This is a genomic window from Streptomyces sediminimaris (genome assembly GCF_047049295.1).
GTDB classification, from domain to species: Bacteria; Actinomycetota; Actinomycetes; order Streptomycetales; family Streptomycetaceae; genus Streptomyces; species Streptomyces sediminimaris.
This window is the reverse complement of the sequence record NZ_JBJWOT010000001.1, coordinates 3,136,322-3,363,004: the sequence shown is the minus strand read 5'-3', so window position 1 is coordinate 3,363,004 and position 226,683 is coordinate 3,136,322. Positions and strand designations below refer to the sequence as shown.

Here is a 226,683-nt window from a genome sequence, read left to right as displayed (position 1 = left end):
ACAACAGCCGCAGCGGTACGCCCAGCAGCAGCAACAACCGCAGCGGTACGCGCCTCCGCAGCACCAGCAGCCCCAGCGGTACGCGCCTCCGCAGCAGCCCGCGCGCGAGCCGCGGCCACCGCGGCAGCGCGGTGCCAACCCGATGAAGATCCCCGGCCTCGGCTGCCTTAAGGGCTGCCTGTTCACGATCGTCATCCTCTTCGTCGCCGGCTGGCTGGTCTGGGAACTCAGCCCGCTCCAGGAGTGGATCGGGACGACCAAGAGCTACTGGCAGCAGCTGAGCGACATGTTCGACACGGTGACGGGCTGGATCGGGAAACTGGGCGACGTGGTCGGCGGCGGCAGCAGTGGCGGCGGCAACTGACCACCGGGCTTGGTGATTTGTCGACACCTGGCGGGTGATTTCGGTCTCGGCGGTGAAGGTTGGCTCCCCGGACGCGTAGTTTTAGCGATTAACACGCGTCGGTAGGAGCAGTCTTGGCACGGAAGATCGGCAGCCGGTACACCGCGAACCAGATCCTCGGTCGGGGCAGCGCCGGCACGGTGTGGCTGGGCGAGGGGCCCGAGGGACCCGTCGCCATCAAGCTGCTGCGCGAGGATCTCGCGTCCGACCAGGAACTCGTCGGCCGCTTCGTGCAGGAGCGCACGGCCCTGCTCGGCCTGGACCACCCGCACGTCGTCTCCGTCCGCGACCTGGTGGTGGACGGCAACGACCTCGCGCTGGTCATGGACCTCGTCCGCGGCACCGACCTGCGCACCCGTCTCGACCGCGAGCGGCGGCTCGCGCCCGCGGCGGCGGTGGCGATCGTCGCCGACGTCGCCGACGGGCTCGCGGCCGCGCACGCGGCGGGCGTCGTGCACCGCGACGTGAAGCCCGAGAACGTGCTGCTGGACATGCAGGGCCCGCTGGGCCCCGGCGGCTCGCACCCGGCCCTGCTGACCGACTTCGGCGTCGCCAAGCTGATCGACTCCCCGCGCCGCACCCGTGCCACGAAGATCATCGGTACGCCGGACTACCTGGCCCCGGAGATCGTGGAGGGACTGCCCCCGCGCGCGGCCGTCGACATCTACGCCCTCGCGACCGTCCTCTACGAGCTGCTCGCCGGCTTCACGCCCTTCGGCGGCGGGCACCCCGGTGCCGTGCTGCGGCGGCACGTCACCGAGACGGTGGTCCCGCTGCCCGGGATCCCGGACGAGCTGTGGCAGCTCCTCGTGCAGTGCCTGGCCAAGGCGCCGGCCTCGCGGCTGCGCGCCTCCGAACTGGGGGTGCGGCTGCGGGAGCTGCTGCCTCTGGTCGAGGGGATGACGCCGCTGGACGTGGACGAGCCGGACACCGATCCGGGGGCGGAGCCGGAGACGGTGGCCGGGGAGCCCGCGGCGCCCGCACGCGAACGGGCGCGGCGGGGCGCCGTGCCGCTGGTGCCGGGTTCGAAGCCGGCCGACTCCAACCGGGACACCCACACCTCGATGCGCGTACCGGGCCCCGACGAACTCGCCGGCGGCGCCCGCGGTACGGCCCGCGCCCCCCGCGCGACCGGAACCCCGCGGCCCGGCTCCGCCCGCCACCGCGCCGTCACCCGGCGCCGCCGTCTGACCCTGGGCGCGGCGGCCCTGCTGCTGGCCGCGGCGGCCGGCGTGGGCACCTGGCTGGCGACCTCGGGGGACGACGCGGGGGCGACGCCCCAGCAAAGGAGCAGCTCGGCACCGGCGGTGCCGTGACCTCGTGACCTCGCGGCCGGTGCCCGGCGGGCACGCCGAACCGGCCGGTCCGGCGTTCGGCGGCGAGGCCCGGCGCAGCGGCCCGGCGCTGCCCGCCTGGCGGAGCCGTTACGCTGGAGGGCGTGGCAGTCGTCGATGTATCCGAAGAGCTCAAGTCCCTCTCCTCGACCATGGAGTCGATCGAGGCCGTTCTGGACCTCGACAAGCTGAGGGCAGACATCGCCGTGCTCGAGGAGCAGGCGGCCGCGCCGTCCCTGTGGGACAACCCGGACGAGGCGCAGAAGATCACCAGCAAGCTGAGCCACCTGCAGGCCGAGGTCAGGAAGGCCGAGGCGCTGCGGGGGCGGATCGACGATCTCGCCGTGCTCTTCGAGATGGCCGAGGAGGAGGACGACCCGGACACCCGCGCGGAGGCCGAGTCAGAGCTCTCCGCCGTCCGCAAGGCGCTGGACGAGATGGAGGTCCGGACCCTGCTGAGCGGTGAGTACGACGCCCGTGAGGCGCTCGTCAACATCCGCGCCGAGGCGGGCGGTGTCGACGCCGCCGACTTCGCGGAGAAGCTGCAGCGGATGTACCTGCGCTGGGCGGAGCAGAAGGGCTACAAGACCGAGGTCTACGAGACGTCGTACGCGGAGGAGGCCGGCATCAAGTCGACCACCTTCGCCGTGCAGGTGCCGTACGCCTACGGCACCCTCTCGGTCGAGCAGGGCACCCACCGGCTGGTGCGCATCTCGCCCTTCGACAACCAGGGGCGCCGCCAGACGTCCTTCGCGGGCGTCGAGGTGCTGCCCGTCGTCGAGCAGTCCGACCACGTCGAGATCGACGAGTCCGAGCTGCGCGTGGATGTCTACCGGTCCTCCGGCCCCGGCGGCCAGGGCGTCAACACCACCGACTCGGCGGTGCGGATCACCCACCTCCCCACCGGCATCGTCGTCTCCTGCCAGAACGAGCGCTCGCAGATCCAGAACCGCGCCACCGCGATGAACGTCCTCCAGGCCAAGCTGCTCGAGCGGCGCCGCCAGGAGGAGCAGGCGAAGATGGACGCGCTCAAGGGCGACGGCGGCAACTCCTGGGGCAACCAGATGCGTTCGTACGTCCTGCACCCGTACCAGATGGTCAAGGACCTGCGTACGGAGTTCGAGGTCGGCAATCCCGAGGCCGTGTTCAACGGCGAGATCGACGGGTTCCTCGAGGCCGGGATTCGCTGGCGCAAGCAACAGGAGAAGTAGGTTTGTCGACAAGGCAACTGCCGCCCGTCGGGCGGCAGTTGCCGTTTGTCTGGGTTTTACATCACACTCACAGGTTCCAAGCCCCCGGGAACCGGGCGCAACTGGACATTGCGTACGCAACGGCCTTGACGCCTCTTTGAAAAGTGGGAAGGGTGAAGCGTGGCATGCGTATCTCTGGGGCGCATGTGAACCGGGGGACCTCAGCGCGAGCAGCTACCTCCGTTGATCACGGCCCCGAGCGCCGCCCAACCGACGATTCAGCTACTGGGGGTAGCAACCACATGACCAAGAAGACGCGGATCCGGGTCGCGCGGGTGGCCGCGGGCGCCGTGATCGCCGCGGGCGCCTCGCTGACCGCCGCCGGCGCCGCTTCCGCGCTGGACATCGGCGTGAACGTCGCAGGTGTCGGCGTGGACGTCAGTGCCGGTGACGGCAGCGGCGGCAACGGTGGCAACGGCGGCGACCCGTGCACCATCGTCACCTCTCCGGACTGTGACCCGGGCGGCGGGAACGGCACCGAAGGCAACAGCAACGGTGGCAGCGGCACCGAAGGCAACAGCAACGGTGGCAGCGGCACCGAAGGCAACAGCAACGGTGGCAGCGGCACCGAAGGCAACAGCAACGGTGGCAGCGGCACCGAAGGCAACAGCAACGGTGGCAGCGGCACCGAAGGCAACAGCAACGGTGGCAGCGGCACCGAAGGCAACACCAACGGTGGCAGCGGCACCGAAGGCAACACGAACGGTGGCAGCGGCACCGAAGGCAACACCAACGGCGGGAACAGCACCGAAGGCAACACCACGGGTGGGACCGGCGGCAACGCGACGGGTGGCAGCACCACCGGCGGTGACCACGGCACTTCTGGCGGCGGATCCGGCTCCACCGCCGGCGGTACCGGTCCCGAGGGTGGCAGCAACCACAGCTCCGCTCAGGACGAGGGTTCCTCGGCCCTCACCGACACCGGCTCCGCCACCGCGGCGCAGGGCCAGGGTCAGGGTCAGAACAACAACGGTGCCCAGCTCGCCGAGACCGGTGCCGGCCAGACCGCGTTCCTGCTGATCGGCGCCGCGACGATGATCGCCGGCGGTATCGGCTTCCGCGTGCTGCCGCGCGTGGTGGGCGGCCGCGGCGGCGCTGCCGCCTGACGGTAGCCGCCCGCACACGCGCCGTGTGCGACGACGTACGACGAGGGGCCCGGAGCGGGTGTCGCTCCGGGCCCCTCGGGTGTCTGTGTGTACCTGCCGTGCCGCGCCTACGCGGTCTGGTGCGCCAGCAGCGCCACCGCCGCGATCAGCACCGCGAGCAGTGCGATCAGCGCCATGGGGTTCAGCCCCGCGAAGAAGTTCTGCTGCTGCAGCCGCTCGCGGTTCGCACGGCACACGGGGCACCGGCCCTCGCTCACGGGCGCCGCGCAGTTCGCGCACACCAGCCGGTCGTACGTCATGCGCTCGCCCTCCTTGACAACGCTTCCACCGGAAGAACGCACGGGGCTCGCCGAACGTTCCCCTCTCTACTGTGCCAGGTTCCCCCGGAGGGTGCGCGGGGGTCGCCTTCAAGGGGTGGGTGAGGCTCGTCTCGCGGCCGCCCCCGGGAGTGCTGAAGAACACCTGGCGGCACAAAAGTACACAAGCCCTGCTCAACCCTCACCGGCGCCTGCGGTCGTGCACCCGACTCGCGTATGGTCACGCTCACCTACCCCCGGCGACCCGTGGTGCACCCGTGATCCGATTCGACAACGTCTCCAAGGTCTACCCCAAGCAGACCCGCCCCGCACTCAGGGATGTCTCCCTGGAGGTGGAGAAGGGCGAGTTCGTGTTCCTCGTGGGTTCCTCCGGTTCCGGGAAGTCCACCTTCCTGCGGCTGATCCTCCGCGAGGAGCGGGCCAGCCACGGGCAGGTGCACGTCCTGGGCAAGGACCTCGCGCGCCTGTCCAACTGGAAGGTGCCGCAGATGCGGCGCCAGTTGGGGACCGTGTTCCAGGACTTCCGGCTCCTGCCCAACAAGACGGTCGGCGAGAACGTCGCCTTCGCCCAGGAGGTCATCGGCAAGTCCCGCGGCGAGATCCGCAAGTCCGTGCCGCAGGTGCTCGACCTGGTCGGGCTCGGCGGCAAGGAGGACCGGATGCCCGGTGAGCTCTCCGGCGGTGAGCAGCAGCGCGTGGCGATCGCGCGGGCCTTCGTCAACCGGCCCAAGCTGCTCATCTGCGACGAGCCCACCGGCAACCTCGACCCGCAGACCTCCGTCGGCATCATGAAGCTGCTGGACCGGATCAACCGGACCGGCACCACCGTGGTGATGGCGACGCACGACCAGAACATCGTGGACCAGATGCGCAAGCGCGTCATCGAGCTGGAGAAGGGCCGCCTCGTCCGCGACCAGGCGCGCGGCGTCTACGGATACCAGCACTGACCGCGACCGTCCACGGAAAGGCCTGAAGAAGACGCCATGCGCGCCCAGTTCGTACTCTCCGAGATCGGTGTCGGTCTCCGCCGCAACCTGACGATGACCTTCGCGGTCATCGTCTCCGTCGCCCTGTCGCTCGCCCTGTTCGGCGGGTCGCTCCTGATGAGCGACCAGGTCAGCACCATGAAGGGCTACTGGTACGACAAGGTCAACGTCTCGATCTTCCTCTGCAACAAGAGCGACGCCGAGTCCGACCCCCACTGCGCCAAGGGCGCGGTCACCGAGGACCAGAAGAAGGCCATCAGGTCCGACCTGGACAAGATGTCCTCCGTCGTGCAGAAGGTGACCTACGAGTCGCAGGACGAGGCCTACAAGCACTACAAGCAGCAGTTCGGCGACTCCCCGCTGGCCAGCTCCCTCACACCGGACCAGATGCAGGAGTCGTACCGGATCAAGCTGAAGGACCCGCAGAAGTACCAGGTCATCGCGACCGCCTTCGACGGGCGCGACGGCGTGCAGTCCGTGCAGGACCAGAAGGGCATCCTCGACAACCTCTTCGGGCTGCTGAACGGCATGAACTGGGCCGCGCGCGCCGTCATGGCGCTGATGCTCGTCGTCGCGCTGATGCTGATCGTCAACACCGTGCGCGTCTCGGCGTTCAGCCGGAGGCGTGAGACGGGGATCATGCGCCTGGTCGGTGCCTCGGGCTTCTACATCCAGGCGCCGTTCATCATGGAGGCGGCGGTCGCCGGCCTCATCGGGGGCGGCGTCGCCTGCGGATTCCTGGTGGTCGCGCGGTACTTCATCATCGATCACGGCCTGGACCTGTCCCACAAGCTGAATCTGATCAACTTCATCGGCTGGGACGCCGTGCTGACGAAGCTGCCGCTCATCCTCGCCACGAGTCTGCTCATGCCCGCCCTTGCCGCGTTCTTCGCGTTGCGCAAGTACCTGAAGGTGTGACGCATGCCAAGAGGGCCGTACGGTCAACCGGCCGTACGGCCCTTCGTGTTGTCCTAGACTCACCGGCATGTCAGGTCGTGACCTGTTGGCCCAGCCCCGCCGATTCCGCCGCGGGGCCGCCCTGACATTGGTCTTCGCGAGTGTGCTGGTCGCCGGCGCCGCGACCGGCTCCTTCTCCGAGAGCGACCGGAAATCCGCGGCGGACGAGGCCCGTTCGGCCGTCCCCGCCGGCCACCACGAGGACGTGGCCAGGGCGGCCGAGGAGGCCCTCGCCGACGGCAAGTCCCCGATGGAGGCCGCCGAGCGCGCGGTCAGCCGCAGCGGCGACCGCTGGGGGGCCGTGTACTCCCAGGGGGACTACGAGGAGTTCGAGGAGGCCCTCGACGGCCGGTACACCGGCGTCGGGCTGTCGGCGCGGCGCGAGCGGGACGGCCTGATCGAGGTGACCGGGGTGGCGCCCGGCTCGCCCGCCGCGGCCGCCGGGATCCGCCCGGGCGACCGGCTGCGCAGCATCGACGGCGAGAAGGCCGACGGGCGGCCCGTCACCGAGGTCGTCTCCCGGCTGCGCGGTGACGCCCAGGACGCGCCCGCCGGCACGGAGGTGCGGCTCGGCCTCCAGCGCGGCACGCGCGCGTGGACCGAGACGGTGCGCAGGGCCCTGCTGTCCACGGACTCGGTCAGCGTCCGCAAGCTGGCCGGCGGGGTCAGCGTGATCAGGATCGCGGCGTTCACCAAGGGCGTCGGCGACCTCGTGCACGCCGCCCTGCGGCGGGCCCCGGCCGGCGCCGGGATCGTCCTCGACCTGCGCGGCAACTCCGGCGGCCTGGTCACCGAGGCCGTGAGCACCGCCTCCGCCTTCCTGGACGGCGGCCTCGTCGCCACCTACGACGTCGACGGCGAGCAGCAGGCGCTGCACGCGGACCCCGGCGGCGACACCACCAGACCCCTGGTCGCGCTCGTCGACGGCGGCACGATGAGCGCGGCCGAGCTGCTCACCGGAGCCCTGCAGGACCGCGGGCGCGCGGTCGTGGTGGGCTCCCGCACCTTCGGCAAGGGCTCGGTGCAGATGCCGAGCAGGCTCCCCGGCGGCTCCGTGGCCGAGCTGACCGTCGGGCACTACCGCACCCCCTCCGGCCGCAGCGTCGACGGCCACGGCATCACGCCCGACCTGGAGGTCACCGCGCGGGGCCGGAAGGCCGTCGAGCGGGCCGAGACGGTTCTCGCCGGTCTGGGCGACTCCGATTAACGGCTGGTCCGCACCCCCCTGCGTAGTGCGAAAATGGACAGCACTATGAGCAAGGGAATGTACGTACCCAAGGAGGCCCAGCCCAAGAAGGGCGGGGGCGCCGCCAAGGCCAAGGACGGCGAGAAGGGCGGCAAGCGCAAGATCGTCGCGCAGAACAAGAAGGCCCGGCACGACTACGCGATCATCGACACCTACGAGGCCGGGCTCGTCCTGACCGGTACCGAGGTGAAGTCGCTGCGTCAGGGGCGGGCCTCGCTGGTCGACGGCTTCGTGCAGGTCGACCGGGGGGAGGCATGGCTGCACAACGCCCACATCCCGGAGTACAGCCAGGGCAGCTGGACCAACCACTCCGCGCGCCGCAAGCGCAAGCTGCTGCTGCACCGCGAGGAGATCGACAAGCTGTCCGTGAAGGCGGACGAGACGGGTCACACGGTCGTGCCGCTCGCCATCTACTTCAAGGACGGCCGGGCGAAGGCCGAGATCGCGCTCGCGCGCGGCAAGAAGGAGTACGACAAGCGCCAGACCCTGCGGGAGAAGCAGGACCGGCGGGAGTCGGACCGCGCGATCGCCGCGGCGAAGCGCAGGCAGCGGGGCGCGTAGCGGGCCTGCCGGGCACCCGGGAATAGGCTGGCATCGCCGTGCGTTGGTCACGTACGATGGCAGCAGCACCGGACGAACGGCCGGTGCGCACCTTGAGAAATCAACATGGGGATGATCGGTTTCGACAGCGGCTGTCGAAGCAGGGGAAGCGTGTCGAGGAAGCGGCAATGATCTCGTAAACCATATGTCGCAAAAAATAATCGCCAACACCAAGCGCGATTCCTTCGCCCTCGCTGCCTGAGTAGCGACTTGCGAAGTGTCAGCCCGGGGCTGTTCCCGACCCGGATCCTGGCATCAGCTAGGGAACTAAACCTTGATCCCGGTCACGGGGTGAAGAGGGAAATCAAACAGTGACTGGGCCCGTCGGCGACTTGTTCGCGTGATCGCCGGGGCCGAGAAAATCACAGCGGACTGCACACGGAGAAGCCCTGATTCCGCACCGTTGGACGCGGGTTCGATTCCCGCCATCTCCACTCCTCATGTTGAAGGCCCGGTGGTCCCAGACCACCGGGCCTTCGCCGTGCAGGGCCCCGGTGCGGGCCGCGACTCCCCGCGTCAGGCGAGGGTCCGCGGCGCCGTGCTCGCCCGCTCCGTCAGCTTCGGCGGCAGGAGAGTGGCCTCGGGTACGGTGCCGCCGCCGAGCTTCTTCATCAGCAGCCGCACCGCCCGCTCGCCCACCTCGGCCGAGGGCACGGCGACGGAGGTGACGGGAATCCGGACGGAACCGGCGAGCTCGTCGGGGCAGATGGCGGTGACGGAGAGGTCGCCGGGCACGCGCAGGCCGAGCTGCTCGAAGGCGTCGATCAGCGGTTCCACGATCGGCTCGTTGTGGACCACCACGCCGGTCAGCGCGGGCTGCTCGCGCAGCAGTTGCCCGGCGACCAGGCGGGCGGCGGCGGGCGAGGCCTCGCACGGGTGCACCGAGGAGACCAGCCCGCAGCGGTCCGCGGCGGCGGTGAAGCCCCGCACCACCCGCTGGGCGAAGCCGGTCTGCCGCAGGTACACCTCCGGCGGCGACCCGACCAGCGCCACCGTCCGGTGCCCGAGCCGCGCCAGATGCTCCACGCACGCCTCACCGGCCGCCTCGAAGTCGAGGTCGATGCAGGTCAGGCCCGTGGCGTCGGCCGGGAAGCCGATCATCACCGACGGCCGCTCCAGCGAGCGCAGCAACCCCAGCCGGGAGTCGTGCAGCTGGACGTCCATCACGATCAGCGCGTCCACCAGCGCCGTGTCGGCGACCCGGCGCAGCCCGTCGTCGCCCTCCTCCTGGGTGAGGAGCAGGACGTCGTGGTCGTAGCGGCGCGCCGTCGTCACCACCGACACCGCGAACTGCATCACCACCGGGACGTGGATGCCGGCCCGTAAGGGGATCACGAGCGCCAGGACGTTCGAGCGGCTGCTGGCCAGCGCGCGGGCACCCGCGTGCGGCCGGTAGCCGAGCTCGCGGATGGCCTCCGCCACGCGCCGCCGGGTCTCCTCGGAGATCGGGCGCTTGCCGCTGAGCGCGTAGGAGACCGTGCTGGGGGAGACCCCGGCGTGCCGCGCCACATCGGTGATCTTCACCATCAGCCCAGCTCCAGCGAGAGGAATCCGGTGCCCGCCCGCGCCCGCGTGGTCCGCTCCCCGGCCGCCAGCGCCCAGTCCGCCGCCGGATCGCTGCACGAGGCCCGCAGTGTGTCCCCTTCGCGTACGACCGTGAAGATCACGTCGCCCACCGGGACCGTCACCCGCGCGCCCCGCTCCAGCCTGTAGGCCCGCAGTGTCACGCCGTCCGCGAGGTCGTAGTCGGGCCGGTCCGCCACCGCGCCCACCGGGATCACCGCGCCCGGCCTGACCAGCAGCGGCACGCTGAGGAACCCGTGCCGCTCGCGCACCCAGCGCGGCCCGGTCACCGTCCGCCCGCTGAGGTAGTGGGTCCAGGTGCCCTCGGGCACGTAGTAGGAGACGTCTCCCTCGTCGTCGAAGACCGGCGCCACCAGCAGGTCGGGGCCGAGCATGAACTGCCGCTCCAGGTGCGCGCAGGCGGGGTCGTCCGGGAACTCCAGCACCATCGCCCGCATCATCGGCAGGCCCTCGGCGTGGGCGGTGCGCGCGGCCTCGTACAGATACGGCATGAGCCGCATCTTCAACCGGGTGAACAGCCGCAGCACGTCCACCGACTCCTCGTCGAAGAGCCACGGCACCCGGTAGGAGGAGCTGCCGTGCAGCCGGCTGTGCGAGGACAGCAGGCCGAAGGCGATCCAGCGTTTGAACAGCGCCGGCGTCGGGGTGCCCTCGAAGCCGCCGATGTCGTGGCTCCAGTAGCCGAAGCCGGACAGGCCGAGCGAGAGCCCGCCGCGCAGCGACTCCGCCATCGACTCGTACGTCGCCTCGCAGTCGCCGCCCCAGTGCACGGGGAACTGCTGGCTGCCGGTGGTCGCCGACCGGGCGAAGAGCACCGCCTCGCCCTCGCCGCGGTGCTTGCGCAGCACGTCGAAGACGGTGCGGTTGTAGAGGTACGTGTAGTAGTTGTGCATCCGCTCCGGGTCGGCGCCGTCGGACCAGGCCACGTCGACCGGCACCCGCTCGCCGAAGTCGGTCTTGAAGCAGTCGACGCCCTGCGCGAGCAGCGCCTCCAGCTTGGCGGCGTACCAGTCGCGGGCGGCCGGGCTGGTGAAGTCGACCAGTGCCATGCCCGGCTGCCACATGTCCCACTGCCAGACGCTGCCGTCCGGCCGCCTGAGCAGGTGCCCGAGCGCCTTGCCCTCGGCGAACAGCGGTGAGCGCTGGGCGATGTAGGGGTTGATCCACACGCTGATGTGCAGGCCGCGTTCCTTGAGCCGGGCCAGCATGCCCTCCGGATCGGGGAAGACCCGCGGGTCCCACCGGAAGTCGCACCAGTTGAACTCCCGCATCCAGAAGCAGTCGAAGTGGAAGACGGACAGGGGCAGTTCGCGCTCCCGCATGCCCTCGATGAAGGACGTCACCGTCTCCTCGTCGTAGGAGGTCGTGAAGGACGTCGACAGCCACAGGCCGAAGGACCAGGCGGGCGGCAGGGCCGGGCGGCCGGTCAGCGCGGTGTACTTGCGCAGGATCTCCTTCGGGCTCGGACCGTAGATGACGTAGTACGTCAGCTCCTGTGTCTCCGCGCTGAACTGGACCCGGGACACCGTCTCCGAGCCGACCTCGAAGGAGACCTTGCCGGGGTGGTCGACGAAGACGCCGTAGCCCGCGTCGGTGAGGTAGAACGGGACGTTCTTGTAGGCCTGTTCGGTGGCCGTGCCGCCGTCGGCGTTCCAGATGTCCACGACCTGGCCGTTCTTGACCAGCGGGCCGAAGCGTTCGCCGAGGCCGTAGACGGAGGTGCCGACCGTCAGGCCGAGTTGCTCGCGCAGGTAGTGGGCCCCGGTGGCGGCCTCCCGCATGATGCCCATGCCCTTGGGGCCACTGGAGGTGAGGACACGGCCGTGCGCGAGGAAGTCGAGGTGCCAGGTGCCGGTGCGGGCCAGCTTCAGCGACAGCGCGCCGGAGGTGAGCGTCGCGTGCTCCTCGTCGTACTCGGTGTGCGCGGCGACGTCCTGCTCCCGCACCTCGAACTCGGGCCCGCGTGGCTGCTCGCCCTCGAAATGGGTGAAGGTGACGCCGATGACGTCCGGCATCGGGGTGTGCGCGCTGATCGTCACGACCGGTCCCTTCAGCAGGTCGCCGCGGTGGCGGATGGGCTGCGTCGGCGCGTGGATCTCCAGCGAGCCCTCGGCGGCGGTGACGTCGAGGACCTCGACGGGGTGGGCCGCGGTGACGCCCTCGCGCAGCAGCCAGTAACCATCGGTGAACTTCATGTGGGGGTCCTTACTTCACGGCTCCCACGGCGATGCCGCGGGTGAGCGTCCGCTGGAAGACGAGGAAGAAGACGATCGCGGGGAGCACGCCCAGCAGGGCCGCCGCGTTGGTCATGGTGGCGTCCATCAGGCGCTGGCCCTGGAGGACGCCGAGCGCCACCGACACCGTCTGGTTGTCGTTGGAGATCAGCATGACCAGGGGGAGCAGGAACTCGTTCCAGGTCCAGATGAAGAAGAAGACCAGCAGCACACCGATGGTCGGCCGGCTGACCGGGACGACGATCCGCCACAGCACCTGCCACTTGTTCGCGCCGTCGATGCGGGCCGCCTCGATGACCTCGCGGGGGAACTGGCCCAGGACGGAGGAGAGCAGATACGTGCCGAAGGCCGCCTGGATCACCGTGAAGACGATGATCACGCTCAGCCTGGTGTCGTACAGGCCCACCTGCTTGCTCAGGTAGTAGACGGGGTAGACCAGCGCCTCCTGCGGAAGCATGTTCGCCAGCACGAAGAAGGCCAGGACCCAGGTGCGGCCCCGGATCCGGCCGATCCCGATGGCGTAGGCGTTCAGGACGGACAGGACCGCCGCGCCCACCGCCACCGAGCCGCTGATCAGCACCGAGTTGAACAGCTTCTGGCCGTAGTCGACGCGCTGCCAGAAGTCCTTCAGGCCGCCCAGGTAGAGGCCCTTGGGGAGGCTGAGGGGACCGTTCTGGGAGTACTCGGCCGGCGACTTCACGGCGTTCACGGCCACGATCAGGAACGGCACGACCATGAAGAGCGCCGCGATGCACAGGGCGATCAGCACCGGGTAGCGGCGCAGGGCGCTCGTCATGCGCTCTCCCCTTCCTCGCTGCGGGTCTGGAGTTTCAGCAGGGCCAGGGAGAGCACCAGGATGATCACGGTGAGGATCGTGGAGATCGCGGCGCCGTAGCCGACCTGGGTCTTCTCGAAGAAGGTGGAGAAGGAGAAGTAGGAGGGCACGTCGGTGGCGCCGCCCGGGCCGCCCTTGGTCAGGACGTACACCGCGCCGAAGACCTTCAGCGCGGCGATGGTGCACCAGGTGAGGACGACGTAGATCTCCGGGCGGATCTGCGGCAGCGTGATGTGCCAGAACCGCCGCCACCAGCCGGCGCCGTCCAGTTCGGCCGCCTCGTACAACTGCGGGTCCACCCGCTGCAGTCCGGCCATCAGGACGACGAGCGGGAAGCCGATCTGCACCCAGATCATCACGCCCATCACGCTGTAGAGCGCGACGTCCGGGTCGCCGAGCCAGTCCTGCTGCCACGACCCCAGCCCGACCGCCTTCAGCAGCTCGTTGAGCGAGCCGTTGTCGGGCGCGAGGATCCAGCTCCAGACGATGCCGGCGACCGCGATCGGCAGCACCTGCGGGAGGTAGAAGCAGGCGCGCAGCACCGCGGCCCACCGCGCGCCGAAGTGCTTGCCGACGAAGTCGAACAGGGCGGCGGCCAGGATCAGGCCGATCACGGTCGGCACGACCGCCATGGCCAGCACCATGAACAGGCTGTGCCGGAAGGACGCCCAGAACTCCGAGTCGTCCATCAGCTCGCGGTAGTTGGCGAGGCCGGTCCACTTCGGGGTGCCGATGCCCTGCCACTCGGTGAAGCTCACGCCCGTGTTCATCAGGAACGGGACGACGATGATCGCCGTGAAGGCGAGGATGCCGGGCAGCAGGAAGAGGGCGTAGGAGTCACGGGTACGGGGGCGGCGCGGGCCGGCGGCCGGCAGTTTGCCGACGGCCCGCCCGCCCCGTTCGACGGTCACCGTCATTGCTTCGGCGCACCCTTGTCGTAGGCCTGCTGGAGGGCGTCGAGATACGCGCCCGGCTTCTCGCTGCCCGTCATCAGCTTCTGCGTCTCGGAGACGAGGACGTCGTAGAAGCCGTTGACCGGCCAGTCCGGGTAGAAGGCGAGCCCGTCCCGCTTGCTGACGGTGTTGAAGCCGGAGATCAGCTCCCTGGACTTCGGATCGGTGATGGCGCCGGTGTCGGCCGCGACCGGGACGCCGCCCTTGTTGCCGAGCAGGTTCTGGATCTTCTTCGACATGGTGATGTCGATGAAGTCGTAGGCGAGCTGCTTGTTCTTGGCGTTCTTCGGGACCACCCAGAGGTTGCCGCCGGAGCCGGGGGTCAGCTGCGAGCCGGGCCAGAGCGAGGAGTCCCAGTCGAACGTGGCCTCCTTCTGGAAGCGGCCGTACCACCAGCTGCCGGAGAACAGGATCGGCGACTTGCCCTGGATGAAGGACACGCCCGCGTCCTCGGCCTTGGTGCTGGTGGACTTCTTGCTGATGTAGCCCTTCTTCACCCAGTCCGCGAAGGTGGTCGCGCCGTAGGTCCAGGCCGCGTCGTGGAAGTCCGTCCTGCCCTTGTACAGCTCGAACTTGTCGACCCATGAGCGGTCGGCCCTGGACAGGGCGAGCTGGTAGAGGTACTGCTGCGCCATGTACTCGGCGCCGGCGTTGGCGAGCGGGGTGACGCCCTTCTTCACGAAGGCGTCCATGGCGGCCGTGAGCTGGTCGAACGTCTTCGGCTCGGCGATCTTGTACTTCTTGAAGAGGTCCTTGTTGTAGTACACCATCGTGTACTCGGCGTAGTTGGGTAGGCCGTACCACTTGCCGGAGCCCATGACCCCGTCGGCGTCGTACCGGCTGGTCGTGGCCACGCCCGCGCTGAGCTTCTTGTCCCAGCCGCGCCTGGTCACCTCGGGGGTCAGATCGGTCAGCAGGCCCTGCTTGGAGAGCTGGCCCGCGGTCGCGTTGCCCTTGTTGTACTCCATGATGTCGGGCGCGTCCGAGGAGTTGAGGATCATGGGCGCGGTCTTCTGGATCTGTTCGAAGCCCTTCTCCTCGAACTTCACCTTCACGCCCGGATGCTTCGCCTCGAACTCCTTGATCGCCTCGTTCCAGGCCACCCCCATCGCGCTGTCGGGGCCTTCGTAGTGCCACAGCCTGAGGGTCTTGGCGTCGGAGGAGGAACCTCCGCCCGAGCCGCCGCAGGCCGTCATGACCAGCGATCCGCCGAGGATCGCGGCCGTGATCGTCATCACACGCCTTCGTGCCGTCAACATCCCTGCCTCCTGGAGAACCGGACAGGTATCAGTGCGCCACGCGGCGATCCTGCCCTCGTGTCGAATCGTTTCGACGCTTGTCGTCGAAGCGCTTCGACGGGCGAAGGTAGGCGCGCGTTCGCGGCCCGTCAATGGATCGGACGGGAATTCCTGTCCCGGACCGCGGGGAGGCGGTGGGCGAGGGAGATCGTCAACGCGACGGCCGCCGCCGTCGCCGGCACCCCGAACCCGGCCGCCGGCGCGAGGTGGTCGACCACCCAGCCGCCGCTCGCGGAGCCGCAGGCGATCCCGGCCAGCAGCCCGGTGACGGCGAGCGTCATGCCCTCGTTCAGCCGGCCCTCGGGGGTGCGCCGCTGCACCAGCGTCATGGTCGTGACCATGGTCGGGGCGGTGGCCATGCCGGCGATCAGCAGGGCGCCCGCGAGCAGCACGAGGGAGCCGGTGAGCGAGGCGGCGAGCAGGGGCACAAGGAGCAGCGCCGTCATCGCCGCGACGCACCACGGCAGCCGCGCGGACGCGGGGCCGGTCAGCGGCAGCGCGCCGAACAGCAGACCCGCCGCGCACGAGCCCGCCGCCTGCAGCGCGAGCACGGCACCCGCCGCCGTGCGGTGCCCCTGGGCGTCCGCGAAGGCGATCGTGACGACCTCCAGGGAGCCGAACACCGCGCCGGCCGCCAGGCAGACGGCGAGCAGCGGGGGCATGCCGGGGGCGCGCAGCGGGGATGCCGCGCGGGCCCGCCGCCGCACCGGCGGCTCGGTGGAGCGCTGCGCGGCGAACAGCAGCATGCCGGTCAGCAGCAGCACGGCCCCGGCCAGCGTGCCGGCCTCCGGGAAGAACGTTCCGCACAGGAAGGCCGCGAGCATCGGGCCCAGCATGAAGCACAGCTCGTCGGCGGCCTGTTCGAAGGAGTTCGCGGTGTGCAGCGCGCGGTCGTCGCCCGCCAGCAGATACGCCCAGCGGGCGCGGGACATGCCGCCGGTGTTCGGGGTCGTCGCGGTGGCGGCGTAGCAGGCGAACAGGGTCCAGGCGGGGGCGCGCAGGTGCACGCACAGCACCAGGGCGAGGGAGCCGAGCACGGCGAGGGCCGTCGCCGGTACGGCGATCCGCGCCTGGCCGTGCCGGTCGACGAGCCGCGCGGTCCACGGCGCCACCAGCGCGGTCGCCGCGAGACCGGTCGCGGTGACGGCGCCGGCGAGCGCGTACGAGCCGCGGGTCCCGGCGATCATCACCACCGCGCTCACGCTGAACATGCCCATGGGCAGCCGGGCCAGCAGGTTCCCGGCGGTGAAGGCGCGGGCGCCGGGGACGCGGAGGAGCCGGCGGTAGGGGCCGGGCGGGCGGTGGCCGGTGCGGGGGCGGAAGTCGGCGGCGACGAGGGCGTCGGCGGTGACGGTGAACAGCGGGTCGTTGCGCGGTGTCGGCTGCGGCATGGCCACCACCGTCGCCCGCGGCCGGTCAAGGGGTCCAACACCTTGTGCGCGCCGATTGACGCACCTGTGTTGTAAGTTCGCCGGATGCCCGCGCCCGCCCACCTCGACCCCCGACTCCTGCGCGCCTTCGTCACCGTGGCGGAGGAACTGCACTTCACCCGCGCCGCCGCCCGGCTCTACGTCGCCCAGCAGGCGCTCAGCCGGGACGTGCGGCGGCTGGAGCGGGAGCTCGGCGCCGATCTGTTCGTGCGCTCCACCCGGCAGGTGGCGCTGACGGCCGACGGCGAGCGGCTGCTGCCGCACGCGCGGCGGGTGCTGGACGCGCAGGCGGCGCTGCTGGCCGCCTTCGGGCAGGCCCGCCCCCTGCTGGTCGACCTCAACTACCGGGACCAGGCCACCGCGCGCCGCGTCCTGCACCGGGCCCGTGAACTCGCGCCCGAGCAGGAGCTGATGGCCCGCTACGAGAGCGGTCTCACGGGTGCCGCAGGCGAGCTGCTCGCGGGGCGGCTGGACGCGTCCTTCGGGCGCTTCGCGGGCCTCGACCCGGCGCTGCGGAGCGGGCTGGAGCACCAGCTCGTGCGGTACGAGCCGATGGCGGTCGTGCTGCCGGGGGAGCACCGGCTGGCCCCGCTGGCGGCGGTGCCGCTCGGGGCGCTCGCGGGGGAGACGGTCTACGCGGGCGCCGGGAACCCGCGCACGGCGGAGTGGACCGATCTGGCACGCCGTCTGTTCGATGGCCGCTACATCGAAATCGCGCCACCCGTGCCGCTTGCCGTCGGGGACGAGGAGTTCCAGCGGATCATGGCCAAGGCGCGGAACCCGATCCTCGCCGTGGTGGGCTTTCCGGCCATGCCCGGCACGGTGATACGGCCCCTCGTGGACCCTGTGCCTTTGTCGCCGGTGTCGCTTGTATGGCGGAAGGGGCTGGTCCACCCCGGATTCGACGCGCTTCGACGGGCGGCGCGCGAATTGTCGATCGCGGAGGGATGGCTTCAGGTACCCACTGATGGGTGGTTTCCAGCCATCGACGCTGCCGTGAGCCGTCCCGGTAATTGACACGTGGCCCACACACGACCCGCCTGTGCGATACATTCTTGCTTCGAGTTCGTTGTGGTAAGGGGGGCGCTCGAGCCTAGTGGGGGCTGGGTTCGGTCGACGTGTGCTCGGGTCGCACGCGCACCCAGAACTGTCCCGTGGGGGGATGCGCGTGCATGAGGAAAAGTGGCGGAAAGACGCCCAACTGGAATGGCCCGAACCCGCATCAGAGACCCAGTGGGTCGCGGCATCGGGCGAAGCCAGGCGGAAGTCGACCACCCAGTCGTTTCCGGACACCGGGAGAACCGGAGTCCCTCGTGGGGACTTCGCCGGCCCCGGCCGTCAGGACCACGCCGGTCCCGGCCGTGGAAACCTCGCCGGTCCCGGCCGCGCGCGCTTCGCCGATCCGGACCGGACCCAGGCGCCGACCGACGGCACCGAGGTCCTGGCGGGCGGCCGCACCGGCCTGACCGGGCCCGACCGGGCCGCCGTCCCGCGCGATCCGTGGGAGCCGGTGGGCGAGGCCGCCCACACCCACGATCCGCACGAGGTGACCGTCCAGCTCGACGCCGTGAGCCTGCACGACACGCGGCTGCGCACGGCCGCCGGTGAACCGGGCGGCGGCTCCGAGAACTCCGACGGTCCGGTCTTCGTCGACGCCTCGGGCCGCCGCAGCCGCCGCTTCCGCCGGCTGGGCATGGCCCTCGCCCTCGCCTGCGCCGTCTACGCCGTGGTCATCGTCGCCACGCTGCTCTCCGGCAGCTCCGACGCGCCCTGGCTGCCGGTGCCCGGTCAGGAGGACGAGAAGCCGGCCGGTCAGGTCGAGCCCAGCTCGCGCCCCGCCGACTCGGCGGTGCCCTCCGGCACCGGTGGGCTGCCGGCCGGCGCCACGCCGAGGGCCGGTGACGGCTCGACACCGTCGCCGGGCGCGAGCGGCGCGCTTCCCGCGGCGACCGCCGGCCCCGCGAAGCCGGGCGCGTCCACCGCTCCCGCCCCGAAGCCCAGCACGTCCACCGTCAAGCCGACGTCCGGCCTGGCCGACCCCAAGCCGTCCGCCACGGCCGGCTCGACGAAGCCGGCGGCACCGGACCCGACCCCCACCGAGAGCACCGTCGCACCCACCCAGACCCCGGTCGACGGCTCGAGCGGCGGCAACGCCCCGGTCGCCAACGGCGCCGGCAGCCCTCCCCCCGTCGCCGAGGACCAGGCCGCGCCCCCCGCCTCGTCCGTACCGTCCCCGGAGATCACCCTCTGATGGCATCCCGCACCCGCCGCCACGGGCCCGCGACCAGCGCCCGTGGCGGCTCCCCGCGTCGCCGCCTGCCCATGCGCCTGCTGCTCCCCATGCTCCTCCTGGTCGCCCTGGTGGCGATGCTGATGCTGCGCGGCTACGTGCACAGCGAGATCCTCGCCGACCACCGCATCCAGCCGGAGGCCGCCACCGGCAAGGTCCCGGAGAAGATCCTGGACGGCGGCCCCGTCATCGACACCCGCAGCGGCCGCACCACCAGCCTGCGGGTGCCGGACCACCGCATGGTCCTCACCTTCGACGACGGCCCCGACCCCACCTGGACCCCGAAGGTCCTGGACGTGCTGAAGAAGCACCACGCCCACGCGGTCTTCTTCGTCACCGGCACGATGGCCTCGCAGCACCCCGAGCTGATCAAGCGCATGGTCGACGAGGGCCACGAGGTGGGCCTGCACACCTTCAACCACCCCGACCTCTCCTACCAGTCCGACAGCCGCATCGACTGGGAGCTCTCGCAGAACCAGCTCGCGCTCGCGGGCGCGGCCGGCATCCGCACCTCGCTCTTCCGCCCGCCGTACTCCTCCTTCGCCGACGCCATGGACGACAAGTCCTGGCCGGTGGTGCGGTACATCGGCAGCAAGGGCTACCTCACCGTCGTCAACAACACCGACAGCGAGGACTGGCAGAAGCCGGGCGTCGAGCAGATCATCCGCAACGCCACCCCGCACGGCGGCAAGGGCGCCATCGTGCTGATGCACGACTCCGGCGGCGACCGCCACCAGACCGTCCAGGCCCTCGACGAGTTCCTGCCCGAGATGCAGGAGAAGGGCTACCGGTTCGACAGCCTCACCGAGGCGCTCGGCGCCCCCAGCGCGCTGACCCCGGTCACCGGCGTCGACCTGTGGAAGGGCAAGGCGTGGATCTTCCTGGTCCAGGCCTCGGACGACATCACCGCGGTGATGGCCGTCGCCCTGGCGGTCGTCGGCGCCACCGTCATCGGCCGTTTCCTGCTGATGCTGCTGCTGTCGGGGGCCCATGCGCGCCGGGTGCGCCGCAAGGGCTTCCGCTGGGGGCCGCCGGTGACCGAACCGGTCTCGGTGCTGGTGCCTGCGTACAACGAGGCCAAGTGCATCGAGAACACGGTCCGATCCCTGATGGCGAGCGAGCACCCGATCGAGGTGGTCGTCGTCGACGACGGCTCCGGCGACGGCACGGCGCGCATCGTGGAGGCGATGGGACTGCCGAACGTCCGGGTCGTCCGCCAGCTGAACGCGGGCAAGCCGGCCGCCCTCAACCGCGGCCTGGCGAACGCCAGTCACGACATCATCGTGATGATGGACGGCGACACCGTCTTCGAGCCGGCCACCGTACGGGAGCTGGTGCAGCCCTTCGGCGACCCGGAGGTCGGCGCCGTGGCCGGCAACGCCAAGGTCGGCAACCGGGACTCGCTGATCGGCGCCTGGCAGCACATCGAGTACGTGATGGGCTTCAACCTCGACCGCCGGATGTACGACATCCTGCGCTGCATGCCGACGATCCCCGGCGCGGTCGGCGCCTTCCGGCGCTCGGCGCTGGAGCGGGTCGGCGGCATGAGCGACGACACGCTCGCCGAGGACACCGACATCACGATGGCCATGCACCGCGACGGCTGGCGGGTCGTCTACGCCGAGAACGCGCGGGCCTGGACCGAGGCGCCGGAGACGGTCCAGCAGCTGTGGTCGCAGCGCTACCGCTGGTCGTACGGCACCATGCAGGCGATCTGGAAGCACCGCCGGGCGATCGTGGAGAGGGGCCCCTCGGGCCGCTTCGGCCGCGTCGGCCTGCCCCTGGTGGCGATGTTCATGGTCGTGGCGCCGCTGCTCGCGCCCCTGATCGACATCTTCCTGCTGTACGGCGTCGTGTTCGGCCCCACGCAGAAGACGATCGTGGCGTGGCTCGGCGTCCTGGCGATCCAGGCGACGTGCGCGGCCTACGCCTTCCGCCTCGACCGCGAACGCATGACCCATCTCATCTCGCTGCCCCTGCAGCAGATCCTCTACCGCCAGCTCATGTACGTCGTGCTGCTCCAGTCCTGGATCACCGCGCTCACCGGCGGCCGTCTGCGCTGGCAGAAGCTGCGGCGCACGGGTGTCGTGGAGGCACCCGGCGGCCCGGTGCCGGCCCGGCGGACGCACAGCAGTGATCGGAGGCCCGTGGCATGACCCACGGATACACGACCGGGACCCCGGAGTCGACGCCGTCGTTCGGCGTCCCGCAGCAGCGGCCGGTCCCGCCACCGGCGACCCGGTCCGGGGCGCCGGTGCCCGCGGCCGCCGCGGCGCCCGTCGACGCACCCGGCTCCGCCCCGGCCCCGAAGAAGCCGGGCCGGGACCGCTACCTCGACCTGCTCCGCTCGATCGCGCTGGTCCGCGTGGTGGTCTACCACCTGTTCGGCTGGGCCTGGCTGTCGGTCCTGTTCCCCTCCATGGGCGTGATGTTCGCGCTCGCGGGCTCGCTGATGGCACGGTCGCTGAGCCGGCCGGCGGCGAGCGTGATCCGGGGCAGGCTGCGCAGGCTGCTGCCGCCGCTGTGGGCGTTCAGCGCGGCGGTGCTGGTGATGATGTTCGCCGGCGGCTACAACCCGGTGAAGGACCCGGACACCGGCGGGACCTGGGGCATCATCGACCTGTTCAACTACATCGTGCCGGTCGGCGCCCCGCCCTACCCCTGGCACCTCGGCTCCCGGTCGGGCCTGCTGGAGGACAGCTGGGCGGTGCAGGCGTGCGGCCCGCTGTGGTACCTGCGGGCGTACCTGTGGTTCGTGGTCGCCTCGCCCCTGCTGCTGTGGGCGTTCCGCCGGGTGCCCTGGGCGACGCTGCTGGCCCCGCTGGCCCTGACGGCGGTCGTCGGCACGGGCCTGGTGACCATCCCCGGCGAGACCGGCAACGCGGTCACCGACTTCACGGTCTACGGCGGCTGCTGGGTGCTCGGCTTCGCCCACCACGAGGGCGTGCTCCAGCGCGTCCCGCGCTACGTCGCCGTCTCCGGCGCGGCCATGGTGATGGCCTTCGGGCTGTGGTGGGCCTCGGGCCATCTGGGCCCCGACGGCTGGGACCTCAACGACATCCCGCTGGCCCAGGCGACCTGGTCCTTCGGCTTCGTCGTGATCCTGCTCCAGTACTCGCCTTCCTGGCGGCAGCTCCCGGGCCGCCTCGCCAAATGGGACAAGGCGGTGACCCTGGCCAACAACAGGGCCGTCACCATCTACCTCTGGCACAACCTGCTGATCATGGCCACGGTCCCGATCATCGACCAGGCCTACAACCTGCCATTCATGCAGAGCGCCCGCGCCTCCTCGACCCTGGACTCCACCTACATGCTGTGGATGTTCGTCCTCGTCTGGCCCCTGATCGGCCTGGCGATCGTCTCCTTCGGCTGGATCGAGGACATCGCGGCGAAGCGGAGCCCCCGGCTGTGGCCGGACGGCGCGAGCCGCGGGGGGAGCCGGCGGAAGAGCTGACCGGAGGGCACCGGTGCCTTCGAGAGAGTGGGTGGGCATCTCGGCAGGGACGCCGACGTGTGGCACGCCCGTGCCGTCGGCCGCCGGCCGCCGGCCGCTGAAGACGGTACGCGGCCGCATCACCGAGGTTATGGTCGATGCGCCGCGGTCATCGGGTACGGCCACCGCGTCACTGTGCCTCACCACTACAGGAAGACTCATGACTGACTCATCGTTCGGTGACGACACCAAGGTGGCGTCTTCCCCCACCCGGTCGGTGCCGGACGCCGGACAGCAGCGCAGCCGAGGGCGGCTGATCGTCGCAGGCGCGGTGGTCGTCGCCGCGCTGCTCATCGGCGGCGGGACGTGGTGGGCGACGAGGGGCGGGAGCGGTGACTCCGCGCAGCGCGCTCCGGTGCTGCCGAGCGCGTTCGCGGGGTACAGGGAGGCGAAGCCTCAAGACACTGAATGGACCGAGATCGGTGCGGACTCGATCAACACCGATATCACGAAGGGGCAGGTCAACCTGACCTATCGGGCTCCGGGCGGGAAGGCGTTGATAGTCCGTGCCCGGTACTGGCCGCATGCCACCCTCAAACCGGCGGGACCGAACGACGAACTCCGCTCGGTCTACAATTCGGCGATCGATCCGCGACGGGTCAAGACGTATCCGGCGGGCGCCGTGGGCGGGAAGATCCGTTGCGCTGACATCACCACCGGCGCGGTCACGTTCACCACATGCGGCTGGCACGACAACACAACCGCCGTCACCCTGGCTCCCGTGCTCAATCACCGCGAGATCGTGTCTGCCGCGGCACCTGCCCAACTCCGGACCTTCATCAACGCCCTGAAAATCGCACCCTCGAAGTAAGACATCAGTCGGGAATGTTCTGGAACTGCTGGGAGGTCTGAAACCCGTCGCGCTGGACCTTGGCCACCACCGCGTAGTCCTGCAGCCAGTGTGAATAAGCGCTCAGCTGCCGGGGGTTCATCCTGTTCGGCTCCATCACCTGCCCCGTAGACGTGAGGAAGTTGTCGGCAGGGCTCTGGATGTAGTCCTTCGGGTCGCCCGTGTACACCGTGCCGTCCCGGTGGACCGGCCCGGCAGTGACCGGTTGGGTGATTGCCTGGTCGAACCCGGGCTTCAGACCGGTGGCGGGGTCGCCGGCGAGCTGATTGTTCGCGAGCCGCTGGTAATTGTCACGCCACGACGTGTCCAGTTCGGCTTCGGACAGGCCCTTGTACTTGTCCGCGAGCCCGCCCGGTGCCTCCTCGGGCTTGACACTCACCTGTTCCGCCAACCAGTCCGTGAGCAGGCCCTTGGCGGAGTCACCGAGCCCGGTGAGCTGCTCTTTGCCCAGGTCGGCGACTGCGGTGGTGCCGCCCGTCGCGGCCGCCTGCGCCCCGGCGGCCGCCGTCTCGATCAGCGTCTTGCGGAACTCGTTCACGCTCTCCGCCCACGTCTCGGCGTCCCCTTCGATGGACCCCTTGGCGTAGGTGAACGCGGTGCCGTACGCCTTCATCATCAGGCCGCGCTTCATGGCCAGGTAGTCGGTCGCATGGCCGTCCGAACGGTCTGTGTGCACGATCCGGTTGTCGATCTGATTACGGTAGGCATCGAAGAGCGCACTCAGCTCCCCCGCCGCCTTCGGATCCCGTGCCGACTCGTTCATCAGCGCCTGCCACATCGGTCCGCCCGCCTTCAGGCCGAAGCGGGACGGGTCCTGGCTCTTCGAGAACGCCTTCTCGTCCCACTTGGACGCCTTCTCCGCGAAACCGCCCGACGTCGCGTCGCCCATCCAGAACTTGTCGGCGACCGGAGAGGTGATCCCGTTCTCCAGGTCCTTCCAGTACGACGTGACAAGCTGCGAGTAGAAGTAGTCCACCCCGTCGATGGGATGGATGTCCTTCTCGTCGCCGTTCATGTGCCTGTAGTTGTCGAACATGAGGTGCGCGGTCAGTTTCTCGGCGAGCGCCTCGTTCGTCGGGCGCAGGTCGATGGTCGCCGAGTGCAGCACCCTGACCAGGGCGGCCGAGCGGGATCCGTCCCATGAGCCGGCAGGGTTGTAGAGCATGTCCTGGATGCTGTCGTAGCCGTGGCTCATCCATTCGCCGGACGCCTCGGGATCGTCGGCGATGGCGTTGAACAGCTGGGCGTAGTGGTCGCTCTCCCAGGGGCCCTTCCCGCTGCTGTTCATCCACTCGTTCTCGAAAGTCCTGTGGTCCTTCGCGAAGACCCGGTCGCCGAGTGCGACCAGGAAGTCCTTGTCGTACGTCCCCCCGGCGAGCAGGGGCGTCAGCCGGTCCGGGCGGAAGCCGCGCTGGGGGTCCATGGCGAACTTGTCGAACCACTTGTTCCAGTTGGCCTGCTTCTCCTTGGCGGTCCTGCCGTCGAAGGCCACCCGGGTGAAGGTGCCGAGCGTCCTGGCGACGAGAGTCCGGTCGTGGGCCAGCGCGTCCGGGTGCTTGTCGTAGTAGTCGTCGTAGGGGTCGTCGGCCATCTCGTTGGACAGCCACACCAGTCTGTCCGGGCCGAGGGTGCTGTAGAAGGCCTTCACGAAGTCACCGTCGCCGGCGTTCGCTTCCAGGGCGGCGAAGAGTTCCGCCGAGTCGCTGCCGCTGAAGTCCTTCTTGAACCGCTCCGCCAGGGCCTTGCCGTTGCGTTCGGCGGCGGCCTTCCGGCCGACCATCGCCTCGTCGACCGTCACCATCGCCGTGCCCTTGGGGGCGTGCGGATACGGCTTCCCGCTGTCGCCGTCGCCGGTCACCGCCAGGGCGAGGTGGTAGCGGCGGACCAGCAGCGGCACCTGGTCGTCCAGCCAGCCGCAGATGCCGAGAAGCTGGGTCAGGGGCCCGGTGTCGATGCCGTGCCGCTCGAAGCTCGACTTGATCCAGGACACGCTCTGGCGCATCCGCTCCTTGTCCGTCCTGACCGAGCCGATCATGGCGTTCAGCGCCTTGGAGTCGATCCCCGAGAACTCGCCCATCCTTCTCTCCCCGTTCCTGTCCCCGTCGGTGGTGCGTGCGCTGTCACCGCGTGCCAGGCGTCAGTAGCCCTGCAGATCCATGCGCATCATCCTGGCCTCGCCCGGAGTCACCTTCTCCGGGCACTTGGCGATCTCCGCGTCCACCGCCGGAACGAGCTTCTCCACCAGGACCTTCATGCGCGAGCGCCGGCCTTCGAGTTCCTTGGCCCAGGCGCCGGCCGCCTTGCCGACCCAGACCTTCTTGCCGTCCATGTCCCTGGCGGCGGTCTGCAGCTGTTTCTTCAGCATCTCGGTCTCGGTCGTGAGGCTCGTCCTGAGGCGCTGCAAGGAGGCCCGATACGGATTGTCCACTTTCGGCTGGCTGCTTGGTTCCCCCATGACCGTCCCTCCCGTGATCACCGCTGCACAGACCGGGTTGAATGATGTCACGCAGGAACCGGGCGGGGTTCGCCGCCGGCGTCGCGTTCCCGTGGCCGTGGCCGGGCGGGCCGTGGTCCTCACGGGGGCCGCTGCCTGCCGGGGAGCTGTTCGTAACGCAGCGGCGTACTACCTCTCATCCCGCTCCCCGCCGGGGTGAGAGCGAAGTTCCTTTCCGGTCACCCGGTGCCACAGGCCGGAAACGCCGCCTCCCTACCTTCGGGACTCATACCGCTCAGCACCCCCGAGTACCACCGAGCCCCGGAGCACCGTGGAGGCGTCATGACAGCCCCTGGCACACCCCCCGCACCCCACAAGGGGTCCCGCTGGATCGAGCGGTGGGACCCTGAGGACGAGGCCTTCTGGGAGGCGGAAGGCAAGGGCATCGCACGGCGGAACCTGACCCTCTCGGTCATCTCCGAGCACATCGGGTTCTCCGTCTGGAGTCTGTACTCCGTCCTGGCACTGTCCATGGGTCCCGAGTACGGGATCGACCCGGCCGGCAAGTTCTTCCTCGTCGCCGTGGCCTCGCTGGTCGGTGCGATCCTGCGGGTGCCCTACGGCTTCGCCGTCGCCCGCTTCGGCGGCCGGAACTGGACCATCTTCAGTGCGGGTCTGCTGCTGGTGCCGACGCTGGCGCTGCTGTTCGTGATGGAGCCCGGCACCTCGTACACGACGTTCATGCTGGTGGCGGTCCTCACCGGCGTCGGCGGAGCGAACTTCGCCTCCTCCATGACCAACATCAACAACTTCTACCCGCTGCGCCTCAAGGGCTGGGCCCTCGGCATGAACGCGGGCGGCGGCAACATCGGCGTCGCCGTGGTCCAGCTGGTGGCGCTCCTGGTCATCGGTGTCGCCGGAGCCGGTCACCCGCGCGTGCTGCTGTCGGTCTACGTGCCGCTGATCGTCGTGTCGGTCCTGCTCAGCGCGCGCTTCATGGACAACCTGGGCCCGGTGCGCAACGACACCGGCGCGGCCAAGGAGGCCGTGCGGGAGGGCCACACCTGGATCATGGCCTTCCTCTACATCGGTACCTTCGGCTCCTTCATCGGCTACAGCTTCGCCTTCGGGCTCGTGCTGCAGAACCAGTTCGGCCGTACGCCCCTGCAGGCGGCGTCACTCACCTTCATCGGCCCGCTGCTGGGCTCGCTGATCCGGCCGGTGGGCGGGCAGCTCGCCGACAGGCTCGGCGGGGCCAAGGTCACGCTGTGGAACTTCGCGGCCATGTTCGTGGCGTCGGCCGTCGTGGTCACCGCGTCGGTGCAGAAGTCGCTGCCGCTGTTCATCACCGGGTTCATCGCCCTGTTCGTGCTCACCGGGGTCGGCAACGGCTCCACGTACAAGATGATCCCCGGCATCTTCCGGGCGAAGGCCACGGTCAGGGGCATGGAGGGCGAGGAAGCGGCCGTCTACGCACGGCGGCTGTCCGGTGCCTCCATGGCCCTCATCGGGGCGGTCGGCGCCCTGGGCGGCCTCGCCATCAACCTGACGCTGCGGCAGTCCTTCCTCTCCTACGGCACCGGCACCGGCGCCTTCGTCGCCTTCCTCGCCTACTACGGTGTCTGCTTCGCGGTCACCTGGGCCGTATACCTTCGAAGGACGGCCGCCAAGAGCGCGACCGCGGCCGCCGCAGAGGCTGAGCCGCAGCTCAGCTATGCCGAGGTGTGACGTAACACCGGCGACATGACGCCGAACCGAGCCTGTCACGGACCGTTGACAGGCTCGGTTCGGCGTACCGGCGGTGCCGCCGTACCGCGTGTGGGACGACTCTTCGTGTAGGACGACTCTTCGGGACGAGAGCCATGTACGACGAACAGCAGCAAGCCGGCACCGGCCGGCACGGGCCGCTCGCCGGCTTCACGGTCGGCGTGACGGCCGCGCGCCGGGCCGACGAGCTGGGCGCGCTGCTGCAGCGACGGGGAGCCGCCGTCCTGCACGCACCGGCCCTGCGCATCGTGCCGCTCGCCGACGACAGCGAGCTGCTGGCGGCGACGAAGGACCTGCTCGGCCAGGCGCCGGACGTGGTCGTGGCCACGACCGCCATCGGCTTCCGGGGGTGGGTCGAGGCCGCCGAGGGATGGGGGCTCGGCGAGTCGCTGCTCGCACGGCTGCGTGAGACCGAGCTGCTGGCCCGGGGCCCCAAGGTCAAGGGCGCGATCCGGGCCGCCGGGCTGACGGAGCACTGGTCGCCGTCGAGCGAGTCGATGGCCGAGGTGCTGGACCGGCTGCTGGAGGAGGGCGTCGACGGACGCCGGGTCGCCGTACAGCTGCACGGCGAGCCGCTGCCCGGGTTCGTGGAGTCGCTGCGGGCCGGGGGAGCGGAGGTCGTCGGGGTGCCGGTGTACCGGTGGATGCCGCCGGAGGACCTCGGGCCGGTGGACCGGCTGCTGGACGCCGCCGTCTCGCGCGGCCTGGACGCGGTCACCTTCACCAGTGCGCCCGCCGCCGTGTCCCTGCTGGACCGGGCCGCACAGCGCGGGCTGACGGCCGAGCTGCTCGCCGCCCTCCACCACGACGTGCTGCCCGCCTGCGTCGGACCGGTGACGGCGCTGCCGTTGCAGGCCCGCGGCGTCGACACGGTGCAGCCCGAGCGGTTCCGGCTCGGGCCCCTCGTGCAGCTGCTCTGCCAGGAGCTGCCGGGGCGGGCCCGCTCGCTGCCCGTCGCCGGGCACCGGCTGGAGATCCGGGGCCACGCGGTGCTCGTCGACGGCGAGCTGAAGCCGGTGCCGCCGGCCGGGATGGCGCTGCTGCGGGCGCTGGCGCGGCGGCCGGGCTGGGTGGTGGCGCGGGCGGAGCTGCTGCGGGCCCTGCCCGGTGCCGGGCGCGACGAGCACGCCGTGGAGACGGCGATGGCCCGGTTGCGGACGGCGATCGGGGCTCCGAAGCTGATCCAGACGGTGGTCAAGCGGGGGTACCGGCTCGCCCTGGACCCGGCGGCGGACACGAAGTACGCGGACGCGTGAGCCCGGGCCGGGGCCCGGTGGGGACGGTGCCCTGACGGGTTGGAGCGACCCGCCGGCGGCGCCGGATGTGCGCCGGGGGCGCCGTTCGCTGGGGCCGCCCGGCAGTTCACGGGCAGTCCACGGGCAGGCGCCGGGGCGGCACTCGTCCCCCGGCCCGGCCGTGCGGCATCCCGTGGCGCCGAGGGCGGTGGCGGTCACGGGGCCGGGGGAGCGGGGCCGCGTGAGCGGGTGTCCGCCGGCCGCCGGCCGCCGGTACGAGGGGTTCCGGCCGCGCGAGCGGGCATGCACTGTAAGAGGGATCGGTTCTCCAGCCTCTCGGGTTCCCTAGCCAGGCGGTGACAGGCACATGGCACTGGGTACGGCCACGGTCGCGTACGAGTTGCGGTTCGACGCCGGGCGGATCTGCCTGGATCTGCTCGCGACCACCCATCCCGAGGAGCGGTTCGACTCGCCCGAGGTGCTGCGCGCCTGGATCACCGCGGCCGGTCTCGCCCCGCCGGGCACCCCGCTGGCCCACGCCGACGCCTCATGGCTCGTCGCCTTCCGTGAACTGCGCGGACACGTGGGCGAGTTGATCGGCGGGCGGCTCGGGTCCGAGCCCCGCCCCGGGTACGACACCGCGCTCGCCCGGGTGAACGAGATCGCCCGCGCCGCGCCGCCCGCCCCACGGGCCGTGCGGGACCGGGACGGCTCGCTCGTACGCGAGTTGGCCGCCCCGCCCGAGTGCGCGCAGCTGCTGGGGGCGATCGCCCGGGACGCCGTGGAGCTGCTCACCGACCCGGTCGCGCGGGCCGGTCTGCGGCAGTGCGAGGGCGACAACTGCCCGATCGTCTACGTCGATTCGTCCCGGGGGCGCAGGAGGCGCTGGTGCTCCAGTGAGGTCTGCGGGAACCGCGAACGGGTCGCCCGGCACCGCCGGCGGGCGGCTCTGGCCCGCGCGTGACGCCCTGTATGTCGCTTTGGTGAGACCATTATGAAAGTGATTTCGATTACACACCGTTCACCTCAGGCGTGACACGGCCGTCGGCTTGAACATGGCCGGTGTGGCGGAAATGTAAAGAACGCGCGGGGGGAATGTAGCCGCATGTCCCCCTCGTCACGTCACGCGGCAGAAAACTGTCACCCCACTTTGAACAGGCCGCGGTCCGCTTGCGTACGTGTGGGCGAGCGACCGGCTGGGGGAACCCCCGGACATCGGAGGTGGGCGTGCGCAAGGATTCCGTCGTGGCCAATGAACGTGGATCGAGGGCCCGACATCGCATGTCCCAGCCCTCGGAACCTGATGAGGAGCTGATGCGTGCCCTGTACCGGGAGCACGCCGGACCTCTCCTCGCGTACGTCCTTCGGCTGGTCGCGGGTGACCGCCAGAGAGCCGAGGACGTGGTGCAGGAAACACTCATCCGTGCCTGGAAGAACGCCGGTCAGCTCAATCGGGCGACCGGATCGGTACGCCCCTGGCTGGTGACGGTCGCGCGCCGCATCGTCATCGACGGCCACCGCAGCCGGCAGGCCCGGCCGCAGGAGGTCGATCCGTCGCCGCTGGAGGTCATCCCCGCGGAGGACGAGATCGACAAGGCGCTGTGGTTGATGACGCTGTCGGACGCGCTGGACGACCTGACCCCGGCCCACCGGGAGGTGCTCGTCGAGACGTATTTCAAGGGGCGTACCGTCAACGAGGCGGCCGAGACGCTGGGCATACCCAGTGGCACGGTGCGGTCTCGGGTGTTCTACGCCCTGCGTTCGATGAAGCTGGCACTGGAGGAGCGGGGGGTGACGGCGTGATGAGTGTTTACGGGGGTAACCAGGGATTCGGCACAGGTGGTTCGGGTATGTCTGGCTCCATGATGGGATCTCCGGGCCCGAGCGAGCACGAAACGGTCGGCGCCTACGCCCTCGGCATCCTCGACGACGCCGAGGCCACCGCCTTCGAGGCTCACCTCGCCACCTGCGAGTGGTGCGCCCAGCAGCTCGACGAGCTGGCCGGGATGGAGCCCATGCTGGCCGCGCTCGCGGACCTGCCCGGCACCGGTTCACCCGCCATCGGCGAGTCCCTCTCCGCCCGGCCCAGCCCGCGGCTCGCGGAGAAGCTCGTCGACGAGGTCTCCGAGCGCCGGGCGCGCAAGCGCCGCAAGAGCTTCTACCTCGTGGCGGCCGCGGCCGCGCTGATCATCGGCGGCCCGCTGACGGTCATGGCGGTCAACGGCGGCGGCGACTCCGGCACCCAGGCCACACCGCTCTCGGCCGGCGCCAAGGCGGCCTTCGGCACCATCTCCGACAAGATGACGGCGACCGACGCCGCCACCAAGGTCAAGGCGACCGTGGCGATGGAGAAGAAGGACTGGGGCACCTGGGGCGTCGTCGAGCTCAGCAACGTCAAGGGCCCGCTGAAGTGCTCCCTCGTCGCCGTCGGCAAGAACGGCGAGCGCGAGACGATGTCCTCCTGGTCGGTCCCCAAGTGGGGCTACGGCATCCCGAACGCCAAGGTCGAAGAGGCCAAGGAGCCTCTGTACGCCCAGGGCGGCGCCGCCTTCAAGCCCAACGAGATCGACCACTTCGAGGTCATGACCTTCGACGGCAAGAAGCTCGTGCAGATCGACGCGTAGCGTACGTAGCCTTGCCGGGTTCCCTTCGCGTACGGTTGACGGCTGCCCAGCACGTCAGAAGGGGGCCCGGTGGCCGCTCAGGCTCAGCAGGAAACCGCGGTCGGCTCGGATCACGACTCAACCCGCGACCGAGAGATCCGCGTCGAACAGGAACACCTGGACCGGGTGTACCGGCGTCTCGAGGAGAAGATCCACGAGGCCGAGTTCCTGATGCACGACGCGGCCCAGCGCGGCCAGGTCGGCACACCGGGCGCCCTCGCCGAGCGGGACGCCCAGGTCTTCCGGGCCGGCGTCCACCTCAACCGGCTGAACAACGAGTTCGAGGACTTCCTCTTCGGCCGGATCGACCTGCTGCTCGGCAAGGACGGCAAGAAGGGGCCCGACGGCGCCTACACCGCCGTGGAACCCGCCGAGGGCGCCGTGCGCGAGGACGGCACGGCCGACATCGCCGAGACCCTGCACATCGGCCGGATCGGTGTCCTGGACTCCGACTACGCGCCGCTCGTCATCGACTGGCGGGCCCCCGCGGCCGCCCCCTTCTACCGCTCCACCCCCGTCGACCCCGGCCGGGTCGTGCGCCGCCGCGTGATCCGCTCCAAGGGCCGCAGGGTCCTCGGCGTCGAGGACGACCTGATGCGCCCCGAGCTCACGGCCTTCCTCGACGGCCACGAGCTGCCCGTGGTCGGCGACGGCGCGCTGATGGCCGCGCTGGGCCGGGCCCGCGGCCACACGATGCACGACATCGTCGCCTCCATCCAGGCCGAGCAGGATCTCGTCATCCGGGCCCCCGCCGCCTCCGTGACCTACGTCGAGGGCGGCCCGGGCACCGGCAAGACGGCGGTCGCCCTGCACCGCGCCGCCTACCTCCTCTACCAGGACCGGCGCCGGTACGCGGGCGGCATCCTCATCGTCTCCCCGACCCCGCTGCTGGTCGCCTACACCGAGGGCGTCCTGCCCTCGCTCGGCGAGGAGGGCCAGGTCGCCGTCCGCGCGATCGGCTCACTCGCCGTGGACGCCGTCGGCGCCGAGGCCACCCTCTACGACTCCCCGGCCACCGCCCGCGTCAAGGGCTCGTACCGCATGCTCAAGGTGCTGCGGAAGGCGGCGCGCGGGGCGCTGGAGACGGACGGCGCGCCGCGGCTGCTGCGCGTGGTCGCCTTCGGCCGCCGCCTGGAGCTGGCGGCCAAGGAGCTGGAAGGCGTCCGCCGCACCGCCCTCGGCGGCACCGCGCCCGTGAACCTGCTGCGCCCCCGCGCCCGCAAGCTGCTCCTGGACGCCCTGTGGGAGCGGTCGGGCTCCGCCGCCCGCCACACCGATCCGGAACTCGCCGCCGAACTGCGCTCCTCCTTCGACGACGACGTCTCCTCGGAGGACTCCTTCCTCGAGTTCCTCGACGCCTGGTGGCCGGAGCTGACCCCCGGCTCCGTGCTGGCGGCGATGGCCGACGAGCGCTGCCTGGGCCGCTGGGCCCGCCGGATCCTCAACCCCGGTGAGATCCGCCGCGTCGCCCGCTCGCTGCGGCGGGACGGCCACTCGGTGCACGACATCGCCCTGCTCGACGAGCTGCAGGCGATCCTCGGCGTCCCGGCCCGCCCGAGGAAGAGGCGCGAGCCGGGTCCGCTGGACCACCTCACCGGCCTGGAGGAGCTGATGCCGGCCCGCGAGGAGTCGCAGCGCGAGCGGGCCGAGCGGCTGGCGCAGGAGCGCACCGAGTACGCCCACGTCATCGTCGACGAGGCCCAGGACCTCACCCCGATGCAGTGGCGCATGGTCGGCCGCCGCGGCCGGCACGCCACCTGGACGGTCGTCGGCGACCCGGCCCAGTCCTCCTGGTCCGACGTGGACGAGGCGGCCGAGGCCCGCGACGAGGCGCTCGGCACCCGCCCCCGCCGCCGCTTCCGGCTGACGGTGAACTACCGCAACCCGGCCGAGATCGCCGGGCTGGCCGCCAAGGTGCTCGCCCTCGCCATGCCGGGCGCCGAGCCCCCGGCGGCCGTCCGCTCCACCGGTGTCGAACCACGCTTCGTGACCACGGCCGACGGATCCGGCGGCGCACGGGACTCCCTCCCGCGGACCGTCCGGGCGGAGGCGGCCCGGCTCCTCGACCTGGTCGACGGCACCGTCGGCGTGGTCGTCGCCATGCAGCGCAGGGAGGAGGCCGCCCGCTGGCTCGCCGGGCTCGGCGACCGGGTCGTGGCCCTCGGCAGCCTGGAGGCGAAGGGACTGGAGTACGACGCGACGGTCGTCGTCTCGCCCGCGGAGATCGCGGACGAGTCCCCGGCCGGCCTGCGGGTGCTCTACGTCGCCCTGACCCGCGCCACCCAGCAGCTGACGATCGTCTCGGCGGACCGGGACGAGCCGGACGCGCGGGGGGTGCCCGACCTGCTGCGGGATTAGCGGCGGACGAACTCCCGCCACGGGAATGGCTCAGCGGGATCTGTTTGTTAGCCTGGGTGTGGCACCGGCTCGATCCAAGCCCCCGGGCCCAACCTTAGTCGCTGCGAGCGACCACTTGCCGCGAGGCGAGCATGGCGGGTCGGTGCCACTCGAACTGCGGGAGGCCCGCGTCCTGATGTGACGCGGGCCTCTTCCTGTTCCCTCTGCTCTTCCTTTCCTCTTCCTTCCGCCGTGAACAAAACGTTCGCAATCCGGGGCGACTAACGCCTACTCGACGGTAGGTGCGACGATCGGACGGCATATCCAGCATCACGGTGAAAGCAGAGGAAGTCGGCCATGGCAACGGCGCCCAGCGTCTCCTACTCGATCACGGTCCGGTTGGAGGTGCCGGCGAGCGGCACCGCGGTCTCCCAGATCACCACCGCCGTGGAGTCCCACGGAGGCTCGGTGACCGGCCTCGACGTGACCGCCTCCGGCCACGAGAAGCTCCGTATCGACGTCACCATCGCGGCCAGCTCCACGGCCCACGCCGAGGAGATCGTCCAGCAGCTGCGCCGCATCGAGGGCGTCACCCTCGGCAAGGTCTCGGACCGTACGTTCCTGATGCACCTCGGCGGCAAGATCGAGATGGCGTCGAAGCACCCGATCCGCAACCGCGACGACCTCTCCATGGTCTACACGCCGGGTGTGGCCCGCGTCTGCATGGCGATCGCCGAGAACCCCGAGGACGCCCGCCGCCTGACCATCAAGCGCAACTCCGTTGCGGTCGTGACGGACGGCTCGGCCGTGCTGGGCCTGGGCAACATCGGCCCGAAGGCCGCGCTGCCGGTGATGGAGGGCAAGGCGGCCCTCTTCAAGCGCTTCGCCGGCATCGACGCCTGGCCCCTCTGCCTGGACACCCAGGACACCGACGCGATCGTCGAGATCGTCAAGGCGATCGCCCCCGGCTTCGCCGGCATCAACCTCGAGGACATCTCCGCCCCCCGCTGCTTCGAGATCGAGGCGCGGCTGCGCGAGGCCCTCGACATCCCCGTCTTCCACGACGACCAGCACGGCACCGCGATCGTGGTCCTCGCCGCCCTGACGAACGCGCTCCGCGTCACCGGCAAGGCCATCGAGAACATCCGGGTCGTCATGTCCGGGGCCGGCGCGGCCGGCACGGCCATCCTGAAGCTGCTGCTCGCCGCGGGCGTGAAGAACGCCGTCGTCGCCGACATCCACGGCGTCGTGCACGCCGGCCGCGAGGACCTGCGCGCGGCGCCGGCCGATTCGCCGCTGCGCTGGATCGCCGACAACACCAACCCCGAGGGCCTGACCGGCACGCTCAAGGAGGCCGTGCGCGGCGCCGACGTCTTCATCGGCGTCTCGGCCCCGAACGTCCTCGACGGCGACGACGTCGCCGCCATGGCCGACGGTGCCATCGTGTTCGCGCTCGCGAACCCCGACCCCGAGGTGGACCCGGCAATCGCCCGTCAGACGGCGGCGGTTGTGGCCACCGGGCGTTCCGACTTCCCCAACCAGATCAACAACGTGCTGGTGTTCCCGGGCGTGTTCCGCGGCCTGCTGGACGCGCAGTCCCGCACCGTCAACACCGACATGATGCTCGCGGCCGCGACCGCGCTGGCGGACGTGGTGACCGAGGACGAGCTGAACCCGAACTACATCATCCCGAGCGTCTTCAACGACAAGGTCGCGGGCGCGGTGGCCGGTGCGGTGCGGGACGCGGCGAAGGCGGTGGCGGCGTCGTGATCGTGGTCGCCGCGCTGATGTGCGTAGGCTGTGAGCATCGCCACGGCAAGGCCTTGCACCGGCGCGTCGCGGAACCTGGGCCCGCTGACCGGCGTTTATCGTGTCGGCCAGGCTCAGGCCCTCTTTTCGTGTGACTCCCAAGGGTGTTCTCACGACTCCTGCGGGTGCCGGATTGGCTTTCGCGCCGCAGGTGGGGGCAGGATGCGTCCCTGGGCGCGAGGGTCTGACGTCGGACCCGGGTCCGGGGCCTCACCGAGGACCCTGGCAGCATCGGCTTCACCGTGCCCACTCGCGGCTCCGCCGCGTGGCACGCCTCAACGGCAAGAAGAACACGGGAGTAACAACATGAACCGCAGTGAGCTGGTGGCCGCGCTGGCCGACCGCGCCGAGGTGACCCGCAAGGACGCCGACGCCGTGCTGGCCGCGTTCGCCGAGACCGTCGGCGAGGTCGTCGCCAAGGGCGACGAGAAGGTCACCATCCCTGGCTTCCTGACCTTCGAGCGCACCCACCGTGCCGCTCGCACCGCCCGTAACCCGCAGACCGGCGACCCGATCCAGATCCCGGCCGGTTACAGCGTGAAGGTCTCCGCGGGCAGCAAGCTCAAGGAAGCCGCCAAGGGCAAGTGACCCTGCCGTCCGTACAGCACGGGACGATGGACGGCGCGTAGCACGTCCGGACGATGTACGGCGCGAAGAACGCCAATGGGGCGGCACCTCTCCGGTGCCGCCCCATCGTCGTGCGGGGGAGGGGCCGGCGTCAGCCGAGAGCCTTGCCGGGCAGTTCGACCTTGGCCCCGAGCTCGACCAGCTTCTCCATGAAGTTCTCGTAGCCGCGGTTGATGAGGTCGATGCCGTGCACCCGGGACGTGCCCTGGGCGGCGAGCGCGGCGATGAGGTAGGAGAAGCCGCCGCGCAGGTCGGGGATGACCAGGTCGGCGCCCTGGAGCTTGGTGGGGCCCGAGACGACCGCCGAGTGCAGGAAGTTGCGCTGGCCGAAGCGGCAGTCGGAGCCGCCCAGGCACTCGCGGTACAACTGGATGTGGGCACCCATCTGGTTGAGCGCGGAGGTGAAGCCGAGGCGGGACTCGTAGACCGTCTCGTGGATGATGGACAGGCCCGTGGCCTGCGTGAGGGCGACCACCAGCGGCTGCTGCCAGTCCGTCTGGAAGCCCGGGTGGACGTCCGTCTCCAGCGCGATGGACTTCAGCTGGCCGCCGGGGTGCCAGAACCGGATGCCCTGGTCGTCGATCTCGAAGGCGCCCCCCACCTTCCGGTAGGTGTTCAGGAACGTCATCATCGAGCGCTGCTGGGCGCCGCGGACGTAGATGTTGCCCTCGGTCGCGAGCGCGGCGGACGCCCAGGAGGCGGCCTCCAGCCGGTCGGAGAGCGCCCGGTGGGTGTAACCGCCCAGTTTGTCCACGCCGGTGACTCGGATCGTGCGGTCGGTGTCCATCGCGATGATGGCGCCCATCTTCTGCAGGACGCAGATCAGGTCCTCGATCTCCGGCTCCACGGCCGCGTTCGAGAGCTCCGTGACACCCTCCGCCAGCACCGCGGTGAGCAGCACCTGCTCGGTCGCGCCGACGGACGGGTAGGGCAGCCGGATCTTCGTGCCGCGCAGCCGCTGCGGCGCCTCCAGGTACTGGCCGTCCGCCCGCTTCTCGATCCGCGCGCCGAACTGCCGCAGCACGTCGAAGTGGAAGTCGATGGGCCGGCCGCCGATGTCGCAGCCGCCCAGGCCCGGGATGAACGCGTGCCCGAGGCGGTGCAGCAGCGGCCCGCAGAAGAGGATCGGGATGCGGCTCGAGCCCGCGTGGGCATCGATGTCAGCGACGTTGGCGCTCTCGACGTGCGTGGGGTCCATCACCAGCTCGCCCGGCTCCTCGCCCGGACGGACCGTCACCCCGTGCAGCTGCAGCAGGCCGCGTACGACACGCACGTCACGGATGTCCGGAACGTTGCGCAGCCGGCTCGGTTCACTGCCCAGCAGAGCGGCGACCATGGCCTTGGGTACGAGGTTCTTCGCACCGCGGACCCGGATCTCACCCTCCAGCGGGGTGCCGCCGTGGACGAGGAGTACGTCGTCATTGCCGTTGACGGTCATGTATCTCGCGTTCCGATGAGTGGGGCAGGGGCCAGAAGGGAAAGGGTAATGGCCGCCCACCCCCCTTCTGTAAGCCCGAGGACCACCCAGCTACGTCATAGCTTCGTCACAACACGAACCGCTGCCGGCCGGGCACAGGGGGTCACCGGGGCCCGGGGCGTGCCGCGGGCCCCGCGCCGGGCGCTGAGCTGGGGGCACCCTTCTTACCCGCATTGCCTCCCCGAGCCCCGGCAGGATGCGGGATCATGTCTGTCATGACCGAGGTGTCCTCGCTCACAGGGCGGTTGCTCGTGGCAACGCCCGCCCTGGCGGACCCGAACTTCGACCGTGCGGTGGTGCTCCTTCTCGACCACGACGAGGAGGGCTCCCTCGGCGTCGTCCTCAACCGTCCGACCCCGGTGGACGTCGGTGACATCCTGGAGGGCTGGGCGGACCTCGCCGGTGAGCCGGGCGTCGTCTTCCAGGGCGGCCCGGTGTCCCTGGACTCGGCCCTGGGGGTCGCGGTCATCCCCGGCGGAACGGGCGCGGACGGAGCGCCGCTGGGCTGGCGCAGAGTGCACGGCGCGATCGGACTGGTCGACCTGGAGGCACCCCCCGAGCTGCTCGCCTCGGCCCTCGGCTCGCTGCGGATCTTCGCCGGGTACGCCGGCTGGGGCCCCGGCCAGCTCGAGGACGAGCTGGCCGACGGCGCGTGGTACGTCGTCGAGTCGGAGCCCGGCGACGTCTCCTCCCCGGCGCCGGAAAGACTCTGGCGCGAGGTCCTGCGCCGCCAGCGCAGCGAGCTCGCGATGGTGGCCACGTACCCGGACGACCCATCGCTCAACTGATCCGGGTGACCTTCAGTACCCTTGGCACTTATGAGCACTCTCGAGCCCGAGCGCGGGACTGGTACGGGGACCCTCGTTGAGCCGACGCCACAGGTGTCCCACGGCGACGGCGACCACGAGCGCTTCGCCCACTACGTCCAGAAGGACAAGATCATGGCGAGCGCCCTCGACGGGACCCCCGTCGTGGCGCTGTGCGGCAAGGTGTGGGTGCCCGGCCGCGATCCGAAGAAGTACCCCGTGTGCCCCATGTGCAAGGAGATCTACGAGTCCATGGGCGCCGGCGGCGACGACAAGGGCAAGGGCGGCGACAAGTAGTCCCGCCGGTTCCCGGCCGGGAACCGCGACGCCTCCGGGGCGCGTTCCGGCGTGCTCGCGGAGGCCGCCGTCACGGACGGCGCGAGCCGCGCGGAGCCGCCCGCGGGCGGCTCAGCACCGAGCGGCCCCCTGAGCGCCGTCCGGGCGCTGCCGTCCTGCCCTGCCAAGTCCTCCCTCCTCAGCGGCCCTTCGCAGCCGGCGGCCCCGCCGGCGTCGTCACCGGTGTTCCTCGTACCCGCACAGCGACGCCCGGTCCCAGGGCCGGGCGGAGCGGCAAAGGACTGACGTGAACGAACTGATTCCGGCGCCGCGCGGCGCCGTCACCGCCTCCGGCGAGGTGCGCCTGACGGGGCACTCCCGGCTCTGCGCCGGCCCCGGTACCGAAGGCGTGGGCAACTGGCTGCGCACCGTCCTGCAGCAGGCCACCGGCCTGCCGCTGCGCGAGGGGCGGGAGGCCGGCGACGCCGAGGGCGACGGCATCGTGCTGGAGCTCGCTCCCGCGCTCGGCCCCGAGGCGTACCGCCTGCTCAGCGACGCGTCCGGGATCCTGGTCGAGGGCGGCGACGCGGCCGGTGTCTTCTGGGGCGCCCAGACGCTCAGGCAGCTGCTCGGCCCCGACGCCTACCGCAGGGCCCCGCTCGACCGCGACCGCGCGTGGGCCGTGCCGCACGTCACGATCGAGGACTCCCCCCGCTTCCGCTGGCGCGGCCTCATGCTCGACGTGGCCCGGCACTTCACGCCCAAGGAAGGCGTCCTGCGCCACCTCGATCTGATGGCCGCGCACAAACTCAACGTCTTCCACTTCCACTTGACGGACGATCAGGGCTGGCGCGTCGAGATCCGGCGCCATCCGGAACTGACCGCGACCGGCTCCTGGCGGGCGCGCAGCAGATTCGGCCACCGCGCCTCACCGCTGTGGGAGGACAAGCCGCACGGCGGCTTCTACACCCAGGACGACATCCGCGAGATCGTCGCCTACGCCGCCGAACGGCATATCACCGTCGTCCCCGAGATCGACCTGCCGGGACATTCGCAGGCCGCCATCGCCGCGTACCCGGAACTCGGCAACACCGACGTCATCTCCGCGTCCGCCGAGGGCGGCACCGCACTTCCGGTCTGGGACGACTGGGGAATCTCCGCCAACGTACTCGCCCCCACCGACAACACCCTCCGGTTCTACGAGGGCGTCTTCGAGGAACTGCTGGAACTGTTCCCCTCCGAGTTCATCCACGTCGGCGGCGACGAGTGCCGCAAGGACCAGTGGCGGCAGTCCCCGGCCGCGCAGGCCCGCATCAAGGAACTCGGGCTCGCCGGCGAGGACGAGTTGCAGGCCTGGTTCATCGGACACTTCGACAAGTGGCTGACCGCGCGCGGGCGCAGGCTCATCGGCTGGGACGAGATCATGGAGGGCGGGCTCGCCAAGGGCGCGGCCGTGTCCTCCTGGCGCGGGTACGCGGGCGGGGTCGCCGCCGCGCGAGCCGGACACGACGTCGTCATGTGCCCCGAGCAGTACGTGTATCTGGACCACCGGCAGGCGGCGGGCGAGGACGAGCCGGTGCCGATCGGCTTCGTCCGCACCCTGGAGGACGTCTACCGGTTTGAACCGGTGCCCGCAGAGCTCACCGAGGACGAGGCCCGCCATGTGCTCGGCACACAGGCCAACGTGTGGACCGAGGTGATGGAGGATCAGGGGCGCGTGGACTACCAGACCTACCCGAGGCTGTCGGCCTTCGCCGAGGTGGCCTGGAGCGCCCTGCCCGCCCCCGCGGAGCGGGACTTCGCCGACTTCGAGCGGCGGATGTCCGTGCACTACCGGCGACTTGACGCCCTGGGTGTGGGCTACCGGCCGCCGGCCGGGCCGCGGCCCTGGCAGCGGCGCCCCGGGGTTCTCGGGCGGCCCATCGAGGGGAAGCCCCCGAACAGGTAGCCCGGCTTCCGAACAGGTAAGGCAAAAGCGTCGCAAGCATCACCGAACAGCTTCAACCGGAGCGCACCGGTGATGCCGTGCGAAAACGGACCATCTCCCTGGTGAGACGGGCGAATGCCTCCTAGCGGACCCCTGTCTTCGCGCCTTGCGAAGATGTGCCAGAGTTGCCACGTCCGCCCTGTCAGCACGTACCGTACGGCAGCACAGGTGGGACCAGGTGGGGCAGCGGGAAGGGGCAGCCGGTTTGACCACGCACGTACCGCAGGCGGCGCAGGCCGTCACGCTGCCCACGACGCTGGACGAGGCCGTGGCGGCGCTGACCGCCGTGCCCACCGCCGTGCCGGTGGCCGGCGGTACCGACCTGATGACGGCCGTCAACTCCGGGCAGCTCCGGCCCTCCGCGCTGGTCGGTCTCGGCAGGATCAGCGAGATCCGTGGCTGGCAGTACCAGGACGGACACGCCCTGCTGGGTGCCGGGCTCACGCACGCGCGCATGGGGCGCCCCGACTTCGCGGCGCTGATCCCGGCGCTCGCCGCCGCCGCGCGCGCGGCGGGTCCGCCGCAGATCCGCAACGCGGGCACCCTGGGCGGCAACATCGCCTCGGCCGCCCCCACCGGGGACGCCCTGCCGGTGCTGGCCGCCCTGGAGGCGACGCTGATCATCGCGGGCCCGGGCGGGGCCCGCCGGGAGCTGCCGGTCTCGCACCTGCTGGCCGGGGTGGACATGCTGCGCGGCGGCGAGCTCATCGGGTACGTGCGCGTACCGCTGCTGCACGCGCCGCAGGTCTTCCTGAAGGCGACCGGCCGCACCGGCCCCGGGCGCGCGGTCGCCTCCGTCGCCCTGGTCCTCGACCCGGCCCGGCGCGGAGTGCGGTGCGCCGTCGGTGCCATAGCGCCGATGCCGCTGCGGCCCCTGGACGCCGAGCAGTGGGTGGCCCGGCTCATCGACTGGGACAACGCCCGCACGATCGTCCCGGACGCGCTGAACGCCTTCGGTGAGTACGTCGCCGCGGCCTGCATCCCCGATCCCGTGCCCGAGGCGGACGGCACGGTCCAACCGCTTCCGCCCGCGGTACTGCACCTGCGGCGCACCGTCGCCGCGCTGGCCCGACGAGCACTGGGGAGGGCGCTGTCGTGACCGACGACCAGCACGGAGAGCACGCAGAGGGCACGCCCCGCGGCGGCGGACGCTGGGACCCGCTGCCCCAGGGCGACTACGACGACGGCGCCACCGCCTTCGTGAAACTCCCGGAGGGCGGCATCGACGCCCTGCTGGCCGCGGAGGACAGCCCGCTCGCCGCGCGCGGCCATGGTTACGTTCCGCCGCCGATAACGCCCGACCCGGAGCCGGCCGCGGGGGCCGAGCCGGCGGCCGGCGGTGCCTGGGGGGCGCCCGCCGACGGTGCCCGCTGGCCCGACCCGAACGCCGTGCCGCAGGACGGGGCGGACGACCGGTTCAGGTACAACCCCGCGGCGACCCAGCAGTGGAGCTTCGGGGAGACGGCGGGCACGGAGCCGCCCGCCCCCGGTCACGACGTGACCGGGCAGTGGTCGATCCCCGTCGCCGGGGGCGACCTTCCGGACGAATCGGGCGAGTTCACCACGTCGTCCCTGGTCCAGCAGTGGGGTGGCACCCCGCCCGCCACGCTTCCGGGCGGCGCACCCGCCCCGTGGGCCACGGAGGGCGCGGGGCAGCCGTGGGGCAGGCCGCAGGACGAGGAGCAGGCCGGGCCGGGCGAGGAGCCCGGGCCGGCGCACGCACCCGCCGGGCCCCCCGAGGGCACGGCGCACCCGTACGAGCGGCCCGCGGCGGACCCCGGCGAGCACCCGCCGCAGCGGTCCCGCCCCGCCGCCCACCCGCCCGGGGAGCAGCCACCGGCCGCGCACGAGACGGACGGCGCGCGGGCGCACACCGCCGAGCCGCCCCGGCCGCCGGGCGCCGAGGACCACGACCGGCGGGGCGCCGGGGACCACGCGCCGCCGGCCACCGGAGACCATGTGCCGCCGGCCGCCGGGGACCACGCGCGATCGGGCGCCGGTGATCCCTACGCGCAGGCACCCGCCGAGGGCCGATACGCCGAGGCGCCCGCCGGCGGCCGCTATGCCGAAACCGCCGCCCGCGGTTCCTACGCCGAGGCACCCGCCGACGGTCCCTATGCCGGAACGGCCGCCGCGGGCCGCCATACCGAGGCACCCGCCGCCGGCCCCTACGCCGAGACACCCGACGAAGCCGCCGCTGCCGCCGCACAGGGCACTCACGAGCCCGGTGAGGCCCCTGGGGCGGACGAGGGCGCCCAAGGGGCCGCGGAGGCGGCTGAGGCGGCTGAGGCGGCCGTGCAGCGGCAGGGGCCCGCACAGGCCGCCGGGAGGGTCTCGGAGGCGCCCGAGGGGGCTTCGGAGGTGCCGGAGGGGGCCTCGGAGGTGCCCGGAGGGCGTGCGCGGGCCGCGGGCGACGCCGCCTCCGGGCCGGCCGCCCCCGACGCGCCCGTTCCCCCGGGGGCGCCGGCCGGCCCGCAGCCCGCCGACGGCCGGGACGCCGAGGACCCCGAGGACGCCGCGCCGCCGCCGTTCCCCGGCGAGGAGCATCCCCTCGCCTCCTACGTGCTGCGCGTCAACGGCGTGGAGCGCCCCGTCTCGGACGCCTGGATCGGCGAGTCGCTGCTGTACGTGCTGCGTGAGCGCCTGGGCCTCGCCGGCGCCAAGGACGGCTGCTCACAGGGCGAGTGCGGCGCGTGCAACGTGCAGGTCGACGGGCGGCTCGTGGCCTCCTGCCTGGTGCCCGCCGTGACGGCCGCGGGCAGCGAGGTCCGTACGGTCGAAGGGCTCGCCGTCGACGGGCAGCCGTCGGACGTGCAGCGCGCGCTCGCCCGGTGCGGCGCCGTCCAGTGCGGCTTCTGCGTGCCCGGCATCGCGATGACCGTGCACGACCTGCTGGAGGGCAACCCGGCGCCCACCCGGCTGGAGACCCGCCAGGCACTGTGCGGCAACCTGTGCCGCTGCTCCGGCTACCGGGGCGTGGTGGAGGCCGTCCAGGAGGTCGTCGCCGAGCGCGAGGCGCTGTCCGCGGGCGAGGCGGCCGAACCGGACGGCGACGAGGCGCGTATCCCCCACCAGGCGGGACCGGGGGCCGGCGGGGTCAACCCGTCGGCGTTCGAGTCACCCGGTGCCCCGGCGGCCCCGGGACCGCACGACCAGCCGTACGGCCAGGACGGAGGCCAGGCGTGAGCAACGAAGCGGCGACCGCGACCACCGCGGCGGAGCCGGTACCCGCCCCCGAGCCGCTGCCGCACGGCCTCGGCGCCTCCCTGCCGGCCGCCGACACCCGCGCCAAGACCGAGGGCACGTTCCCCTACGCGGCCGACCTGTGGGCCGAGGGCCTGCTGTGGGCCGCCGTCCTGCGCTCCCCGCACCCGCACGCGCGCATCGTCTCCATCGACACCACCCACGCGCGCGAGATGCCCGGCGTACGGGCCGTCGTCACGCACGAGGACGTACCGGCCGCCGCCCGCTACGGCCGCGGCAGCGCCGACCGGCCCGTGTTCGCCTCCGAGGTCGTGCGCCACCACGGCGAGCCCATCGCCGCCGTCGCCGCCGACCACCCCGACACCGCGCGCATGGCCGCCGCGGCCGTCATCGTCGAGTACGAGGTGCTCGACCCGGTGACCGACCCCGAGCAGGCCTTCGAGGCGGAGCCGCTGCACCCCGACGGCAACCTGATCCGGCACATCCCGCTGCACCACGGCGCCCCGGACGCGGCCGGCGACGTCGTCGTCGAGGGCCAGTACCGCATCGGCCGCCAGGACCCGGCCCCGATCGGCGCCGAGGCCGGCCTCGCCGTGCCCCGCCCCGACGGCGGCGTCGAGCTGTACCTGGCCTCCACCGACCCGCACACCGACCGTGACACCGCCGCGGCCTGCTACGGCCTCGAGCCCGATCGCGTCAAGATCGTCGTCACCGGTGTCCCGGGCGCGACCGCCGACCGCGAGGACCAGGGCTTCCAGCTCCCGCTGGGCCTGCTGGCGCTGAAGACGGGCTGCCCGGTGAAGCTCACCGCGACGCGCGAGGAGTCCTTCCTCGGCCACACCCACCGGCACCCGACGCTGCTGCGCTACCGCCACCACGCCGACGCCGAGGGCCGTCTGGTGAAGGTCGAGGCGCAGATCCTGCTCGACGCGGGCGCGTACGCCGACACCTCCGGCGAGGCCCTGGCCGCCGCCGTGGCCTTCGCCTGCGGTCCCTACGTGGTGCCGAACGCCTTCATCGAGGGCTGGGCCGTACGGACCAACAACCCGCCATCCGGCCATGTGCGCGGCGAGGGCGCCATGCAGGTGTGCGCCGCCTACGAGGCGCAGATGGACAAGCTGGCGAAGAAGCTGGGGATCGACCCCGCCGAGGTGCGCCTGCGCAACGTCCTGGCCACCGGTGACGTGCTGCCGACCGGACAGACGGTGACCTGCCCCGCGCCGGTCGCCGAACTCCTGCAGGCGGTACGGGACTTCCCGCTGCCGCCACTGCCCAAGGACACCCCCGAGGACGAGTGGCTGCTGCCGGGCGGCCCCGAGGGCGCGGGCGAACCGGGCGCGGTGCGCCGGGGCGTGGGCTACGGCCTGGGCATGGTGCACATGCTCGGCGCGGAGGGCGCCGACGAGGTCTCCACGGCGACGGTGAAGGTCCACGACGGGGTCGCGACCGTGCTCTGCGCGGCCGTCGAGACCGGCCAGGGATTCACCACGCTGGCCCGCCAGATCGTCCAGGAGACCCTCGGCATCGACGAGGTGCACGTCGCGCCCGTCGACACCGACCAGCCGCCGGCCGGCGCGGGCTGCCGCGGCCGCCACACCTGGGTGTCGGGCGGGGCGGTGGAGCGGGCGGCGAAGATGGTCCGCACCCAGCTCCTGCAGCCCCTCGCCCACAAGTTCGGCATGTCGACGGAGCTGCTCCAGATCACCGACGGCAAGATCACCTCGTACGACGGCGTCCTGTCGACCACCGTCACCGAGGCGATGGACGGCAAGGAGCTGTGGGCGACCGCCCAGTGCCGCCCGCACCCCACCGAGCCGCTGAACGAGGCGGGCCAGGGCGACGCGTTCGTGGGCATGGCCTTCTGCGCGATCCGCGCGGTGGTGGACGTGGACATCGAACTCGGTTCGGTACGGGTCGTGGAGCTGGCACTCGCGCAGGACGTCGGCCGGGTGCTGAACCCCGCCCAGCTGGCCGCCCGCATCGAAGCCGGCGTCACCCAGGGCGTGGGCATCGCCCTGACGGAGAACCTGCGCACCGCGCGCGGGCTGATCCGCCACCCGGACCTCACGGGTTACGCCCTGCCGACCGCCCTGGACGCCCCGGACATCCGGATCGTCAAGCTCGTCGAGGAGCGCGACGTGGTCGCCCCCTTCGGCGCGAAGTCGGTCAGCGCGGTCCCGGTGGTCACCTCCCCGGCGGCCATCGCCTCCGCGGTGCGCGCCGCCACGGGACGCCCGGTGAACCGCCTCCCGATAAGGCCTCAAGCAGCGGTGGTGACGGACCGATGACCAACCCCGAGCCCGAGCCCGGACCCGGCCCCGAGGAACCCCGCTACGAGCCCGCGCCCGGCGTCGGCAAGCTGCTGGTGTGGGTGCTGGTGTTCATGCTGGCCGCCCTGATCGTCGTACTGGGCGGCGTGTACTTCACGTAGGACCGCTCACGGGTGCCGGTGAGCCTCCCCGGGCGGGAACGGACGCGGGGGTGCCGGGCGTCCTGTGATCCGGGGGCGTTGTCAGTGGCGGCGCGTACTGTGCTGAGCAGTGGGGACCGGCTGCCGGGCGCGTACGGCGTCATGGCGCGCGCTCGGCCGTGCCCCGCACGGGGACTGCGAACCAGCGCATGGGTGGGCCCGGTTGAGCCGACGCGCATGTGCCGATGCACCAGCGGGGGAAGCGATGAGCACGACCGGTGCCGCCACGGCGGCGATCACCCGGAGCGCGGACCGGCTCGGTCCGTACGTCACGCACGCGCCGACGCCCCGCCGGCCGGCGGGGCCCGGACTGCCGGGCGGCCACCACCTGTTCACGCTCGGGGAACCGCGCGGGCAGGGCCCGCGGACGGTCGGGGACGCCACGGGCGGCCCCGACGGACGCCTGACGCCGCGGCTGGGGGAGCAGTCGGTGACGGGCGCGCTGCCCGGCCCCCGGGGCACCGAGGGGGAGCCGGCGCTGCCGGAGGGTGCGACGGGGGCGGCGTCGACGACGTACTTCCGCCACGGCCGGCCGGACCCGAGGGACGAGCGGCCGGAACCGGCGGACGGCCGCCCGGACCCGATGGCCGGCCGGCCTCCCGCGCCGTCCCTCGCCACGCTGGTGCGGTTCGCGGCGGCTGCGGACGAACTGGCCGGGCTGCGCGCCCGGTTGGCGTCCTGCGCCGACCGGCACGGCCCGAGGGCGGCGGCGGAGGAGGCACGCCGCCTGCTCGCGGTGTTCGAGGAGGCCGCGGGCGGCGAGATCCCGCCGTTCCGGAAGGCGGCGCTGATCCGTCCCCCGTCCCTGCCGGCCGGTCCGGGCGCCGCCTCCGGGCTCGCCCTCGACCTGCCCGCCCGCCTGCTGGACCGCGCGTTCGGTCCCGGCAGGATGTGGCGCTTCGAGGACGTCGACTTCCCGGCCACCCTCACGCACGAGCCGACCCGCCGTTTTCTGCGCGAGACGGGACTGCCGGAGGACGACACCCTCCTCGGCCTCGGCACGGACGTCCCCCTGCCGACCCTGGCCGAGCACTACGCCCACCAGGGACCCGACGGCTTCGGCCCCGCGCTGCTCCCGTGCCGGGCCGCCCGCCTGATCCGCCTCGGTCACCTGGCCGAGGGCAACAGCCTGGTCGTCGACGGCGCAACGGGCGAGGTCCTCGACTGGAGCGAACCCGAGGCCACCCTGTACCCGCTGAACAGGGACGTCTCCACCCTCGCCGTCACCCTCCTGCTCCTCGACCACGAGAGGGCCGTGAGGGCGGACGTGCCGGGCGGGCCGGCCGCCGACGCCCGCGGCCGGCCGGCGGCCCGGACGGTGATCCACACCAGGGCGGCCCTCGACGCCACCGCCACCACGGCGGATCCGGCCCGCCACGCCTGGATGAAGGCGGTCCCGGAGGAAGGAGCGGGCCCGGGTGTGAGGTGAGTCGCACCCCGGTGCGGCCCGGCCCCGTCCGGGCGTGGGCGGTGGGGGACCGCCGGTAGGGTGGCCCGGTTGTCATACGTAGCCGACAGACCCACGCGTCACAGCAAGCCGTCCCGCCCCCCGATCCCCGGAGACCGTGACTACCGCCCGCCCGTCATCCACCGCCACCGCCCTCAACGGAGGGCCCTCGGGGCCCACGCCTATGTCCGCCAGTTCCGCCTCGCACTCCCACCACCTCTCGCCCGCCTTCCCCGGCCGCGCCCCCTGGGGCACCGCCGGCAAGCTGCGCGCCTGGCAGCACGGGGCGATGGAGAAGTACCTCCACGAGCAGCCGCGTGACTTCCTCGCGGTCGCGACGCCGGGCGCCGGGAAGACGACCTTCGCGCTGACTCTCGCCTCCTGGCTGCTGCACCACCACGTCGTGCAGCAGGTGACCGTGGTCGCGCCGACCGAGCACCTGAAGAAGCAGTGGGCGGAAGCCGCGGCGCGCATAGGCATCAAGCTCGACCCCGAGTACAGCGCCGGGCCCCTCGGCAAGGACTACCAGGGTGTGGCCGTCACCTACGCCGGTGTCGGGGTGCGGCCCATGCTGCACCGCAACCGGGTCGAGCAGCGCAAGACCCTCGTGATCCTCGACGAGATCCACCACGCGGGCGACAGCAAGTCCTGGGGCGAGGCCTGCCTCGAGGCGTTCGAGCCCGCCACCCGGCGCCTCGCGCTCACGGGCACGCCCTTCCGCTCCGACACCAACCCCATCCCGTTCGTGACGTACGAGGAGGGCGACGACGGGATCCGGCGCTCCGCCGCCGACTACACCTACGGCTACGGCAGCGCGCTGAGCGACGGGGTCGTGCGCCCCGTCATCTTCCTCTCCTACAGCGGCAACATGCGCTGGCGCACCAAGGCCGGCGACGAGATCGCCGCCCGGCTCGGCGAGCCGATGACCAAGGACGCGATCAGCCAGGCCTGGCGCACCGCCCTCGACCCGCGCGGCGAGTGGATGCCCAGCGTGCTGCGCGCGGCCGACCAGCGGCTGACCGAGGTCCGCAAGGCCGTCCCGGACGCCGGCGCCCTCGTCATCGCCTCCGACCAGGACTCCGCCCGCGCCTACGCCAAGCTCATCCGCGAGATCACCGGCGCCCGGCCGACCCTCGTGCTGTCCGACGACGCCGGCGCGTCCAAGCGGATCGACGACTTCAGCGGCAGCGACGACCGGTGGATGGTCGCGGTCCGGATGGTCTCGGAAGGCGTCGACGTGCCCCGGCTCGCCGTCGGGGTCTACGCCACCACCATCTCCACGCCCCTGTTCTTCGCCCAGGCCGTCGGCCGCTTCGTACGCTCCAGGCGCCGCGGCGAGACCGCCTCCGTGTTCCTCCCGACCGTGCCCGACCTCCTCACCTTCGCGGGCGAGATGGAGGTCGAGCGCGACCACGCCCTCGACAAGCCGAAGAAGGAGGGCGAGGAGGACCCGTACGCCGAGTCCGAGAAGGAGATGGAGGAGGCGAACAAGGAGCAGGACGAGGACACCGGCGAGCAGGAGCAGTTCGCCTTCGAGGCGCTGGAGTCCGAGGCCGTCTTCGACCGGGTGCTCTACGACGGCGCCGAGTTCGGCATGCAGGCCCACCCGGGGAGCGAGGAGGAACAGGACTACCTCGGGATCCCCGGACTGCTGGAGCCCGACCAGGTGCAGCTGCTCCTGCAGAAGCGGCAGGCGCGGCAGATCGCGCACAGCCGCAAGAAGCCGGACAGCGAGGCCGACCTGCTCGAGCTGCCCGCCGAGCGCCGGCCGGTCGTCTCGCACAAGGAGATGATGGAGCTGCGCAAGAAGCTCAACACGATGGTGAGCGCGTACGTCCACCAGAGCGGCAAGCCGCACGGCGTCATCCACACCGAGCTGCGGCGCACCTGCGGCGGGCCGCCCAGCGCCGAGGCCACGGCCGGGCAGCTGAAGCAGCGGATCGCCAAGGTGCAGGAGTGGGCCACGCGGATGCGCTGACCCGGCGCGTGCCTGCTCACAGGGGGGGCGCAGGATCCTGGTGCAGCCGGTTGTTGCGCCCCGTACGAATCACGACATACGGACGTAGTCCGTCCCTGGCGGTGCCCGGATTCTGGACGGAGCCTTCCGCTGAGCGAACTCACTTCGCTACTGTCCCGCTACGCAAACGCCCCGTGGCAGAGCCGCCGCGGAGCGCAGCCGTGAAGCGACGCGGCCCGGTACATGCCGGGCCGCCGGCCGATCGGCGGCCTCTGTGCGCGTCACTGACGGGACTCGGTGACGCACCGCCGCGCTGAGGTCCGCCGACCTCACCACTTGGAGGAGTGGGCGTCGTGACCGCGGAGACCTCTCAGACGCTCGACCGGGGACTGCGCGTCCTCAAGCTGCTGGCCGATACGGACCACGGGCTGACCGTCACCGAGCTTTCCAACCGACTGGGCGTGAACCGGACCGTGGTGTACCGGTTGCTGGCCACGCTCGAACAACACGCTCTGATACGCCGGGACCTGGGCGGCCGCGCCCGGGTGGGGCTCGGCGTACTGCGACTGGGCCGTCAGGTGCATCCACTGGTGCGGGAGGCCGCGTTGCCGGCGCTCCGGTCGCTGGCCGAGGACATCGGCGCGACCGCGCACCTCACGCTCGTGGACGGCGCCGAGGCGCTGGCCGTGGCCGTCGTCGAGCCGACGTGGACCGACTACCACGTGGCGTACCGGGCCGGGTTCCGGCATCCGCTCGACCGGGGGGCCGCGGGCAAGGCGATCCTCGCCGCACGGGTCAGGCCCCTGCCGGAACCCGGGTACACGCTGACCCACGGGGAGCTGGAGGCGGGTGCCAGCGGGGCGGCCGCGCCGCTGCTGGGGGTCACCGGGGTCGAGGGCAGCGTCGGGGTCGTGATGCTGGCCGACGCGGTGCCCGAGCGGGTGGGGCAGCGGGTGGTCGACGCCGCGAAGGAAGTCGCCGAGGCCCTGCGCTGAACGCCGAGCGCTCCGCGGGGCGCGGCGCGGCGCGGTGGCATGTGCTGCCGTCCGCGGCGCCTTTGCGGCTGGTCGCGCGGTTCCCCGCGCCCCTTCGGGGGGCACTGCCGGACCGCCTGACCGGCCGGGCGGGGCCGCCCGAACCGACCGGCACCTGGCCGGATGTCGCCGCCACGTTAGATTGATCCCGTGCTCTCACGCCTCACACGCTCCCAGGCCCTGGCCGTATGCGCGCTGCCCGTCGTGGCCCTGATCGCCACGGCGGTGTTCGCCCCGCTGCCCTTCTCGCTGGCGCAGCCCGGACTGACGGCGAACGTGCTCGGCAAGAACCAGGGCACCCCGGTGATCACGATCTCCGGTGCGAAGGTCCGCGCCACCAGCGGGGAGCTGCGGATGACGACGATCGAGGCGACCAACCCGGACACCCATGTGTCGCTGGGCGACGTGGTCGGCGCCTGGTTCGCGACGGACCGCGCCGTCCTGCCGCGTGACTCGGTCTACCCGAGCGGCGACTCCACCCGGCAGATCGAGGAGCACAACCGCGCGCAGATGAAGGAGTCGCAGGACGCGGCGACCCGGGCCGCGCTGGACTATCTGCACCTCGGCGGCGACAAGGTCAAGGTCACGCTGAAGCTGGCGGACGTCGGCGGTCCGAGCGCCGGGCTGCTGTTCACCCTCGGCATCATCGACAAGCTGGACGGCGACGGCAGCGGCGGCGACCTCACGGGTGGCCGCACCATCGCCGGTACGGGCACCATCGCCGCCGACGGGACGGTGGGCCCCGTCGGCGGCGTGGCGCTGAAGACGCAGGCCGCGCGCCGGGACGGGGCGACGGTGTTCCTGGTGCCGAGGGCGGAGTGCTCCGACGCCAGGTCCGAGCTGCCCAAGGGGCTGCGGCTGGTCCCGGTGAAGACGCTGGACGGCGCGGTGAAGGCCCTGGTCTCCCTGGAGAAGGGCAAGGGCTCCGTCCCCTCCTGCTGATCCTGCTGGTCCGGACTGACCCTGCTGATCCGGCTGATCCGGCTGACCCTGCTGATCCGGCTGACCCTGCTGATCCGGCCGGTCCGGACTGGCCCTGCTGGTCCGGCTGATGCTGCTGGTCCCGCTGGTCCCGCTGGTCCTGCTGACGCGGCCGGGCGGGCGGCTCGGCCGGCTCAGCCCGGTTTCACCAGGCCCTCCCGCTCCATCCAGTCCAGTGCCACCTGGTGCGGGTCCTGCCCGTCGACGTCCACCTTCGCGTTGAGCGTCTGCGCCACCTGGTTGTCGAGCTTCGCGGTGACGGGGCCGAGGACCTCGGCGATCGCCGGCCACTTCTCCAGCGTCTTCGTGTTGATCATCGGCGCCGCGTTGTAGTGGGGGAAGAATCCCCTGTCGTCCTCCATCACCACCAGGTGCATCGACTTGATGCGTCCGTCGGTGGTGAACACCTCCCCGTAGGTGCACTTCCCCTTCGCCACCTGGGTGTAGATGATGCCGGTGTCCATCTGGGTGATGTTCCTCGCCGGGATGCTCATCCCGTACGCCTTCTCCATGCCCGGCAGCCCGTCCGCCCGGTTGGCGAACTCGCCCTCGACGCAGAGGGTCACGGCACCGGGGTCCTTCTCGGCCAGCGCGGCCACCCCGGACAGCGTCCCCGTGCCGTACTTCTCGTGCTCGGCCCGGTTCATCGCCAGCGCGTAGGTGTTGTCCAGCGCGGAGGCCGGCAGCCACGTCACGCCGTTCTTCCGGTCGGCGTCGCGGACGGCCTCCCACTGCTTGTGCGGGTCGCTGATCGGCCTGCTGTTGCCGAGGTAGGTGATCCAGGCGGTGCCCGTGTACTCGAAGCCGCCGTCCGCCGTCCCGGACGTGACGGCCTCCCGGGAGCCGATGGAGCCCTGGATGCCGGTGCGGTCGAGGACGTCGGCGCCGGCCGCCTCGAAGGCGATGCCCATGATCGCGCCGAGGATCAGCTGCTCGGTGAACTCCTTGGAGGTGACCGTCAGCTGGGCGCCCTTGAGCGGCTCGCCCCGGCCGATCGTGCCGGGCCGCACGGAGTCGGCCATGGGGGAGCCGCTGTGCAGGCCGCAGCCGGAGGCGGCCACCAGCACGCCGGCCAGCAGCACGCCCGCGGCCCGTCTCATGACTCCGTCTCCAGTCCCCGTGGCCGCAGCAGGAGTTCGGCCAGTGAGGCCAGCCAGTCCACCAGGAGCGCCAGGACGACCGTGAGGATCGAGCCCAGCATCAGCACCGGCATGCGCTGGGTGGTGATGCCGACGGTGATGAGCACGCCCAGGCCGCCGCCCCCGCCGAAGGTGGCCAGGGTCGCGGTGCCGACGTTGAGGACCAGGGCGGTGCGGACACCGGCGAGGATCAGCGGGACGGCGAGCGGGAGTTCGACCCGGGTGAGCACTCCGAGCGGCGACATGCCGATGCCGCGGGCGGCCTCCATCAGGGCCGGGTCGTTGGCCTTGAGGCCGGCGATGGTGTTCGACAGCACGGGCAGGACGGCGTAGACGATGATGCCGATCAGGGCCGCCCTGGTGCCGGTGCCGAGCCAGATCACCAGCAGCGCCAGCAGGCCGAGCGCCGGGGTCGCCTGGCCCATGTTGGCGATGGTCATGGCCACCGGGGTGGCTCTGCGGAAGGCCTTGCGGGTGAGCAGGATGCCCAGCGGGATCGCGATGATCAGCACGAAGAAGGTGGAGATCACGGTCAGCCTGACCTGCTGCCACAGGGCCTTGGAGACCCGGCCGTTCGACAGGGCGTTCTGGGAGATCGCGTCGAGGTCGGCCTGCCGGAACCAGAGCCAGGTCGCGAGCAGCACGGCGACGATCACGGAGGGCAGGACGGTCAGTTTCCGCCGGCTGATGCGTGCCCTCGGGCGGCTCGGGACGAGCGGCGGGCCGCTGCCGGTCTCCTCCCGCGCCCGCGGTCCGTCCAGCTCCGGTTCGTCCACCCCCGGGCTGGTCATCACGCCTGCACCACCCCTCCCGGGCCCTCCTGCTCGGCGTGGGTCTGCGCGGAGCGCATCTCCTGCAGGTCGTGCTGGTGCTCCAGCGCCTCGAGCCGGTCGGCCTCCAGCAGCTCGTGCACGGAGTTCATGAGGGTCTCCATGTCGACGACGCCCTCGTAGGCGCCGCGCCGCCCGGTGACCGCGACCCGCCCGGCGTTGTCGGTCAGCACCGCCTCCAGCGCGTCGCGCAGGGTCGCGTCCCGGGTCACCGTGTCGCTGACCAGCGTGCCCGCACGCGCGAGCGAGCCGCGGGCGCGCATGAGGTCACCGCGCCTGAGCCATTTGTAGGGGCGGCGGCGCTTGTCGAGCAGCAGGATCTCGTTGGTGCCGCTGCCGCGGAGCCGGTTGAAGATCTCCTGCAGCGGGTCGTCGAGGGTGACGGTCGGGTAGTCGGTGATCTCGACGTCCCTCACCCGGGTGAGATTCAGCCGCTTCAGGGCGGCCCCCGCGCCCACGAACCCGGACACGAAGTCGTCCGCCGGGTTGGTGAGGATCGACTCCGGGGTGTCGAACTGCGCGATGTGCGAGCGTTCGCGCAGGACGGCGATCCGGTCGCCGAGCTTGATCGCCTCGTCGAAGTCGTGCGTGACGAACACGATCGTCTTGTGCAGCTCGTGCTGGAGCCGGATCAGCTCGTCCTGGAGGTGGTCGCGGGTGATCGGGTCGACCGCGCCGAACGGCTCGTCCATCAGCAGCACCGGCGGGTCGGCGGACAGCGCCCGCGCCACGCCCACGCGCTGCTGCTGGCCGCCCGACAGCTGGCGCGGATAGCGCCCGTGGAACTCGGCCGGGTCGAGGCCGACGAGGTCCAGCAGCTCCTCGACCCGCGCCTTGATGCGGGCCTTGGGCCAGCCGGCCATCCCCGGTACGAGGGCGATGTTCTGGGCGACGGTCATGTGCGGGAAGAGCCCGGCCGACTGGATGGCGTACCCGATCTTGCGGCGCAGCCTCACCGGGTCCATGTGGGTGACGTCCTCGCCGCCGATGCGGATGCGGCCGCCGGTCGGCTCGATCAGCCGGTTGATCATCTTCAGGGTCGTGGACTTCCCGCAGCCGGACGGGCCGACGAGGATGACGATCTCGCCCGCCCTGATCTCCATGGAGACGTTGTCGACGGCGGGCGCGGGATTGCCCGGGTACTGCTTGGTGAGGTTGTCGAGCTCGATGGTCGCCCCGGTCGCCGCGGCGCCGGCGGAGGTGTCAGACACGGATCCCCCTCGAAATGGTCAGCCGCCCGATCAGGACGTACGCGGCGTCGAACAAGAGCGCGAGGATGATGATGCCCAGCGTGCCCGCGAGGACCTGGTTGAGGGCGTTCTTGCTGCCCAGCGAGCCGATGCCGCGGAAGATCTCGTTGCCCAGGCCGGGCCCGGAGGCGTAGGCGGCGATGGCGGCGATGCCCATCAGCATCTGCGTGGCGATCCGGATGCCCGTCAGGATCGGCGGCCAGGCCAGCGGCAGCTCGACCCGCACCAGCCGCATCGGCCGCGACATCCCGATGCCGCGCGCCGCGTCCACCAGTGACGGGTCGACCCCGCGCAGCCCGACGATGGCGTTGCGCACGATGGGCAGCAGCCCGTACAGGGTCAGTGCGATGACGGTGGGCGCCACGCCCAGGCCCACGAGCGGGATGAGCAGGCCGATCATGGCGAGCGACGGGATGGTCAGAACGGTCGAGGTGGTCAGGGTGGCGAGGCTCGCGGCCCACTCGGTGCGGTAGGTGGCGATGCCGACCGCCACACCGATCAGGGTCGCCACGACCATGCACTGGAAGACGGCGCTCGCGTGCTGGTAGGCATCGGCGAGCAGCTGCTGGTGCCGGGTGCTCAGGTACTCCCAGAAGCTCACGCGCGCTCACCCCAGGATCGGCTAGGTCCTCTCCGGTTCCTCCGCCGCCTGTTCCACCAGCGGGATGATCCGCAGCGGAACGGGATTCTCCATGACGATCGCGGTGGCGGCCCGGACAATGCCATCAAAACCGACCACGCGGTCGATGACCCGCTGGAGATCGGCGTTGGAGCGGGCCACCAGGCGGCACAGCATGTCCCCGCTGCCGGTGGTGGTGTGCAGCTCCAGCACCTCGGGCACGGTCGCCAAGTGGGCCCGTACGTCGGATCCTTGGCCCTGCCGGATCTGCAGGGTGGCGAAGGCGGTGACGGGGTATCCGAGGGCGGCGGGATCCACCTGGGGCCCGAACCCGCGGATGACGCCATTCGACTGAAGGCGGTCCAGCCGGGCCTGCACGGTCCCGCGCGCCACCCCGAGCCGCCGGGACATCTCCAGCACCCCGATCCGCGGCTCCCGTGCCAGCAGCACGATGATCCTGCCGTCCAGCTGGTCGATCGCCACATCGGCCTCCCGATCGAGTGGTCATCCTGTACAGAAGGGCCGCCTTTACGGGCCTCCCGCTGAGCAGATTGCCCAGTGAATCCGCAAACTATTGCGCACCTTGCGTACGCCGGTCAGGCTGCCGCTATGACGCAGACCACACACCACACTCCCGACACCGCCCGGCAGGCCGACCCCTTCCCGGTCAAGGGAATGGACGCGGTCGTCTTCGCCGTGGGCAACGCCAAGCAGGCCGCGCACTACTACTCCAGCGCCTTCGGCATGCAGCTGGTCGCCTACTCCGGACCGGAGAACGGCAGCCGCGAGACCGCGAGCTACGTGCTGGAGAACGGCTCGGCGCGCTTCGTCCTCACCTCCGTCATCAAGCCCCACACCACCTGGGGCAACTTCCTCGCCCAGCATGTGGCCGAGCACGGCGACGGCGTCGTCGACCTCGCCATCGAGGTGCCGGACGCCCGCGCCGCCCACGCCTACGCGATCGAGCACGGCGCCCGCTCGGTGGCCGAGCCGTACGAGATGAAGGACGAGCACGGCACGGTCGTCCTCGCGGCGATCGCCACCTACGGCGAGACCCGGCACACCCTCGTGGAGCGCTCCGGCTACGACGGCCCCTACCTGCCCGGCTTCGTCGCCGCGGCACCGATCGTCGAGCCGCCCGCCCACCGCACCTTCCAGGCGGTCGACCACTGCGTCGGCAACGTCGAACTCGGCCGCATGAACGAGTGGGTCGGCTTCTACAACAAGGTCATGGGCTTCACGAACATGAAGGAGTTCGTGGGCGACGACATCGCCACCGAGTACAGCGCGCTGATGTCGAAGGTGGTGGCCGACGGCACGCTCAAGGTGAAGTTCCCGATCAACGAGCCCGCCGTCGCCAAGAAGAAGTCCCAGATCGACGAGTACCTGGAGTTCTACGGCGGCGCGGGCGTGCAGCACATCGCGCTCAACACGGGCGACATCGTGCAGACGGTCCGCACGATGCGCGCGGCCGGCGTGGAGTTCCTCAACACCCCGGACTCCTACTACGACACCCTCGGCGAGTGGGTCGGCGACACCCGCGTGCCCGTCGAGACGCTGCGTGAGCTGAAGATCCTGGCCGACCGCGACGAGGACGGCTACCTGCTGCAGATCTTCACCAAGCCGGTCCAGGACCGTCCGACGGTCTTCTTCGAGATCATCGAGCGGCACGGCTCGATGGGCTTCGGCAAGGGCAACTTCAAGGCCCTGTTCGAGGCGATCGAGCGGGAGCAGGCCAAGCGCGGCAACCTGTGAGGTCCGCGCGGAACCCGCGCGTCCGCGGAACGCGCCGCCCCTGAGCGGACGCCGGCGGTCCCGTGCCCCGCGGGTGCCGCGGGGCATCCGCGGGACACGGGGGGCCGGCCCGGCCACCGCGAGCCGGTCGGCGGGCCGTGCGCACCGCCGCGGTCCGCCGACCGGCACCGCCGCGGCCCGGCTCAGCTGGGCCGCCGGGGCGCCTTGCCGTCCGCGCCGTCCGCGCCGCCCGGGGTGCCGGTGGGCACCGGCTCGTCGGGCGGTTCGCCCAGCGCGGCGAGCGCCTGCCTGGCGGGCGGCACGGCGAGCGGCGAGAAGCGGGGGTTGATCCGCAGCGCCTCCCGCAGATGCCGCCGAGCGGGAGCGGCGAGCCCCAGCCCCCGCTCGATCATGCCCCGGTGATAGGCGTACGGGGCACTGCGGACGCCGCCCCCGTGCGCCCGGTCCGTCGCGGCCACGGCGAACGCCAGCGCCTGCTTGTCGTCACCGGCCCGGTGCAGCGCCCACCCCAGCGCGTCGGCCACCTCGGTCCCCGGCTGCCGCTGCCACTCCGCGCGCAGCCGGCGCACGGCCGCCCGCGGATCCCCGTGGTCCGCCTCGAAGGTCCCGAGCACCAGCTCGTCGTCGACCCCGCCCGCGGCGTCCTGCGCGGCCAGGGTGCGCAGCAGGTCGTACTCCACCCGGGCCGCCTGCTCCAGCCCCAGCGACTCGTACAGCTCGCCCAGCTCCAGGGCACAGGCGGGGCGCGGCTGCTTGCCGAGCGCCACCCGGTAGGCGCTCAGCGCCTCCGTCGTGCGGCCGAGCGCGGCCAGCGTCCGCCCCTGCCCGGCCTGCGCCGCCCGCTGGTCGGGGTCGAGCCGCACCGCCGCCCGGAAGAGCCGCAGCGCCTCCGCCAGGTCCCCGCGCTCCCAGGCCAGCTCCCCGGCCCGCTCCAGGTACGCCGCCCGCTCGGCGGGCGCACCCGCTGCCGCCGCCGCGTCGGACAGGGCGGCCGCGGCGTCCTCGCGCCAGCCCCGGTCGCGGTAGACGGCCGCGGCCCGCGCCCGCACGGCCGCCCCGGAACGCAGCTCCAGCAGCCGGTCCAGCGTCCGCCCGGCCGCCTTGTGGTCGCCGAGCCCGGTGTAGGCGTCGATCAGCGGCGGATACGCCGTCCAGCGCCTGGCGTCGAGCCTCAGCGCCGCCTCGCCCCAGCTCCGCGCCGACCGGAAGTCCCGGCGGGCGTTCGCCAGCGCCGCCATGCCGTCCAGCGCGGCCGCGTTCTTCCGCGGCCGCACCCGCAGCGAGGTGCGCAGGGCCTTCTCGGCCCGCGGGTAGTTCCCGGCGTCCGCCGTGCGCCGCCCCTGCTCCACATAGGCCGCCCCGAGCACCGCCCACGACCGCGCGTCCCGGGGGTGCCGCCGCAGCAGGGCCTCGCGCTCGTCGATCAGTGCCGCCAGCCCGGGCAGCGAGGCCGGCACGCCCGCGGTGACCGCCGACAGCGCCCGCGCGCCCGGTGCCGGCCCGGCCGGCGGACGCACGTCCGGCCGCTGCCAGGGCCACCACGCCGACGCCCCGCCGAGCACGGCGCACCCCACGACGGCGGCGAGCAGCACCCGCCGGCCCCTGGTGCCACCCCGCGCCCGCCCGGCGGCCTCCGCTTGGTTCTCCATGGCGATCACTGTGCGTCAGTACGACGAGCACATCGCGGCATACGTCCACTGCCGTAGACGGGGTTCACACCGATGGCCCCGGGTGCGAACCTGTGATCATGAGCCGTATCGAAGCGCGTCGCCATGAGGACACAGCAGTGCCCGGGAACCTCGTGGACCGGCTCCTGGCCGGTCTGCCCGCAGAGGCCGTCCTGACCGACCCGGACGTCACGGTCTCCTATGCCAACGACATGGCCAGCTTCTGCCCGGCCGGCACCCCGGCGGTGGTCGTGCTGCCGCGCACGGTCGAGCAGGTGCAGCACGTCATGCGCACCGCCACCGAACTGCGCGTCCCGGTCGTCCCGCAGGGCGCCCGCACCGGCCTGTCGGGCGGGGCCAACGCCGCCGACGGCTGCGTCGTGCTGTCGCTGACCAGAATGGACCGGATCCTCGAGATCAACCCCGTCGACCGCATCGCCGTGGTGGAGCCGGGTGTCGTCAACGCCACCCTCTCCCGCGCCGTCGGCGAGCACGGGCTGTACTACCCGCCGGACCCCTCCAGCTGGGAGATGTGCACCATCGGCGGCAACATCGGGACGGCCTCGGGCGGCCTGTGCTGCGTGAAGTACGGGGTCACCGCCGAGTACGTGCTCGGCCTCGAGGTGGTGCTGGCGGACGGGCGGCTGATGTCCACCGGCCGCCGTACGGCCAAGGGCGTCGCCGGTTACGACCTCACCCGCCTCTTCGTCGGCTCCGAGGGCTCGCTCGGCGTGGTCGTACGGGCGGTCCTCGCGCTCCGGCCGCGGCCGCCGCAGCAGCTGGTGCTGGCGGCGGAGTTCGCCTCCGGGGCGGCCGCCTGTGACGCGGTGTGCCGGATCATGGCGGGCGGCCATGTGCCGTCGCTGCTGGAGCTGATGGACCGTACGACGGTCAAGGCGGTCAACGACATGGCGCGGATGGGTCTGCCGGAGACCACCGAGGCCCTGCTCCTGGCCGCCTTCGACACCCCCGACCCGGCCGCCGACCTCGCCGCCGTCGGGGAGCTGTGCGAGGCGGCGGGCGCCACCCGGGTGGTGCCCGCCGACGACTTCGCCGAGTCCGAACTGCTGCTGCAGGCCCGGCGGTTGTCGCTCACCGCGCTGGAGGCGGTCAGCGGCACCACGATGATCGACGACGTGTGCGTGCCCCGGTCCCGGCTCGGCGAGATGCTCGAGGGCACCGAGCGGATCGCCGAGAAGTACCGGCTCACCATCGGGGTCGTCGCACACGCGGGCGACGGCAACACGCACCCGACGGTCTGCTTCGACGCGGCCGACCCCGACGAGTCCCGGCGCGCCCGCGAGTCCTTCGACGAGATCATGGCCCTCGGCCTGGAGCTCGGCGGCACGATCACCGGCGAGCACGGCGTGGGCGTGCTGAAGAAGGAGTGGCTGGCGCGCGAGATCGGCCCGGTGGGGGTGGAGATGCAGCGGCAGATCAAGCAGGTCTTCGATCCGCTGAACATCCTGAACCCCGGCAAGCTGTTCTGAGCCGGCCCCGGTGGGCTCACCGGGCGAGCAGCTGGTCGAGCGCGTCGTCGATCCCCAGCTGCCCGCCCTCAGTCCCCGGGGGCACCACCCGCAGCGTTCGCTCCAGCCAGGCCGAGACCTGGGCGGCCGGCGCCTCCAGCAGGGCGTCACCGTCGGGTGAACTCAGCGCCATCAGGACGACGCCGCGTCCCTCCGACTTGGCCGGCCACACCCGCACGTCCCCGTGCCCGCACGGCCGGAACACCCCCTCCACCAGCAGGTCACGGGAGAACGTCCAGGTCACGGGGTTCTCGGAGGTGATGTGGAAGGCGATGTGGACGGCGTACGGCTCGTCGGTGCGGTAGCTCAGCCGGGCGGGGACCGGGACGCTGCGTCCCGGGGACAGGATCAGTCTGAGCTCCAGCTCGCGTTCCACCACGGTGTAGTGCATGGCGTGCGGTTCCTCTCTCGGGCAGGTGTACGGGGCCTCACGGCGGGCCCGTACGGGGAGAGAGGCGCCGGCCGCCCGGGCATTACGCGGGTCGCGGGAACTTTTTTCTCCGAGTGTGTGAAGGCCGTGCACGGGCTTGCCCGGAAAGGGGTGGGTACGGCGGGACGGGCGGTGGCGGAGCAGCGGGTCTGATAGATGTGGACCCCCCTATTCACCCCCGAGCAGATACGGGACGACGGACATGAGTGCCCCAACCCCGGCCCCCGGTGACAGCAGGCCCCGCGAAGGGTATTACCCGGATCCGTCCATTCCTGGATATGTCCGGTACTGGAACGGCGCGGCGTGGGTACCGGGCACCAGCCGTCCGGCCCCCACGGACGGCGAGTCGCTCGCGCCGCCGCCCGGTGCGCACCCGGCTGCCGTGGAGGAGACGGGACCGCACTTCTTCGACGAGGACCCCGAGCCCGGACCGTCCCCGGCCGAGGCGCAGCACGGCGGCCGTCCCGAACCCGCGTCAGCCTGGGGCGCCGACGCAGCCCGTCAGGCCGGCTTCGGCGGCGAGCAGGACCGCCGGGTCTCCTGGGGTTCGCCGCCGGCCGCGGACCCGCGCGTCCCCGCCGACACCCCGGCCCCGCCGGAGGGCCGGGCCGCCCGCACCGACGGCACGGCCACCATCCCGCCGGCGGACGGGGGCTCCGGCGACGTGGACTCCGGCGGCACGTTCGTCTTCCGCCGGCCGGCCACGCCGTCCGCGGGGGCCGGCGCGGCGGGGGCGAAGGGCACGGGCGCTCCCGGCTTCCCCCGGCCCGGCGGCCCCCCGGCCGACGAGGGCACGATGACCTTCCGCGCGGTGACCCCGGGCACCGGAGGGCAGGACGGGGTGCGGGGCGGGGGCGGGCAGAAGCCCGGTTTCGGCGCGGGCAAGGCGGCGGCGGAGCGCGCCGCCGCGGCGCAGACGCCGCCTTCCGCACCACCGGCCTCCTCCGCGCCACCGGCCTCTCCGGCACCGCCCGCCGCCTCTTCTTCATCACCCAGCTCTCCGGCACCACCGGCCTCCCCGGCACCACCCGTGCAGCCCGGTCCCTCCGGCCCCCGGCAGCCCTCCCCGGTACTTCCGCCGCAGCCCGGTGGTGCCGTCCGGCCCGCCGCCCCGGGCCGGTCTCCGGCCGGGCAGGCTCCCGTCGCCCAGGCGCCCGCGGGGCAGCCCGCCGCGGCTCCCGCCCCCATGACCAGCGGCGCCGGTGGCGGTCAGTCCTCCTGGGCGCAGCAGGTGCACCGGCTCGCGGGTGCCGACGAGGAGCAGCCGGTCGCCCCGTGGAAGCCGCCCGTCGAGGACGTCTTCACGGCCGCCGCCCGCCGTCAGGCCGCCGCCCGCCCCGCGGGCCTGGGCAAGCGGCTGGCCGCCCGGCTGCTGGACACCGCCGTCCTCGCGGCCGTCACCGCCGTGGCCGCCGTTCCGCTGGGCAGCAAGGCGCTCGACCACGTCGACGAGAAGATCGACGCGGCCAGGCTCTCCGGCGAGACGGTGACCGTATGGCTGCTGGACGGCACCACCGCGGTGTACCTGGGCATCGTGCTGGCCGTGCTGCTCGTCTTCGGCGTCCTCTACGAGGCGCTGCCCACCGCCAGGTGGGGCCGGACCCTGGGCAAGAGGCTGCTGGGGCTGGAGGTGCGCGACATCGAGGCGCACGAGCCCCCGTCCTTCGGCGCCGCGCTGCGCCGCTGGCTCGTGTACTGCGTGCCGGGACTGCTGGTGGTGGGGATCGTGGGCATCGCCTGGTGCCTGTTCGACCGCCCCTGGCACCAGTGCTGGCACGACAAGGCCGCGGGTACGTTCGTCGCGGGATGACCGGCTACGGCGTACGCACCAGCTGATTCGGTACTCCGGACGGCCGTCCGCCGGATGCGGGGCGCGATGGTTCGCGGTCCACTCGGGCCATGAGCACCGAACCGCCACCGGGCTCCGGACAGCCCCCGGAGGACGACCCGTTCAGGAAGCAGCCCCCGCCTGGCCAGGGGTCGGGCTCACCCTACGACGCGCCGGGAGAGGGCCGGCAGCCGCCCGGCCAGCCGCCACCGGGCGGGCAGCCCCCGCCCCATCAGGAGCCCCCGCCCGGCGGGCCACCACCGCCCCCCGGCACCGGCCCCTACGCCGCCGGTGCGCCCTCCGGCGGCGGCGCGTACCCCCACGACCCGCTCGCCGGCATGCCCCCGCTCGCCGCCAGCGGCAGGCGCACACTGGCGCGGATCATCGACCTGATCCTGGTCGGCATCGTCGTCTGGCTGCTCACCTGGCCGATGGGCGTGCACGAGTACAACGTCAACGGCAGCAGGATCGAGTACGGCAAGTCCTTCGCGCAGTCCGTCGTCGCGGCCGTCCTCTACATGGCCTACGACACGTACCTGATCAGCTCGTCGGGCCAGACGCTCGGCAAGAGGTGGCTGAACATGCGGGTGGCCGACCTCAGCGACGGCTCCACGCCCTCCGTGCAGACCTCGCTGGCCCGCGCGGCGGTGCTGTGGCTGCCGTTCGCGTTCTGCTGCGCCTGCGTCTGGACCGCGATCTCGGGCGGCTGGAGCTACTTCGACCGGCCCTACAAGCAGGGCCTGCACGACAAGGCCGCCAAGACGGTGGTGGTCAGCACCCGTTGACGCGGGCGCGGGCCGGCTGCGGGCCGGGACGGCGTCAGGAGGCGGCGCGTTCGCGCACCGGCCGGGACGCCGCCGTGCCGACCGCGGCCGGGACGGGCGTCTCCTCCTCGGCCGGCCGCTCCACCGCGACGGCCCTCGGCCGGGGCAGCGGCACCGTCATGGCGACCAGGACTCCGAGGCCGAGTGCCGCGACGGCGATGACGGCGATCCCGACGCCCGAACTCGTCCGTGACAGCAGCAGCATGGCGAGCGTCGAGAAGATCACGGTGCACGAACCGTAGACGAGCTGGGCGGGCGTCGGACGAGGCATGGCAATCGTGTCCTCGGAAGTGGGGGTCCACGGGCGTGTCGGCCTGGCTTTCCGCCGTTTTCAGGGCTGTCCGCCAACCGACTCTAATCGCGTGTGTGCCCGAGCGGAACGAACAGTAAGCGTGACCTAACCAACAGTGCCGGTGCACAGGGGGCGCACGGAGTCATGGCGCCCGCCACACGGGCAAGTGAACGCGCCGGTCGGGGCGTTCGTAAAGCGGACGTCGCTTCCGCATAGTGCACTTGTCCTGTTCAAGTCAAGGTCTGTCTTTTCTTACCGTCCTCTAGTCAAATTGCGTCACTTGACCGGCCACCTTGACCAAGAGGAACTCAAGTGACCCATAGACCTTGGACGTTCAGAGCGACCGCGATCGGGGTAACGCTCGCGGCGGCGACCGCCACCTTCCCGACGTTCGCCGTGGCGCAGGCCGCCCAACCGGCCAAGTCCGCCGCCGTGGACCGCCACGACCCGGCGGCTCCCCGGAAGATGAAGGAACACGACCTCGACGGTCCGCTCTCCAGGACCCAGGAGGCACAGCGCCAGGAGGCCCTGAACGAGGTCATATCCGGCCGGGCCCAGGTCAAGGACCGCCACGGTTCGCACGTCGTCCAGCTCAAGAGCAGGAGGGGCGACAGCAAGTACGTCGAACTGGGCCGGGAGAAGACCGACAGGATCTTCACCATCCTGGTGGAGTTCGGCGACAAGACGGACCCGAAGTACGGCGGCACGGCCGGCCCCGCGCACAACCGGATAGCCGCGCCCGACCGCAGCAAGGACAACTCCACGGCCTGGCAGGCCGACTACAACCAGAAGCACTTCCAGGACCTCTACTTCGGCACCGGCGCCCACACCGAGTCGCTGAAGAAGTACTACGAGAAGCAGTCCTCGGGCCGCTACTCGGTCGACGGCGAGGTCACCGACTGGGTCAAGGTGCCCTACAACGAGGCCCGTTACGGCAACAACGCCTGCGGCTCCACCACCTGCTCCAGCGTCTGGAACCTGGTCCGCGACGGCCTGACCGCCTGGGTCGCCGACCAGAAGGCGGCCGGCAAGTCGGACGCCGACATCAAGGCCGACCTCGCCCAGTACGACCAGTGGGACCGCTACGACTACGACGGCGACGGCAACTTCAACGAGCCGGACGGCTACGTCGACCACTTCCAGATCGTGCACGCCGGCGAGGACGAGTCCGCGGGCGGCGGCGCGCAGGGCACCGACGCGATCTGGGCCCACCGCTGGTACGCCTTCGGCACCGACGCCGGCGCCACCGGCCCCGAGAACAACAAGCTCGGCGGTACCCAGGTCGGCGACACCGGCATCTGGGTCGGCGACTACACGATGCAGCCGGAGAACGGCGGACTCGGCGTCTACGCCCACGAGTACGGCCACGACCTCGGCCTGCCCGACGAGTACGACACCAGCGGCGGGGACAACTCCACCGGTTTCTGGACCCTGATGTCCTCCGGTTCGTGGCTCGGCACCGGCAAGCAGGCCATCGGCGACCTGCCGGGCGACCTGAACGCCTGGGACAAGCTCCAGCTCGGCTGGCTCAACTACGGCACGGCGAAGGCCGGTACGAGGTCGAGGCAGACGCTGGGCGTCGCCGAGTACAACACGAAGAAGAAGCAGGCCCTGGTGGTCTCGCTGCCCGACAAGGCGGTCACCACCGAGGTCGTCACCCCGGCGCAGGGCTCGACCCAGTGGTGGAGCGGCAGCGGCGACGACCTGAAGAACACGCTGACCCGTGAGGTCGACCTGACCGGCAGGAAGTCGGCGACCCTCACCCTCGACGGCTGGTACGACATCGAGGCGAACTACGACTACCTCTACACCGAGGTCTCGACCGACGGCGGCGCCAACTGGACCGCTCTGGACGGCACGGTGGACGGCCAGGCCATCCCGCGCGACGGCAGCGACAAGCCCGCGCTGACCGGCACGGTGGACGCCTACAAGAAGCTGTCGTACCCGCTGGACGCCTACGTGGGCCAGAAGGTCCAGCTGCGCTTCCGCTACCAGACCGACGGCGGCGTGGCGCAGAAGGGCTTCGCGGCCGACGAGATCACGGTGACCGCGGACGGCGCGACGGTCTTCTCCGACAACGCCGAGGCGGCGGACGCCGCCTGGACCGCGAACGGCTTCTCCCGGGTCGGCGCGTCCTTCACCAAGGACTACAAGCAGTACTACATCGCCGAGAACCGCCAGTACGTGTCGTACGACAGGACCCTGAAGACGGGTCCGTACAACTTCGGCTTCTCGACGACCCGTCCGGACTGGGTGGAGCACTACCCGTACCAGAACGGCCTGTTGATCTGGAAGTGGGACACCTCCCAGCAGGACAACAACACCAGCCAGCACGCGGGCACGGGCCTGATCCTGCCGGTCGACTCGCACCCGAAGGCGCTGAAGTGGTCCGACGGCTCGCTGATGCGCAACCGCATCCAGGCCTACGACTCGCCGTTCAGCTGGTACCCGACCGAGGGCATGACGCTGCACAAGGCGGACGTGGCCGCCAGGATCAAGTGGTCGTTCGGGGTGCCGGTCTTCAACGACCACGCCAGCACCTACTACGACGCGTCGAACCCGACCGGTGGCGTCAAGATCACTGACACCAACACGAAGATCAAGATCGTCCACGAGGCCTGGAACGGCTCGACGATCCGGGTCGAGGTCGGTCCCGCGGTGAGGTAGTCAGTATTTCCGCAGGTCAGAAGCGTATCGGCGGTGACCCCCTGGCGGGTCGCCGCCGATCGTGTTTAGGTGCGTCCTGTGCTTCGCTTATTGACACCGACTCGCACGGGGGAGTGACCTGCATGGCCGCAGGAGGTTTCTGCAAGCTGCCGACCGGCAGCGTGGTGGTGGCCCTGAACCTGCCCAGACCCACCACCGACGGCACGGGCTGTGTCCGTGTCCTCGTCCACGCCCAGAACCGGGCGCGCGCCCTGACCAGGCTGCGCAACCTCGGCATGCGGGCGGTCTACCTGCGCGGCAACGCCGCCCCGCCCACCCCGGACGAGATCACCGCGGTCCTGCACCACCCGGACGGCCTGATATGGCGAACGGCCCCTGACAACGGTGTCGTGACGGGATCGGAGCTCCCCCAGGAGCTGTGGCACCCCATCAGGGCCCTCCTGAGGCGCCCCACGGCCCCCGCCCGGGCCGGCAGCGCCTAGCGGCCGTGGGGCGGGCCCGGACGCCGCCGGGGCGGCCCTGAGCGCCCTCAGGCGAGCACGGGCTTCCCGGAGAGCTCCACGCCCGCCTCGCGCATCTCCTCCAGCGCCCGCTCGGTGGTGTCCGCGGCCACCCCCGCGGTCAGGTCGAGCAGCACCTGCGTACGGAAGCCCTCCCGCACCCCGTCCAGCGCGGTGGCGCGCACGCAGTGGTCGGTGGCGATCCCGACGATGTCCACCTCGCCGACCTCCCGGGCGCGCAGCCAGTCGGCCAGCTTGACGCCGTTCTCGTCGGCCCCCTCGAAGCCGCTGTAGGCCGCCGCGTACGCCCCCTTGTCGAAGACGGCGTCGATCGCCCCGGAGACGACGGCGGGCGCGAAGTTCGGGTGGAAGCCGACGCCCTCGGTGCCCGCGACGCAGTGCGCGGGCCAGGAGTGGACGAAGTCGGGGTTGTCGGCGAAGTGGCCGCCGGGGGCGATGTGGTGGTCGCGGGTGGCCACCACGTGCTGGTAGCCGGAGCCGGCCGCCTGCCCGATCAGCTCGGTCACGGCGGCGGCCACGTCGGCACCCCCGGCCACGGCGAGGCTGCCCCCCTCGCAGAAGTCGTTCTGGACGTCGACGACGATCAAGGCGCGGCGCATGGCGGGTGTCCTTCGGTGGGCCCCGGCTCCTGCGAGCGCGGGGAAGGTGAATGTCGAGCCTAGAGACTTCGCGGGCGGCGCGGGAGGGGTGGGGGAGAGGTACGGGAGGGGCGCCCGCCCGGCCACCCCCCACGGCTACAGCTGTCAGCTACCCGAGCCCCCGGTCAGGTACTCCGTCGGAATCACCGCTTCCCCTCGCGAGAGCTGGGTCGCGGACAGCGGCAGGGTGCCCCGGGCGGTCACATGCCGCTCCCGTACGACGTCCAGCGGCTCGCGGAAGACCACGTCACCGCCCTTGATCAGCTCGACCGGCAGCTGCCGGCCGGCGAGCCCGGCCGGCACCGGCCCGGTGCCCACCACCTCGGCCTCCGCGACGCCGTCCGCGTCCAGCCGCCGCGCCGCCCACTTGCGGCCGCCGATGGAGGTCTTGCCGCCGCTGGACTTCTTCGCCACCGGCACCAGCGGCGCCCCCGGGTCGTCGGACTCCGCGCGGGCGACCAGCTTGTAGACCATCGAGGCGGTCGGGTGCCCGGATCCGGTGACCAGCTGGGTGCCGACGCCGTAGGCGTCCACCGGCGCCGCCGCCAGCGAGGCGATGGCGTACTCGTCCAGGTCCGAGGTCACGATGATCTTCGTGTCGGTGGCCCCCAGTTCGTCCAGCTGCTGCCGCACCCGGTGCGCGACCAGCAGCAGGTCGCCGGAGTCGATGCGCACCGCGCCCAGCTCGGGCCCGGCGACCTCGACGGCCGTGCGGACGGCCTCGGCCACGTCGTAGGTGTCCACGAGCAGGGTGGTGCCCCGTCCGAGCGAGTCGACCTGGGCCCGGAAGGCGTCCCGCTCGTGGTCGTGGAGCAGGGTGAAGGCGTGGGCGGAGGTGCCGACGGTCGGGATGTTGTAGCGGAAGCCCGCCGCCAGGTCGGAGGTGGAGGCGAACCCGCCGACGTACGCGGCGCGGGCGGCGGCGACGGCGGCCAGCTCGTGGGTGCGGCGGGCGCCCATCTCGATCAGCGGGCGGGGGCCCGCGGCCGAGGACATGCGGGAGGCGGCCGCGGCGATCGCGGAGTCGTGGTTCAGGATCGACAGGATCACCGTCTCCAGCAGCACGCACTCGGCGAACGACCCCTCGACGCGCATGATCGGCGACCCGGGGAAGTACACCTCGCCCTCGGGATAGCCCCACACGTCACCGCCGAACCGGTAGCCGGCGAGCCACTCCTGCGTCGCCTCGTCGACGATGTCCCGCTCCCGCAGGAAGCGCAGGACGCCCGGGTCGAAACGGAAGTTCTCCACGGCGTCCAGAACGCGTCCGGTGCCCGCCACGACGCCGTAGCGCCGCCCGTCGGGCAGCCGCCGGGTGAAGACCTCGAAGACGCTGCGCCGTTCGGCGGTACCGCCCCTGAGGGCGGCCTGCAGCATCGTGAGCTCGTACTGGTCCGTGAAGAGCGCCGTCGAGGGAACGTCCACCGGCAGCCCAAGGTCCGCTGTGTTCATGGAGAGGCATGCTACTCCACTTTGCGTCAGTGTGACGATTTGTGGGGGCCGTGGCAGCATGGGCAGTGTGACGTCACCCGCTCCCCTTGAGATCGAACGGACCGAATCGGCGGAGGAGGTCTCCGCCGTACCCGAGCCGGACGTCCCCTGGGTCACGATCGTCCACAACGACCCGGTCAACCTCATGAGCTACGTGACGTACGTCTTCCAGACGTACTTCGGCTACTCCAAGGACAAGGCCACCAAGCTCATGCTCGATGTCCACCACAAGGGCCGTGCGGTCGTCTCCAGCGGCACCCGCGAGGAGATGGAACGCGACGTGCAGGCCATGCACGGCTACGGTCTGTGGGCCACCCTCCAGCAGGACCGGAAGTAGCGAACCGACTTCATGCCAGGACACTTCGAACCGCTTCCCGGCGGCGGCGCGGCCGTCGCCCTCGACGACGTCGAGATCTCCATCATCCGGTCGCTGGCCGTGCAGCTGCTGGAGCTCGTCGGACCCGGTCCCGCCGAGGACGCGCCCGACGACCCGCTGGCCGAGCTCTTCGCCGACGGCCCCAGCGAACCCCCCGAGGACCCGGTGCTCCGGCGGCTCTTCCCGGACGCCTACAGCGACCCCGAGGGGCCGCCCACGCGACCGGAGAAGGCGGAGGAACAGCGGGCGTACTCCGCCGAGTTCCGCCGCTACACCGAGAACGACCTGCGCGCCGGCAAGCGCGAGAACGCGCTCGCGGTCGTCCGCTGCCTGGACGCGCTGACCCCGGCCGCCGACGGCGGGGCGGTCCTCGAGCTCTCGGGCGAGGAGTCCAAACAGTGGCTGGGCGCCCTCAACGACCTGCGCCTGGCGATCGGCTCCCGGCTGGAGATCACCGACGAGGACGACACCGACCTCCTCTACCGGCTGCCCGACGAGGACCCGCGCAAGCCGATGGTGATGGCGTACCTGTGGCTGGGCGGCCTCCAGGAGACGCTCGTCTCGACACTCATGTCCTGACCCGCCGCCCCGTCGCGGCCCGCCGCCCTGCCGTGATCCGGTGCGGCGTGAGCTGCCGGTCGCGGCGTGCGGCGTTCGCTGCCGGGCGCGGTGCGCCGTGAGCTGCCGGTCGCGAGGTGCGGCGTTCGCTGCCGGTCGCGAGGTGCGGTGTCCGCTGTCCGCCGCGAGGTGCGGCGTTCGCTCAGAGGGCGCTCAAATCCGGATAACGATCACGTCACCGCCGCGGCCTCCTATGCTCCGCCGGACGGCCTTTGTCCGCTTCTCCCTGTGTCCTGAACCACATGGCACAGCGCTGATCACCGTTGCGGCCGTGATAAATCTTCACGACCGCCCGGCGAACACCACCCATGTTCGGCCGGGTGCGCCACCGAGCCGGCGGATCGCCGGCCAGGCACGGACGGGTCCGTGAGGCCCGTCCAACTCCATCAATCCGGGGGGATCGAAACCCGATCCGAGGCCGACGAGAGGCCCGGGTCGGCATGGAGAAAGGCGCACCACACAATGACCTCCGCTCAGGTCGACGACGAGGCCGCCCCGCAGCGGCCCGAAGAGGGATACGAGCGCGGACTCGGCAGCCGCCAGGTCCAGATGATCGCCATCGGCGGCGCCGTCGGCGTCGGCCTCTTCCTGGGCGCCGGGGCGAACATCGCCAAGGCGGGCCCCAGCCTCATCGTCATGTACGCCCTCGCGGGCGTGATCATCTTCTTCATCATGCGGGCGCTCGGCGAGCTGCTCCTGTACCGCCCGGTCTCGGGCTCCTTCGCGGAGTACTCCCGCGAGTTCCTCGGCCCGTTCTTCGGCTACTTCACCGCCTGGACCTACTGGCTGATGTGGGTCGTGACGGGCATGGCCGAGCTGACGGCCGCCGCGATCTACGTCAACTACTGGTTCCCCTCCGTCCCGCAGTGGACCACCGCCCTGGTCTTCCTGGTGGTGCTCTTCGGGGTCAACCTGATCTCCGTGAAGCTCTTCGGCGAGCTTGAGTTCTGGTTCTCGATGGTCAAGGTCACCGCGCTGATCGGCATGATCGTCATCGGCCTCGGCGTCCTCACCTTCGGCTTCAGCGCCGCCGGCGGCACCGCCTCGGTCGCCAACCTCTGGCAGTTCGACGGCTTCTTCCCCAAGGGCATCGGCTCGTCGCTGATGACGCTGCAGGGCGTCATGTTCGCCTACCTCGCCGTCGAGCTGGTCGGTGTCACGGCCGGCGAGTCCGAGAACCCGGAGAAGACCCTGCCCAAGGCGATCAACACCCTGCCCTGGCGCATCGCCCTGTTCTACGTCGGCGCCCTCACCGTCATCCTGTGCGTGGTGAAGTGGACGGAGTTCGCGGCGGGCGTCAGCCCCTTCGTGAAGGCGTTCGCGGTGATCGGCATCCCGGCCGGCGCGGGCATCGTCAACTTCGTGGTGCTGACCGCGGCCCTGTCCTCCTGCAACTCCGGCATGTACTCCACCGGCCGCATGCTGCGCACCCTGGCCGACAACGGCGAGGCCCCCCGGGTCTTCAGCAGGCTCTCCGCCTCCAGGACCCCCGCGCTCGGCATCACCGTCTCGGTGCTCTTCATGGGCATCGGCGTGGTCCTGAACTACGTCGTCCCGGAGAAGGCCTTCGGCTACGTCACCTCGGTGGCCACCGCGGCCGGCATCTGGACCTGGCTGATGATCCTGATCAGCCACGTCCTCTACCGCCGGGCGGTCGACGCGGGCCGGCTGCCCGCCTCGTCCTTCCCGGCGCCGGGCGGCGCGGTGTGCTCGTACATCGCCATCGCGTTCCTGCTCTTCGTCACGTGCCTGATCGCCTACGACGCCGACTCCCGGGTCTGCCTCTACGTGATGGCCGGCTGGGCCGCCGCCCTCGGGACCGGCTGGGCCGTGCTCAGGTCCCGCAGCCCCGAAGTGACACAGCGGCGCGAGCCGACGCTGGAGAAGGTGGGCTGACCGCCGACCCCGCGCCCTCACCGCGGACGCCGGCCGCGGCGGGTACTCGTGGCACCCGCCGCGGCAGCCGCTCCCGGCGTCCGGCATTCGGGCCGTCCCGTACCACACCTCGGTACGGGACGGCCCTTCTGCATATCCTGGCGAGCATGCTGACCATCACCCAGGCCCTCGTCGACCAGATCGTCGCGCACGCGCGCAAGGACCACCCCGACGAGGCGTGCGGCGTCGTCGCCGGCCCGGCGGGCTCCGACCGCCCGGAGCGCTTCGTCCCCATGCTGAACGCGGCCATGTCGCCCACGTTCTACGAGTTCGACTCCGGCGACCTGCTCAAGCTCTACCGCGAGATGGACGACCGCGACGAGGAGCCGGTGGTGATCTACCACTCCCACACCGCGACCGAGGCCCACCCCTCGCGCACCGACATCTCCTACGCCAACGAGCCGGGCGCCCACTACGTCCTGGTCTCCACCGCCGACACCGACGGCCTCGGCGACTTCCAGTTCCGCTCGTTCCGCATCGTGGATGGCGAGGTCACGGAGGAGGAGGTCACCGTGGTGGAGACGTACTGATCTCGAACACTGGATGAAAATCGTCCGGAGAATGAGATCACACTCCGGGTGACCGGCCGGGAATCGATACGATGACCCCATGGTTGTGAACGACGTGAGCGAGAAGACGCCGGGCATGCTGCTCGTGGCGCGGCTGCACGTCGACCTGTGCAGGCTCGCCAGCGCCATCTGTTGACGCTGCCCTGCCGCCGTACGGCCGTGAGCCGCGGCGCCCAAGCACCACCCCGCACGCTGCGCCGCCGCGCGCCCACCGACCCGACGAAACCATCGACAGGAGCCCTCACCCATGGCCATCGAGGTCCGCATCCCGACCATCCTCCGCACGTACACCGACGGCCAGAAGGCGGTGGAGGGCAGCGGGAACACCCTCGCCGAACTCTTCTCCGACCTCGAGTCCCGGCACACGGGCATCCAGGCCCGCATCGTGGACAACGGCGAGCTGCGCCGCTTCGTCAACGTCTACCTCAACGACGAGGACGTCCGCTTCCTCGACGGAATCAACACCAAGGTCACCGACGGTGACAACGTGACGATCCTGCCGGCCGTGGCCGGAGGTTCCGCCGCGGCGAAGCCGCGTCCGGCCGGGGTGGCGGCCGGGCGACGGGCGGGAATGGCCTGATCCGGATGCGCTACGACTCCCCGCTCGCCGCGGTCGGCAACACGCCCCTGGTGTGCCTGCCGCGGCTGTCGCCGTCCGAGGACGTCCGGATCTGGGCCAAGCTGGAGGACCGCAATCCCACCGGCTCGGTCAAGGACCGTCCCGCCCTGTACATGATCGAGCAGGCGGAGAAGGAAGGCCGCCTGACCCCGGGCTGCACGATCCTCGAGCCGACCTCCGGCAACACCGGCATCTCCCTCGCCATGGCCGCCAAGCTCAAGGGCTACCGCATGGTGTGCGTGATGCCCGAGAACACCTCGCAGGAGCGCCGGGACCTGCTCGGCATGTGGGGCGCCGAGATCATCTCCAGCCCGGCCGCGGGCGGGTCCAACACCGCCGTACGGGTCGCCAAGGAGCTCTCCGCCGAGCATCCCGACTGGGTGATGCTCTACCAGTACGGCAACCCCGACAACGCCGGCGCGCACTACGCGACCACCGGCCCGGAGATCCTCGCCGACCTGCCCTCCATCACCCACTTCGTCGCGGGCCTCGGCACCACCGGCACCCTGATGGGCGTCGGCCGCTACCTGCGCGAGCACAAGCCGGACGTCAGGGTCGTCGCCGCCGAACCGCGCTACGACGACCTGGTCTACGGCCTGCGCAACCTCGACGAGGGCTTCGTGCCCGAGCTCTACGACGCCTCCGTCCTCACCACCCGCTTCTCGGTCGGCTCCGCGGACGCGGTCACCCGCACCCGTGAACTGCTCCAGCAGGAAGGCATCTTCGCGGGCGTCTCCACCGGCGCGGCACTGCACGCGGCGATCGGCGTCGGCAGGAAGGCACTGAAGGCCGGCGAGAGCGCGGACATCGTGTTCCTGGTGGCCGACGGCGGCTGGAAGTACCTGTCGACGGGCGTCTACACGGCGCCGACGACGGAGGAAGCGATCGAGACGCTGCACGGCCAGCTCTGGGCGTAGCCCGTCTCACGGCCGGCTGGGCGTAGCCGGTCTCGCGGCCGGCTGGGCGTAGCCGGTCTCGCGGCCGGCTGGGCGTAGCCGGTCTCACGACCGGCTCTGGGCGCAGTCCGGCTCACGACGCCAGGTGGCGGACCTGGTCCCACAGGACCGGGTCCGCCACACCCACCTTCCGCCGGAACTCCCACACCGGCACCTCGCGCAGCTCGTCCGTCTCCAGGAAGCTGGCGCGCCCCCGCGCGTCGCCCACGGCGCCCGGCGGCAGCGGGATCACCCCGGGGCGTGCGTCGTGGTACCGACTGGTGATCTTCGCGACGGTCGCCCGCTCCCCGTGCACCACCAGCACCAGGCAGGGCCGGTCCTTCCCGCCGGGCCCGTCCTCGTAGGGCACGTTCGCCCACCAGATCTCCGCGGGCCGCGGCCGTGACCTCGTGCGGTCGCCCGGCCGCCCCGGCGGACGCGTCCGGCGCCCGGCCGGCCGCCGGCCCCGGCCCCAGCCGTCGACGAGCGTGGCGACCAGCGCGAGCAGCACCACCGCCGCGAGCGCCAGCCACCATGACGTATCCATACGGAGACGGTACCGGCGCGCGATGAGCGCCGCGCGCCCTCGTCCGAACCCGTGCTCCCCTCCCGGCGCTTCGTCGGCCCCGCTTCCAGCCGAACCGGTGACACCACAGGTGAGTTCGCCCACAACAGCCCTTGCCGGAGGAGCGACCGGGCGTTTTGCGCCTTACGCTCGACGGACCGCACGACCCCCGTCTCCCGCCAGAAAAAGTTCCCGCCCGCGGAGGTTTCTGCTTCATGAAGCTCACCGTCGTCGGTTGCTCGGGGTCGTTCCCGTCCGCGGAATCGGCCTGCTCGAGCTACCTCGTAGAGGCCGACGGCTTCCGGCTGCTTCTCGACATGGGCAACGGTGCCCTTGGCGAGCTGCAGCGCCACTGCGGTCTATACGACCTCGACGCGATCTTCCTCAGCCATCTGCACGCCGACCACTGCATCGACATGTGCGCCTACTTCGTGGCGCGCTACTACCGCCACGACGGCGGCCGCTGCGACCCGATCCCCGTCTACGGCCCCGAAGGCACCGAGCACCGCCTGACCACGGCGTACGCCGACACCCCCACCGCCTCCTCGATGAGCGAGGTCTTCGACTTCCACACGGTCAAGCCGTCCACCTTCGAGATCGGCCCCTTCACGGTGCACACGGAGCGCGTGGCCCATCCGGTGGAGGCGTACGGCATCCGCATCGAGCACGGCGGCTCGTCCCTGACGTACTCCGGCGACACCGGAATCAGCCCCGCGCTGGACGAACTCGCCCGCGACACCGACCTGTTCCTGTGCGAGGCGGCCTTCACGCACGGCAAGGAGAACATTCCCGACCTGCATCTCAACGGCCGCGAGGCGGGCGAGACGGCGGCCCGCGCCGGCGCGCGCCGCCTGGTCCTCACCCACATCCCCCCGTGGACCGACCCCCGGGCCAACCTCCGCGACGCACGCGAGGTCTTCCCCGGGCCGGTGGAGCTGGCGGCGCCGAGGGCCACGTACGAGATCTGACCTCCGCACGCACGAGGGCCCCGGCACCTGCTCGGTGCCGGGGCCCTCGTCATGCCCGTGCGGGCGGGGCTCACGCCTTGGTGAGGTCCTCGACCTCGTCGTCGGGCTCGCGGCCCGGGGTGGGCAGGTTGAACCTGGTGATGGCGAAGCGGAAGACCACGTAGTAGACCGCGCCGAAGACCAGACCGATCGGGATGATCAGCCAGGGCTTGGTGGCGAGGTTCCAGTTCAGCGCGTAGTCGATGAAGCCCGCCGAGAACGTGAAGCCCGCGTGGACGCCCAGCGCCCAGGTGACCGCCATGGACAGGGCGGTCAGCACCGCGTGGATCGCGTACAGCAGCGGGGCGATGAACATGAACGAGAACTCGATGGGCTCGGTCACACCGGTCACGAACGAGGTCAGCGCCAGCGAGACCATCATGCCCATCACGGCCTTGCGGCGCTCGGGACGGGCGGAGTGGGCGATGGCGATCGCGGCAGCCGGCAGACCGAACATCATGATCGGGAAGAAGCCCGACATGAACTGCCCGGCGGTCGGGTCACCGGCGAAGAAACGGGTGAGGTCGCCGTGCACCACCTCGCCGGCCGAGTTCTTGAAGTCGCCGATCTGGAACCAGGAGACCGAGTTCACGAACTGGTGCATGCCGACCGGGATCAGCGCGCGGTTGATGAGGCCGAACAGGCCCGCGCCGAGCGCGCCGAGGCCGGTGATCCACTCGCCGAAGTGCGAGATGCCCTCACCGATCGGCTTCCAGACCAGACCGAAGAAGACGCCCATGGCGGTGCCGACGAACGCCATGATGATCGGCACGAGCCGGCGGCCGTTGAAGAAGCCGAGCCAGTCCACCAGCTTCTTGCGGTGGTAGCGCTGCCACAGCACCGCCGACAGCAGACCCATCACGATGCCGCCGAGCACACCCGGGTTGTTGTAGGTCGCGGCTATGTCCGCGCCCTTGAGGACCTTCGCCTCGGTGACCGGGAACGCCTTGAGGACGTTGCTGTAGACGAGGAAGCCGACGAGCGCGGCGAGCGCCGTCGAGCCGTCCGACTTCTTGGCGAAGCCGATCGCCACACCGATGCAGAACAGCATCGGCAGATTGTCGAAGATCGCGCCACCGGCCGTGGCGAACACCGCTGTGACCTTGTCGGGCAGGTTCAGCTTGTCGTGGATGTCCTGCTGCCCGAGTCGCAGCAGGATGCCGGCCGCCGGCAACACGGCGATCGGGAGCTGCAGGCTGCGGCCGACCTTCTGCAGGCCCTGGAAGAGACCTGATCCCCGCTTCTTCGAGGGGGCCGCCGGAGGCGCGGTGGCGGTGCTCATATACTTCCTCCATCGGGTGGTGGTCTACACCACTCAGTGGTGTAGACCTGTTGTAGCAGATGAAGTCGGCATAAAGGAACCCGTCATTCCTGTTACCGCCGCGCTACGCGCTGTACGGTTCCGGCGATCTCCCAAGGTCCTTATCAGGCCTTATCGGGCCTGGGGGATGCCCTCGCGCTCCTCGTCCGGCTCCCGAGCCCGATGCCGGCACTCGAGAGTTGGCGACCGCCCGTGAGGTGGTGTAGACCAGTTACGACGATGGGGAGGCTGTGCCGCCGTCATGGGGCACGCACGGCGCCATCGCTCGTGAAGTTGGGCCGACTGTGCGTGAGGAGACGTCATGGCCAGCAAGGCTGAGAAGATCGTTGCCGGGCTCGGTGGCATCGACAACATCGAAGAGGTCGAGGGCTGCATCACGCGGCTGCGGACCGAGGTCGTCGACGCCTCCAAGGTGGACGAGGCCGCCCTGAAGGCCGCGGGCGCGCACGGCGTGGTCAAGATGGGCACCGCGATCCAGGTCGTCATCGGCACCGACGCCGACCCCATCGCCGCGGACATCGAAGACATGATGTGAGCCGCCGGCCCGCCCGGCCCCGCCGCAGTGGCGTCCGGCCCGCGGCGGTGGCATCCGACCCGCCGCGGTGACGCCCGGCCCGCCGCGGTGGCACCCCGCCCGGCACACGTACGGGGCCCCTCCCCACCGGGGGAGGGGCCCCCGCCCGTTCTGCGACTACGCTCGTCGCCATGTCTCGAATCGACGGTCGCACCCCCCGACAACTCCGCCCGGTCAGCATCGAACGCGGCTGGAGCAAGCACGCCGAGGGCTCCGTCCTCGTCTCCTTCGGCGACACCAAGGTCCTCTGCACGGCCTCCGTCACCGAAGGCGTACCCCGCTGGCGCAAGGGCAGCGGCGAAGGCTGGGTCACCGCCGAGTACGCCATGCTGCCCCGCGCCACCAACACCCGCGGCGACCGCGAGTCCGTCCGGGGCCGGATCGGCGGCCGCACCCACGAGATCAGCCGGCTCATCGGCCGCTCCCTGCGCGCCGTCGTCGACTACAAGGCACTCGGCGAGAACACCGTCGTCCTCGACTGCGACGTGCTCCAGGCCGACGGCGGCACCCGTACCGCCGCCATCACCGGCGCCTACGTCGCCCTCGCCGACGCCGTCGCCTGGGCCCAGGGCAAGAAGCTCGTCAAGGCCGGCCGCCAGCCGCTCACCGGCACCGTGTCGGCGGTCTCGGTCGGCATCGTCGGCACGGTACCGCTGCTCGACCTCTGCTACGAGGAGGACGTCCGCGCCGAGACCGACATGAACGTCGTCTGCACCGGCGACGGCCGCTTCGTCGAGGTACAGGGCACCGCCGAGGCCGAACCGTTCGCCCGCGAGGAGCTCAACTCCCTGCTGGACCTGGCCGTTTCCGGCTGCACGGAACTCGCCGGCCTGCAGCAGAAGGCCCTCGCCACCGTCCTGGAAAGGTAAAGGACGCGCCAAGAGAAGCGGCGGCCGGGGGCAACCCCGCCGCCCGCCTCCGCGTCCCTACGCATGCGGGCGCACGGCACACCACCGTGCGCCCGACCAGTACGGGGGCCCACCGGGCCCGGACGCAGGAGGGACCGCAGTCATGGCCGTGAGCCGGCGCCGCCGTAGCACCATCGCCGTCGCAGCACTGCTCGCCGCCGCGCTGACCGCGGGCATCACCACCGCGTGCGGCGCCGTCGACCGGGCACTGGACTGCGTCCAGACCGCCGACACCATCGCCGACAGCGTCACCGACCTCCAGCAGGCCGCGGAGAACGCCTCCGACGACCCCGGCCGGCTCGACGACTCCCTCGCCTCGATCGACAGGAACCTCGGCAAGATCGGCGACAGGACCGACAACACCGACGTCAACAAGGCGGTCGACGACCTCGGCAAAGCCGTCCGCAACGTCCGCACGGCGATCAGGAACGGCGATAACACCCCCGACGTCAGCCCGGTGACGGACGCGGCCGGCGAACTGACCAAGGTGTGCACCTCGTAGAAGACGGGCGCGGGCGAGGCGGGCGGGGCAACCGGAATACTGGCCCTCATGACGCGCTTGATCCTCGCCACCCGCAACCCCGGAAAAATCACCGAACTGAGGGCGATCCTCGCCGACGCAGGCCTGAACCACGAGCTGGTGGGAGCGGACGCCTACCCCGACATCCCCGACGTCAAGGAGACCGGCGTCACCTTCGCGGAGAACGCGCTGCTGAAGGCGCACACCCTGGCGCAGGCGACGGGCCTGCCCGCCGTCTCCGACGACTCCGGCCTCTGCGTCGACGTCCTGAACGGCGCGCCCGGCATCTTCTCCGCCCGCTGGGCCGGCCGCCACGGCGACGACAAGGCCAACCTGGACCTGCTGCTGGCCCAGCTGTCGGACATCGCGCCGGAACACCGCGCGGCCCACTTCGCGTGCGCGGCCGCACTCGCGCTCCCGGACGGCACCGAGCGCGTGGTCGAGGGCCGGCTGCGCGGCGTCCTGCGCCACACCCCCGCGGGCACGGGCGGCTTCGGCTACGACCCGATCCTGCAACCGGAGGGCGAGACACGCACCTGCGCGGAGCTGACCCCGGAGGAGAAGAACGCGATCAGCCACCGGGGGAAGGCGTTCCGGGCGCTGGTGCCGGTGGTGCGGGAGTTGCTGGGCTGAGACGCGGGGGCCGCCCAGGTTGGACGGCCCCGCTGCGCGTGCGGCCGATGGGAGTCGAACCCACATGGGCAAATGCCCCGAGGCACCTAAAACCTCTGCTTATACCATTCAGCAACGGCCGCGTGTGCCCGCTCATGCTACCGGGCACGCGCGCGGCGTCGGCCCCCGCCTCGACACCAGGTGCTGGTGATCGCGTGGCAGTTGGGCGGGGGCGCCGAGCCCCGCTTCGCCGCGACGGCACCTGGACGTGCGACGTATCGATGCCGTACGCCTCGATCCGACTGCTGATGTGCGTGTGGTGACCGCCGACCGCCTCGAGTCCGAGGTGGCGCAGGACCTCGTAGGTTCGTGGAAGCCGCTACCGCCCGCTCGAGGCTCTCTCGTCGACTTCACCCCCTCCCGCTCGAAGTGCGAGGTGTCCGCCCCGAGCCTCCTCATCCGCTCCTTGAGGCAGTCCCGTGTCGGGCTCTTCGGATCCACGCCCAATGCGTGCAACGCCTCCGACAACGTCCGCGCCCCCGAGCCGCCTCTGCCAGTCGCTCCTCGGTGTACGCGCTGGCCACCATCGAGACCCCTCCGCTCCCGGCCGCCCGTTCGCAGCCCGTACGGACGAACCGCTCATCGGACAGTCACGCCCGCGACGTGGAACGGCCCGTGCCGGGTCACCCCGGTACGGGCCGTTCAGCCGGCTGGGAGCAGGTGCTCAGGGGCTCAGATGCCCAGGTCCTTGATGATCTTCGCGACGTGGCCGGTCGCCCGGACGTTGTAGAGCGCCCGCTCGACCTTGCCCTCCTCGTCCACGATCACCGTGGAGCGGATGACGCCCAGGTACGTCTTGCCGTAGTTCTTCTTCTCGCCGTAGGCGCCGTAGGCCTCGGTGACGGTCTTCTCCGGGTCGGCCAGGAGCGTGACCTTCAAGGACTCCTTCTCGCGGAACTTCGCCAGTTTCTCGGGCTTGTCCGGCGAGATGCCGATGACGTCGTAGCCGGCGCCCGCCAGGACGTCCAGGTTGTCCGTGAAGTCGCAGGCCTGCTTGGTGCAGCCGGGCGTCAGGGCGGCGGGGTAGAAGTAGACGATGACTTTGCGGCCCCTGTGGGCCGACAGGGACACCTCGTTGCCGTCGGCGTCGGGGAGGGTGAAGTCGGGGGCCACGTCCCCGGGCTCGAGTCGCTCGCTCATCGGGCCAGCCTAACCGGGGGTCCTGACCGTGCGAGCGCGGGCGGAACTGACAGACTGTCCAGAACAAGCGGCATCACGTACCAGCTGACTTCGGAGGCCCTACGGTGGCGGACACGTCGGACACCAGAACCCCGGCGCAGATCGAGGCGGACATCAAGAGCCGCCGTGCAGTGCTGGCCGAGACGCTCGACGAGATCGGGGTGCGGGTGCACCCGAAGACGATCATGGGGGACGCCAGGGCCAGGGTCGTCTCCAACATCGATCACACGCTGGGCAGGGCCTACGTCGGGGCCAACAAGGTCGTGACCGACGTCAGGGCCCAGTTCGTCGACGAGGAGGGCGCGCCCCGGCTGGAGCGGATCGTGCCGGTCGCGGTCGTCGCCGTCGGACTCGTGGGTCTGCTCGCTCTCGGTACCACCCGGCGGCGCCGGAAGTGAGCGGGGACAGGTAGGTTCAGGAGCGTGAGCGCCAACAGAAACGAGCAGAGCACCCCGCAGCACGACAAGCTGCCCATCCGGATGCTGCACGACCGGGTTCTCGTGCGGCAGGAGACGGGCGAGGGCGAGCGGCGGTCGGGCGGGGGCATCCTGATTCCCGCCACGGCGGCGGTCGGGCGCCGGCTGGCCTGGGCCGAGGTCGTCGCCGTGGGGCAGAACGTGCGGACCGTGGAGCCCGGTGACCGGGTCCTGTTCGACCCGGAGGACCGGGCCGAGGTGGAGGTCCGGGGCGTGCCGTACGTGCTGATGCGCGAGCGCGATCTGCACGCCGTGGCCGCCGACCGTTTCGAGGGGTCGGAGGACACCACGGGCCTGTACCTGTAGCACCACGGGCCTGTACTTGTAGGGCGGCCGGTCCGCAGCCGTGGCCGAAGGGGCCGGTGACCCTCGTCGTCACCGGCCTCTTCGGCTGTTCTGCGTTCTTCCGGGTTCTTCGGGTTCTTCCGGGTTCTTCCGGCCTGGTTCCGTGTTCAGTGCTTGCGGGTGACCTGCGGGCCGCTCGTGCCCGTCGTCGTGCCGGCCGTGTCGGTTCCGGTGGTGGCGCCGCCGGTCGTGGTCCCGGTGGTGGTGCCGCCCGTCGTCGTGCCGCCGGTGTCGGTTCCGGTGGTGGTGCCGCCCGCGGTGGTCGTTCCGCCGTCGCCGGTGGTCCCGCCGTTCGTGGTGGTGCCGGTGGTGCCGTCCGTGGTGCCGCCCGTCGTGGGCGTCGGGCTGCCGGTGGTGCCGCCGTTGTCCTGGCCCTGGGTCTGGCCCTGGTCGTTCTGGCCGCCGGTGCTCGTGGTGCCGCCGTTGTCCTGGCCGCCGGTGCCCGGCTGCTGGGGCGGCTGGCTGGTGGCGGGCGGTGCGGTCTGGTCGGCGCCGGGCTGGAGCTGGAGGTCGAAGTCGTTCGCCGGCTTGTCCTTCAGGGCGTCCCGGGTGTACTGCGCCCAGATCTCGCCGGGCGGGCCGCCGCCGTTGACGCGCGGCAGGCCCATCGCGCCGTAGAGCGACTTGTGGTGGGCGGTCACCGGGTCCTGGCCCATCACGGAGACGACGGTCGCGAGGTCGGGGGTGTAGCCGGCGAACAGGGCGGCGGTGTCCTCCTCCGCGGTGCCGGTCTTGGCCGCGGCGGGGCGGTCGGCGGCCTGGGCGACGGTCGCGGTGCCGTTGTCGACGACGCTCTGCAGGACCGAGGTGGTGGTGTCGGCTGCCTCGCGGCTGACGGCCTGGCTGGTGCGCTGCTTGGGCAGCTCGACGTCCTTGCCGTTCTTGGTGAGCGAGTCGATCATCGTGTACGTGGCGCGCTCGCCGTGGTTGGCGAGCGTCGCGTACGCCTCCGCCATGTCCAGCACGCTGGCCCGGGAGACGCCGAGCGCGATGGACGGGGTGGGGGTCAGCTCCGGGGTGTCGGCGGGGATGCCGAGGTCGATCGCCGTCTGCTTGACCTTCGGCGCGCCGACGTCCACGGCCATCTGCGCGTACACCGCGTTGACGGACTTGTCGGTGGCGGTGCGCACGGTGATGTCGCCGTAGGAGACGTCGTCCTCGTTGGCGGGCGCGTAGCTGCCGCTCCAGCCCTGTACGGGGCGTTTGTTGGTGCCGTCGTAGTAGGTGTTCGGCGTGATGGTCTCGCCGTCCTGGGTCTCGGAGTGGTTCTGCAGGGCCGCGGCGAGCACGAAGGGCTTGAAGGTGGAGCCGACCTGGAAGTCCTCGCGGGTCGCGCCGTTGGTGTACTGCTTGACGTAGTCGATGCCGCCGTACATCGCGACGACCTTGCCGGTCTTCGGGTCGACGGAGGCGCCGCCCGCGCGGACGTACTTGTCGACCTTGTTGTGCTTCTTGTCGAGCTTGGACATCACCTTGTCGTTCACCGCCTTCACGAAGGCGTCCTGCTTGCTCTTCTGCAGGGTGGTGGTGATGCGGTAGCCGCCCCGGTCGAGCTCGTCGGCGGTGACGATCTTGTTCTTGGTGAGGTAGTCCTTGACGGCGTTGACGATGTAGCCGCGCTGCCCGGACATGCCCGTGGAGGCGGTCTGCTGCTTCGGCGTCGGGAACTTCAGGCCCGCCCGCTTCGCCTCGGTCAGCCAGCCCTTCTTGACCATGCCGTCCAGGACGTAGTTCCAGCGGGCCACGGCCGCGGCCTTGTTCTCGGGGTGGGCGACGACGTCGTACTCGCTGGGCGCGTTGACCAGGGCGGCGAGGTAGGCGGCGTGGGCGGCGTCGAGGTCGGTGGCGTCCTGGCCGTAGTAGGCCTGGGCGGCGGCCTGGATGCCGTAGGCGTTGCGGCCGAAGTAGCTGGTGTTGAGGTAGCCCTGGAGGATCTGGTCCTTGGACTTCTCCCGGTCCAGCTTCATCGCGATGAAGAACTCCTTCACCTTGCGGGTGACGGTCTGTTCCTGGCCGAGGTAGTAGTTCTTGACGTACTGCTGGGTGATGGTCGAGCCGGACTGCCTGCCCTTGCCGGTGGCGGTGTTCCAGGCGGCGCGCACCATGGCCTTGGGGTCGACGGCGGACTCGGAGTAGAAGTCGCGGTCCTCGGCGGCCAGTACGGCGTGCTGGGCGGCCTTGGAGACGTGGGCGAGTGTGACGTTCTCCCGGTTGACGTCGCCGTCGCGGGCGATCTGGGAGCCGTCCGCGTAGAGGTAGACGTTGGCCTGTTTGGTGGCGAGGGCGTTGGCCGGCGGGATCTTGACCAGCGAGTAGCCGAGGTAGAACAGGCCGATCAGCAGCAGGACGCCGATGACGAAGGTGCCCAGCACCATGCGCCAGGTCGGGATCAGCCGCCGCCAGCCCGTCCTCCTCGGACGCTTCGGCTTGCCCTCGCCGCCCCCCGGGGCCTCGGCCGCCTGCGGCTGTGTCGGTGCCCGGCCCTGGTCGGGCTGGTGCGGCTGCGGCTCGTCGCTCATGTCGTGTACCGGACTCCTGTTTCGCGTCGTACGTTGCTGTACGCCCTCGTACGCCTTCTGCGCCCCCTCTTGAAGACTCTTGCACCATGCGTTCCGTTCCCGGATCGCGGCACGCGTTGGGCCGCGAAAACGCGTGGCGTACGTCACGGCCGGCGGGCTAGGCTCCTGCGCTTCGGTGTCGAACGGTCCGGGAGGTTGACCGACGTGGGCTCGGGACGGTTGTACGCGGCCGTCGCGGTGGGCGGTTTCCGACGGTACGCGACGTATCGGACGGCCACGGCGGCGGGGGTGTTCACCAACACCGTCTTCGGGCTCATCCTCGTCTACACGTATCTGGCGCTGTGGCGGGAGAAGCCGCACCTCGGGGGGTACGACCAGGCGCAGGCGGTCACGTACGTGTGGCTCGGGCAGTGCCTGTTCGCGACGCTCGCCATCCAGGGCGGGGGGTTCGAGAAGGATCTGATGGCCCGCATCCGCACCGGGGAGATCGCGGTCGACCTGTACCGGCCGGCCGACCTGCAGTTGTGGTGGCTGGCGAGCGACTTGGGGCGTTCGGTGTTCCAGATGCTGGGGCGGGGCGTGATCCCGTTCGCGTTCGGCGCGCTGTTCTTCCCGATGGCGCTGCCCGTCGACGTCACGACCTGGGCGGCGTTCCTGGTCGCCGTCGTACTGGCGATGCTCGTCAGTTTCGGCATCCGCTATCTGGCGGCGCTGAGCGTGTTCTGGCTGCTCGACGGCATGGGCGTCAACCAGGTCCTGATGATCACGGGTGTCTTCTTCTCGGGCATGGTGCTGCCGCTCAACGCCTTCCCCGGTGCTCTCGGCGGGATCGTCCGGGTGCTGCCCTGGGCGGCGCAGCTGCAGATGCCGGCCGACGTGCTGATGGGCGAGGCCGATCCGCTGCGGGCGTACGCCTTCCAGGCGGTGTGGGCGGTGGTGCTGCTGGCCGCGGGGCGGCTGCTGCAGTCGGCGGCGACGCGACGGGTGGTGGTGCAGGGTGGCTGACCGCGATCGCCTGCGGGCGGGGGTGCGGGTGGCTGACGGCGATCGCCTGCGGGTGGGGATGCGGGTGGCTGACGGCGATCGCCTGCGGGTGGGGATGCGGGTGGCTGACCGCGATCGCCTGCGGGCGGGGGTGCGGGCCTATGCGCTGATCGCCGGGATGTGGGTGCGCTCCTCGCTGGCGTACCGCACGTCCTTCCTGGTCACGGTGTGCGGAAACCTGCTGGTGACCTGCCTGGACTTCGTCGGGATCCTGCTGATGTTCTCGCAGGTGGACTCGCTCGGCGGCTGGACGCTGCCCGAGATCGCCTTCCTGTACGGCCTGTCGGTGACGTCGTTCGGGATCGCGGATCTGCTGCTGGGCTCGATGGACGTGCTGGGCGCCCGGATCCGCGACGGCTCCTTCGACACCCTGCTGGTGCGGCCGGCGCCGGTGCTCGCGCAGATCGGCGCGGACCGCTTCGCGCTGCGCCGGCTGGGCCGGATCGTGCAGGGCACGCTGGTGCTGGGCTGGGCGCTGGCGTCGGTCGACGTGGCCTGGAGTGCGGCGAAGGTGCTGCTGGTGCCGGTGGTGCTGGGCAGCGGCGCGGTGATCTTCTGCGCGGTGTTCGTGGCGGGGGCGGCCTTCCAGATCGTGGCGCAGGACGCGGCCGAGGTGCAGAACGCCTTCACCTACGGCGGCACCACGCTGCTGCAGTACCCGCCGACGGTCTTCGGCAAGGACTTCGTGCGCGGGGTGACGTGTCTGCTGCCGCTGGCCTTCGTCAACTGGGTGCCGGCCTGCTACGTGCTGGGGCGGCCGTACCCGCTTCGGCTGCCCTCCTGGGCGGCCTTCGGGTCGCCGCTGGTGGCGCTGGTGTGCTGTGTCCTGGCCGGCCTGGCGTGGCGGGCGGGCCTCGGGTCGTATCGGAGTACGGGGAGTTGAGCGTGGCGGTGTACACCGGCCCGGAGCGGGCACTGATCGAGCTCGACGGCGTGGAGAAGGTCTTCGACGTGCGCCGCAGGACGGGGTTCCTCAGACGGGAGCGGCGCGAGGTGCGGGCCGTCGACTCCCTGTCCTTCACGGTGGCGCGCGGTGAGATGGTCGGCTACATCGGGCCGAACGGCGCCGGCAAGTCGACGACGATCAAGATGCTCACCGGCATCCTGACACCGAGCGGCGGCCGGCTGCGGGTGGCGGGCATCGACCCGTCCCGGGAGCGGCTGCGGCTCGCGCACCGTATCGGGGTGGTGTTCGGGCAGCGCACGACGCTGTGGTGGGACCTGCCGCTGATCGACTCCTACAAGCTGATGCACCGCATGTACCGCATCCCCGGCGCCCGTTACCGCGAGAACCTCGAGCGCTGCGTCGAACTGCTGGACCTGGCCGACCTGCTGGAGGTGCCGGTACGGCAGCTCTCGCTCGGGCAGCGGATGCGCGGGGACATCGCGGCGGCGCTGCTGCACGACCCGGAGGTGCTCTACCTCGACGAGCCGACGATCGGCCTGGACGTGATCTCGAAGGCCAAGGTGCGGGGGTTCCTGCGTGAGTTGAACGCCGAGCGGGGAACCACGGTCCTGCTGACGACGCACGACCTGCAGGACATCGAGCAGCTGTGCTCGCGGGTGATGGTCATCGACCACGGACGGCTGATGTACGACGGCGCGCTCGCCGGGCTGCACGAGGTGGGGGAGAGCGAGCGGACGCTGGTGGTGGACCTGGAGCGGGAGCTGCCGCCGATCGACGCGGCGCCGGCCCGGGTGGTGAGGGTGGAGGGGCCGCGGCAGTGGCTGGCGTTCCCGGCCGGGCGGTCGGCGGCCGCGCTGGTGGCGCGGATCGCGGCGGAGTATCCGCTGGCGGACCTCTCGGTGCGGGAGCCGGACATCGAGGACGTGATCGCCCGGATGTACGCGGGAGCCGTTCCCGGGCGGGCGGAGAAAGCGGTCTCGTAGCCTCCGGCACGGTGAACTCGTAGGCTGCTGTCCATGACCGATGACGCCGCAGTCCCCGACCTCCGGGCATCCGACGCCGACCGTGAGCGAGTCGCCGAGGTCCTGCGGGACGCCCTCGCGGAGGGCCGGCTCGACATGGCGGAGTTCGAGGAGCGGCTGGAGGCCACCTACCGGGCGCGGACGTACGGCGAGCTGACGCCCATCACCCGCGATCTGCCGGTCGGCGGGGTCGCGCCGCCCCATGTGTCGCTGACCAAGGAGCCCCCACAGGACGGGAGTTGGGCGGGCCGGATCGTCGGCGGCGAGGGGAGCTCGTCGTGGGGGGTCGCCGTGCTGTCGGGGTTCGAGCGCCGGGGCCGCTGGACCGTGCCCAAGCGGTTCACCTGCTTCACCTTCATGGGCGGCGGTGAGCTCGACCTGCGGGAGGCGAACTTCGCCGACCGGGAGGTGGAGATCACCTGCGTCGCGGTCATGGGCGGGGTGAACGTCATCGTGCCGCCCGGCGTGGAGGTCGTCGTCCGCGGTATCGGGATCATGGGCGGGTTCGACCACCGGGAGTCGGGTGTGCCCGGGGAGCCCGGGGCGCCACGCGTGATCGTCAACGGGTTCGCCTTCTGGGGCGGCGTGGGTGTCGAGCGCAAGCTGACCCGGGAGGAGCGGCGCCGGCTGAAGGAGGAGCGCCGCCAGGAGAAGCTGGAGCGCCGGGCCTCGGTGCGGGAGCTGCAGCAGGACTACCGCGAGGACGTGCGCGAGGCGCACCGCGGCATGCTGGAGGACCACCGCGATCTGCTGCGCGAGCGGCACGAGGACCGCAGGGAGCGGCTCGAGGAGCGGCGCGAGCGGCAGCGGGAGCGCCGGCGGGAGCGGGACAGGCGCCGGTACGGCGACCGCTGACGCGACCGGCTTCGTACCGACCGCCCCCATAGCGGCTCCGTACCGCCGCCGTACCGCGCTCCCGTAGCCGCTTCACACGGCCGCCGTACCGCCGCCGTAGCGGCTCCGTACCGGCTCTGTACCGCCTTCGCACCGCTCACACCGGCTCACACCGGCTCACACCGGAGTTCATGACGAGCCCCCTTCCGACAGACGCCGGGAACTCTCGTTCCGTTCCGGGAGTCGGTCAGGAAGGGACAATGTGTGCAGGGGATCGCGAACGGGTGGAGTGGATGGAACGCACGAATCGTGAACATGTGGGTGAGCGTGCCCTGGCCGAGCACCCCCGCCCGGCCGCCGCGGACGACCGGAAGGCGCCCGCGGCGGCCGTGCGCGCGATGACGACCTTCAGCGCCGCGGACCAGGAGAAGCAGCGCGGGGTGCGCCGGATGAAGCTCACCGCGACCGGGCTGCTGCTGTTCGTGGCGCTGGTGTACGTCCTCGCCAAGTGGGCGGAGAACTCCGGCGCCGGCGCCTGGGCGGGTTATGTAGCGGCGGCCTCCGAGGCCGGCATGGTCGGCGCGCTCGCCGACTGGTTCGCCGTCACCGCCCTCTTCCGCCGGCCCCTCGGCCTGCCCATCCCGCACACGGCGATCATCCCCACGAAGAAGGACCAGCTGGGCGTCTCCCTGGGCGAGTTCGTCGGCGAGAACTTCCTCTCGGAGGACGTCGTACGGCAGCGTCTGCGCGCCGTCGGCATCGGCAGCCGGCTCGGCGCCTGGCTGGCGGAACCCGAGCACGCGGACCGTGTGACGGCCGAGCTGTCGGCCGCGCTGCGGGGCGCGCTGACCGTGCTGCGCGACTCGGACGTGCAGGCGGTGGTCGGCGAGGCGATCACCCGGCGCGCGGACGCCCAGGAGATCGCGCCCGGCATCGGCAAGATGCTGGAGAAGGTCGTCGCCGACGGCGGCCACAAGCGTGTCGTCGACCTGGTCGTCGCGCGGGCGCACGACTGGCTGGTCTGGCACGACACCGAGATCATGGACGCCGTCCAGGGCGGCGCCCCCGGCTGGACCCCCCGGTTCGTCGACAAGAAGGTCGGCGAGCGGGTCTACAAGGAGCTGCTGCGCTTCGTCACCGAGATGCGCGACATGCCCTCCCACCCGGCCCGCGGCGCCGTGGACCGTTTCCTCGGCGACTTCGCCTCCGACCTGCAGTCCGACACGGACACGCGCGCGCGGGTCGAGCGGCTGAAGGGCGAGGTGCTGGGCCGCGGCGAGGTGCAGGACCTGATCGCGTCCGCTTGGACCGCCGTCCGCTCGATGGTCGTCTCGGCGGCCGAGGACGAGCGCAGCGAGCTGCGGCTGCGTGTGCGGGCCTCGCTGCTGTCGCTGGGGGCCAGGATGGCCGTGGACCCCAGGGTGCAGGGCAAGGTGGACCGCTGGGTGGAGGGCGCCGCGGTGTATGTCGTCACCACCTACCGCAAGGAGATCACCTCCCTCATCACGGACACGGTGGCGGGCTGGGACGCCGAGCACACGACGCGGAAGATCGAGGCGCACATCGGCCGCGACCTCCAGTTCATCCGGATCAACGGCACGGTGGTCGGTTCGCTGGCGGGCCTGCTGATCTACACGGTGTCGCGGGCGCTGGGGGCGTAGCGAGCGCGTAATCCGGCCTCCCACGGGCACCCGATCGGGGTTCCGCTCATATGAGGAGGGAGCCCATGACAACCGCCGAGGCCGAAACCGGCCGCACCGTCACCACCGACATCCCCGCCCGCCTGGACCGTCTTCCCTGGTCGCGATGGCACTGGACGATCGTCATCGGGCTCGGGACCGTGTGGATCCTCGACGGCCTGGAAGTCACGGTCGTCGGCAACATCGCCAGCCGTCTGTCGGAGTCCGGCAGCGGTCTGCCCATCACCTCCGGAGAGGTCACCGGCATCGCGGCCGCGCTGTATGTGACGGGAGCGTGTGCCGGTGCCCTGTTCTGGGGCCGGCTGACCGACCGCTTCGGGCGGAAGAAGCTGTTCATGATCACCCTGGCGGTGTACCTGGCGGCCACCGCCCTGACCGCCGTGTCGTTCTCCACCTGGTGGTTCTTCGCCTTCCGGTTCCTGACCGGCTTCGGCATCGGCGGTGAGTACGCGGCGATCAACTCCGCGATCGACGAGCTCATCCCGGCGTTCCACCGCGGCCGGGTGGACCTGATCATCAACGGCAGTTTCTGGCTGGGCGCGGTCGGCGGCTCGCTGCTGTCGATCGTCGCGCTGGACACCGCCATCTTCCCCAAGGACGTGGGCTGGCGGCTGACGTTCGCGCTGGGCGCGGTGCTGGCCCTGGTCATCCTCCTCGTACGACGCCACGTCCCGGAGAGTCCACGGTGGCTGCTGATCCACGGCAGGGACCGCGAGGCCGAGCGGATCGTCAGCTCGATCGAGGAGCGCGTGGAGCAGGAGACGGGGCAGCCGCTGGACCGTCCCGAGGGTGAGCTGACGATCCACCAGCGGCGCAGTGTGAAGTTCACCGAGATCGCGCGGACGCTGTTCTCCGACTACCGCAGGCGCTCGGTGCTGGGCTTCTCGCTCTTCATCGGCCAGGCGTTCCTCTACAACGCGATCACCTTCGGCTTCGGCGCGATCCTGACCAAGTTCTTCGACGTGCCGACCGGCGACACCGGCTACTACTTCGTCGTCATCGCGATCGGCAACTTCTGCGGTCCGCTCCTGCTGGGCAAGCTGTTCGACACGGTCGGGCGCCGGGTGATGATCTCCGGCACGTACCTGCTCTCGGGCCTGCTGCTGTTCGGCACGGCGTACCTCTTCGACCGCGGCTCCCTGAGCGCGGTCACGCTCACCGCGTGCTGGTGCGCGGTCCTCTTCTTCGCGTCGGCCGGCGCGTCCAGCGCCTACCTGACCGTCTCCGAGGTCTTCCCCATGGAGACCCGGGCGATGTCGATCGCCTTCTTCTACGCCCTCGGCACGGCGGCCGGCGGCATCAGCGGCCCGCTGCTGTTCTCCGACCTCACCAGCACGGGCAAGGTCGGCGACACGGTCCTGGCCTTCCAGATCGGCGCGGGCCTGATGGTCGCGGCGGGCCTGGTGGCGGCACTGCTGGCGGTCCGGGCGGAACGCCGCTCCCTGGAGGACATCGCCAAGCCCCTCACCGCGGCGGCGGGCTCCCTACGGGGCAAGGGCGGCCGGGAGTCGGGTTCCAGCCCGGCCACGGCGTAGTCCGACTGCCCCACTGCCCGGTTCCGCCGGACTTCCCGGGTGCCGGGTTGCCCGGCTTTCCGGGCGCCGGGCTGCCGGACCTTCCGGGCGCCCGGCCGTCGGACTTCCCGCACTTCCCGGCCGCCGGACGTCCCGGCCGCCGAGCCGCCGGACTTCCCGGCCGCCGGGCCGTCGGACGTTCCGAGCGCCGGGCCGCCCGCCCTTCGTACTGCTGCAGCGGCTGGTGCCTGCCGGTGGTCGGTTGTGCTGCCCGCCTGTGCACTGCGGCAGGAGGCGCACTGTGCGGCCGGGTGCGCCCGGCCTTCGCACTGCGGCATGGGCGCCCGCCCGTCAGTGCCGGGCCGCACCCTGTCCCGCCCCCGCCCCCGCCCCCGCCCCTGCCCCGTCCCGCGACGACGGTCAGGCGCGCCGGTCGGCCACCGCCCAGGACGCCAGCGCCACAGCCCCGGCCACCCCGAACACGGCGGGCCACGCCCCCACCTTCTTGGCCAGGGGATGCGACGCCCCGAAGGCGGCGACATACGCCCCGCTCAACGCGCCCGCGGCCGCCCCACCGGCCCGCTCCCGCCACTGCGCCGCCGCCGCGACGCCCGCCGCGGCCAGCACCACCCCGCCCAGCTCCCGCTTCCTGGTCCACCGGGCGACGCCGTACCCGCCGACAAGCCCGCCCGCGGCCACCACCGCGCTGGGAACCCTGGCCATGCCTGCCTCCTGCCGTTCTGACTGATCCGCTCCGAGGCTAACTCCCACCCGGCGACCCGCCGTACCTGAGCCGAGGCTTGTCAACTTTCCTCCACCGCGCTATATAAGAAGCCGTAGGGCATCGCACCTCAGCACCTGGAAGAGAGGAGTGACCCGTGATGCTCATGCGTACCGACCCGTTCCGCGAATTCGACCGCCTCGCGCAGCAGGTTCTCGGCTCCAACGTCCGCCCCGCGGCCATGGCGATGGACGCCTACCGGTCCGGGGACGACTTCATCGTCCACTTCGACCTCCCCGGCATCGACCCGGAGACGATCGAGCTGGACGTCGAGCGCAACGTCCTGAACGTCCGGGCCGAGCGCCGCAACCCCGCCCCCGAGGGCGCGGAGATGATCGTCGCCGAACGCCCGACGGGCAGCTTCACCCGCCAGCTCTTCCTCGGCGAGACCCTCGACACGGAGCGCATCGACGCCGCGTACGACGCCGGCGTGCTGACCCTGCGCATCCCGGTGGCCGAACAGGCCAAGCCGCGCCGCATCCAGATCACGGGTGGCGGCGACCGCAAGCAGATCACCTGACAGCCCGGAGAACACCGGCACTTCACGGCACTTCAGTTCACTTCACTTCACTCCACTTCACGGCGAGCGTCCCGCAGCTCCGACCGCGCCGCGCGGCCGGGCCTGCGGGACGCGGCGGATCCGCCCCCGGGAAACGGTGAGGGGCGGGTCGGCGTGCACCTGCGCGCCCCGTAGACGGGCAGGCCTGGTTTGCACCGGCCCGACGACAGTCAGTCAGGGCTCGCACCTGGTCTTCACGGCGATGACCGGCTTCGGGGCCGGTCTGCTCTGGCGCGCACGGGGCCGGCTGCGCCTGCTCTGTGCGCTCCCCATCACGGCTGCGGCGGCGTACCACACACTGAACAACTACGTCGTACGCCACCCGGCGAGCCCAGCCGCGAACTGGCTCGAGCCGCTCGACAGTCACGCCTGGGCGGTCCCGCTCGGGTGCCTCGGCCTCGCCGTCCTCGTCGACCTGCGCCAACTCCACCACGGCAAGCGCACGGTGCCGGGAGTGCTGCTCACCTCCGAACGCGCCGACGGCGACAGCCCGGCGGCCCTGCTGCGCTACGCGACCTGGCGCCCGCCATGGAGCCTGCGGATCGCCCTCCGATACGTCGGCTTACGGCGCTCCTTGCTCTACGCCACGGCGTCGGCGGGGCCGGCTGCCACCGAGGAACTGCGCGTCGCCGTGGCCGCCGTCACGTCCCGGATGGACGCGTCCGACAACCAGCAGGCCTGGCGGTCCCTCGACCTCCGCGCCCTGCTGAACGCGGCGCGGTCCGCCCGCCGGGCCCGTCGCCGATGGCTGGTGCTGATCCCCTGCGTACTCGTCCTGCCGTCCTTGCTGTTCCTCGGCGTCGGCTCGTTCACCTCCACCGCGGCCCTCCAGAAGTTCTTCAGCACGGGTCCGGGCCCGAAGATCCTGCTGGGCTTCGGCACGGCGGCTCTGGCCTGGATCGTGTACCAGCTCACCACGCTGCTCCGGACCTGGGGGCCGGCGGCGGCCCAGCCCATGGGTGAGGCCCTGGCAGCCCACCGCTTCCGTCTTGGCACCGCCCTGGGCGCGGCCACCACCGGCACCTTCCTGCTGCCGCGCGCCCTGGGCGGCGCGGGCCCCGCCGCGCCCACGATCCGCACGTACCACCTCCTGGACGCCCTGAACAACTTCCTCGCCTACCTGGGCTTCGCCCTCCTGCTGCTCTCCCTCCTGGCCCTGTTCCCGCCGGGAGGCCTGGCGCTGGCGGGAGGCGGAGCGCTGGGTGCCCTCACAGCGGAAGCCGCCCTCAACGCGGGCTTGCTGGGCACGGCCGGGCTGGTCCTCATGGGCCTGGGCGCGTCGAACGGCTCGGGCAAGGACTACAACGCGTGGCCCAGGAGAAGGCCGACCCGTCAGCGGCGTCCGGGTACCGCGTCCTGACTTCGTTCCCTACGCCCTAACACCCATGCTTGGAGAGCACCATGAGTCAGGCGCCTCCGCCTGAGTGGCGGTTCGACGAACTCAGCTACCTGCTGAACGCCTACACACATACGGGCTACGCGTTCTCGGACACGCCGGATGTTCCAGGCCCCGGCCTGGCCTCCTACCTGAGACTCGCCGCTCGCGAACCGCACCGTGCCGCAGCGGCCGTACGGGAGATTGACGACTTGCTTTCCGTCGGCCTCTTCTCGGACGAGATCGCAGACGAGGTGGAAGAACTTCCCCACATCCAACCTCCGACGGGGACCATCGTGGAGGATTGCCTGCGCATTGTCAGGAGCCATCTCGTCCGGTTGCTGCAGGATCCTTCGGGTGTGCCGCAAACGAACCCGCAGAACGCCTGGGAATGGAATCATCGATTCCCGGAGCTGAGCTAGTTGCTCGGGGCATACTTCCATCGGGACTTCTCATACGTCTACGATTCCTACGACGAGGCTCTGGACGAGTATCTCAGCGCCGCCGCACCCGAAGAACGTGCACAGGCAATTCAGGAGATCGGTGAACTGCTGGCCATGGTGTCTTCGGATGAAGAACTCCACACCGCAACCACTGCGCTGGGACTCGACCTCCTGCCCCCGGACGGTTTGTCGCACCGCGAATGGCTGCAGCAGATCCGCCGAAGGATCACCGCAGCTCCTTAGGTCCCCTGCACCTGCTTGACGTACCGATGGCAGGGAACAGAAATGGGCCCGTCGGGCCCCTCCGCCGGATAGTCGAACGCCCCCTCGTCGACCCAGTCTTCCCGCTCGTAGAACCGTCGCGCACGAGCGTTTCCGGTAACCACGGCCAGCCAGACCCGACCGTGCCCCTGCTCCCGACCGAGCCGTTCGGCATACGCCAGCAGCGCACCAGCCACGCCCGCACCACGATGGGCCGCCGACACGTACAGTTGCTCCACCTCGTCCCCGACCACCATGACGAACCCCGCGACGGCTCCATCGACAACGGCGACCGTCGTGTCGGCGACCCGCTCGCCGGCCCGGACCGCGAACGACTCAGGCGTCCGGACGGCAACCAGTTCGCCGGGCACGTGCCCGAGGTGACCGTCGCGCCATCCGTCACGCCAGATCGCCGCGACGGCCTCGGCGTCGGCGGGGTCCGCGGGTCGGAGGGCGATCGGCTGAAGGTCGGGTCCGGGCATGGACCGAGACTAGCCAACCGCCTTCTCGCAGGAGGGGCAGGCAGCGCCCCGACGGGAAAAGGCCGTCAACGGCCCTTGCGGTCGGCCGGGGCGGTGGCAAGATCGGCCGACATGGAATTCTCCGAGGTCGTACGACGCCGCCGCATGATCCGGCACTACTCCGACAAGCCTCTCGCCCCCGAGGTGATCGAGCGCATCCTCGCCTCCGCGCTGCGGGCGCCCTCGGCCGGCTTCTCCCAGGGCTGGGCGTTCCTCGCCCTGACCGACCCCGCCGACCGCGCCCGCTTCTGGCCGTTCGTGCCCACCCGGGTCGAGAAGACGCCGACCATGCAGGACGCCCCGCTGGTCGTCGTACCCCTCGCCCACAAGGCCGCCTACCTCGAGCGCTACGCCGAACCCGACAAGGGCTGGGAGGACCGGGCCGAGGCCCGCTGGCCGGCCCCGTACTGGTACATCGACACCGGAATGGCGGCCCTGCTGATGCTCCTGACCGCCGTCGACGAGGGCCTCGGCGCCTGCTTCTTCGGCATCATGCCGGAGCATCTGCAGCCGTTCCGCGACGCGTTCGGGGTCCCTGACGAGTACGCCCCCATCGGCGGGATCACCGTCGGCTACCGCGCCGACGACGTACCGCCGCAGGGCGCGCGGGTCGCGGAGCGCCGACGGGGGGCGGAGGAGGTCATCCACCGGGGGCGGTGGGGGCGGCACGGCTGATCGTCGACGGTGAAGACGACGACCGTACGCGCAGCTCTTTCTCTGCTGCGCGTCGAAGTCGTGGCTCGCGGTCCGTCGGTCCGTCGATCCGCTGCTCTTGGCAGACCCGGTGGGCGTCAGTCGGCGGGAACACCGTCGTCCGGGGTCACCGCGACGATGGCCACGGTGGGCGGCGGCGGTGCAGGCGTATAGACGTACGCCACTGCCAGCCCCGGCACCCCGCCCCGGGGCTCGATCCGCGTCTTGCGGACTTCGCTGCCGTCCGGGCGGGGCGCACCGAGCAGGACCCCGAGCCTGGGTACACGCTCCAGCTCCTGCCGGAGCGTCTCCAGTGTCTCTTCGGCCCCGAGAGCCTTGATCCGTTCGGCCGCGCGCACCGTCACGGCCGCGATCACTGTGCTCACCGGTTCTGCGTCTCCTGTTTCAGCTGTGCGTTGAGATCGATCCCCTCTTGCACAGCGATGTCGAAGTCGGGGTCCTGGTAGAGCCGGATCCTCCCGCGATAGTCGACGATCACCGCGGCGACGGCGTTGAGGTCCGTCTCAGAGGAGGCTTCCAGCGCACGCTGGAGATCCGCCTCGAAGGCGTCCCGGTCGCCCGGGAAGCCGTGTCCGGACCGGAGAGCGGCCCGAATGTCACCGATGGTTTTCAACGGCAGCGCCGCAGGGCCGGGTGTCTCCGCGTACTGTGCGCTCACGATCTTCTGCTCCTTGCTGTCCGCCGTCCGCTGACCTGTGAGGGGTGTCCTGTGTCCTGTGAGAAGTGTCCTACACGGAACGACCGCCCCTGCGGATACTCCCTCGTCAGAACGCGGAGCGCTCTCCCTCCGGAATGCCGCCCAGGAAAACGAGCCACGCGCCGCTGCTGAAAATGAGTGCGGGACCTGGCCGGCGGGCGGTCCCGCCGGCTCGTTTCGAGTCGCGTACGAGGATGCCGGTGTCGAGCCGTGCGCACTCGACACACTCGCCTCCTGCCCCGTTGCTGTACGACGACGTGAACCACACTCGACGGTCACGACTCCCAGGTTCTGCAATGTTCACCGTGTGTATTCCTTCAGAACGGACTTGATCAATCGGGCGGATCTCTGAGGACTCAGGGCCGCGGCCCGCAAGCCGTCGAAGGCCCTCGTGTACTCACGTACATGATGCTCGCCCTCCAGGTACACGGCATCGGTGATGCCGTCGCGGTACACCAGATCAGGATCTTCCGGAGCGGGGAAGCCCAGCATGGTGAAGGAGCCCGTGGCCGGATAGGTACCCGAGTCGAAGGGGAGGACCTGCAAGGTCACGGTCGGCAACTCAGCCGACTCGAGGACGCGTTCGAGTTGCTGTCTCATGAGTGCCGGATCCCCGATGACGTGACGCAGAGCGCCCTCGTTCGCGATGAACCACGCATCGGGAGCGTCGGGTTGCGTGAGCATGGCCTGGCGTTCCATGCGTACCCGTACGGCCCGGTCGATGTCCTCGGCGGACATGTGGGCCCCCGTCTTGTGGAGCTCGCGCGTGTAGGCCTCGGTCTGCATGAGACCGGGAATCAACTCGCACTGGTACTGGCGGAACGTCGAGGCCTCCTGCTCCAAGCCGATGTAGATGTTGAACCACTCGGGCACACCGGAGCCGTGCACCTGCCACCAGCCACGCGTCTTGGCCTCCCTGGCCAGGGACTTGAGGAACTCGCGCAGTTCGTCCGTGGTGCCGTAGAACCTGCACAGTGCCTCGATGTCGGACGGTTGGACCCGGCCGCTACCCGTCTCCATGCGGTTGACCTTCGAGCCGCTCCAGTCCAGCGCCTCGCCGACCTGTGCGCAGGTCAACGCACTCTTCTCACGGAGCTTCTTCAGCTCGATCGCGAGACGGCGACGGCGTGCCGTCGGTGAACCGGCCATCTGATTCCTCTCAACCGTTCGTCGAATAGCGCGCGTTCAGTCTCCCGCCAAGGCTCGCATCCGCCAATCACTCGGACGTGGGATTCTCGCTCTGCACATTGCACGACGGGATGAGCAGATAGCACTCTGAGTCCGCGACGCCACTCCCCGTGAGGGCGTGCAACGCTCCGCTGATCTCGCGGAGACGACATGCGACGAGAGGGGTCTGTGTGATCCGGGAAGCGTTCATGACGCGCAAGACGTGGGACATGGCCTTCACGGCCGAAGCCGAGGAGGTGGCCGCCCTACGCCGCGTCCTGCGGTTCCATCTCGGACACTGGGGACTGCACGCGCTCGCCGAGACGGCTCAACTCTGCGTGAGCGAGCTGGTGTCCAACATCATCACGCATGTGGGCCCCGGCACCCCGGCCACACTGGTCGTCTCCGTGAACGCCACCCACCTGCGCATCGAGGTCCACGATCCCGACACCCGCGCCCTGCCCGTCCTCGTCGACGTGGACACCGACTCCGAGTCCGGCCGGGGCATGGCTCTCGTCGACGCGGTCACCGACCGCTGGGGCGTCCTGCTCCACCCGGACCGGAAGGTGACGTGGTGCGAGTTGTCGACGGGGGTGTAGTGGGAACCTCTGGCCACGCCCGTCCGCCGGCCCGGACCCGCCACGTTCACCCGGCAGCAATGGCCGAGTACGTCCACACATCAGCCGGGAGTTCGTGCTTGAGTTCCCACGTGATGGCCATCGGCCTGCTACCCGTGTGCTCTACGTACGTGGCCGGGCCCAGGAACATCCAGGGCTCCGACTTGCCGATGGCGTTGGACTTGTAGCGCCGCAGGAACAGCAGGACATGGCTGCCGCGCCTGGCGTGCTGCTGGTAGCGAAGGCCGGTGGGAGACGTCTCCGGCGTGGTGCTTTGCGACTCCCAGTGGAAGCGAGTGGGGCTGATCGCGTAGTCCTTGTAGCGGACGGTGGGGGAGAAGTCCCGCTCGTTCTTCTCCAAGGTGATCAGCAGGGCGTCCGTCTCGATCTCGTCGACCCACGTGACCCCCTGGCTGAAGACTCCGGGCATCTGCCCGCCCAGTCGTGCCACACCGAGGGCCGAAAGTACTTCGGACCGGTTGTAGGAACTGTGGATCTTCAGGGGGAGGTGGCCGAGCGGTCCATCCAGAGGGATGGGGAAGTGATCGGTGCGATCGAGGACGTACGACAGCACTTGCCGGAGTTCGTCGCGGACCAAGGGCTGATCGCGCAACGACTCCAGGCCCTCCCGGTAGCTGGAGAAGCCGCCCGCCTTGTCCCACAGGTTGAAGAAGAGCATGCGGGCGTATGCCTGCTCGGCCGGGGAGAGGGAGTCGTAGTCGGGGGCGTCGTCGGACAGGAGCCGCAGGTACGTGCGGGCGCGCTCGGGGTCGTCCACGTGCAGGAACGCATGCACGCGCTTGAGGAGTTCTCCTTCGCCTGGCAGCGGTGCCGCCTTGATGACTCCAGCCTTGCGCAGGATCTTGGTCCAGGAGTTGTCGCTCTTGTAGAGCTCCTTGATGTCCCGCCGGCTCTCGCGGAGGTAGGCGCCGAGCTGGGGCGTGCTGTAGTCGCGGACTTCTTTCGCCAGCGTGTTGACGGTGGCGTTGAGCTGGGTGCGAATGTTGTCGAGGACGAGGTCCTTGGACTTGCCTTCCAGGAGGATCTGGCAACCGGAGGGCAAGTAGGGGAAGTCTCGCTCGATGTTGTCGACCAGGCGGTTCCGGGACAGATTCGTCAGCGCCCGGAACTGCTCCTCGAAGCGGAACTCAGCCCGGTGCTGACCGATGAAGTCCAGCACCGTCAACACGGGCTTGTTCGGCGTGCGGCGCAGTCCGCGTCCGAGCTGCTGGAGGAAGACGGTCGCGCTGTTGGTCGGGCGCAGGAGCAGGAGGGTGTCGACATCGGGGATGTCCAGGCCCTCGTTGAACAGGTCGACGGAGAAGATCACTTGGATCTTTCCCTCTCTGAGTTCGCGGAGTTTCAGCTCCCGCGCCGCGGGAGAGGAATCCGCGTCGAGAGCCGCGGTCTGGAACCCCGCCTTGTTGAACTGCCTGGCCATGAAGTGCGCGTGTTTCTTCGTCACGCAGAAACCGAGAGCGCGCATGGCGGCAGGATGGGAGATCTTGTCCCTGACCTGCTTGATGACGATGCGGGCCCGGGCGTCGCTCGCCGTGTATACGTTGTCGAGTTCATCCCGGTCGTAGGAACCGGCCCGCCAGTTGAGCCGGGTCAGGTCCGTGCCGTCCGGGATGCCGAAGTAGTGGAAAGGGCACAGGAGGTCGGCTTCCAGGGCCTCCCACAGCCGCATCTCGGCAGCGATACGGCCGTCGAAGAACTCTTCCTGCACATTGAGGCCGTCCATCCGCTCGGGCGTCGCGGTAAGGCCGAGCAACTCGGCGGGCCGGAAGTGCCGGAGGACGCGGCGGTAGGTGCTCGCGGTGGCGTGGTGGAACTCGTCGATGACGATGACGTCGAAGTGGCCGGGGTCCAGCTGTTCCAGCCGCTGGAGATTGAGGGACTGAACGCTCGCGAAGACATGCGTCCACGCGCGGGGTTCCTGGCCGTTGTAGAGCAACTCACCGAAAGAGGCGTCCGCGAGCACCTCTTGGTAGGTGCGCAATGACTGTTTCAGGATTTCCTTGCGGTGCGCGACGAACAGCAGCCGAGGAAGCTGCCCTCCCTGCCGGTCCCGCATGGCTCGGTAGTCCAGGGCGGCCATGACCGTCTTGCCGGTACCGGTGGCGGCGACCAGCAGGTTCTCATGGTGATCGCGGATCTCACGTTCGACGTGGAGGCGCTCCAGCATGTCCCTCTGGTGAGGGAAGGGCTGCACTTCGAGCCCGGATAGGTTGATCTTGAGCTCGTCACCGGGCCCGCCGCCTCCCGCGCGGGCCAGGGCCTCGGTCAGCCGATCTCCGTCCTCATCGGGGTCGTACGCCTCGAAGGCGGGGTCACCCCAGTAGGCGTCGAAGGTCGCCTCGAACTTTTCGAGTACCCGGGGTGTGGCGACCGACGACAGCCGTACGTTCCACTCCAGGCCGTCGAGCAGCGCGGCCTTGGACAGGTTGGAGCTGCCTACGTAGGCCGTGTTGAAGCGGGTCTCGCGGCGGAAGAGCCATGCCTTGGCGTGCAGACGCGTCGATCTAATCTCGTAGTTGACCTTGACTTCGGCGCCGAACTCGCGGACCAGACGGTCCAACGCGTATCGGTCGGTGGCTCCGATGTAGGTCGTCGTGATGACCCGGATGCGGACTCCGCGCTCCTTGGCCGCGCGGAGCGAGTCCTCAAGCACCCGTATGCCGTGCCATTTGACGAACGCGCACAGCAGATCGATGCGGTCGGCCGTGGCCAGCTCCGCTCGCAACTCCGCACCCAGGTTCGGGTCATCCGGCGCGTTGGTGATCAAGGCGGTTTCGGAAAGGGGTGTCAGAGGCCGGATCGCATAGACGCCGGGTGCCTCCCGCTCGGCGAGGGAGAGCAACTGGCGCGGGCCATCGGCGATGGCCTGGCCGGTGCCGTCCTCTTCCGGGTCGGGGGCACTGGCGGCCAGGGACCGCATGATCTGGTTGGCGACGGCCACCTGCTTCGCGTGCGGCAGCCGTGCCAGGCGGCGCCCCACGACCTCAGCGATGTGCCGGGCCAGCACATGCGGAGTGGACTCTTCACTGACCTCCGCGTCGATGGCCTTCCAGCCCGCCGCTTCCAGTCCCTCGATCTGGTCGAGCAGACCGTGCGTGACGAGCTTTTCGTAGACGCCCGGCGTCGGCTGCGTCAGGTCCCCCGATTCGGCCACGACCACTCCTTCGATCCCGCGCGTGTGATCTCCCGCGTCGTTAGGGATCCGTTCTAACAGCAGTCACTGACAGACACCCTCTGAATACGGGATCTGAAGCAGTGGCCGTTGGCCGCCCTTGGTGCCGTGCCGGTCAAGGCGTCCTCGTCACCCCCCGTGGCACCCCTCGTACGTCCGCCCCGATCCGCACCAGCAAGCCGCCCCCCGCTGCGGTGGCCACTCCACCGCGCGCCCCCGTGCCGCCAGGGTCGTCGCGTACTGGGGGAGCAGGTCCACGTCCGCCGGGGACGTCGCCTCCGAGGCCGCGAAGGCTTCGTAGGAGGGGACCGTGCCCGTGACGATGCCCAGGTTGGGGGTGCCGGAGGCCGCCAGTTCGCGCAGCGATGCCTCTATGGTCGCCAGGTGCTGCTCGTGGGAGGGGTACTCGGCGGAGAGGGTGGGGTACGCCTCCAGCAGTTCGGCCAGTTCCTCCGCGGTCCAGTGCAGGACCGCCACCGGGAACGGGCGGGACAACGCCTCGCGGTAGGCGCCGAGTTCGGCCTGCAGGCGGGAGATCTCCGCCGCCAGTTCCTGCGGGTTGTCGGAGCCGAGGGACCAGACGCGCTTGGGGTCGTGGAGTTCGTCCAGGGAGACCGGGGCCGAGTGCAGGGTGTCGGCCAGTACGTCCCAGTCGTCGTGGTCGGCGCCCAGCATCCGGCGTACGCGATGGCGGCCGAAGAGGAGCGGGTGGGTGGCGTACGGGGGCTCGGGCACGTCCGAGAGCAGGAGGGTCGCGCCCTCCGTGAACGTCTCCTGCGCCGCCTCCAGCTCGTCGTGCGACTCCAGCGCCTCCGCCACGATCACCCAGGGCGCCGGGTCCCGCGGGGCCGCCGCGCGGACGCCGTCGATGATGGCGCGGGCCTCGGCCTCGTGGCCGTACTCCCACAGGTTGGACGCCTTCAGGGCCCGTACCAGGTAGGGCTTCTCCAGGCCGTCGGCGGAGGACAGCAGACGGTCGTAGAGCGTGGTCGCGGCGGGCCGGTCGCCGGCCACCTCCAGGTGGGCCGCGGCCCGGAGCAGCAGGGCCTCGGCGTCCTCGGGGTACAGGCCGGCGGACCGCTCCAGGCGGGCCGCTTCGGCGGTGTGGTCGACGTTCTCGGCAGGCGTGTCGGGGCGCATGAGGGAAACCGTACTGCCGATCAGTGACAAAGAAGAGGCATGTGCTGGTCAGCGCTCCGTTCGGCGCTCAGCGCCCACCGGCGCCGGTCCGTCTCGCGTCCCGCGCCGTGAAGGCCATCGTCACCGGTCCCGGGTGGGTCGCGTCTGCCGGGCGGGCCGGTGTGCCGGGCGGGCCGGGTGCTCCAGGCGTACCAGGCGTACCAGGCGTACCAGCCGTATGCGGTGTAACCGGTGTGCCGGATGCGCACCGGCCCCGTCTCGGTGCCGGTGTCACGGATGTCGCCGGTGGCACCGATGTCAGACCACGACTCCGTCGATCTGCAGTGTCTGGACCGACTTCGCCGCGAACGGCACCGCGACCGTCTTCCCGCTCAGGTGCGTGTCCGAGTACGCCCGGTACCGGTCCCCGCCCGTCGTCACCGTGTTCCAGCGCGGCACGACACCGCCCGAACCGCCGCTGACCGTGGAGAACTTGGCGAGGTCGAAGGTGAGGGTCTGGGCGGAGGCGGAGGTGTTGGCGGCCACGATCACCAGGCGCCTCGCACCCGCGTCGTAGGCGGCGGCCGCGTAGCTCACACCCGTGTCGAGGATCTTCATGCCGGGGCGGATGTGCCGGCTGAACTGCGCCATGACGTAGTACTTCGTCGTGATGGCGCCCGGCTGCAGCGTGTTGGCGTCGTAGGCGATCATCGCCCAGTTCGAGGACGGGTCCATCACCTGCCAGTAGACCCAGGCGGTGGGGTGGAGCCAGCGGAAGTCGTAGAGCAGGTTGCCGGCGAGGGTGATGCCCGTGCCGTCGTTGTCGCCGGTCTCGGAGTTCCACAGGGCCTTGCGGGCGGTGGTCACCACGTCGGTGTAGAGCAGGTCCCGACGGCCGCCCGAGCCCTGGTAGCCGTGCACGTTGACCCGGTCGACGTAGCCCTTCGTGGTCGAGGAGAAGGAGTTCCAGGTCGTGCGGGCCAGGTCGTAGCTGGTCTCGTCCGAAGCCGAGATCTTGGTGCCCGTCAGACCGCGCTTGTCCAACTCGCTGCGCAGATAGGGGAGTACGGCGGACTGGACGGTGGCGTCGATGTGGCAGCCCTCCTGGGTGCCGGACGCCGTCCACCACGAGGACGAGGGCTCGTTGAAGGCTTCCACCGTCGCGAAGTCCACCCCCCAGCTGTCCCTGGCGTGGAGGGCCACCGCGGCGAGGTGGGAGGCGTGCTGGCGGTAGTTCCAGGGCTGGAGGTTGTTGCCGCCGTCGGAGGCGCCGGAGGGGTTGTGGTTCAGGCACATCCACCACATGGGGGAGTTGGCGAAGAGCTCGGTGGTGGCGCCGCGGGACACCGCCTTGGTCAGCATCGCGCGCTGGGTGGCGTCCGCGGTCCACTTCCAGGCCGAGGAGGCGGGGTCCTCGTTGTTCCAGTCCTGCCAGTAGCCCTCGATCTGCTTGAAGGCGGGGATGTTGGCGGAGGCGACCATGCGCTCGCCGTTCACGCTGTTCCAACTGCAGGCGCCGAGGTTGTAGCGGGCGATGTTCAGGCCGAGGCCGGGCAGTGAAGTGCCGTCGTACGTCGTCGACTTGGTGGTGAAGAAGATGTCGGCGAAGTCGTCCCGGGCGCCGAAGACGTTGGCCCACCAGGCGAGCGACGTGCCCCAGCCCTCCCACGTGCCGTACGACGTGCCGGGGTCGACCGCGATCGTGGCGTCCGCGTGTGCCGTTCCGGTCGCCAGGGCGCTGCCGAGGAGGGTGCCGCCCGCCGCGGTCAGCAGGGTTCTGCGTCGGATCATGGCTTCTCCGCTCATCGCTTTTCCGCTCATCGCTTTTCCGCTCATCGCTTCTCCGCTTGTGGCTGCTCGCCAGCCGCGCGTCCTGTGCATGACAGCCGTGCAGCCGTGCAGCCGCTCAGTCGCTCAGTCGCGCAGTCGCGCCATGAGGAAGCATCGAGTGCGGCGCATGGGCTTGTCGAGGGTTCTGACAGGGCTTCCTAAAACCTGTGTACGAAGTATCGGACGGCACCGTCCGACCTGCTGCGCCGCCCGCGAGGCCTACGAACCCGTTTGCAGACCTGGTGACTTGAGGGCGCTGCCCTTATCGTGCGGGCGGCCGGTGAAGGAGGCGTACGGATGCGCGTTCCGGTGGTGCAGCACAGCAGCAGGCGGCGGCTGGCCCGGCGCCGGCGGGTGTGGTGGACCGGGGGCGAACTCCTCGTCACCGCGGGCGTCGTACTCCTCCTCCTCGTCGTCCAGCAGCTGTGGTGGACGAACCGGGAGGCGCGGCGGGGGGCCGAGCGGAAGGTGCAGTCGCTGGAGCGGCGGTGGGGCTCGGGCGATTCGGGCGGTCCGGGCCGTTCCGGCGCGGGCGGTGACGGATCCACCGCGCCGGTCCCGTCCTCCTCGCCTTCAGCCGGTGCGCCCGACGCGCCCGGAGGGCGCGCGGTCCGCGCCTCCGGTCCCCGGCAGTCCCGCCCCGCCTGGTCCCAGGCCTACGCCATCCTCACCATCCCCCGCCTCGGCCTCCGCGTCCCCGTCGCCGAGGGCGTCAGCAGGCAGGACGTCCTCAACAAGGGCTACGTCGGCCACTACCGCGGCACCGGGCAGCCCGGTCAGGCCGGCAACTTCGCCCTCGCGGGCCACCGGAACACCCACGGCGAACCGTTCCGGTACATCAACCGGCTGCGGCCGGAGGACGTCGTGCGGGTGGAGACCCGGAGCGCCACGTACACCTACACCGTCGACAGGACACTGCCGCAGACCTCGGCTCGCGACTCCGGGGTCATACGGCCGATCCCGCGCTCGATCGTCAAGCCGCGCTACGGGTACAGCGAGCCGGGCTACTACATCACGCTGACGACGTGCACCCCGGAGTACACCTCGCGGTACCGGCTGGTGGTGTGGGGGAAACTCGTCTCCATGCGGCCGCGGTGAGCCACGTCCGCCAAGCGACATCCACGATACGCCTGCGTTGAATCACGCCCGCGATAGGTCCGCGTTGAGTCACGCCCGCCAAGCCGCGTCCGCGATAGGGCCGCGTTGAGTCACGCCCGCCAAGCCGCGCCCGCGACACGGCCGTGTTGAGTCACGCCCGCCAAGCCATGCCCGCCAAGCCATGCCCGCGACACGGCCGCGTTGAGTCACGACCGCTCCCGCAGCGCCAGTACGGTCAGAGCCGCCACCGCCGCCAGGGCCGCCGACACCACCATCGCGACGTCCGCGCCGTGGGCCAGGCCGCTGCCCGACGACGTGGCGACGGCGATCGTCAGGGCCACGCCCGCGCAGGAGCCGATGTAGCGGAAGGTCTGCTGGGCGCCGGAGCCCATCGCGGCCCGGGCCGCCGGCACCGACTCGACCGCGAGGAGGGGCAGCGCGGCGTTCAGCAGGCCGCTGCCCGTTCCGGCGATCAGCAGGCCGGGCAGGAGGCGGGGCCAGGAGTGGGCGTCGAGTGCGCCGAGCATGGTGAGGACGCCGGCCGCGTGCAGGGCGAAGCCGGCGGCCAGCTGGTGGCGGCGCGGGACGCGGCCGGCCAGGCGCCTGGACTGCAGGGCGACGGTGAAGGACAGGCCCGACCAGAGCAGGAACAGCCAGGCCGTGTCCATCGCGGACAGGCCGAGGGTCTGCTGGAGCAGGGCCGGGAGGAAGCTGAACATGCCGATCACCGCCAGGCCCGTGAACAAGCCGCCCGCGGACGAGGCCAGGAAGCGGGGGTGGCGGAGCAGGCCGAGGTCGATCATGGGCGTGGCCGTACGGCGCTCCACGCGGGCGAAGACCGCCAGGAGGAGCACCGTGGCCAGGAGCGGCAGGCCCACCTGCGGGCGCAGCCAGCCGTCCCGGCCCAGGGTCAGCGCGGCGACCAGCGCGACCAGCGCCAGGCCGAAGGTCAGCGCGCCCACGACGTCGGGGCGGCCGCCCCGCGGTGAGCGGGACTCGGTCAGCCCGCGGGTGCCGAGGGCCGCCACGAGCAGCGTCACCGCGCCGAGGACGCCGTAGGCCACCCGCCAGTCGGGGAAGGCGCCGGCCACCAGCGGGCCCACCGCGATGCCGCCGCTGACGAACGCTCCCCACACGCCCGTCGCGCGCAGCCGGCCGCGCGGGCTGGGGAAGGCGTGGACGATCAGGCCCAGGCTGCTCGCGAGGATCGCCGCGCTCGCCGCGCCCTGTGCGATACGGGCCAGCGTGAACAGCCAGGTGGAGGAGGCCAGCGCGCCGAGGGCCGTGGTGATGCCGAGGGTGAGCGTGCCGGCCAGGAAGACGCGGCGGCGGCCGTAGTCGTCGGCGAGGCTGCCGGCGACCAGCAGGAGCGCGGCCAGGCCGAGCGGGGTGCCGTTGAGGAGCCAGGCCTGGGCGGAGACCGGGGTGTGCAGCGCCGCCGCGGTGCCGGGGAGTGTGACCATCGGCGCGGTGTACGTCATCAGTGTCACGGCGGTGGCCGCGCTGGTCAGGGCGAGGGTGGCCCGCGGGCGCCGGGGCGCCTCCGCCTGCTGTGCACGGGGCGCGTCGGGTGTGGCCGGCGCCTCGCCCTCAGCGAGGGTTCGCTCATTGAACCTAGTCATGCCGGGTACCGTAGCACGCCCGGGTTCGTTCATTGAACCAACACCTGGGAAATGGTTACAGTGGACGTCATGGCATTGGGCAAGGACTACGCGACACAGCAGTGCTCCATCGCCCGCGCGCTGGAGGTCGTCGGCGAGCGCTGGACGCTGCTCGTCATCCGCGACGCCCTGTACGGCGTGCGGCGCTACAACGACTTCCTCGTCCACCTCGGTATCCCGCGCGCGGTCCTCGCCGCCCGTCTCCAGACCCTCACGACGGAGGGGATCCTCGAGAAACGGCGCTACCAGGAGTCGCCGCCGCGCGACGAGTACGTCATCACCGAGCGCGGCATCGCCCTGTGGCCCACGCTGCGCTCGCTCGGCCTGTGGGGCCGCGAGCACTTCGGCGAGACCCAACTGCGCACCTTCCGGCACGCGGACTGCGGCACCGAACTCGGACCGTACGGCGAGTGCTCCGTCTGCGCCGTGGCCGTACCCGCCGGGGACGTGGTCATGGAACCGGGGCCCGGCCTCGACGCCGCCCCGGCGGACCCGGTCAGCCGGGCCCTGCTCAGGCCCAGGCGCCTGCTGGAACCCATCGAGCCGCCGGCCGAGACGGAACCGGCCTAGCGAGCCGGCGCAGGCCGGGACCGGCCGGTCCCGGCCAAGAAGGGGCCGGCCGAGACGGGGCCCGCATGGAAGACGGGGGCGGGTCGAGACGGGGTCCGCATGGAAGACGGGGGCGGGCCGAGACGGGGCCGGCCGAGGTCGAATCGGCTGGGGCGACGGAGTCCGGACGCGTGGGTCACCGAGTCGGGGCGTCAGGTTGCGGTCCAGTCCGTGAACCGGGTCTTGCGGAGTGGACTCCGAGCTTGGAGGATCGACCAGTCCTCCGATGGCTGCACACATCGGTCGGGCGCCCGCGATCGAGGGAGATTGTGACCATGAAGCTGCTGCGAGTCGGTACGGCGGGCGCGGAGAAGCCCGCGCTGCTCGATGCCGAGGGGGTGCTGCGGGACCTCTCCGGTGTCGTGGCGGACATCGACGGAGCCCTGCTCGCCGACGCCGCGGCGCTGCAGCGGGTCCGCACGGCCGCCGGGGCCGGTGAGCTGCCCGCGCTGGACGCGGCCGGGCTGCGTGTCGGGCCCCCGCTCGGGCGGATCGGGAAGGTCGTGTGCATCGGGCTGAACTACCACGACCACGCGCGCGAGACCGGCGCGGAGCCGCCCGCCGAGCCGGTGATCTTCTTCAAGGCCGCGGACACGGTGGTCGGGCCGAACGACACGGTGCTGGTGCCCCGGGGGTCCACGAAGACCGACTGGGAGGTCGAGCTGGCGGTCGTGATCGGGCGTACGGCGCGGTACGTGGGGTCGGCCGAGGAGGCGCTCGCGCACGTCGCCGGGTACGCGGTGGCGCACGACGTGTCCGAGCGGGAGTTCCAGATCGAGCGCGGCGGCACCTGGGACAAGGGCAAGAACTGCGAGACGTTCAACCCGCTGGGGCCCTGGCTGGTGACGGCGGACGAGGTCGCCGACCCGCAGAACCTGGCGCTGAGGCTGTGGGTCAACGGCGAGCTGAAGCAGAACGGCACGACCGCGGAGCAGATCTTCCCGGTGGCGGAAGTGGTGCGGTACGTCAGCCAGTTCATGACGCTTTACCCCGGGGACGTCATCAACACGGGCACGCCCGCGGGGGTGGCCATGGGCGCGCCCGAGCCGAAGCCGTATCTGCGGGCCGGGGACGTCGTCGAGCTGGAGATCGAAGGGCTCGGCCGGCAGCGGCAGCAGCTGAAGGACGCGTAGGCGCTCCGCCGTGGGAGCGTGGGGAACTGCGGTGGTCCTTCGGCCGCGGGCCGAGTGCGGCCCGTCGCGCAGTTCCCCGCGCCTCGTCAGGGCGACTGCCGTCAGGCCTTGTCGAGGTACGCCTCCAGCGCCTCCACCACGAGGCGGTGGTCCTGCAGTTGGGGCAGGCCGCTGACCGTCACCGCGCCGATGACGCCCACGCCCTCGACGGTGATCGGGAACGAGCCGCCGTGGGCCGCGTAGGTGCCGGGGTCGAGGCGGGAGGAGTCCTCGAAGGTCGTGCCCTTGGCGCGGAAGCGGGCGCCGACCAGGTAGGAGGCCGAGCCGTACCGCTCGACGACCCGGCGCTTGCGGGCGATCCAGGCGTCGTTGTCCGGCGTCGAGCCCGGCAGCGCGGCGTGGAAGAGCTGCTGTCCGGCGCGGTGGATGTCGATGGCGACGGGGGCCTGGCGCTCCCGGGCCAGCTCCGTCAGCAGCGAGCCCAGCGCCCACGCGTCCTCGTACGTGAACCGGCCGAAGACCAGGCGCCGCTCCTGGGCCTCCAGTTCCTCCAGCGAGGGAGTGATCTCCGGGTGGAACCTGGGCGTGATCTCGTCGTGCGTCACAGCGTCACCGCCACTCGGTCGCGGGCCGAACGGCGGGCCGCCTCCAGGACGTCGAGGGCGGCGGCCGCCTCCAGGGCGGTCACCGGGTTGGCGCCGCCCTCGGTGAGGGCCCTGGTCACGGCGGCATAGTACGCGGGGTAGTCGCCGGGGAGCGTCGGTTCCGGGCGGCCGCCGCCGGTCACCGGGGACTCGCCGGCGCCGACCCGGCCCCACAGCTCCTCCGCCTCCGCGCCCCAGCCGGCCGTCGTGCCCGGGCGCCGGCCCTCGCGCAGGGCCGCCTCCTGCGGGTCGAGGCCGTACTTGACGTAGCCCGCCCGCGAGCCCAGCACCCGGAAGCGCGGGCCGAGCTGGGCGGTCGTCGCGGTGACGTACAGATGGGAGCGGACGCCGCTGGTGTGCGTGACGGCGATGAACGTGTCGTCGTCCGCCTCCGCCCCCGCGCGGCGGATGTCCGACTCGGCGTACACCTCGGCCGCCGGGCCGAAGAGGACCAGCGCCTGGTCGACGACGTGGCTGCCGAGGTCGTAGAGGAGACCTCCGATCTCTTCGGGATCGCCCGACTCGCGCCAGCCGCCCTTGGGCTGCGGGCGCCAGCGCTCGAAGCGGGACTCGAAACGCCATACGTCGCCCAGCTCGCCCTCGGCGAGCAGCTTGCGGAGGGTCAGGAAGTCGTTGTCCCAGCGGCGGTTCTGGAAGACGGACAGGAGCAGACCGCGGTCCTCGGCGAGGGCGGCCAGCTCGCGTGCCTCGGCCGCCATGCCGGCGATCGGCTTGTCCACGACGACCGGGAGGCCGGCCTTGAGGGCGGCGGTGGCCAGCGGCACGTGTGTCCTGTTCGGGGACGCGACGACGACGAGGTCGAGCTCGGCGGCGCGGTCGAACAGCTCGCCGGGGGCCGGCGCGACCCGTACCTCCGGGAACTCGGCCAGCGCCTGCTCGCGCCGCCGCGGGTTCGAGGTGACCACCGTGTCGAGGACGAGGCCCTCGGTCGCGCCGATCAGCGGGGCGTGGAAGACGGAGCCCGCGAGGCCGTAGCCGACGAGGCCCACGCGAAGGGGGGTACGAGTCATACCCCCACTTTGGCAACGCTGTTGCCAAAGTGCAAGCGCCAGGGACAATGGCCGGGTGGACAGGACGAACGCGGCGGCGCGGGCAGGGACCGGAACAGCCGCCGGACGGGCCGGGACGGCGAGTGTGACGGCGAGTACGGCAGACGTGGCGGGTGCGGCAGACGTGGTGGGTACGGCGGGCGTGGTGGGTACGGCGGGCGTGGTGGGTACGGCGGGTTCATCGGGTACGTCCGGGGCCGTCGGCGCGAACCTGCCCGCGCTGCGCACCCACAACATGGCGCTCGTCCTCGACCTGCTGCGCACGGCCGGGACGGAGGGCATCAGCCGGCTCGAGCTCGCCGAGCGGACCGGGCTGACCCCGCAGGCCGTCAGCAAGATCACCGCCCGGCTGCGGGCCGACGGGCTGGCGGCCGAAGCGGGCCGCCGCGCCTCGACAGGGGGCAAGCCCCGTACGGTGCTGCGGCTGGTGCCCGAAGCGGGCCACGCGGTCGGGCTGCACCTGGACCGCGACGAACTGCGGGCGGTGCTGGTGGATCTCACGGGCGCCGTGGTGGCGACCCGGCACACCTCGCTCGACCTGGGGGCGGGGCCGGAAAACGTGGTCGCCGCCGTGGCGGGGGAGGCGGGGGCAGTGGCGGGCGCCCGCTCCCCGCTCGGGATCGGGGTCGCGCTGCCCGGCCCGCTCGACCACGCCCGCGGTGTCCTGCACCGCGTGACGGGCTTCCCCGAGTGGGACGGCTTCCCCCTGCGCGACGCGCTCACGCGGCGGCTCGGCATGCCCGTCGTCGTCGACAAGGACACCAACGCGGCCGCGCTCGGCCTGGCCGTCGGGGGCGCGGGCGGGGCCGGGGAGAGCGGGTCGTTCGCGTATCTGTACCTCGGTACGGGCCTGGGCGCCGGGCTCGTCGTCGGCGGCGCCGTGCACCGCGGCGCCCGCACCGGGGCGGGGGAGTTCGGCCACCAGGTCGTGCAGCTGGACGGACCGCCGTGCGGCTGCGGCGACCGCGGCTGCGTGGAGGCGCTGTGCCTGGCCGCGGTGGCGCGCGGTGAGGTCGAGGAGGCGGCGCGCGTGCTCGGCACCGCGGCCGGCAACCTGGTCGCGCTCCTCGACATCGACCGCGTCCTCCTCGGCGGCCGCACGATCGCCGCCGCGCCCGAGGTCTTCGTACGAGGGGTGGGCGCCGTCCTCGACGCGCGTGCCCGGCGCGTCGGCGAGGAGCCGGTACCGGTGCGCGTCGCCGCCGCCGGCGTCGCGGAGGGGGCGGCGCACCTGGTGCTGGCCCCGCTGTTCGGGCGAACCGACGGGTGAGGGCGGGCGGATCGGCGGGCGGGGCGGGTGTGCGTGCGGTGTTCGGGCGAACCGACGGGTGATGGCGGGCGGATCGGCGGGCGGAGCGCGTGTGCGTGCGGTGTTCGGGCGGACCGAGGGGTGAGGGCGGGCGGATCGGCGGGCGGGGCGGGTGTGCGTGCGGTGTTCGGGTGGGCCCGACGGGTGGCGGCGGGCGCTCCGGCAAGTGGGGCGGATGGGCGCGTGCGCTGATCGAGGGGACTTGCGCGGGCCCCCGGAGCGGCACCGCCCGCCGGCCGGCCCCGTCCGGCACAGTTCCATGATTATGCGACTGTGCACGACCGTCTCCCTCTGCCTGGCAGCAGCAGCCGCCCTCTTCCCCGTGGCCACCCCGGCACAGGCCGCCCCCGCCCCCGGCTGTGCCACCGCCGACGGCCACCGTTTCCCCGTCACCACCCGCGTCCACGGCGGCCCTGACACCTACGAAGCGGGTGGCGGATACGGCACCTGGTACCTGGACCTCACCAACACCACGGCCCGGACCTGCGCGAACATCCACCCCGTCGTCGTGCTCGTCGACGACAAGCGCGCGCTGAGACCCGCGCAGACCCGCCTGGACTTCTACCAGGGCGGCCGCCCGAACCCCGTGCGGTTCGCGACCACCGACGAGGACGAGCTCGTCGGTGCCTTCGACGGCGGCCTGCCCGGCTTCACCGTCGGGCCCGGCCGGACGGTCACCGTGAAGGTCCGTCTCGCGTTCACCGCGGACGCCGCGCCCGACGAGGTCACCGCCGACGCGGCCGTGGTCCAGCGGCACAAGGACGACGGCGACTGGGTCGGCCAGTCCGGCGACTACCGCTTCCGCGTCGAGAGCGGCGCCACCCCGGCCCCGAGCGGCACCACCCCGAGCGGCACGGCCCCGAGCGGCACGGCCCCGAGCGGCACCGCCTCACCGGGCGTCGGCCCGGGCCTGCCGTTCGCCGACGAACTCGCCCGCACCGGGCTCGGCACCACGGGCGGGGCCCTCGCCGCCACCGCCGTCCTGCTCGTCGTCGCGGGCGCCGTGCTGGTGGCCGTCAAGCCGCGCAGGCGCCGCTGACCGGCCGGATCCGCCGACGCGGCACCGCAAGACCGGCCGGTGACGCGGCCGGATCCGCCGACGCGGCACCGCATTGCCGGCGGGTGACGGATCACTCGGACTCGACCGGGGTCGGCGCCGGGACCTTCTGGCTAGGCTGGGGGCGTCGGTACGCCGTGGTTCCGGCCCGCCCCGCCCTTTGGTCCGTACGCACGCAGGAGACGCACGCACATGGCAGACCGCAAGCCCATCGATTCATGGCTCACCGACATGGACGGGGTGCTGATCCACGAGGGCGTACCGATCCCCGGCGCCGACGCCTTCCTGAAGAAGCTGCGCGAGTCCGGCAGGCCCTTCCTCGTGCTCACCAACAACTCGATCTACACCCCGCGGGACCTGCACGCCCGGCTGCGGCGCATGGGGCTGGACGTGCCGGTCGAGTCCATCTGGACCTCGGCCCTGGCCACCGCCCAGTTCCTGGACGACCAGCGGCCCGGCGGCAGCGCCTACGTCATCGGCGAGGCGGGACTGACCACCGCGCTGCACGACATCGGCTACATCCTGACCGACCACGAGCCCGACTACGTCGTCCTCGGCGAGACCCGTACGTACTCCTTCGAGGCCATGACCAAGGCCGTACGGCTGATCAACGACGGCGCCCGCTTCATCTGCACCAACCCCGACGAGACCGGCCCCTCCACCGAGGGCCCGCTGCCCGCGACCGGTGCCGTCGCCGCGCTGATCACCAAGGCGACCGGCAAGAAGCCGTACTTCGCGGGCAAGCCCAACCCGCTCATGATGCGGACGGGGCTCAACGCCATCGGCGCGCACTCCGAGACCAGCGCGATGATCGGCGACCGCATGGACACCGACGTACTGGCCGGCATGGAGGCCGGGATGCAGACGTTCCTGGTGCTCACGGGGCTGACCCGGCCCGAGCAGGTCGAGGCGTTCCCGTACCGGCCGTCCAAGGTCGTCGACTCCATCGCGGACCTCGTCGACCGCGTCTGAAACCCGCCGGCACCCGAATGGAGCAGCGCGGGCCCCGCTGAGGATGCGGCGCCCGCGCCCGCGGGGGAGCCTCCTTCTGTCTGGAGGTTTCACGATGGGTTCACTGCGTCTCACTCTCTGTACCGGATTCCTGGCCGTTTGTGCCCTCACGCCGGGGACGGCGTACGCGGCGGACGGAGGAGGAACGGGCCTGACGGTGACCCCGGTGTCCCCCGCCGCGGGCGGCGAGGTGGCGCTCCGGGCGACCGGGTGCCCGCTGCGGACGGCCACCGCCGCGTCCACCGCCTTCGTCGCGGAGGCGCGGCTGACGGGCACCGGCGGCACCCTCACCGGGGACACCCTCGTCCGCTCCTCGGCCGGCCCGGGCTCCTACGACGTGCGGATCGCCTGCGGCGAGACCACGATCGAGGGCCGGATCACCGTCGTGGCGCCGTCCCGGCGGCGGAACGCGCCCTCTGCGGCGCCCGCCGGGCCCGCCGCCCCCGCCTCACCGGTCGCCCCCGTCGACGCCGGCGGCGGTGGTGCCGCGCACTTCGCCTCCGTGGACGTCCGCGGGGCCGGGCCCGGAACGGGACAGGCGATCACCGGACTGGTGCTCGCGGGTGCCGCCGCGGGCGCGGTGGGACTGCTGAGCGCGCGCCGGAGGCGCGGGACGGACTGAGCCGATGTCCTACCGCGGGCGTTCCCCGGGCTCCGCACGGCTCCTGAGCCTCGTGTCCTGGACGGTGCTGCTGTCCGGGCTGTGGCTGTGGGGCACATGGGCGACCGGCGTGGCGCGGGACGTGTCCGGGACCGCCACCGGTGCCCCGGCCGCGGGCGGCCGGCTGCCGCAGGCGCAACTCCCGCCCGCCGCCCGCCCGTTGAAGGACGCGCTGCCGCAGCGCATCGACATCCCCGCTCTGGGCCTGCGGGCGCCCGTGATCGCCCGCGGCCTGGACGCGCGCGGCGCCGTCGAGCCGCCGTCCTTCGCCCAGGCGGGCGCCGTCGGCTGGTACGCGGCCGGGACCAGGCCGGGCGCCGACGGCGCGGCGCTGATGGTGGGGCACCTCGACACCGCGACCCGGCCGGCCGTCTTCCACCGGCTGAGCTCCGTACGGCCCGGCCAGACCGTGCGCGTGCTGCGCGACGACGGCACGCTCGCCGAGTTCACCGTCGACGACGTCCAGGTCCAGGACCGCGACGGCTTCGACGCCGCGCGGGCCTACGGGCAGCACCACGCGGGACGCGCCGAGCTGCGGCTGGTCACCTGCGCGGGCACCTTCGACCGGACCCGCCGCACCTACACGGCGAACGTGATCGTCTCGGCCTACCTCACCGGGTCCGGCCGGTGAACCACCGCCCGGACCCCGGGCACCTGGCCCGGTCGGCGGCCTGCTCCCCCCGAGACCGCCGACCGGGCTGGTCCTCGACCGCGCGCGCACGGGCTGCGGGAGTAACCCGGCGTCCGGCGCGGGAGGTTCAAGGGGCACGGTGAAGCGCACGTACCGGGGGCTGGGGTCGTATGAGAAGACTCTAGAGCGGATGAGCGCCCGAGCCTAGGGGCTGAATGACGCCAGGTTCCGTTACGGTGGCTCTCCGTCATGCCCCCTGGTGACGGAAGCCCCCACGGCCGCCCCCACGGCCGCCCTCCGGGTGCCTGGCACGGGCGCCGCGGTCCGCCCCCGTCCGCGCTCCGTCCCCCCCTCCGCCCGCCGGTCACCGTCCCGGACGGCCGCCGGTCACCGTCCCCGGACCGCCGCAGGCCGGGGCCCGCCGCTGGGGCAGGAGCCGCCGAGCGGAGTCCGGCGAACGCGTCGTGGGCGCCGCGTACCGTATGCCAGGATTGGGGCTTGGACCGGTGCACCCAAGGGGGAGTTGGATGTACGGCATGAGGGGGGCCGGAGTGCGGACCTCCGCGGCGGTGCTGGGGGCGGCACTGCTCGTCGCGGGGTGTTCCTCCGGAGACGGCCCGGACGACGGCGCCGGCGCGAAGATCACCCAGCAGCCCAAGGAGAGCGACCCGTACTGGGTCAACCCGGACGGGAACGCGGCACGTCAGGTGACCGCCTACGAGAAGTCCGGCAAGGACGCCGACGCCGAGCAGATCCGCAAGATCGCCGAGCAGCCGACCGGCGAGTGGATCGGCCCGGAGAACCCCGAGCGGGAGGCCAAGGGCTTCACGGAGGCCGCCGACGAGGCCGGCCGCACCGCGCTCCTCGTCCTCTACAACATCCCGCACCGCGACTGCGGCCAGTACTCGCAGGGCGGCGCGGCCGACGGCGACGCCTACCGCGGCTGGATCGACGGTGTGGCGGCGGGCATCGGGGACCGCGCGGCCACGGTGATCCTCGAACCGGACGCCGTGCTGCACCTGGTGGACGGCTGCACCCCGGACCAGTTCCACGAGGAGCGCTACGACCTCCTCAAGGGCGCGATCACCGAGCTCAAGTCCCTGAAGCACACCCGGGTCTACCTGGACGCGGGCAACGCGGGCTGGGGCCACCCCGACCAGATCTTCCAGCCCCTGAAGCAGGCGGGCGTCGACCGGGCCGACGGCTTCGCGGTCAACGTCTCCAACTTCTACTCGACCGAGGACTCCATCGCCTACGGCAAGCAGCTGTCCGCGAAGGTGGGCGGCAAGCACTTCGTCATCGACACCAGCCGCAACGGCAACGGCCCGTACACGGGCGGCGATCCCGGCGAACGCTGGTGCAATCCGCCGGGCCGCGCCCTGGGCGACACCCCGACGACGAGGACGGCCGACCCCCTGGTGGACGCCTACCTGTGGGTCAAGCGCCCGGGGGAGTCGGACGGCACCTGCAAGGGCGGGCCCAAGGCGGGCCAGTGGTGGGCGAGTTACGCACTCGCCCTCGCCAAGGCCGGCAAGGCCGGCAAGCAGTAGCCGGTGGGTGCCGCGGCACCGGACAGGGCCTGGGACGGCCTGGGGAAGCCCTAGGGAAGTCCTAGGGCCTAGGGAACCCTGACCCACTGCGCCTTGCTCGGCGTCCCCTGGTCGTCGTCGGCGAACATCATGTACCAGCCCGACTGGACGAGGTTCCGGCTCTTGGGCACGGTCACCGTGATCCTGTCGCCGGAGGTGGTGAAGTCCAGCGCGATCGACCGCTGGTCGACGTCCGTGACGTGGGTCGACGCACTGGGCCGGATCAGCCGCACCTTCTTGATGGCCGAGGCCTGCGGTGAGGTGAACGTCCCCCTGGCGCCCCGGGCGATCGTCCGCGGGCCGCCCGACAGCGACGGCCTCGAGCCCCGGTAGAGGTAGGGCGGCGTGTAGATCTCGATCCGCTGCTCGAACTTGCCCGGCCTGGTGTTGGCCTTGTCCGCGTAGAGGGAGTCCGACCCGAAGAACATCACCCGCCCGTCGGGCAGCAGGATCGACCCGGAGTGGTAGTTGCGGCCCACCAGGGGATCCGCGACCCGCTCGAACCGGTTGGTGTCCGGGTGGTACAGCCGTGCCTGGTGGATGTTGGAGTCGCTGCGCCCGCGGTAGTCCTCGGAACCGCCGGAGATCAGCACCGAGTCGTCGGGCAGCACGGAGGACTGCGGGTAGCGCGTGCCCTTCTCGAGCACCGGCCCGTCCACGAACCTCGGGTTGTCGTCCTTCAGGTCGATCAGCCGGGTCCTGTTGCTGGACAGCCTGGACTCGCCGACCCCGCCGCCGCCGATCACCATGAACCTCTCGCTCTGCGCGGGCGGCAGCAGCACCGTGCCGGAGGTCTCCATCCGGTCGGCGTCGCTCAGCCCGGACAGCTTGGTGAACGTGTTGGTGCCGACGTCCCAGATGCCCGGGTCGCGGCCCACGTCGTCCGGCCCGTACCCCGCGTTCGACCCCGAGTAGAAGATCTTGCCGTTCCGCATCAGGAACAGCGCCGGGTAGGTCGGGAACTGGCGGATCTTCGAGGTGTACGTCCACTTCCCGGTCTTCGGGTCGAAGATCTCGTTCTTGCCCGGCACCAGCTGGCCGATGTCGTCCAGGCCGGAGACGCTGAGGATCCTGCCGTCGCCGAGGGTGGTGAGCGTCGGGTACCAGCGGGCCTCGTGCATCGGGTCGACCTTGATGTACTTCTCGGCGACCGGGTCGAACTCGAAGGCGTCCCTGATCCCCTGGAAGTCCTTCTTGTCGAGTGCGAGCTTCTGCGCGATGCCGTAGGTGTTGCGGGCCTCGGCGCCGGTCAGCCCCTGGATCCGGTAGTTGTCCTGGGTGCCGGTCTCGTACTCGGTGCCGCTCTTCCCCGCCTCGACGTAGATCCGGCCGAGCCCCGGGTCGTTGCGCAGGAACTCCCCGGTCGCCTTGTCGAAGACCTTCTTCGCGCGCGGCACGAGCACCGGGTCCTTCGAGACGAAGGTCTTGCCGTTCTCCCGGCCGGTGAACCTGGTGCCCGCGGGCAGCGTGACCGGCTTGTCCGGGTTCTCGTTGTGGACGACCATCAGGCCGCCGGCCTTGGTGACGTCACCCTTCAGCTTCTCGTACCGCTTGGTGCCGCCCGCGATCAGCAGATTGCCGTTCGACAGCTGGGTGTGCCCCGTGCAGAACAGGTCGGCGGGCGTCGGCACCTTCTTGACGGTGCCCTTGACCGGGTCCCAGATCCGGGTGTCGAACTTCTTCTTGTCGAAGTTGTCCTGGTTGTTGCCCGAGCCGGCGACCAGCAGCACCTTGCCGGTGCGCAGCAGCGCCGCGTGGATGGTGTCCTGCCGGTACTCCGGCGGGAACTCGACGATGTCCCAGTGGCCGTTGTCCGCTTTGTACTCGGGCTTGTTGATCTGGTACTCGTGGTATTTCTCGGTGCTGAAGCGGTAGAGCCACGGACCGTTCATCCCGGCCAGCGCGAGTACCACCGCCGTACCGATCGCGAGTCGACGGGCGCGGCGGCGGCCTGCACGGTCGTTCATTCCTTACGTCCCCCGAATCCACCCAGGGCGATCTGCATCGTCTGGTCGTCGTCCGCGCCCGTGCCGTCGTCCGGACCGGAGCTCGCACCCGCCCAGCTGGGCCGGTGTGCCGGGCCGTGCGGTGCGTGCGCCGTCTGCTGCCGGGCGGGCAGCGGCTGCGGCTGGTGGGCGGGCGCGTGCGCCGCCGGGCCCGGTTGCCCCGCCGGCGCCGGGACCGGCGCCGGGGCCTGCCGCTTCGCCTGCCGCAGCGAGTACTGCCAGGCGAAGATCGGCGACGCGGTGATCAGCAGGGCGAACGAGGCCCAGATGATCATGGCCGGGTGCGAGTGCCCGAGCGCGAGACCGGCGGCGATCGAGCCGCCGAAGACCAGGATGAAGAAGAGGTGGACCCGGAAGGTCCCCAGCAGCGTGTCCGGGCTCGCGGAGTCGCCCTTGGGGGTCACCACGAACCTGCTCTTGCGGCGCAGCACGGCGTCCATCAGCGAGCGGGCGTAGATCGGCGCCGACAGGGCCGACATCACCATGCCCGCGACACCGCCGGAGCCCTCCGGCTCGTGCGGGGAGACGTTGTGCCGGCGGTTCCAGACGTAGAGGCCGATCTGCAGCGCGGAGGCGTTGCCGTACAGCATCAGCCAGACCGTCGGGTCGATGTTCACACCCGAGGCGCCCAGGCCCAGGAAGAGCGCGCAACTGAGCGCCGCCAGGATCCAGTTGAGGGCCGACATCGGGTAGAAGATGATCATCATGGTGTAGTTGAAGAGCTTGCCCGGGGGCAGCGAGAACCAGCCCTTCCAGTACTGCTTCAGGATCGTCTCGTACGTCCCCCGCGACCAGCGCAGCTGCTGGGTGAAGAAGTCCGTCCAGGCGCCCGGGCCCTCACCGACGGCGAGCACGTCCGGCGTGTACACCGACCGCCACTTCCGGCCGGTGGCCGGGTTCCGGTGCCGGTGGATCTCGAAGCCGGTGGCCATGTCCTCGGTGATCGAGTCGTACAGGCCGCCGATCTGCTTGAGCGCCGTGATGCGTACGGCGTTCGACGTGCCGACGAACATCGGGGCGCCGTAGCGGTTGCCCGCCCGCTGGATCAGCGCGTGGAAGAGGAACTGCTGGGACTCGGCGGCCTTGGTGATGGGGTTGTCGTAGTTGCCGTAGACCTGCGGGCCGATGACGAAGCCGACGTCCGGGTCGCGGAAGAAGCCGAGCATCCGCTCCAGGTAGTTGGGCAGCGGCACGTGGTCGGTGTCGACGGAGGCGAAGAAGTCGTAGTCGTCGCCGTGCGCCTCGAGCCAGGCGTTGTAGTTGCCGTGCTTGGTTCTGGCCCGGTGCGGGCCCTTCTTCCGGTTCCACCGCTCGACCCCCTTGCGGGAGAAGTGGTGCACCCCGAGGCGCGCGCAGACCGCCTTCACCTCGGGGTCGTCGCCCTCGTCGAGCAGCCAGACGTGCAGCAGGCCCCGGTGGCGCAGCCGTACGGCCGCCTCCAGGGTCCTGGTGACCATCTCCAGGGGTTCCTTGCCGGGCACGTACGTCGTGATGAACGCCACTCTCGTGCCGGTCTCCGGGACCACCGGGACCGGGTCGCGGGCGACCAGCGTGGCGTGTGCGTTGGACAGCACGTTCATGCAGCGGAAGAACTCGATCAGGCCGATCGAGACGAGCATCACGACGTCGAGCACCGGCAGGAAGTCGAAGGCGGGGTAGTCGCGTTCGGTCCAGTGCTCCGGCTGCAGCAGCCAGGCGAGCAGGACCAGCGACAGCAGCGGCGCCGCGCCCAGCATCAGGGCGGCACGCAGGCGGTGCGGCTCCTGCGAGAGCAGCGAGCGGTACTGCACCTTGTACGGCTTGCCGGGATCCGGCTCGGTGAGGGGGCCGGCCAGCCTGCTGTAGTGCTCGTAGTCGTATCTCGGCAGATTCCTCTTGATCCTGCGGAACTGGCCGGTGGTGCTGTTCCGCAGCGAGTCCACTCTGAGCTGTGTAGTGTCTGACGGGTCGGAGTCCTGCCGGGCGCCCGTCGGCGTCGACGTCATGAGTCATCCCCCCACACGCAGGTCACCGCGTGTCGTGTCGGTTCCTTCCGCCCGTGGCCGAGCCCCCCTCGGCTCTTCACGGACGTATCAGCGGCGGGCGGCGGTCACCACACTCTCCACACCTATGGACATGGAACCGCGCCCTTCCGGTTGCATGATGCCCCCCTCGGCATCGGCTCGTGCGCGGAGCCCCTATCCCCGCAGAACCGGCAACCGCTTACTAGCCCCCCAACTGCCGCGTATCCGCAGCATCTTGGAGAACAGGGTTCTACAGCGCTCATCATGATCGCAAGATGCGAAACGCGGTGTTTACCGGTCATACGCGTTCATTGGTGTGCGAGTGGGGTCCTTGTGGATGCGTGGTGGAGAGCCCGGCCGCGCCGCGTCGGGGGCGTCCCGGAGGGAACACGAGGAAGGCCCCCCGCGTGAGCGGGAGGCCTTCCTGTCCGTGCGCCGCCAGGGACTCGAACCCCGGACCCGCTGATTAAGAGTCAGCTGCTCTAACCAACTGAGCTAGCGGCGCCGGCCGACCCCGTCACTCTACCGGACCGCCGGGGTGGTCCCGACCGCCGGGCCGCGGCGCGGTGCAGGCCGGGGAGGGGGCCGTACATCATTCGGACCGTCAACATGCGAGTCCGGGCGACCGTTGGCACAGTGATCACTGTGGACACGCGCGGTCTTTTCCATCGGGAGTGTGAGGGGAATCGCATGGCGGCTCCGGTGTTCGAGGAATTCGATCCGGCGAACGACTGCGACTGCCCCGGGTGCGCGCACTGGCGCCGCGTCCTGCCGTACTCGCGGACGGTGCGCCACCCGGCCGCCCTCCCGCACCCCTGGCTGCGCCCGGGCGGGGGGACCCGCGCGGCCGTGATCGTGGCGGCCGCGGCGTCCGGCGCGCTCGGCGCGGGGCAGGCGGCCCCGGCGCTCGCGGCCCCGCAGGCACCGCCCGCTCCCGGTGCCCCGGCGGAGGACGGGCCCCGGTCGCCGCAGGGCCACCAGGCCCCGCTGTACGGCCGCGGCGGGGAGACGGCCAGGCACGCCGAGGTGCGCAGGACGCCCGCGACGACCCGCGCGGAGATCATCAACCGGGCCAAGGCGTGGGTCGAGGCGCAGGTGCCGTACAGCATGACCGACTACTGGTCCGACGGTTACCGGCAGGACTGCTCGGGCTATGTCTCGATGGCCTGGGGCCTGCCCCGCAACGAATGGACCGGCAGCCTCGGCCAGTACGGCACGCAGGTCTCCAAGGAGGAACTGCAGCCCGGCGACATCCTGCTGTTCCACAACCCGCAGAACCCGGAGAAGGGCTCCCACGTCGTCATCTTCGGCGGCTGGACCGACTACACCCACAGCAGCTACATCGCCTACGAGCAGACGCCCCCGCACACCCGCAAGCAGGCCACCCCCTACGCCTACTGGACCAACTCCGACCGGTACGTCCCCTACCGGTACACCGGGCTCGCGCCCGACCCGGGGGAGGCGAAGCCGGGTGCGCCGGCCACCGTGGGCACCAGGACGCCCTACCCGGGAGCGGCCTACTTCGGTCCCGGCGCGAACAACAAGTACGTCACCCGGCTCGGCGAGATGCTCGTCGCGCGCGGCGCCGGGCGCTTCTACACCTCGGGCCCCGGACCGCGCTGGTCGGATGCGGACCGGCGGGCCACCGAGGCGTTCCAGCTGGCCCAGGGCTGGCAGGGGGTGGCGGCGGACGGGCTGCCGGGGCCCCGGACCTGGGAGCTGCTGACGTCCGGGACGGGCAGGCCGGTCCCGGCGGCCGGGAAGGCGGGCGGGAAGGCGGGCGGGCCTGCGCCCGCCACCGAGGAGGTGCCCGGCTACCCGGGGCGGGCGATGTTCCGGCCGGGGGCGGTCGGCGAACAGGTCACCAGGCTGGGGGAGCAACTGGTGAAGAAAGGGTTCGGCGCGTACTACACGACCGGGCCGGGGCCGCGCTGGGGCGAGGCGGACCGGCGCAATGTCGAGGCCTTCCAGCGCTCCCAGGGGTGGCGCGGCGGCGCGGCGGACGGCTTTCCGGGGCCGGAGACGTGGAGACGGCTGTTCTCCTGAGCGTTCCGGTCCCCCAAGGGGCCGTCCGCCGTGGACGGCTCTGTTCCACCCACCTGTTGTGACGCATCTGGCGCGGAGGCTGGAGGCACGCATGAGTACGACGACCACGTCACAGACGCCCGAATCCGAGGGTCCCGGCAGGCACGGGCGCCTCATCCAGAACGAGGCGACCACCGAGATCCCCGTCCATCTGCTCTTCCGGGACGAATCCGACCCGGTGTCCGTGCCGCTCAGACCGACGGTCGTCGGCCGCCGGCACGGCACCGGCGAGCAGCCGCGGCTGCGGCGCCCGTCGCCGGCGAAGCCGCGGTTCGTGCCGCAGGTCGACCCGGAGCTGGGGGAGCGGCCCGCACGGGTGCTGCCCGGCGCGGCGGGCCTGCTGGCCGGGGTCTGCGGGGCGGCCGGGTGCGTGGCCGCCTCGTGGTGGGCGGGGGTCCTGCCGCCGCTCGCGGTGGCGGCCCTGCGGCTGCCCGCGTACCCGGGGGCCGGGCTCGGCCCCCTGCAGTGGGCGGCCTACGCGGGCGCGGGCGCGCTCGGTGTCCTCGGGTTCGGCGGGCTGGCCCGGGGCCGGACCGGGCGGGCCTGGGTGCTCGGGCTGTTCGGCCGCTACCGGGGGACCGTCCGGCGCACCGGGCTGATGTGGGTCAACCCGCTGCTGCTGCGCCGCCGGGTCGACGTACGGCTGCGGCACTGGCGCAGCGAGCCGATGCCCGCGGTCGACGGCGACGGTGTCGCGCTGCGCGTGGTGGTGCTGGTGGTGTGGCGGGTGCGGGACACCGCGCGGGCGGTGCTGGGCATCGACGACCACGAGACCTATCTGCGCGAGTGCGTGGAGGCGGCCCTGGCCCGGGTGCCCGTGGAGGCGCCCGGCGGGACGCGGACCCAGGTGGAGGAGTCCCGGGCCGCGCTGACCCGGCTGACGGCGGCGGACGCGGCGCCGGTGGGGCTCGAGGTGTTCTCCGTGCAGCCGGTCCGGATCGAGTACGCCCCCGAGGTGGCCCCCGCGATGCACCGCCGCCGGGTCGCGGCGCTGGACGCGCGGCACCGGGCGAGCGTGCTCACCTCGGTGGTCGACTCGGTGGAGGACACGGTGACCCGGCTGACCGTGCGCGGCCTGGTGGACCTGGACGACTACGAACGCAAGGCCCTGGTCAGGGACTTGACGGTGGCGTTCTGCGCGGGGCGCGGCGAACGGGTGCCGTGACTGGTATGGACACGTTCAAGTAACGGCAATATTCTGACGCTTGGTCTAGACCTGCACGCCTCATGGAACTTCCCCCACGTTCTTCAGGAGCGGCAGCATGCGCAGAAAGACCAAGTGGTACGCCGCCGCGCTCGGGCTCACCACGGCAGGGGCCTTCGTGCTCTCCGTCGGCAGCGCGAGCGGCCACGGCTACACCGACCTCCCCGTCAGCAGGCAGAAGCTGTGCGCCAACGGCACGGTGACCAACTGCGGCGACATCCAGTACGAGCCGCAGAGCGTCGAGGGCCCCAAGGGCTTCCCGGCCGCCGGGCCCGCCGACGGCTCCATCTGCTCCGGCGGCAACGCCCGCTTCTCCCAGCTCGACAGCCCCAGGACACCGTCCGGCGGCGCCTGGCCCACCACCAGGGTGACGGGCGGTCAGCGGTACACCTTCCGCTGGCAGTTCACCGCCATGCACGCCACGACCGACTTCAAGTACTACGTCACCCGGCAGGGCTGGAACCAGAACCACGGCCTGGCCCGCTCGGACCTCAACACCACGCCGTTCCTGACGGTGCCCTACTACGGGCAGCGTCCCCCCTCCACCCTCTCCCACAGCGGCACCCTGCCGTCCGGGCTGAGCGGCCACCACATGATCGTCGCGGTATGGACGATCGCCGACACCGGCAACGCGTTCTACTCCTGCGCGGACGTCACGTTCTGAGCATCACTTGAGACAACCCGCCGGTCACCCCGGGTACCGTCCTTCCATGCCTACCGGCAGGTAGGGCGGTACCTGAGATCGGGGGATCCCATGGACGCGGTGTTCTTTCTCCTGCCCTGCCTGATCATGGCGGGCGCGCTGCTGATGGCGTACCGCGTGGTGCGCCGGTGGTGGCAGATCCGCGCCGCCTGGCGGAGCGGGCTCACGGCCCAGGGGCGCTGCCTGCGGACGTTCGCGACGGCGCACGGCGGCGGCAGTGACTCCCCGGTGAGCACCACGCTGCACCACGTCTACGAGTTCACGACCCACGACGGCCGCGAGATCCGCTTCGAGGAGGACAACGGTCCGGCGACCCGGCTGGAGGGCGACCTCGTCACCGTCCACTACACGGACGGCCCCGCGGTGGTCGCGACCGCCCACGACCCGGGACGGCGCCGGCGGGCGGCGGCCGGGGCCGGCTGTGTCCTCGTCCTCCTCGGGGTCGTGGTGGTGTTCTGCGTCGGCTTCATGGCCGTGTACACCGGGGTCTTCCTGGACAACGACCTGGCGGGGTTCTGACCCTCCACATCTGATGGGCCGTCAGCTACGCTGCGCGGCCATGGAGTCCAGGCAGACGCGCGGGGGCACGGTCGCGGAGCTCGTGGCGGAGCGGTTCGGCGACCACCGGCCGGGGCTGTGGTACGAGGACCTGGTCCTCAGCCACCACGAGGTGGCCGCCGGCGCCGCGGCCCGGGCCGCGCTGCTCGCGGACCTGCTGCCGCCCGGTGCCGAGCCCCATGTGGGCGTGCTGCTCGACAACACCCCCGAGTACCCGCTGTGGCTGGGCGCGGCGGCCCTCGCGGGCGCGGCCGTCGCCGGGATCAACCCCACCCGCCGCGGCGCCGAGCTGGCCCGCGACATCCTGCACACCGAGTGCCGGACCGTCGTCACCGATCAGTCCCGTCTGCCGCTCCTGGCCGGCCTCGACCTCCCGGGGGTGCGCCTGCTGGTGACCGGCAGCGAGGAGTACGAGCGGCTGCTGGCGCCGTACGCGGACGCCCGGCCGGATCCCTCCCGGGCCGCGCCCGGCGACCGCCTGCTGCTGTACTTCACCTCCGGTTCGACCGGCGCCCCCAAGGCCGCGATCTGCTCCCAGGGCCGGCTGGCCGCGGCCGGGCGCTCGCTGGCCGGCCAGTTCGGGGTGCGCCGCGACGACGTGCACTACGTCTGCATGCCGATGTTCCACGGCAACGCGGTGATCGCCGACTGGGCGCCCGCGCTCGCCGCCGGCGCGGGGGTGGCGCTGCGGCGGCGCTTCACGGCCTCCCGCTTCCTGTCCGACGTCCGCCGGTTCGGGGCCACCTACTTCACCTACGTGGGACGGGCCGTGCAGTACGTCCTCGCCACCGAGGAGCGCCCCGACGACCGGGACAACCCGCTCCGGCTCGGCTTCGGCACGGAGGCGGGGGCGGCGGACGCGGCGGCCTTCGAGCGGCGGTTCGGGGTGCGGCTGGTGGAGGGGTACGGCTCCTCGGAGGGCGGCGCGGCCGTGCAGTGGTCGCCGGGGACACCGGCCGGGGCGATCGGGCGGGCGGCGCCCGGCCTCGTCGTACTCGACGCGCACACCCGCGAGGAGTGCCCGCCCGCCGCCTTCGACGCGGCGGGGCGGCTGCTCAACGGCGACGAGGCCATAGGGGAGCTGGTGAACAAGGCGCCCAACCCCTTCGAGGGGTACTGGCGCAACCCGGCGGCGGAGGCCGAACGGCTGCGCCGGGGCGGCTGGTACTGGACCGGCGACCTCTTCTACCGGGACACCGACGGCTACCTCTACTTCGCCGGCCGCACCGACGACCGCCTCCGCGTCGACAGCGAGAACCTGGCCGCCGCGGCGATCGAGAACATCCTCGCCCGCTACGACGGGGCCGCCGCCGTCGCCGTCTACGCGGTGCCCGACCCGGTCACCGGCGACCAGGTGATGGCGACCGTCGCCGGAACCTTCGACCCGGCGGGCTTCGCGGACTTCCTCGACGCCCAGCCCGACCTCGGCACGAAGATGGCGCCCCGGTTCGTCCGGGTGGTGGAGCGGATGCCGGTCACGGCCACGAACAAGATCCACCGGGCGAGGCTGCGGAAGGAAGGTCTCCGGTGCGCGGACCCCGTGTGGTGGCGACCGCCCGGGGAGCGCGCGTACCGGCGGCTCACCCCGGAGGACGCCGAAGGGCCGCTGGTGCGCACGAGAGGTCTTCCGTGAGGGGGCGTGGGTGACGGAGCCCCCACTTCGCGTGGCGAGGCCGCGCAGACACGACGATGCGGCAGACACGACGATGGCGGCTCGCGTTCGCGCTTTCCGCGAACACAAACCGCCACCGATATTGTGCGCCGCCAGGGACTCGAACCCCGGACCCGCTGATTAAGAGTCAGCTGCTCTAACCAACTGAGCTAGCGGCGCATGACTCCCGCCGCCCGCCGGATCTGTGCTCCCGCGGGTGGCGACGAAGAAAATACTACCTGGTCCGCGGGGGTGCTTCCGACCACCCGGGAACGGCTAGATCGCCAGCGACAGCAGCACCGGGGTCGCGTTGCGGTTCAGGGTGTCCGCGGCCCGGCGCAGGCGGTGGGCGTCCTCGACGGGCAGCGACAGGGCCAGACAGCCGACCGAGCTGCCGGCGCTGACCGGGACGGCCGCGCAGACCGTGCCGACCGCGTACTCCTGCAGGTCGAGGTGGGGCACGGTGGGCGGCTGTGCCTCGAGGTGCGAGAGCAGCAGCCGGTCGCTGGTGATGGTGCGCGAGGTCAGCCGGGCCGGCCGGTGCCGGGAGAGGTGGTCGCGCCGGCCGTTGTGGTCCAGCTGGCCGAGCAGGCTCTTGCCGATCGCGGTGGCGTGCGCCGAGGAGCGGAAGTCGACCCACTCGTGCACCACCGGGGTGGTGGGCCCGTCGGCGTACTGGGCGACGCTGACCTCGCCGTCGACGTACCGGCTGAGGTAGACCGCGGCGCCCACCGAGTCGCGCAGCCGGTCCAGGGTGCGCTGGAGCTTCTCGCGCAGGGCCCGGTCGCGGCCCTGGGCGGAGCCGAGCCGGGTGAGGGTGTCGCCGGTGACGTACGCCCCCTCGGTGATCTGCTCGACGTAACCCTCACGACGCAGCATCCGCAGGAGGGTGGTCAGCCGCTCCGGGGCGAGGTCGGTGAGACGGGCGAGCTGGGTGTCGGTGACTCCGGTCGTGTGCCGCACCACGGCTTCCAGGACGCGCAGCGCGTCCTGGGCCGAGTGGTGCGGCGCGGTCGGCTCGTGCTTCAGCGCCACGGTGCATCCCCCTGCGCTTGCTCGGTCGCTCTCCAACTGGGCCGTGATCCGGACAGCGTCAACGGTTCCACGATAACGGCCAAGGGCCGTGTTGTGAGCGGCCGTTGGCGAGATCCGCACCCCGCCGCACCGCTCTCAGCAGCGGCGCGGGCACGCCGGCACATGCCAAGGGCACGCCCCGGCGCCCGGGCCTCGGAGGCTGAACGGCGTTCAGCCTCCGGCGTTCACAGCACCGCGCTGAGGAACTCCCGCGTCCGGTCGTTCTCCGGCTCGCTGAAGATCTTCTCCGGCGTACCGGATTCGACGATCTTGCCCTTGTCGAACATCATCACGCGGTCGGAGATGTCACGGGCGAAGTTCATCTCGTGGGTCACGCAGAGCATGGTGATGTCGGTGCTGTGCGCGATCTCCCTCAGCAGGTCGAGCACACCGGCCACCAGTTCGGGGTCCAGGGCCGAGGTCACCTCGTCGAGCAGCAGGATCTCCGGACGCATGGCGAGCGCCCGGGCGATCGCGACCCGCTGCTGCTGGCCGCCGGACAGCTGGGTCGGGTGCGCCTTGATCTTCTCCCGCAGGCCCACCATGTCGAGCAGTTCCTCGGCGCGCGCCTCCGCCTCCGCGCGGTCCAGGCCGAGCACGTTGACCGGTGATTCGGTGATGTTCTGCAGCACGTTCATGTTCGGGAAGAGGTTGAACTGCTGGAAGACCATCCCGATCTTCTTGCGTATGTCGCGCTGGTACTTCTCGCTGGCCGGCTTGAGCGAACCGTTGGGGCCGGTCATGTGCGACAGCGGCCGGCCGCCCACCAGGATCAGCCCTCCGCTGATCTGTTCCAGCGTCATCAGCAGCCGCAGGATGGTGGTCTTGCCGGAGCCGCTCGGCCCGATCAGGGTCACGTGCTGGCCGCGGTCGACCGCGAAGTCGAGGTGGTCGAGCACGACGTGGTCGCCGTAGCGCTTGACCACCTGGTCGAACACGACCAGGTGACCCGTCGCGGCGGCGTCCCGCACGCGGTCCTCCGGGTTCGTCTTCTGCAGGGGGTCGTCAGTGGCCAAGGCGCTTCTCCAGTTTTCTCATCAGCAGCGAGGTGGGATAGCTCGCCGCAAGGAAGATCAGGCCCGCGAGGGTGAACGTCTCGACGTAGGTGAAGTGGTCCGCGCCGTACTCCCGGGCGTGGAAGACCATCTCCTGGACCGTGATGACGGCCAGGAACGGCGTCTCCTTGAACATGGCGATGCCGTAGTTGCCCAGCGCGGGCAGCACGTTGCGCACCGCCTGCGGGAGGATCACGGCCTGCCAGGTCCGCCGCGGCGACATGGACAGCGCCCGGCAGGCCTCCCACTGGCCCTTCGGGACGGCGTCGATGCCCGCCCGGTACACCTCCGACATGTAGGAGGCGTAGTGGATGCCGAGCACCGTGATGCCGATGGTGAGCGGCTCGACGGTGTTGAAGATGGTGTAGGCGCCGACCAGCTGCACCAGCATCGGGGTGGACCGGATGAACTCGGTGACCGCCCGGACCGGCACGGTCACCAGCCGGGTCGGAGCCCGTCCGGCCATGGCGACGAGCAGCCCGAGGACGGCGGCCACCAGCGTGCCGAGGACGGTCGCCAGCAGCGTGATCTTGAAGCCGTCCCACAGCAGTGGCAGGGACTCCTGGACGGCGTTCCAGTCCCAGGTGTAGTTCATCCGCCACCTCCCGTGGCCTGCGCCAGCTCGGCCTTCTCCGCCGACTCGGCGCTGTGGCTGCGCAGCAGGCTGCGGGCGCTGGTGTACTGCCCGAGCCGGGTCTTGGCCCGTCGTTCCAGCAGGTTCATCAGCAGCGTCAGCGCGTAGGCGAGCACGAAGTACATCACCAGCAGGGTCAGATAGGCCCAGGTCGTGGCGCCCGTGCGGTCACGCATGTGCTGGACCACCGTGGTCAGGTCGGTCGCCGTGATCAGCCACAGCAGCGGCGTCGCCTTCAGCAGCTGGATCAGCAGGTTGGTGAACGGCGGGATCATCTGCACCCAGGCCTGCGGCAGGATCACCCGGCGCATGCGCTGCAGCGGTGTCATGTTCAGCGCCACGGCTGCCTCCCACTGCGCCTTCGGCACCGCGTTCAGCGCGCCGCGCACCACCTCCGAGCCGTAGGCGCCGTAGTTCATGCCGAACGCCAGTACGCCGCAGAACAGCGGCGACAGCTCGTAGCCGGCCACCAGCGGGAAGGCGTAGTAGAGCCAGAACAGCTGCACGTACAGCGAGGTCCCGCGGAAGAACTCCACGAGGACCCGTGACACCCCCCGCACGAGCACGGGCCTGCTGTTCGCCATGAAGCCGAACACGAAGGACAGGGCCAGCGCGACGGCCGAGCCGAGCACCGTCGCCTCGACCGTCACCAACAGCCCCGACCACACGTCCGACAGGTGGTCGAAGAAGTACGAATAGAAGTCACCCATGGGCAGGCGTCCTCAGCCCTTGCAGAGGTCTGCGGTCTTGAGGTTCGCCGGCGGGATGGTCTCCTTGCCGAAGCCGTACTGGCCGATCAGCTTCACATAGCGGGCCGGGTCGGAGGTGATCTTCTTCAGCTGCGCGTTGAAGGCGTTCCGCAGCTCCTCGTTGCCCTTGCGGAAGACGGCGCCGCCCGGGCTGTACTGCTTCTTGCCGTCGACCTCCGGGATGAAGGGCTCGGTGACCTCCAGGCCGCTGTTGTTCTTGGCCAGCCAGTTCAGCGAGATGCTGGTCAGCAGGAAGGCGTCGATCCGGCCGCCCTTGACCGCGTCCGCGCCGTCCTGCGGCTTCTGCAGCGTCTTGATGCTGCCCGAGGAGATCCCGGCGGCGGTGGCGTAGTCCTTCTCGACCGCGCCCGACATCACGCCGATGGTGACCCCGGCCTTCTTCGCCGACGCGAGGTCGGAGAGGTTCTTGGGGTTGCCCTTCTTCACCATCATCGCGGTGGGGGAGATGAACTCCGGCTCGGAGAACAGGGCCTTCTCGCACCGGTCGGGGATGATCGCCATACCGGCGCTGATCACGTCGTACTTGCCGGCCTGCAGACCCGGGATCAGCCCGTCCCACTCGGAGAAGGTCGGACGCAGCTCGTCGACCCCGAGAGCCTTGAAGATCTCCCGGTGCAGCGTGGGCGCCTCGCCCTTGAGCTGGCCGTTCTCCTTGTAGCCGTAGGGCGCCTCGTTGGCGTAGGCCACCTTCACGTAGCCCTGCTTCTTGAGCTGCTCCAGCTTCGATCCCTTGCCGTCACCGCTGTCGGTCTTGCTGCAGGCGGTGAGCAGCCCGGGGACGGTGAGCAGGCCGCCGACAGCCGCCGTTCTCGTCAGGAAACCCCGGCGGGACAGGTTCGGGAACTCGGACATGGACACTCGACCTCCACAGAGAGCCTTGCCAGGCCTGCCCGTACGCAGACCAGTGGGGGTGCCTGCCCGATCTCCGTGGTCTATGCCTACTGAACAGCCGATGTGACTGAACGGTGGCCTAAGCGAGACCTTCTCGTTCTGCGCGGGACCGATGCATGAGCGGGTCCGGCACCGGGCAAGGGGGGTCACATGGGCGATCGATACCTAAAAGTCTCTCTTGCCGAACGGGGAGTCAGCTGCACGGCGAAGCTCCTGGACGACCGCGCGCCGCTCACCTGCGCGGCGGTCTGGGACGCGCTGCCCCTGGGAGGTGACGTCTACCACGCCAAGTACGCCCGCAACGAGATCTACGCGCTGTTCGAGCCGTTCGCGCAGAGGGAGCCGCCTCTGGAGAACCCCACGGTGACGCCCATCCCGGGCGACCTGTGCTACTTCTCCTTCGCCGGCGCGGAGCTCGGCACCCGGGCCTACGGCTACGACCGCGAGGTCCGCGCGGGCACGACGCTCGTCGACCTCGCCCTCTTCTACGAGCGCAACAACCTCCTGCTCAACGCCGACGTGGGCTGGGTCCCCGGCATCGTCTGGGGCCAGGTCGTCGAGGGCCTCGAGGAGATGGCCGAGGGCTGCAACGACCTGTGGCGCTCGGGAGCGGCGGGGGAGAAGCTCACCTTCCGGCGCGCGTGATCCCGGTCCGGGCGAGGCCGCTCGAAGCGATCCCGGCCTCGTAGAGCGTGTGGGCCGCCCGCAGCACCAGCTCGTCCCGGTGCCGGGCGGCCACCAGCTGCAGACCGATCGGCAGTCCGTCCTCGTCGGTCCCGACGGGGACGGACGCCGCCGGCTGCTGCGTCATGTTGAACGGGTAGGTGAACGGCGTCCACCCGGTCCAGCGCCGGTGACGGCCCCCCTTCGGCACCTCCTCGCCCGCCTCGAACGCGGTGATCGGCAGCGTCGGCGTGACCAGCAGGTCGAAGGTGTCGTGGAAGCGGCCCATCCGGCGGCCGAGCTCCATGCGGACGTCCACCGCGGCGAGGTAGTCCAGCGCGGAGCGGCGGGCACCGGCCGCGCAGATCTCCCGCAGCCCGGGGTCGAGCAGCCCCCGCTGGTGCGGGCCGAGTTGCTGGGTCACCCGGGCCGCCCCGGAGAACCACAGGGTGTGGAAGGCCTCCACCGGGTCGGCGAAGTCGGGGTCGGTCTCCTCGACGTACGCGCCGAGCCCGGCCAGCCGCTCCACCGCCCGCCGCACCGCGGCGGCGACCGCCGGACGCACCGCCACCTGACCGCCGAGGGACGGCGAGTACGCCACCCGCAGGCCCTTCACGCCGCCCGTCAGCCGCGCCGAGAAGGAACCGGGGGCGGCCGGCAGCCCGGACCAGTCGCGGCTGTCGGGAGCGCCGATCACGTCCAGCAGCAGCGCCGCGTCCGCCGCGTCCCGGGCCATCGGACCCACGTGCGCCAGCGTGCCGAACGCGCTCGCCGGATACAGCGGCACCCGCCCGTACGTCGGCTTCAGGCCGAAGACCCCGCAGAAGGCGGCCGGGATGCGGACGCTGCCGCCGCCGTCCGTGCCCAGCGCGAGCGGGCCCGCGCCGAGTGCCACGGCCGCCGCCGCGCCGCCGCTGGAGCCGCCCGAGGTGCGCGAGAAGTCGTGCGGGTTGCGGGTCACCCCGGACAGGGGCGAGTCGGTGACGCCCTTCCAGCCGAACTCGGGCGTCGTGGTCTTGCCGAGGAAGACGGCACCGTGCTCGCGCAGCCGGGCGGCCGACGGGGCGTCCTCCTCCCAGCGGCCGTTCTCGGAGATCGTCCTGGAGCCCTTGAGCGTGGGCGTGCCGCGCAGCAGCAGGATGTCCTTGACGGTCGCTGGGACCCCGTCGACCAGCCCCAGCGGCTCGCCGCGCCGCCAGCGCTCCGTGGACGCGCGGGCCCCGGCGAGGGCCTCCTCGGGCAGCAGCCGCACGAACGCGTTCACATCTGGCTGGATCTGCTCGGCCCGTTCCAGCGCGGCGCGGGTGGCCTCCTCCGGGGTGAACTCGCCCTTGCGGTAACCCTCGACGAGTCGTACGGCGGTCAGCTCGGTGAGGTCGGGGTCCGTCATCTGCCCTCCAGGGCCCAGTCGGTTCAGCGTCCCGGTACGTAGCCGCGCTTCTTGTCGACCACGTTCAGCAGGGGTCTGCCCGCCTGCCAGCGCTCGTACAACTCCAGGAACTGGGTGCCGAGCTGATCACGCCAGCCGACCGTGTCGCCGCTCATGTGCGGGGACACGATCAGCCCCGGAACCTCCCACAACGGGCTGTCCGGGGTGAGCGGCTCGTGCTCGAAGACGTCCAGGGCGGCGCCCGCGATCCACCGCCTGGCGAGCGCCCGCGCCAGCGCCTCCTCGACGACCAGCGGACCGCGCCCGATGTTGATGAACCGCGCGGAGGGCTGCATCACCCCGAAGCGCCGGGCGTCGAACATGCCGTGCGTCTGCTCGGTGAGCGGGGCGGCCGCGATCACCCAGTCGGCGCGCGCGATCAGCCGGTCCAGGTCCTCGGGGCCGTGGACTCCGGTGCGCGCCTCCCGGCCGACGAGCGCGGTGTCGACGCCGAGCGCCTTGAGCGTGCGGGCGATCGTACGGCCGATGGGGCCCGAGCCGACGACGCACGCGCGGGTGCCCGCGACCCGCTGGGTCTCGCGGTGCCGCCAGGTCCGCTCCCGCTGCAGCTCCAGCGTCCTGGGCAGGTCCTTGGCCATGCTCAGCACCAGGGCGGCGACGTACTCGGCGATGGGCTGGTCGAAGACGCCGCGCGCGTTGGTCACCACGGTGTCGGAGGCGGCGAGTTCCGGACACATCAGATGATCCACACCGGCGCTCGCGGTGTGCACCCAGCGCGGCCGCGGCCCCTCGCCCGGCCAGGCCGAGCGCACGGCCCGGGACGTGAAGTCCCACACCAGGAGCACGTCCGCGTGCGGCAGCCGCTCGGCGAGCGCCGAGGCGTCGGTGTGCTCGACACGGGCGCGTCCGGTGAGGCTGCCGAGGCGGGGCGGCGGCTCGGCGTCCAGGACGAGAACAGTGGGGGTGGTCATGCGGGGAGCCGTTTCTGGAGGGTTGCCGTGGCCGTCTGACATGCGAGGTTTGACCACGCTCGCACCCGAACCTACCTTCGTCAACACGGTCGTTGTGCACGGTCCGTTGCCACCCCTTTCATACGGTCAGGGCGGTGCCCGCTATGGACGTCTCCTTCCTCGGTGGACCCCAGCCGCAACGCGGCGTGGGAGTGGTCGCCCCCTTCGACTTCGCACTCGATCGCGAGCTGTGGCGATGGGTGCCCGACGAGGTGTCGCTGCATCTCACCCGGACCCCGTACGTGCCGGTCGAGGTCAGCCTCGACCTCGCCCGCCTGGTCAGCGAGCACCAGACGCTGGACGACGCGGTGTGCACCCTGAACGCCGTCGCGCCGGAGGTCGTCGCGTACGCCTGCACCTCCGGCAGTTTCGTCGGCGGGGTCGCCGGTGAGCTGGCGATGTGCGCGGCGATGACGCGCGCCGGCGCGGTCCCCTCCGTCACCACCTCCGGCGCGCTCCTGGAGGCCCTGGTGGCGCTCGGCGCGCGGCGGGTGGCGCTGGTGACGCCGTACACCGTGTCGGTGACCCGCGCGCTGAAGGCGTACGTCGCCGAGGCGGGCGTGAAGGTCACCGGGTGCGTGTACATGGGGCTGACCCGGCACATCTGGAAGGTGCCGTACCGCGACGTGGTCGGCATGGCGCACAAGGCCGCGCGGCGCGGCGCCGACGTGCTCTTCATCAGCTGCACCAACCTTCCGACGTACGACGCCATCCCCCAGCTGGAGGCGGAACTGCGGATGCCGGTGATCTCGGCCAACCAGGTGACGATGTGGGCTGCGCTCGCCCGGATGGGTACCCGAGCGGTGGGGCCCTATCAGGCGCTGATCGACCCGGCGGCGCGCTCCGGTCCCGTGCTGCCGGAACTCCCGGACGGTGAACAGCAGCAGGAAGGCAGGTCATGACCGCACTCGGATTCCTCTACCCGGGGCACTCCGCCGAGGACGACTACCCGCGCATCGAGCAGCTGCTGGGCAGCGACATCCGCCTCGACGTCGTCCACACCGACATCGGCACCGACGCGCACCGGGTGGACGCCCTGCTGGAGATGGGCTCGGCCGACCGTCTCGCGGCCGGTGTCGAGGAACTGCGGATGTCGGGCGCGGACTCGGTGGTGTGGGCGTGCACCAGCGGCAGCTTCGTCCACGGCTGGGAGGGCGCCCACGAGCAGGTCCGCTCCCTGGCCCTGGCGGCCGGGATGCCGGCCTCCTCGACCTCCTTCGCCTTCGTGCACGCGGTGCGGGAGCTGCACGCGCGGCGGGTGGCGGTCGGCGCGACCTACCCCGAGGACGTGGCCGGGCTGTTCGCGGACTTCCTGCGGGCGGGCGGCGTGGAGGTGACCTCGGTGCGCGGTTCCGGGATCATCACGGCGGCGGAGGTCGGCACCTGGGGCGAGGCGGAGGTGTTCGCGCTGGCGCGGGAGGCCGACCGGCCCGACGCCCAGGTGCTGCTGCTGCCCGACACGGCCCTGCACACGGCGGCCCACATCCCGGCCCTGGAGAAGGAGCTGGGCAAGCCCGTGCTCACGGCCAACCAGGTCACGGTCTGGGAGGCGCTGCGGCTCGCGGACCGGCGGGTGAACGCGCCGGGGCTGGGGGCGCTGTTCACCCGGGAGCCGCTGGTGCAGGCCTGACGGGATCCCGGTGCCCGGCCGGGCAGCGCACACCCGGGCCGGGGAATAAACGGAGAGTGCCTCCTGTTGGCCGCGCAGGACAGCGCACGGCCGACGACAGGAGGCACCCACCGTGACGGCAGACGACGAGATCCGGGGCAGCGCGCGGGGCACCGCGCCCGTACCCCTCTCCGTACTGGACCTGGTGACCGTCGGCGCGGGCCACACCGCCACCGACGCGCTGCGCACCAGCGTCGCCCTGTCCCGTCTCGCCGAGTCCCGCGGCTTCCACCGGTACTGGGTCGCCGAGCACCACTCCATGCCGGGGGTGGCCTCCTCCTCGCCCGCCGTGATCCTGGCCCACCTCGCCGCCCGCACGGACCGCATCCGCCTCGGCTCGGGCGGCGTGATGCTCCCCAACCACGCGCCGCTCGTCATAGCCGAGCAGTTCGGCACGCTGGAGGCCATGGCGCCCGGGCGGATCGACCTCGGGCTGGGCCGCGCGCCGGGCACCGACGGCGCCACGGCGGCCGCCCTGCGCCGCACCGACCACCTCAACGAGGGCGCCGACGACTTCCCCCAGCAACTCGCCGAGCTCACCCGCTTCCTGGACGACGACTTCCCCGACGGCCACCCCTACCGCCGTATCCACGCGGTGCCCGGTCCGGTCCAGGCGACGTCCCCCGGCGGCGTCCAGTCCCCGCACCGCCCGCCGGTCTGGCTGCTCGGCTCCTCGGGCTTCAGCGCCCGCCTGGCGGGCGTCCTGGGCCTGCCCTTCGCCTTCGCGCACCACTTCTCGGCGCGGAACACCGTGCCGGCGCTGGACCTGTACCGCGAGTCGTTCCGCCCGAGCGGGGTGCTGGACGCCCCCTACGCCCTGATCGGCGTGGCGGCCCTGGCCGCGGACGAGGAGCGGGAGGCCCGCCGCCAGGTGCTCGCCGCCGCCCTGAACATGGTCCGCCTCCGCACCGGCCGGCCCGGCCTCGTGCCCACCCCGGAAGAGGCGGAGTCCCACGAGTTCACCCCCGCGGAAGCGGACTTCATCTCCTCCTGGAACGCCAACGTCGTCCACGGCACCCCCGACGAGGTCCGCGCCGGCCTGGACGACCTGCAGAAGCGCACCGGCGCGGACGAGTTGATGATCACGTCCAACGCCCACAGCGGCGAGGTACGCCTGCGCTCCTACGAACTGATCGCGGACGCCTACGGGCTGCCGGCGGACTGAGCGGAACGGGGCGCGCCCCGCTCACGAGTTGCCGGCCACCCGTTCCGCCGCGCCGGGGAGCGGGGCGCGCAGGTCGGAGATACGATCCGGCGGGACCGGCCGGGAGTAGAGCCAGCCCTGGCCGGTGTCGCAGCCGATCCGGCGCAGGCGGGTGGCCTGCGCCGAGGTCTCGACGCATTCGGCGGTGACCGTGAGGCCGAGGCGGTGGGCGAGCTGGATCATCGCCTCGACCACGACCTCGTCGGCCGGGTTGGGCGGCACGGCCCCTTCCTTGTCGCCCTCGTACTGGAAGCCGCGGACGAAGGAGCCGTCCAGCTTCAGGACCGACACCGGCAGCCGGCTGAGGTAGGCCAGGTTCGAGTAGCCGGTGCCGAAGTCGTCGATGGCGATGCCGACACCCATGTCGCTGAGCGCCTGCAGGACCTGCAGCGGGCGTCCCGCCGAGCCCATCACCGCGGACTCCGTGAGCTCCAGCTGGAGCAGGTGGGGGGCGAGGTCCGTCTCGGCCAGGATCTCCGCCACGTCCGCGACCAGGTCCGAGTCCCAGACCTGACGCACCGCCACATTGACGCTCACGAAGAGCGGTTGCTGGTCCGGGTGGTCCAACTGCCAGCGCCGCGCCTGCCGGCAGGCCGTGGCGAGCACCCAGCGGCCCAGCGGCACGATCGAACCGTCCTCCTCCGCCAGTCCGATGAACCGATTCGGCGTCAGCAGGCCGAACTGCGGATGGTTCCACCGGACCAGCGCCTCGACGCCGCGCAGCCTGCCGTCCTCCATCCCCACCAGCGGCTGGTACTCCAGCACGAACTCGCCGCGTTCGATGGCTGGCCGGAGCGTGGAGGCGAGCGCCTGCCGGGTCATGCGATGGGCGTTGCGCTCGGGGTCGAAGAGCGTCCAGCGCGACTTCCCGTCCGCCTTCGCCCAGTACAGCGTGGTGTCGGCCGCCTGCATCAGAGCGGTGGCCGTCGTGCCCGAGGCGTGCCGCTCCACGACACCGATCGACGCCGACACCGACAGCCGCCGGCCCGAGAGGTCGAACGGCGCCTGGATCGCCTCCAGTACGGACTCGGCCAGATCGGCGAGCTGGTCCGTGCCGGTCGAGTCCTCCACCAGCAGCGCGAACTCGTCGCCGCCGAGTCTCGCCACCAGCGGAGCGCTCGCTCTGGTGCGTCCCGCCTCGTCGGCGCACCGGGTCAGGCGCTCCGCCACGGCGGCCAGCAGCCGGTCGCCGACGCGGTGCCCGAGCGTGTCGTTGACGGCCTTGAAGCCGTCCAGGTCGAGATAGCACAGACCGATCCGCCCGGTGCCGCTCTCCTCGTACGACTCCGCCTCCAGCGCGGCCGTCAGCCGCTCGAAGAAGAGCGTGCGGTTGGGCAGCCGGGTCACCGGGTCGTGCATCTGCAAGTGCCGCAGCCGGCCCTGCAGTTCACGGTGGGCGCTGATGTCGGCGACGGACATCAGCACGCCCTCCTCCCGCGCGGCCAGCGGTGAGACGGTGACCTCCACCCAGACCGACCGGCCGTCGGCGCGCTTCAGCCGGCGCGTGCAGCGCAGCCGCGCCTCGCGCCCGCGCAGCACCTCGCGGTACGAGTGCCAGGTGCGCGCGTCGGACGCCAGGTCCACCAGATCGGCGGCGAACCGGCCGGCCAGTGCGTCCGGGGGAGTGTCCAGCAGTTCGCCGAACCCCTGGTTCGCGCTCACCACCAGGCCCTCGCGGTCGACCACCGCCATCGCCAGCGGCGCAGCCGTGAAGACCGAGTGGTACGCCGGCGGCTCCGTACGAGTCGTCAGCGGCTCGGTACGAGGAGACGCACAGGCATCACTCTCTGTGACGGCGACCCGGTCGAGGTCAGCCGCGGGCGCCGGCCCTTCGGACGTTCCGCTCACCGCTCGCTCCCGCAGTGCACTCGATCTCTGTCCGTGCAGGAAAGTGTGCCGATCATAGAGGCAGACCCGGGGGCCTTCCAGCTACTGCCCAGTGTCCCGGATGGACCGGCCCTTCTGACAGATCGTTTCTGCCCGCGGGTGGACGGCTTCTGGGACCCCTCGATCGCTTGTGACGTTCCGTGAGCGTTTCGGGGGTGTCGGCCCGGGCGGTTCCCGGGGCGCCTCACTCGTCTGGGGCAGACAAACAGGGCGTAGTAATACAAATCAACACAGGCTGGGTGCGGAGTCCCGTGAATCGCATCCGGAGGTCCCTGTGCCGCGTCCGTTTCCCCTCAAGGCATGCAGGGGTTCCCGACTGCGCAGCACCGCCGCCGTGTTCAGCACGCTGTCCGCCGTCGCCGCGACCTCGCTGGTGACCGGACCATCGGTGGCCGAACCGTTCTCGGCGGTGCCGTGCGCGCTCCGGCGCACCTCGGCCCATCACTCGGAGGGCCTCGACACCTGGAACGCCGCCTATCCGCGGCCGAGGCGGGCGCTCGACGCCGTGATGGTCTTCCTGTCGTTCCCGGACGCGGCCCCGCGGACCACCCCCGCCCAGCTGGCCGCCGACCACTTCCCGGCCACCAGCCGCTTCTTCCGGCGGGCCTCCTACGGCAGGTTCACCCTCCGCGCGCATCCGATGAAGCACTGGATCCGGATGCCGCGGCCGTCGACCGCGTACGCCATACGGCGCGACTGGAGCCCCGAGGGCCGTGCCGCGTACCTGCACGACGCGCTCGCGGTCGCCGACCCGCGGGTCGACTTCTCGCGCTACGACATCGTCTACTTCGTCGCCGACCCGGACGCGCCCGGCGTGGACTCGGACGCGACGAAGGTCGTCAACCTGGACACCCCGCTGCGGGCCGACGGCACGGACCTGCGCCGTGTCGTCACGGTCTTCGAGAAGCACCCGCCGGACCGGCTCGTGCTCGCGCACGAGACCGGGCACGTCTTCGACCTGCCGGACCTCTACCACCGGCCGGACGACGGCAAGGGCGACTGGGACACCTACGTCGGCGACTGGGACCTGATGGGCAGCCAGTTCGGGCTGGCTCCCGACCTGTTCGGCTGGCACAAGTGGAAGCTGGGATGGCTGGATCCGCGCCAGGTGGTGTGCGTGCGGGAGGCGGGCGTGACGCGCCTGACGCTGGGGCCGCTGGGCACCGGTCCGGGTGTTGCGGTGACGGGCGCGGCGGGGCCGCCGGCCTTCGGTCTCGGCGAGGGCGTGAAGCTCGCGGTGGTGCGCACCGGCCCCGACAGCGTGATCGCCCTCGAGGCGCGCGACCGGGTCGGCAACGACACCGCGGCCTGCAGGTCGGGCGTCCTCGTCTACCGCGTGCGCGGCGCCGCCCAGTCCGGGGCCGGCCCCATCCAGGTCCTCGACGCCCACCCGCACACCGAGGCCTGCTGGGAGAACTCCGTCTACCCGCCCCTCGCGGACGCCCCGGTCGGCCTCGGCGAGACCTTCACCGTGCCGGGCGAGAAGATCCGGGTGAAGGTCGAGAGCCGCACGGCGTCGGGAGCCTGGAAGGTGAAGATCACAGCCGGCTGACCACGGCGACCCGAGGCCGCGGCGAACCGCGACGCCCGCACTCGCGCGGGCCCGCGACCGCACCGCGCGGAAACGACGAAGGCGAGGCCGGTTCGCGTTCCCCGCGAACTCGCCTCGCCTTCGCCATCGTGCGCCGCCAGGGACTCGAACCCCGGACCCGCTGATTAAGAGTCAGCTGCTCTAACCAACTGAGCTAGCGGCGCCTGCTGACGTCGTAGACCTTAGCATCCTGATCGGCCGGGGGAAAAATCGATATGCGCACGGCGGCACGCGCCGCCCGGACGGCCGCCCAGAGCAGGATCTCGGGGCCCGGCAGCCAGGGGTGACGGGTGTCCGGGGCGACGAGCCAGCGAGAGCCGGACGGGGCCGGCGGGGCGGGTGGGAGCAGGGCCGGGACGGTCACCGCGTCGCCGTTGCCGTGGCACAGCAGCGGCGGGATCTCGGCCGTACGGCCGAACTCCTCCCAGCGCAGCAGCGAGGGCAGCCGCTGTGCGGTACCGGGCGCGGCGAACAGCAGCATCCGGCCCCGGAAGGCCGCCACCGGGCCCGAGCCCGGGCCCTCGTCCCACAGCCGGTCGGCCATCCGGCGACCGAAGACCGCCGGCACGCTGACGACGTCGAAGACGGAACCGCAGGGCAGGACGACCGGGGCCTCGGGGCGCTCCTTCCACAGGGCGAGCGTGGAGCGCGGATACGTTCCTGCCGAGGCGAGCCAGGCGGCTCCGTCCGCGGTGACCTCGCAGACGTCGAAGCGGTCGGCGAACGGCTCGTTCCGTGGGCTGCTCATGGCACATACATCTACCCGGTGTGAACGTACCGCTCCGGGGAGTTGCCGGAATTCGGGACAGGCGGCGGGGGAAAGGGGTATCTTGCCCGCCTGGCATATGCCGGAGCGAAACGGCGCGTGTTCACACCGGGTCCGCGGACGTGGTCCCCTCGGCCCCGCTCAGCAGGCCGCGGCCGTACTCCACCATCTTCTCGGCGTAGGCCTCGGTCCACTCGGCGCGCTCCGCGATGTCCGCCGCCGTCAGCCGGTCGAACCGCCGCGGGTCCGCCAGCTGCGCGGCCGCGATCGCCTGGAACTCCACCGCGCGGTCGGCCGCGGCGCGGAACGCCTGTGTCAGCTCCGTCGCACGGGTCAGCAGCGTCCGCGGATCGTCGATCGACTCCAGATCGAAGAAGTGCTCCGGGTCGGAGGCCGCTTCCGCGGGCTCGAAGAGCAGGGGCGCGGGGCGTAGCCGCGGTTCGTTCCGACGCGGCGTGGGCTCCGCCATGTCTGGTCCTCCTCGTACTCATGCGTCGCGCGCGGCCCACCGGACAGCGGGCCACCGTCCATTGTCCCGCGACCGCGCAAGGGGGCCGGAGGGCCCGGACCGCGGGGTGCGCTCCCCGGCGCCCCCACACTCAAGGCCGCGAGCCGACGCGATGTTCCCGCAGCCGCGCGAGCACCGCGTGGTTCGCCTCCCAGCCGTCCGGGAACTTCACGAGCGTGCCCAGCTGGACCGGCTCCGTCGACGGGTAGTCGTCCAGCAGGTCGCTCACTCCCGCCCGGCAGACCACGATGCACGCATGCCGGTGGCGGGAGGCCAGGACGCACAGGCGGCCCGTCTCCAGATGGAAGGCGGTGGCGTCCGGCCGGCCGGAGAGCGGGTGCAGGACGACCGTGACGTCGTACTCGCGGCCCTGCAGGCGGTTGGCGGTGTCGACCGTGACCTCCGTGACGCCCGCCGCCGCCAGCGCCGCGCGGACCGCCGCCGCCTGGTCGCGGTGGGCGGTGCCGACGGCGACGCGGTCGGGGGACAGCGGCACGGGCTCCCCGGGAGCGCGCTCCGACGTCGCCGTACCGCCCCGCTCCAGCAGTCTGCGTACGACCGCCGCCACCGCGTCCACCGCCTCCGGGTCCGTCCGCGGGGTGTGCCGCGCGGGCAGCTCCAGCAGCCCCCAGCCGGAATCGGCGGCCTCGTCGATCACCCGGTCGGGGCCGGAGCCGTCGGAGGGGACGGCGAAGGAGAGGGAGCGGTCGCCGTGGCCGGTGCCGCTGCGGAAGGGCGTGTACGGGTAGAAGGCATCCGAGACCAGGGGGGCCGCGGAGGCCGGCAGCCGCCAGGACACCGGAAGGCGGTGCTGCGGCAGGTCGGGGTTGTGGGCCAGCAGGGTGGTCACGGCGGACGCCGAGGGGTCGTACGACAGCCCCGCCCACTGCTCGCCGCCCACGATCGAGAAGGGGTCGAGCTGCCCCGGGTCGCCCACGAACAGCGCCCGCTCGAACAGTCCGGCCACGGTGAGCAGCGCGTCCGAGCGCATCTGGTACGCCTCGTCGACGATCGCGTGCCGCCAGGGCTCGTCCACCTTCACGTGCGCCCACTTCGCGGCCGTGGAGACGACGACCGGCAGACCCGTCAGCTCCGCCGCCTTCGCCGACGTGCGGACCTGCGGCAGGTCGTCGAGCGCCTTGTCGTACGGGTCGGCGTCGCTGCTGTGCAGACGGCCGACCGGCAGCCCCGGGCTCTTCTCCGCGAGCCGCAGCACCAGGTCGTCCACCTGCGCGTTCGTCTGCGCGACGATCATCAACGGGCGGCCCGCGCCGGCCAGTTCGAGCGCCGCCCGGACGACCAGCGTGGACTTGCCGGCGCCCGGCGGGGAGTCGACGACCACGCCGCGGTGGGTGCCGTGCAGGGTGTCGCGCAGGATCGCGTCGGTGGCCTCGGCGGCCGCCGCGCCGGGGTCGGGAACGGTGGTCACAGGACGTCCTCCGCGGTCACCGGATCGGCGCTCTCGTGCACCGCCTCACCCGGCGGCCCGCCGTGCGTCCACGGCGTCCGCTCCGGGTCGGGCAGCTTCGGGCCGCCCCGCTGGTCGTGCTCGAAGGTCGTGAAGCAGAGCAGGTCGCCCTTCTCCGGCACCGAGCCGGGCTCGGGCACCTTGCCGCGGCCCATCCTGTCGACGACGCGCAGCACGAGCAGGCCGTCCGCCTCCTGGCCGACGAACTCCGCCGCCTGCGGCCTGCCGCCCAGCGAGCGGTACACCCTGGCCCGCTCACCCAGATACGGGCGGTCCTCCGTCCGCACGGTGACCAGCGGGCGCGGGCGGGGCTGCTTCCCCTCGCTGTAGGCCATCACGACGTCGGTGACCTCCGCGGTGAAGGCCTCCCCGGACAGCCGCCGCGCCGCCATCACCAGCGGGTCGTCGAGCGCCTCCTGCGCCTCCAGGCGGGCCTGCTCCCGCTCGCGCGAGGCCAGCTTGTTCGCGGCGGTGACCGCGTCGTCCCGGCGCGGCTGCGGGGGCTCGCCCGCGGCCACCCGGTCGCGGTGGCCGGTGAACGACCAGCGGTCGCGCGTCCACCGCTCCTCGACATGCGCGCCGACGGGCAGCGCGCGCAGCAGGTCCAGACCGCGCCAGACCTTCTCCCAGGTGGGCAGGGTGCGGCTCAGCACCAGCTCGCGGATCTCCCGTTCGGCGGCGGTCAGTTCGCCCAGCCGGTCGTCCGCCTCCAGACCGTCCGCGGCGGCGCCGAGGGCGGTACGCGCGCGGTCGTAGCGCTCGATGGCGGGGGCGAGGAGCCTGTTGTCGAAGGCCGGGTCGGTGGCCGGTCCGGCGGGCGGGCACCGCAGCTGGCCGTGCGCGTCCCGGGCGAGCTCGGCCGCGAGGGCCGCCGCCGCGCCGGAGGTGCCCTCGGGCGGGTCGATCCAGGCGAGCAGCGCGCCGAGGTGCTGGTCCTCCAGGCTGGACTGCCCGGTCGCCCAGTGCCGGGCCAGGACGTCCGTCGCCGCCAGCAGCAGCGAGGAGCCGGGCACGCGGGCACGCTCCCCGAAGTGCGTCAGCCAGCGGCCGAGCAGCGGCACCCGCGGGGGCGCCGGATAGGGGGTCTCCGGGTCCTGCTCCGCCGTACGCCGAAAGCGCATGGAGCGGCCGAGGAGCCGTACGAAGTCGATGCCCGCACGGCTCGGCACGATCAACTGCGGGGCGTCCGCGCACAGTTCGACCTCGACCTTGACCCGCTTGCCGGTCTCCGGGTCGGTGTCGGTGCGCTCCGCGGCCTCCACCTGCGCGGTGTAGTCCTCCAGGTACGGCAGGACCACGTCGGCCAGTTCGGCCAGGAACGCGAACCGGAGGTCGCGGTCGCGCGGCTGCGGCACGGCCAGCAGCCGCGGCGCCCGCCGGTCGGTGCCCACCAGCGCGCCGAGCGGGGCGCCGGCCTCGCCGGCGGTGGTCAGCGGCACGAAGACCAGGGGCCGCCCGGACAGGTGCCGGTGCCGGACGGTGGCGGCGGGCCGGGCGCGGCCGGTGCGGACGGCCTCCAGGCGGGCGAGGGTGGCGATCAGCGACACGGGGCGGCCTCCTCGCCGGTGACGGCCGCCGTGTGCCGGGCGGCCGACAGGGCCTCCGCGCGCAGCCGCGCCGCCCTGCGCAGCGCCGCCACCGCCGGGTCGTCCGGGTCGCCGCTCGCGCCGCTCGCCGCCGACAGGACCTCATCGACCCTCGTCAGGCCGCCCAGCTCGGCGCGGACCGGACGGCCCAGCGAGGTCACGGCACCTTCCGCGCGTGCGCGGTCGCGGCAGTGGAAGGCCAGCTCGCAGGCGGACAGGCAGTCGGGCGCGTACGTCGCAGGCACCGACTCGACGGCGTCCGTCAGCTGTTCGGCGGGCGACTCGGGGGAGAAGCAGGTGCCCTCGGGCAGCGAGTCGGCGATGTCCTCGACACGGGTGAGCCGGGCCAGCTGCCGCTCGGTGACGGCGCGCTGCTTGCGCACGTCGACGGCCGACGCGGTGGGCAGGTTGGAGAAGTCCCTGGGGCAGACGAGGAGGATCCGGTGCCGCACCCCGGCCGCCGGGGCGTGCCCCTGCGGCCCCGCGCCGAGACGCCCGGCCACCTCCTCGAGGGCCAGCACGTAGACCGCCGCCTGGCGCGCCGCCGCACCCACCTTCGAGGGGTCCGCGGAACCGTCCAGCATGGGGAAGGACTTGATCTCGACGACCGTCCAGCCGCCGTCCGGGTGCACCACCACCGCGTCCGGCTCCAGGAACGCGGGGGAGCCGGCCACCTCCAGCGCGAGCATCGGATGGTCCAGCAGGGTCCAGGTGCCCGCGGCCGCGGTCGCCTCACGCAGCGCCAGCTCCGTACGCGCCGCGCGGCCCTCGGGCCCGGTGGCCGCGAGGTCGGGCACCCGCGCCCCGGCGGGCGGCCGGGCGCGCGGGTCCAGCTTCTCGTGCACCAGCCGCAGCAGCTCCGCGCCGCCGTCCGCCTTGACCTTCGCCTCGAACGCGTTGCCCCGCGTGAACGCGAACTGCGACTGCCCGAACACCGACGGGGAGCCGAGCCTGCTCGCCACCGCCGCCTTGTCCACCCCGGCGCCGTCCAGGATCGCGCGCCGTCTGCAGCCCGGGTTCGCGGCCAGCGCCGCGAGAGCGCGGGCGTCCAGTGCCTTGGCCGGTACTCCGGGACCGCGCAGTTCAGCGAGCCGCTGCCGCAGCGCCGTCCCCCGCGTCCGCGGGGGAGGCACTCGGCTCGGCTCCGGATCCGGCCCGGGACTCGCGCTGCCGTGGAAATCGCTCACCCGCGGAAGTCTGGCATCCGCCACTGACAATCGAGGAGCCTGTGCCGCCTGAGGCCGCCGCGGCGAACGGCAGCCGCGCCCACAGCCGGTCCGCGCCCCGCGTCACGCGCGGCGTCAGGAACAGCCCGAGCCCCATCACGGCCACACCCGCGACCGCGTCGAGGAGATAGTGGTTCGCGGTGCCCATGACCACGATCGTGGTCAGCAGCGGATAGGCGACGCCGGCGACCTTGGTCGCACGCGTCCCGCCGTGGCGCCACAGCATGACACCGCACCACAGGGCCCACCCCACGTGCAGGCTCGGCATGGCCGCGTACTGGTTCGTCATGCCCCCGAACCCCTTGGGTGCGCTGGCCGCGCCGCCCCACCAGCCGTACGAGCTGTACTGGGCCATCGTGTCCACGAACCCGTGGCCCGCCGTGAGCAGCCGCGGCGGGCAGGTCGGCACCAGGGCGAAGCCGATCAGGCCGATGAAGGTCGACGTCATCAGCCAGGTGCGGGCGGCGCGGTAGTGCACGGCGCGCGATCTGAACAGCCAGACCAGGATGGCCGGGGTGACCAGGTAGTGCAGCGACGCGTACCAGAAGTCGGCCGGGACACCGAGCCAGGTCTCGCGCGTGAAGAGGCGGTTGAGCGGGTGCTCGGCGTTGAGGTGCAGGAACTGCTCGACGCGCAGGATCGCCACGCCGTGGTCCACGGCGCCGGCGGTGTCGCCGCGGACAAGGAGCCGGGCTGCCGAGTAACACCCGTACACCAGAAAGATCAGCGGCAGCTCGGACCACCAGCGCAGGCGGGTCCGCGGGGCTGCTGCCTCGATGCCCGGTGTCGTCTCGGTCCTCGGCATCCGATCGCCTCCCCCTTCATTATTCTCGCGCGGCACCCGCCCGGCCGGACGGGCCGTGCCACTTTACGGCGTACGTGCGCGCCTCGTGCGGGCGCCCCGGCCCTCAAAGACGCAGAGATCGCCCGATGGGTTGCCCCAGGCAGGCCGCGGTCCGGGGTGGGCGATGATGAAGGGGCTCCGCCTGTCGTCCGTCACGGAAGGTCCCTCCCCCTCATGGCACCGCGCATCCTGCTGGTCCGGCACGGACAGACCGAGTGGTCCCTGTCCGGGAAACACACCGGGCGGACCGACGTGCCGCTGCTGGAGGAGGGCCGGCGCGGCGCCAAGCTGCTCGGCGAGCGGCTGCACCAGGCGCCTCTCGACGGGCTCCCGGACGTCGAGGTGCGCACCAGCCCGCTGGCCCGCGCGCGTGCGACGTGCGAGCTGGCCGGGTTCGGCGAGCGGGCCGCCGCCTGGGACACGCTCATGGAGTGGGACTACGGCGCGTACGAGGGCATGACGCCGGACGACATCCACGCCGTGCGGCCGGGCTGGCTGATCTGGCGGGACGGCGTCCCCGGGGGCGAGTCGCCCGCCGAGGTGACCGCCCGGGCCGACGAGGTGGTGGCCTGGGCCCGGTCGGCCGACCGGGACGTGCTGGTCTTCGCCCACGGGCACATACTGCGGTCCCTCGGAGCGCGGTGGCTGGGCCTGCCGGTCGGCTTCGCGGCGCGGATACGGCTGCACCCGGCGTCCCTGTCGGTGCTGGGGTGGGCGTACGGGGAGCCGGCGATCGAGAGCTGGAACGACCTGGGGCACCTCGCGGGGTAGGGCCCGTGGTCCGGGCGGTGCCGTACCGCGGGCGTCACGTCCGCGACCGGCCCCCGGGCACGCCGCCCGGTAGGGCTCACGCCGTGCGCGGCAGCGAGGCGTGCCGCTCCAGGAAGCCCGAGACCCCCGATGCCCGCCGGTGCGGCAGCAGCACCCGGGCCGTGCCCGCCAGCATGGTCTGGATCCGGGACGACTGGACCTGGTCCAGCAGGTCCAGCACCCGCATCCCCGCCGCGGCCGCCTCGTCCGGGCGGCCGCCGCGCGCGAGGTCGTCGGCCAGTTCCGCCGTGTAGAGGGCGATGTTGCGGGTGAAGTGCGGGTCCTGGAGCCGCGCCGCACGACGCGCGTGGCGGGCGGCGCGCGGCCAGTCGCCGAGCGTCGACCAGCACTGCGCCTCCAGGCCCTCCAGTTCGGCCTCCCCGTAGAAGCTCATCCACTCGGGGTCGGCGTCCGAGCGGCCCCGGTCGTAGAGGGTCTGCGCGCGGACGAGCGCCTGTTCGCAGCCGGTGCGGTCGGCGAGCCCCGCCCAGCCGCCCGCCTCGCGCAGCGCGAGCAGCGACATCAGCCGGGGCGAGCCGAGCGAGCGCCCGGCGCGCTGCGCGGCCTGCGCGGCCCGCACCGCCTCGCGCGGACGCCCGGCGTCGCGCGCGAGGAAGGCCGTGTTGCAGAAGGCGTGCGCCTCCAGGCCGTCGTCGCCGGTCACCCGGGCGGTCGCCAGCGCCTCCGCGTAGTGCGAGCGGGCGTCCTCGAAGCGGCCCGAGTCGTGCGCCAGCCAGCCGACGGAGATGGCGAGTTCGCCGGCGCCCGAGTGCAGCCGGTCGGCGGTCGCCTGCCGGGTCGCGCCGGCGTCCAGCAGCGCGTAGGCGGCGCGCAACGGCGTCGACGCGCGCCGGTAGAGCCCGTCCGCGCCGTGCCGGTCGTCGAGCAGCCTGATCCTGCGGACGGCCTCCTCGACCGCGTACACGTCGCTCGTCCCGGGGCGGCGGACGGGGTGTCCCGCTGCCGCCGTGTCGGGGGCGAGCCCCATCCGGCCCATCGAGGCGGCGGCCACCGTGGCGCCGCCGCCGGTCATGAATGCGCGACGTAGCACGTCGCTCTCCTCGTGGTTCTCGTTGTACGGGTTGTACGGGTCCTGCGGGTTGTACGGGTCCTGCTGGTTGTGCTGGTTCTCCGGGTCCTGCGCTTCCTCGCGGTTCTGCGTCCCATACGGCTCACGGCACCCGTGCGTCTCACCGGGGACCCGCGCCCGGCGTCCGCGGACGGACGCGCGCGGCGCGAAGCCCAGGTCGGTGAGGGTCCGGCCGGGGAACATGTGCAGGAACACCCGTTCGTAGGCGTAGTTGGGGCAACGGATCTCGCCCGCCTCGACCCGGCCGACGTAGCGCGCGTCGCAGCTGACCCGCTCCCCGATCTCGCGCGCGGCTCGTCGTACCGCCGCGGCGAACTCGGCCGGTGAGCGCTGTCCGCGCAGCTCCCGGAAGACGAGGTTCGGCCGCGGTGGCCGTGCGGGCGTGGGCTGAGACGAGGTCACCTTCGACGACGTCATGGCCGGGTCCTCTCGTGCGAACCGTCGAACCATGCCGGGGGCGGGGTGAGTTGTCCGTGCGGCTGCCCCGCTCCCGGCGGCCACGAACGTACCGGCTGTGCCGGTCCCGCCACGCAGGGTTTGGCTACAAACCGGATATCTCATACCGGATCTGCCATGAAGTGCCATCCTTTGTGGCTGACTTCCGCCGTAGCCGTTGACGCGGCGCCGCGTTGAACCCTGCGGACCGGGAGCCGCCCGAACTCCCGACCCGCTTCGTTCAAGGAGGGGTTCCGTGGTGGAGGCCGGGATGGAGACCAGCCAGAGCGTCGTTCCTCGTGTGCCGTCGGCGACCGCGGGGCACGCCCAGGGCGTGCGGTGCGGCGCCCCGCCCGGTGCGGACAGCCCGTGCGACCTGGTCACCGTGCCGTCGCGGCAGGGCCTGGAGGCGGTCGACATCCTGCGGCGCGGTGCGGGCGACGCGGTCGGTCCCGTACTGCACGACGACGGCGGTCGCACCCTGGGCTTCCTGGTGCCGCCCGGCACGGCCGCCGCCTGGGACCTGCCGGGCAGCACCTGTACCGAGACCGACGGCCGCGGTCTGCGCCTGGACCCCGAGCCGCCGGTGGAGGGCTCGGACTGGCTGCTGCCGCCCGGCGAGGCCGACCTGGCGACGGACCCGGCCGTGCTGCGCGCCGCGCTGGGCGAGGCGGCCCGGATCATCGAGGCCGCGGACAGCTGCCGCTGACCGCACCCCGCGCGGGTATGAGCGCCGAAGGCCCCTGATAATGACGCGATGGGAAGGTCCAGGAACCCCGGGCGCCCGCGGGGCGGCGCGGCAGCCGTCGTCGAGAACGTCGACGGCGGGCTCGCCGAACTGCTGCCGGACCCGGACCGGGCGCGGGCCTGGACGCTGCTCATCGACGGGGCGCCGCAGTCCCACGTCGATCTGGACGACCCCACCCACCTGTCCTTCGAGTACCAGCGCAGGCTCGGGCACGTCGTCGATCTCGCCGCGCCGGCCGGGAAGCCCGTGCACGCCGTCCACCTCGGCGGAGGCGCCTTCACCCTCGCCCGTTATGTCGCCGCCACCCGGCCCCGCGCCACCCAGCAGGTCGTCGAGCGGGACGCGGCACTGGTCCGGCTGGTCCGCCGCGAGCTGCCGCTGGACACCGGCGCCCGGATCCGGGTGCGTGCCGTGGACGCCCGCGACGGGCTCGCCAGGATGCTCGACGGCTGGGCCGACCTGGTCGTCGCCGACGTCTTCAGCGGGGCCCGGACGCCCGCCCACCTCACCTCCACCGAGTTCCTCGACGAGATCCGCAGGGTGCTGAAACCGGGCGGCTGCTACGCCGCCAACCTCACCGACGGGCCGCCGCTCGCGCACCTGCGCGGTCAGATCGCCACCACGGCCGCGCGTTTCGCCGACCTCGCGCTGATCGTCGACCCGGCCGTGCTGCGCGGCAAGCGCTTCGGCAACGCGGTCCTCGTCGCCTCCGACGCGCCCCTGCCGGTCGCCGAACTGACCCGGCGCGCCGCCTCCGACCCGCACCCGGGCCGGGTCGAACACGGCCGCGCGCTGCTGGACTTCACCGGTGGCGCGGCCGCGGTGACGGACCGTTCGGCGACCGCCTCACCGGCACCGCCGCCCTCGGCGTTCCGCTAGGACCTGTCTGAGAGGGACTGTCCGACCATTCCCGCCCGCCCCGCAGCCCAGCGCCCTCGTCGCGGCCCCGGCCGCCGTCCCGCTCGCGCCGCGCGGGTACGGGGCCGTTCCTCCGGTCGCGGCGGCGCGGCGCTCAGTAGTTGCCGATCTCGACGTGCGGCGGGCCGTCGTGCCACGTGCAGAACACCGACACCCGGTCCGTCCCCGAGCTGAACTCCACCCGGATCCACGACTCCGTCTTCCACACCTGCATCGACCAGCCCGCGCCCGGGGTCGCCGACACCAGCGTCGCGTCCGCCGCGCCGAGCGAGAACACCGCGCGCCCGCCGTCCGTGTCGTAGGCCTTGACCTGGCCGGACGCGGTGGGCGTGGGGGTCGGGTCCGGTGTTGTCGGCCGCGTCGGCGGCGCGGGGGTCGCGGACGGCCTCGCCGGCGCCTTCTTCGACGGTGAAGGCGACGGGGACGGAGCGGGCCGACTCGTCGCCGACACCAGGGGCTTCGACTCCTGGGTGGTCGCGTCGGCAGCCGTGATCGGCAGGGCGCGCGGCGGGTCGTACGCCGTGCCCGCCATCACCGTGTGGACGCCCCACCACGACAGCGTGACCGCCGCGCCCGTGGCGAGCGACCAGGCCAGTACGTGTACGAGTCCTCTGCGCATCGCGGGCCATACTGCCCCACGCGCCCCACCGGTGTCCTGCCCCCGTCCACAAGAGCGGAGTTGTCCACAGGTCCAGACCCCGTTCCTCCGCATGGCGTACGGTGCGGCGCATGGCAAGTGTGCTCGTGGTCGAGGACGACCAGTTCGTGCGCTCGGCGCTGATCCGGCACCTGACCGACGCCGCGCACACGGTGCGCAGTGTCGGGACGGCGCTGGAGGCGCTGCGCGAGGTCGCCCATTTCGCTTTCGACGTCGTCATCCTGGACCTCGGACTGCCCGATCTGGACGGGTCCGAGGCGCTGAAGATGCTGCGCGGCATCACCGACGTGCCGGTGATCATCGCCACCGCGCGGGACGACGAGACGGAGATCGTCCGGCTGCTGAACGCGGGCGCGGACGACTACCTGACCAAGCCCTTCTCCGTCGAGCACCTGTCCGCGCGGATGGCCGCGGTCCTGCGCCGGGCCCGCTCCGCCCCGGCGGACGTCCCGCCGTCCGCCGTCCTGCGCGTGGGCGGCCTCACCGTCGACCCGCAGCGCCGCCAGGCCGAGCTGGACGGCGTCCGGCTCGACCTCACCCGCCGCGAGTTCGACCTGCTCGCCTTCCTGGCCGGCCGCCCGGGCGTCGTGGTGCCGCGCAAGGAACTGCTCGCCGAGGTGTGGCAGCAGTCGTACGGCGACGACCAGACCATCGACGTCCATCTGTCCTGGCTGCGGCGGAAGCTGGGCGAGACGGCGGCCCGGCCGCGCTATCTGCACACGCTGCGCGGCGTCGGCGTGAAGCTGGAACCACCCGGTGGGGAGCCGCCGCGATGAGACTGGAACCACCCGGTGGGGAGCCGCCGCGATGAGATGGGCACTGGTCAAGGTCTGTCTGGCGGTCACCGCCATGGTCGTGGTCGCCTTCGCGGTGCCGCTCGGGCTCGTGATCAAGGAGATGGCCCGGGACCGCGCGTTCTCCAACGCCGAGCGGGAGGCGGCCGCGATCGCCCCGGCGCTGTCCATCACCACCGAGCGCGACCAGCTGGAGCGGGTCGTGGCCTCCGCGGGCTCGGACTCCGGGATGGCCGTGCACATACCCGAGGCCGCCGGCCAGCCGGCCGTCGACATCGGCCGGCGGCGCGCCGCCGGCAAGGACATCGCCACCGTGCGCAGGCTGGGCCGGGCCTCCACCACCGAGGTCTCCGGCGGCTCCACACTGCTGCAGCCGGTCGCGCTGAGCTCCGGCGCGATCGCCGTCGTCGAGGTCTACGTCCCCGAGTCCGAGGTGAGCAACGGCGTCGGCACGGCGTGGGCGGTGCTCGCCGGGGTCGGCGTCGCGCTGATCGTCGGCTCGGTCGCCGTCGCCGACCGCCTCGGCGTACGCATGGTGCAGCCCGCGCAGCGGCTGGTCGAGGGCGCGCACGAGCTGGGGGAGGGGAAGCTGGGGGCACGGGTGCCGGAGGAGGGGCCGAACGAGCTGCGGCTGGCCGCCGTCGCGTTCAACGCCATGGCCGACCAGGTCGTGCAACTGCTGGCGAACGAGCGGGAGTTGGCGGCAGACCTGTCGCACCGCCTGCGTACCCCGCTGACCGTGCTGCGGCTCAACGCCGCCTCGCTCGGTGACGGGCCCGCCGCCGACCAGACCCGGGCCGCCGTCGCCCAGCTGGAGCGCGAGGTCGACACCATCATCCGCACCGCCCGGGACGCCAAGCCGCAGACCGCGGCGGCCGGGCCCGGCGCCGGATGCGACGCGGCCGAGGTGGTCCGCGAGCGGATGGCGTTCTGGTCGGCGCTCGCGGAGGACGAGGGCCGCAAGTGGCGGGTGGCCGGTGCCGACCGGCCGGTGCGCATACCCGTGGCCCGGGCGGACCTCGCGGCCGCGCTGGACGCCCTGCTCGGCAACGTCTTCCGGCACACCGCCGAGGGCACGGCCTTCGCGGTCGACCTGCACAACGGCGAGGACGCGGTGATCGTGCTCGTCTCGGACGCGGGCCCGGGCATCCCCGACCCCGAGGCGGCGATGGCACGTGGGCGCGGGTCGGGCAGCGACGGCTCGACGGGCCTCGGGCTGGACATCGTGCGCCGGCTCGCGGAGTCGACCGGCGGTGACATACGGCTCGGTTCGTCGGTGCTGGGCGGGACCGAGGTGCGCATCTGGATCCAGCTGGACGGGCGGGCGCGCATACCCGGCGGACGGGGCCACAGGTCGGTGCGCAGGCGGCGGAAGGCGTTCGCCAGGTGACCCGGCGTAGCCGGATTGGTCTCGACCTTTAACCGTCTCCGATCCCTTCCTTAAGCGCACCCTAAGATCCTCAACGCCCGCCCGGATCAAGCGGTTTGCCCGATTCCGGATCGCTAGCGTGCTGCCGCACCCCCACCCGTAACAGCGAAGGCAGGCACGCGATGAGCACGCATCGGCGCAAGGTCAGCGGCAGAAGCAAGGCGATAGGCGCTGTGGTCGCCGCGGCCGCCGTGGGCGGCGGCGCCCTCGTGCTGACGGGCACCGCGCAGGCGGCCGGCGTGGGCGCCGCGTACACCAAGACCAGTGACTGGTCGACGGGCTACACCGCGCAGTACGTCGTCACCAACAACACCACCACCGCGGAGAAGAACTGGAAGCTGGAGTTCGACCTGCCCTCCGGCGCGAGGCTGAGCTCGCTCTGGAACGCCGAGTCGAGCGTGAGCGGACAGCACGTCACCGTGACGCCGGCCAAGTGGGACACCGACGGCCTCGCGCCCGGCAAGTCCGTCACGGTCGGTTTCGTCGTCAACGGGACCGCGGACCCGAGGAGTTGTGTCATCGACGGCGCCAAGTGCTCCGCCGACGACGGCGCCACGCCCGAGCCGAGCGGCCGGCCGACCGGGTCCGCCACGCCGACCGCCACGCCCACGCCGACCCGGACGGCGACACCCACCTCGACGCCCACCCCCACGGCCACGCCGTCACAGAGCACCGGCACCGGCACCAGGGCGAGCGCGGGTTTCGCGCCCTACGTCGACACCTCGCTCTACCCGGCCTTCGACCTGCTCGCCAGTGCCGAGGCGACCGGCGTGAAGAACTACAACCTGGCCTTCATCACCGACGGCGGCGGCTGCACGCCCAAGTGGGGCGGTGTCACCGACCTCGGCAGCGACGGTGTCGCCTCGCAGATCGGCGCGCTGCGCGCCAAGGGCGGCGACGTCCGCGTCTCCTTCGGCGGCGCGTCCGGTTCGGAACTGGCGACGACGTGCTCCTCGGTGGACGCGCTGGCGGCGGCGTACGGCAAGGCCGTGGACCAGTTCAAGCTGACCAAGGTCGACTTCGACATCGAGGGCGGCGCGCTGCCCAACACCACGGCGAACACCAACCGGGCCAAGGCCATCGCCGAGCTCCAGCGGCAGCACCCGGGCCTGGACGTCTCCTTCACCCTCCCGGTCATGCCCGAGGGCCTCACCCAGGACGGCGTGAACCTGCTGTCCGACGCCAAGTCCAACGGCGTGAAGACCTCCGCCGTCAACATCATGGCGATGGACTACGGCGCCTCCTACAGCGGCGACATGGGCACCTACGCCGAGCAGGCGGCCACCGCCACCCAGGCCCAGGTCAAGAGCGTGCTCGGGCTGTCCGACGCCGACGCCTGGAAGACGGTCGCGGTCACCCCGATGCTCGGGGTCAACGACGTCTCGTCGGAGGTCTTCAAGGTCGGCGACGCCACCCAGCTGGTGAACTTCGCCAAGTCCAAGGGCCTCGGCTGGCTCTCGATGTGGTCGGCCACCCGCGACAAGCAGTGCGCCGGCGGCACCAAGCCCACCGCGGACGCCACCTGCAGCTCGATCCTCCAGGGCAGGTTCGCCTTCTCGAAGGCCTTCGGCGCCTTCAACTGACCCCGCACGACGGGGGCTGACGCGCCCCGGCCGGCTCTCCCCCCACCCGGCCGGGGCGCACCTCCGTGTCTCCCCGGCCGAAGGACCGCGCCCTCACATGAGTACGGGGCGCGGCACCCGCCTCCGGTGCCGCGCCCCGCCCCCCGCTCCTGGTCCCCCGCTCCCGCCTCCCCCTCCGGGGGCCTCCTCAGTCGGTCGTCACAGGAGGCAGCGTGCCCGTACGGGCGGCCTGTCCGTACCAGTGGGCGCTCGACTTCGGCGTACGGGTGAGCGTCACGTAGTCCACGTACACCGCGCCGAACCGCTTCTCGTAGCCGTAGGCCCACTCGAAGTTGTCCATCAGGGACCACAGGTAGTAGCCGCGGACGTCCGCCCCGTCGGTGATGGCGCGGCGCACCGCCGAGAGGTGGCCGTGCAGATAGGCGACGCGCTCCGGGTCGTGGACGCGGCCGTCGGGGTCGGGCTTGTCGTCGTAGGCGGCGCCGTTCTCGGTGATGTAGAGGGGCAGGCCCGGGGCCTCGCGCGAGTAGCGCATGATCAGCTCGTGCAGGCCGGTCGGGTCGATCGTCCAGCCCATCTCCGTGCGCTCGCCCGGCGTCTGGTGGAAGAGGACGTCGTCCGCGCCCGGCCAGGGGGAGTGCTCGCTCGCGCCGTGGCCGTCGGTGCGCGGGCCGGTCACCGGGCCGTCCGCGGCCGAGACCAGGGCCGGCGTGTAGTAGTTGAGGCCCAGTGCGTCCAGCGGCTGGTGGATCGCCTCCAGGTCGCCGTCGAGGACGTACGACCAGTCGGTGATCGACTCCGTCGCCGTGAACAGCGACTGCGGGTACGCGCCGTGCAGTACGGGCCCGTGGAAGACGCCGTTGGCCAGGTCGTCGATCTTCCGCACGGCCGCCAGGTCGTCCGCGTTCTGCGGGGAAAGGGGCCTGACGACCGAGGAGTTGAGGCTGATGGCGACCGAGTTGCGCGCGGGCATCACGGAACGCAGCGCCGAAGTCCCGAGCCCGTGCGCCAGGTTGAGGTGGTGGGCGGCGCGCAGCGACGCCTCGGGGTCGGTGCGGCCCGGGGCGTGCACGCCGGAGGCGTAGCCCAGGAAGGCGCTGCACCACGGCTCGTTGAGCGTGATCCACTGCTCCACCCGGTCGCCGAGGGCCTCGCCGACGATCTGCGCGTACTCGGCGAACCGGTAGGCCGTGTCCCGCTCCGGCCAGCCGCCCGCGTCCTCCAGCTCCTGCGGCAGGTCCCAGTGGTAGAGGGTGATCGCCGGCTTGATGCCGTGCGCGAGCAGCTCGTCCACCAGGCGCCGGTAGAAGTCCAGGCCCCGCTGCACGGCCGGGCCCCGGCCGGTCGGCTGCACCCGGGGCCAGGAGACCGAGAAGCGGTAGCCGGTCAGCCCCAGCTCGGCCATGAGCGCGACGTCTTCCCGGTAGCGGTGATAGTGGTCGACAGCGATGTCACCGTGCTCGCCGCCGACGGTCCTGCCCGGGGTGTGGCTGAAGGTGTCCCAGATCGAGGGCGTACGGCCGTCCTCCCGCACCGCACCCTCGATCTGGTACGCGGAGGTCGCGGCGCCCCAGAGGAAGGCGGGAGGAAAGGTCACCGGGTTCGCAGGTTGTGCGGACTCAAGCATGGAAGCGCTCCCATAAGTGGTCGTTCAGACCGAAGAGTTGAGGAGGGGGGAAGGGGGCCGAGGCGGTGACCCGGCCCCGAGGTGCGTACGGTGAGAACGGGGCGGCCGGCCCTCAGCCCTTGATCGCGCCCTGCATGATGCCGCCCACGATCTGCTTGCCGAACAGGAGGAAGGCGACCAGCAGCGGCAGCGTGCCCAGCAGCGCGCCCGCCATGATCACGGCCTGGTCGGGGACGTAGCCGGTACCCAGCGAATTCAGGGCGACCTGCACGGTCGGGTTCTGCTGGTTGAGGGCGATGATCGGCCACAGGAAGTCGTTCCAGGCGAACACGAAGGTCAGCAGGCCGAGCACGGCCATCGCCGGACGCGCCGCCGGGAAGACCACGTGCCACACCACCCGCAGACTGCTCGCCCCGTCCACCCGGGCCGCCTCGATCAGCTCGGTCGGCAGCGCCTGCACCAGGTACTGCCGCATGAAGAACGTGCCGAAGGCCGTGACCAGCGTGGGCAGGATGACCGTCTGGAGCTGGTTGGACCAGCCGAGGTCGCTCATCCACAGGTACAGCGGTACGACGGCCAGCTGCGGCGGGATCATCATGGTGCCGATCGTCAGCAGCAGCAGGGCCCCGGAGAACTTGAACCGCAGCTTGGCGAAGGCGAACCCGGCGAGTGTGGAGAACACCACCGTGCTGATGGTGATGGTGCCCGCGACGATCACGCTGTTGACCATGGCGGTGCCCAGGCCCGCCTGGTCCCAGGCGGCCTGCAGGTTCTTGAACAGGTTCCCGCCGAACCACAGCGGCGGCGGCGTCTGGGCCAGCCGCCGGTCGGTGCGCGAGGCCGCGATCGCCGTCCACACCAGGGGCGCCAGCGAGACCAGCGCGAAGACGGTCAGGACGATGTACGTCACCGGGCCGGCGTGCATCTGCTTGCCCGCGCCCATCACCCGGCGGGCCGGGCCCTTCTTGCGCACCTGAGGCAAGGTCAGTTCGGTGGTGGTCATAGGGACTTCCTCAGGCGTCGGGTGAACAGCATGTTGACCACGGCGACGATCAGCAGGATCAGGAACATCGACCAGGCGATCGCGGACGCCTTGCCGAGGTTGCCGATGATCCAGCCCTGGTCGTACATGTACAGGCCGAGCGTCTGGTACTGGTGCTCCGAGCCGCCCTTGGAGCCGCTGACCCCGCCGAACAGCAGGGGCTCACCGAAGAGCTGGGTCGCGCCGATGGTGGACACCACGATGGTGAACAGGATCGTCGGCCGCAGCTGCGGGATCGTCACATGCCGGAACTGCTGCCAGCGGTTGGCGCCGTCGATCGCCGCGGACTCGTAGAGGTCGGCCGGGATCGCCTGCATCGCCGCCAGGTAGATCAGCGCGTTGTACCCGGTCCACCGCCAGATCACGATCGAGGACACGGCGAACTGCGAACCCCAGTCGGACTCGCGCCAGTTGATCGGATCGATCCCCACGAAGTGCAGGAACCAGTTGATCATGCCGCCGTCCCAGGAGTACAGCAGCGTGAAGACCAGGGTCGCCGCCGCCACCGAGGTGGCGTACGGCGTGAGCATCACGACCCGCCACACGGTCGAGCCGCGCAGCCGGTAGTTGAGCAGATGCGCCAGGCCGATCGCCGCCATCAGCTGCGGGACGGTCGAGATCACACCGATGGTGAAGGTGTTCTTCAGCGCGTTCCAGAAGAAGTCCGAGCTGAGCAGGTTCCGGTAGTTGTCCAGGCCCGCCCAGGTCTGGTGGTTCAGGTCGGACAGCTGCACGTTGTGCAGCGAGTACCAGGCCGTGTACAGCAGCGGGATCAGGGAGAACGCCCCGAAGATGATGAAGAACGGGGAGATGAACGCGTACGGCGACGCCTTCATGTCCCAGCGGTACAGCCGACTTCGCCAGGAGCCGTGGTCCGGAGGCGGTGTACCGCGACCGTGAGCGCCCCGGGCCGCGCCCGGCTGGGAGCCGGACGCGGCCTCGGCGCTCGACGCGGGGTGCGCGAGAGCCTGCTTGGAGCTGGTCACTGGCCGAGCACGTCCTTGATTTCCTTGGTCGCAGCGCTCCAGCCCTGGTCGGGCGTCTTGCCCTTCTGCTCGACCTGGAGGATGCCGACGTCGGTGATGGCCGTGTTGATCGGCTGGTCCTTGATACCGAAGTACTGGACCGGGATGGTCTTGGCCGAGTCGGCGAAGATCTGGGTGATCGGGGCGTTCGAGAAGTACGCCGTGGTGTCCGCGGCCGGCTTCAGGTCCGGGTAGGCCGACGGGGTCGACGGGAAGCTGGCCTGCTTGGCGAAGACCTTCGCCTGCTGCTCGGGCGCGGTCAGCCACTTGGCCAGGGCGATGGCCTCCTTCTGGTGCTTGCCCGCCGTCGGCACGCCGAGGAAGGAGCCGCCCCAGTTGGACGCGGTCGGGGCCGCCGCCACGTCCCAGTTGCCCTTGCCGGAGTCACCGGACTTCTGCTCGATGTAGCCGATCATCCAGGCCGGGCAGGCCACCGTGGCGAAGGTGCCGTTGGCGAAGCCCTGGTCCCACGGCTTGTCGAACTGCTTCAGCTTGGCCGACATGTCGCTGGTGGCCACCGACATCGCCACGTCCCAGGCCTTCTTCACGCCGTCGGACTTGTCCCAGATGACGTTGCCGTCCTTGTCGTAGTAACGCTGGCCGGCACCACCCAGGGCCGCGTTGTAGACGGACGAGGCGGAGTCCACGAACTTGGTGCCCTTGGGCGCCTTCTTCATGTAGTCCTTGCCCACGTCGACGTACTTCGCCCAGTCGCCCTTCCACATGGCGGCGAGCTTGTTGCGGTCCGTCTCGAGGCCGGCCTTCTTGAACAGGTCCTTGCGGTAGCAGATGGCCATCGGGCCGACGTCGGTGCCGAGCCCGATCAGCTTGCCGTCCTTGGTGGTGGCCTGGGCGTTCTTCCAGTCCAGCCACTGGGACTTGTCGACGCTCTTGCCGAGGTCGACGAACTTGGCGGCCTGCGTCTGGACGGCCTCGGTGATGTTGCCGACCTCGATCGCCTGGATGTCGTCGGTGCCGGAACCGGCCTGAAGCCGGGTGAGCACCTTCGGCCAGTAGACGTCGGTGCGGGTGGTGACGTTCTCCTTGATGTTGATGTTCGGGTGCAGCTTCATGTACTCGTCGTAGAGGCCGGCCTGCTTGTAGCCGAAGACTCCGAAGGTGCCGACGGTCAACGTGGTCTTGCCCTTGGCGTTTCCGCCGCCGTTGTCCGAGCCCGACGAGTTGTTGTCACTGGCGCAGCCGGCCAGTAGCCCCGTGGCCAGCGCGGCGACGGCCGCGAGGGCCACCGCCCGGTGGGACCGGCGGGTACTCGTGCGCATTGGGTCCTCCTGTTGCCTGACGTGCCGACCCCCCGGCCAACTGCACTGGTTGGGCCCGTTCGTACTCGCTGCGGCTCGGGCGGGGAACGTGCGGGATGTGTATGTGTCAGGTACTGTGGGAGCGCTCCCACAGGTGATGTGTTGAAGGTTCGCCGGTTCGGGCGGGGGTGTCAAGGGCGGGAGCAGGGCCAGATGTGTTCAGTTATCGGGCTGTTAAGTGGACGCGACGACTCCGCCGCCGGTCAATGATTTCAGTCCGTCCGGCGTCCGGCGAGGGGCCGTTCGGCTTGCGGGGAGGGGCCGTTCGGGGCCCGGGGTCCCCGTCCCGCCGAGGGCGGCCCCCGGGCCGGTCACTCCGGCGGACGGGACTGTTAGATTCCAGGCCAGCAGCAACACATGGTGGAAGGCGGCGGAGCCCATGGCAGGCCACGGAGCGCGGAGCCGGAGCGGGGGCCGGCCCACCCTCGAAGAGGTCGCCGCGCGTGCCGGCGTGGGCCGCGGAACCGTCTCCCGGGTGATCAACGGCTCGCCCCGGGTCAGTGAGGCGACCCGCGCCGCGGTCGAGGCGGCGGTCGCGGAACTCGGCTACGTGCCCAACACCGCCGCCCGCGCGCTCGCGGCCAACCGCACGGACGCGATCGCCCTGGTCGTCCCCGAGCCGGAGACCCGCTTCTTCGCGGAGCCGTACTTCTCCGACATGCTCAAGGGTGTCGGCGCCGAGCTGTCCGAGACCGAGATGCAGCTGCTGCTGATCTTCGCGGGCAGCGACCGCGAGCGCCGGCGGCTGGCCCAGTACCTGGCCGCCCACCGGGTGGACGGCGTCCTGCTGGTCTCGGTGCACGCCGACGACCCGCTGCCCGACCTGCTGGCCCAGCTGGAGATCCCGGCGGTGATCAGCGGTCCCCGGTCCGCCGCGGAGACGCTGACCTCGGTGGACTCGGACAACTACGGCGGCGGCCGCTCGGCGGCCGAGCACCTGATCGGCCGGGGCCGGCGGCGCATCGCCCACATCACCGGCCGCCTCGACGTCTACGGTGCCCAGCGCCGCGTCGAGGGCTACCGGGACGCCCTGCGCGACGCGGGCCACCCGGTGGACGAGAAGCTGATCGAGCCGGGCGACTTCACCGAGGAGGGCGGCCGCCGGGCGATGACGAACCTGCTCGCCCGCCGCCCCGACCTGGACGCGGTCTTCGCGGGCTCCGACGTGATGGCGGCCGGCGCCCGCCAGGTGCTGCGCGAGAAGGGCCGCCGCATCCCCGAGGATGTGGCGCTGGTCGGCTACGACGACTCGGCCATCGCCCGCCACATGGACCCGCCGCTGACCAGCGTGCGCCAGCCCATCGAGGAGATGGGCCGCCGCATGATCGACCTGCTCCTCGGCGAGATCGCCGACCGCCGCCCGGCGGTCTCCCGTGACCTCGACCGCCGCCAGGTGGTGCTGGCCACGGAACTGGTGGCGCGTACGTCGTCCTGATCGCGCGGGCGCGGAGCGGTTCGGCGCGAAACGACTCGGCCGGTGACCCAGGAAAAGGGGCACCGGCCGATCGCACAGGGTGAGTGACGGGACTCGAACCCGCGGCATCCTGGACCACAACCAGGTGCTCTACCAGCTGAGCTACACCCACCATGACCGGCGGTGGACTGTGTGGTCTCCCTACCGGCCGAGAAAAAGTGTACAGGGTCCGAAGGGGTGCTCGCGCACGGCTTTTCCGGCGTCCCTCCCGGCCCCCTACCGCGCGGGCAGGACGTGCTTCGCCGCGATCGACCTGGCCGTCTCCGAGTCCGGCCCGGGCTGCGGCACGAAGATCGCCTCGCGGTAGTAGCGGAGCTCCGCGATGGACTCGCGGATGTCGGCGAGCGCGCGGTGGTTGCCGTTCTTCTCGGGGCTGTTGAAGTACGCCCGCGGGTACCAGCGCCGGGCCAGCTCCTTGACGCTGGAGACGTCGACGATCCGGTAGTGGAGGTAGTCCTCCAGCGCCGGCATGTCCCTGAGCAGGAAACCGCGGTCGGTGCCGACCGAGTTGCCGCACAGCGGGGCCTTGCCGGCCTCCTTGACGTGCTCGCGGACGTAGGCGAGGACCTGCTCCTCGGCCTCGGCCAGGGTCGTGCCGCCGGCCAGCTCGGCCAGCAGCCCGGACGCGGTGTGCATCTGACGCACCACCTCCGGCATCGTCTCCAGCGCCCTTTCCGGCGGGCGGATGACGATGTCCACACCGTCGCCGAGCACGTTCAGCTCGGAGTCGGTGACGAGGGCGGCCACCTCGATGAGCGCGTCGTCGGACAGCGAGAGGCCGGTCATCTCGCAGTCGATCCACACCATGCGATCGTTCATGCGACCACCCTAAGGCGGGCACCGGTTTTTGGGACGACCGGTGCCGCGGTCGGCGTACCGGCGGGTGCCGCGGCCCGGACCGCCGCTCCGGCCCCCGCCCCGGAGGACTCGCGCGCCCGAACGCCGGACGGGCCGGGCACGCCCGGCCGACGTTCACGAGGCCCCGTCGGTTCAGGTCCCGCTGCGCTGGCCCGGCACGCCGGCCCGGCCGGTGACGTACATCTCGCGGCCGGTGTCCACCGAGGCCGTCGCGGCCGTCGACAGCGTCGCCCCCGACCCCACCGCGCTCGCCGCCGCGCGGCGGCTCTGGAGCGGGACCGGTCCCTCCGGGTGCAGGGCGGGGCCCGGGGAGGCGGGCCCGGGCGCCGGTTCCACGTCCGACGGCTTCTCGCCCTGGGGGCGGCGAGCACGGTACGCGGCGCGGTAGGCGGCCGGCGACGAACCCAGCTGACGGCGGAAGTGGCCGCGCAGGGCCACCGGCGAGCGGAAGCCGCAGCGGCCCGCGACCTCGTCCACCGAGTAGTCCGACGTCTCCAGCAGGCGCTGTGCCTGCAGCACCCGCTGGGTGATCAGCCACTGCAGGGGAGCGCTGCCGGTCAGCGAGCGGAAGCGGCGGTCGAAGGTGCGGCGGCTCATGTACGCGCGTGCCGCCAGCGTCTCGACGTCGAACTGCTCGTGCAGGTGCTCCAGTGCCCAGGCGACGACCTCGGCGAGCGGGTCGGCGCCGATCTCCTCCGGTAAAGAGCGGTCCAGGTAGCGCTCCTGGCCTCCCGTCCGGCGCGGTGGGACGACCAGGCGGCGGGCCAGCGCGCCGGCCGCCTCGTTGCCGTGGTCGCTGCGCACGATGTGCAGGCACAGGTCGATTCCGGCCGCCGTGCCGGCGGACGTGAGCACGTCGCCGTCGTCGACGAAGAGTTCTCTCGGATCGACGTGCACCGACGGATAGCGCTTGGCCAGCGTCGGTGCGTACATCCAGTGTGTGGTCGCCGGACGGCCGTCCAGCAGGCCGGCCGCCGCCAGCACGAAGGCGCCGGTGCACAGCCCGACGATGCGGGCGCCTTCCTCGTGCGCCCGGCGCAGCGCGTCGAGCGCCTCCTCCGGTGGCGGAGAGGTGATCGAGCGCCAGGCCGGCACGACGACCGTGCCCGCGCGTGAGATCGCCTCCAGGCCGTGTGGCGCGGTGAGTTCCAGGCCCCCTGTGGTCCGCAGCGGGCCTTCCTCACCACCGCACACCAGCAGTCGGTAGCGCGGTACGCCGGCGTCCTGGCGGTCGATCCCGAACACCGACAACGGTATGGAACTCTCGAAGATGGGGCCGCCGCTGAACAGCAGCACCGCGACGATCTCCTTGCGGCGTCGCCCGGAAAGCTTCCGGGCCGCGGCTTCCGGCGCGGCGGTGGAGTCGTGGCTCATACTGCTAAGCCCCCCTCGGTGGTCGCGGCTCCTCGGTTGTGTCGCTCCTGCACGTTTCCCCTCGGTCCTGCACGAGTCCCCCGCCGTAAGACGTCAAGATCGAATCTACTGTGTCCCGTGGTGCCGGGGTGACCCAGTTCGGGAACCGGCACATTGTCGACATGGCAACTTGGCGTGAAGCATTCGATCACGAAGCGTTGCACTCGCGGGCCGTGCAGGGAAGTGCGCCTTGTCGCGGTGGCCAATCCACATAGGGTGCGTGGGGCCTCGGACCCCCTGTTCGTGCAGGTGGAACGGGGGTTGGGGGGTGGTTCGGGCAAGGAATGCACGGGGTCCGGAAGTTGGCTGAAAAGCGCCGTGTGCGTGCGCGGAAACCGGTCAGCCGACCGGTGTGTTTCCACCGGTGTGCCGTCCGCCTCTGTGAGCGCCCGTGCCGCTTCTGTGACGACGCCCCTGGTGCGGTGCGGCCTCCCCGGACGGGCGGCGGGCCGCGCAGCGTTCGGACCGGCGCAGCAGCAGGCGGCAGACGGCGGTGACGGCGGCGAGGCCGAGCGCCGTGCCCGCGGCGCCGGCGAGCGAGGTGCCGTACCACACCAGTACCACGGGAACCAGGACGCAGCTGAAGGCCGCCCAGCGGACCACGTCGGTCGCGGTGTCCTGCGGCGGCTCGGGCGCTCGGGGAGGGGTCTCGGGGGTGGGGCGCGGTCCGGACATGCGTGCTCCTGGGGCCTGGGTCACGGTGTTCAACGCGTGTTCGACCGGTCGGTCACTGTGCGCTGCCGTTTCCCGGGGGCCTGGCGTGATTCCTGCGCAAAGCGCCTGTACGGCGCAGCAAGCATTGCGTTACGGACGCACCCTCGTGCATGCTCCCTGGAACCCCCAGGACGGGGGTCCTCCGCCCGGGCGCGGCCCGTGGCGGGGGGAGTGAGCGGGATCTGGGCTAAGGAGGCGTGCCGCCGTACCCTTGGGGGTATGGGGTGGGGAAGATGATTCCCGGACACAGCTCCGCCGCACACTGTCGTCCCTCCCATAAAGGATCAAAACGCCGAGACTGTCATGGCCGGTCACGAATTCTTCGAACCCGCGGACCGCAAGCGGCCCGTCGCCGATCCCACGGCGGCCGAGCCCCAGGCGGCGGAAGAGTCACGCCACTCCTGCGATCCAGCCTTCAAGCACGGCGTCGTCGTCGGATTCGACGGCTCCACGTCCAGTGAACGCGCGCTCGCCTACGCGATCGGGATGGCCCACCGCACCCGCTCGGGCCTGATCATCGTCCATGTCGCCAACCGGCTGCCCACCACGGTGTGGGCGGGCTGTGAGCCACCGGTCTTCGTGGACGTGCCCGACCACCGCACCGAGGTCCTCGGCCTCGAACTCGCCTGCGCGGACTACCTCTCCGAGGTGCCCTGGATCCTGGTCGAGCGCGGCGGCGACATCTGCCACGAACTGGAGGAGGTCGGGCGGGAGTACGAGGCGGACGCGATCGTCGTCGGGTCCACGCACGGCATCGTCGGACGCATCTTCGGCTCGGTCGCGGGGCGCCTGGCCAAGCGGGCCAAGCGCCCCGTCGTCGTCATCCCGTAAGGCCGGGGGCATCCCGTAAGACCGGGGACATCCCGCAGGGCCGAGGGCTGGGCTGCCCCCGGCGAGAGGACGTCCCGGGCCTACTCGACCGTCACCGACTTCGCGAGGTTCCTGGGCTTGTCGATGTCCCGGCCCAGCGCCAACGCCGTGTGGTAGGCGAGCAGTTGGAGGGGGATGCCCATCAGGATGGGGTCGAGTTCGTCCTCATTCTTCGGGACGACGACCGTCTCGTCGGCCTTCGCCTCGTGCTGGTGGGCGACGGCGAGGATCCTGCCGCTGCGGGCCTTGATCTCCTCCATGGCCGCGCGGTTCTTCTCCAGCAGGTCGTCGTCGGGAACGATCGCGACCGTGGGGAGGGCCGGCTCGATCAGGGCCAGCGGGCCGTGCTTGAGCTCGGAGGCCGGGTAGGCCTCGGCGTGGATGTAGGAGACCTCCTTCAGCTTCAGCGAGGCCTCGCGGGCCACCGGGTAGCCCCGGACACGGCCGATGAAGAGCATCGAGCGGGCCTCGGCGAACTGCTCGGCCAGGCGCTTGATCTCGTCCTCCTGCTTGAGGACCTCGGTGATCTGCGCCGGGAGCTTCCGGAGGCCCTCGATGATCCGCTTGCCGTCGCGCACCGACAGGTCACGGGTGCGGCCCAGGTGCAGGGCGAGCAGCGCGAAGGCGACCGTGGTGTTGGTGAAGCACTTGGTGGAGACGACGCAGACCTCGGGGCCCGCGTGGACGTAGATGCCCGCGTCGGCCTCCCGCGCGATCGCCGAACCGACCACGTTGACGATGCCGAAGACCCGGGCGCCCTTGCGCTTCAGCTCCTGTACGGCGGCGAGGACGTCGTAGGTCTCACCGGACTGGGAGACGGCGACGTAGAGGGTGTCGGGGTCCACCACCGCGTTGCGGTAGCGGAACTCCGAGGCGGGCTCGGCGTCCGCGGGGATACGGGCCAGCTCCTCGATCATCTGGGCGCCGATCATGCCCGCGTGGTAGGAGGTGCCGCAGCCGAGGATCTTCACGCGGCGGATCTGCCGGGCCTCGCGCGCGTCCAGGTTCAGGCCGCCGAGGTGCACGGTGGAGAAGCGGTCGTCGATGCGGCCGCGCAGCACGCGGTCCACCGCCTCGGCCTGCTCGTGGATCTCCTTGTGCATGTAGGTGTCGTGGCCGCCCATGTCGTACGAGGCCGCCTCCCACTCCACGGTGGTCGGCTCGGCCGTCGTACGGGTGCCCTCCGTGGTGTAGGTGCGGAAGTCGTCGGCCTTGAGGGTCGCCATCTCGCCGTCGTCGAGGGTCACTATCTGCCGCGTGTGGGCGACCAGCGCGGCGATGTCCGAGGCGACGAACATCTCCTTCTCACCGATGCCGAGGACCACCGGGGAGCCGTTGCGGGCGACCACGATGCGGTCGGGGAAGTCGGCGTGCATGACGGCGATGCCGTACGTGCCCTCGATGATCCGCAGGGTCTCGCGGACCTTCTCCTCCAGCGTCTCCGCCTCGCAGCGGGCGATGAGGTGGGTGAGGACCTCGGTGTCGGTCTCGGAGAGGAACCCGACGCCGTCCGCCTCCAGCTTGCGGCGCAGGTCGGCGGCGTTGTCGATGATGCCGTTGTGGACGACGGCGACCTTGCCGCCGGCGTCCAGGTGCGGGTGGGCGTTCGCGTCGGACGGGGCGCCGTGGGTGGCCCAGCGGGTGTGGGCGATGCCGGTCGTGCCCTTGAAGCGGGCCGGGACCCTGGCCTCCAGGTCGCGTACGCGTCCCTTGGCCTTGACCATCTTCAGGCGGCCGCTCGTGGGGGTGGTCACGACGATGCCGGCCGAGTCGTAGCCGCGGTACTCCAGGCGCTGCAGCCCCTCCAGCAGGAGGGGCGCGACGTCACGCTTCCCGATGTATCCGACGATTCCGCACATATATACGTATTCCTCAGCCGTAGACGATGCGGCGCAGCTGCCTGAGCGTGAGCTCCGGCGGTGCCACCGCCCGGTATCTCAGGTCCGCCCCGATCCGTTCGAAGATCGTCGCGTTCACCAGGCCCTGGGCCTGGAGCTCGCGGTGGCGGCGACGGACGTACTCCTCGGTCGTCTCGTCGAAGTAGGCGAGCACGTCCTGGACCACCCGCAGCGCCTCGCCCTTGCTGAGGGGTGAGGACCGGGTCAGATGGTCAACAAGTTCGTCGTGCACCCGATGATCCTGGGGTAAGAGAGACCGTTTCGCAAGAATCCTGCCCGATTTCGGGCAGGCTACCGTGGGTCGGCTCGGTCCGCACGGGTGCGGGCGGGTCCTGGTGCGCTACATGCGCTTGAGGATCGCCTGCTTGGCCAGGGTGAACTCCTCATCGGTCAGCACACCCGTACGGTGCAGCTCGCCGAGTTCGCGCAGCCGCCGCAGCAGCGCGTCGTGGTCGTCCTCGCGCAGCTCGGGGGGCGCGAGCCGCTTCAGGCCGCGCGCCCGCTCGGGCGGTACGTCCGGCACGGGCGCCGCCGAGGGGTGCGGCAGCCGCGCCTGCACGGCGGCCGCGAGCAGCGCCATCAGGGGATCCTTCTTGAAGCCCCACAGCTCGACGGAGTTGGGGTCGTACTTGGGCGGCGCCTTGGTGGGCGCGCCGCGCACGGTGAAGCGCAGATGCCCGTTCTCCAGGCCGGCCGCGGGCTGCCACTCCACGGCGACCAGTTCCGTGACGGACAGGGTGCGGGCGCCGGCGGCGGCCTTGGCGTCCTCCGTCTTCCAGTTCCACTCCAGGCGGACCAGCTCCCCGTCGAAGCTCGCGGTGCCGTCCCCCGCGGAGACGGAGAGCGGGACGGAGGGGCCCGGCAGCAGGTACTCGCTGACCGGGTCCGACGGGACCTCGTCCAGCAGCAGGGCGCTTCGCACCTCGTCCACGAAGTACTCGGCGACGCCGTAGCGGTCGGACTCGACGATCAGCTGATACGGGTCGTCGGGCTCGGTGAGCCGGCCGCCGGAGGCGTGCAGCAGCGGGTCGGCGCCGTCGCGCAGCCGCAGTCTGAGCCGCCCCGCCTTCCGGCCCTGCTCGAACGAGACACCCGCCAACGCCCCGAGCGGGACGACGAGTTCACCCAGCGTGCGGCGGAGCAGGCTGACGTTTCTGTCCCGCCCCGGCGTCAGCCGAAGGGCATCGCCGTCGAAGGCCCAGGTGCCGTCCTTCTGGATGATTTCCGCCATGGGGTGATTGTTCCACCCGCGATCGGGTTCTTCAGGGTTCCGGCCAGCTGGAGGGCGCCCGCCGGATCGGCCAGGTCGACCATCTGCCGGTTGTCGCGCAACTGGAGCCGGTTGAGGCAGGACAGCGCGAACTCGGGGGCGAACAGGTCGTACCGCTCGAACTTGTCGGCCAGCTCGGGCACCGACTCCTGGTACGCGCGCACGGCCCCGGCGACCGTTGCCCAGAAGTCGTCCTCCGCCAGGATTCCCTCGCCGGCGAGGTTCGCGGCGAGGAAGCGGAAGAAGCAGTCGAAGACGTCCGTGAAGATCGACAGGAGCCTGTTGTCCTCCGGGACCCGCACGCGCAGCCGCTCGACCGCCGGCGGCAGCACCGCCTCCGGGTCCATGACGGCGATCTCCTCGGCGATGTCCTTGAAGACCGCGCGCCGGACCACACCGTCCTTCAGGACCAGGATCACGTTCTCGCCGTGCGGCATGAACACCAGGTCGTAGGCGTAGAAGCTGTGCAGCAGCGGGGTGAGGTAGGCCCGCAGATAGCGGCGCAGCCACTCGGTGGGCGCGAGGCCCGACCGCTCGATCAGCGCGCCCGCGACGGACGCGCCCTCGTGGTCGACGTGCAGCAGACAGGCCATCGTGGCCAGGGACTCGCCGTCCTCCAGGGAGGGGACCGGGCTCTCGCGCCACAGCGCCGCCAGCATCTTGCGGTACGGCGAGTGGCGGTCCGTCGCCTTCTCGTACTCCGGGTGCCGGTAGCCGACCGCGGCCCGCTCGCGGATGACCGACAGACCGGTCGACCGCAGGACGGGATCGCCCTCGACGAGCCGCGCGAGCCAGTCGTTGATGGCCGGGGTGGCCTCCATGTAGGCGGCCGAGAGCCCGCGCATGAAGCCCATGTTGAGCACGGACAGGGCCGTCTTCACATAGTGCTTCCCGGGGTGGGAGCGGTTGAAGAAGGTCCGGACGGACTGCTGGGCCAGGTACTCGTCCTCCCCCTCGCCCAGGCAGACGAGGTGCCCGCGGGCCACCTCGGCGGCGAAGGTCACCGTGAGCTTGTTCCACCACTGCCAGGGGTGGACGGGGATGAGGAGGTGGTCGGCCGGGTCGAGACCCCGTTCGCGCAGGACGCCGTGGAAGCGCTCGACCGTCCGCTCGCCCAGCTCCTGGCGCACGAAGGACTCGTACTCGATCCCCGCGCCCGCCGTGAACGCGGCGCGCGAGCGGTGGGCGGCCAGCCACACCAGGCGGACCGGGTTCGCGGTCTCGGGGGCGTACGACAGGTAGTCGTGGACGCCGAAGCCGAGCCGCCCGTTGTTGGCGACGAAGCAGGGGTGGCCCTCGGTCATGCCGGTCTCGATGTCCTGGAAACCGGAGCGGGCGAGCTCGGCGGAGGGGATCTGCGGCCTGGCGAGCTTGTAGCAGGTGCCGGAGAGGGTGGAGGTGATCTCCTCCAGATAGACGGGCAGGACCTCGTCGCTCAGGCCCAGGGACGTGCGCAGCTCGGTGACGAAGTCCGATGCGGACAGCGGGAGTTCGGCGCCTTCGCGGTGGCGGGTGACGGAGCCGGCGTCGATCTGCCAGTGGTCGAGGGCGCGGCGCACGGCCCTGAAGGTGTACCGGGTCAGGCCGTCGTCGCTGCGGACGACGAACCGGTCGCCCTGCGGCTGCGGGGTGATCAGCCGCTCGTGGGCGAACTCGGCGAGCGCCTTGCGGATCAGCAGGCGGTTGGCCTTCTCCCAGCGCTCGGGGGAGAGGTGGGCGACGGCGTCGGCGAGGCTCATGCGGTCACCCCCGTCGCGGCCAGGGTGTCCCGGATGCCGAAGAAGCGCTCCCGCGTGCAGAAGCTCAGCAGTGCCTTCTTCTCCGGCTTCTGTATCTCGCGGTCGGGCACGAAGCCGACGGCCTCGTTCAGCGCGTGCACCGCCGTGTTGGCCACGTCCGGCTCCACGACGACGCGCCGCACCGCCGGGTCCTCGAAGAGCCGCGCCAGCACGGCCGTGATGACGGCCCTGGTGAAGCCGTGGACGGGCGCGTCGGTGGCGGGCGTCAGGAAGTGCATGCCGATGTCACCGGGCAGCGGTTCGTACAGGCCGACGAGTTCGCGGTGGGCGGGGTCGTAGTGCTCCATCAGGAAGGCGGGTTCGCCGTCCCGCAGCCCGAGCAGCGCGTGGTGGTACGCGTCGGCCGCGATCTCCATGTACGCCCGCTCGACATCCACCAGCCGCGCGTCCTGCATCATCCAGAAGGCCGCCTTGGGATGGGTCACCCAGGAGTGCAGCAGCTCGGCGTCCTTCAGGGGGTCGAGGGGGCGGAAGGTGAGGACGCCCACCCGTGGGGCGGTGGTCATGGGGACTCCTTGGATGCGTGGTTCGTGCGTCGGGGTCGAGCGGGTCGGACGCGGGGATCTTTCCGTCGAGCACGACGTGCTCGACGTGTGCCTCGATTCGCGGCCCGCTGCCGCCCGGAGTCCGCGCAGGGACCTGCGAGAACCGCCGGGCAGACGGGCCGGGCGGGTGTCACACGGCGAACTCCTGGAACGCGATCGTCTTTTCGACCGGGTAGTACGCGGTGCCGAGCAGCTCGCGGATGATGCAGCTGTTGCGGTACGCGCCCATGCCCAGGTCGGGGCTGGTGATGCTGTGGGTGTGCACGCCGGCGTTCTGCAGGAAGACGCCGCGGCCGGTGACGTCGATGGCGTAGTTGCGGCCCACGTCGAAGCGGCCGTGGCCGTCGAGGCGCAGGCGGTCCTCGACGGGGGCGAGGAAGGCCGGGGGCTCGTAGTGGTACCCGGTCGCCAGGACGAGGCCCTCCGTGCGGATCTCGAACTCCTTGCCCTGCTCGTCCTGGTGGAAGCCGAGCCGGTACACCCCGTCGGCGTAACGGGCGCTCACCAGCGAGGAGTTGGTCAGCAGACGGGTGGGGACCGGGCGGCCGCCGCTCTCGACGTTCTTCTGGTAGAGCAGGTCGAAGATCGAGTCGATGAGGTCGGAGCTGATGCCCTTGAAGAGGCCCTTCTGCTGCTTCTCCAGCCGGTAGCGGGTCTCCTCGGGCAGCGCCCGGAAGTAGTCGATGTAGTCCGGAGAGGTCATCTCCAGGGTCAGTTTGGTGTACTCCAGCGGGAAGAACCGCGGGGAACGGGTGATCCAGTCGAGCCGGTAGCCGTGCACGTCCATCTCGGCAAGGAGTTCGTGGTAGATCTCGGCGGCGCTCTGGCCGCTGCCGACGACGGTGATCGACTTTTTCGACTGCAGCTCGCTCTTGCGGTGCATGTACTGCGAGGTGTGGAACAGGCAGCCGCCGAGCCCCCGGCACACCTCGGGCACGAAGGGGACCGTCCCGGTGCCGAGGACGAGGTGGCGGGCCCGGTGGACGTCCCCGGCCTCGGTGCGCACGAGGTAGTGCCCGCCGTCGTACGTCACCTCGGTGACCGTCGTGCCGAAGCGGACGCCGCTCAGCTTGCTCGCCGCCCAGCGGCAGTAGTCGTCGTACTCGACGCGCAGCGGATAGAAGTTCTCGCGAATGTAGAAGGAGTACAGCCGGCCTTTCTCCTTCAGGTAGTTGAGGAAGGAGTACGGCGACGTCGGGTCGGCGAGCGTGACCAGGTCCGACAGGAACGGCGTCTGGAGGTGGGTGCCGTCCAGGAACATGCCCGCGTGCCACTCGAAGTCCGGCTTCGACTCCAGGAAGAGGCCGTCGAGTCCGGTGATCGGCTCGGTCAGGCAGGCCAGGCCGAGGTTGAAGGGGCCGAGCCCGATGCCCACGAAGTCGTGTGCACCGGCCGGGTGTTCAGGAAGCGCGGTCAAGGGGTTCTCCCAGGTACTGCCCGGCGTGGCCGGCGATCAGGTCGAGTACGGCGGCGATGTCGTCGGTCGTCGTCTCGGGGTTGAGCAGGGTGAACTTCAGGTAGTGGCGGCCGCCCACCTTGGTGTCGGCGACGACCGCGTCGCCGGAGGCGAACAGGGCCTTGCGGGCGTAGAGGTTGGCGCGGTCGATCTCGGCCGGGTCGGTGACGGCGGCCGGGATGTGGCGGAAGACCAGGGTGGAGAGCGCCGGTTCGACGACGACGTCGAAGCGGGGGTCGGCGGCCAGCAGCCGCCAGCCTTCGGCCGCCAGGTCGCAGACCTCGTCGAAGAGCGCGCCGATGCCGTCGGCGCCCATCACCCGCAGCGTCATCCACAGCTTGAGGGCGTCGAAGCGGCGGGTGGTCTGCAGGGACTTGTCGACCTGGTTGGGGATGCGTTCGGTGACCATGCGGCGCGGATTGAGGTACTCGGCGTGGAAGGTCGCGTGCCGCAGCGTGGAGCCGTCCCGTACCAGGACGGCGGACGAACTCACGGGCTGGAAGAAGGACTTGTGGTAGTCGACGGTGACGGAGTCGGCGCGCTCGATGCCGTCGATGCGGTCCCGGTACTTGAGCGAGGCGAGCAGACCGCAGCCGTAGGCGGCGTCCACGTGCAGCCAGGCGCCGTACTGGGTGCACAGTTCGGCGATCTCGGGCAGTGGGTCGATGGAGCCGAAGTCGGTGGTGCCGGCCGTGGCGACGACGGCCATGGGAATCAGGCCGTCGCCGCGGCAGCGCTCCAGCTCGTGGGCGAGGGCGACGGTCTGCATGCGCTTGTCGTGGCCGACGGGGATGGGCACCACCGCGTCCTGGCCGAGGCCGAGGAGTTTCGCGGACTTCTGCACGCTGAAGTGGCCCGCCTCGGAGGCGAAGACGCGCAGCCGGGAGAGGGAGGCCCCCTGTTCCCGCCCGGCCCGCCCTGGCTCGGCCTCCTCCCGCGCCAGCAGCAGCGCCTGGAGGTTGGACTGGGTGCCGCCCGAGGTGAACACGCCGTCGGCGTTGCCGCCGAGGCCGATGCGGGCGGCCGTCCAGTCGATGAGCCTGCGCTCGATCAGGGTGGCGCCGGCCGACTGGTCCCAGGTGTCGAGGGAGGAGTTGACGGCGGACAGGACGGCCTCGCCGAGCACGGCCGGGATGACGACGGGGCAGTTGAGGTGGGCGAGGTAGCGCGGGTGGTGGAAGTAGACCGCGTCGCGGAGGTAGACGTCCTCCAGCTCGTCCAGGGCGGCGCCGGTGTCGCCGAGCGGCCGGTCGAGGTCGATCGAGGCGATGCGGGGAGCGAGGGTGTCGACGGTGACACCGGTGAACGGACGGTCGGTGGTGGCGAGTTTGGCCGCCACCCGCTCGACTCCTTCGGTCACGGAGCTGCGGTACTGCTCCGCGGTCAGGTCATTGAGCAGGTGCGAGCGCATGTGGGGGTCCTCCGGTGGGGACAGTCCGTGCGGGGTGGGAGAGCGGGGAAGCCCAGAGCTTCGGCCTTCAACTTAGGTAAGCCTAACCTAAGTTCTCTGCCTCGAATCCTGTCCCGCCAGTGACCGCCGTCACTCCGTCTCGCGCAGTTGCTCCTCGCTCAGGCCCTGCCTCCAGTAGCCGACGAAGGTGACGCGCCGCCGGTCGATCCCGCGCTCGCCGACGAGGTGCCGGCGCAGCTGCTTCACGCACCCGCTCTCGCCCGCGATCCAGGCGTACGGGCGCTCGGCGGGCGGGAGTCGGGCGGCGCGCAGGGCGTCGAGGGCCATGGGGGACCCCTCGGCGCCGTTCGCGTCCTGGACCAGCCAGGTGATCTCGGCGTCGGCCTCGGTGGCCAGTTCCTGGATGTCCCCCGCGTCCCGCACCTCCAGCCAGGCGCGGACGCGGGTGCGCGCGGGCAGGGACTGGAGGATCGCGGAGACGGCCGGGACGGCGCTCTCGTCGCCCCAGATCAGTGTCAGGTCGGTGTCCGAGGGCGGCCGGAACCGGATCGCGCGGTTGTCCGCGACCGCCGGGCCGAGCAGGACGACAGGGTCACCGGGGGCGGCCCGGGCGGCCCAGCGCGAGGCGGGGCCGGCCGGGGTGTGCAGGACGAAGTCGATGTCGATCTCGTCGGGGTCGCGCCGCAGCGAGCGCAGGGTGTACGAGCGCATCACCGCCCGTACGCCGTCCGGCAGTTCACGCCAGGCCGGCCACCAGTCGTCGCCCAGCTCGTACGGTACGGCCGGTTCGCGCTGCCCGGGATGCGGCAGGAAGAGGGAGAGGGACTGGTCGCGCCCGTCGGAGCGGAACGCGCGCAGATCCTCCCCGCCGAAGGTGACCCGCAGCGAGGACGGCCCCAGCCGTCTCGTCCGCACGACCTGCAGGGAGAAGAACCGGAACGGGGCGGCTACGGCCGTGGTCATGACGGGGCTCCTGTCAGCTGACCTTCTTCGCCTTCTCGAGCGCTTCCGCGAGGCTCGTGAGGAGGGGGGTGCACTTGGCGTAGGACAGGATCGGCTCGGGGGAGCGGGGGATGACCTGCCCCGCCCGGACCGCCGGCAGCTTCTTCCAGGTCGGCCTGGTGATGTCGGCCGGCTGGATCGCCGAGGTGCGGTCGTCCATCATGATGATGTCCGCCGCGTACTTGTCGACGTTCTCCCAGCTCAGCGACTCGTACCAGCCGCCCCCCTTGGCCTTCGCCTTCTCCGGGGGCTCGACGAAGTGCACGCCGAGCGCCTTGAAGTACTCCAGGTCGACGGAGAGGTCGGTGCCGGAGACGTAGAAGAGCGTGTCGGCGGCGGAGGCGGCCATCACCCTGATGTCCGGCCTGGCCCTCGCGGCCTCGCGCAGCCGGGCCGCCGCCTCCTCGAACCGCTTCTTGGCGCCGGTGACCTCGGCCGCCCGCATGTCCGCGCCGAGCGACTCCGCCAGCGCCCACATGCGCTGCAGCGGCTCGGTCAGCCGGCGGTCGTAGACGGAGACGCCGACGCTGGGGGCCAGCTGGGCGATCTTGTCCTTGGAGGACTCGGGGACGTACCAGAGCGTGCCGGCGTCGTCGAACATCGTGCTGATGAGGACGTCGGGCGCGAGGGCCGCGTACTTCTCGACGTTGAACTGGTCCCAGGCGTTGCCGAGGATCGTGACCTTGCTGATGTCCATGTCGCCGGCCTGGACGTCGGGCTTGCCGTCCTTGGTCTTCGTCGGGCCGAAGACGCCCTTGACACCGATGCCGTAGTCGTGGAGGGCGGCGGCGACGCCGGTGAACGCGACGATGTTCCTGGGCGCCCGGTCGAGCTTCACCGTCCTGCCGCGGTCGTCCTTGAAGGACCAGGGGCCGGACTTGCCGGCGGTCGTCGCGCCGGAGCCCCCGCTTTTCGCGCCGTCGTCACCGCAGGCGGCGAGCACGGCACCGAGGCCGAGGGCGCCGCCCGCGGCCACAATGCCGCGTCGGGTGAGGTGGGTGGCTCTGGCGTTGGACATGCTGGGGCCGCTTTCGAACGGGGCGGAACGCCCACCGGACAGGTTCCAAGATAGGTTAGCCTAACCTCACTTGGTGTCCAGGGGTGAGGGCGTCCCGCGCCCGGACCCGTGGTCAGCCTGTGCGCCGTGCCGCCCCGGCTGCGGCGGGGTTCAGCCGGCCAGACCCAACTCCCGCGCGATCAGCATGCGTTGCACCTCGCTGGTGCCCTCGCCGATCTCCAGGATCTTGGAGTCGCGCCACATGCGGGCCACGGGGTACTCGTTCATGAAGCCGTAGCCGCCGTGGATCTGCGTGGCGTCGCGGGCGTTGTCGACCGCGACCGTGGAGGAGTACAGCTTGGCCAGGGCGGCCTCCTTCTTGAAGGGGGCGCCGCTCACCAGCCGGGCGGCCGCGTCCCGCCAGGCGAGGCGGGCGGTGTGCGCCTTCATCTCCATGTCGGCGATCTTGAACTGGATGGCCTGGTTGGCGCCGATGGGGCGGCCGAAGGCGTGGCGCTCCTTGGCGTACCTCACCGACTCGTCCACGCAGCCCTGGGCGAGGCCGGTGCCGAGCGCCGCGATGGCGACGCGCCCCTCGTCGAGGATGCGCAGGAACTGGGCGTAGCCGCGGCCCTCACTGCCGAGCAGGTTGGCCGCCGGGACGCGCACGTCCGAGAAGGACAGCTCACGGGTGTCCGAGGCGTTCCAGCCGACCTTCGAGTACGGCGCCGCCACCGTGAAGCCCGGGGTACCGGACGGGACGATGATCGACGAGATCAGCGGCCTGCCGTCGGGCTTGCGGCCGGTGACCGCCGTGACCGTGACCAGGCCCGTGATGTCCGTGCCGGAGTTGGTGATGAAGCACTTGGTGCCGTTGATCACCCACTCGTCCGCCGACTCGTCGAGGCGGGCCGTGGTGCGGGTCGCGCCCGCGTCCGAGCCGCCGTCGGGCTCGGTGAGGCCGAACGCGCCCAGGATCTCGCCCGAGCACAGGCGCGGCAGCCACGCGCGCTTCTGCTCCTCGGTGCCGAAGAGGTGGATCGGCATGGCGCCCAGCGAGACGCCGGCCTCCAGGGTGATGGCGACGGAGGAGTCGACGCGGGCCAGCTCCTCCAGCGCCACGCCCAGCGCCAGGTAGTCGCCGCCCATGCCGCCGTACTCCTCGGGGAACGGCAGTCCGAACAGGCCCATGCGGCCCATCTCGCGGACGATCTCGTAGGGGAACTCGTGGTGCTCGTAGAACTCGCCGATCTTGGGTGCCACCACGTCGTGGGCGAACGCCTCGACGGTGCGGCGGAGTTCTTCGAGCTCGGGGGAGAGACGGAAGTCCATGACGGTCACTGCTCCTCAGTGGCCTCGGCGGCCTCGGTGTCCTCGGCGTCCTCGTGGGACAGCGCTCGGACGGTGCGGGACGGGCTGGGTCGGCCCAGCTGATCGGCCATCCACGCGCTGGTGGCGACGAGACGGCCGAGGTCGACCCCGGTGTCGATGCCGAGACCCCGCAGCATCCACACGAGGTCTTCGGTGGCCAGGTTTCCGGTGGCGGACTTGGCGTACGGGCAGCCGCCCAGGCCGCCCGCGGAGGCGTCGACGGTGGTGACGCCGTGTTCGAGTGCGGCGTAGGTGTTGGCCAGCGCCTGGCCGTAGGTGTCGTGGAAGTGCACCCCGACGACCGGGGTCGGCACGCCCTCCTCGTTCAGCAGGGAGAGCAGCGCGCGCACGTGGCCCGGGGTCGCGACGCCGATGGTGTCGCCGAGGCTCAGCTCGTCGCAGCCCATGTCCGTCAGCGCCCGGCACACGCGGACGACCTGGCGGAGGGGGACCGCGCCCTCCCAGGGGTCGCCGAAGCACATGGAGACGTAGCCGCGGACGTGGGCGCCCTCCTCCTTGGCGTGCTTGACGACCGGGTCGAACACGGCCAGCGACTCGTCGACCGTGCGGTTGAGGTTGGCCCTGGCGAAGGACTCGGTGGCGCTGGCGAACACGGCGACGCGGCGGGCGCCGAGTGCCAGGGCGCGGTCGAGGCCGCGCTGGTTGGGCACCAGGACGGGCAGCTCCGCGGACAGGCCGGAGACCAGGGGGAACAGCTGCTCCGCGTCGGCGAGCTGGGGCACCCACCTGGGGTGCACGAAGCTCGTCGCCTCGATCGTCGTCAGGCCGGCGTCGACCAGGCGGTGGATGAACTCCGCCTTCACCTCCGTCGGGACCGTGTCCTTCTCGTTCTGCAGGCCGTCGCGCGCGCCCACCTCGTGGATGCGCACCCGGGCGGGCAGGCCCTCGGCCGGTACGGCCATGGGAAGGCCCTGTGCGGTCATGCCTGAACCTCCTCGTGCGGTGCGATGACGGCCAGCACCTGGTCCATGCCGACCGCCGTGCCCGGCGTGACGTCCAGTCCGGTGACCGTGCCGGCGTGCGGGGCGGAGATGACGTGCTCCATCTTCATCGCCTCGACGACCAGCAGGCTCTGACCGGCGCTCACCTCGTCGCCGACGGCCACCTTCACCACGGTGACCGTGCCGGGCATGGGCGCGGTCAGCGAGTCGGCGCCCGCCTGGCCCGCGCGGGTGAGGGACGCGGCGACCGGGTCGTGGTCGCGCACGTGCCAGGCGTCGCCCTCGCGGCCGAGCCAGTCGGCGGCGCGGTGGAAGGTGTGGCGGACGCCGTCGAGGGTGACGCTCACCGCGTCGTCGGTGACGGTGTGGGTGCCGCGCGGGGTGTGCTCGACGGGCTCGGTGACCCGCAGCGGGAAGGCCACCGGCTTGGTCGTGCCGCCCAGCCGCCAGCCGTTCGGCACGGAGAAGGGATCGGTCCAGCCCTCCCCGCGGGGCTGCAGCGCAGCCAGCCGTACGGCCGCGGCGGCCTCGTAGACCTCCTCGGGAACGTCCGTGGAGACCAGCCCGTCCACCTCCCGCTCGACCAGACCCGTGTCCAGCTCGCCCGCCACGACGGCCGGATGGGCCAGCAGCCGCCGCAGGAAGCCGGCGTTGGTCTGCACCCCGAGCGTGACGGTCCGGGCCAGAGCCGCCCGGAGCCTCCTGATCGCGGTCGCGCGGTCGGGGCCGTAGGCGATCACCTTGGACAGCATCGGGTCGTACAGCGAGCCGACCTCCGTGCCCTCGCTGAGCCCGGAGTCGGTGCGGACGCCGTCGCCCTGCGGTTCGTGCAGCCGCAGCACCGTGCCGCCCGACGGCAGGAACCCGCGCGCGGGGTCCTCCGCGCACAGCCGGGCCTCGATCGCGTGACCGGTGAGCCGGACGTCGTCCTGGGCGAACGCCAGCGGCTCGCCCGCCGCCACCCGCAGCTGCCACTCCACCAGGTCCAGGCCGCCCGCGGCACCGTCCCCGACGGACACGACCAGCTCGGTGACGGGGTGCTCGACCTGGAGGCGGGTGTTCATCTCCATGAAGTAGTACGACGAGGGATCGCCGCCGGGGACGATGAACTCCACCGTGCCCGCGCCGCGGTAGCCGCAGGAGAGGGCCGCCTGCACCGCCGCCTCGCCCATCGCCGCGCGCGTGGCCTCGTCGAGCAGGACGCTGGGCGCCTCCTCGATGATCTTCTGGTGCCGACGCTGCAGCGAGCACTCGCGCTCGCCCAGGTGCACCACGTTGCCGTGGCCGTCGGCCAGGACCTGGATCTCGATGTGCCGGGGGCGGTCCACCCACCGCTCCACGAGGAGGGTGTCGTCGCCGAAGGAGGCGCGGGCCTCACGGCGGGCGGCGGCGATCTCGTCCGCCAGCGCCTCCGCCTCCCGCACCAGCCGCATGCCCTTGCCGCCGCCGCCCGCGGACGGCTTCAGCAGCACCGGCATGCCGATCTCGCGTGCCGCGTCGGCGAGTTGGCCGTCCGTCAGGCCGCTGCCGCTGGAACCGGGGACGACCGGGACGCCGGCCGCCCGCACCGTCTCCTTGGCGCGGATCTTGTCACCCATGAGGGCGATGGCGTCCGCGGGCGGTCCGATGAAGACCAGCCCGGCGTCGGCGCAGGCGCGCGCGAAGGCGGCGTTCTCCGCGAGGAAGCCGTAGCCGGGGTGGACGGCCTGGGCGCCGGTGCGGGCGGCGGCCTCCAGCAGCCGCTCCACCGACAGATAGCTCTCGGCCGCCGGGGCCGGCCCGATGCGCACCGCCGTGTCGGCCTCGCGCACATGGCGCGCGTCGGCGTCCGCGTCGGAGAAGACGGCCACCGAGCGCACGCCCAGCGAGCGGAGCGTACGGATCACGCGGACGGCGATCTCGCCCCGGTTGGCCACGAGCACTGTGTCGAACATGGGTCCCCTCCTCACATCCTGAAGACGCCGAACTGGGGCGCGGTGTAGTCCTTCTGCGGAAGCGGCGCGTTGGCACAGGCGGTCAGCGCCAGACCCAGCACCTGGCGGGTCTCCAGCGGGTCGATGACGCCGTCGTCCCAGAGGCGGGCGGTGGCGTAGTAGGCGCTGCCCTGGCGCTCGTACTGCTGCCGGACGGGCGCCTTGAAGGACTCCTCGTCCTCCGGCGGCCAGTCCTCGCCCCGGGCCTCCATCTGGTCCCGCTTGACGGTCGCGAGGACCGAGGCGGCCTGCTCGCCGCCCATGACGGAGATCTTGGCGTTCGGCCACATCCACAGGAAGCGGGGCGAGTAGGCCCGGCCGCACATCGAGTAGTTGCCCGCCCCGTACGAACCGCCGACCACGACCGTCAGCTTCGGCACGCGCGTGCAGGCCACGGCCGTCACCATCTTGGCGCCGTGCTTGGCGATGCCGCCCGCCTCGTAGTCCCTGCCGACCATGAAGCCGGAGATGTTCTGCAGGAACACCAGCGGGATGCCGCGCTGGTCGCACAGCTCGATGAAGTGGGCGCCCTTCTGGGCGGACTCGGAGAACAGGATGCCGTTGTTGGCGACGATCCCCACCGGGTGGCCGTGGACGTGGGCGAAGCCGGTGACCAGGGTCTGCCCGAACTCGGCCTTGAACTCCGCGAACCGCGAGCCGTCGACCACGCGCGCGATGATCTCGCGGACGTCGTAGGGGGTGCGGGAGTCGACCGGCACCGCGCCGTACAGGCCGTAGGGGTCGACCTTCGGCTCGGCCGTGGGCCGCACCTCCCAGGGCGGCGCCCCGCGCGCGGGCAGGGTGGCGGCGATGGTGCGCACGATCCTGAGCGCGTGCGCGTCGTCCTCCGCCAGGTGGTCGGTGACGCCGGAGACGCGGGAGTGCACCTCGCCGCCGCCGAGCTCCTCGGCGGTCACCACCTCGCCGGTGGCGGCCTTCACCAGCGGCGGGCCGCCCAGGAAGATGGTGCCCTGGCCGCGGACGATGACCGCCTCGTCGCTCATCGCCGGGACGTACGCCCCGCCGGCCGTGCACGAGCCGAGGACCGCGGCGATCTGCGGGATGCCGGCGCCGGACATCCGCGCCTGGTTGTAGAAGATCCGCCCGAAGTGCTCCCGGTCCGGGAAGACCTCGTCCTGCATGGGCAGGAAGGCACCCCCGGAGTCGACCAGGTAGACGCAGGGCAGGCGGTTCTCCAGGGCCACCTCCTGGGCGCGCAGGTGCTTCTTCACCGTCATCGGGTAGTACGTCCCGCCCTTGACGGTGGCGTCGTTGGCGACGATCACGCACTCGCGCCCGCTGACCCGCCCGATCCCGGCGATGACGCCGGCGGCCGGGGCCGCCCCGTCGTACAGCCCGTCGGCGGCCAGGGGGGCCAGCTCCAGGAAGGGCGAGCCCGGGTCGAGCAGTGTGTCCACCCGGTCCCGCGGCAGCAGCTTCCCGCGCGCGGTGTGCCTGGCCCGCGCCCTCTCGCCGCCGCCGAGCCGGGCCGCGGCCAGCTTGCCGCGCAGCTCCTCCACGAGTGCGCGATGCGCCGCCTCGTTGGCCCGCCAGGCCTCCGACGCGGGATCAGCCGCGCTCGTCAGCTCCGGTGCCTCTTGCATCCTGCGGTCCCCTCACCCAGTGGTCGTACTGTTAATGAGCGTTAACCATTTCCATCAGGTTAACGACCGCTAACCTCCCTGTCTAGAATTGCCTCCATGGCCACCAGAACCGACGCCCCCACCCGCCGCGAGCAGATCCTCAAGGAGGCCGCGCGGCTGTTCGCCGAGCGCGGTTTCCACGGGGTCGGAGTCGACGAGATAGGCGCCGCCGTCGGCATCAGCGGCCCGGGCCTGTACCGCCACTTCGCGGGCAAGGACGCGATGCTCGCCGAGCTGCTGGTGGGGATCAGCGGCCAGCTGCTGACGGGGGCGAAGCGGCGCCTCGCGGAGGCCGACGGGACGCCCCCCGAGGCGGTCCTCGACTCGCTCATCGAAGGGCACATCGACTTCGCGCTCGACGACCGCCCCCTGATCACCCTGCACGACCGCGAGCTGGACCGCCTCCGGGACAGCGACCGCAAGCTGGTGCGCCAGCTCCAGCGGCAGTACGTGGAGCTGTGGGTGGCGGTGCTGCGGGAGGTCTACCCGGGCGTCGCGGAACCGGCGGCCCGCTCCGCCGTGCACTCGGTCTTCGGCCTCCTGAACTCCACGCCCCACCTGGGCCGCCCGGGCTCGCTGCCCGGCCGCGGGGCGACGGCGGAGCTGCTGCACCGGATGGCCAGGGGCGCCTTCGCGGCCGCGGCGGCGTGACGAGCGTTACGGGATCTCCTCTGGACGCCTCTCCCTACCCGCCGGTACCTTGAATGTCTGAGCAAGCGCTTAGACATGGGACCAGGAGGTGGCGGCGGTGCGCCGTACGGTGTTCAACGAGGACCACGAGGCGTTCCGGGAGACCATCCGGGCCTTCATCGAGGCCGAGGTCGTTCCCGTCTACGACGAGTGGTTCGCGGCCGGCCAGGCGCCGCGCGACTTCTACTACAAGCTCGGCGAGCTGGGCATCTTCGGCATCAACGTGCCCGAGGAGTTCGGCGGCGCGGGCCTGGACACCCACAAGTTCGAGGCGGTCCTGTACGAGGAGACCGCCCGCGCGGGCGTCCAGTTCGGCGGCTCCGGCGTGCACGTGCTGCTCGCCCTGCCCTACATCAAGATGCTCGCCACCGACGAGCAGAAGAAGCGCTACCTCGAGAAGTTCGTCACCGGCGAGGAGATGTGGGCCCTCGCGATGACCGAGCCGGGCACCGGCTCCGACCTCGCGGGCATGAAGACCACCGCCAGGCTCTCCGAGGACGGCACGCACTACGTCCTCAACGGCGCCAAGACCTTCATCACCGGCGGCGTCCACGCCGACCGGGTGATCGTCTGCGCCCGCACCTCCGCGCCGACCGCCGAGGACCGCCGCTTCGGCATCTCCCTCTTCGCCGTCGACACCAAGTCCGAGGGCTACTCCGTCGGCCGCAAGCTGGACAAGCTCGGCCTGAAGACCTCCGACACCGCCGAGCTGGCGTTCGTCGACGTGAAGGTCCCGGTCGAGGACCTGCTCGGCGAGGAGAACAAGGGCTTCTACTACCTCGGCCACAACCTCGCCTCCGAGCGCTGGGGCATCGCCTTCGGCGCCTACGCGCAGGCCAAGGCCGCGGTGCGGTTCGCCAAGGAGTACGTCCAGGAGCGCACCGTCTTCGGCAAGACCGTCGCGTCCTTCCAGAACACCAAGTTCGAGCTGGCCGCCTGCCAGGCCGAGGTGGACGCCGCCGAGGCCGTCGCCGACCGCGCCCTGGAGGCGCTGGACGCGGGCGAGCTGACCCCCGCCGAGGCCGCGAGCGCCAAGCTGTTCTGCACCGAGGTCGCGCACCGCGTCATCGACCGCTGCCTCCAGCTGCACGGCGGCTACGGCTTCATGAACGAGTACCCCATCGCCCGTCTGTACGCCGACAACCGGGTCAACCGCATCTACGGCGGCACCAGCGAGATCATGAAGACGATCATCGCCAAGGACATGGGCCTGTAGGACCCGCGGAACCCGAGAAAACGACTGGCGGGTACAACTGTCTGCCATGAGCGAGGCACTACAGGATCTCCTCGATCTGCTCGACCTGGAGCAGATCGAGGAGAACATCTTCCGCGGCCGGTCCCGGTCCGCCGTCGTCCCGCGCGTCTTCGGCGGGCAGGTGGCGGCCCAGGCGCTGGTCGCCGCCGGGCGCACGGTCCCGGCGGACCGGCACGCCCACTCCCTGCACGCGTACTTCCTGCGCCCCGGGGACCCGGGGGCGCCGATCGTCTACGACGTCGACCGCATCCGTGACGGCCGCTCCTTCACCACCCGCCGCGTGGTCGCCGTCCAGCACGGCAAGCCGATCTTCCACCTCTCGGCGTCCTTCCAGACGGACGAGGAGGGCCTGGACCACCAGGCCCCGATGCCACCCGCGCCCGACCCGGCCACGCTGCCCACCTCCCAGGAACGGCTGCGCGGCTACGACCACCTCGACGCGACGGTGGTGGAGAAGTTCCTCCAGGCGCGCGAGGCCGTCGACCTGCGCTACGTCGAGGAGCCGCCGTTCGGCAGGTTCGGCGAGCCGCGCGAGGCGCACTCCCAGGTGTGGTTCCGCACCAACGGCAAGCTGGAGGGCGCCATCGACGCGCCCCTCCTCCACGTCGTCCTGGCCACTTACGTCTCCGACATGACCCTGCTCGACTCGGTGCTGCTCGCGCACGGCCGCGGCGGCTGGGCGGTGGGGGACGTGGTCGGGGCCTCGCTCGACCACGCCATGTGGTTCCACCGTCCCTTCCGCGCCGACGAGTGGCTGCTGTACGACCAGGAGTCGCCGTCGGCCCACGGCGGGCGCGGGCTCGGCCAGGCCCGCATCTACACCCAGGACGGGCAGCTCGCCATCTCGGTCATCCAGGAAGGTCTGGTCCGCGTTCCCCGGGAACCCTGAGAGGCATGAGCCCTGCAGAGGAGGGCGGCGGCGAGAGCACCTCCACGGTCGTCGTCGCCGCCGTCGCCAATCTCGGGATCGCCGTCGCCAAGGCGGTCGCCGGAATCATCAGCGGTTCCAGCGCCATGCTCTCCGAGGCCGCGCACTCGGTCGCCGACACGGTCACCGAGATCCTGCTGCTGACCGCCCTCAAACGCAGCGCGAAACCCGCCGACGAGGAACACCCGCTCGGCTACGGGCCCGAGCGCTACATCTGGGCGCTGCTCGCCGCCGTCGCCACCTTCGTCGGCGGCGCGGTCTTCTCCCTCTACGACGGCATCCACACCCTGGCAGCGGGCGAGGAGCCCGGCGATCCGCTGCTGTCGTACGGCGTCCTGCTGATCGCCTTCCTGCTGGAGGGCTTCTCGCTGCGGACCGGGGTGCGCCAGGCGCGCGGCGAGGCCCGCCGGGTCCGCAGGCCCTTCCTGCGCTATCTGCGCCACACCCCCGACACCGCCGTGAAGGCCGTCGTCCTGGAGGACTCGGCCGCGCTCATCGGCCTGATGCTGGCCGCCGGCGGACTGCTCGGCGGGCAGCTCACCGGGTCCGGTGTCTGGGACGCCGTCGCCTCGCTGCTGATCGGCCTGCTGCTGCTCGTTGTCGCCTGGGTGCTGGGCCGGTCCAACGCCGAACTGCTCATCGGGCGCCCGCTGCCCAGGTCGGTACGGGAGCGGATCCGGGCCGAGCTGCTGGACGTGGAGCACGTCGAGGCGGTACTGGAACTGACGACGCTCGTGCAGGGGCCGCGGGAGGCCCTGGTGGCCGCCAAGATCGACTTCCGGGACCGGTCGACGGCGGCGCAGATCGAGGGGGCCTGCGAGCGCGCCGAACGGCGGCTGCGCTCGGCGTTCCCGGCCGTGACCAGGGTGTACCTGGACCCGACACCGGGCTTCACCCCTCGGCACCCGGAGGACTGAGCCCCTGCCGTGAGCGGTGGCGGGGGCGGCCGCGCCGGGCGGGCGGGGCGCGGAGGCCCGGGATCAGCGTGACCGGGGGCGCCCGCGCCGTACGCGCCCCTCACCTTCGTCGTAGAGCCCGGTCGCCGGTGGCAGTTCGCCGGTCGCCGGACTCCGGACGTCAGCCACCGGTTGCCGGTGGCCGGACTCCGGACGTCAGCCGCCGGTTGCCGGACGTAAGCCGCCGGTTGCCGGTTGCCGGACGTAAGCCGCCGGTTGCCGGTCGCCGGACGTAAGCCGCCGGTTGCTGATTGCCGGACGTAAGCCGCCGGTCGCCGGACGCCGGTCCGTCGGTCGCCCGCGGCTCAGTCGAGCCCCGCCTCCGCCAGCAGGTACGCCGTCATCGGGTCGTAGTGCCGCGGGCTGACGACGTGGTCGTCCAGGGGGACGACGACCTGGACGGTGCCCTCCGCCTCCGCCAGGAACAGCGCCGGGTCGTTGCAGTCGGCGTAGCCGACGGAGTCGACGCCGTGCTGCCCGGCGTAGCCCGCCCAGCCGTGGTCGGCGACGACCAGGTCGGGCAGCGGCCGGCCGGAGTTCCCCAGGGCCGTGAGGACGGCCTTCATCGGCTCGCCGGAGTGCGTGTGCCACAGGGACGCGCCGTGCTCCAGCACGCCGACGTCCGCGAGCTGCCAGACGTAGCCCTCCTCCGTCTGGAGCCCCTCCGGGATCACGACGATCTCGCAGCCGGCCGCCCGCAGCGCGGCGGCCGTGGCGCGGTGCACGTCGAGCAGGCCGCCCGGGTGGCCGGTCGCGAACAGCACCCGCTGGCGCCCCTCGGCCGCCTTGCGCAGCCGGGCCGCCATCCGCTCCAGGGCGTCGACGGTCAGCTCGGGGTCGATGGTGTCCTGGCCGTACCGGTACTCGGGGTCGTCGTTCACGCCCACCCGCTCCGCCATCACGGCGAGCACGTCCTGCTCGTCCCGCCAGCGGTCGCCGAGCTCCAGGCCGAGCCAGTAGTGGCGGTCGCCGTTCGCCAGCTTGCGGTAGTGGCTGAGATTGTTCTCGCGGGGCGTCGCCACGTCGCCCGCGATGCGGGTCCGCAGGAGATGGTCGACGAGCTCGGCGCGGCTGGGTGTCCCGGGTATCGGCATGCAGTCCATTGTGGTGCAGGCGCCTGTGCGCGTCCCTGGCGTCCCGCGCGCTGGGACGCGGCTCACGTACTCATCGTCCTGGGCGTTCGTACTCATGGCCGGACCGCGAACGGCCGTGTCCCGAGCCGGGCGACCGCCGTGGCCCGCCGTGGCCGGACGGGATCAGACGGGGCCCACCCCGCTGCCGGAGCGCGAACCGCAGCTCCGTGTCCCGAGCCGGGCGGACGCCGTCGCCGGACCGGGCCTACCCCTGCCGCAGCGCGAACCACAGCTCCATGCGTACGTCCGGGTCGTCCAGGTCGGCGTCGAGGAGCGCGGCGCAGCGGGCGATGCGCTGGCGGACGGTGTTGCGGTGCACGGACAGGGCGACGGCCGTACGGTCCCAGCTGCCGTGCAGGGACAGCCAGGTGCGCAGCGTCTCGGTCAGCGCCGGAGCGGCCGCGACCGGCGCGAGCAGCCGGCGGGCGTGGGCCTCGGCCTCCTCGGGCGGCACCAGGCCGGCCAGGCCCTCCCGGCCGCCGTGCCGGACCAGGGGCGCGCGGGTGGCGCGGGCGCGGGCCAGCGCGCGGGCGGCCTGCGTGTCCGCGGCCGGCCACTCGTCCGGCGCCGCGGCGGCGCTCACGCCCAGCGTCCAGCCGGGCTGCGCGGCCGGTTCGCGATCGGCCGGCACGAGGACGCGTACGACGTCCCCCGCCAGGTCGACCAGCGGGGAGCCGAGGGCCGCGCCCAGCGCGGAGGCGGCCACGGGGTCGGGGGAGTGCGCGTCGGGCCGGGCGTGCACCACGAGCCGGCGCCCGGGGCCGAGGAGCGGGGCCACGTCGGCCGGCGCCGCGCCCAGCAGCAGCCGCACCAGCGCGGAGGACCGGGCCGCGCCGGTGCCGCTGTGCTGCTCGCCGGTGAGCAGTGTGAGCAGGACGGCGGCGACGGAGGCGATGGTGTGGTCTCCGGGGTCGCGCCTGGGCGCGGCGACCCCGAGCACGAAGCCCTGTCCGGTGCCGAGGGCGTAGGCGGCGAGGTGGGTGCCGGCCTCGTCGCCGGTGGCGGACGCGGGGGTTCCAGGGCCGGAGGGGCGCAGGACGTCCGCGAGTGCGGCGAGCGCCGCCCCGGTGCCGGCCCCGGCGGGTCGGCCCGCGGACGCGATCCGCGCCCCGTCCGGCCCGTACAGCACCGCCCATCCGCCCACCCGCCGGGCCAGCTGCCGCAGCACGGAGGCCACCGGGTCCGGGCGGGCGGCCGCCGCGGCGAGGCTCTGCTGGGCCTCGGCGACCCGGCGCAGCTCCGCGAGCCGGGCCCGCGCCATCAGCTGCCAGACCGCGCGGGCCACGCCGGAGAACGTGGTCCGCGGCGGGACCTCCAGCAGCGGGAGCCCCCGTGCCTCGCAGGCCGTGACCAGGGCGGGCGGCACCGTGTCGAAGACGGGCGCCACGCCGAAGCCGACGGCGGCGGCGCCCGCGGCGGCGATCCGCTCCACATAGCCGTCGAAATAGCCGTCGACGTGGCCGCCCTGATCCGCTCCCTGCGGGACGTGCACGCCGGCCGTCAGCAGCAGCTCGCCGCCCAGCAGATACGGGTAGGGGTCGGCCATCTCCGAGGTGTGCACCCAGTGGATCACGGTGCCGGGGCCGGACGGCCCGCGATCTGCCGCAGGGCCAGGTCCTCACGGGCCAGGAGCGAGGCGAGGGGCACCGGTGGAGTAGGGGGGACCGGGGCATCGGGCACGATGTGCGTTCCCTCCGTTCGCCGCCGTACGAATGGATGAAACGTACACTTCGCATCCGCCTCCCGGCCACCTAGGGTCGGTGCTCAGCAGGGCCGGACAAGAAGTACGGCACATCGCTCCACAGGCGACGAGGCGCAGGAAAGAAGGCAGCACCCCATGAGCAGCAACGAGACGCCGCGCGGACCCGTCGACTCCTCCCGCACACCGCGGTACGCCGGGCCCGCCACCTTCGCCCGGCTGCCCCGCCTCGACGAGGTCGGCCGTACCGACGTCGCCGTCGTGGGCGTTCCGTTCGACTCGGGCGTCTCCTACCGGCCGGGCGCCCGCTTCGGCGGCAACGCCATCCGCGAGGCGTCCCGGCTGCTGCGGCCCTACAACCCGGCGCAGGACGCGTCGCCGTTCGCGCTGGCGCAGGTGGCGGACGCCGGGGACATCGCCGCGAACCCCTTCAACATCAACGAGGCCGTCGACACGATCGAGGCCGCCGCCGACGAGCTGCTCGGCACCGGGGCCCGCCTGATGACGCTGGGCGGCGACCACACGATCGCCCTCCCGCTGCTGCGCTCGGTCGCGAAGAGGCACGGCCCGGTCGCCCTGCTCCACTTCGACGCCCACCTCGACACCTGGGACACCTACTTCGGCGCCGCGTACACCCACGGGACGCCGTTCCGGCGCGCGGTGGAGGAGGGCGTCCTCGACACCTCCGCCCTCTCGCACGTGGGCACCCGCGGCCCGCTCTACGGCAAGCAGGACCTCACCGACGACGAGAAGATGGGCTTCGGCATCGTCACCTCGGCGGACGTCTACCGCCGCGGCGCCGACGAGGTGGCCGACCAGCTGCGGCAGCGGATCGGCGACCGCCCCCTCTACGTCTCGATCGACATCGACTGCCTGGACCCGGCGCACGCGCCCGGCACCGGCACCCCCGAGGCGGGCGGCATGACCTCCCGCGAGCTGCTGGAGATCCTGCGCGGCCTCGCGTCGTGCAACCTGGTCTCGGCGGACGTCGTGGAGGTGGCGCCCGCGTACGATCACGCGGAGATCACGTCGGTGGCCGCGTCCCACACGGCGTACGAACTGACCACCATCATGACCCGCCAGATCGCGGAGGCCCGCGCGAAGTGACCCACGACCACGACCTGGAACCGAGTCCGACGCCGGCCCGGACGGAGGCCGCGCTGAATCCTCCGCCGGGGCGCACCGGCGGAGACCTGGTCGTGGAGACGCTCGCCGGGCTCGGCGCGACGACGGTCTTCGGCCTGCCCGGCCAGCACGCTCTCGGCGTCTTCGATGCCCTGCGCCGCTCGGACCTGCGCTACGTCGGCCTGCGGGTGGAGAACAACGCCGGCTTCGCCGCGGACGCCTACGGCCGTGTCACCGGCGAGGCGGCCCCGCTGCTGCTGTCGACGGGGCCGGGCGCGCTGATGTCCCTGGCGGCGCTCCAGGAGGCGCGCGCCGCCTCCGCCCCCGTCCTGGCGATCAGCAGCCAGGTCCCGACGCCGGGCCTGGGCGGCGGCCGGCACGGCTACCTCCACGAACTCCCCGGCCAGGCGGCCTCGTTCCGCGGCGTGGTGAAGTCCGTCCACACCGTCCGCGCCCAGTCGCAGATCCCCTCGGCGATCGCGGAGGCCTGGAAGTCGGCCCTGAGCGCCCCGCACGGCCCGGTGTGGGTGGAGATCCCGCAGGACGTGCTGCTCGCCGGGGCGCGCCTGCCGGTGGTGACCGCGGTCGACGCCACCCCGGACGAGCTGCCGCCGCGCCCCGAACTCACCGCGGTGGCGGCCGACCTGCTGTCGCGCGCGGAGCGGCCCGCGATCATCGCGGGCGGGGGAGTGGTACGGGCGGACGCCGCGGGCAAGCTGCGGCGGCTGGCGGAGAAGCTCGCCGCTCCCGTCGTGACGACCTTCGGCGGCAAGGGCGCGTTCCCCTGGGAGCACCCCCTCTCCCTCCGCTCCTGGCTGGAGGACCGCCACACCACGGACTTCCTCGAGGACGCGGACGTCCTGCTGGTGGTCGGCTCGGGCCTGGGCGAACTCTCCTCGAACTACCACACGTTCAGGCCCCGCGGCCGGGTGATCCAGATCGAGGCGGACCTCGGCAAACTGGAGTCCAACCACCCGGCGCTCGGCATCCACGCGGACGCGCGGCTCGCGCTGCAGGCACTGCTGGAGACGGTCACCGAGCGCGCGGACCCGACGGCTCCGGAGCGCGTACGGACGCTGCTCGCGAAGGTCGCCGACCGCATCTCCGCCCAGGAACTCACCCTGGAACAGGACGTGCTGGCCGCGGTCCGCCGGGCCCTGCCGGCCGGCTCCCCGTCCTTCTGGGACATGACGATCCTCGCGTACTGGGCCTGGTCCGCCTTCGACGCCAAGGCGCCCAACACCATGCACTCGGCCCAGGGCGCCGGCGGCCTCGGCTACGCCTTCCCGGCCGCCCTGGGCGCGGCGGTCGCCGACCCCACCCGCCCCGTCCTCGCGGTCTCCGGCGACGGCGGCGCCCTGTACTCCGTCGCCGAACTGGCCACGGCCCGCCAGCACGACCTCGACGTCACCTGGCTGATCGTCGACGACGGCGGCTACGGCATCCTGCGCGAGTACATGACGGATGCCTTCGGCGAGGCGCCGGGGACGGCAGCGGCAACGGCAACGGAGCTGACGCGACCGGACTTCGTGGCGCTGGCGGAGTCGTTCGGAGTGCCGGGGGTGCGGACGACCCCGGAAACCCTGTCGGACGACCTGTCGAAGGCACTGGCGTCACCCGGCCCCGCGGTGGTGCTGCTACCGGCGGTGCTGCGGATGTTCGCGCCCACCCATCGGGGCTCGGACTGATCACCCGATCGGCTGTCCCCGGTGGCCTTCACGGGATATGTTCCGTGAGGTCGCAGGCGCCCCGGCCGGGCCGATGTCAGATGCGGCCCTTACCCTGACCCCGGAGAGGAGGACAGCGTGCTGCTGAGATTCCGCGTCGCGAACGTACGGTCCCTGCGAGATGAGCAGGACGCCGAGCGGCGAGCGTCTCGGGTGAGGGCCGGATGAATCGCGGTGGTGAGCGGTCAGGCGGACAGGCGGCCGTTCTTGACCGCTGTGATGAACGACGTCCAGCCGGCTGACGGGAAGACCAACGCGGGCCCTTGAGGCACCTTGGAGTCGCGGACAGGGACACCGGCGGGGTAGTTGTCCAGGACCTCCAGGCAGCTGCCGCCTTCGCTGCCGCTGTAGGAAGACTTCCGCCACCCATTCAGTGCGGCAGCGTTCGAGATGATCGGTTCAGTCATGTCGTCCGTAATCCTTTGCTGTCGCCCTCAGCAGGGCCAGTGACTCCTTGAGTGGCAGTGCGTCGCTCAGTGCAAGATCGTAACGGCCTTGCAGTTCCTGAACCATGGCCGGGGAGTCGTGCACCTTCCCCATGCGAACCCCCTCGCTGTATGCCACCGGCGGCTGATCGTCGAACCACATCAGCGTCAGCATGCTCTCCAGCAAGGGGTGGAACCCCAAGGAGCGCGGTAGTACATGCACGCGGACCCGGCCTGACTCTGCCAGCCTGACGATGTGCATGATCTGCTCAGCCATGATCTCGGGGCCGCCGATAGGCCGGTCCAGGACGCCTTGGTCCAGAAGCACCCACACTACTGGTGACACGGGATCCTCAAGGATCTTCGCCCGCTCCAGCCGTGTGACAACGAGCCTGTCACATTCCTCTTCACCCACAGGAGGGTAGGAGGGGCCCAGGACCGAACGCGCGTACCTTTCCGTCTGGAGGATGCCGGGCACGAAGGAGAGAGCGAACTCGCGGATCTCGACAGCCTGTTGTTCGAGTGCGTGGGCCGCTTCAAAGTGCTTTGCGACCGCGCTGTCGTCGTCCGGCAGGAAGCTGCTCAACACATCACCCGTGTTCAGGGCCCTGTCGAGGCGTCTTGCGTCCTCCTTGGAGGGGGTGCGCCGGCCCGCTTCGATGTGCGCGATGTGCGAACGGGTCATCACGGCTGCCGTCGCCAGCTCCTGCTGTGTCAGCCCTGCCGACTCGCGCTGCGCCTTCAACCACTCCCCATAGATGTTGCTCACCGTCAACTCCCGTGTGACAGATGCGTTGTCACCTCTGACCCCCTGGCGAGCCTAGCCCGGCCCGTCTCACTCTGTATGCGGATCGCTACTCAGCGATGTCCATGCGCGTCGACCTGCCCTCGGGCATGGAAGACCCCCGCGACCGTCCTCGAAACGGCCCGGGGGCATGGCCCTCAACTGCAATGGAGTTGAAGACGTGCTGCACCATATCGTCCGCCTCGTCGAGCCGCTGCTGCGGCTGCTGTGGCCCGCCGCCGGGCGTCACCGGCACTGGGTCGCCGGAGGGGCGCCGCTCGCCTCCGCGCCCGCTGCCCCCACCGCATCAAACCGCCGCCCCTTTCCGCACGAAGCCCCCCTCCGCGGCGAGGACTCCCGACTCGTCCGCCCCTACCTCCTCGCCCACGAACAACGCGAGCGCACCAAGCAACAGCGTGCCCGCCGCCGAGCCCTCTGGCTCGCCGTGCACGGCGTCGACGTAGGGCCATGGCGCATTCACGGCGTCGAAGTCGGCTCGCGCCGAATCCAGGGCGCCGAGGGAGCCGCCGCGTGATCTACGAGGGCCACGACGTTGCCGCCACCACAGTCAGCCGGCCCCGTCTCCTCCCCTGGTCCAACCTGGACGGCAACCCCTGCTATCTCGTCACCGACAGCACCGGCACCAGCCATCTCTCCCGCATCGCCGACAACGTCGAAGCCGTCCAGCTCGACATGGCCGACGACCTCCTCGGCCACGCCGTCGATCTCCTTGGTGACACGAAGGCCACCGCGCCTCAACTCCGTTTCCTCGCGGCTCGATTGACCGAGTCACTGCACGACGTGCACCGCATCGCCCGGAGCAGAGGAGCCCGCCTCCTCGAGTCCCGCAAAGACCAAGCCCCCGACGCCGCCGCCCCTCAGGAGGATCCCGGCACCTGACCCGCCCGCTCCCGCCGAGCGCGCGGACGTACCGCCACAAAGCCCCGTACGTCCGCGCGCTCAGCCACAGAGCTGCCCGGCGGCTTCAAGGCCCAGGCCGCGGCCGTCAGCCGGAAGGCGGCTGTGCATCGCTGACTACCAGATCGCGTCCACCCACTCCGGGTGGTCGATGAACGGGTTCCGGTTGTGCTGGTAGGTGTTGTAGATGACGTTGTTGCGGTTCTCCTCGAAGGAGTCCGGCGGGTCCTCGTCGTTCCACTGCTTGAGGACCGAGAGCCTGCCGATGTACGGGCTGGAGCCGTTGTTGACCTTGTCGTCGGGCTCCAGGTCCGCGAAACCGTCGTCGCCCTCGTAGCGGACGGCCATGTAGAGGATCATGCGGGCCACGTCGCCCTTGACGGCGTCGCGCGGCTCGAAGGAGTCCGAGTCGACCCTGCTGCCGCCGCTGTTGGTGAAGACGGAGCCGCCCTCGTCGAAGTCGAGGTTGCCGCGCTTGGCGTTGACCGCCACGTCCGCTGGGCGGATGTGGTGCAGGTCGGTGCCGGGGCCGGTCGAGGTGCCGAAGTCGCCGTGGGACTTGGCCCACACGTGCTCGCGGTTCCAGTCGCCGCTGTCGCCGCCGTTGAGCGACTTGCTGCGGGAGATGCCCGAGTACAGAAGGATCACGTTGCCGCTGTTGTTCGGGTCCTGGTCGGTGACCTTCAGCGCGTTCCAGAGTGCCGAGTACGACAGCTTCGTCACGCCGGAGCTGATGATGGTGTGCAGGGACGACTTCAGGCTCGTGCCCGTCTTGCCGACCGCGTTCTTGTAGTACGTCGAGTCGTACGCGGTCGTCGTGGCGGCGGCCGGAGTGGCCGTCAGCGCCGGGGCCGTGAAGCCCACCATCACGGCTGCGGTGGCCAGTGCCACCGACTTCCATCGCCGTACGCGTGTCGCCAGCATAAAGGTTGTCCCATCTACACGGGTTGATTGAAGGCGGCAACAGGGAGAGTGACATGGACATGCGGGCCTGTCGATGAACTGGACGTTAAAAACGGCTCCCGACCGGGTGGTCGGGAGCCGTTCTCAGAGATCGCCGTGCGTCAGCCGACGTCGGACGGGTCCAGCCGGTAGAGGGACGACGAGTTCGTGCCCGACGCCGAGGAGGACGACGTCGAACTCTTGCTGTACGCGCTCTCCTTGACCGCCGTGCCGTGCTTCTTCACCCAGTTCGACACCTCGGTGCTGAGACTGTTGCCGCCGCCGGGGCCGCCCATGCCGCCGCCGGTCTGGACGTAGTGCAGCTTGCCCTTCTTCACGAGCTCCTCGAGCTTGGCGACCGTCATCGCCTTGTCGGAGCCGGTGAAGCCGAACATGGAGATGACGGGGGACCTGGCGCTCAGCTCGATCTGCGCGGCGCTCTGCGAGTTGGACACCGCCAGCAGCCACTCGGCACCGTCCTGGTGCTTCTTCAGGTACGAGATGAGCTCGTTGTCCGCGCCGCCCATGCCGCCGGGACCGCCGCCCATGCCGCCGAAGCCGCCGCGCCGTCCGGCCTCACGGGTACCGCCCGGTGCTGTACCGCCCATCTCGCCGGCGCCGCCGGGAGTCCGGCTGTTGCCGTTGCCCTGCTGGGGGAGCTCGCCGTTCCCGCCGCCCGGCGTCATCCGGCCGCCGCCGGGCATCTCGCCGTTCTGCCCCTGCTGGGTGCCGCCCGGCGTCTCGCCGCCGGGGAAGCCCCCGGCCTGGCTGTTCCGGCCGCTCTGCCCGGTGCCGCCGGGAATCTCGCCGCCGCCCGGGAAGCCGCCCCGGTTGCCGCCACCGCCGGGTCCGCCGAAGCCGCCGCCCGTGGAGGGGCCGGCCGTCGGGTTGGTACCGCCCATGCCGCCGCCCATGCCGCCACCGGTGCTGCCGAAGGGCTCCGAGGCGGCGTACGCCGTCGGGCCCGCGAGGGCGGCGACCGCGGCCGCCGCCACGGAGGCCGCCAGCAGGCGGGCCCGGTTCCCGGACCGCAAGAGCAGCATGCCCACGATGCCGGCGACCGTCAGGACGCCGATCGTCGGCCACAGCCAGGTGTTCCATCCCGACGCGCGGCGCAGCAGGACGATCGCCCAGATGCCGGTGACGCCGAAGGCGACGGGCAGGACCCACGCCCACCGCTTGTCGCGGCGGAACGCGTCCAGCAGCATCACGCCACCGCCGCCGCACAGCGCCGCGATGCCCGGGGCGAGCGCGGTCGTGTAGTACGGGTGCATGGTGCCCTGGGCGGTCGCGAAGATGACGTAGTGCAGGACGGTCCAGTCGCCCCACAGGACCAGCGCCATCCGCCTGAGGTCGGTGCGCGGGGCCCGCCCGCAGAGCACCAGGCCGCCGACGAGGGCGATCGCCGAGAAGGGCAGCAGCCAGGAGATCTGGCCGCCGAGGATGTCGTTGAACATGCGGCCCAGGCCCGCGGAGCCGGAGAAGCCGCCGCCTCCGCCCCTGCCGCCTCCGCCGTTGCCCTCGCCGCCGAAGACGCGGCCGAGACCGTCGTAGCCCATGATCAGGTCCCAGGCGGAACCGTCCGTCGAGCCGCCGATGTACGGCCGGTCGGCGGCCGGGACCAGGGAGACCGCGATCGCCCACCAGAAGCTGGAGACGGCCAGCACGACGGCGGCCGGCAGCAGGTTGACGATCCGCTTCGCCCAGGGGGCCTTCGAGGCGTAGACGTAGAGCGCGAAGACGGCCGGGAGGGCGATCCAGCCCGCGAGCAGTTTGGTGTTGAAGGCCAGACCGAAGCAGGCCGCCGAGCCGAGCAGCGGCAGCAGCTTCTCGTCACGGGTGGCGCGCAGCGCGAGGGCCGCGCCCGCCACCATGAGGAACACCAGGAGCGTGTCCGGGTTGTTGTCGCGGTTGATGGCGACGGTGATCGGGGTCAGCGCCAGCACCAGCGCGGCGACGGCCGCCGCGGCATGGCCCCACACCCGCTTCACGGAGGAGTGCAGGATCCAGATCGTGGCGAGCGCGGCCGCGATCTGGGGCGCCATCATCTGCCAGGTGCCGAAGCCGAAGATCCGGCAGGACAGGCCCATGACCATGGTCGCGAACGGCGGTTTGTCGACGGTCAGGAAGTTGCCGGGGTCCAGCGAACCGAAGAACCAGGCCTTCCAGCTCTTCGTGCCGGCCCAGATGGCACCGCTGTAGAAGGTGTTCATGCCGGACCCGGACAGGTTCCAGGCGTAGAGGACCGCCGCCAGGACGAGGATCGCGATCAGGGCGGGCAGCGACCAGCGCGGGGCCCTGTCGGGCGGTGCCGCAGGTGGGGCCGGCGGCGGCCAGTCGGCGGACACGGGCTCGGTGTGGGGGTGCGGATCGGTGGCAGATGTCACCCACGCATCGTGGGTCGGCGGAGTGAGCGCGAGCTGTGCCGGACCTGGCCCCCGCCTGTGAATGCGCGAAGCGCGCGGTGGCGGCCACCGGTGCGGCCCCGCTCCCTCCTGCGGCCTCCGCCCCCCGCCCCGCCCCTGTGCGGTCTCCGCCCCGGCCCCGTCCCGCGGTGGCGCCCGGGGGCGGAGGGATGAAATCCGGTTCCTCGCGCGTTGGTGCCTTCCGGTAGATCAGGCAGATCAGGCAGATCACGTCACCGACGGAGGGCACCCGCGTGAGTACGCAACGGGGATGGGTACGGCGACTGGCGGGATACGCGTGGCGTCATCCCAGGGACGTCGTCCTGGCCCTGGGATCGTCCCTGGCCGGCATGGCGGTCATGGCGCTGGTCCCGCTGGTCACCAAGGTGATCATCGACGACGTGATCGGCGACCACAGCCGCGCCATGGCCCCCTGGGCGGGCGTCCTGATCGGCGCGGCCGTCGCCGTCTACGTCCTCACCTACATCCGCCGCTACTACGGCGGCCGCCTCGCCCTCGACGTCCAGCACGACCTGCGGACGGAGATGTTCGAGACGATCACCCGGCTGGACGGCCGCCGCCAGGACGAGCTGTCCACCGGCCAGGTCGTCGGCCGCGCCACCAGCGACCTGCAGCTGATCCAGGGACTGCTCTTCATGCTCCCGATGACCATCGGGAACCTGCTGCTCTTCCTGGTCTCCCTGGTGATCATGGCGTGGCTGTCCCTGCCGCTCACCCTGGTCGCCCTCGCCGTGGCACCCGCCCTGTGGTGGATCGCCCGGCGCAGCCGCGCCAAGCTGCACCCCGCCACCTGGTACGCCCAGGCCCAGGCCGCCGCCGTCGCGGGCGTGGTCGACGGCGCCGTCAGCGGCGTACGCGTGGTGAAGGGCTTCGGGCAGGAGGACCAGGAGACGGGCAAGCTCCGGGAGGTCGGGCGCCGGCTGTACGCCGGGCGGCTGCGCACCATACGCCTGAACAGCACGTACACCCCGGCCCTGCAGGCGGTGCCCGCCCTCGGCCAGGTGGCCATGCTCGCGCTCGGCGGCTGGCTGGCGGTGCGCGGGCACATCACCCTCGGCACCTTCGTCGCCTTCTCCTCCTACCTCGCCCAGCTGGTCGGCCCGGTCCGGATGCTCGCCATGGTGCTCACCGTCGGGCAGCAGGCGCGGGCGGGCACCGAACGCGTCCTGGAGCTGATCGACACCGAGCCGACGATGACGGACGGCACCAAGGACCTCCCCGCCGACGCGCCGGCCACGGTCGAGTTCGACGACGTGTCCTTCGGCTACCAGAGCGCCCCGGGCACGACCAGGCCGGTGCTGGACGGGCTCAGCTTCGAGATCCGCCCCGGCGAGACCCTGGCCGTCGTCGGCTCCTCCGGCTCCGGCAAGTCGACGGTCTCGCTCCTGCTCCCCCGCTTCTACGACGTCACCCGCGGCGCCGTCCTGGTCGGCGGCCACGACGTCCGCGAGCTCACTCTCGACTCGCTGCGGGCCGCGATCGGCCTGGTCCCGGAGGACTCCTTCCTCTTCTCGGACACGGTCCGGTCCAACATCGCCTACGGCCGCCCCGACGCGAGTGACGAGCAGATCGTGACCGCCGCCCGGGCCGCCCAGGCGGACCGTTTCATCAGGGAGCTCCCGGAGGGCTACGACACCAAGGTCGGCGAGCACGGCCTGACCCTCTCCGGCGGCCAGCGCCAGCGCGTCGCGCTCGCCCGCGCGATCCTCGCCGACCCGCGGCTGCTGGTGCTCGACGACGCCACCTCCGCCGTGGACGCGCGCGTCGAGCACGAGATCCACGAGGCGCTGAGGCAGGTCATGGAGGGCCGTACCACCCTGCTCATCGCGCATCGCCGCTCCACCCTCGGCCTCGCCGACCGCATCGCCGTGCTCGACGCCGGGCGGCTCGCCGACATCGGCACCCACGAGGAGCTTGAGGAACGCTCGGCCCTCTACCGACGGCTGCTCACCGACCCGGACGAGCTGGGCGGCGTCTCGCCCGGCCACGCCCAGCCCGCGTGCCCGCCGGAGGACACCTCCGTCCGCGCGGAGCTGGACGCCGAGTTCGACGCCGAGCGCGGGGTCACCCCGCGGCTGTGGACCGGCGACCGCGCGCCCAGGGACACCGCGCTGGAGGGCATGCCGGCCACTCCCGGCCTCCTCGCCCAGGTGGACGCGCTCCCCCCGGCGACCGACACCCCGGACGTCGACGAGGCGCGGGCGGTGCGGCCGGAGGAGTCGTACGGACTGAGGCGTCTGCTGCGTGGCTTCGGGCTCCCCCTGCTCGTCAGCCTGGGGCTGGTCGCCGTGGACGCGGGCATGGGTCTGGCGCTGCCCGTCCTGATCCGGCACGGCATCGACCAGGGCGTCACCAGGGCGGCCCTCGGCGCGGTCTGGTCGGCCTCGCTGCTGGGGCTGCTCGCGGTGCTGGCGCAGTGGGCGGCGCAGCGGGGCGAGACCCGGATGACCGGGCGCACCGGTGAGCGGGTGCTGTACGCCCTGCGGCTGAAGATCTTCGCCCAGCTCCAGCGGCTCGGGCTCGACTACTACGAGCGGGAGCTGACCGGCCGGATCATGACCCGGATGACGACGGACGTGGACGCGCTGTCGACGTTCCTGCAGACGGGGCTGGTCACGGCCTTCGTCTCCGTCGTCACCTTCTTCGGCATCATGGTCGCCCTGCTGGTGATCGACGTGCAGCTGGCGCTCGTCGTCTTCGCGACCCTGCCGCCGCTGTTCCTCGCGACGTTCTTCTTCCGGCGGGCGAGCGTGAAGGCCTACGAACTGGCCCGTGAGCGGGTGTCGGTGGTCAACGCCGACCTCCAGGAGTCGGTGTCCGGGCTGCGGATCGTGCAGGCGTTCCGGCGCGAGCGCGACGGCGGGCGGCGGTTCGCGGAGCGCAGCGACAGCTACCGGCGGGCGCGGATCCGCGGCCAGTTCCTGATCTCGGTCTACTTCCCCTTCGTGCAGCTGCTGTCCTCCGTGGCCGCGGCGGCCGTGCTGATCGCGGGGGCGGGACGGATCGAGGACGCCACCCTCACCACCGGCGCGCTGGTGGCCTACCTGCTCTACATCGACCTGTTCTTCGCCCCGGTCCAGCAGCTCTCCCAGGTCTTCGACGGCTACCAGCAGGCCACCGTCTCGCTGGGCCGCATCCAGGAACTGCTGCGGGAGAAGACCTCCACCGAGGCCGCCGGCGCACCGCGCGAGGTGCCCTCCCTGCGCGGCGAGGTCGCCTTCGAGGACGTGCACTTCGCCTACGGATCCGCCGAGGAGGCAGCGGGGGAGGAGGCGCTCGGCGGTATCGACCTGCGCGTTCCGGCGGGGCAGACGGTCGCGTTCGTCGGCGAGACCGGCGCGGGCAAGTCGACCCTCGTCAAGCTCGTGGCGCGGTTCTACGACCCGACCCGCGGCCGGGTGACGGTCGACGGCCAGGACCTGCGGACGCTGGACATCACCGCCTACCGCCACCGGCTCGGCGTGGTCCCGCAGGAGGCGTACCTCTTCCCGGGCACCGTCCGCGACGCCATCGCCTACGGCCGCCCGGACGCCACCGACGCCGAGGTCGAGGCGGCGGCCCGCGCGGTCGGCGCGCACGAGATGATCGCCACGCTCGACGGCGGCTACCTCCACGAGGTCGCCGAACGCGGCCGCAACCTCTCCGCCGGGCAGCGCCAGCTGATCGCGCTGGCCCGGGCGGAGCTGGTCGACCCCGACATCCTCCTCCTCGACGAGGCCACGGCCGCCCTCGACCTGGCCACGGAGGCCCAGGTCAACCGGGCGACGGACCGCCTCGCGGGCCGCCGCACCACCCTCGTGGTCGCCCACCGCCTCACCACCGCGGCCCGCGCGGACCGGGTGGTGGTCATGGACCACGGCCGCGTGGTGGAGGACGGCACCCACGAGGAACTACTGCAACAGGACGGTACCTACGCCCAGTTGTGGCGGACGTTCGTCGGGCAGGGCGAACCGGAGGAGCCGGTGGGGGTGTCCCGCTGACGCTCGTGCAACCGTCCGACACGGGTCGTGCGTCCGTACACCAGTACGCTCGATGTGTCGTGGTGCGGGAGGGACGACAGTGGACTGTGGTGCGATACGGCGGTGGGGCGCGTCGCTGCTCGCCGTGCTGACCGCCTCCGGGTTGCTGGCCGTGGCGGCCCCGCCGGCGCAGGCCGCGCCGTCGTCGTGTCCGGGCCACAGGGTCAGGACGTTCGCCTTCTCCACCGGCTCCGTGCGGGTGTACAAGAGCGGCAGCTACCTGTGCGCGCTCACCGTCGCCAGGCATCCCGGCGCCCGGCGCTCCATGATGGTCAGCCTCCAGGTGCGCGGCTTCGAACCCGTCACGGACAAGGGGCGGTTCACCCGGCACGCCGGACCGGTGCGGGCGTACGTCGGCCACCGCAAGGTACGTCTCAGGGGCTCGGTGGGCCGCGGCTCCTACGACTCCCGCGGCTGGAAGCGCTTCTGAACGAGGGGCCCGCACCGCGCCCGCCGTGCCCGGCCGTCGCTCACATCCGCCGGGCGCAGCCCACCGGCCGGTCGCCGTCCAGCCGGACGTACAGCGCCGTCCCCGCCGGGCACAGGGTGCGCCGGGCGACCGCGCTGACCACCTGGTACTGCGGCTTCCGCGTGCCGCTGCCGTCGCAGGCGGTCTCGCGGACCTGGCCGCTGCCGGAGCCGTAGACGCAGTCCCCGACGATGGTGCGGGGGCCGCCCCCGCCGCCGGGGTCGCCGGGATGCGGCGGTTCCAGGTTGCGCATGCAGGCGTAGCCCTGCGGCACCGGGGCGTCGCCGTTCTCACCGGAGGAAGGGTTCTGCGCGCTGATGCGCAGGACGAAGTCCGTGGTGGCCGGGCACCGCGGACCGTCGGCCTCCGTGCCGTCGAAGCGCGCCACGACCCGGGCCGCCGCCCGCTCACTGGTGCACGGCACCTCGGTGAAGCTCGTCGTACCGAAGGAACTGCACTCGTCGACGGCGAGGAACACCGCCCCGTACCCCGGTGACCGCGTCGCACTCGCCGTGCCGCTGCCCGTGGGGTGCCCGGCCCGGCCCGCACCGGAGGACGACAGCGTCTGGCAGCCGGTCAGCAGGGCCGCGACCACGACCAGCAGTGCGCAGACCCTCCCCACGGAACTTCGCTCACGCATCGCCGACCCCCCGGGACACCCCCATCCAGCGTGACCCGCCGCAGCGGGCGCACGCCAGACGCGCGGGAGGCTTTGGGCCGGTTGACGGGCGCACGCCTGGTGTGCGGCGTATGCGCCCTACGTCCCCACCAGTACGACAGCCCGTCCTAGCCAGTACGACAGCCCGTCCCCGCCAGTACGACAGCCCGCACCCGCTAGTACGACAGCCCGTACCCGATGGGGTAGAGCACCTGTCCCGGGGCGTCGGCCCGCTGCACCGGCACCGGCAGCCGCCCGCGCGGCCCCACCGCCCCGGCGATGACCCGCGCGGCGGCCCGCAGCTCGACGTCGGTCCAGGAGTAGGTGGCCAGGCAGGCGCGGGCGGAGGGGAGCCGGGCCACGTCGTAGGGGTTGCGGACGGCGATCGCCACCACCGGTGTCCCGGTCGCCGCCAGCTGCTCGACCAGCGTCCTCTGCGCACTGCCCGCGGTGACGTTGTAGGTGGTCACGACCACCGCGTCCGCCTCCCGGGCCGCCGCGACCGCCCGCGCGATCGTCGCGGCGGAGGGGGCGGTGCCCGTGGACAGGGCCGTGGCGCTGAAGCCGAGTTCGGTGAACGCGGCCGTGAGGACGCCGGTGGGCGGGCCCGTGGTGCCGGACGGGGAGGCCGGGTCGGCGCCCACCACGAGGAGCCTGTCGTGGGTGGCGGGCGACAGCGGCAGCAGCGGACCGTCGTTGACGAGCAGCGTCGTGGTGCGCTCGGCGATGCGGTCGGCCGCCGCGAGATGGGCGCGCGTGCCGACCGTGCGGTCCACGCCGTGACCGCTGACGTAGGGCTGCCGGAACAGCTTCAGGCGGGCCTTCAGGCGCAGGACGCGCAGGATCGACTCGTCGAGGCGCGCCTCGGTCAGCTCGCCGTCCCGCACGGCCGTCAGGACGGCGTTCCAGGCGACGGGCAGGTCGGGCGGGTTCAGCAGCTGGTCGGCGCCGGCCTTGAGGGCGAGCACGGGGACGCGGTCGTCGCCGTACTTCGTCCGCACGCCCTGCATGCCCAGGGAGTCCGTCACCACCACGCCGTCGTAGCCGAGTTCGCCGCGCAGGATGCCGGTGAGGATCGGGTGGGAGAGGGTGGCCGGGTCGCCGGAGTCGTCGAGGGCCGGGAACTGGATGTGCGCGGTCATGATCGCGTCGATGCCCGCCGCGACGGCCGCGCGGAAGGGGACGGCGTCCAGCTTCTCCCACAGCTCCCGGCTGTGGGTGATGACCGGGAAGCCGTAGTGGCTGTCGACGGCCGTGTCGCCGTGGCCGGGGAAGTGCTTGGCGGTGGCGGCGACCGACGAGCGCTGGTACCCGCCGACCTCGGCGGCCACCATCACGGCCACCGCCTCCGGATCGGCGCCGAAGGAGCGCACGCCGATGACCGGGTTGGCCGGGTTGATGTTGACGTCGGCGTCCGGGGAGTAGTCCTGGTTGATGCCGATCGCGCGCAGCTCGGCGCCGGAGATGCGGCCGAGGGTGCGGGCGTCCCGGCGGGACCCTCCCGCTCCCATCGCCATCGCGCCCGGGAAGAGCGTGGCGGGCTTGCCGACGCGGCAGACGATGCCGTGCTCCTGGTCGGTGGTGATGAGCATGGGCAGTCCGCGGGGCTGCGTGAGCGAGGCGCGCTGGATCCCGTTGGACAGATCCGCGATCTGGTGGGGGTCGCGGGTGTTGTGCGCCCAGGTGAAGTAGATGATCCCGCCCACCCGGTACTTCGCGATCAGCTCGGCGGCCGTGCGGACGCCGATCTCACTGAGGTTGGCGTCGATGTCGGCCTGGTCGGGGTCGGTGGCGGAGTGGCCGTAGACCCGCATGACGAAGAGCTGGCCGACCTTCTCCTGAAGCGTCATACGGGAGATGAGGGCGCGGAGCTTTCTGTCGTCCACGGGGGCGGCGTCCGCGGGGCTGCCGACGGCCAGGGCCGCGGTGACGCCGGCGGTGGCGGCGAGAACGGTACGTCTGGAGGGCACGTGCGCTCCTTCCGGAGAATCCGCTGAAGGAAACTTCCAAGGAGTCACCAATAACCGGGAAGTTTCTGCCAGTCAAGGGAACGCACAGGAGGCGCCGGGGGAGACCGGGAGGCCAAAAGGGGCCGCCACCGGCGCTGTTGGAGGGGGGGCGCGCCGATGGCGGCACGCTGCCGGCCGCGGTACGGCGGAGAGGGTAGGTCAGCGATCGCAGCCAGCAGCGAGGGCCGACACCGCACGGCGGAGACTCATCCGGCAGCTTGCGGGTTGGACGAACGGTAAAGGGGCCGGGTTCCCCCGTACCCGGCCCGTGCGGGAAGTCGGGGGCCGAGGGGCCGACGGGACGGGTGGGGCGCGATGTGCGGCCACCGCTCCTGCACTCTGCGTACCGCGTCTGCGATCGCGGGACGACGCGCGGGGCGGCGCCGGCGCCGGTGACACGCGGGCACGGGCAGTGGTCCATCCCGTGGACGCGCCGGCGTCGCCGGCGGCGGTCGGCCGATCATGACGGCATGCCCGTAGGGCCCGGCGCGGCGCCGGCCGCCGGCACGGAGATCAAGTCCTGCGGCGACCACCGCGTCGTGATGTCCTTCGCGGTCACCGGGCTGCGGGTGCCGGGTGTCTCCTTCGACGACCCGGGATGCGTACGGAAGACGTTGCCCGGCTTCCACGAGGCGTTCGCCCGGTTGCGGGCCGCTCTGCCCGGATAATCGTTCGACGGGTCCGGACGGGCGCGGCAGACTGCCCGGGGTGACGTTCACATCTGAAGCACCGGTGCTGCAGGGCTGGTTGGTGCGCCTGGAGCCACTGGCCCACCGGCACGCGGCCGACCTCGCGGTCGCGGCGGAGGAGAACCGGAGCACCTACGGCCTCACCTGGGTGCCCAGGGCGGACGAGGCCGGGCGCTACGTCGACGAGCAGCTCGCCCGGGCGGCGACGGGACGCCTGCTGCCCTACGCCCAGATCTCCCTCGCGACGGGCCGCGCGGTCGGCGCCACCTCCTACTGGGAGCCCCGGTGCTGGCGGGCCGACGGCCGGCTCGACGCCGTGGAGATCGGGTTCACCTGGCTCGGCGCCTCCGCACAGGGCACGGGCATCAACGCCGAGGCCAAGCTGCTGCTGTTCCGCCACGCCTTCGAGGAGTGGGCCGTCGCCAGGGTCGACCTCAAGACCGACGCCCGCAACGAGCGCTCCCGCGCGGCCATCCAGAGCGTGGGCGCCCGCTTCGAGGGCGTACTGAGGAACTGGTCGCGTTCCTGGGCGCCGGGGGAGGAGGGCCGCCTGCGCGACTCCGCGATCTACTCGGTCACGGCCGGCGAATGGCCCGAGTGCCGGGCGCGGCTGGAGGAACGGGTGGCCCGCCTCGCCGCCCGCGGCCGACCCTCACTCGCGCAGGCCGCCGAGGAAGGCTGACCAGGTGGCCGCCGGTGTTGTCGCTGTCACTGCTCTTGAACCAGGTCACGTCGTCACCGAACGCGCCGCGAGCGCGGTCCGGCACGCCCGCCGTCCGGGCCGTCCCTTCGATGTCGCCCTGGCGCACGACGGCGGGAAGCCGATCGAGAGCGAGGTCTTCGACCGGTCGAAGCGGCACCCGTGCGTCAGCCCCCACGACCCGGACGCCACGTCGGGCCGCGGCCTGCTCCCCGCGCAGGCGCTGTGCGACGCGTGGGGCGTACGGGACCGCGAGTTCGGCAAGCCGGTCCGGGCCCGCGTCGTCGGCTGAGGGGACACCGGCTGCCAAGACGTCTGCCAGGACGTCGGCTGAGAAGGCACCAGCCGGGGAGACGTCGGACGAGACGCCGTCAGGCTACGCGCACTCGTTCAGCAACCGCGCCAGGTGCTCCCGCCCGGCCCCCAGCAGATCCTGCAGCGGCGCCGCGTCCTCGTACCAGCGCTTCTCGTACTCCCAGCACAGCCAGCCGTCCCAGCCGTTGCGCGACAGGACCTCCACGCACTCGGTCAGCGGCAGTACCCCGGCGCCGAGCGCGAGCGGGGTGGTGTCGTCGGGGGAGGCGATGTCCTTGACCTGGACGTAGCCGAGGTAGGGCGACAGGGCCGCGTACGACTCCGAGGGCTGCTCGCCGCCCAGCCAGGTGTGCATCACGTCCCACAGGGCGCCGACATGGCGGTGGCCGACCCGGCCGAGGACGCGGATGGCGTCGGCGCCGGTGCGGTGCGAGTCGTGGGTCTCGAGCAGGATGCGTACGCCGAGGTCGGCGGCGTGTTCCGCGGCTGTGCCGAGCCGCCGGGCGGCCGCGGCGTCGGCGCGCTCGGGGGTCTGCTCGGAGCCGGCGCCGGGGAAGACCCGGACGTAGGGGGCGCCGAGGTCGCGGGCCAGCTGGAGCAGGTCGCGGATCTCGTCGATCACCGGGCCGTCGTCGCCGGGCGCGGCCACGCGCGCGTACCCCGCGAGGCCCAGCAGCTCGACGCCGCCCGCCTTGAACTCGGAGGCGACGTCGGCCCGCCGGGAGGGGCCGAGGCCGGGGTGGACCGGCTCCTCGGGGTGTGCGCGCAGCTCGACGCCGTGGTAGCCGTGGGTGGCCGCGAGGCCGATCACGTCCGCGACGGGCAGGCCGGGGACGCCGAGGGTGGAGAACGCCAGTCTCATGGTCCCTACTGTCACCCCGGGGTGCCGTGCAGGTCCAGCCGCCAGTCCTGGCCGTTCAGGTCCTTTCCGAAAGATCGGTGCGGCTGCTCCCCGACGAGCACGAAACCGTGGCGCCGGTAGATCCGGCCGGCGGAGGTGAGCACGTCGTTGGTCCACAGGACGAGCTCGCGGTAGCCGACGCCGCGCGCGAAGTCGATCACCGCGCGCACCAGCCGGTCCCCGATGCCCAGGCCCCGCGCCTCGGGCTCGACCAGCAGCAGCCGCAGCCGGGCGGTGGCCGGGGCGTCGTCCCGTACGCACATCACGCAGCCCACCGGGCGGCCGTCGAGCTCGGCGATCCACACCCGCTCCAGATGCGGGTCGTGGTCCTCGGCGAAGTCGGCGACGATCCGGGCGACCAGGCCCTCGTAGTCGGCGTTCCAGCCGAACTCGGAGGCGTACAGGGCGGCGTTGCGCTGGACGATCCAGCCGAGGTCGCCGGGGGAGGGCTCGCGCAGCACGACGTCCTCGCGCGCGGGCGGGCGGTCGCCGGAGAGGATCTCGCGGACCGTGCGCATCGCCTCGGACAGCCGGGGGCGGTCGGCGGACGGCACGGCTGCCAGCAGCGCGCCGACGGACTCGTTCGCCCGCTCGGCGAGCAGCGCGGCGGTCTCCCGGCCGCGGGGGGTGAGCGTGACGCGCCGGCGCCGGGGGTCGCGCGCCGACGGCGTCCGCTCGATCAGCCCGTCCTCCTCGAACTTGTTGAGGATCCGGCTCAGGTACCCGGCGTCCAGGGAGAGCTCGGTCCGCAGGTCGGCGGCGTCCGTACGCGGCGAGTGCGCGAGCTCGTAGAGCACGCGCGACTCGGTGAGGGTGTACGGGGCGTACAGCCGGCGGCTGTAGTCGAGGGCGCCGATGACGTTCGTGTAGAAGCGGTTGAAGGCGCGGATGTCCTGGACGGTCATGAGGATCGAACCCCCGGATACTTGACTCCGTCAGAGATACCGTCGGATCCGAGACTAGAACACCCGCACCCCGCGGGCCACCCCTCGTCGGCCGGCCCTTGCCGGCTACCCCTCGTCGGCCGCCGGCCGGTAGACGTTCACCAGTACGCCGGTCTTGCCCTTCGCCGTGGAGACCAGCTCGAAGCCGCGCTTCGTGCCGTCCTCGGGGAAGATGGACTTCCCGCCGCCGAGGATCACGGGCATCTGGACGAGCTGGAGCTCGTCGACCAGACCCTCCCCGATCAGCGTCCGCACGAGGGTGGGGCTGCCCATCATCGCCAGGTCGCCGCCGGGGGCCGCGCGCAGCTCCCGGATCCGCGCGACGGCCTCGCCGCCCGCGATCCGCTCGGTGTTGTTCCAGGTCAGCTCCGAGTCGGAGAGGGTGTCGGTCACGACGTACTTCTTCAGCGCGTTCAGCCGGTCCGCGAACGGGTCCCCGGCCCGCTCGGGCCAGGCGCCCGCCATCGTCAGGTAGGTCCGCCGCCCGTACAGCAGCGCCTCGGCGTTCTCCAGCCCCGCGGCGAAGGCCGCGCCCACGACCTCCGGATCGAAGTACGGATGCGACCACCCACCGTGCGCGAACCCCCCGTCCGTGTCTTCCTGGGGGCCACCGGGCGCCTGCACGACCCCGTCCAGGCTGATGAACTCACTCACCACGATGCGCATGGATGTCTCCCTGCTTGTCCTTGTCGTCCGCTCGGGCCGCCACCCTGTCACGGCGGTCACGGCGGTCACGGCGATTACGGCAATGAAGACCGGGGCGCGGCGCGGAACTCATCGGACGACCGCCCCCTGGACGGTCACCCTGCCACGGTCACGCGGGCACGGACCCGGCCGCACCCTGCCGCGGCGCCCCGGAGGACTCGCGCACCATCAGCTCGCCCCGGACCGTCGCGACACCCCCCGGAGGGGCCTCCTCCCGTCCCATGGCGATCCGCCCGGCCCGGGCCCCGGCCTCGGCCAGCGGCAGGCGGATCGTCGTCAGCGCGGGCACCGCGTCGACGCTGAACGGCAGGTCGTCGAACCCGGCGACGGACACGTCCTGCGGGATGCGCAGCCCCGACTCCCGGAGCGCCGCGCAGGCCCCGAGCGCGACGGAGTCGTTGGCGGCGACCACGGCGGTCAGGGACGCCTCCCGGCGCAGCAGCTCCAGCGTCGCCTCGTACCCGGAGGTCCGGTCGTAGCGGCCGTGCACGGTCCAGCCCGGATCCTCGGAGATGCCCGCCGCGGCCAGCGCGGCGCGGTGCCCCTCCAGCCGGTGCCGCGTCGTCGTCCGCTCCTCCGGCCCCGCGATGTAGCCCAGCCGCCGGTGGCCCAGCCCGATCAGGTGCTCGGTCAGCCGCTGCCCGCCGCCGCGGTTGTCGAAGGCGAGCGCGATCGCCCCGGTGTCCTCCGCCTGCGGCCGCCCGCACAGCACCACGCGCGTCCCCGCCTCCGTCAGCTTCCGCAGCTTCGCGGCGACCGCCGCCGCGTGCGGCGCGTCCTCCATGGCGCCGCCGGTCAGCACGACCGCCGCCGCCCGCTGCCGCTGGAGCAGCGTGAGGTACGTCAGTTCGCGCTCCGGGGAACCGCCCGTGTTGCACACGACCGCCAGCCGCTCGCCGCCGGCGCGCCCGCCCGGCCCGCCGATCTCCGCCTGGATCGCGCTCGCCATGATCCCGAAGAACGGGTCGGCGATGTCGTTGACCAGGATCCCGACCAGATCGGAGGTGGCCGCGGCCAGCGAACTCGCGGGACCGTTCAGCACGTAGTCCAGCTCGTCGACCGCCTTCAGCACCCGCTCCCGGGTGGAGGCGGCCACCGGGTAGTTCCCGTTCAGCACGCGCGACACCGTCGCGGGGGAGACCTGCGCGCGGGCCGCCACGTCCGCCAGGGTCACCGTCATCTCGTCGTCCTCCGGTCACGCATCTCGTCGCACCTCGCCGTACGCCCTCGTAGACAGGCCGCGAGAGGCCCTCGGTTCCGAGCACGTCGAGCAGACCTTACGACCACAGGCCCCCACTGTTCGTCCCCTCGAACAACTCGAAGCGGTCACGGTCTTGTCCGGACCGGTGGTCAGAGGCTAGCTTCTCAGGGGAGATAGAAAGCGCTTGCTGGGACGCTCATCAGGAGAGCCATCGCGGCGCGCAGCACCCGGGTACGACGCTGAGTACGACGCCTGCGAAGGGAATGACGTGACACGCAAGACGGTGCGCATCGCCATGAACGGCGTGACCGGACGCATGGGCTACCGCCAGCACCTGGTCCGCTCCATCCTGGCCATCCGCGAACAGGGCGGCCTGGACCTCGGGGACGGCGAGGTGCTGTGGCCGGAACCGGTCCTCGTCGGCCGCCGCGAGCACGCCCTGCGCGCGCTCGCCGAGCGGCACGGACTGGAGCACTTCTCGACCGACCTGGACGCCGTCCTCGCCGACCCGTCCGTGGAGGTCTACTTCGACGCCCAGGTGACCTCGGCCCGCGAGGAGGCCATCGGCAGGGCGATCGCGGCGGGCAAGCACATCTACACCGAGAAGCCCACCGCCACCGGCCTGGACGGCGCCCTCGCACTCGCCCGGCTCGCGCACGCCGGGGGCGTCAAGCACGGCGTCGTCCAGGACAAGCTGTTCCTGCCGGGCCTGCGGAAGCTCAAGCGCCTCATCGACGGCGGCTTCTTCGGCCGGATCCTGTCCGTCCGCGGCGAGTTCGGCTACTGGGTCTTCGAGGGCGACTGGCAGTCCTCCCAGCGCCCCTCCTGGAACTACCGCGCCGAGGACGGCGGCGGCATCGTCGTCGACATGTTCCCGCACTGGGAGTACGTCCTGCACGAGCTGTTCGGCCGGGTGAAGTCCGTCCAGGCGCTCGCCACCACCCACATCCCGCAGCGCTGGGACGAGGACGCCAAGCCCTACGACGCCACGGCCGACGACGCCGCCTACGGCGTCTTCGAACTCGACGGCGGCGCCGTCGCCCAGATCAACTCCTCCTGGGCGGTGCGCGTCAACCGCGACGAACTCGTCGAGTTCCAGGTCGACGGCACCGAGGGCTCGGCCGTCGCGGGCCTGCGCAACTGCCGTGTCCAGCACCGCAGCACGACCCCCAAGCCGGTGTGGAACCCCGACATCCCGGCCGCGTACTCCTTCCGCGAGCAGTGGCAGGAGATCCCCGACAACGAGGAGTTCGACAACGGCTTCAAGGCCCAGTGGGAGCTGTTCCTCCGGCACGTGTACGCCGACGCCCCCTACCACTGGGACCTGCTCGCCGGCGCCCGCGGCGTGCAGCTCGCCGAACTCGGCCTGAGGTCCTCGGCGGAGGGCGTCCGCCTCGACGTACCGGAGATCTCGCTGTGACCATCCGACTCCCGGACCCCGCGGGCGGGTTGCGGACCTACGAACCCCGCCCCGAGCCGTTCGCCGTCAATCCCGGCGCCCCCTTCACCTCCCGTACGGTCTTCTCGGCGGCGCACGTCGTCGCCGACCCGTTCGCCGACACCACCCCCGACTCCCCGGCGGCCGTCGACTGGGACGCCACCCTCGCCTTCCGCCGCCACCTGTGGTCCCACGGGCTCGGCGTCGCCGAGGCCATGGACACCGCACAGCGCGGGATGGGGCTGGACTGGGCGGGCGCGGCCGAGCTGATCCGCCGCAGCGCCGCCGAGGCCAGGTCGGTCGGCGGCCGCATCGCCTGCGGCGTCGGCACCGACCAGATCACCGCCGGGTCCCTCGCCGAGGTCCGCGCGGCCTACGAGGAGCAGCTCTCCCTCGTGGAATCCTGCGGCGCCCGGGCGGTCCTGATGGCCTCCCGCGCGCTGGCGGCCGCCGCGTCCGGCCCCGAGGACTACCTGGAGGTCTACGGCCACCTGCTGCGCCAGGCCGCCGAGCCGGTGATCCTGCACTGGCTCGGCCCGATGTTCGACCCGGCGCTGGAGGGCTACTGGGGATCGAGCGACCTGAACGCGGCGACCGACACGTTCCTGGAGGCCATCGCGGCCCACCCCGACAAGGTGGAGGGCGTCAAGGTCTCCCTGCTGGACGCCGGGCGGGAGATCGGCATCCGCCGCCGGCTCCCGCAGGGCGTGCGCTGCTACACGGGCGACGACTTCCACTACCCCGAGCTGATCGCCGGCGACGAGCGGGGCTTCAGCCACGCCCTGCTCGGCATCTTCGACCCGCTGGGCCCGCTGGCGGCACAGGCGGTCCGCGTCCTGGACACCGGGAACGACGCCGGCTTCCGTGAACTGCTCGATCCCACGGTCGAGTTGTCGCGCCACCTGTTCCAGGCCCCCACCCGCTTCTACAAGACGGGCGTGGTCCTCCTGGCCTGGCTGGCCGGTCACCAGTCGCACTTCACCATGGTCGGCGGCCTGCAGTCGGCCCGCTCGCTGCCGCACCTCGCCCGCGCCTACGAACTCGCCGACGGCCTGGGCCTGTTCCCGGACCCGAAGCTGGCGGAGGAGCGGATGAAGACCCTGCTCGCCCTGTACGGAGTGGACCAGTGACCGACGACCTCTCCCGCTTCTCGATCAACCAGATGACGGTGAAGCAGCTGTCACTGCCCGAACTGGCCGACGCCTGCTGCGCGTTGGGCATCGGCAACGTCGGCCTGTGGCGCGAGCCGGTCCAGTCGTACGGCGTGGAGGCGACGGCGAAACTGCTCCGCGACGCGGGCGTGGGCGTCACCACCCTCTGCCGCGGCGGCTTCTTCACCGCGATCGACCCGGCCGAGCGGGTCGCGGCGCTGGCCGACAACCGGCGGGCGGTCGACGAGGCGGCCGCGCTCGGCACCGAGGTGCTGGTCCTGGTCTCCGGCGGCCTGCCCGCCGGCTCCAAGGACCTGCACGGCGCCCGGGAACGCATCGCCGACGCGCTCGGAGAGCTCGGCCCCTACGCCGAGCGGCACGGCGTCCGCCTGGCCATCGAACCGCTGCACCCGATGTACGCCGCCGACCGCTGCGTGGTCTCCACCCTCACCCAGGCCCTCGACCTCGCCGAGCGCTTCCCGGCCCGCCAGGTCGGCGTCACCGTCGACACGTACCACATCTGGTGGGACGACCAGGCGCCCGCACAGATCGCCCGCGCGGGCGCCGGCCGCCGTATCCACACCTTCCAGCTCGCCGACTGGACCACCCCGCTGCCCGCGGGCGTGCTCAACGGCCGCGGGCAGCTCGGCGACGGCTCGATCGACATGCGGGAGTGGAAGGGATACGTGGAGGCCGCCGGCTACACCGGCCCCATCGAGGTGGAACTGTTCAACGACGGCCTGTGGGCACGGGACGGACGCGAGGTGCTGACCGAGACGGCACGCAGCTTCGTGGACCACGTGATCAGTCCTTCCGGGGACTGATCAGTCCTGTGCCCGGCGCCTTGCCAATGCGGTTCGCCGGGCCTCGACGAGGGGGGTGATGTCGGCGACGGACTCCAGGGTCGTGTCGCCCATCGCTCCCCGTCCGCTCACCTGGATCCGGTGGTCGGCGACGGCCGTCTCCAGGTGCCAGACGCCGTCCCGGCGACGGAGCACGGCCGGGACGGTGTGGCCGCTGACCCGGGCCTCGACGTCCTGGGCGGGGGCGGTGGCGAGGTCCGCCGGGGTCTCGGGGCGCCCGTCCTGTCCGGGCAGTTCGCGCCAGGTGGTGACGCGGATGTGGTCCCGGCGGGTGTCCCACGGCCCGTAGACGAGCATGGCGGACTGCCAGACGCCGTCGACCTCGTGCCACTCGCCGAGCGCGCAGGGCGTCTGCCATGGTGTGCGCAGGCCGTACACGACCAGCCGGCCCTCTCCGAACGCCTGGAGAGCCCTGCGGTACAGGCCCTCGCGCAGTTCGCGTGCGCGATCGTCGGATCCGGTGTGCTGCATGGCCGCAAGTCTGACGGGCGCGCGGCGCGGAGGACAAGGCGCGGAGGGCAGCGGAGGACAGGGGCAGGACGGCGGCGAAAACAAAGTCGCGCGGACCGTGCAACCCTTTGGCCGCCCAGCGTGTCGTACTTGGCGTCAGGACTTCTGGAGGGGGATCTGGGGGGATCGCGGGGATTCTGACGTTGGAGGGGAAAAGCCGAGGGGGCCCTGTCTGCGGACCGGGCCCCCTCGAATTTCGCCCGCGCCGACCGCGGCCGGATCCGCGCTGACCGCGGCTAGAAGAACACCCCGCACCTCAGCAGCACATTCGCGTACGGCCGTGCCTCGCCGGTGCGCACCGCCAGCCGCGCCCCCGCCGACAGCTCCTTCAGCCGCTCGTGCGGGACCAGCTCCAGCTCGGGGAACTCGCCCTGCAGCAGGGCGGCGGCCCCGGGGTTGGCGTCCCGTACCTCCTGCGCCGCCGTGGCGCCCTCCACCACCAGCTCGGCCAGCAGCCCGTCCAGCACCTCCGCGAAGGACGGCACCCCGGCGCGGAAGGCGAGGTCGACCACTCTCGGGCCCCGCGGTATCGGCATGCCCGCATCACACACCAGGACGCCGTCGCCGTGGCCCAGTTCGGCCAGCGCGCCGGCCAGGTGACGGTTCAGGATTCCCGCCTTCTTCACAGCGCGTCGACCTCCTCGGCCGTCGGGAAGGACTCCTGCGCGCCCTGCCTGGTGACGGCGGCGGCGCCGACGCGGGCCGCGTAGCCGGCCGCCTGTGCCAGCGTCGCGCCCGTCCCGAGCCGGTAGGCCAGCGCCGCCGTGAACGCGTCGCCCGCTCCCGTGGTGTCCACCGCGTCGACCTCCACCGACGGCACCCGCGCGACGCCGCGCGCGTCGGCCGCCAGCGCTCCCCCGGCACCCAGGGTGACCACGACCGACCGCGGCCCCTTGGCCAGCAGCAGCCGGGCCCAGTCCTCCGGGCGGTCCGACACGCAGGCATCGCCCAGGACCACCTTCGCCTCGTGCTCGTTGACGATCAGCGGGTCGCAGGCCGCGAGCACCTCCGGCGGCAGGGGCCGCGGCGGGGAGGGGTTCAGCACGAAACGGCTGTCGGGCGAGAGGCCGCGGACGACCTCGACGACCGTCTCCGGCGGGATCTCCAGCTGCGTCGAGACCACGCGCGAGGCATGGAACAGGCACGCGGCGGCACGGACGTCGGTCGGCGTGAGCCTGCCGTTCGCGCCCGGCGACACCACGATGCTGTTGTCCCCCGAGGGGTCGACGGTGATCAGCGCGACGCCCGTCGGCGCCCCGCCCACCAGCACGCCCACCGTGTCGACGCCCGCCGCGCGCTGGGAGTCGAGCAGCAGCCTGCCGTAGGCGTCGTCGCCGACCCGGGCCAGCAGGGCCGTACGGGCCCCGAGCCGGGCGGCCGCGACCGCCTGGTTGGCGCCCTTGCCGCCCGGGTGGACGGCCAGGTCGGAGCCGAGCACGGTCTCGCCGGCATCCGGCCGGCGCTCGACTCCGATCACCAGGTCGGCGTTGGCCGACCCCACGACCAGCAGGTCGTAGTCGTACATCAGAAGGACTCCCCGTACATCGACACGACTCCCTGAGAGATCACCCGGGGCGGGCGGTTTCCCCCGGCCGCCCGCCCGTTCCCCGTCGTCAGCCGCTGAAGCCGGCCACGTTCTGCTTCGTGACGACCTTCACCGGCACCTTCACCGTCTCCTCGACCTTCTTGCCCTGCAGGGCCCTGAGCGCGTTGTCCACGGCGATCCTGCCCAGCTGTGAGGGCTGCTGTGCCACGGACGCGTACAGCGTGCCCCCTTCGACCGCCCTGAGCCCGTCCGGGGTGCCGTCGAATCCGACGACCTGGACCGACTTCCCGGCCTTGGAGCCGAGTGCCTTGATCGCGCCGAGGGCCATCTCGTCGTTGGCGGCGATGACGCCCTGGACGTCCGGATGGGCCTGGAGCAGGTTCGACATCACGTCGAGGCCCTTGGTGCGGTCGAAGTCGGCCGGCTGCTGGGCGACGACCTTCAGGCCCGGGTAGGCCTTGAGACCGGCCGCGAAGCCCGCCGCGCGCTCACGGGCCGCGGAGGTGCCCGCCTGGCCCTGCAGGATGACGATCCTGCCCCGGCCGCCCAGCTTCTCGGCGATCGTCCTCGCCGCCAGCTCGCCGCCCTTGACGTTGTCGGAGGCCACCAGGGCGTCCACGGCCGCCTTGTTGACGCCGCGGTCGACCGCGATGACCGGGATCCCCGCCTTGTCGGCGGCCTTCACGGAGTTGCCGGCCGCGTCCGAGTCCACCGGGTTGACGATGATCGCGCCGAGGCCGGAGCTGGTGAAGTTCTGCAGCTGGTTGGCCTGCCGGGAGGCGTCGTTCTGGGCGTCGGTCACGGTCAGGTCCACGCCCAGCTTCTCCGCCTCGGCCCGGGCGCCCGCCCGGATCTGCACGAAGAAGGGGTTGTTGAGGGTGGACAGCGACAGACCCATCCGCGGTGTGGCGGAGTTCGAGCCGCCGTGCAGGAAGGAGGTCGCGCCCACCAGCGCCACGGTGACGACCGCCGCGAGCGCGTAGGTCCCCGCCTGCCTGCCCTTGCCGCCGCCGCCCGCGCCCGCGGCCACCGGTGCCGCCCCGGCCCTGCGCCGTAGCGTGTCCAGCAGCACCGCCAGCGCGATGACGACGCCGATGACGACCTGCTGCCAGAAGGCGGAGACGTTGAGGAGGTTGAGGCCGTTGCGCAGCACCGCCAGGATCAGCGCGCCGATCAGCGTGCCGGACGCCTTTCCGGTGCCGCCCGCCAGGGAGGCGCCGCCGATGACGACCGCGGCGATCGCGTCCAGCTCGTAGCCGTCGGCGGCCTGCGGCTGCGCGGAGGACAGCCGGGCGGCGAGCACGATGCCCGCGACCGCGGCGAACAGCCCGGAGAAGGCGTAGATGGCGAGCTTCTGCCTCTTCACGCGCAGGCCGGAGAGGCGGGCCGCCTCCTCGTTGCCGCCGATCGCGTACATGGAACGGCCGATGTAGGTGCGGCTGAGCACGAAGGCCGCGATCAGCCCCATCACGATCATGACCAGCACCGGCACGGGCAGCCAGCCGCCGAGCGTGTCGCCGAGGTGGGAGACCGAGCCGGGGAAGGGGATCGGGGAGCCCTCGGAGATCACCAGCGACAGACCGCGGGCCACCGACAGCATGGCGAGCGTCGCGATGAACGGCGGCAGCTTGCCGTAGGCGATCAGGAAGCCGTTGACGAGACCGGCCGCGACGCCGGTGACCACGGACAGCACGACGGCCGGGACGACCGGTACGCCGTGCGAGGTGGCGCTCCAGGCGAGGACGGTGGCCGACAGGGCCGCCACCGAGCCGACCGACAGGTCGATGCCCGCCGAGACGATCACGAAGGTCACGCCGAAGGCGAGGACGGCGGTCACGGCCGCCTGCACACCCACGTTGAGCAGGTTGTCCGTCGTCAGGAAGTCCCCGGACAGCGCGGACAGGGCGATGAGCAGGACGATCAGCGCGGTGAGCGCGCCGTTGTCGAGCAGCAGGCGGCGCAGGCCGCTGGTGGCGCCGCCGGCGCCCGCTGTGCTCTTGAGCGTGTCAGTGGCCACGGCTGGCCTCCGTTCCGGTCGTGGGGTTGCTTACGGCGAGTGCCATCACGGCGTCCTGCGTGGCCTCACCGGCCGCGAGTTCGCCCGCGATCCGGCCCTGGGCCATCACCAGCACCCGGTCGCTCATGCCGAGCACCTCGGGCAGATCGCTGGAGATCATGAGCACGGCCGCACCCTGGGCGGTGAGGTCGTTGACGAGCTGGTAGATCTCGACCTTGGCGCCGACGTCGATGCCGCGCGTCGGCTCGTCGAGGATCAGCACCTTGGTCTCGGCGAGGAGCCATTTACCGATGACGACCTTCTGCTGGTTGCCGCCGGACAGCGTTCGCACGTGCTGGCCGAGCCCGGCCATCCGCACCCCGAGCTGCTTCGCGATCCGCTCGGCCGCCCCGCGCTGGGCGGCGCGGTCGACGAGCCCCGCGCGCGTGGCGGCCCGCAGGGTGACGAGCCCGAGGTTCTCCTCGACGGACGCGTCCAGCACCAGTCCCTGGCCCTTGCGGTCCTCGGGCACCAGCCCGATGCCGGCCGCCATCGCGGCGTTGACGTCGCCGCGCCGCACCGCGGCCCCGGAGACCTTCACCGCCCCCCTGTCGTAGGGGTCGGCGCCGAACACGGCCCGGACGACCTCCGTACGGCCCGCCCCGACGAGCCCCGCGATGCCGACCACCTCGCCGGCGTGCACCTCGAAGCTGACGTCGTGGAAGACGCCGTCGCGGGTCAGGCCCTCGACGGTGAGCAGCGCGGCGCCCTTCTCGGGCTGCTCACGCGGGTACTGCTGCTCGATCGAGCGCCCGACCATGAGGCGTACGAGTTCGTCCTCGGGGGTGGCGGCGGGCACCTGCCCGACGGACCTGCCGTCCCGGAGGACCGTGACCCGGTCGCCCAGGGCGGCGATCTCGTCCAGGTGGTGGGTGATGAAGACGACGCCCACGCCGTCCTCGCACAGCGTGCGCACGATCGCGAAGAGTCGGTCGACCTCCTCGGAGGTGAGCACGGCGGTCGGCTCGTCCATGATCAGCACGCGCGCGTCCAGGCTGAGCGCCTTCGCGATCTCGACCATCTGCAGCCGCGCGATGCCCAGTTCGCGCACCCGAGCGCGGGGCGAGACGTTCACGCCGACCCGCTTGAGCAGGACCTCGGCATCGGCCTCCATCGTCTTGCGGTCGATCATCCCGAAGCGGCGCGGCTGCCGCCCCAGGAAGATGTTCTCGGCGACCGTGAGATCGGGGACGAGGTTGAACTCCTGGTAGATGGTGGCGATGCCCAGCCGCTCGGCGTCCTGCGCCCCGCGGATGTTCACCTCCTCGCCGTCCACCAGGACACGGCCCTCGTCGGGGTGGTAGGCGCCGGACAGCATCTTGATCAGCGTGCTCTTGCCCGCGCCGTTCTCGCCGAGGAGCACGTGCACCTCGCCGCGGCGCAGGTCGAAGTCGACGCCGTCGAGCGCGACCACTCCGGGGAAGCTCTTGCGTATGCCCTCGATGCGCAGCAACTCGTCCGCGTCGCTCACGACTGGCTCCTGTTCCATGCGGGGTTCTCGGCGGGATCGTCGGCGGGCTTCTCGGCGGGGACCTCGCCGCAGGAGCGGCGTACGACGAGGCGGGCGGGGAGGGTGACGGACCGCGGGGTCCGCCCCTCGATGCGGTCGACCAGGGCCCGTACGGCGGCCCGGCCCAGTTCGCCCGTGGGCTGGGCGACGGCGGTGATCGGCGGATCGGTGTGCACGAACCAGGGGATGTCGTCGAAGGCGGCCAGCGCCATGTCGTGCGGCACCCGCAGCCCGCGCGCGCGGATCGCGTCCAGCGCGCCGAGCGCCATCAGGTTGTCGGCGGCGAAGACGGCCTCGGGCGGCTGTGGCAGGTCGAGGAAGCCCTCGGTGACCCGCCGCCCGCTCTCGGCCTGGAAGTCGCCCTGCCCGATGTAGGCGTCGGGCAGGGCGAGGCCGTGGGCGCCGAGCGCCTCCCGGAAGGCGTCGACCCGCTCCCGTCCGGTCGTGGTGGCGGCCGGGCCCGCGATGATCGCGAGCCGCCGGTGGCCGAGCCGGTGCAGATGCGCGACGAGGTCCCGCACGGCGGCCCGCCCGTCCGAGCGCACCACCGGTACGTCGACGCCGGGGATCCACCGGTCGACGAAGACCATCGGCGTCCCCGCGCGCGCGGCGTCCAGCATGAGCGGGGAACCGCCGTCGGTGGGGGAGACGAGCAGACCGTCGATCCGCCGGTCGAGCAGCGTCCGTACGTGATGGTCCTGCAGTTCGGGCCGCTCGTCGGCGTTGCCGATGATGACGCTGTAGCCGAGTGCGCGGGCCTCCTCCTCGACGGAGCGGGCCAGTTCGGTGAAGTAGGGGTTCATCACGTCGCTGATGACCAGGCCGAGGGTGTGGGTCTGGTCGGTGCGCAGCGAACGGGCGACGGCGTTCGGGCGGTAGTCCAGCGCCTCGACGGCGGCCAGCACGCGCGTGCGTGCCGTCGCGCTCACCGACGGGTGGCCGTTGAGGACCCGCGAGACCGTCGCGACGGACACGCCCGCCTCGGCGGCGACGTCCTTGATGCTCGCCATCGACGCCCCACCTCCTTGTGGAATCGTTTACAACGACGCGTCACGGAGGATTGGAATCGATTACACAGCCATGGTGCAAGCCCCTGATACCGGATCGTGATGAACGTGCCGGGGGGCGGCGGGCCATCTCGTCACGGGGGAGGTGGCGCCGGCGTCCACGCCTCCGGTCAGCGGGTCGGACGGGCCGGGTGGGGCAGGCGCCCGCGGCGCGACCGACCGGTCCACGGCCTCACGGACGATGCCGGGTGGGCGGCCGCGCGACATCGCACCTCAGGTTGCTCACTCCTCGCCGAACAACTCCGCCGCGTTCGTGGCGCGTACGGCGCGCTGGGCCCACTCCTCCAGCTGCGTCAGGTCCGTGCAGGCCATCACGCGCTCACGGACGGGGTCGGGCACCGGGATGCCGCGCCACTCCAGGATGCGCAGGGTCATCTCCTGGCGGTCCTGAATCCGGCCTTGCTCCAGGCCTTGCTCCAGGCCTTGCTCCCTGCCTTCTGCGCGTACCTGTTCCGCGAGGGGGTGTCGCCAGAAGTACTGGATCGCCGTCATCAGGTCCCTCCACATCTGCTTCGCCTGGGGGTCGGCCAGGCAGGAGTCGACGAACTGCACGAAGACAGCGGCGCTGTCCGCGTCGATGGTCCGCAGGGCGGCGGCCAAGGATTCCAGTATGGCCGGAGCCTGCGGTCCACGGCCGTGTGTCATGGCCGAGAGCACCGCAAGGGGTACGTCCTTCTCGGCCTGCCGCTCGTTCGCGATCACGGGCACGTTGTCCGGGCCGAGCACCAGGGGCCGCACCGTCAGCGAGTGCCAGTCCCGGAAGCCGAAACGGATCGGCCGGGACGCCCACTTCGCCGTCCTGCTGCTCTGGGTGATGACGATGAGCACCGGTTCGCAGCGGTACTTCTCGTACAAGTAGGAGAGGTAGTACGGCCAACTGCCCCGCTTGCGCTCGTCCACGTTCCCCTGCGACTCCACCACCAGCAGATACGTACCCTCGTCCGTCTCCGCCCGCAACAGGGTGTCCACGCGGCGCTCGACCGGTTCGATCTCGGTGACGTCCACGTTCAGTGCGGCGATCTCCCGCGGTTCGGGGAAGGGCACGTGCAGCACCTTCTGTAACGCCTTCGTCAGCAGCGCCGGATCCTTCTGGAAGATCCGGTGCAACGCCTCATGCGACGAGCCGACCATCAGCTCTCCTTTCCATCGCGCTGATCAACGAGCTACGCCGCCGCAAGTGTGAGGTGGGCCGCCGGGCGAGGTGGCAGCGGAGCTGCCCCTTTTCCCAGCGACCTCCTCCCGAACCCGTCGTGCGACGTTAATCGCAACGGGCTCTCCAGTGACTGCCGTGAGCTGCGGTTTCGCGTCCAACATGGATGCCGTCGTGGCAGGTTGAGCAGACCACGAGTGTCTTGCGTCGTTTCCTGGCCATGAGGGCTGCCCAGTTGGGTTGTTCCTGCCCGAGCCGGTCGAGGTCTGCGAGCTTGCGGATCTGGTGGACCTGGATTTTCTCGGTCTGTCCGCAGAGTTCGCAGAAGCCTGCCAGCAGCCGCCTGGTCAACTCGCGCCGACGAGGGGGACTGTGGGCAGGGTCGCGGTCCTTCAGGACTGCGGACTTCTGCCGTTTGAGTGGAATGCCACCGAACTGTGCGATCAGCGGTTTCCTGCTCGGGGCACGGGTGATGCCGGCCTGGAGACACTTGCGAGGCCCGGCCGGGGTGTCGATGGTGACCTTGTACTTGCGGGCCATCTTCGACATGGTCGAGCGATGCTTGTTCGCCAGGGAGCACAGCAGCGAGGACTGCATGACCCAGTGCAACCGGTTCAGTCGGAAGACGTCACCGGCGAGCAGGTAGTACTGAACGATTCCGCGGTACCTGGCGCCGTAGATGCTGACGATGGTGTAGTCGTCGTAGTTGAGCATCGAGGTCTGCCGCGCGGGTTTTCCGCGTTTCAGGTACGGGGCGCATTTTGCCTTGATCACGTCCTTCGGGACGCGCAGTTCAACGGTGCCGTTGACCGACCGACGCTTGCGCCTGCGGCCTGATCTCCGTTCTGCCCTGCTGTCGTTCTTGTGGATCGTGATCTCGTATCCGAGGAATCTCGCCCTGCCGGTTCCGGCGTGGGTGATCAGCGTTTTCTCCTGTGAAAGTTCCAGCTTGAGATCGTCTCGCAGGAACTGAGTCAGGCGCTGTTTGATTTCCTCGGCTTCAGCCTTCGGTCCGGTGAACCCGATTAGGGTGTCGTCGGCGTATCTCACATAGCGTAGGCGGCGGTATCCCGGGTCGGACATATCCTGGCTCGGGAGGCTGTGCTGCCGCTTGCGCAGGGCGCGCACTTCGGCGCGGTCTCCGCGCCTGCGTGCCCGCTGGATAGCCGCTTCGACCTCGCGGTACTCAAGGTTCCTCGCCCTGAGCTTTCCACGGGTGCATTCCGGCATGAGGATTGTTTCGACGAAGGTGTCCAGCTTGTGCAGGTAGATATTGGACAGGATGGGTGAGAGAACCCCACCTTGCGGTGTGCCACTGAGTGTGGCATTCCATTTCCAGTCCTCTAGGTATCCGGCTCGGAGCATGTTCTGCACGAGCCGCAGGAACCGGTTGTCGTGGATTCTTTCACCCAGGGTGTCGAGCATCACCTGATGGTCAAGCGAGTCGAAGCACTGGGAGATGTCCCCCTCGATGAACCAGGTTGTCCCTGTCCACACCACTGCCACTTCGCGTAGTGCCGAGTGGCAGCCTCGGTCGGGACGGAAGCCGTGGGACCGGTCGGAGAACTGCGGCTCGTAGTACGCCTCCAGCAGGAGGCGCATGACCTCGCCGACCAGTTTGTCCGTCCACGACGGCAGGCCCAGCGGTCTCCTCTTCCCGTTCTTTTTCGGGATGTAGGTCCGCTGCACCGGCTCGAATCGAAAACGCTCGTGACGTAGCGCATCAATGATGCGTTCGATCTTGTCCAGTGACATGCCGTCTGCGGTTTCCCCTGAGACCCCGGGCGTCATCGCCCCCTGGTTGGAGTAGATGCGTCCGTGGGCCATCAGATACAACTGCGGGTTGAACATTTGCCGATACAGCTCATTGCATGGCAGGTTCCGCCTGCCGCGTTCACGGAGGATCTCAAGCACCGCTTCGGCGTTCTGCATTTCGCATACCTCCCGGTCTTGTTGATCCCACATCACCTGTGCCCCTTCGCCCTGTTTCCGGTTTTCCCGGACCCCTTGGCAGGTCGTTACTCCTGCGACTACTACGGGCACTCCGTCACCATGGGGCTCGCGCCCTTTAGGTGATCCCCTGTTTCGTCTGAATGTACGTTCTAGCGCGATTTAGGCGCCCCATTCATCTCCTTGAATTCCCTCACTGGGAATCGCCCCGTCCCCTGGAGTTGCGCGGGCCGTGCAACGTAGCCCGTGCAGAGAACGGCGCCGGCATCAGGTATCTTTCCGGCGGACCTGTCTTTTAGTCGACTGGAGATTGGGGTTCAGGCAATCCAGCTTTCGCCATGTCGCGCGGGTCTCGCGGCGCACCGTCCCTAATACCTGGACCCGGTCACCGCTTTCCTGACATGCTACGGTCCCCTCCGCCTTTCGACTTCAGGTAAGTCATTGGACCCAGGGATATCCTCCAAATCCCTCCCGGCTCAGCCGGGGATACATTCAGACGCCTCCAGGGCGCACTCGCACCACACGTATTTGCCCCGGTTGCCGTGTCTCGACAGCGGGTGCCAGCCCCACAGGTCGGAGCAGGCCCGTACCAGCACCAGTCCCCGTCCTTCCTCCGCCTCGCCGAGCCGCTCCAACGGGACGGGCGGCTCCGGCGGTTCGGGGGCCGCGTCCCACGCCCCGATCCGCAGCGTGCCGGGCGGCGCCCAGCGGACCCGCAGGGCAGCCGGCCCCTTCGTGTGCCGTACGGCGTTGGTGACCAGCTCGGTGGCGAGGAGTTCGGCGACGTCGACCAGGCCGATCAGTCCGTGCGCGGTGAGGATCAGCCGGAGGGTGCGGCGACTGACGGTGACGGCGCGGAGGTCGTTGGGGATGGAGAGGCAGTACTCCCAAGGTTCGGTATTGCTTTCGGGCATGCGTCAACTCCGGTTAGGTGGCGAGGGGTTTGCGGTGGCATCGCCGCGACCGTCAGGGCGGGACCGGGCAGGCAGGACAGAGCGGTGCACTTCCGCAGCGTGTGCGTTGCGTCACTGACGGTAGGGGTTTCATGTAATCCAAGGCAAGCCGATCGCGTAATCTGACCCCGAACGAGCCTCAGTTCCGGACGTGTTGAACCAAGGAGCAGTCGATGGTCCTCAGGCGTGAACCAACCGCACGCCAGATGCGCCTGGGAGTCGAACTGCGCAGGCTTCGCGAAGCCGCAGCGCTCACCGCCGTCGAGGCGGCGGCCCTGCTCGGGGTGAACCGGGTCCAGATCAGTCAGATCGAGTCCGGGCTCGTGGGTGTGAGTGAGCAACGGGTGCGGCGCATGGCGTCCCATTACGCCTGTGCGGAACAGGAGTTCGTCGACGCCCTGGCGGCGATGGCCGTCGATCGCACACGCGGTTGGTGGGAGGAGTACCGGGGGCAACTGCCCACATCGTTCCTGGACCTCTCCGAGCTGAACCACCATGCGTCGTTTCGGCGCGACGTGGCGATCCTGTACGTGCCTGGCCTGCTCCAGACAGAGGAGTACGCCCGAGCGGTCTTCTCCGGCAGGGTCCCAGAACTCACCCACGAGGAACTCGAGTTGCGTGTTCGCCATCGTATGGCGGGTCAGGAGATCAACATCCCGTACGAGCTGGTGATCCACGAGTCGGCCCTACGGATCAGAGTCGGCGACCGCCCGGCCTCACGCGCCCAACTCGGCAAGCTCCTGGAGCTCTCGGAGGCGGAGAATGTCACCGTGCGGGTCATCCCCTTCGACCTGGACGGCTTCTCCCGAGCCGCCAGCACGATGACGTACGTGGGTGGTCCCGTGCCCAAGCTGGACACGGTGGTCCGTGATGTGCCCCACGGCTCGGCCTTGATCGACTCCGCTTCACAGCTCGGCGCCTTTCGAACGCGCTTCCGTAAGGTGGAAGCCGTATCGCTCGCCCCCGAGCGGTCGCGCGACTTCATCAACCGGCTGGCGAAAGAGCTGTGAGGCACCCCATGGACATCTGGCGGAAGTCGTCCTACTCGGGCCCGGACGACGGCAACGAGTGCGTAGAGATAGCCACCGCCCCAACCCGCATAGCCGTCCGCGACTCGAAGACCCCCACCCGAGCCACCCTCACCTTCCCCGCCCCCACCTTCACCACCTTCCTCGAAGCCCTGAAATCCGCCCGTCTCCGCTGAGCGTCAGTCCTCACCGGTACGGTCGGACCATGTCCAATCAGGCGGTGGTCGAGGGGGTCCTCGAACGGATCACGTACGCCAACGAGGAGAACGGCTACACCGTCGCACGCGTCGACACCGGCAGAGGCGCGGGCGATCTCCTCACGGTCGTCGGCGCGCTGCTCGGTGCGCAGGTCGGTGAGTCCCTGCGGATGGAGGGGCGCTGGGGGTCCCACCCGCAGTACGGCAAGCAGTTCACCGTGGAGAACTACACGACCGTGCTGCCCGCCACCGTCCAGGGCATCCGCCGCTACCTCGGCTCCGGGCTGGTCAAGGGCATCGGACCGGTCTTCGCCGACCGCATCACCCGGCACTTCGGCCTGGACACGCTGCAGATCATCGAGGAGGAGCCGAAGCGGCTGATCGAGGTGCCCGGCCTCGGTCCCAAGCGGACGAAGAAGATCGCCGACGCCTGGGAGGAGCAGAAGGCGATCAAGGAGGTCATGCTCTTCCTCCAGACGGTCGAGGTGTCCACCTCCATCGCCGTGCGCATCTACAAGAAGTACGGCGACGCCTCGATCTCCGTGGTGAAGAACCAGCCGTACCGCCTCGCGGCCGACGTGTGGGGCATCGGCTTCCTGACCGCCGACAAGATCGCCCAGTCCGTCGGCATCCCGCACGACAGCCCGGAGCGCGTGAAGGCGGGCCTGCAGTACGCACTGTCGCAGGCCACCGACCAGGGCAACTGCTACCTCCCCGAGGAGCGGCTGATCGCCGACGCGGTGAAACTGCTCCAGGTCGACACCGGCCTGGTCATCGAGTGCCTCGGCGAGCTCGCGAGGGAGCCCGAGGAGGGCGAGGACCCCGGAGTCGTACGGGAGAAGGTGCCCGGCCCGGACGGCGGCGACCCGGTGACGGCCGTCTACCTCGTCCCCTTCCACCGCGCCGAACTCTCCCTCTCCGCCCAGTTGCTGCGTCTCCTGCGCACCGGCGAGGACCTGATGCCGGGCTTCCGCGACGTGGCCTGGGACAAGGCGCTGAG

At 71.6% G+C, this 226,683-nt stretch carries 202 protein-coding genes, 5 tRNA genes, 1 other RNA gene and 4 pseudogenes (2 of these 212 only partly in view); 111 read left to right on the top strand and 101 right to left on the bottom strand.

Going from position 1 to position 226,683, the window contains the following annotated elements; genetic code table 11:
* The 4 genes from ACJ9NR_RS15570 to ACJ9NR_RS15555 form a co-directional block, all read left to right on the top strand.
* Positions 1-364, top strand: the final stretch of a protein-coding gene (locus tag ACJ9NR_RS15570; protein ID WP_412488162.1) for a serine/threonine-protein kinase. The gene continues 1,310 nt to the left of window position 1, outside the view; only the last 364 of its 1,674 coding nucleotides appear in the window; its start codon lies off the left edge, out of view; it ends in the stop codon at positions 362-364.
* A 113-nt stretch (positions 365-477) separates the two neighbouring features.
* Positions 478-1,719 carry a serine/threonine-protein kinase gene (locus ACJ9NR_RS15565; protein WP_412488161.1) on the top strand — a complete coding sequence of 414 codons (1,242 nt, stop codon included), beginning with the start codon at positions 478-480 and terminating at the stop codon, positions 1,717-1,719.
* 122 nt (positions 1,720-1,841) lie between these two features.
* The gene (gene prfB / locus ACJ9NR_RS15560; protein ID WP_412488160.1) at positions 1,842-2,948 is read left to right on the top strand and encodes a peptide chain release factor 2; all 1,107 of its coding nucleotides are present in this window, start codon (positions 1,842-1,844) and stop codon (positions 2,946-2,948) included.
* 281 nt (positions 2,949-3,229) lie between these two features.
* Entirely contained in the window at positions 3,230-4,093 is an 864-nt protein-coding gene (locus ACJ9NR_RS15555) for a hypothetical protein (protein ID WP_412488159.1), read from the top strand.
* Between the two features lie 107 nt (positions 4,094-4,200).
* Here ACJ9NR_RS15555 and ACJ9NR_RS15550 read toward each other — a convergent pair whose 3' ends face one another.
* Positions 4,201-4,392 (bottom strand): hypothetical protein, encoded by a 192-nt coding sequence (locus tag ACJ9NR_RS15550; RefSeq protein WP_393866212.1) that lies wholly within the window; start codon positions 4,390-4,392, stop codon positions 4,201-4,203.
* A 275-nt stretch (positions 4,393-4,667) separates the two neighbouring features.
* Here ACJ9NR_RS15550 and ftsE point away from each other — a divergent pair, with 275 nt between their 5' ends.
* The 5 genes from ftsE (at position 4,668) to ssrA (ending at position 8,636) form a co-directional block, all read left to right on the top strand.
* Positions 4,668-5,357: a cell division ATP-binding protein FtsE gene (ftsE, locus tag ACJ9NR_RS15545; protein WP_399353581.1), complete on the top strand. Its 690-nt coding sequence runs from the start codon at positions 4,668-4,670 to the stop codon at positions 5,355-5,357.
* A 36-nt stretch (positions 5,358-5,393) separates the two neighbouring features.
* Positions 5,394-6,314 (top strand): permease-like cell division protein FtsX, encoded by a 921-nt coding sequence (gene ftsX / locus ACJ9NR_RS15540; RefSeq protein WP_412488158.1) that lies wholly within the window; start codon positions 5,394-5,396, stop codon positions 6,312-6,314.
* Between the two features lie 67 nt (positions 6,315-6,381).
* Positions 6,382-7,560 carry a S41 family peptidase gene (locus tag ACJ9NR_RS15535; RefSeq protein ID WP_412488157.1) on the top strand — a complete coding sequence of 393 codons (1,179 nt, stop codon included), beginning with the start codon at positions 6,382-6,384 and terminating at the stop codon, positions 7,558-7,560.
* 57 nt (positions 7,561-7,617) lie between these two features.
* Complete coding sequence (gene smpB / locus ACJ9NR_RS15530; protein WP_412488840.1) at positions 7,618-8,160, top strand: SsrA-binding protein SmpB; 543 nt, start codon at positions 7,618-7,620, stop codon at positions 8,158-8,160.
* A gap of 107 nt (positions 8,161-8,267) precedes the next feature.
* Positions 8,268-8,636: a transfer-messenger RNA gene (ssrA, locus tag ACJ9NR_RS15525) on the top strand.
* A gap of 79 nt (positions 8,637-8,715) precedes the next feature.
* On the opposite strand, the gene ACJ9NR_RS15520 is transcribed toward ssrA, so the two are convergent.
* The 6 genes from ACJ9NR_RS15520 to ACJ9NR_RS15495 all read right to left on the bottom strand — a co-directional run bounded on the left by ACJ9NR_RS15520 (position 8,716) and on the right by ACJ9NR_RS15495 (position 16,494).
* The gene (locus tag ACJ9NR_RS15520) at positions 8,716-9,726 is read right to left on the bottom strand and encodes a LacI family DNA-binding transcriptional regulator (protein WP_412488156.1); all 1,011 of its coding nucleotides are present in this window, start codon (positions 9,724-9,726) and stop codon (positions 8,716-8,718) included.
* Positions 9,726-11,978 (bottom strand): alpha-xylosidase, encoded by a 2,253-nt coding sequence (gene yicI, locus ACJ9NR_RS15515; protein WP_412488155.1) that lies wholly within the window; start codon positions 11,976-11,978, stop codon positions 9,726-9,728. The genes ACJ9NR_RS15520 and yicI overlap by 1 nt, the downstream gene beginning before the upstream one ends.
* Before the next feature lie 10 nt (positions 11,979-11,988).
* Entirely contained in the window at positions 11,989-12,813 is an 825-nt protein-coding gene (locus ACJ9NR_RS15510; protein WP_412488154.1) for a carbohydrate ABC transporter permease, read from the bottom strand.
* A complete protein-coding gene (locus ACJ9NR_RS15505; RefSeq protein WP_412488153.1) occupies positions 12,810-13,769 on the bottom strand; it encodes a carbohydrate ABC transporter permease in 960 nt (319 codons plus the stop codon). The genes ACJ9NR_RS15510 and ACJ9NR_RS15505 overlap by 4 nt, the downstream gene beginning before the upstream one ends.
* Positions 13,766-15,064, bottom strand: coding sequence for an ABC transporter substrate-binding protein (locus ACJ9NR_RS15500; protein ID WP_412488152.1), 1,299 nt, complete (start codon positions 15,062-15,064; stop codon positions 13,766-13,768). Before ACJ9NR_RS15500 ends, ACJ9NR_RS15505 begins: the two co-directional genes overlap by 4 nt.
* Positions 15,065-15,192: 128 nt before the next feature.
* Complete coding sequence (locus ACJ9NR_RS15495; protein ID WP_412488151.1) at positions 15,193-16,494, bottom strand: MFS transporter; 1,302 nt, start codon at positions 16,492-16,494, stop codon at positions 15,193-15,195.
* A gap of 84 nt (positions 16,495-16,578) precedes the next feature.
* On the opposite strand from ACJ9NR_RS15495, the gene ACJ9NR_RS15490 reads away from it, so the two are divergent.
* The 5 genes from ACJ9NR_RS15490 to ACJ9NR_RS15470 all read left to right on the top strand — a co-directional run bounded on the left by ACJ9NR_RS15490 (position 16,579) and on the right by ACJ9NR_RS15470 (position 23,127).
* Complete coding sequence (locus ACJ9NR_RS15490; RefSeq protein ID WP_412488150.1) at positions 16,579-17,550, top strand: LysR family transcriptional regulator; 972 nt, start codon at positions 16,579-16,581, stop codon at positions 17,548-17,550.
* A 145-nt stretch (positions 17,551-17,695) separates the two neighbouring features.
* Positions 17,696-18,784, top strand: a complete 1,089-nt coding sequence (locus ACJ9NR_RS15485) for a hypothetical protein (protein WP_412488149.1) — start codon at positions 17,696-17,698, stop codon at positions 18,782-18,784.
* Entirely contained in the window at positions 18,784-20,979 is a 2,196-nt protein-coding gene (locus tag ACJ9NR_RS15480; protein ID WP_412488148.1) for a bifunctional polysaccharide deacetylase/glycosyltransferase family 2 protein, read from the top strand. Before ACJ9NR_RS15485 ends, ACJ9NR_RS15480 begins: the two co-directional genes overlap by 1 nt.
* On the top strand, positions 20,976-22,277 hold the full coding sequence (locus ACJ9NR_RS15475) for an acyltransferase family protein (RefSeq protein WP_412488146.1): 1,302 nt from the start codon (positions 20,976-20,978) through the stop codon (positions 22,275-22,277). The genes ACJ9NR_RS15480 and ACJ9NR_RS15475 overlap by 4 nt, the downstream gene beginning before the upstream one ends.
* 199 nt (positions 22,278-22,476) lie before the next feature.
* Positions 22,477-23,127, top strand: coding sequence for a hypothetical protein (locus tag ACJ9NR_RS15470; protein WP_412488145.1), 651 nt, complete (start codon positions 22,477-22,479; stop codon positions 23,125-23,127).
* 4 nt (positions 23,128-23,131) lie between these two features.
* On the opposite strand, the gene ACJ9NR_RS15465 is transcribed toward ACJ9NR_RS15470, so the two are convergent.
* Together ACJ9NR_RS15465 and ACJ9NR_RS15460 are read right to left on the bottom strand one after the other, a co-directional pair.
* The gene (locus ACJ9NR_RS15465) at positions 23,132-25,243 is read right to left on the bottom strand and encodes a hypothetical protein (protein WP_412488144.1); all 2,112 of its coding nucleotides are present in this window, start codon (positions 25,241-25,243) and stop codon (positions 23,132-23,134) included.
* Between the two features lie 60 nt (positions 25,244-25,303).
* Positions 25,304-25,531, bottom strand: a complete 228-nt coding sequence (locus ACJ9NR_RS15460) for a hypothetical protein (protein ID WP_412488143.1) — start codon at positions 25,529-25,531, stop codon at positions 25,304-25,306.
* A 411-nt stretch (positions 25,532-25,942) separates the two neighbouring features.
* Here ACJ9NR_RS15460 and ACJ9NR_RS15455 point away from each other — a divergent pair, with 411 nt between their 5' ends.
* The 8 genes from ACJ9NR_RS15455 (at position 25,943) to ACJ9NR_RS15420 (ending at position 35,999) form a co-directional block, all read left to right on the top strand.
* On the top strand, positions 25,943-27,328 hold the full coding sequence (locus tag ACJ9NR_RS15455) for a nitrate/nitrite transporter (RefSeq protein ID WP_412488142.1): 1,386 nt from the start codon (positions 25,943-25,945) through the stop codon (positions 27,326-27,328).
* 134 nt (positions 27,329-27,462) lie between these two features.
* Entirely contained in the window at positions 27,463-28,623 is a 1,161-nt protein-coding gene (locus ACJ9NR_RS15450; RefSeq protein ID WP_412488141.1) for a uroporphyrinogen-III synthase, read from the top strand.
* 346 nt (positions 28,624-28,969) lie between these two features.
* On the top strand, positions 28,970-29,566 hold the full coding sequence (locus tag ACJ9NR_RS15445; protein ID WP_412488140.1) for a CGNR zinc finger domain-containing protein: 597 nt from the start codon (positions 28,970-28,972) through the stop codon (positions 29,564-29,566).
* 317 nt (positions 29,567-29,883) lie between these two features.
* Entirely contained in the window at positions 29,884-30,405 is a 522-nt protein-coding gene (locus tag ACJ9NR_RS15440; protein WP_010039908.1) for a sigma-70 family RNA polymerase sigma factor, read from the top strand.
* Positions 30,405-31,226, top strand: coding sequence for an anti-sigma factor family protein (locus tag ACJ9NR_RS15435; RefSeq protein WP_412488139.1), 822 nt, complete (start codon positions 30,405-30,407; stop codon positions 31,224-31,226). Before ACJ9NR_RS15440 ends, ACJ9NR_RS15435 begins: the two co-directional genes overlap by 1 nt.
* A 69-nt stretch (positions 31,227-31,295) precedes the next feature.
* Positions 31,296-33,623 (top strand): HelD family protein, encoded by a 2,328-nt coding sequence (locus tag ACJ9NR_RS15430; RefSeq protein ID WP_412488138.1) that lies wholly within the window; start codon positions 31,296-31,298, stop codon positions 33,621-33,623.
* 336 nt (positions 33,624-33,959) lie between these two features.
* Complete coding sequence (locus ACJ9NR_RS15425; protein ID WP_412488137.1) at positions 33,960-35,372, top strand: NAD-dependent malic enzyme; 1,413 nt, start codon at positions 33,960-33,962, stop codon at positions 35,370-35,372.
* A gap of 345 nt (positions 35,373-35,717) precedes the next feature.
* Positions 35,718-35,999 (top strand): HU family DNA-binding protein, encoded by a 282-nt coding sequence (locus ACJ9NR_RS15420; protein ID WP_007498188.1) that lies wholly within the window; start codon positions 35,718-35,720, stop codon positions 35,997-35,999.
* Between the two features lie 130 nt (positions 36,000-36,129).
* On the opposite strand, the gene murA is transcribed toward ACJ9NR_RS15420, so the two are convergent.
* On the bottom strand, positions 36,130-37,476 hold the full coding sequence (gene murA / locus ACJ9NR_RS15415; protein ID WP_412488136.1) for a UDP-N-acetylglucosamine 1-carboxyvinyltransferase: 1,347 nt from the start codon (positions 37,474-37,476) through the stop codon (positions 36,130-36,132).
* Positions 37,477-37,730: 254 nt separating this feature from the next.
* Between murA and ACJ9NR_RS15410 the strand changes: the two genes are divergently transcribed.
* The 11 genes from ACJ9NR_RS15410 to ACJ9NR_RS15360 all read left to right on the top strand — a co-directional run bounded on the left by ACJ9NR_RS15410 (position 37,731) and on the right by ACJ9NR_RS15360 (position 51,638).
* Positions 37,731-38,303, top strand: a complete 573-nt coding sequence (locus ACJ9NR_RS15410) for a YqgE/AlgH family protein (RefSeq protein ID WP_412488135.1) — start codon at positions 37,731-37,733, stop codon at positions 38,301-38,303.
* A 30-nt stretch (positions 38,304-38,333) separates the two neighbouring features.
* On the top strand, positions 38,334-38,618 hold the full coding sequence (locus tag ACJ9NR_RS15405; RefSeq protein ID WP_266515309.1) for a DUF3039 domain-containing protein: 285 nt from the start codon (positions 38,334-38,336) through the stop codon (positions 38,616-38,618).
* Positions 38,619-38,904: 286 nt separating this feature from the next.
* Positions 38,905-40,545, top strand: a complete 1,641-nt coding sequence (locus ACJ9NR_RS15400) for a beta-N-acetylhexosaminidase (protein ID WP_412488134.1) — start codon at positions 38,905-38,907, stop codon at positions 40,543-40,545.
* Between the two features lie 244 nt (positions 40,546-40,789).
* Positions 40,790-41,683 carry an FAD binding domain-containing protein gene (locus ACJ9NR_RS15395; RefSeq protein ID WP_412488133.1) on the top strand — a complete coding sequence of 298 codons (894 nt, stop codon included), beginning with the start codon at positions 40,790-40,792 and terminating at the stop codon, positions 41,681-41,683.
* Complete coding sequence (locus ACJ9NR_RS15390) at positions 41,680-43,770, top strand: 2Fe-2S iron-sulfur cluster-binding protein (protein WP_412488132.1); 2,091 nt, start codon at positions 41,680-41,682, stop codon at positions 43,768-43,770. Before ACJ9NR_RS15395 ends, ACJ9NR_RS15390 begins: the two co-directional genes overlap by 4 nt.
* Positions 43,767-46,076: a xanthine dehydrogenase family protein molybdopterin-binding subunit gene (locus ACJ9NR_RS15385; RefSeq protein WP_412488131.1), complete on the top strand. Its 2,310-nt coding sequence runs from the start codon at positions 43,767-43,769 to the stop codon at positions 46,074-46,076. Before ACJ9NR_RS15390 ends, ACJ9NR_RS15385 begins: the two co-directional genes overlap by 4 nt.
* Positions 46,073-46,219 (top strand): hypothetical protein, encoded by a 147-nt coding sequence (locus ACJ9NR_RS15380; protein ID WP_412488130.1) that lies wholly within the window; start codon positions 46,073-46,075, stop codon positions 46,217-46,219. Before ACJ9NR_RS15385 ends, ACJ9NR_RS15380 begins: the two co-directional genes overlap by 4 nt.
* A 244-nt stretch (positions 46,220-46,463) precedes the next feature.
* Positions 46,464-47,687, top strand: a complete 1,224-nt coding sequence (locus ACJ9NR_RS15375; RefSeq protein ID WP_412488129.1) for an SUKH-4 family immunity protein — start codon at positions 46,464-46,466, stop codon at positions 47,685-47,687.
* A gap of 202 nt (positions 47,688-47,889) precedes the next feature.
* A complete protein-coding gene (locus tag ACJ9NR_RS15370) occupies positions 47,890-49,683 on the top strand; it encodes a DEAD/DEAH box helicase (RefSeq protein WP_412488128.1) in 1,794 nt (597 codons plus the stop codon).
* A gap of 332 nt (positions 49,684-50,015) precedes the next feature.
* Positions 50,016-50,657 (top strand): IclR family transcriptional regulator, encoded by a 642-nt coding sequence (locus ACJ9NR_RS15365; protein ID WP_412488127.1) that lies wholly within the window; start codon positions 50,016-50,018, stop codon positions 50,655-50,657.
* Between the two features lie 189 nt (positions 50,658-50,846).
* Complete coding sequence (locus ACJ9NR_RS15360; protein ID WP_412488126.1) at positions 50,847-51,638, top strand: YlbL family protein; 792 nt, start codon at positions 50,847-50,849, stop codon at positions 51,636-51,638.
* Between the two features lie 173 nt (positions 51,639-51,811).
* Here ACJ9NR_RS15360 and ACJ9NR_RS15355 read toward each other — a convergent pair whose 3' ends face one another.
* Genes ACJ9NR_RS15355 through ACJ9NR_RS15335 form a run of 5 tightly spaced genes read right to left on the bottom strand, consistent with a single transcriptional unit; the run spans position 51,812 to position 55,998 of the window.
* A complete protein-coding gene (locus tag ACJ9NR_RS15355; protein ID WP_412488125.1) occupies positions 51,812-52,777 on the bottom strand; it encodes a glycine betaine ABC transporter substrate-binding protein in 966 nt (321 codons plus the stop codon).
* Positions 52,774-53,607 carry an ABC transporter permease gene (locus ACJ9NR_RS15350; RefSeq protein WP_412488124.1) on the bottom strand — a complete coding sequence of 278 codons (834 nt, stop codon included), beginning with the start codon at positions 53,605-53,607 and terminating at the stop codon, positions 52,774-52,776. The genes ACJ9NR_RS15355 and ACJ9NR_RS15350 overlap by 4 nt, the downstream gene beginning before the upstream one ends.
* Positions 53,607-54,857, bottom strand: coding sequence for a betaine/proline/choline family ABC transporter ATP-binding protein (locus ACJ9NR_RS15345; RefSeq protein ID WP_412512698.1), 1,251 nt, complete (start codon positions 54,855-54,857; stop codon positions 53,607-53,609). Before ACJ9NR_RS15345 ends, ACJ9NR_RS15350 begins: the two co-directional genes overlap by 1 nt.
* Positions 54,850-55,497 (bottom strand): ABC transporter permease, encoded by a 648-nt coding sequence (locus ACJ9NR_RS15340; RefSeq protein WP_412488122.1) that lies wholly within the window; start codon positions 55,495-55,497, stop codon positions 54,850-54,852. Before ACJ9NR_RS15340 ends, ACJ9NR_RS15345 begins: the two co-directional genes overlap by 8 nt.
* A 21-nt stretch (positions 55,498-55,518) precedes the next feature.
* Complete coding sequence (locus tag ACJ9NR_RS15335) at positions 55,519-55,998, bottom strand: Lrp/AsnC family transcriptional regulator (RefSeq protein WP_412488121.1); 480 nt, start codon at positions 55,996-55,998, stop codon at positions 55,519-55,521.
* 126 nt (positions 55,999-56,124) lie between these two features.
* Between ACJ9NR_RS15335 and hppD the strand changes: the two genes are divergently transcribed.
* Positions 56,125-57,270: a 4-hydroxyphenylpyruvate dioxygenase gene (gene hppD / locus ACJ9NR_RS15330; RefSeq protein ID WP_412488120.1), complete on the top strand. Its 1,146-nt coding sequence runs from the start codon at positions 56,125-56,127 to the stop codon at positions 57,268-57,270.
* A 182-nt stretch (positions 57,271-57,452) separates the two neighbouring features.
* Here the strand turns inward: hppD and ACJ9NR_RS15325 are convergent, their stop codons facing one another.
* A complete protein-coding gene (locus tag ACJ9NR_RS15325) occupies positions 57,453-58,919 on the bottom strand; it encodes a tetratricopeptide repeat protein (RefSeq protein ID WP_412488119.1) in 1,467 nt (488 codons plus the stop codon).
* Between the two features lie 92 nt (positions 58,920-59,011).
* Between ACJ9NR_RS15325 and ACJ9NR_RS15320 the strand changes: the two genes are divergently transcribed.
* Positions 59,012-60,427: an FAD-binding oxidoreductase gene (locus ACJ9NR_RS15320; protein ID WP_412488118.1), complete on the top strand. Its 1,416-nt coding sequence runs from the start codon at positions 59,012-59,014 to the stop codon at positions 60,425-60,427.
* A gap of 16 nt (positions 60,428-60,443) precedes the next feature.
* Here ACJ9NR_RS15320 and ACJ9NR_RS15315 read toward each other — a convergent pair whose 3' ends face one another.
* On the bottom strand, positions 60,444-60,857 hold the full coding sequence (locus tag ACJ9NR_RS15315) for an SsgA family sporulation/cell division regulator (RefSeq protein ID WP_412488117.1): 414 nt from the start codon (positions 60,855-60,857) through the stop codon (positions 60,444-60,446).
* A gap of 241 nt (positions 60,858-61,098) precedes the next feature.
* On the opposite strand from ACJ9NR_RS15315, the gene ACJ9NR_RS15310 reads away from it, so the two are divergent.
* Together ACJ9NR_RS15310 and ACJ9NR_RS15305 are read left to right on the top strand one after the other, a co-directional pair.
* Positions 61,099-62,706, top strand: coding sequence for an RDD family protein (locus tag ACJ9NR_RS15310; protein WP_412488116.1), 1,608 nt, complete (start codon positions 61,099-61,101; stop codon positions 62,704-62,706).
* Between the two features lie 89 nt (positions 62,707-62,795).
* Entirely contained in the window at positions 62,796-63,509 is a 714-nt protein-coding gene (locus ACJ9NR_RS15305) for an RDD family protein (RefSeq protein ID WP_412488115.1), read from the top strand.
* A gap of 34 nt (positions 63,510-63,543) precedes the next feature.
* Here the strand turns inward: ACJ9NR_RS15305 and ACJ9NR_RS15300 are convergent, their stop codons facing one another.
* Positions 63,544-63,819 (bottom strand): hypothetical protein, encoded by a 276-nt coding sequence (locus ACJ9NR_RS15300; RefSeq protein ID WP_412488114.1) that lies wholly within the window; start codon positions 63,817-63,819, stop codon positions 63,544-63,546.
* A 333-nt stretch (positions 63,820-64,152) separates the two neighbouring features.
* Here ACJ9NR_RS15300 and ACJ9NR_RS15295 point away from each other — a divergent pair, with 333 nt between their 5' ends.
* Positions 64,153-66,507 (top strand): immune inhibitor A domain-containing protein, encoded by a 2,355-nt coding sequence (locus tag ACJ9NR_RS15295; protein WP_412488113.1) that lies wholly within the window; start codon positions 64,153-64,155, stop codon positions 66,505-66,507.
* A gap of 122 nt (positions 66,508-66,629) precedes the next feature.
* A complete protein-coding gene (locus ACJ9NR_RS15290; RefSeq protein WP_412488112.1) occupies positions 66,630-66,989 on the top strand; it encodes a hypothetical protein in 360 nt (119 codons plus the stop codon).
* 47 nt (positions 66,990-67,036) lie between these two features.
* Here the strand turns inward: ACJ9NR_RS15290 and ACJ9NR_RS15285 are convergent, their stop codons facing one another.
* Positions 67,037-67,627, bottom strand: coding sequence for an isochorismatase family protein (locus ACJ9NR_RS15285; RefSeq protein ID WP_412488111.1), 591 nt, complete (start codon positions 67,625-67,627; stop codon positions 67,037-67,039).
* Positions 67,628-67,771: 144 nt separating this feature from the next.
* A complete protein-coding gene (locus ACJ9NR_RS15280) occupies positions 67,772-69,118 on the bottom strand; it encodes a nicotinate phosphoribosyltransferase (protein WP_412488110.1) in 1,347 nt (448 codons plus the stop codon).
* A gap of 58 nt (positions 69,119-69,176) precedes the next feature.
* On the opposite strand from ACJ9NR_RS15280, the gene clpS reads away from it, so the two are divergent.
* The 7 genes from clpS to ACJ9NR_RS15245 all read left to right on the top strand — a co-directional run bounded on the left by clpS (position 69,177) and on the right by ACJ9NR_RS15245 (position 74,191).
* The gene (clpS, locus tag ACJ9NR_RS15275) at positions 69,177-69,494 is read left to right on the top strand and encodes an ATP-dependent Clp protease adapter ClpS (RefSeq protein ID WP_412488109.1); all 318 of its coding nucleotides are present in this window, start codon (positions 69,177-69,179) and stop codon (positions 69,492-69,494) included.
* A gap of 12 nt (positions 69,495-69,506) precedes the next feature.
* Positions 69,507-70,112: a DUF2017 domain-containing protein gene (locus ACJ9NR_RS15270; protein ID WP_412488108.1), complete on the top strand. Its 606-nt coding sequence runs from the start codon at positions 69,507-69,509 to the stop codon at positions 70,110-70,112.
* 501 nt (positions 70,113-70,613) lie between these two features.
* Complete coding sequence (locus ACJ9NR_RS15265) at positions 70,614-72,047, top strand: amino acid permease (RefSeq protein ID WP_412488107.1); 1,434 nt, start codon at positions 70,614-70,616, stop codon at positions 72,045-72,047.
* Positions 72,048-72,193: 146 nt separating this feature from the next.
* Complete coding sequence (locus ACJ9NR_RS15260) at positions 72,194-72,616, top strand: M67 family metallopeptidase (protein WP_412488106.1); 423 nt, start codon at positions 72,194-72,196, stop codon at positions 72,614-72,616.
* Between the two features lie 79 nt (positions 72,617-72,695).
* Positions 72,696-72,791: a putative leader peptide gene (locus ACJ9NR_RS15255; protein ID WP_412488105.1), complete on the top strand. Its 96-nt coding sequence runs from the start codon at positions 72,696-72,698 to the stop codon at positions 72,789-72,791.
* Positions 72,792-72,902: 111 nt separating this feature from the next.
* Positions 72,903-73,235, top strand: a complete 333-nt coding sequence (locus ACJ9NR_RS15250; protein ID WP_412488104.1) for a MoaD/ThiS family protein — start codon at positions 72,903-72,905, stop codon at positions 73,233-73,235.
* Between the two features lie 5 nt (positions 73,236-73,240).
* Entirely contained in the window at positions 73,241-74,191 is a 951-nt protein-coding gene (locus ACJ9NR_RS15245; protein WP_412488103.1) for a PLP-dependent cysteine synthase family protein, read from the top strand.
* 112 nt (positions 74,192-74,303) lie between these two features.
* On the opposite strand, the gene ACJ9NR_RS15240 is transcribed toward ACJ9NR_RS15245, so the two are convergent.
* The gene (locus tag ACJ9NR_RS15240) at positions 74,304-74,756 is read right to left on the bottom strand and encodes a type II toxin-antitoxin system PemK/MazF family toxin (RefSeq protein ID WP_412488102.1); all 453 of its coding nucleotides are present in this window, start codon (positions 74,754-74,756) and stop codon (positions 74,304-74,306) included.
* A 233-nt stretch (positions 74,757-74,989) separates the two neighbouring features.
* On the opposite strand from ACJ9NR_RS15240, the gene ACJ9NR_RS15235 reads away from it, so the two are divergent.
* The gene (locus ACJ9NR_RS15235) at positions 74,990-75,742 is read left to right on the top strand and encodes an MBL fold metallo-hydrolase (RefSeq protein WP_412488101.1); all 753 of its coding nucleotides are present in this window, start codon (positions 74,990-74,992) and stop codon (positions 75,740-75,742) included.
* 70 nt (positions 75,743-75,812) lie between these two features.
* Here ACJ9NR_RS15235 and ACJ9NR_RS15230 read toward each other — a convergent pair whose 3' ends face one another.
* Positions 75,813-77,063, bottom strand: a complete 1,251-nt coding sequence (locus ACJ9NR_RS15230; RefSeq protein ID WP_412488100.1) for a PTS transporter subunit EIIC — start codon at positions 77,061-77,063, stop codon at positions 75,813-75,815.
* 340 nt (positions 77,064-77,403) lie between these two features.
* Between ACJ9NR_RS15230 and ACJ9NR_RS15225 the strand changes: the two genes are divergently transcribed.
* From ACJ9NR_RS15225 to rdgB, 4 genes are all read left to right on the top strand, one after another.
* On the top strand, positions 77,404-77,637 hold the full coding sequence (locus ACJ9NR_RS15225; RefSeq protein WP_307133230.1) for a PTS sugar transporter subunit IIB: 234 nt from the start codon (positions 77,404-77,406) through the stop codon (positions 77,635-77,637).
* Positions 77,638-77,807: 170 nt separating this feature from the next.
* Complete coding sequence (rph, locus tag ACJ9NR_RS15220) at positions 77,808-78,545, top strand: ribonuclease PH (protein ID WP_412488099.1); 738 nt, start codon at positions 77,808-77,810, stop codon at positions 78,543-78,545.
* Positions 78,546-78,687: 142 nt separating this feature from the next.
* Positions 78,688-79,086, top strand: a complete 399-nt coding sequence (locus ACJ9NR_RS15215) for a hypothetical protein (RefSeq protein ID WP_412488098.1) — start codon at positions 78,688-78,690, stop codon at positions 79,084-79,086.
* A 48-nt stretch (positions 79,087-79,134) separates the two neighbouring features.
* Positions 79,135-79,737, top strand: coding sequence for an RdgB/HAM1 family non-canonical purine NTP pyrophosphatase (gene rdgB / locus ACJ9NR_RS15210; RefSeq protein ID WP_412488097.1), 603 nt, complete (start codon positions 79,135-79,137; stop codon positions 79,735-79,737).
* 39 nt (positions 79,738-79,776) lie between these two features.
* On the opposite strand, the gene ACJ9NR_RS15205 is transcribed toward rdgB, so the two are convergent.
* From ACJ9NR_RS15205 to bcp, 3 genes and pseudogenes are all read right to left on the bottom strand, one after another.
* Positions 79,777-79,859: transfer RNA gene (locus ACJ9NR_RS15205), tRNA-Leu, on the bottom strand.
* A gap of 104 nt (positions 79,860-79,963) precedes the next feature.
* Positions 79,964-80,303, bottom strand: a pseudogene (locus tag ACJ9NR_RS15200) (HNH endonuclease); the annotation flags it as partial.
* A gap of 145 nt (positions 80,304-80,448) precedes the next feature.
* Positions 80,449-80,916 carry a thioredoxin-dependent thiol peroxidase gene (gene bcp, locus ACJ9NR_RS15195; protein ID WP_412488096.1) on the bottom strand — a complete coding sequence of 156 codons (468 nt, stop codon included), beginning with the start codon at positions 80,914-80,916 and terminating at the stop codon, positions 80,449-80,451.
* Between the two features lie 104 nt (positions 80,917-81,020).
* Between bcp and ACJ9NR_RS15190 the strand changes: the two genes are divergently transcribed.
* Positions 81,021-81,353, top strand: a complete 333-nt coding sequence (locus tag ACJ9NR_RS15190) for a DUF3618 domain-containing protein (protein WP_412488095.1) — start codon at positions 81,021-81,023, stop codon at positions 81,351-81,353.
* Between the two features lie 24 nt (positions 81,354-81,377).
* Entirely contained in the window at positions 81,378-81,737 is a 360-nt protein-coding gene (locus ACJ9NR_RS15185) for a GroES family chaperonin (protein ID WP_412488094.1), read from the top strand.
* 146 nt (positions 81,738-81,883) lie between these two features.
* Here the strand turns inward: ACJ9NR_RS15185 and ACJ9NR_RS15180 are convergent, their stop codons facing one another.
* Positions 81,884-84,295 (bottom strand): transglycosylase domain-containing protein, encoded by a 2,412-nt coding sequence (locus ACJ9NR_RS15180; RefSeq protein ID WP_412488093.1) that lies wholly within the window; start codon positions 84,293-84,295, stop codon positions 81,884-81,886.
* A gap of 204 nt (positions 84,296-84,499) precedes the next feature.
* Here ACJ9NR_RS15180 and ACJ9NR_RS15175 point away from each other — a divergent pair, with 204 nt between their 5' ends.
* The 6 genes from ACJ9NR_RS15175 (at position 84,500) to ACJ9NR_RS15150 (ending at position 91,337) form a co-directional block, all read left to right on the top strand.
* On the top strand, positions 84,500-85,300 hold the full coding sequence (locus ACJ9NR_RS15175; RefSeq protein WP_412488839.1) for an ABC transporter permease: 801 nt from the start codon (positions 84,500-84,502) through the stop codon (positions 85,298-85,300).
* Positions 85,301-85,394: 94 nt separating this feature from the next.
* On the top strand, positions 85,395-86,222 hold the full coding sequence (locus ACJ9NR_RS15170) for an ABC transporter permease (protein ID WP_412488838.1): 828 nt from the start codon (positions 85,395-85,397) through the stop codon (positions 86,220-86,222).
* Complete coding sequence (locus ACJ9NR_RS15165) at positions 86,219-87,229, top strand: ABC transporter ATP-binding protein (protein WP_412488092.1); 1,011 nt, start codon at positions 86,219-86,221, stop codon at positions 87,227-87,229. The genes ACJ9NR_RS15170 and ACJ9NR_RS15165 overlap by 4 nt, the downstream gene beginning before the upstream one ends.
* A 33-nt stretch (positions 87,230-87,262) precedes the next feature.
* The gene (locus tag ACJ9NR_RS15160) at positions 87,263-88,123 is read left to right on the top strand and encodes a DUF1707 SHOCT-like domain-containing protein (protein ID WP_412488091.1); all 861 of its coding nucleotides are present in this window, start codon (positions 87,263-87,265) and stop codon (positions 88,121-88,123) included.
* Positions 88,124-88,362: 239 nt separating this feature from the next.
* Complete coding sequence (locus tag ACJ9NR_RS15155) at positions 88,363-89,763, top strand: DUF445 domain-containing protein (RefSeq protein WP_412488090.1); 1,401 nt, start codon at positions 88,363-88,365, stop codon at positions 89,761-89,763.
* Positions 89,764-89,828: 65 nt separating this feature from the next.
* Positions 89,829-91,337: an MFS transporter gene (locus ACJ9NR_RS15150; protein WP_412488089.1), complete on the top strand. Its 1,509-nt coding sequence runs from the start codon at positions 89,829-89,831 to the stop codon at positions 91,335-91,337.
* A 399-nt stretch (positions 91,338-91,736) separates the two neighbouring features.
* Here ACJ9NR_RS15150 and ACJ9NR_RS15145 read toward each other — a convergent pair whose 3' ends face one another.
* On the bottom strand, positions 91,737-92,039 hold the full coding sequence (locus ACJ9NR_RS15145) for a hypothetical protein (protein WP_412488088.1): 303 nt from the start codon (positions 92,037-92,039) through the stop codon (positions 91,737-91,739).
* 158 nt (positions 92,040-92,197) lie between these two features.
* Here ACJ9NR_RS15145 and ACJ9NR_RS15140 point away from each other — a divergent pair, with 158 nt between their 5' ends.
* The 4 genes from ACJ9NR_RS15140 (at position 92,198) to ACJ9NR_RS15125 (ending at position 94,717) form a co-directional block, all read left to right on the top strand.
* Complete coding sequence (locus ACJ9NR_RS15140) at positions 92,198-92,617, top strand: Hsp20/alpha crystallin family protein (RefSeq protein WP_412488837.1); 420 nt, start codon at positions 92,198-92,200, stop codon at positions 92,615-92,617.
* 241 nt (positions 92,618-92,858) lie between these two features.
* Positions 92,859-94,016 carry a hypothetical protein gene (locus ACJ9NR_RS15135; RefSeq protein WP_412488087.1) on the top strand — a complete coding sequence of 386 codons (1,158 nt, stop codon included), beginning with the start codon at positions 92,859-92,861 and terminating at the stop codon, positions 94,014-94,016.
* 41 nt (positions 94,017-94,057) lie between these two features.
* The gene (locus ACJ9NR_RS15130) at positions 94,058-94,453 is read left to right on the top strand and encodes a hypothetical protein (RefSeq protein ID WP_412512696.1); all 396 of its coding nucleotides are present in this window, start codon (positions 94,058-94,060) and stop codon (positions 94,451-94,453) included.
* Complete coding sequence (locus tag ACJ9NR_RS15125; RefSeq protein ID WP_412488085.1) at positions 94,454-94,717, top strand: contact-dependent growth inhibition system immunity protein; 264 nt, start codon at positions 94,454-94,456, stop codon at positions 94,715-94,717.
* On the opposite strand, the gene ACJ9NR_RS15120 is transcribed toward ACJ9NR_RS15125, so the two are convergent.
* Positions 94,714-95,217, bottom strand: coding sequence for a GNAT family N-acetyltransferase (locus tag ACJ9NR_RS15120; protein ID WP_412488084.1), 504 nt, complete (start codon positions 95,215-95,217; stop codon positions 94,714-94,716). The genes ACJ9NR_RS15125 and ACJ9NR_RS15120 overlap by 4 nt on opposite strands.
* A gap of 111 nt (positions 95,218-95,328) precedes the next feature.
* Between ACJ9NR_RS15120 and ACJ9NR_RS15115 the strand changes: the two genes are divergently transcribed.
* A complete protein-coding gene (locus ACJ9NR_RS15115; protein WP_412488083.1) occupies positions 95,329-95,931 on the top strand; it encodes a nitroreductase family protein in 603 nt (200 codons plus the stop codon).
* A gap of 116 nt (positions 95,932-96,047) precedes the next feature.
* Here the strand turns inward: ACJ9NR_RS15115 and ACJ9NR_RS15110 are convergent, their stop codons facing one another.
* From ACJ9NR_RS15110 to ACJ9NR_RS15095, 4 genes are all read right to left on the bottom strand, one after another.
* Positions 96,048-96,335, bottom strand: a complete 288-nt coding sequence (locus ACJ9NR_RS15110) for a hypothetical protein (RefSeq protein WP_412488082.1) — start codon at positions 96,333-96,335, stop codon at positions 96,048-96,050.
* A complete protein-coding gene (locus ACJ9NR_RS15105; protein ID WP_412488081.1) occupies positions 96,332-96,628 on the bottom strand; it encodes a DUF6247 family protein in 297 nt (98 codons plus the stop codon). The genes ACJ9NR_RS15110 and ACJ9NR_RS15105 overlap by 4 nt, the downstream gene beginning before the upstream one ends.
* A gap of 106 nt (positions 96,629-96,734) precedes the next feature.
* Positions 96,735-96,935 carry a DUF397 domain-containing protein gene (locus ACJ9NR_RS15100; protein WP_412488836.1) on the bottom strand — a complete coding sequence of 67 codons (201 nt, stop codon included), beginning with the start codon at positions 96,933-96,935 and terminating at the stop codon, positions 96,735-96,737.
* A 32-nt stretch (positions 96,936-96,967) separates the two neighbouring features.
* Entirely contained in the window at positions 96,968-97,816 is an 849-nt protein-coding gene (locus ACJ9NR_RS15095; RefSeq protein ID WP_412488080.1) for a helix-turn-helix domain-containing protein, read from the bottom strand.
* A gap of 248 nt (positions 97,817-98,064) precedes the next feature.
* On the opposite strand from ACJ9NR_RS15095, the pseudogene ACJ9NR_RS15090 reads away from it, so the two are divergent.
* Positions 98,065-98,430 (top strand): annotated as a pseudogene (locus ACJ9NR_RS15090) (ATP-binding protein); the annotation flags it as partial.
* Positions 98,431-98,479: 49 nt separating this feature from the next.
* Here ACJ9NR_RS15090 and ACJ9NR_RS15085 read toward each other — a convergent pair.
* The 3 genes from ACJ9NR_RS15085 to ACJ9NR_RS15075 form a co-directional block, all read right to left on the bottom strand.
* Positions 98,480-101,626, bottom strand: coding sequence for a DEAD/DEAH box helicase (locus ACJ9NR_RS15085; RefSeq protein WP_412488079.1), 3,147 nt, complete (start codon positions 101,624-101,626; stop codon positions 98,480-98,482).
* 147 nt (positions 101,627-101,773) lie between these two features.
* On the bottom strand, positions 101,774-102,784 hold the full coding sequence (locus ACJ9NR_RS15080; protein WP_412488078.1) for an SEC-C domain-containing protein: 1,011 nt from the start codon (positions 102,782-102,784) through the stop codon (positions 101,774-101,776).
* Positions 102,785-103,081: 297 nt separating this feature from the next.
* The gene (locus ACJ9NR_RS15075) at positions 103,082-104,554 is read right to left on the bottom strand and encodes a glycoside hydrolase (protein WP_412488077.1); all 1,473 of its coding nucleotides are present in this window, start codon (positions 104,552-104,554) and stop codon (positions 103,082-103,084) included.
* Between the two features lie 336 nt (positions 104,555-104,890).
* Between ACJ9NR_RS15075 and ACJ9NR_RS15070 the strand changes: the two genes are divergently transcribed.
* The gene (locus tag ACJ9NR_RS15070) at positions 104,891-105,691 is read left to right on the top strand and encodes a class E sortase (RefSeq protein WP_412488076.1); all 801 of its coding nucleotides are present in this window, start codon (positions 104,891-104,893) and stop codon (positions 105,689-105,691) included.
* A 206-nt stretch (positions 105,692-105,897) separates the two neighbouring features.
* Here the strand turns inward: ACJ9NR_RS15070 and ACJ9NR_RS15065 are convergent, their stop codons facing one another.
* A complete protein-coding gene (locus ACJ9NR_RS15065; protein WP_412488075.1) occupies positions 105,898-107,313 on the bottom strand; it encodes an MFS transporter in 1,416 nt (471 codons plus the stop codon).
* A 69-nt stretch (positions 107,314-107,382) separates the two neighbouring features.
* On the opposite strand from ACJ9NR_RS15065, the gene ACJ9NR_RS15060 reads away from it, so the two are divergent.
* Together ACJ9NR_RS15060 and ACJ9NR_RS15055 are read left to right on the top strand one after the other, a co-directional pair.
* Complete coding sequence (locus ACJ9NR_RS15060; protein WP_412488074.1) at positions 107,383-107,922, top strand: winged helix-turn-helix transcriptional regulator; 540 nt, start codon at positions 107,383-107,385, stop codon at positions 107,920-107,922.
* A 314-nt stretch (positions 107,923-108,236) separates the two neighbouring features.
* The gene (locus ACJ9NR_RS15055; RefSeq protein WP_412488073.1) at positions 108,237-109,094 is read left to right on the top strand and encodes a fumarylacetoacetate hydrolase family protein; all 858 of its coding nucleotides are present in this window, start codon (positions 108,237-108,239) and stop codon (positions 109,092-109,094) included.
* A gap of 101 nt (positions 109,095-109,195) precedes the next feature.
* Here the strand turns inward: ACJ9NR_RS15055 and ACJ9NR_RS15050 are convergent, their stop codons facing one another.
* Both ACJ9NR_RS15050 and ACJ9NR_RS15045 read right to left on the bottom strand, forming a co-directional pair.
* Positions 109,196-109,699: a heme-degrading domain-containing protein gene (locus ACJ9NR_RS15050; protein WP_412488072.1), complete on the bottom strand. Its 504-nt coding sequence runs from the start codon at positions 109,697-109,699 to the stop codon at positions 109,196-109,198.
* Positions 109,696-110,769 (bottom strand): Gfo/Idh/MocA family oxidoreductase, encoded by a 1,074-nt coding sequence (locus ACJ9NR_RS15045; protein WP_412488071.1) that lies wholly within the window; start codon positions 110,767-110,769, stop codon positions 109,696-109,698. The genes ACJ9NR_RS15050 and ACJ9NR_RS15045 overlap by 4 nt, the downstream gene beginning before the upstream one ends.
* A 274-nt stretch (positions 110,770-111,043) precedes the next feature.
* On the opposite strand from ACJ9NR_RS15045, the gene ACJ9NR_RS15040 reads away from it, so the two are divergent.
* The 6 genes from ACJ9NR_RS15040 to ACJ9NR_RS15015 all read left to right on the top strand — a co-directional run bounded on the left by ACJ9NR_RS15040 (position 111,044) and on the right by ACJ9NR_RS15015 (position 117,027).
* On the top strand, positions 111,044-112,078 hold the full coding sequence (locus tag ACJ9NR_RS15040) for an ROK family transcriptional regulator (protein WP_412488835.1): 1,035 nt from the start codon (positions 111,044-111,046) through the stop codon (positions 112,076-112,078).
* A gap of 298 nt (positions 112,079-112,376) precedes the next feature.
* Positions 112,377-113,156 (top strand): hypothetical protein, encoded by a 780-nt coding sequence (locus ACJ9NR_RS15035; RefSeq protein WP_412488070.1) that lies wholly within the window; start codon positions 112,377-112,379, stop codon positions 113,154-113,156.
* Positions 113,157-113,366: 210 nt separating this feature from the next.
* Positions 113,367-114,146 carry an HAD-IIA family hydrolase gene (locus ACJ9NR_RS15030; RefSeq protein ID WP_412488069.1) on the top strand — a complete coding sequence of 260 codons (780 nt, stop codon included), beginning with the start codon at positions 113,367-113,369 and terminating at the stop codon, positions 114,144-114,146.
* 94 nt (positions 114,147-114,240) lie between these two features.
* Complete coding sequence (locus ACJ9NR_RS15025; RefSeq protein WP_412488068.1) at positions 114,241-114,807, top strand: hypothetical protein; 567 nt, start codon at positions 114,241-114,243, stop codon at positions 114,805-114,807.
* Between the two features lie 4 nt (positions 114,808-114,811).
* Complete coding sequence (locus ACJ9NR_RS15020; protein WP_412488067.1) at positions 114,812-115,477, top strand: class F sortase; 666 nt, start codon at positions 114,812-114,814, stop codon at positions 115,475-115,477.
* Positions 115,478-116,004: 527 nt separating this feature from the next.
* Positions 116,005-117,027 carry a glycoside hydrolase family 6 protein gene (locus ACJ9NR_RS15015; protein ID WP_412488066.1) on the top strand — a complete coding sequence of 341 codons (1,023 nt, stop codon included), beginning with the start codon at positions 116,005-116,007 and terminating at the stop codon, positions 117,025-117,027.
* Between the two features lie 68 nt (positions 117,028-117,095).
* Here ACJ9NR_RS15015 and glxA read toward each other — a convergent pair whose 3' ends face one another.
* From glxA to ACJ9NR_RS15000, 3 genes are all read right to left on the bottom strand, one after another.
* Positions 117,096-119,033: a radical copper oxidase GlxA gene (gene glxA, locus ACJ9NR_RS15010; RefSeq protein ID WP_412488065.1), complete on the bottom strand. Its 1,938-nt coding sequence runs from the start codon at positions 119,031-119,033 to the stop codon at positions 117,096-117,098.
* Positions 119,030-121,057, bottom strand: coding sequence for a glycosyltransferase family 2 protein (locus ACJ9NR_RS15005; RefSeq protein WP_412488064.1), 2,028 nt, complete (start codon positions 121,055-121,057; stop codon positions 119,030-119,032). Before ACJ9NR_RS15005 ends, glxA begins: the two co-directional genes overlap by 4 nt.
* 449 nt (positions 121,058-121,506) lie before the next feature.
* Positions 121,507-121,580 (bottom strand) — tRNA-Lys (locus tag ACJ9NR_RS15000).
* 185 nt (positions 121,581-121,765) lie between these two features.
* Between ACJ9NR_RS15000 and ACJ9NR_RS14995 the strand changes: the two genes are divergently transcribed.
* The 5 genes from ACJ9NR_RS14995 to ACJ9NR_RS14975 all read left to right on the top strand — a co-directional run bounded on the left by ACJ9NR_RS14995 (position 121,766) and on the right by ACJ9NR_RS14975 (position 127,258).
* The gene (locus ACJ9NR_RS14995; RefSeq protein ID WP_412488063.1) at positions 121,766-123,121 is read left to right on the top strand and encodes a peptidoglycan-binding protein; all 1,356 of its coding nucleotides are present in this window, start codon (positions 121,766-121,768) and stop codon (positions 123,119-123,121) included.
* 91 nt (positions 123,122-123,212) lie between these two features.
* Positions 123,213-124,325 carry an SPFH domain-containing protein gene (locus ACJ9NR_RS14990; RefSeq protein ID WP_412488062.1) on the top strand — a complete coding sequence of 371 codons (1,113 nt, stop codon included), beginning with the start codon at positions 123,213-123,215 and terminating at the stop codon, positions 124,323-124,325.
* Positions 124,326-124,422: 97 nt separating this feature from the next.
* The gene (locus tag ACJ9NR_RS14985) at positions 124,423-125,028 is read left to right on the top strand and encodes a lytic polysaccharide monooxygenase auxiliary activity family 9 protein (RefSeq protein WP_412488061.1); all 606 of its coding nucleotides are present in this window, start codon (positions 124,423-124,425) and stop codon (positions 125,026-125,028) included.
* A gap of 90 nt (positions 125,029-125,118) precedes the next feature.
* Positions 125,119-125,586: a DUF3592 domain-containing protein gene (locus ACJ9NR_RS14980; protein WP_412488060.1), complete on the top strand. Its 468-nt coding sequence runs from the start codon at positions 125,119-125,121 to the stop codon at positions 125,584-125,586.
* Between the two features lie 40 nt (positions 125,587-125,626).
* Positions 125,627-127,258 carry an AMP-binding protein gene (locus ACJ9NR_RS14975; RefSeq protein WP_412488059.1) on the top strand — a complete coding sequence of 544 codons (1,632 nt, stop codon included), beginning with the start codon at positions 125,627-125,629 and terminating at the stop codon, positions 127,256-127,258.
* A gap of 124 nt (positions 127,259-127,382) precedes the next feature.
* Here the strand turns inward: ACJ9NR_RS14975 and ACJ9NR_RS14970 are convergent.
* From ACJ9NR_RS14970 to ehuB, 6 genes are all read right to left on the bottom strand, one after another.
* Positions 127,383-127,456 (bottom strand) — tRNA-Lys (locus tag ACJ9NR_RS14970).
* Between the two features lie 96 nt (positions 127,457-127,552).
* On the bottom strand, positions 127,553-128,311 hold the full coding sequence (locus ACJ9NR_RS14965; RefSeq protein ID WP_412488058.1) for an IclR family transcriptional regulator: 759 nt from the start codon (positions 128,309-128,311) through the stop codon (positions 127,553-127,555).
* Positions 128,312-128,535: 224 nt separating this feature from the next.
* Positions 128,536-129,366 (bottom strand): ectoine/hydroxyectoine ABC transporter ATP-binding protein EhuA, encoded by an 831-nt coding sequence (gene ehuA, locus ACJ9NR_RS14960; RefSeq protein ID WP_412488057.1) that lies wholly within the window; start codon positions 129,364-129,366, stop codon positions 128,536-128,538.
* Complete coding sequence (gene ehuD / locus ACJ9NR_RS14955) at positions 129,356-130,000, bottom strand: ectoine/hydroxyectoine ABC transporter permease subunit EhuD (RefSeq protein ID WP_412488056.1); 645 nt, start codon at positions 129,998-130,000, stop codon at positions 129,356-129,358. The genes ehuA and ehuD overlap by 11 nt, the downstream gene beginning before the upstream one ends.
* Positions 129,997-130,749, bottom strand: coding sequence for an ectoine/hydroxyectoine ABC transporter permease subunit EhuC (gene ehuC / locus ACJ9NR_RS14950; protein ID WP_412488055.1), 753 nt, complete (start codon positions 130,747-130,749; stop codon positions 129,997-129,999). Before ehuC ends, ehuD begins: the two co-directional genes overlap by 4 nt.
* 12 nt (positions 130,750-130,761) lie before the next feature.
* Complete coding sequence (ehuB, locus tag ACJ9NR_RS14945; protein ID WP_412488054.1) at positions 130,762-131,661, bottom strand: ectoine/hydroxyectoine ABC transporter substrate-binding protein EhuB; 900 nt, start codon at positions 131,659-131,661, stop codon at positions 130,762-130,764.
* Between the two features lie 189 nt (positions 131,662-131,850).
* Here ehuB and ACJ9NR_RS14940 point away from each other — a divergent pair, with 189 nt between their 5' ends.
* A complete protein-coding gene (locus ACJ9NR_RS14940) occupies positions 131,851-132,345 on the top strand; it encodes a DUF3830 family protein (RefSeq protein WP_412488053.1) in 495 nt (164 codons plus the stop codon).
* On the opposite strand, the gene ACJ9NR_RS14935 is transcribed toward ACJ9NR_RS14940, so the two are convergent.
* Both ACJ9NR_RS14935 and ACJ9NR_RS14930 read right to left on the bottom strand, forming a co-directional pair.
* Positions 132,326-133,753 (bottom strand): amidase, encoded by a 1,428-nt coding sequence (locus ACJ9NR_RS14935; protein WP_412488052.1) that lies wholly within the window; start codon positions 133,751-133,753, stop codon positions 132,326-132,328. The genes ACJ9NR_RS14940 and ACJ9NR_RS14935 overlap by 20 nt on opposite strands.
* 23 nt (positions 133,754-133,776) lie before the next feature.
* On the bottom strand, positions 133,777-134,724 hold the full coding sequence (locus ACJ9NR_RS14930) for a D-2-hydroxyacid dehydrogenase (protein ID WP_412488051.1): 948 nt from the start codon (positions 134,722-134,724) through the stop codon (positions 133,777-133,779).
* Positions 134,725-134,867: 143 nt separating this feature from the next.
* Here ACJ9NR_RS14930 and ACJ9NR_RS14925 point away from each other — a divergent pair, with 143 nt between their 5' ends.
* The 3 genes from ACJ9NR_RS14925 to ACJ9NR_RS14915 all read left to right on the top strand — a co-directional run bounded on the left by ACJ9NR_RS14925 (position 134,868) and on the right by ACJ9NR_RS14915 (position 137,597).
* The gene (locus tag ACJ9NR_RS14925) at positions 134,868-135,665 is read left to right on the top strand and encodes a maleate cis-trans isomerase family protein (protein WP_412488834.1); all 798 of its coding nucleotides are present in this window, start codon (positions 134,868-134,870) and stop codon (positions 135,663-135,665) included.
* Positions 135,662-136,393, top strand: a complete 732-nt coding sequence (locus ACJ9NR_RS14920) for a maleate cis-trans isomerase family protein (RefSeq protein WP_412488050.1) — start codon at positions 135,662-135,664, stop codon at positions 136,391-136,393. The genes ACJ9NR_RS14925 and ACJ9NR_RS14920 overlap by 4 nt, the downstream gene beginning before the upstream one ends.
* A 112-nt stretch (positions 136,394-136,505) precedes the next feature.
* Positions 136,506-137,597 carry an LLM class flavin-dependent oxidoreductase gene (locus tag ACJ9NR_RS14915; RefSeq protein ID WP_412488049.1) on the top strand — a complete coding sequence of 364 codons (1,092 nt, stop codon included), beginning with the start codon at positions 136,506-136,508 and terminating at the stop codon, positions 137,595-137,597.
* A gap of 21 nt (positions 137,598-137,618) precedes the next feature.
* On the opposite strand, the gene ACJ9NR_RS14910 is transcribed toward ACJ9NR_RS14915, so the two are convergent.
* On the bottom strand, positions 137,619-139,484 hold the full coding sequence (locus ACJ9NR_RS14910; RefSeq protein WP_412488048.1) for a putative bifunctional diguanylate cyclase/phosphodiesterase: 1,866 nt from the start codon (positions 139,482-139,484) through the stop codon (positions 137,619-137,621).
* Between the two features lie 313 nt (positions 139,485-139,797).
* On the opposite strand from ACJ9NR_RS14910, the gene ACJ9NR_RS14905 reads away from it, so the two are divergent.
* On the top strand, positions 139,798-141,075 hold the full coding sequence (locus ACJ9NR_RS14905; protein ID WP_412488047.1) for a M6 family metalloprotease domain-containing protein: 1,278 nt from the start codon (positions 139,798-139,800) through the stop codon (positions 141,073-141,075).
* 129 nt (positions 141,076-141,204) lie between these two features.
* Here ACJ9NR_RS14905 and ACJ9NR_RS14900 read toward each other — a convergent pair.
* The 7 genes from ACJ9NR_RS14900 to ACJ9NR_RS14870 form a co-directional block, all read right to left on the bottom strand.
* Positions 141,205-141,278: transfer RNA gene (locus ACJ9NR_RS14900), tRNA-Lys, on the bottom strand.
* On the bottom strand, positions 141,269-141,943 hold the full coding sequence (locus ACJ9NR_RS14895) for a bifunctional DNA primase/polymerase (protein WP_412488833.1): 675 nt from the start codon (positions 141,941-141,943) through the stop codon (positions 141,269-141,271). Before ACJ9NR_RS14895 ends, ACJ9NR_RS14900 begins: the two co-directional genes overlap by 10 nt.
* A 40-nt stretch (positions 141,944-141,983) precedes the next feature.
* Positions 141,984-142,349 (bottom strand): DUF8844 domain-containing protein, encoded by a 366-nt coding sequence (locus ACJ9NR_RS14890; protein WP_412488046.1) that lies wholly within the window; start codon positions 142,347-142,349, stop codon positions 141,984-141,986.
* Positions 142,350-142,479: 130 nt separating this feature from the next.
* A complete protein-coding gene (locus ACJ9NR_RS14885) occupies positions 142,480-143,817 on the bottom strand; it encodes an AAA domain-containing protein (protein WP_412488045.1) in 1,338 nt (445 codons plus the stop codon).
* Complete coding sequence (locus tag ACJ9NR_RS14880; RefSeq protein ID WP_412488044.1) at positions 143,814-145,403, bottom strand: hypothetical protein; 1,590 nt, start codon at positions 145,401-145,403, stop codon at positions 143,814-143,816. The genes ACJ9NR_RS14885 and ACJ9NR_RS14880 overlap by 4 nt, the downstream gene beginning before the upstream one ends.
* Positions 145,394-146,575 (bottom strand): hypothetical protein, encoded by a 1,182-nt coding sequence (locus tag ACJ9NR_RS14875; protein WP_412488043.1) that lies wholly within the window; start codon positions 146,573-146,575, stop codon positions 145,394-145,396. The genes ACJ9NR_RS14880 and ACJ9NR_RS14875 overlap by 10 nt, the downstream gene beginning before the upstream one ends.
* A complete protein-coding gene (locus ACJ9NR_RS14870) occupies positions 146,526-147,473 on the bottom strand; it encodes a phosphatase PAP2 family protein (protein ID WP_412488042.1) in 948 nt (315 codons plus the stop codon). Before ACJ9NR_RS14870 ends, ACJ9NR_RS14875 begins: the two co-directional genes overlap by 50 nt.
* A 213-nt stretch (positions 147,474-147,686) precedes the next feature.
* Here ACJ9NR_RS14870 and ACJ9NR_RS14865 point away from each other — a divergent pair, with 213 nt between their 5' ends.
* On the top strand, positions 147,687-148,283 hold the full coding sequence (locus ACJ9NR_RS14865; protein ID WP_412488041.1) for a histidine phosphatase family protein: 597 nt from the start codon (positions 147,687-147,689) through the stop codon (positions 148,281-148,283).
* Positions 148,284-148,359: 76 nt separating this feature from the next.
* Here ACJ9NR_RS14865 and ACJ9NR_RS14860 read toward each other — a convergent pair whose 3' ends face one another.
* Entirely contained in the window at positions 148,360-149,829 is a 1,470-nt protein-coding gene (locus ACJ9NR_RS14860) for an NsdA family TPR-like regulatory protein (RefSeq protein ID WP_412488040.1), read from the bottom strand.
* 289 nt (positions 149,830-150,118) lie between these two features.
* Between ACJ9NR_RS14860 and ACJ9NR_RS14855 the strand changes: the two genes are divergently transcribed.
* Both ACJ9NR_RS14855 and ACJ9NR_RS14850 read left to right on the top strand, forming a co-directional pair.
* On the top strand, positions 150,119-150,556 hold the full coding sequence (locus ACJ9NR_RS14855; RefSeq protein WP_412488832.1) for a hypothetical protein: 438 nt from the start codon (positions 150,119-150,121) through the stop codon (positions 150,554-150,556).
* Positions 150,557-150,604: 48 nt separating this feature from the next.
* Positions 150,605-151,474 (top strand): spermidine synthase, encoded by an 870-nt coding sequence (locus ACJ9NR_RS14850; RefSeq protein ID WP_412488039.1) that lies wholly within the window; start codon positions 150,605-150,607, stop codon positions 151,472-151,474.
* Positions 151,475-151,607: 133 nt separating this feature from the next.
* Here ACJ9NR_RS14850 and ACJ9NR_RS14845 read toward each other — a convergent pair whose 3' ends face one another.
* Positions 151,608-152,132: a hypothetical protein gene (locus ACJ9NR_RS14845; RefSeq protein WP_412488038.1), complete on the bottom strand. Its 525-nt coding sequence runs from the start codon at positions 152,130-152,132 to the stop codon at positions 151,608-151,610.
* Positions 152,133-152,242: 110 nt separating this feature from the next.
* Between ACJ9NR_RS14845 and ACJ9NR_RS14840 the strand changes: the two genes are divergently transcribed.
* The 3 genes from ACJ9NR_RS14840 (at position 152,243) to ACJ9NR_RS14830 (ending at position 155,977) form a co-directional block, all read left to right on the top strand.
* Positions 152,243-152,947 (top strand): response regulator transcription factor, encoded by a 705-nt coding sequence (locus ACJ9NR_RS14840; protein ID WP_412488037.1) that lies wholly within the window; start codon positions 152,243-152,245, stop codon positions 152,945-152,947.
* A 31-nt stretch (positions 152,948-152,978) separates the two neighbouring features.
* A complete protein-coding gene (locus ACJ9NR_RS14835; RefSeq protein WP_412488036.1) occupies positions 152,979-154,355 on the top strand; it encodes a sensor histidine kinase in 1,377 nt (458 codons plus the stop codon).
* Positions 154,356-154,516: 161 nt separating this feature from the next.
* Entirely contained in the window at positions 154,517-155,977 is a 1,461-nt protein-coding gene (locus tag ACJ9NR_RS14830; RefSeq protein ID WP_412488035.1) for a glycoside hydrolase family 18 protein, read from the top strand.
* A 187-nt stretch (positions 155,978-156,164) separates the two neighbouring features.
* Here the strand turns inward: ACJ9NR_RS14830 and ACJ9NR_RS14825 are convergent, their stop codons facing one another.
* The 4 genes from ACJ9NR_RS14825 to ACJ9NR_RS14810 form a co-directional block, all read right to left on the bottom strand.
* The gene (locus ACJ9NR_RS14825) at positions 156,165-157,604 is read right to left on the bottom strand and encodes a GH1 family beta-glucosidase (RefSeq protein ID WP_412488034.1); all 1,440 of its coding nucleotides are present in this window, start codon (positions 157,602-157,604) and stop codon (positions 156,165-156,167) included.
* Positions 157,605-157,716: 112 nt separating this feature from the next.
* The gene (locus tag ACJ9NR_RS14820; RefSeq protein WP_412488033.1) at positions 157,717-158,607 is read right to left on the bottom strand and encodes a carbohydrate ABC transporter permease; all 891 of its coding nucleotides are present in this window, start codon (positions 158,605-158,607) and stop codon (positions 157,717-157,719) included.
* On the bottom strand, positions 158,604-159,632 hold the full coding sequence (locus ACJ9NR_RS14815; protein WP_412488032.1) for a carbohydrate ABC transporter permease: 1,029 nt from the start codon (positions 159,630-159,632) through the stop codon (positions 158,604-158,606). The genes ACJ9NR_RS14820 and ACJ9NR_RS14815 overlap by 4 nt, the downstream gene beginning before the upstream one ends.
* A complete protein-coding gene (locus ACJ9NR_RS14810; RefSeq protein ID WP_412488031.1) occupies positions 159,629-160,951 on the bottom strand; it encodes an ABC transporter substrate-binding protein in 1,323 nt (440 codons plus the stop codon). The genes ACJ9NR_RS14815 and ACJ9NR_RS14810 overlap by 4 nt, the downstream gene beginning before the upstream one ends.
* A 418-nt stretch (positions 160,952-161,369) precedes the next feature.
* Here ACJ9NR_RS14810 and ACJ9NR_RS14805 point away from each other — a divergent pair, with 418 nt between their 5' ends.
* Complete coding sequence (locus ACJ9NR_RS14805) at positions 161,370-162,425, top strand: LacI family DNA-binding transcriptional regulator (RefSeq protein ID WP_412488030.1); 1,056 nt, start codon at positions 161,370-161,372, stop codon at positions 162,423-162,425.
* Between the two features lie 78 nt (positions 162,426-162,503).
* Here ACJ9NR_RS14805 and ACJ9NR_RS14800 read toward each other — a convergent pair.
* The 4 genes from ACJ9NR_RS14800 to ACJ9NR_RS14785 form a co-directional block, all read right to left on the bottom strand.
* A tRNA-His gene (locus ACJ9NR_RS14800) sits at positions 162,504-162,576 on the bottom strand.
* Between the two features lie 104 nt (positions 162,577-162,680).
* Positions 162,681-163,283, bottom strand: coding sequence for an oligoribonuclease (gene orn / locus ACJ9NR_RS14795; protein WP_412488029.1), 603 nt, complete (start codon positions 163,281-163,283; stop codon positions 162,681-162,683).
* Between the two features lie 171 nt (positions 163,284-163,454).
* A complete protein-coding gene (locus ACJ9NR_RS14790) occupies positions 163,455-164,696 on the bottom strand; it encodes a helix-turn-helix domain-containing protein (protein ID WP_412512695.1) in 1,242 nt (413 codons plus the stop codon).
* Positions 164,697-165,074: 378 nt separating this feature from the next.
* The gene (locus tag ACJ9NR_RS14785; RefSeq protein ID WP_412488027.1) at positions 165,075-165,410 is read right to left on the bottom strand and encodes a hypothetical protein; all 336 of its coding nucleotides are present in this window, start codon (positions 165,408-165,410) and stop codon (positions 165,075-165,077) included.
* Between the two features lie 342 nt (positions 165,411-165,752).
* Here ACJ9NR_RS14785 and ACJ9NR_RS14780 point away from each other — a divergent pair, with 342 nt between their 5' ends.
* Entirely contained in the window at positions 165,753-166,280 is a 528-nt protein-coding gene (locus tag ACJ9NR_RS14780; protein WP_412488026.1) for a universal stress protein, read from the top strand.
* Positions 166,281-166,360: 80 nt separating this feature from the next.
* Here ACJ9NR_RS14780 and glmS read toward each other — a convergent pair whose 3' ends face one another.
* The 13 genes from glmS to ACJ9NR_RS14715 form a co-directional block, all read right to left on the bottom strand.
* The gene (gene glmS / locus ACJ9NR_RS14775) at positions 166,361-168,178 is read right to left on the bottom strand and encodes a glutamine--fructose-6-phosphate transaminase (isomerizing) (protein ID WP_412488025.1); all 1,818 of its coding nucleotides are present in this window, start codon (positions 168,176-168,178) and stop codon (positions 166,361-166,363) included.
* 13 nt (positions 168,179-168,191) lie between these two features.
* A complete protein-coding gene (locus ACJ9NR_RS14770) occupies positions 168,192-168,449 on the bottom strand; it encodes a hypothetical protein (protein ID WP_412488024.1) in 258 nt (85 codons plus the stop codon).
* A gap of 108 nt (positions 168,450-168,557) precedes the next feature.
* Positions 168,558-169,448 carry a DUF4429 domain-containing protein gene (locus tag ACJ9NR_RS14765; protein WP_412488023.1) on the bottom strand — a complete coding sequence of 297 codons (891 nt, stop codon included), beginning with the start codon at positions 169,446-169,448 and terminating at the stop codon, positions 168,558-168,560.
* Positions 169,388-171,226, bottom strand: coding sequence for an IucA/IucC family protein (locus tag ACJ9NR_RS14760; protein ID WP_412488022.1), 1,839 nt, complete (start codon positions 171,224-171,226; stop codon positions 169,388-169,390). Before ACJ9NR_RS14760 ends, ACJ9NR_RS14765 begins: the two co-directional genes overlap by 61 nt.
* Positions 171,223-171,792, bottom strand: a complete 570-nt coding sequence (locus ACJ9NR_RS14755) for a GNAT family N-acetyltransferase (protein ID WP_412488021.1) — start codon at positions 171,790-171,792, stop codon at positions 171,223-171,225. The genes ACJ9NR_RS14760 and ACJ9NR_RS14755 overlap by 4 nt, the downstream gene beginning before the upstream one ends.
* A gap of 169 nt (positions 171,793-171,961) precedes the next feature.
* Positions 171,962-173,248, bottom strand: a complete 1,287-nt coding sequence (locus ACJ9NR_RS14750) for a lysine N(6)-hydroxylase/L-ornithine N(5)-oxygenase family protein (protein ID WP_412488020.1) — start codon at positions 173,246-173,248, stop codon at positions 171,962-171,964.
* Positions 173,232-174,698: a lysine decarboxylase DesA gene (gene desA, locus ACJ9NR_RS14745; RefSeq protein ID WP_412488019.1), complete on the bottom strand. Its 1,467-nt coding sequence runs from the start codon at positions 174,696-174,698 to the stop codon at positions 173,232-173,234. The genes ACJ9NR_RS14750 and desA overlap by 17 nt, the downstream gene beginning before the upstream one ends.
* A gap of 129 nt (positions 174,699-174,827) precedes the next feature.
* A complete protein-coding gene (locus ACJ9NR_RS14740) occupies positions 174,828-175,661 on the bottom strand; it encodes a siderophore-interacting protein (RefSeq protein ID WP_412488018.1) in 834 nt (277 codons plus the stop codon).
* Positions 175,662-175,674: 13 nt separating this feature from the next.
* Positions 175,675-176,718: an ABC transporter substrate-binding protein gene (locus ACJ9NR_RS14735; protein ID WP_412488017.1), complete on the bottom strand. Its 1,044-nt coding sequence runs from the start codon at positions 176,716-176,718 to the stop codon at positions 175,675-175,677.
* 150 nt (positions 176,719-176,868) lie between these two features.
* A complete protein-coding gene (locus ACJ9NR_RS14730) occupies positions 176,869-178,029 on the bottom strand; it encodes an acyl-CoA dehydrogenase family protein (protein WP_412488016.1) in 1,161 nt (386 codons plus the stop codon).
* A gap of 5 nt (positions 178,030-178,034) precedes the next feature.
* Positions 178,035-179,012 carry a hydroxymethylglutaryl-CoA lyase gene (locus ACJ9NR_RS14725; RefSeq protein ID WP_412488015.1) on the bottom strand — a complete coding sequence of 326 codons (978 nt, stop codon included), beginning with the start codon at positions 179,010-179,012 and terminating at the stop codon, positions 178,035-178,037.
* On the bottom strand, positions 179,009-180,964 hold the full coding sequence (locus ACJ9NR_RS14720; protein WP_412488014.1) for an acetyl/propionyl/methylcrotonyl-CoA carboxylase subunit alpha: 1,956 nt from the start codon (positions 180,962-180,964) through the stop codon (positions 179,009-179,011). The genes ACJ9NR_RS14725 and ACJ9NR_RS14720 overlap by 4 nt, the downstream gene beginning before the upstream one ends.
* Before the next feature lie 11 nt (positions 180,965-180,975).
* Positions 180,976-182,607: a carboxyl transferase domain-containing protein gene (locus ACJ9NR_RS14715; protein ID WP_412488013.1), complete on the bottom strand. Its 1,632-nt coding sequence runs from the start codon at positions 182,605-182,607 to the stop codon at positions 180,976-180,978.
* A gap of 96 nt (positions 182,608-182,703) precedes the next feature.
* Here ACJ9NR_RS14715 and ACJ9NR_RS14710 point away from each other — a divergent pair, with 96 nt between their 5' ends.
* The 4 genes from ACJ9NR_RS14710 (at position 182,704) to ACJ9NR_RS14695 (ending at position 186,436) form a co-directional block, all read left to right on the top strand.
* Positions 182,704-183,297, top strand: a complete 594-nt coding sequence (locus ACJ9NR_RS14710) for an SACE_7040 family transcriptional regulator (RefSeq protein WP_412488012.1) — start codon at positions 182,704-182,706, stop codon at positions 183,295-183,297.
* A gap of 97 nt (positions 183,298-183,394) precedes the next feature.
* Positions 183,395-184,552, top strand: a complete 1,158-nt coding sequence (locus tag ACJ9NR_RS14705; protein ID WP_412488011.1) for an acyl-CoA dehydrogenase family protein — start codon at positions 183,395-183,397, stop codon at positions 184,550-184,552.
* Positions 184,553-184,598: 46 nt separating this feature from the next.
* Complete coding sequence (locus ACJ9NR_RS14700; protein WP_412488010.1) at positions 184,599-185,480, top strand: acyl-CoA thioesterase; 882 nt, start codon at positions 184,599-184,601, stop codon at positions 185,478-185,480.
* Between the two features lie 5 nt (positions 185,481-185,485).
* Positions 185,486-186,436, top strand: coding sequence for a cation diffusion facilitator family transporter (locus ACJ9NR_RS14695; RefSeq protein ID WP_412488009.1), 951 nt, complete (start codon positions 185,486-185,488; stop codon positions 186,434-186,436).
* 344 nt (positions 186,437-186,780) lie between these two features.
* Here ACJ9NR_RS14695 and ACJ9NR_RS14690 read toward each other — a convergent pair whose 3' ends face one another.
* Both ACJ9NR_RS14690 and ACJ9NR_RS14685 read right to left on the bottom strand, forming a co-directional pair.
* Positions 186,781-187,569, bottom strand: a complete 789-nt coding sequence (locus tag ACJ9NR_RS14690; RefSeq protein ID WP_412488008.1) for a phosphatase — start codon at positions 187,567-187,569, stop codon at positions 186,781-186,783.
* Between the two features lie 244 nt (positions 187,570-187,813).
* A pseudogene (locus ACJ9NR_RS14685) lies at positions 187,814-189,288 on the bottom strand (PucR family transcriptional regulator).
* A 157-nt stretch (positions 189,289-189,445) separates the two neighbouring features.
* Here ACJ9NR_RS14685 and speB point away from each other — a divergent pair.
* Both speB and ACJ9NR_RS14675 read left to right on the top strand, forming a co-directional pair.
* Positions 189,446-190,414, top strand: coding sequence for an agmatinase (speB, locus tag ACJ9NR_RS14680; RefSeq protein ID WP_412488007.1), 969 nt, complete (start codon positions 189,446-189,448; stop codon positions 190,412-190,414).
* Positions 190,411-192,120: a thiamine pyrophosphate-binding protein gene (locus tag ACJ9NR_RS14675; RefSeq protein WP_412488006.1), complete on the top strand. Its 1,710-nt coding sequence runs from the start codon at positions 190,411-190,413 to the stop codon at positions 192,118-192,120. Before speB ends, ACJ9NR_RS14675 begins: the two co-directional genes overlap by 4 nt.
* A gap of 224 nt (positions 192,121-192,344) precedes the next feature.
* On the opposite strand, the gene ACJ9NR_RS14670 is transcribed toward ACJ9NR_RS14675, so the two are convergent.
* Together ACJ9NR_RS14670 and ACJ9NR_RS14665 are read right to left on the bottom strand one after the other, a co-directional pair.
* Positions 192,345-192,566: a DUF397 domain-containing protein gene (locus ACJ9NR_RS14670; protein ID WP_412488005.1), complete on the bottom strand. Its 222-nt coding sequence runs from the start codon at positions 192,564-192,566 to the stop codon at positions 192,345-192,347.
* Positions 192,559-193,353 carry a helix-turn-helix domain-containing protein gene (locus tag ACJ9NR_RS14665; protein ID WP_412488004.1) on the bottom strand — a complete coding sequence of 265 codons (795 nt, stop codon included), beginning with the start codon at positions 193,351-193,353 and terminating at the stop codon, positions 192,559-192,561. Before ACJ9NR_RS14665 ends, ACJ9NR_RS14670 begins: the two co-directional genes overlap by 8 nt.
* A 196-nt stretch (positions 193,354-193,549) precedes the next feature.
* Here ACJ9NR_RS14665 and ACJ9NR_RS14660 point away from each other — a divergent pair, with 196 nt between their 5' ends.
* Positions 193,550-193,903: a hypothetical protein gene (locus ACJ9NR_RS14660; RefSeq protein WP_412488003.1), complete on the top strand. Its 354-nt coding sequence runs from the start codon at positions 193,550-193,552 to the stop codon at positions 193,901-193,903.
* Positions 193,900-194,268, top strand: a complete 369-nt coding sequence (locus ACJ9NR_RS14655; RefSeq protein ID WP_412488002.1) for a hypothetical protein — start codon at positions 193,900-193,902, stop codon at positions 194,266-194,268. Before ACJ9NR_RS14660 ends, ACJ9NR_RS14655 begins: the two co-directional genes overlap by 4 nt.
* 135 nt (positions 194,269-194,403) lie before the next feature.
* On the opposite strand, the gene ACJ9NR_RS14650 is transcribed toward ACJ9NR_RS14655, so the two are convergent.
* Both ACJ9NR_RS14650 and ACJ9NR_RS14645 read right to left on the bottom strand, forming a co-directional pair.
* On the bottom strand, positions 194,404-195,210 hold the full coding sequence (locus tag ACJ9NR_RS14650; protein WP_412488001.1) for an endonuclease I family protein: 807 nt from the start codon (positions 195,208-195,210) through the stop codon (positions 194,404-194,406).
* A 140-nt stretch (positions 195,211-195,350) separates the two neighbouring features.
* Positions 195,351-197,615: an ArnT family glycosyltransferase gene (locus tag ACJ9NR_RS14645; RefSeq protein WP_412488000.1), complete on the bottom strand. Its 2,265-nt coding sequence runs from the start codon at positions 197,613-197,615 to the stop codon at positions 195,351-195,353.
* Positions 197,616-197,887: 272 nt separating this feature from the next.
* On the opposite strand from ACJ9NR_RS14645, the gene ACJ9NR_RS14640 reads away from it, so the two are divergent.
* A complete protein-coding gene (locus ACJ9NR_RS14640) occupies positions 197,888-201,634 on the top strand; it encodes an ABC transporter ATP-binding protein (RefSeq protein ID WP_412487999.1) in 3,747 nt (1,248 codons plus the stop codon).
* A 79-nt stretch (positions 201,635-201,713) separates the two neighbouring features.
* Entirely contained in the window at positions 201,714-202,103 is a 390-nt protein-coding gene (locus ACJ9NR_RS14635; RefSeq protein ID WP_412487998.1) for a hypothetical protein, read from the top strand.
* Positions 202,104-202,143: 40 nt separating this feature from the next.
* Here ACJ9NR_RS14635 and ACJ9NR_RS14630 read toward each other — a convergent pair whose 3' ends face one another.
* Positions 202,144-202,782: an LppU/SCO3897 family protein gene (locus ACJ9NR_RS14630; protein WP_412487997.1), complete on the bottom strand. Its 639-nt coding sequence runs from the start codon at positions 202,780-202,782 to the stop codon at positions 202,144-202,146.
* A gap of 194 nt (positions 202,783-202,976) precedes the next feature.
* Complete coding sequence (locus ACJ9NR_RS14625; RefSeq protein WP_412487996.1) at positions 202,977-204,770, bottom strand: glycoside hydrolase family 3 protein; 1,794 nt, start codon at positions 204,768-204,770, stop codon at positions 202,977-202,979.
* A gap of 470 nt (positions 204,771-205,240) precedes the next feature.
* Here ACJ9NR_RS14625 and ACJ9NR_RS14620 point away from each other — a divergent pair.
* The 3 genes and pseudogenes from ACJ9NR_RS14620 to ACJ9NR_RS14610 all read left to right on the top strand — a co-directional run.
* Positions 205,241-205,477, top strand: a pseudogene (locus ACJ9NR_RS14620) (carboxyvinyltransferase); the annotation flags it as partial.
* Positions 205,478-205,517: 40 nt separating this feature from the next.
* Entirely contained in the window at positions 205,518-206,180 is a 663-nt protein-coding gene (locus ACJ9NR_RS14615) for a GNAT family N-acetyltransferase (protein ID WP_412487995.1), read from the top strand.
* Between the two features lie 4 nt (positions 206,181-206,184).
* Positions 206,185-206,490 carry an ATP-binding protein gene (locus tag ACJ9NR_RS14610; RefSeq protein WP_412487994.1) on the top strand — a complete coding sequence of 102 codons (306 nt, stop codon included), beginning with the start codon at positions 206,185-206,187 and terminating at the stop codon, positions 206,488-206,490.
* Positions 206,491-206,574: 84 nt separating this feature from the next.
* Here the strand turns inward: ACJ9NR_RS14610 and ACJ9NR_RS14605 are convergent, their stop codons facing one another.
* From ACJ9NR_RS14605 to ACJ9NR_RS14590, 4 genes are all read right to left on the bottom strand, one after another.
* Positions 206,575-207,375, bottom strand: coding sequence for a sugar phosphate isomerase/epimerase family protein (locus ACJ9NR_RS14605; RefSeq protein ID WP_412487993.1), 801 nt, complete (start codon positions 207,373-207,375; stop codon positions 206,575-206,577).
* An 11-nt stretch (positions 207,376-207,386) separates the two neighbouring features.
* A complete protein-coding gene (locus ACJ9NR_RS14600) occupies positions 207,387-208,319 on the bottom strand; it encodes a bifunctional helix-turn-helix transcriptional regulator/GNAT family N-acetyltransferase (protein ID WP_412487992.1) in 933 nt (310 codons plus the stop codon).
* Positions 208,320-208,424: 105 nt separating this feature from the next.
* Entirely contained in the window at positions 208,425-209,024 is a 600-nt protein-coding gene (locus ACJ9NR_RS14595; protein ID WP_412487991.1) for a dihydrofolate reductase family protein, read from the bottom strand.
* Between the two features lie 148 nt (positions 209,025-209,172).
* Complete coding sequence (locus ACJ9NR_RS14590; protein WP_412487990.1) at positions 209,173-210,243, bottom strand: LacI family DNA-binding transcriptional regulator; 1,071 nt, start codon at positions 210,241-210,243, stop codon at positions 209,173-209,175.
* A 289-nt stretch (positions 210,244-210,532) separates the two neighbouring features.
* Here ACJ9NR_RS14590 and ACJ9NR_RS14585 point away from each other — a divergent pair, with 289 nt between their 5' ends.
* Genes ACJ9NR_RS14585 through ACJ9NR_RS14575 form a run of 3 tightly spaced genes read left to right on the top strand, consistent with a single transcriptional unit; the run spans position 210,533 to position 213,677 of the window.
* A complete protein-coding gene (locus ACJ9NR_RS14585) occupies positions 210,533-211,684 on the top strand; it encodes a Gfo/Idh/MocA family protein (protein ID WP_412487989.1) in 1,152 nt (383 codons plus the stop codon).
* Positions 211,681-212,832 carry a dihydrodipicolinate synthase family protein gene (locus tag ACJ9NR_RS14580; RefSeq protein ID WP_412487988.1) on the top strand — a complete coding sequence of 384 codons (1,152 nt, stop codon included), beginning with the start codon at positions 211,681-211,683 and terminating at the stop codon, positions 212,830-212,832. The genes ACJ9NR_RS14585 and ACJ9NR_RS14580 overlap by 4 nt, the downstream gene beginning before the upstream one ends.
* A 32-nt stretch (positions 212,833-212,864) precedes the next feature.
* On the top strand, positions 212,865-213,677 hold the full coding sequence (locus ACJ9NR_RS14575; RefSeq protein ID WP_412488831.1) for a sugar phosphate isomerase/epimerase family protein: 813 nt from the start codon (positions 212,865-212,867) through the stop codon (positions 213,675-213,677).
* Here ACJ9NR_RS14575 and ACJ9NR_RS14570 read toward each other — a convergent pair whose 3' ends face one another.
* The 9 genes from ACJ9NR_RS14570 to ACJ9NR_RS14530 form a co-directional block, all read right to left on the bottom strand.
* Complete coding sequence (locus ACJ9NR_RS14570) at positions 213,678-214,187, bottom strand: hypothetical protein (protein ID WP_412487987.1); 510 nt, start codon at positions 214,185-214,187, stop codon at positions 213,678-213,680.
* A 275-nt stretch (positions 214,188-214,462) separates the two neighbouring features.
* Complete coding sequence (gene rbsD / locus ACJ9NR_RS14565; protein WP_412487986.1) at positions 214,463-214,852, bottom strand: D-ribose pyranase; 390 nt, start codon at positions 214,850-214,852, stop codon at positions 214,463-214,465.
* A complete protein-coding gene (locus ACJ9NR_RS14560) occupies positions 214,849-215,751 on the bottom strand; it encodes a ribokinase (RefSeq protein WP_412487985.1) in 903 nt (300 codons plus the stop codon). Before ACJ9NR_RS14560 ends, rbsD begins: the two co-directional genes overlap by 4 nt.
* A gap of 88 nt (positions 215,752-215,839) precedes the next feature.
* Entirely contained in the window at positions 215,840-217,789 is a 1,950-nt protein-coding gene (locus ACJ9NR_RS14555) for an ABC transporter permease/substrate-binding protein (protein WP_412487984.1), read from the bottom strand.
* Complete coding sequence (locus tag ACJ9NR_RS14550; protein ID WP_412487983.1) at positions 217,779-219,299, bottom strand: sugar ABC transporter ATP-binding protein; 1,521 nt, start codon at positions 219,297-219,299, stop codon at positions 217,779-217,781. Before ACJ9NR_RS14550 ends, ACJ9NR_RS14555 begins: the two co-directional genes overlap by 11 nt.
* Positions 219,296-220,348 (bottom strand): LacI family DNA-binding transcriptional regulator, encoded by a 1,053-nt coding sequence (locus ACJ9NR_RS14545; RefSeq protein WP_412487982.1) that lies wholly within the window; start codon positions 220,346-220,348, stop codon positions 219,296-219,298. The genes ACJ9NR_RS14550 and ACJ9NR_RS14545 overlap by 4 nt, the downstream gene beginning before the upstream one ends.
* A 279-nt stretch (positions 220,349-220,627) precedes the next feature.
* Complete coding sequence (locus ACJ9NR_RS14540; RefSeq protein ID WP_412487981.1) at positions 220,628-221,536, bottom strand: RpnC/YadD family protein; 909 nt, start codon at positions 221,534-221,536, stop codon at positions 220,628-220,630.
* Positions 221,537-221,663: 127 nt separating this feature from the next.
* Entirely contained in the window at positions 221,664-223,487 is a 1,824-nt protein-coding gene (locus tag ACJ9NR_RS14535) for a reverse transcriptase domain-containing protein (protein ID WP_412487980.1), read from the bottom strand.
* A gap of 494 nt (positions 223,488-223,981) precedes the next feature.
* Entirely contained in the window at positions 223,982-224,419 is a 438-nt protein-coding gene (locus ACJ9NR_RS14530; protein ID WP_412487979.1) for an ATP-binding protein, read from the bottom strand.
* Between the two features lie 212 nt (positions 224,420-224,631).
* On the opposite strand from ACJ9NR_RS14530, the gene ACJ9NR_RS14525 reads away from it, so the two are divergent.
* The 3 genes in view from ACJ9NR_RS14525 to recD2 are tightly spaced (at most 29 nt apart) and all read left to right on the top strand, a layout consistent with a single transcriptional unit that may run on beyond the window.
* Entirely contained in the window at positions 224,632-225,468 is an 837-nt protein-coding gene (locus ACJ9NR_RS14525) for a DUF5753 domain-containing protein (RefSeq protein WP_412487978.1), read from the top strand.
* A gap of 8 nt (positions 225,469-225,476) precedes the next feature.
* Entirely contained in the window at positions 225,477-225,662 is a 186-nt protein-coding gene (locus tag ACJ9NR_RS14520) for a DUF397 domain-containing protein (RefSeq protein WP_412487977.1), read from the top strand.
* Positions 225,663-225,691: 29 nt separating this feature from the next.
* Positions 225,692-226,683, top strand: the 5' portion of a protein-coding gene (gene recD2, locus ACJ9NR_RS14515; protein WP_412487976.1) for an SF1B family DNA helicase RecD2. 1,237 nt of this gene lie beyond the right edge of the window; the window shows 992 of its 2,229 coding nt (coding positions 1-992); it begins with the start codon at positions 225,692-225,694; its stop codon lies beyond the right edge, outside the window.

Coding starts and splice junctions, on each gene's coding strand:
- ACJ9NR_RS15555 (WP_412488159.1), top strand. CDS start 3,230: ATGACCAAGAAGACGCGGATCCGGGTCGCGCGGGTGGCCGCGGGCGCC.
- ACJ9NR_RS15550 (WP_393866212.1), bottom strand. CDS start 4,392: ATGACGTACGACCGGCTGGTGTGCGCGAACTGCGCGGCGCCCGTGAGC.
- ftsX (WP_412488158.1), top strand. CDS start 5,394: ATGCGCGCCCAGTTCGTACTCTCCGAGATCGGTGTCGGTCTCCGCCGC.
- ACJ9NR_RS15535 (WP_412488157.1), top strand. CDS start 6,382: ATGTCAGGTCGTGACCTGTTGGCCCAGCCCCGCCGATTCCGCCGCGGG.
- smpB (WP_412488840.1), top strand. CDS start 7,618: ATGTACGTACCCAAGGAGGCCCAGCCCAAGAAGGGCGGGGGCGCCGCC.
- ACJ9NR_RS15520 (WP_412488156.1), bottom strand. CDS start 9,726: ATGGTGAAGATCACCGATGTGGCGCGGCACGCCGGGGTCTCCCCCAGC.
- yicI (WP_412488155.1), bottom strand. CDS start 11,978: ATGAAGTTCACCGATGGTTACTGGCTGCTGCGCGAGGGCGTCACCGCG.
- ACJ9NR_RS15510 (WP_412488154.1), bottom strand. CDS start 12,813: ATGACGAGCGCCCTGCGCCGCTACCCGGTGCTGATCGCCCTGTGCATC.
- ACJ9NR_RS15505 (WP_412488153.1), bottom strand. CDS start 13,769: ATGACGGTGACCGTCGAACGGGGCGGGCGGGCCGTCGGCAAACTGCCG.
- ACJ9NR_RS15500 (WP_412488152.1), bottom strand. CDS start 15,064: ATGTTGACGGCACGAAGGCGTGTGATGACGATCACGGCCGCGATCCTC.
- ACJ9NR_RS15495 (WP_412488151.1), bottom strand. CDS start 16,494: ATGCCGCAGCCGACACCGCGCAACGACCCGCTGTTCACCGTCACCGCC.
- ACJ9NR_RS15490 (WP_412488150.1), top strand. CDS start 16,579: ATGCCCGCGCCCGCCCACCTCGACCCCCGACTCCTGCGCGCCTTCGTC.
- ACJ9NR_RS15485 (WP_412488149.1), top strand. CDS start 17,696: ATGCGCGTGCATGAGGAAAAGTGGCGGAAAGACGCCCAACTGGAATGG.
- ACJ9NR_RS15480 (WP_412488148.1), top strand. CDS start 18,784: ATGGCATCCCGCACCCGCCGCCACGGGCCCGCGACCAGCGCCCGTGGC.
- ACJ9NR_RS15475 (WP_412488146.1), top strand. CDS start 20,976: ATGACCCACGGATACACGACCGGGACCCCGGAGTCGACGCCGTCGTTC.
- ACJ9NR_RS15470 (WP_412488145.1), top strand. CDS start 22,477: ATGACTGACTCATCGTTCGGTGACGACACCAAGGTGGCGTCTTCCCCC.
- ACJ9NR_RS15465 (WP_412488144.1), bottom strand. CDS start 25,243: ATGGGCGAGTTCTCGGGGATCGACTCCAAGGCGCTGAACGCCATGATC.
- ACJ9NR_RS15460 (WP_412488143.1), bottom strand. CDS start 25,531: ATGCTGAAGAAACAGCTGCAGACCGCCGCCAGGGACATGGACGGCAAG.
- ACJ9NR_RS15455 (WP_412488142.1), top strand. CDS start 25,943: ATGACAGCCCCTGGCACACCCCCCGCACCCCACAAGGGGTCCCGCTGG.
- ACJ9NR_RS15450 (WP_412488141.1), top strand. CDS start 27,463: ATGTACGACGAACAGCAGCAAGCCGGCACCGGCCGGCACGGGCCGCTC.
- ACJ9NR_RS15445 (WP_412488140.1), top strand. CDS start 28,970: ATGGCACTGGGTACGGCCACGGTCGCGTACGAGTTGCGGTTCGACGCC.
- ACJ9NR_RS15440 (WP_010039908.1), top strand. CDS start 29,884: ATGTCCCAGCCCTCGGAACCTGATGAGGAGCTGATGCGTGCCCTGTAC.
- ACJ9NR_RS15435 (WP_412488139.1), top strand. CDS start 30,405: ATGAGTGTTTACGGGGGTAACCAGGGATTCGGCACAGGTGGTTCGGGT.
- ACJ9NR_RS15425 (WP_412488137.1), top strand. CDS start 33,960: ATGGCAACGGCGCCCAGCGTCTCCTACTCGATCACGGTCCGGTTGGAG.
- ACJ9NR_RS15420 (WP_007498188.1), top strand. CDS start 35,718: ATGAACCGCAGTGAGCTGGTGGCCGCGCTGGCCGACCGCGCCGAGGTG.
- murA (WP_412488136.1), bottom strand. CDS start 37,476: ATGACCGTCAACGGCAATGACGACGTACTCCTCGTCCACGGCGGCACC.
- ACJ9NR_RS15410 (WP_412488135.1), top strand. CDS start 37,731: ATGACCGAGGTGTCCTCGCTCACAGGGCGGTTGCTCGTGGCAACGCCC.
- ACJ9NR_RS15405 (WP_266515309.1), top strand. CDS start 38,334: ATGAGCACTCTCGAGCCCGAGCGCGGGACTGGTACGGGGACCCTCGTT.
- ACJ9NR_RS15380 (WP_412488130.1), top strand. CDS start 46,073: ATGACCAACCCCGAGCCCGAGCCCGGACCCGGCCCCGAGGAACCCCGC.
- ACJ9NR_RS15375 (WP_412488129.1), top strand. CDS start 46,464: ATGAGCACGACCGGTGCCGCCACGGCGGCGATCACCCGGAGCGCGGAC.
- ACJ9NR_RS15370 (WP_412488128.1), top strand. CDS start 47,890: ATGTCCGCCAGTTCCGCCTCGCACTCCCACCACCTCTCGCCCGCCTTC.
- ACJ9NR_RS15355 (WP_412488125.1), bottom strand. CDS start 52,777: ATGAGACGGGCCGCGGGCGTGCTGCTGGCCGGCGTGCTGGTGGCCGCC.
- ACJ9NR_RS15350 (WP_412488124.1), bottom strand. CDS start 53,607: ATGACCAGCCCGGGGGTGGACGAACCGGAGCTGGACGGACCGCGGGCG.
- hppD (WP_412488120.1), top strand. CDS start 56,125: ATGACGCAGACCACACACCACACTCCCGACACCGCCCGGCAGGCCGAC.
- ACJ9NR_RS15325 (WP_412488119.1), bottom strand. CDS start 58,919: ATGGAGAACCAAGCGGAGGCCGCCGGGCGGGCGCGGGGTGGCACCAGG.
- ACJ9NR_RS15315 (WP_412488117.1), bottom strand. CDS start 60,857: ATGCACTACACCGTGGTGGAACGCGAGCTGGAGCTCAGACTGATCCTG.
- ACJ9NR_RS15310 (WP_412488116.1), top strand. CDS start 61,099: ATGAGTGCCCCAACCCCGGCCCCCGGTGACAGCAGGCCCCGCGAAGGG.
- ACJ9NR_RS15305 (WP_412488115.1), top strand. CDS start 62,796: ATGAGCACCGAACCGCCACCGGGCTCCGGACAGCCCCCGGAGGACGAC.
- ACJ9NR_RS15300 (WP_412488114.1), bottom strand. CDS start 63,819: ATGCCTCGTCCGACGCCCGCCCAGCTCGTCTACGGTTCGTGCACCGTG.
- ACJ9NR_RS15290 (WP_412488112.1), top strand. CDS start 66,630: ATGGCCGCAGGAGGTTTCTGCAAGCTGCCGACCGGCAGCGTGGTGGTG.
- ACJ9NR_RS15285 (WP_412488111.1), bottom strand. CDS start 67,627: ATGCGCCGCGCCTTGATCGTCGTCGACGTCCAGAACGACTTCTGCGAG.
- ACJ9NR_RS15280 (WP_412488110.1), bottom strand. CDS start 69,118: ATGAACACAGCGGACCTTGGGCTGCCGGTGGACGTTCCCTCGACGGCG.
- clpS (WP_412488109.1), top strand. CDS start 69,177: ATGGGCAGTGTGACGTCACCCGCTCCCCTTGAGATCGAACGGACCGAA.
- ACJ9NR_RS15270 (WP_412488108.1), top strand. CDS start 69,507: ATGCCAGGACACTTCGAACCGCTTCCCGGCGGCGGCGCGGCCGTCGCC.
- ACJ9NR_RS15265 (WP_412488107.1), top strand. CDS start 70,614: ATGACCTCCGCTCAGGTCGACGACGAGGCCGCCCCGCAGCGGCCCGAA.
- ACJ9NR_RS15260 (WP_412488106.1), top strand. CDS start 72,194: ATGCTGACCATCACCCAGGCCCTCGTCGACCAGATCGTCGCGCACGCG.
- ACJ9NR_RS15255 (WP_412488105.1), top strand. CDS start 72,696: ATGGTTGTGAACGACGTGAGCGAGAAGACGCCGGGCATGCTGCTCGTG.
- ACJ9NR_RS15250 (WP_412488104.1), top strand. CDS start 72,903: ATGGCCATCGAGGTCCGCATCCCGACCATCCTCCGCACGTACACCGAC.
- ACJ9NR_RS15245 (WP_412488103.1), top strand. CDS start 73,241: ATGCGCTACGACTCCCCGCTCGCCGCGGTCGGCAACACGCCCCTGGTG.
- ACJ9NR_RS15240 (WP_412488102.1), bottom strand. CDS start 74,756: ATGGATACGTCATGGTGGCTGGCGCTCGCGGCGGTGGTGCTGCTCGCG.
- ACJ9NR_RS15235 (WP_412488101.1), top strand. CDS start 74,990: ATGAAGCTCACCGTCGTCGGTTGCTCGGGGTCGTTCCCGTCCGCGGAA.
- ACJ9NR_RS15230 (WP_412488100.1), bottom strand. CDS start 77,063: ATGAGCACCGCCACCGCGCCTCCGGCGGCCCCCTCGAAGAAGCGGGGA.
- ACJ9NR_RS15225 (WP_307133230.1), top strand. CDS start 77,404: ATGGCCAGCAAGGCTGAGAAGATCGTTGCCGGGCTCGGTGGCATCGAC.
- rph (WP_412488099.1), top strand. CDS start 77,808: ATGTCTCGAATCGACGGTCGCACCCCCCGACAACTCCGCCCGGTCAGC.
- ACJ9NR_RS15215 (WP_412488098.1), top strand. CDS start 78,688: ATGGCCGTGAGCCGGCGCCGCCGTAGCACCATCGCCGTCGCAGCACTG.
- rdgB (WP_412488097.1), top strand. CDS start 79,135: ATGACGCGCTTGATCCTCGCCACCCGCAACCCCGGAAAAATCACCGAA.
- bcp (WP_412488096.1), bottom strand. CDS start 80,916: ATGAGCGAGCGACTCGAGCCCGGGGACGTGGCCCCCGACTTCACCCTC.
- ACJ9NR_RS15180 (WP_412488093.1), bottom strand. CDS start 84,295: ATGAGCGACGAGCCGCAGCCGCACCAGCCCGACCAGGGCCGGGCACCG.
- ACJ9NR_RS15170 (WP_412488838.1), top strand. CDS start 85,395: ATGCGGGTGGCTGACCGCGATCGCCTGCGGGCGGGGGTGCGGGCCTAT.
- ACJ9NR_RS15160 (WP_412488091.1), top strand. CDS start 87,263: ATGACCGATGACGCCGCAGTCCCCGACCTCCGGGCATCCGACGCCGAC.
- ACJ9NR_RS15155 (WP_412488090.1), top strand. CDS start 88,363: ATGTGTGCAGGGGATCGCGAACGGGTGGAGTGGATGGAACGCACGAAT.
- ACJ9NR_RS15150 (WP_412488089.1), top strand. CDS start 89,829: ATGACAACCGCCGAGGCCGAAACCGGCCGCACCGTCACCACCGACATC.
- ACJ9NR_RS15145 (WP_412488088.1), bottom strand. CDS start 92,039: ATGGCCAGGGTTCCCAGCGCGGTGGTGGCCGCGGGCGGGCTTGTCGGC.
- ACJ9NR_RS15140 (WP_412488837.1), top strand. CDS start 92,198: ATGCTCATGCGTACCGACCCGTTCCGCGAATTCGACCGCCTCGCGCAG.
- ACJ9NR_RS15135 (WP_412488087.1), top strand. CDS start 92,859: ATGACCGGCTTCGGGGCCGGTCTGCTCTGGCGCGCACGGGGCCGGCTG.
- ACJ9NR_RS15130 (WP_412512696.1), top strand. CDS start 94,058: ATGAGTCAGGCGCCTCCGCCTGAGTGGCGGTTCGACGAACTCAGCTAC.
- ACJ9NR_RS15120 (WP_412488084.1), bottom strand. CDS start 95,217: ATGCCCGGACCCGACCTTCAGCCGATCGCCCTCCGACCCGCGGACCCC.
- ACJ9NR_RS15115 (WP_412488083.1), top strand. CDS start 95,329: ATGGAATTCTCCGAGGTCGTACGACGCCGCCGCATGATCCGGCACTAC.
- ACJ9NR_RS15095 (WP_412488080.1), bottom strand. CDS start 97,816: ATGGCCGGTTCACCGACGGCACGCCGTCGCCGTCTCGCGATCGAGCTG.
- ACJ9NR_RS15080 (WP_412488078.1), bottom strand. CDS start 102,784: ATGCGCCCCGACACGCCTGCCGAGAACGTCGACCACACCGCCGAAGCG.
- ACJ9NR_RS15075 (WP_412488077.1), bottom strand. CDS start 104,554: ATGATCCGACGCAGAACCCTGCTGACCGCGGCGGGCGGCACCCTCCTC.
- ACJ9NR_RS15070 (WP_412488076.1), top strand. CDS start 104,891: ATGCGCGTTCCGGTGGTGCAGCACAGCAGCAGGCGGCGGCTGGCCCGG.
- ACJ9NR_RS15065 (WP_412488075.1), bottom strand. CDS start 107,313: ATGACTAGGTTCAATGAGCGAACCCTCGCTGAGGGCGAGGCGCCGGCC.
- ACJ9NR_RS15060 (WP_412488074.1), top strand. CDS start 107,383: ATGGCATTGGGCAAGGACTACGCGACACAGCAGTGCTCCATCGCCCGC.
- ACJ9NR_RS15055 (WP_412488073.1), top strand. CDS start 108,237: ATGAAGCTGCTGCGAGTCGGTACGGCGGGCGCGGAGAAGCCCGCGCTG.
- ACJ9NR_RS15045 (WP_412488071.1), bottom strand. CDS start 110,769: ATGACTCGTACCCCCCTTCGCGTGGGCCTCGTCGGCTACGGCCTCGCG.
- ACJ9NR_RS15040 (WP_412488835.1), top strand. CDS start 111,044: ATGGCGCTCGTCCTCGACCTGCTGCGCACGGCCGGGACGGAGGGCATC.
- ACJ9NR_RS15035 (WP_412488070.1), top strand. CDS start 112,377: ATGATTATGCGACTGTGCACGACCGTCTCCCTCTGCCTGGCAGCAGCA.
- ACJ9NR_RS15030 (WP_412488069.1), top strand. CDS start 113,367: ATGGCAGACCGCAAGCCCATCGATTCATGGCTCACCGACATGGACGGG.
- ACJ9NR_RS15025 (WP_412488068.1), top strand. CDS start 114,241: ATGGGTTCACTGCGTCTCACTCTCTGTACCGGATTCCTGGCCGTTTGT.
- ACJ9NR_RS15020 (WP_412488067.1), top strand. CDS start 114,812: ATGTCCTACCGCGGGCGTTCCCCGGGCTCCGCACGGCTCCTGAGCCTC.
- ACJ9NR_RS15015 (WP_412488066.1), top strand. CDS start 116,005: ATGTACGGCATGAGGGGGGCCGGAGTGCGGACCTCCGCGGCGGTGCTG.
- glxA (WP_412488065.1), bottom strand. CDS start 119,033: ATGAACGACCGTGCAGGCCGCCGCCGCGCCCGTCGACTCGCGATCGGT.
- ACJ9NR_RS15005 (WP_412488064.1), bottom strand. CDS start 121,057: ATGACGTCGACGCCGACGGGCGCCCGGCAGGACTCCGACCCGTCAGAC.
- ACJ9NR_RS14995 (WP_412488063.1), top strand. CDS start 121,766: ATGGCGGCTCCGGTGTTCGAGGAATTCGATCCGGCGAACGACTGCGAC.
- ACJ9NR_RS14990 (WP_412488062.1), top strand. CDS start 123,213: ATGAGTACGACGACCACGTCACAGACGCCCGAATCCGAGGGTCCCGGC.
- ACJ9NR_RS14985 (WP_412488061.1), top strand. CDS start 124,423: ATGCGCAGAAAGACCAAGTGGTACGCCGCCGCGCTCGGGCTCACCACG.
- ACJ9NR_RS14980 (WP_412488060.1), top strand. CDS start 125,119: ATGGACGCGGTGTTCTTTCTCCTGCCCTGCCTGATCATGGCGGGCGCG.
- ACJ9NR_RS14975 (WP_412488059.1), top strand. CDS start 125,627: ATGGAGTCCAGGCAGACGCGCGGGGGCACGGTCGCGGAGCTCGTGGCG.
- ehuD (WP_412488056.1), bottom strand. CDS start 130,000: ATGAACTACACCTGGGACTGGAACGCCGTCCAGGAGTCCCTGCCACTG.
- ehuC (WP_412488055.1), bottom strand. CDS start 130,749: ATGGGTGACTTCTATTCGTACTTCTTCGACCACCTGTCGGACGTGTGG.
- ehuB (WP_412488054.1), bottom strand. CDS start 131,661: ATGTCCGAGTTCCCGAACCTGTCCCGCCGGGGTTTCCTGACGAGAACG.
- ACJ9NR_RS14940 (WP_412488053.1), top strand. CDS start 131,851: ATGGGCGATCGATACCTAAAAGTCTCTCTTGCCGAACGGGGAGTCAGC.
- ACJ9NR_RS14935 (WP_412488052.1), bottom strand. CDS start 133,753: ATGACGGACCCCGACCTCACCGAGCTGACCGCCGTACGACTCGTCGAG.
- ACJ9NR_RS14930 (WP_412488051.1), bottom strand. CDS start 134,724: ATGACCACCCCCACTGTTCTCGTCCTGGACGCCGAGCCGCCGCCCCGC.
- ACJ9NR_RS14925 (WP_412488834.1), top strand. CDS start 134,868: ATGGACGTCTCCTTCCTCGGTGGACCCCAGCCGCAACGCGGCGTGGGA.
- ACJ9NR_RS14920 (WP_412488050.1), top strand. CDS start 135,662: ATGACCGCACTCGGATTCCTCTACCCGGGGCACTCCGCCGAGGACGAC.
- ACJ9NR_RS14890 (WP_412488046.1), bottom strand. CDS start 142,349: ATGGCGGAGCCCACGCCGCGTCGGAACGAACCGCGGCTACGCCCCGCG.
- ACJ9NR_RS14870 (WP_412488042.1), bottom strand. CDS start 147,473: ATGCCGAGGACCGAGACGACACCGGGCATCGAGGCAGCAGCCCCGCGG.
- ACJ9NR_RS14865 (WP_412488041.1), top strand. CDS start 147,687: ATGGCACCGCGCATCCTGCTGGTCCGGCACGGACAGACCGAGTGGTCC.
- ACJ9NR_RS14860 (WP_412488040.1), bottom strand. CDS start 149,829: ATGACGTCGTCGAAGGTGACCTCGTCTCAGCCCACGCCCGCACGGCCA.
- ACJ9NR_RS14855 (WP_412488832.1), top strand. CDS start 150,119: ATGGAGACCAGCCAGAGCGTCGTTCCTCGTGTGCCGTCGGCGACCGCG.
- ACJ9NR_RS14850 (WP_412488039.1), top strand. CDS start 150,605: ATGGGAAGGTCCAGGAACCCCGGGCGCCCGCGGGGCGGCGCGGCAGCC.
- ACJ9NR_RS14845 (WP_412488038.1), bottom strand. CDS start 152,132: ATGCGCAGAGGACTCGTACACGTACTGGCCTGGTCGCTCGCCACGGGC.
- ACJ9NR_RS14840 (WP_412488037.1), top strand. CDS start 152,243: ATGGCAAGTGTGCTCGTGGTCGAGGACGACCAGTTCGTGCGCTCGGCG.
- ACJ9NR_RS14835 (WP_412488036.1), top strand. CDS start 152,979: ATGAGATGGGCACTGGTCAAGGTCTGTCTGGCGGTCACCGCCATGGTC.
- ACJ9NR_RS14830 (WP_412488035.1), top strand. CDS start 154,517: ATGAGCACGCATCGGCGCAAGGTCAGCGGCAGAAGCAAGGCGATAGGC.
- ACJ9NR_RS14825 (WP_412488034.1), bottom strand. CDS start 157,604: ATGCTTGAGTCCGCACAACCTGCGAACCCGGTGACCTTTCCTCCCGCC.
- ACJ9NR_RS14820 (WP_412488033.1), bottom strand. CDS start 158,607: ATGACCACCACCGAACTGACCTTGCCTCAGGTGCGCAAGAAGGGCCCG.
- ACJ9NR_RS14810 (WP_412488031.1), bottom strand. CDS start 160,951: ATGCGCACGAGTACCCGCCGGTCCCACCGGGCGGTGGCCCTCGCGGCC.
- ACJ9NR_RS14805 (WP_412488030.1), top strand. CDS start 161,370: ATGGCAGGCCACGGAGCGCGGAGCCGGAGCGGGGGCCGGCCCACCCTC.
- orn (WP_412488029.1), bottom strand. CDS start 163,283: ATGAACGATCGCATGGTGTGGATCGACTGCGAGATGACCGGCCTCTCG.
- ACJ9NR_RS14790 (WP_412512695.1), bottom strand. CDS start 164,696: ATGAGCCACGACTCCACCGCCGCGCCGGAAGCCGCGGCCCGGAAGCTT.
- ACJ9NR_RS14785 (WP_412488027.1), bottom strand. CDS start 165,410: ATGTCCGGACCGCGCCCCACCCCCGAGACCCCTCCCCGAGCGCCCGAG.
- ACJ9NR_RS14780 (WP_412488026.1), top strand. CDS start 165,753: ATGGCCGGTCACGAATTCTTCGAACCCGCGGACCGCAAGCGGCCCGTC.
- glmS (WP_412488025.1), bottom strand. CDS start 168,178: ATGTGCGGAATCGTCGGATACATCGGGAAGCGTGACGTCGCGCCCCTC.
- ACJ9NR_RS14765 (WP_412488023.1), bottom strand. CDS start 169,448: ATGGCGGAAATCATCCAGAAGGACGGCACCTGGGCCTTCGACGGCGAT.
- ACJ9NR_RS14760 (WP_412488022.1), bottom strand. CDS start 171,226: ATGAGCCTCGCCGACGCCGTCGCCCACCTCTCCCCCGAGCGCTGGGAG.
- ACJ9NR_RS14755 (WP_412488021.1), bottom strand. CDS start 171,792: ATGACCACCGCCCCACGGGTGGGCGTCCTCACCTTCCGCCCCCTCGAC.
- desA (WP_412488019.1), bottom strand. CDS start 174,698: ATGCGCTCGCACCTGCTCAATGACCTGACCGCGGAGCAGTACCGCAGC.
- ACJ9NR_RS14740 (WP_412488018.1), bottom strand. CDS start 175,661: ATGACCACGGCCGTAGCCGCCCCGTTCCGGTTCTTCTCCCTGCAGGTC.
- ACJ9NR_RS14735 (WP_412488017.1), bottom strand. CDS start 176,718: ATGTCCAACGCCAGAGCCACCCACCTCACCCGACGCGGCATTGTGGCC.
- ACJ9NR_RS14730 (WP_412488016.1), bottom strand. CDS start 178,029: ATGGACTTCCGTCTCTCCCCCGAGCTCGAAGAACTCCGCCGCACCGTC.
- ACJ9NR_RS14725 (WP_412488015.1), bottom strand. CDS start 179,012: ATGACCGCACAGGGCCTTCCCATGGCCGTACCGGCCGAGGGCCTGCCC.
- ACJ9NR_RS14720 (WP_412488014.1), bottom strand. CDS start 180,964: ATGTTCGACACAGTGCTCGTGGCCAACCGGGGCGAGATCGCCGTCCGC.
- ACJ9NR_RS14715 (WP_412488013.1), bottom strand. CDS start 182,607: ATGCAAGAGGCACCGGAGCTGACGAGCGCGGCTGATCCCGCGTCGGAG.
- ACJ9NR_RS14710 (WP_412488012.1), top strand. CDS start 182,704: ATGGCCACCAGAACCGACGCCCCCACCCGCCGCGAGCAGATCCTCAAG.
- ACJ9NR_RS14700 (WP_412488010.1), top strand. CDS start 184,599: ATGAGCGAGGCACTACAGGATCTCCTCGATCTGCTCGACCTGGAGCAG.
- ACJ9NR_RS14695 (WP_412488009.1), top strand. CDS start 185,486: ATGAGCCCTGCAGAGGAGGGCGGCGGCGAGAGCACCTCCACGGTCGTC.
- ACJ9NR_RS14690 (WP_412488008.1), bottom strand. CDS start 187,569: ATGCCGATACCCGGGACACCCAGCCGCGCCGAGCTCGTCGACCATCTC.
- speB (WP_412488007.1), top strand. CDS start 189,446: ATGAGCAGCAACGAGACGCCGCGCGGACCCGTCGACTCCTCCCGCACA.
- ACJ9NR_RS14670 (WP_412488005.1), bottom strand. CDS start 192,566: ATGACTGAACCGATCATCTCGAACGCTGCCGCACTGAATGGGTGGCGG.
- ACJ9NR_RS14650 (WP_412488001.1), bottom strand. CDS start 195,210: ATGCTGGCGACACGCGTACGGCGATGGAAGTCGGTGGCACTGGCCACC.
- ACJ9NR_RS14630 (WP_412487997.1), bottom strand. CDS start 202,782: ATGCGTGAGCGAAGTTCCGTGGGGAGGGTCTGCGCACTGCTGGTCGTG.
- ACJ9NR_RS14605 (WP_412487993.1), bottom strand. CDS start 207,375: ATGAGACTGGCGTTCTCCACCCTCGGCGTCCCCGGCCTGCCCGTCGCG.
- ACJ9NR_RS14600 (WP_412487992.1), bottom strand. CDS start 208,319: ATGACCGTCCAGGACATCCGCGCCTTCAACCGCTTCTACACGAACGTC.
- ACJ9NR_RS14595 (WP_412487991.1), bottom strand. CDS start 209,024: ATGCGCATCGTGGTGAGTGAGTTCATCAGCCTGGACGGGGTCGTGCAG.
- ACJ9NR_RS14590 (WP_412487990.1), bottom strand. CDS start 210,243: ATGACGGTGACCCTGGCGGACGTGGCGGCCCGCGCGCAGGTCTCCCCC.
- ACJ9NR_RS14575 (WP_412488831.1), top strand. CDS start 212,865: ATGACGGTGAAGCAGCTGTCACTGCCCGAACTGGCCGACGCCTGCTGC.
- ACJ9NR_RS14570 (WP_412487987.1), bottom strand. CDS start 214,187: ATGCAGCACACCGGATCCGACGATCGCGCACGCGAACTGCGCGAGGGC.
- ACJ9NR_RS14560 (WP_412487985.1), bottom strand. CDS start 215,751: ATGTACGACTACGACCTGCTGGTCGTGGGGTCGGCCAACGCCGACCTG.
- ACJ9NR_RS14545 (WP_412487982.1), bottom strand. CDS start 220,348: ATGGCGAGCATCAAGGACGTCGCCGCCGAGGCGGGCGTGTCCGTCGCG.
- ACJ9NR_RS14540 (WP_412487981.1), bottom strand. CDS start 221,536: ATGGTCGGCTCGTCGCATGAGGCGTTGCACCGGATCTTCCAGAAGGAT.
- ACJ9NR_RS14535 (WP_412487980.1), bottom strand. CDS start 223,487: ATGCAGAACGCCGAAGCGGTGCTTGAGATCCTCCGTGAACGCGGCAGG.
- ACJ9NR_RS14530 (WP_412487979.1), bottom strand. CDS start 224,419: ATGCCCGAAAGCAATACCGAACCTTGGGAGTACTGCCTCTCCATCCCC.
- ACJ9NR_RS14525 (WP_412487978.1), top strand. CDS start 224,632: ATGGTCCTCAGGCGTGAACCAACCGCACGCCAGATGCGCCTGGGAGTC.
- ACJ9NR_RS14520 (WP_412487977.1), top strand. CDS start 225,477: ATGGACATCTGGCGGAAGTCGTCCTACTCGGGCCCGGACGACGGCAAC.